We start from the raw sequence: 230,686 nt of genomic DNA, 5'->3' as shown, positions 1-230,686 counted from the left end.
GCGCGCGTTCTTTGACTTTAACTCCATGCACATGGAGCCGTGGGATGGCCCGGCGGGCATTGTTATGTCCGATGGCCGCTTTGCCGCCTGTAACCTTGACCGTAACGGCCTGCGTCCGGCGCGCTACGTCATCACCAAAGACAAGCTGATTACCTGCGCCTCTGAAGTTGGGATCTGGGATTATCAGCCGGATGAAGTCGTCGAGAAAGGTCGCGTCGGCCCTGGCGAGCTGATGGTTATCGATACCCGCAGCGGGCGCATTCTGCACTCCGCCGAAACCGATGACGATCTGAAAAGCCGCCATCCGTACAAAGAGTGGATGGAGAAGAACGTCCGCCGTCTGGTGCCGTTCGAAGACCTCGCAGACGATCAGGTCGGCAGCCGCGAACTGGACGATGACACGCTCGCCAGCTATCAGAAACAGTTTAACTACAGCGCCGAAGAGCTGGATTCCGTGATCCGCGTGCTAGGTGAAAACGGTCAGGAAGCAGTCGGCTCAATGGGTGATGATACCCCGTTTGCCGTGCTGTCCAGCCAGCCGCGCATCATTTATGACTACTTCCGCCAGCAGTTCGCGCAAGTGACTAACCCGCCGATCGACCCGCTGCGTGAAGCGCACGTTATGTCGCTGGCCACCAGCATCGGTCGTGAGATGAACGTCTTCTGCGAAGCCGAAGGTCAGGCACACCGCCTGAGCTTTAAATCGCCGATCCTGCTGTACTCCGATTTCACCCAGCTCACCACCATGAAAGAGGAGCATTACCGCGCCGACCGCCTCGATATCACCTTCGACGTGACCGAAACCACCCTCGAAGAGACCGTCAAGGCATTGTGCGATAAGGCGGAACAGATGGTGCGTAACGGTACGGTGCTGCTGGTGCTCTCTGACCGTAACATCGCGAAAAACCGCCTGCCGGTTCCGGCACCGATGGCCGTGGGCGCAGTGCAAACGCGCCTTGTAGAACAAAGCCTGCGTTGCGACGCCAACATCATCGTTGAAACCGCCAGCGCCCGCGACCCGCACCATTTTGCTGTCCTGCTCGGCTTTGGCGCGACGGCCATTTACCCGTATCTCGCGTATGAAACGCTGGGACGGCTGATCGACACTCAGGCGGTTGCCAAAGATTACCGGACCGTGATGCTGAACTACCGTAACGGCATCAACAAAGGTCTGTACAAAATCATGTCCAAAATGGGCATTTCGACCATCGCCTCTTACCGCTGCTCGAAGCTGTTTGAAGCTGTTGGTCTGCACGATGATGTCGTGGCGCTGTGCTTCCAGGGCGTGGTCAGCCGTATTAGCGGCGCAGGGTTTAGCGACTTCCAGCAAGATCTGCTGAACCTCTCCAAACATGCATGGCTGGCACGTAAACCTATCAGCCAGGGCGGTTTGCTCAAATACGTCCACGGCGGCGAATACCATGCCTACAACCCGGACGTGGTGCGCACGCTGCAACAGGCGGTACAAAGCGGCGAGTACAGCGACTATCAGGAATATGCCAAGCTGGTCAATGAGCGTCCGGCGGCCACGCTGCGCGATCTGTTGGCGATTACGCCTGGCGATGAAGCCGTAAGCATTAGCGAAGTAGAACCCGCAACCGAACTGTTTAAACGCTTTGATACCGCAGCTATGTCCATCGGCGCATTAAGCCCCGAAGCACACGAAGCGCTGGCCGAAGCCATGAACAGCATCGGCGGCAACTCGAACTCCGGTGAAGGCGGTGAAGACCCGGCGCGCTATGGCACCAATAAAGTGTCGCGCATTAAGCAGGTTGCTTCCGGTCGCTTTGGCGTAACCCCGGCGTATCTGGTCAACGCCGATGTCATCCAGATTAAAGTCGCTCAGGGCGCGAAACCTGGCGAAGGCGGTCAGTTACCGGGTGATAAAGTCACCCCGTACATCGCCAAACTGCGCTATTCGGTGCCGGGCGTGACGCTGATCTCCCCGCCGCCGCACCACGATATTTACTCTATCGAAGACTTAGCGCAGCTGATTTTCGACCTCAAACAGGTCAACCCGAAAGCGATGATCTCCGTGAAGCTGGTTTCCGAACCAGGCGTTGGCACCATCGCCACAGGCGTGGCGAAAGCCTATGCGGATCTGATCACCATTGCTGGCTACGATGGCGGTACCGGCGCAAGCCCGCTCTCCTCGGTGAAATATGCGGGCTGCCCGTGGGAACTCGGTCTGGTGGAAACCCAGCAGGCGCTGGTCGCTAACGGTCTGCGTCACAAGATTCGTCTGCAGGTTGATGGCGGTCTGAAAACCGGTGTCGATATCATTAAAGCGGCGATTCTGGGTGCGGAAAGCTTCGGCTTCGGTACCGGTCCAATGGTGGCGCTGGGTTGTAAATACCTGCGTATTTGCCACCTGAACAACTGCGCAACCGGCGTGGCGACTCAGGATGACAAACTGCGTAAGAACCACTATCACGGCCTGCCGTTCAAAGTGACTAACTACTTTGAATTTATCGCCCGCGAAGTCCGTGAGCTGATGGCGCAACTGGGTGTGAAGCGTCTGGTGGATCTGATTGGTCGTACCGACCTGCTCAAAGAGCTGGAAGGGTTTACCGCCAAGCAACAGAAACTGGAACTGTCTCGTCTGCTGGAAACCGCCGAACCGCATCCGGGTAAAGCTCTGCATTGCACCGAGAACAACCCGCCGTTTGATAACGGCGTGCTGAACGCTCAGTTGTTACAGCAAGCGAAACCGTTTGTCGACGAGCGCCAGAGCAAAACCTTCTGGTTCGATATCCGCAACACCGACCGTTCTGTTGGCGCGTCGCTGTCGGGCTATATCGCGCAAACGCATGGCGATCAGGGGCTGGCGTCTGACCCAATCAAAGCGCACTTCAGCGGTACCGCAGGCCAGAGCTTCGGCGTGTGGAACGCGGGCGGCGTGGAGTTGTATCTGACCGGTGATGCCAACGACTATGTCGGTAAAGGTATGGCGGGCGGTCTGCTTGCAGTGCGTCCTCCGGTTGGCTCTGCTTTCCGTAGCCATGAGGCGAGCATCATTGGTAACACATGTCTGTATGGTGCCACCGGTGGCCGCCTGTTTGCCGCGGGTCGTGCGGGTGAGCGCTTTGCAGTACGTAACTCCGGCGCAATCACCGTGGTTGAAGGTATTGGCGACAACGGCTGCGAATATATGACCGGCGGCATCGTCTGTATTCTCGGAAAAACGGGCGTCAACTTCGGAGCGGGTATGACGGGCGGATTCGCCTACGTGCTCGATGAAGACGGTGAGTTCCGCAAACGCGTGAACCCGGAACTGGTAGAAGTGCTGAGCGTGGACTCGCTGGCTATCCACGAGGAACACCTACGCGGTTTGATTACCGAGCACGTACAGCATACCGGCTCTTCACACGGCGAAGAGATCCTGGCTAACTGGCCAGCATTCTCGGCGAAATTCGCGCTGGTAAAACCAAAATCCAGTGATGTGAAAGCACTGTTGGGTCACCGTAGTCGTAGCGCAGCAGAGCTGCGTGTGCAGGCGCAGTAAGGGGTAGCAGCAATGAGTCAGAACGTATACCAATTTATCGACCTGCAGCGCGTTGATCCACCTAAGAAGCCGCTGAAGATCCGTAAGATCGAGTTTATCGAGATCTACGAGCCGTTTTCCGAAGGTCAGGCCAAAGCACAGGCAGACCGCTGCCTGTCCTGCGGTAACCCGTACTGCGAGTGGAAGTGCCCGGTGCATAACTACATCCCGAACTGGCTGAAACTGGCGAACGAGGGGCGTATTTTTGAAGCAGCAGAACTGTCGCACCAGACCAACACTCTGCCGGAAGTCTGTGGCCGCGTGTGCCCGCAGGATCGTCTGTGTGAAGGATCCTGTACGCTGAACGATGAGTTCGGCGCGGTGACTATCGGTAACATCGAGCGCTATATCAACGATAAAGCATTCGAAATGGGCTGGCGCCCGGATATGACCGGCGTGCGTCAAACCGACAAGCGCGTGGCGATCATCGGTGCCGGTCCGGCAGGCCTGGCCTGTGCTGATGTGCTGACCCGTAACGGCGTGAAGGCGGTGGTATTTGACCGCCACCCGGAAATCGGCGGTCTGCTGACCTTCGGTATCCCGGCCTTCAAACTGGAGAAAGAGGTCATGACCCGCCGTCGTGAAATCTTCACCGGTATGGGCATTGAGTTCAAATTGAACGTGGAAGTGGGCCGCGATGTACAGCTTGACGATCTGCTGAAAGATTATGACGCCGTGTTCCTTGGCGTAGGTACCTATCAGTCGATGCGCGGTGGGCTGGAAAACGAAGACGCTTCCGGTGTGTTTGATGCCCTGCCGTTCCTGATCGCCAATACCAAACAGTTGATGGGCTTTGGCGAAAGCAGCGACGAGCCGTACATCAGCATGGAAGGCAAACGCGTCGTCGTTCTCGGCGGTGGCGATACCGCGATGGACTGCGTGCGGACCTCGGTTCGCCAGAACGCAGCACATGTCATCTGCGCTTATCGTCGTGACGAAGAGAACATGCCGGGTTCCAAACGCGAAGTGAAAAATGCGCGTGAAGAAGGCGTCGAATTCCAGTTCAACGTCCAGCCTTTAGGCGTGGAAGTGAACGCCAACGGTAAGGTATGCGGTGTGAAAATGGCGCGTACCGAAATGGGTGAACCAGATGCGAAGGGCCGTCGCCGTGCGGAGATCGTCGCCGGTTCCGAACACGTTGTTCCGGCAGATGCGGTGGTACTGGCATTTGGCTTCCGTCCGCACAGTATGGAGTGGCTGGCAAAACACAGCGTCGAACTGGATTCTCAGGGCCGCATTATTGCTCCAGAGCGCAGCGACAACGCCTTCCAGACCAGCAACCCGAAAATCTTCGCCGGTGGCGACATCGTGCGCGGTTCGGATCTGGTGGTCACCGCGATTGCCGAAGGTCGTAAAGCGGCAGACGGTATCCTGAACTACCTGGAAGTGTAATACAGCCTCTTAAGGCATCTCATCTGCCCTGGTGGGTGAGATGCCAAATTCCTGCCGCAATACCGCCAAACCTGCCGATTAAGCCAGTCTGACAACACGTTTAGTAAACAGGGCAAATAACCTTAACACCCCAAACAGATCGACATCATCAATAATAACCATGTAAAAATCAGACGAAAACGTTTGCTTTACGTTGAGAACTGTATATTATGCGGCGGATTTTTTGGGCAAAATTCATGGAGGCGTTGTGTCGCAAGACAACAATTATAGCCAGGGCCCCGTCCCTCTGGCGGCGCGAAAAGGCGTAGTTCCACTAACATTTGTCATGTTGGGACTCACATTCTTTTCCGCCAGTATGTGGACCGGTGGCACACTCGGTACCGGTCTTTCTTATAATGATTTCTTCCTGGCAGTTCTCTTCGGTAATCTTCTCCTCGGTATTTACACTGCATTTCTCGGTTTTATCGGCGCAAAAACAGGGCTCTCAACCCACCTTCTGGCGCGTTACTCATTTGGTGTGAAAGGTTCATGGCTTCCCTCTCTGCTGTTAGGCGGCACACAGGTAGGCTGGTTTGGCGTTGGTGTGGCCATGTTTGCTATCCCGGTTGGCAAAGCGACGGGAATTGACGTCAATATCCTGATTGCGATTTCCGGTCTGTTGATGACCCTGACCATCTTTTTTGGCATCTCAGCGCTGACCGTTTTATCTATCATCGCCGTGCCTGCCATCGTCGTACTTGGCAGCTACTCCGTCTGGCTGGCAGTGAGCGATGTCGGCGGTTTGGAGCATTTAAAAGCGATAGTGCCGCAAACGCCGCTGGATTTCTCCACCGCACTGGCGCTGGTAGTCGGCTCGTTTGTCAGCGCAGGGACGTTAACCGCTGACTTCGTCCGTTTTGGCCGCAACGCCAAAGGCGCGGTGCTGATCGCCATGGTGGCGTTTTTCCTTGGCAATTCGCTTATGTTCATCTTCGGCGCTGCGGGCGCGGCTGCGGTTGGACAGGCGGATATCTCTGACGTGATGATTGCCCAGGGACTGCTGCTGCCCGCGATCATCGTTCTCGGCCTGAATATCTGGACCACCAACGATAATGCGCTGTACGCATCGGGCCTGGGATTTGCCAATATTACCGGCCTTTCCAGCCGTACGCTGTCAGTGGCTAACGGTATTATTGGCACACTGTGCGCACTGTGGCTTTACAATAACTTTGTCGGCTGGCTGACATTTCTGTCGGCAGCGATTCCCCCGATTGGCGGGGTGATCATCGCCGACTATCTGCTGAACCATCGCCGCTATGCCGACTTCAGCAAAGCGCAATTTATTTCCGTAAACTGGATAGCGATCCTGTCCGTTGCACTTGGCATTGCCGCAGGTCACTATATTCCCGGCATCGTGCCCGTCAATGCCGTACTTGGCGGCGTATTCAGCTATATCCTGCTGAATCCACTTTTCAATCGCAGCCTTGCTAAATCCCCGGAGGTCAGCCATGCAGAATAATAACATCACCATTCATCAGGCGCGTTTACAGGGACGTGAAGGGTTATGGCAAATCACGATTGAAAACGGGCGCTTTAGCCGTATTGAGCCTCAAGACGCAGCGACGTTACCACAGGGTGAAGTGCTTGATGCTGAAGGCGGTCTGGCTATCCCACCGTTCGTTGAGCCACATATCCATCTGGACACTACACAAACCGCGGGCGAGCCGAGCTGGAATCAGTCTGGTACGTTGTTTGAGGGCATTGAACGCTGGGCTGAACGTAAGGCAATGCTCACTCACGAAGACGTCAAAGCGCGCGCCATGCAGACCCTGAAGTGGCAGATGGCCAACGGCATCCAGTATGTCCGTACTCACGTTGACGTTTCCGACCCTACGTTGACGGCGCTAAAAGCCATGCTGGAGGTGAAGCAAGAAGTCGCTCCGTGGGTAGAGCTACAGATTGTCGCGTTCCCGCAAGAAGGCATTCTTTCTTATCCCAATGGTGAAGCGCTCCTGGAGGAAGCCGTGCGTCTGGGCGCCGACGTCATTGGCGCGATCCCGCACTTTGAATTCACGCGTGAATATGGCGTAGAGTCGCTGCATAAGATTTTCGCTCTGGCGCAAAAATACGACAAACTTATCGACGTGCACTGTGACGAAATCGATGATGAGCAATCCCGCTTTGTTGAAACCGTTGCGGCACTGGCACATCGCTACAATATGGGCGAGCGCGTGACCGCCAGCCATACCACGGCGATGCATTCCTACAACGGCGCGTATGCTTCCCGTCTTTTCCGTCTGTTGAAAATGTCCGGCATTAACTTTGTCGCAAATCCACTGGTGAATATTCACCTGCAAGGGCGCTTTGACACTTATCCTAAGCGTCGTGGTGTTACGCGCGTCAAAGAGATGCTGGAAGCGGAGATCAACGTCTGCTTCGGTCATGATGACGTCTTCGATCCGTGGTACCCGCTGGGCACTGCGAATATGCTGCAGGTGCTGCATATGGGATTACACGTGTGCCAACTGATGGGATACGGACAAATTAACGATGGGTTGAACCTGGTCACCAGCCACAGCGCGAAAACCCTGCACCTGCAGGACTACGGTCTGAACGTGGGGAATTCTGCGAATCTGGTGATTTTGCCTGCAGAAAATGGGTTTGACGCGGTTCGTCGCCAGACGCCTGCCCGTTATTCCATTCGTCATGGTCGAGTCATTGCCGAGACGGTCCCAAGCCAAACCACACTGCATCTGACGCAGCCAGAAACGGTGACGTTTAAGCGCTAGGTCGTTACATTCCATGTCGGATGGCGTAAGCCTTGCCATCCGACACAGTCTCTCATTCTCAAGCTTGTAATAAGCTGGCGCGGACTTTGATCACCACTTTTTTGATGTCCATCGGGGCCTGCACCACACAACCCGGTTTATGCGGCTCGCCCGGCATAAAAATCACAAATTTTCCCGGCTTCAGTACCATAGCCTGTTCATCGGCAATCTGGCTGCACAGCTGATAATCATCCTCGATGTGCATCTCTTCACAGTGACGAGCAGAATCGGTCATCCCGAACAGAATCCGTTCTTCGCCGGACAACAGCATCTGAATATCAATGTACTGCTGATGCAGCTCCGCTTTCTTATGCTCTGGGCTCTGCGTTGTAAATTGCATGACATTCATAAAAATATTCTCGCCCTGCAACGTGTAGCGCCCAGGCGTCTTCTCCTGCGGATTCGCCGCAATGGCAAGCGTTAACGCCTGCTGCAAGACCGGATGTAATCCGGCAGAAGGCAGTGAATTCAACGCATCTGATATCATCATCATTCTCCCTGGGCCAACAGCGCGGCCCCCAGTAATCCAGCGTCATGACGGTAATGCGCCGCCAGCAATTCCACGTGATAGGCCAAAGGCTCTTGTGCCAGATAATGTTCCACCAGCGCAAGATACCCTTCAGCCAGCCCAACGCTGCCGCCAATCACCACAATCTGGCAATCGGTCGTGGCCTTCACATCGGCAACAAGCCTTGCCAAAGTACGCGCCGAGCGATGGATCAACCGGCTTGCCTGCTCATCCCCCTGTCCGGCACGGCTAAAAATAGTTTTGGCGTCGAATCCGGCAAGCGCGCCTTCGGCAGCCGCCGCTATTCCACGACCGGATGCGATCGCCTCAACGCAACCCACACGCCCGCAGCCGCAAACAGGCCCATGCGGATCGGCCAGCGTATGTCCCAGATGCCCAGCCAGACCGCCGACTCCGGTCAGCAGTGTCCCACCGCTGACGACTCCCCCGCCCACGCCTGTGGAGACGGTAATAAACACCAGATCGCGGTACTCACCACCAAGCGCATCGTACTCAGCCCACGCCGCTGCCTGTGCGTCATTGACGGCCAGCGTCGGCAGGTCGGTGATTTGCTCCAGCGTTTGTGTCAGCGGAAAATGCATCAACCCGCCGAGGTTATGCGGATTCAGCGCCAGTAAAGCCCCCTCACGAATAATCCCCGTCGAGGCGATCGCCACCCGATTAGCACGCCCCTGTAGCGGTGCAACCAGTGTTTGTAACGCGGCGCGCAGCGCTTGCGCCGTTTTACTGGCAGGCGTCGGCAGTTCACGCCGCTCGCGGACTTGCAGATTGTTCTCTACCAGCGCGGCAGCCAATTTGGTGCCGCCAATATCAATCGCCAGTGTGGTCATGACACCGCCTCATGCATCGTAGTGGCGCTCTGTAGCTCAAAGAACGACATATTCTTCCCTTACGGCTATTGCCCGGTTCAGCACCGGGCAATTGGATTAACTTTTGGATTTCACCATGGTGCTTTTGTCACCGCCGAACGGCACGGCCCCGCTAAACGGTCGACCATCGATGGCGTCATGCGTACGTAACGCTTCAGGACGCAGCCAGCGCTGTACGCGGGACGGCATATCGAGACCAATCAGCAGGATCACCACAAATGTCAGGCCGAAGGAGAGCGATCCCAGCGCGGTACCCAGATCAAGACGTTGGGCAATCAGCGCGCCGATGATCGGTGCCAAAGCCCCGCCCAGTGCGCCCACGTTATAGGTGAAGCCCAATCCCGCCGCACGCTGATCGGTATCGAAATAGCCGCCAATCAGTTTTGGTAAGATCCCGGAGATCCCCTGGCCGAGCATTTGTTGGAAAAACAGCAGCAAACCCAGTACCCAGACGTTTGAACCGCCTATTGCAAACACCGGAATAATCAGCAACTGCGAGGCCAGCAGACTGCAGACATAGGCTTTACGCGTGCCCAGCCAGTCGCCAAGAAAACCACCGACGCAACAACCGACCGCCGCACCAAAGCCGCTAAAGAAGAGCACTCTGGCCACCGTGGAAGGATCGTACAGCAGTTCCGTTTTCAGATAGGTTGGCAACAGCGCCTGAATCGGCCACGAGTACAGGAAGGCGAATAGCACGACCACCATCAGCATCACGCCCGTCGGCCAGCGTTTCCCGCTGCTTTGCACCATAAAGCTAATGAAGATAAAGGCGCATATCAGTCCCAGGGCCGCCACGATAGCCGCATTTTGCAGGTTGCCAGCAAAGCAGAACCACAGCGCAGTTGCAGCGGCGAGCGTCATCAGAATATTAATTACCCGATGCTCGCCCCGGTAGAGAATGTCCACCATCGTGCGCACTGGCGCTTTGCCTTCGTGTTTTTCTTTCCAGTCTTCCGCTTCCGGAATATTTTTACGCAGCCAGAGGGCGAAGATAATTGGCAGGATGCCGATGAAGAACAGCGCGCGCCATCCCCAGACCGGGACCACCAGACTGTAGACCTGGGCGGCGATCACGGCACCAACGGAAAAGCCGGAAATCAGGAAACCACTGGCTTTGTTTCGCAGATGTTTAGGCCAACTTTCAATAACATAGGTTGCGCTGGAACCATACTCACCGGCCATTCCCATACCGATAACCAGGCGGGCGATAAACATGGTGGTGTAGCCCGGCGCAAAGCCGCAGGCCAGCGTCCCCACGGAGAACAGAATGATACTGGTGACCATGGCCAGGCGGCGTCCGTAACGATCGCCCATGGCCCCCAACATTAATCCGCCAAACCAACGGGAGATAAAGGCGGCCGAGATCAGACTGGCAGCCTGCACCGTCGTCAGTCCGAATTCGCCCTGCACTTCTGTCAGCACCAGGGCGATTAACACAAAATCGAAACCATCAAGCAAATATCCCAGCCAGGCGGCGGAAAATGCCCGCCATTGTGCCCGATTAAGATGGCGATACCACGGGATGCTCTGGGTAGAAGTACTCATTTTACTCTCCCGACGATTTTTGTTGTTGTGCCGGATACTGGCTTTGCCCTACCCGGCCTACGGTCGAAAATCCAGGCCGGGCAAGCGAAGCGCCCCCGGCTACCCGTGATTACGCCTTTTCCGCCAGCAGTTGGTTTGCCAGCGCTTTCAGTTCCGGCAGATATTGTTCATCTACCGGGGCAAAGGGTTTACGGCACAGTGGGACAGAAACCACATCCATATAGTGCAGTACTGTTTTCAGGCCGCGGAACACGCCAACCTTAATAAGCAGATCGATAACCTTATTGCACTCGGTTTGCAGCTTTTGCGCCGTGCGAATGTCGCCTTCTTTGAGCGCTTTCACAATTCCCTGATAGCGCCACCCCATGATGTTATAAGTGCTACCGATACCGCCATCTGCACCCGCCAGCAGTCCGGAAGCGAAGATCTCGTCATAGCCGTTATAAAGCACCAGATCGGGATGAGCGCGGCGGATCTGTTCCATCTGATAGAGATCGCCGGAAGTTTGTTTCAGCGCGCCAACGCCAGGTAGCGTCACCAGCGTGTTGATCTGATCCAGAGTCAGTTTTACGCCGCTCAGCGCCGGGATGTTATAGACCACCATCGGCAATCCATTAGCTGAATCAATAATTGCGCGGTAGTGGTCGCAATGCTCTTCAAAGCTGAACGGATAGTAAAACGGCGTGACGGCCGAAACTGCATCAAAGCCGTAACGATGCGCGGCGCTCGCCAGCTGTTGGCTTTCTTCGGTGCTCACCGTGCCAACATGAGCGATCAGCGTCACCTTGCCTTTCGCTTCTTCGGCCACAATTTCCAGCACCTGCTCTCTTTCAACGCGGTTTTGGACAAAGGCCTCACCCGTTGAGCCACCGACATAGAGCCCATCGACACCCTGACCAATGTTGAAACGCACCAGGCGGCGCAGACTCTCGATGTCCAGTCGCTGTTGATTATCGAATGGGGTTAACAATGCTGGCATTACGCCTTTTAAATCTCTTGCCATAACGACCTCTGACGATGATTAGTGTTATCTGACTACATACCTTTATACCTGTTATACCAGATCAAATAAGCAGCAATACAATACAGAACGCTTATAGTGCGATCTACTTCACTAAACACTTCATTCTTCAAGCCGCCTCTGCGTAGCTGCGTTCGCTCACCCCTGTCACATAGTTACCTATGCTCCAGGGGATTCGCTCTCTTGCCGCCTTGATGCAACTTGAATGATTTTGTGTTTAAACGATCGTCGGGATCGCGATCACTTACGCAATTTTTTACTTTTGCTGAAGGCGTGCCAGGTCGCGGAAACGCTGTTGAGGTGTTCTTGCAGTGCGCGGTCAGCTTCTTCAGGATCGCGCTGGCGAATAGCTTCTACAATCGCGATATGCTGCTGATAACTCAAGTTGTTGTGCTCATACAACTCTTGATCGGCGACGGTCGGACGGGCGGCAATCAGCCAGTCTAACAGCGCAACATGGATAGCCATAAAGATAGGATTGCCCGGGATCTCAGCCAGTACACGGTGAAAATCAACGTCCGAGCGGATGAACAACGTATTGTCATCGAGCGACTGGCTGTTGATCTCCAGTGCTTTAGCCAGTCTGTCGATTTGCTCATCTGTCGCATGTTCGGCGGCGTATCGTACCAGGCTGGATTCAAAGAAAAGTCGCAACTGCTCGAAGTGGGCAATGCCACCGGGATGTGCGAGGAAATCTTTCGCCATACCAGACAGCTCGCTGATGATGGTATCAGCTGAAGGACGCGAAACGCGGGCGCGCTCGCCGTTGTTGATTTGTACCAGACCTTTGCGTTTTAACGCGGCCAGCGCTTCTCGTACAGAAGGACGGCCCACGTTAAAGAAGGCCATCAGCTCCCGCTCAGACGGCAACTGTTCGCCCTCGCCAAATTCCCGACGACGAATCATCTGCTCCAGTTCTTCTTCAACCATTTCAGACAGTTTTTTACGCGCCAACGGGCGATTGCGTAAGCTACGGCCAATGGTGGATGGAGAGTCTTCAGCTTGCGAATCAAATGCGTTCATAGGGTCCATTCAGCTAAGTCGTGGTGACAAACAACAGCGGGTTTATCCTAACACAGGATCGAAAGCAGGGTGAAATGATGGACGATCTGATCCGGCTGGCCTATTGATAATATACGTAACAGCAATATTATTTTAAGCGAGTATCTTCTGCCTCATTTTAATTGAATGGAGTTAAATAGCTTCATGAAAATTATGAATATGAACGTGATAATTTATCATAACCATCTATTTTATAACGATAAATAATTACACCATCGAATTAAAAATAAGATATTCACTCCATAAAAAATGCCCAGAAAAATATAACATCCGTTTTGACAGCAGCGTTATTACCGGATTTATCTTCTTCTCTGACATGGAGTGAAACAATGTTCGGCATCATTATCTCTGTCATCGTTTTATTAACGATGGGTTACCTGATCCTCAAAAACTACAAACCGCAGGTCGTGTTGGCCGCCGCCGGGATCTTCCTGATGATCTGCGGCGTCTGGCTGGGCTACGGCGCGTTGGTCGCTGACGACAAAAGCAGTGGCTATCTACTGGTCGATATTTACAATGAAATTTTGCGTATGCTCTCCAACCGCGCGGCCGGACTGGGGTTATCAATCATGGCGGTGGGCGGTTATGCCCGTTATATGGACAGGATGGGGGCCAGCAGAGCGATGGTTAGCCTGTTAAGTCGCCCGCTCAAGCTAATCCGTTCCCCCTATGTAGTTCTTGCCGCCACCTATGTGATTGGTCAGATCATGGCGCAGTTCATTACCAGCGCATCCGGGTTAGGTATGTTGCTGATGGTGACGCTGTTCCCAACGCTGGTTAGTCTTGGCGTGAGCCGTTTATCCGCTGTTGCGGTCATTGCCACTTCGATGTCGATTGAATGGGGCATTCTGGAAACCAACTCTATTTTTGCCGCGCAGGTCGCGGGCATGAAAATCGCCACCTATTTCTTTCAATACCAGTTGCCCGTCGCGTCGTGTGTCATTGTCGCCGTCGCCATTGCGCATTTTTTCGTTCAGCGTCAATTTGATAAAAAAGCCGCACCGGAAAGTAACGGATTTGCGGAACATAAGACGCTGGAAAACGTACCCCCGCTCTATTACGCCATTTTGCCGGTGATGCCGCTGATCCTGATGCTGGGCTCGCTTTCCCTTGCACAAATGGGGCTAATGAAAGCTGAGTTGAATCTGGTGGTGGTGATGTTAATGAGCATGACTCTGACTATGTTTGTTGAATTCCTGCATAAACATAATCTGCGCGAAACGATGGATGATGTGCAGGCTTTTTTTGACGGCATGGGGACGCAGTTTGCCAACGTTGTCACCCTGGTGGTCGCCGGTGAAATCTTTGCGAAAGGGTTGACGACTATCGGGACTGTCGATGCCGTAATAAAAGGCGCAGAGCATTCCGGTCTTGGAGGTATCGGCGTGATGATCATCATGGCGGTGGTCATCGCCGCCTGCGCAATCGTCATGGGGTCAGGCAACGCGCCGTTTATGTCTTTTGCCAGCCTCATTCCGGATATTGCCGCCGGGCTGCATATTCCTGCCGTAGTAATGATTATGCCGATGCATTTTGCCACTACGCTTGCCCGCGCGGTGTCACCCATAACCGCTGTAATTGTCGTGACATCGGGTATTGCCGGCGTGTCGCCCTTTGAGGTGGTAAAGCGCACCGCTATTCCGATGGCAGTGGGGTTTGTGGTGAATATGATAGTCACCATCGCGCTGTTTTATTGATTGCAGAGCCAGAAAACAGAACAGGCCCGAAAGGGCCTGTTTTCTTATTTCACTCTTTATTTCACTACGCGTAGCGCTGGGCGCCCGCCGCGGGGCGGCGGAGGAGTGTCATCCGGATCGTTGTCGTCGCCATTATCAGGTTTATCGCCATCAATGACCGACATGACCGTTTCACTCTCAAAACCAGACGCGTCGTTGTCGTCATCATTTAAGCTGGCAACATCTTCGTCGTAGGCGGCTTCCGGTTCGAACATCGTACCGGCGCCATTTTCACGTGCATAAATTGCCAGAACGGCAGCCAACGGCACAGACACCTGACGCGGCACACCACCGAAGCGCGCGTTAAAGCGCACTTCATCGTTAGCCAGTTCCAGGTTACCCACCGCACGAGGTGCAATATTCAGAACAATTTGCCCGTCACGCGCATATTCCATTGGAACCTGCACGTCCTGGAGCGTCACATCCACCACCAGATGCGGCGTGAGCTGGTTGTCCAGCAACCACTCATAGAACGCGCGCAGCAGATACGGACGGCGTGGTGTTAGCTGTGGCAAATCCATACAGGTTAACCCCGGCCCAGACGCATTTCACGTTCAGGCTCAGTCAGAGAAGCCAGGAAAGAGTCACGTTCGAAGACGCGAGTCATGTACCCTTTCAGTTCTTTCGAACCTGCACCGTTGAATTCAATACCCAACTGCGGTAAACGCCACAGCAGCGGCGCCAGGTAGCAGTCTACCAGGCTGAACTCATCGCTCAGGAAGTAAGGTTTCTGGCCAAATACTGGCGCGATTGCCAGCAGTTCTTCGCGCAGACGCTTACGCGCGACTTCGGCTTCAGATGCAGAACCGTTCACGATGACGTTCATCAGCGTGTACCAGTCTTTTTCAATACGCTGCATGTACAGGCGGCTTTCACCACGCGCAACCGGGTAAACCGGCATCAGCGGCGGATGCGGGAAGCGCTCATCCAGGTATTCCATAATGATGCGAGATTCCCACAGGGTCAGCTCACGATCCACCAGTGTCGGTACGCTCTGATTCGGGTTGAGGTCGATCAGATCCTGAGGTGGATTGTCCTTCTCCACATGCTCAATCTCGAAACTAACACCTTTCTCAGCCAGCACAATGCGGACCTGATGGCTATAGATGTCAGTAGGACCAGAAAACAGCGTCATTACCGAACGTTTGTTGGCAGCGACAGCCATGAAAACCTCCAGGTATATTCAGAATTTTTACTGCTACCAGCCACTCAGTGGCCAGCCAGAAGTGATGTCACCCAGACTCGGGAAAGTCATTACTGTTCAAAATACAAACAAAAAATGAACGATACCGGACATTTGGGCAGAAAATTGGATGATAGTTTACCAGATTTTGTGACCTTTGTGGTGAGTCGATTCTTGAAATGGGGAAAAAGAGGTGGCAATCAGCGGATTACCGTGGATCTGAGGCGAGAAATAACGATAAAAAAACCCGCCGAAGCGGGTTTTTTCGCAAATTGTCGTCTGCCGAAGCAGAGTACAATTAACGTTTGGAGAACTGAGGACGACGACGTGCTTTACGCAGACCGACTTTCTTACGTTCAACCTGACGAGCATCACGGGTAACGAAGCCAGCTTTACGCAGTTCGCCACGCAGGGATTCGTCGTACTCCATCAGAGCGCGGGTGATACCGTGACGGATCGCACCAGCCTGACCAGAGATACCACCACCTTTAACAGTGATGTACAGATCCAGTTTCTCAACCATGTCGACCAGTTCCAGCGGCTGACGAACTACCATGCGGGCAGTTTCACGACCGAAGTACTGTTCCAGAGAACGTTGGTTGATTACGATTTTACCACTGCCCGGTTTGATGAAAACGCGAGCTGCGGAACTTTTGCGGCGACCAGTGCCGTAGTATTGATTTTCAGCCATTGCCTATAATCCCGATTAGATGTCAAGAACTTGCGGTTGCTGTGCCGCGTGGTTGTGCTCGTTGCCAGCGTAAACTTTCAGTTTACGGAACATAGCACGACCCAGCGGGCCTTTTGGCAGCATGCCTTTAACCGCGATTTCAAGCACACGCTCAGGACGGCGAGCAATCATCTCTTCAAAGGTCGCTTGTTTGATACCACCGATGTGGCCGGTGTGGTGATAGTACACTTTGTCAGTACGCTTGTTGCCGGTTACAGCAACTTTGTCAGCGTTCAGAACGATGATGTAATCACCGGTATCTACGTGCGGAGTGTATTCCGCTTTGTGCTTACCGCGCAGGCGCAGAGCCAGTTCGGAAGCCAGACGGCCCAGAGTTTTACCGGTCGCGTCAACAACATACCAGTCGCGTTTTACGGTTTCTGGTTTAGCTGTAAAAGTTTTCATTAAAAGCTTACCCAAATAAATAAGTTACACGTTGGTGAACACCCAAACGTTTTGTCAGTTGAGGTTCACACGACATTGTCCAGCAAACCTACCCCTTCGAATAGCCTATGCCGGCGCATAGAAAGTTTTGGGAAAAAAACTCTCTCGTAACGTGGGGTCGCAAGATTATAGAGAAGTCAGGGTCAAAGATCGACCCCTTTATGTGATTTGCTGCAGGTTTAACCGGCTAAATGTTCCCGCTTCAGATACTCTTCGCTTTGCATCTCCTGCAAACGCGACAAACAACGCTGAAATTCAAACTTCAGACGCTCGCCCTGATAAATTTCATAGAGGGGTGATGCCGCACTGACCACCAGCTTGACGTGGCGTTCGTAGAACTCATCCACCAATGCGATAAAGCGTCGCGCTTCACTCTCCATCAGCGGGGTCATGACCGGCACATCAGACAACAGCACCGTGTGAAACAGACGCGACAGCGCAATATAGTCATGCTGACTCCGGGCATCGACGCAGAGCGTGGTAAACGACACCGCCAGCGTTTGGTTTTCGACGGCCAGCGTCTGCATCGGACGATGATTGATCTCCAGCGTTGGCGCATGTTCACCTTTGGTTCCCGCTAATGCCAGCCAAAGCTTATCCATCTGCTGGCGGGTTTCCTCATTCAATGGCGACAACCACAAATGCGCCTGCGTTAAGGTACGCAGACGATAATCGACGCCGGCATCGACATTCATGATGTCACAATGCTGTTTGATGGCATCAATGGCAGGAAGAAAACGCGTGCGTTGCAAACCGTTGCGATACAGCTCATCTGGCGGAATATTGGAGGTCGCCACCAGCGTAATACCGCGGGCAAACAGCGCCTTCATCAGGCCGCCAAGCAGCATGGCATCGGTGATATCAGAAACAAAAAATTCGTCGAAGCACAGCACGTCCGTTTCGGCCTTAAAGCGGTCGGCAATGATTTCCAGCGGATCGCTATGCCCCTGCAGGGCGGTAAGTTCTTCATGGACGCGCAGCATAAAACGGTGAAAGTGCAAACGCTGTTTACGCCCGCCCGGCAGGCTATGGTAGAACAGATCCATCAGCCAGGTTTTTCCGCGCCCAACTCCGCCCCACATATATAAACCACGCACCGGTGCGTTGATCGGTGACTCACGCTTGCCCAGCAATTTACCAAAACGCGCCATCAGTCCACTCTCCTGCGGCGCAGGACGTGCTGGCGTTGTAAGCGCCTGGAAAATTGTTTCCAGTCGATTCACGGCTTCGAGTTGTACGTTGTCGGGTTGATGACTGCCGTCGTTGAGGGCTTGCTGGTAACGCGATGTCGGGGAAAGGCTTTGCATGATGTTATTGTTATTCCTTGAGAATCGATGTGCCGTCGCTCACGGTTGACGAAAAAAAGGCCGTTCTACATTACGTGATATAAACACGGGATTCCACTTCTACGGGATTAGCGGTTATAGTGGCATAATCAGGCGCAGGCATGGAGCCTAAAGCCAACACCCTACGGAAACACAAGACAACGGGAGATGTTCATGACCTGGGAATATGCGCTAATTGGGTTAGTCGTCGGTATCATTATTGGTGCTGTAGCCATGCGTTTTGGTAATCGTAAATTACGTCAACAGCAGGCATTGCAGTACGAACTGGAAAAAAATAAAGCTGAGCTGGAAGAGTACCGCGAAGAGCTGGTGAGCCACTTTGCCCGCAGCGCTGAATTGCTGGATAACATGGCGGATGATTATCGTCAGATTTACCAGCACATGGCGAAAAGCTCCAGCAACCTGCTGCCGGGTATGTCGCCGGAAAACAACCCGTTCCGTAACCGTCTGGCAGAGTCTGAAGCAGGCAACGATCAGGCGCCGGTTCAGATGCCACGTGACTATTCTGAAGGGGCATCCGGCCTGCTGCGTAGCGGCGCAAAGCGCGACTAACCGCACATCGTTAAGAAATTTATTGGGCGCAGCAATTGCGCCCTCCGCTTCTCTTCCTGTCCCAGCTATTATTTAGTCGTTAGCCGCATTGTGACCTAACCGAAAATTCAATAACATCAACCTGTTTTGAATCATCTTCCGTTTACTCAAGGTACGAGAGCAGGATCCATGAAAAAACAAACCCAGCTGTTGAGTGCATTAGCGTTAAGTGTCGGGTTAACTCTCTCGGCGCCATTCCCGGCCGCAGCGTCTATCCCCGGCCAGGTTCCCGGTCAGGCTGCGCTTCCCAGCCTCGCTCCGATGCTGGAGAAAGTGTTACCTGCAGTGGTGAGCGTAAGGGTTGAAGGTACCGCCACTCAGGGGCAGAAAGTCCCGGAAGAGTTCAAAAAGTTTTTTGGTGATGAACTTCCCGATCAACCGTCACAGCCCTTTGAAGGGCTGGGCTCAGGGGTCATCATTGACGCAGCCAAAGGCTACGTTCTGACCAATAACCACGTTATTAATCAGGCGCAAAAAATCAGCGTTCAGCTTAATGATGGCCGTGAGTTCGACGCTAAGCTTATCGGCAGCGACGATCAGAGCGATATCGCACTGCTACAAATTCAGCACCCCAGCAACCTGACGCAAATTGCCATTGCTGACTCCGACAAACTTCGCGTGGGTGATTTCGCGGTGGCTGTGGGTAACCCGTTCGGTTTGGGTCAAACAGCCACCTCCGGCATTGTATCTGCCTTGGGTCGCAGTGGGTTGAACCTGGAAGGTCTGGAAAACTTTATTCAGACTGACGCCTCTATCAACCGCGGTAACTCCGGCGGCGCATTGCTCAACCTGAACGGTGAGCTGATCGGTATTAACACCGCGATTCTGGCCCCCGGCGGCGGCAGCATCGGGATTGGTTTTGCAATCCCGAGCAACATGGCGCGCACGCTGGCACAGCAGCTGATGCAGTTTGGTGAAATCAAACGCGGTCTGTTGGGTATCAAAGGCACCGAAATGACCTCGGATATCGCCAAAGCGTTCAAACTGGACGTACAGCGTGGCGCGTTTGTCAGTGAGGTTCTGCCTAACTCCGGCTCCGCAAAAGCGGGAGTGAAATCTGGTGACGTCATTACCAGCCTCAACGGTAAACCGCTAAACAGCTTCGCCGAGCTGCGTTCACGCATTGCAACAACTGAACCTGGGACCAAGGTCAAACTGGGCCTGCTGCGTAACGGTAAACCGCTGGAGGTTGAAGTCACCCTCGATACCAGCACATCATCGTCCGCCAGCGCAGAGATGATTGCGCCTGCGTTGCAAGGGGCCACGCTCAGCGACGGTCAGTTAAAAGACGGCACCAAAGGCATCAGAATTGATAACGTAGAAAAAAGCAGCCCTGCCGCACAGGCCGGTCTGCATAAAGATGACGTTATCATTGGCGTTAACCGCGATCGCGTAAACTCAATCGCCGAAATGCGAAAAGTGCTGGAAGCGAAACCGTCGATCATTGCTCTGCAGGTGGTGCGCGGTAACGAGAGTATTTACCTGCTCCTGCGTTAACGCATGCAACCGGACATCAGCCCCCGTGTGATGTCCGGTTAACTCGTGATATGCTGCTGCCGTTCCCTTTTTTAATGACGCCGCCATCATGTTTGTGAAGCTTTTACGTTCGGTCGCGATTGGTTTAATCGTCGGCGCCATTCTGCTGGCGGCGATGCCCTCTCTGCGAAAAATTAATACGCTTACCGCACCGCAGTTCGACAGTGCAGATGAAACGCCTGCCAGCTATAACTCGGCGGTTCGCCGTGCTGCTCCAGCCGTCGTTAACGTTTATAACCGCAGTATGAACAGCACAGCACATAACCAGCTTGAGATCCGCACGCTCGGCTCAGGCGTTATCATGGATCAGCGCGGCTATATCATTACCAATAAGCACGTCATTAACGATGCCGACCAAATCATCGTCGCATTGCAGGACGGCCGCGTATTTGAAGCGCTGCTTGTGGGGTCTGATACGTTAACCGACCTTGCGGTGCTGAAAATCAACGCCACTGGCGGGCTGCCAACAATCCCAATTAATAACAAACGCGTGCCGCACATTGGTGACGTAGTACTCGCCATCGGTAACCCGTACAACCTTGGGCAAACCATCACTCAGGGGATCATCAGCGCCACCGGTCGAATTGGCCTGAACCCGACAGGACGGCAAAACTTCCTGCAAACAGATGCTTCCATCAACCACGGAAACTCCGGCGGTGCGCTGGTCAACTCACTGGGTGAATTGATGGGGATTAACACGCTGTCATTTGATAAGAGCAACGATGGCGAAACCCCGGAAGGGATCGGTTTTGCCATTCCGTTTCAGTTGGCGACTAAAATCATGGATAAGCTGATTCGTGACGGGCGCGTGATTCGTGGCTACATCGGTATCAGCGGTCGCGAAATTGCACCACTGCACGCTCAGGGCGGCGGGATGGATCAAATTCAGGGGATTGTGGTTAACGAAGTTTCCCCGGATGGTCCGGCAGCACAGGCAGGCATTCAGGTTAACGATCTGATTATCTCGGTCAATAACAAACCGGCGGTGTCTGCGCTGGAAACGATGGACCAGGTGGCAGAGATTCGACCAGGTTCAGTTATCTCCGTTGTCGTGATGCGTGATGACAAACAGTTGACGCTGCAGGTAACGATCCAGGAATACCCAGCCACCAATTAACGTCACGTCTGGCGGCCTACTGACCATAAAAAAACCGGAGCATGTTGGCTCCGGTTTTTATTAGGCGATATCGTAGAGAGTTAGTACGTAATGCCTGATGGCGCTACGCTTATCAGGCCTACAAATACACGCAGGCCTCTCTCGCGTTACTTAACGAACTCTTCGCCCAGAGTAATATCTTTTTTCAGCGTATCCAGCATGCCTTCCAGCGAGCTTTGTTCAAACGCGCTCAGCTTGCCGATAGACTGACGCTCTTCTACGCCGTTTTTACCCAGCAGCAGCGGCTGAGAGAAGAAACGAGCATACTGGCCGTCGCCTTCAACGTAAGCACATTCAACCACACCTTTTTCGCCGCTCAATGCGCGAACCAGGGACAGGCCGAAACGTGCAGCAGCCTGACCCATAGACAGGGTTGCAGAACCGCCACCGGCTTTGGCTTCCACAACTTCAGTACCCGCATTCTGGATACGTTTAGTCAGGTCAGCTGCTTCTTGTTCGGTGAAGCTTACGCCAGGAATTTGTGACAGCAGTGGCAGGATGGTCACGCCAGAATGGCCGCCAATAACCGGAACTTCAACGTCGCCTGGTTGTTTGCCTTTCAGTTCCGCAACAAAGGTGTTGGAGCGGATGATGTCCAGCGTGGTCACGCCAAACAGTTTGTTCTTATCGTATACGCCTGCTTTTTTCAGCACTTCTGCAGCGATAGCAACGGTAGTATTCACCGGGTTGGTGATGATACCGATACACGCTTTCGGGCAGGTTTTAGCAACTTGCTGCACCAGGTTCTTCACGATTCCGGCGTTGACGTTGAACAGGTCGGAACGATCCATACCCGGTTTACGTGCGACACCCGCAGAGATCAGTACCACATCAGCACCTTCCAGTGCAGGGGTAGCATCTTCGCCGCTGAAGCCTTTGATTTTCACAGCAGTAGGGATATGGCTCAAATCAACGGCCACACCAGGTGTTACTGGAGCGATGTCGTACAGGGAGAGTTCTGAACCTGAAGGCAGTTGGGTTTTTAACAGTAATGCTAGCGCCTGACCGATACCACCAGCAGCGCCGAGGACTGCAACTTTCATCCTAAACTCCTTATTATATTGATAAGCAAAATGTCTATTGCTCCGCGGCGGCGACCTTAATTCACAAATCCAATGAATACAACAACCACGCGTCAAGAATGCGTAGTCACGCAAATTTGGCTTTTATGCATTTAACTTACGTAAAATAAAACCTAAGTTACGTAATTCAAAACCACCCACACAGTAGAGCAACTTTCCAACAGGTGCTGACAATATACCCTACCCGCCTCTCAAAACAACATCAATTTGATAACATTTAATTTACTTTTAACCTTATTTGCGAGCCGTGACACAGGCATGTTTCTTGATAACGAAATTTGATAAAATTCCGCTCTTTCATAACATTATTTCAGCCTTGAACAAGGCAGACTGTTTGCATAAAAATTCATCTGTATGCACAATAATGTTGTTTCTACCGCCATATTACGGGTGACTTATGCGAAGCTCGGCAAAACAAGAAGAATTAGTAAAGGCGTTTAAAGCGCTACTTAAAGAAGAAAAGTTCAGCTCTCAAGGCGAAATCGTCCTCGCGTTGCAGGATCAGGGCTTTGATAATATCAATCAGTCCAAGGTTTCACGCATGCTGACCAAATTTGGCGCCGTGCGTACCCGCAATGCGAAAATGGAAATGGTGTACTGTCTTCCGGCGGAGCTGGGTGTACCCACGACCTCAAGCCCGCTGAAAAATCTGGTGTTGGATATCGACTATAACGATGCGGTCGTAGTTATTCATACCAGCCCCGGCGCTGCTCAGTTGATTGCACGTCTGCTGGACTCATTGGGGAAAGCGGAAGGTATCCTGGGTACGATTGCCGGTGACGATACCATCTTCACCACCCCAGCTAAGGGTTTTACGGTAAAAGATCTGTACGAAGCCATTCTGGAACTGTTCGAACAAGAACTGTAATACCGCCTCCCCGTCGCCTCGCGGCGGGGGAAAACACTTTCTTTTCATCCCCCTCCTTCTCTTTTCCACTGCTATTGATTTAACAAATGGTGCGTTTAACCATCAAAACACATTCACATGGTGAATATGCAGCCTTAAAAACGCACATTTTGCAAAATAAAGCATCTACATGATTTAATTAAATTTATTTTGTATAAGCTGTTTGAAATGCTCTTTTTAATTCCATTGAGTTATAAAAAATCATTTCCTTAACACTCAAAACCCAGTGAAACAATTAGCGTGGTATTAATTTATTGGGTGATTAGTGTATACTTGATTTTGTGATGAGGGTCACGAAACACAGACCCCCAATAAAAGAATTCGACGAGGTAAATATCATGAAAATCAAAACTACTATTGCAACCTTAAGCCTTCTTTCTGTCCTCTCCTTCGGTGCAAGCGCCGCGGTTACTCAGGTGAACTCACAAGAAGCACAGAATCTGCAATCCATCGGTAGCGTCTCCGTCTCTCAGATCGGTAGTTCACCAATGGACATGCGTCAGGCCATCGCCGCTAAAGCTGAAAAAGCAGGCGCCAGCAGCTATCGCGTCACCGAACTCCGTGAAGGTGCTCACTGGCACGCTACTGCAGAACTCTACAAATAAACCCTCGTCGTCTAAGTCCGACGACTTGCCCCCGCCTGCCGGGGGCTTTTTTATGTCTTACATTGAGTGACGAACGTTAAAACGCAACTGCCCTTCCAGCTCTTCTTCCGCTTCATCGAACAGTAAAATCAACGCGCCGTATCGCCTGCGCAGCTTGTCCGGTAAATGGACAAATTCAATCTCCAGCGGCAGCGGCAAGACTTCCCCGATCACCACCTCCCACAGAGAATCCAAATCAACCACCTTTTCCCGGGCCAGACCGAACGTGCGCGTGAACTCGCGATAGAAATCGCCCTGATCTTCTATCTCGTCAAAATCAAATGTATAGATGTTCATCTATAGCCACCATCCCGACGCCAGCTACTCTACAGACCGCCAATATCCAGGGGTCTCTCGCATTTTCAGGTAAGTATAGCCATAAAAAAACCGACGCTTTTAGCGTCGGTTTTCAACTCTTAATTACTGACCAGCGCATGCTGGTATTTGTGCAGCATCCCACTGAGTCGTTTTACCGGCTCGGTCACCTGAGGCGGTGCTTGCCAGATGATTAATTTCTCCTGGTAAACCTCAAGCTCCTCCAGTAACTGGCTAAAGTAGCGTCGGCGCTTGTCGTCATTTCCTGCTGAAATTACGTGATCGGCAGTACGACGAAGCTGACGATGGAATGCGGATAGATCCTCGTTTACCGGTACCGGTGCATCACGCAGGCGCTGGTGCGCGATGATCATCGTCAGCGCCAGGCGAAACTTCGCCAGATCGCCGGGAAACTTGTTCATCAGTAAAAACAGCTGCTGATAAAGTGCCGGAAGATGATTTTCTTTACGACGGACTACATTGGTGGTCATTGCTGAAACCGCCGCCGAAACAAACTGGTTGAGCAATACGCGGCCTGTTCTGTCACGAGAGTTATCACGCACCAGCAGAATGACGATAAACGCCAACACGCAGCCAACAATCTGCCCCAGCGCACTATCAAGGAACTGGCTAAAGTGGAAGGTCATCGGGTTATCCAGCACAATGATATTAATGGTGCTGGCCAGCGCCCCCATCGATCCCAACCGTCGTTTCTGTACCTCAATCCCCAGAAAGAATCCCAGCACCGCCAGGCTCAGGCACAGTAACAGCATGCTTTGTTGCGTATTAGGGATAATCACCAGGAAATAGAGCGCTCCGAGCGGTAACGCTGCCAACGTCCCATAGATAAAGTCTATCGCCACCATGCGAGGATTTGGCAAACGCATTGCCAGCGAGGTGACGACCGCAATCATCACCATTGCACCGCTGCCGGAAGTCCATCCGGTCCATAGCCAGAATAAGGTCCCCAGCACACAAGAAAGCGTGGTACGCCAGAAGTTAACCATCGCATGATGACGCTCGGCAGACTCCACTTTCACCACCGGCTCACCTTGCAGGATCTCTTCTTCCGTAGCGCTAATCTTGGTATTACTCACCACACCACGTTTGAGCAGCAGGTAGCGCGTCGCCGCACCTGCCCAGCTATAAATCGTTACCGGTGTTTCACGTTCGCCAGTCCAGACAATAACCCGACGCATCCGCTTCAACTGTTTATGGACATCCTGCACCGTTTCAACCGGCGTATCGAACAACTCGCGGAAGGTGTCGGTGATAAGTTCCGGGCGGGTATTTTGAATAAGGTAAGTTTCACAGGACTGAGTAATGAGCGTGAGCGACAGTGTGTTTAATGCTTTGAGTCTGCGATTAGCACGCACCCAGCGTGAAGACTCCATATTCAGGTTGCTGCGCATGCCCTCCAGCGCCGCCGTTCGACGGACTAAATCGCCCCAGGCTTTATCCACGACCTCGCTGTCGCCGTGCTTAATGCACAACTGCATTAGTTGATATTGCGCCACCAGCAGGCTGTCCAGCTCAACATCAATCTCTTGTTTTATCGAACGGGGAGAGAAAAGCAGATCGGCCACAATGGCACAGACAATCCCCATCACAATTTCACTGCAACGTTCGAGCGCAAATTGTGGCGTCAGCAGCGGTTCAGCCTGAATGGTAATGACGATGATCAGCGCCGTATAGCCCGAAAGCCCCCAGGCATAGGAGTTCTCGATCTTCACCAGTGACGAGATCCAGGTACAAAAACCGGCCCAAATACAGCACACCAGGATCATCAATAACGGAGCGCGGATCATACTGATGATAATGATCAGTCCGGCAATACAACCGATAAATGTCCCGACAATACGCAGCATGCCGCGATAGCGAATAGCCCCTGAATAGGGTTCCCCACCGGCAGCAAAGGCCGGGCCTGCCGCCACAATAGCTGCAGTCAGCACCGCCCAACGCGGAGTTTCAAGTTGGAAGTGAAAACCAACGAACAGCGCCAGTACAATCGCGCACGCCAGTTTTACCGCAAAGCGGATATGCTGGTTGGCAATGGAGAAAATACCCATCACGATTAACCAAACTCGCGCAGGCGGTGCGCCATTTTACGGAAGAAGGACTCCTGGCTTGCATCACGGTCCTGCTTACCGGTAATGACAACGGTAGCCGTTGTCCCGGCAGGCCACAGAGTTCCCTGCTGTTCATCAAGGCGGATTCGCACCGGTACACGCTGCGCCAGGCGTACCCATTCCAGATTTGAATCAATGGTCGCCATACCTTTTGCATCCTGCGTACTGCTGGCATTTGTTACCCCCGCCGCCACGCTATCAACGGTACCTTTTAAGACATTATTACTGCCCAACGGGGTGATCTCAGCGCGATAACCAGGGCGAACGCCTTCCAGTTTGGTTTCTTCCATATAGGCCAGCACATAGAAAGAATGCTGTTTGACCAGTGCCACCGCTGTGGAACCACGCGTAATAAATTCGCCGCTATAGACGTTCAGGTTAGTGACCCAACCGTCTGCTGGTGCGCGAATGACGGTACGTTCCAGATCTAATTTTGCCAGGTCGCGGGTCGCTTGTGCTTTCGCAAGCTGGTGTAATACGGTTTGCAGGACGTTGTTTGACTGGTCAATCTCTTCACGAGACATGGCCTGCACGCCAAGGCGGTTACGACGTCCAGCCTCCTGGCGTTTTTCCTGGGCCAGAACCTGATAATAAGAAACATCAGCTTCGGCCTGCTCAAGGGCTTTTTTGTAGCGTGGCTGATCGATGGTGAACAGAATCTGATCCTTTTTCACCAGTTGGTTATCATGGACGTTAACGTTGGAAATAAGACCCGCAACATCCGGCGCAATAGCGACAACTTCCGCGCTGAAACGCGCATCACGTGTCCATGGCGACTCGGTGTAATACACCCATGCGCGAAAAATAGCGATGAAGGCCAGAATGACCAGTACGAGAGTCGTGGCCGTACGGGAGAGTTTTTTTGTTAGTGTTTTCACTTCAACCTCAAACGAACAGGCGCGTTATTAAATAGAACAGGCAGCAATACAGCGCGGTGTTAAACAGAGCCGGATGCCAGACAAAATCATAGATGCCGGTTGGAACCAGCATCCGGCGCACCAGCCAGAAAATCGCCAGTGACAAAAGTAATTCGAAAAAAATCGGTGGGAAGGACAAACCAAACACCACGATAACGGGAAACAGACTCATGTTGACCTTGGTAACTTAAGAGAGTGCAGGTGATAGATTTTCTAGCGTATGTCACCGCAGAGAAGGGCAAGGATGAGCCAGGCGAGAGCGACATAGCTGTTATTTGAATAATAATATATTAACGTAACTGTTATGCTGTTATCTATATTATGTGATCTAAATCACTTTTAAGCCAGAGTGAACAATGGAACGATTAAAACGTATGTCGGTGTTCGCCAAAGTCGTCGAACTGGGCTCCTTCACCGCCGCCGCAAGACAGCTACAAATGAGCGTTTCATCGATAAGCCAGACGGTCTCCAAACTGGAAGATGAGCTACAGGTTAAGCTGCTAAACCGCAGTACACGCAGCATTGGGCTGACCGAAGCCGGTAAAATTTACTACCAGGGCTGCCGGAGAATGCTGCACGAAGCGCAGGATGTTCACGAGCAGCTTTATGCCTTTAACAACACGCCCATCGGCACGCTGCGCATTGGTTGTTCTTCAACCATGGCACAAAATGTCCTTGCCGGATTGACCGCGACCATGCTGAAGGAATACCCCGGTCTGACGGTAAATCTGGTAACAGGCATCCCGGCACCGGATTTAATCGCCGATGGTCTGGACGTGGTCATCCGCGTCGGTGCGTTGCAGGACTCCAGTCTGTTCTCGCGTCGCCTGGGCGCCATGCCGATGGTGGTCTGCGCGGCTAAAAGCTATCTCGCACAGTTTGGTGCCCCGGAGAAACCCGCCGATCTCAGCAACCACTCGTGGCTGGAATATAGCGTGCGCCCGGATAATGAATTCGAGCTTATCGCTCCGGAAGGAATTTCCACCCGTCTGATACCTGAGGGTCGTTTTGTGACTAACGATCCGATGACATTGGTGCGCTGGCTGGCTGCGGGTGCGGGCATTGCCTATGTTCCGCTGATGTGGGTGATCAATGAGATCAATCGTGGCGAAGTGGAGATCCTGCTCCCCCGCTACCAGTCGGATCCGCGTCCGGTCTATGCGCTGTATACCGAAAAAGACAAACTGCCGCTCAAGGTCCAGGTGGTGATTAACTATCTGACGGAGTATTTTGTCGATGTAGCGCAGCTTTTTCAGGGGATGTACGGCCGGGGAAAAGAGAAATAAAAAGAGTATTGGCCGGATAAGGCGTTGACGCCGCGTCCGGAAAGATGCCCGATAGCGCTGGTGCTTATCGGGCATACATCATGATGTTATGCAGTACCACCTACCGTCAGGTTATCCACCTTCAGCGTCGGCTGGCCCACGCCCACCGGCAGGCTCTGCCCTTCTTTACCGCACACACCAACCCCGTTATCCAGCTTCAGGTCGTTACCTACCATCGAAATCTGCTGCATCGCTTCGATACCAGACCCAATCAGCGTCGCGCCTTTCACCGGTTTGGTTACTTTACCGTTTTCAATCAGATACGCTTCAGACGTCGAGAACACAAATTTCCCGGAGGTGATATCCACCTGGCCGCCGCCGAAGTTAGGCGCATAAATGCCGTATTCAACGGATTCGATGATTTCCTGCGGCGTGGATTTCCCCGGCAGCATGTAGGTGTTGGTCATACGTGGCATCGGCAGGTGCGCGTAAGATTCACGGCGACCGTTACCCGTTGGCGCGACGCCCATCAGGCGCGCGTTCAGTTTGTCCTGCATGTAGCCTTTCAGAATACCGTTTTCGATCAGCACGTTGTACTGACCCGGTGTGCCTTCATCATCAATAGCCACAGAGCCACGACGGTCCGCCATTGTGCCATCATCCACAACGGTACACAGTTCCGACGCCACCAGCTCACCCATGTGACCGCTGAATACCGAGGTACCACGGCGGTTAAAGTCACCTTCCAGACCATGACCGACCGCTTCATGCAGCAGAACGCCAGGCCAGCCAGCGCCGAGTACTACCGGCAGCGTACCAGCAGGCGCTGCTACCGCGGACAAATTAACTAACGCCATGCGTACGGCTTCTTTCGCCCACGCGTCAGCACGGACTTCACCATCAAGGTCGCCAAGGAAATAGTCATAGCCAAAACGACCGCCACCACCGCTGGCACCGCGCTCGCGCTTACCGTCCTCTTCGACCTGTACGCTTACGGACAGGCGTACCAGCGGGCGAACGTCAGCGGCCAACGTACCGTCGGTCGCTGCTACCAGGATCAGTTCATAAACACCGGTCAGGCTGGCGGTTACTTCCTGGACGCGTTTGTCGGCGGCACGGGCCACGCTATCAACGCGACGCAGAATATCCAGTTTCTCTTCGCGGCTCATGCTCTGTAACGGATCAACCGAAGTGTAAAGCGCCTGATGCTCAACCGCTCCCAGCGTTTTTACTTTGCCGTCACCGCTGTCACGCACGATAGTACGGGCAGCATGAGCACTTTGCTCCAACGCCAGCAGGCTGATCTGGTCTGCATAGGCAAACCCTGTTTTTTCGCCGCTGATGGCGCGCACGCCAACACCCTGATCGATATTGTAAGAGCCGTCTTTAATGATGCGGTCTTCTAAAACCCAGGATTCGTGATAGCTCGACTGAAAATAGAGATCGCCGTAGTCAAGACGGCGTTCGGCCAGTTGGCCCAGAATGGCAAACAGATCCTGATGTTTCAGGCCATTCGCCGCTAGCAATTGTTCACTTACCAGGTTCAGACTCATCGTTTTGGTTACTCATTTAATTCTGCCGGATGGCGGCAAAAACGCCTTATCCGGCCTACGTTGTTAGGCTACTGTAGGCCGGATAAGCGCTGCTCCATCCGGCAATACTATGTACTGAGATTGGGGCAATTACTTGCCCCCGTCAAATCATTGCTGGCTTTCTTTGCGCGGCTGACGCAGAACTTCGTTAATCTGCGGTTTATCGACCGGACCGGTGATGCGATAGCGCAGAATCGAAACTTTGCTCCATAATGGTCCCAGAACCTTACTGGCAGCAAACACCGCCGCACCGACAATCGGGTTGACAGCAAACGCAGCGGCAACCCCTACGGTGGCAGAAATTTCAGGCGCGACAATGGCTTCCATATCCAGCTCCCGACGGACCAGGTTCACTGAGCCTTTCATCGCAATGTCTGCCTCCAGACCATCCACCAGTGTGTCGTCGGTATGCATCACACCATCTTTGATCCACGCCGTGCTGCGAATCGAGTCGAAATAGAAACCTTCACTGAAGGTATCGCTAAAATCAAAACGCAGTTTACGTAGCAACGCATCAAAGCTCAGCAGTCGCAACAGTTGCCCCGCATGCCCGGTACTGAGTTCGGTAAGCTCACCTTTGCCCAACCGGGTACGCAAAATCCCATTCAGCGAAGCTTCGTCCGGATCCCATGGCGGGTTACGCCAGTGCAGGTCATACTCCACGTTGAACGAAGAATTACGAATCGGGGTCGATACGCCAAAGAAACTGGCCGCAGAGTCAATTTTATTACCGCTCAGTTTCCCCTTCAGTGACGTTCGCTCTTTGCCCGGCGCATTCACCCACACGCCATCGGTGGTCAGTCTGGCAAAGCCCGTATCCAACAGACCGTTGCTCAACGTTAGCGTGTCGCCTTTAATTGCTACATCGGCATCAATGCGCCCATATTTCTGTCCCCACATCCAGCACTCGGCACAGCGTAACTGAAGGTCCGGCCAGCCGCGGAAGCTGAAGTTGTCCACTGCGGAAAACGGCGAGGCTGATGTGTTGCCCGGTGACGCTTTCGCCGCGCTGGGGTTGTAATAAAGATACTTAATATTGGCCAGCCATGGCGCATTATTGCGCATAGCCAGCGTGGCATTAATTTCACGACCCTGCGCCTGCACAATGGAGCCATTGCTCGCAGGCTCAGACACAATACTCAAATTATTCCACTGCTGACCGCCCAGGGATAACGATGGCGTACGCACGGTGATGCGTTGTGGGAAGTTGGCATTAGTGCCAACGTTATCCGCTGCGCCTTTTTGGAACAACGCCAGCCATTGCGCGCCATCCATAGGGGGAAGATTAAGCTCAATGCCTTGCTGATCGGGTAACGCGGGCACAGTACGGCTTTCCGACGTCCAGATAGCGCGGTCAAGCGTCAGTTTCTGATTCAGCAGCCAGCGGCTGTTAAAGTGGTTCTTACTGCCAGCATTGCCGGTCAGTTCAAAGCTGCGCAGATTGCCGTTAGCCTTAACGTTTACCGGCAACGCCTCACCGACCGCCTTATTCAGCGGAGCCGGTAAGTGACTACTTACATTCTTCAGGTCACCCTTTAGCTCAATGTCGTAGGTCGGCCCGGCATGATACGGAAGATCGATACCCACTTTGCCATTCCACGCCATGCTGCCGCTTAAGGCGTCGTTGACCTGCGCCGGTAAAATCCCCATGCGGGTTGGCTGCCAGTCGCCTTGCAGGTTCACGGCTACCTGATAGGCTTTCGCCCCTTCGGTGGTGGAGAAGTCGACGTTCAGCGGCTGATTAAACCAGTTCGCCGTCATCGGCTCGCTCTTCAGATCGCCGTTGATAAAGCTGAATTTACCATTCAAATTCTTCAGCGTGCTGTCGAGTGGTTTAATAAACAAGCTGTTATTACGCAGGTTGACGTCGCCTTTGGCGGTAACCAGCGAGCCGTCTAGCGGAATATCAAGATGTAAGCGAGCATTCACATCACCGTCAATTTGCAACTGTTCCAGCGTGGCACCGAGAGAATCATTCAACGGAGTCTCATCAAAATAAGGTCCAACCGCCTTGCCTGACCCGTTGATATCGGCATCAATCAGCAGCTTTTCTTTTGCATAGTCGGGAATATTAGCCGTCAGGTTACTGGCCTTCACGCCGCCTAGATTGACGCTATCCGTCTTCATCCACAGGCCATCGTTAATGAAGTTTAGTTCGATATTAAGATCGGTTAGCGCAGGCCAGTCGGGCTGGAAAGCAAATTTCGCATTGCGTAGCGGCACCAGGACCTGAAACTGCCCTTCATTGTGCAGATACGGGAACAGATTCGGGTTACCGCCATACACCAGCGTGGCGTTATCCGCTTCGCCGCCCTGAATAGCGCCGCTGAGGTAGTCAACCAGATCCTTACCCATCAGGTTTTCCGGGAAATAGCGCCAGGCCTGGGAGCCATCGTCGGTGCTGATACCGGCCAGAATGCCCAACCATGGCTCATCATCAGCCGGTTGCAGATAGCGAAAACCACCGCGCGCATGTACCGCTTTCGCTTTAACATCAATGTTGCGCCCGTCTAACTGGAAGCCTTTATCATTCTTCAGCCAGCTTAGCGTCGCCACGCCGTTCTCTATTTCCAGCGGCGCGCGGAAGACGGTTTCATACGGCATTTTTGCTTGTTTCATGGAGGCGGTAAGCGCCCCATTTTCAACGCTGCCCGCAAGCGTACCGGAGAAATGTTCTGCCCCCGGCAGCAGCTTCCACTGTTTCCAGGCCAAATCGGTCCACGAGGACAGGAAGCGGGTTTTTTCTGTCGCCTGTAACGGGATATCCAGCGCAAGCACATCTATTTTGCCGCTGGGTTGCGTGGCCCGCCAGATATCACCCAGCGCAGGTGATAACCGGGACGCCATCGGACGCAGTCCTTCTAACCCGGCCAGTTCCAGATTACTGGCGCGAATGCGTAGCTCATCACTGCGTTTGTTATTCTCGCCACCGACTTCCTGCTCGGGGATCCAGGCCAGCGTTAATGCCCCGCTCGGCCAGGGCTTATCATCCATGGTGATACGCGTATCGGGAATAGAGAATTGCCAGCCCGGCTCTTCACGGCTGATGTGCGCCGTCAGATTATCGACGGAGAGCGTGTGCGTACGATTTTCACCCAGCCAACTTGCCCCGCCTTTTTTCAGCCAGACATCACCACCAGAAACGACGCCTTTGCTGATCGTCATCCATGCTTCCAGGCTAAAACGCGCGGTTTGTAGCGCGACATTATCCTGCATCCATTTGCCTAACCACGGTTTGACGTCGATGTCGTCTGCCTGCAGCCAGACTCGACCGTTATTCAACAGCCCTTCGTCATCACGCAGATCCATACGCACCTGCATAATGCCGTGCTGTCCGGTCAGGCTGGAGAGACTGACCTGACCCTCGGCGCGATGCCGATTTTTACCATTCAACCAGGTAAGCTGTGGGATCGCCAGTTCAGCACGTTGACCTGAGAGGGTTATAAAGCTGATATGGCTGTCGCGTAGATCGAAATGATCAAACTGACGCAGGAAGAGATCGCTGAGATGGCCGGTTTCAATCCCATCTCCGCCTTCGCTGCGCTGGATAGGCGTATTGGTGCGCAACTGCAGTTGCCAGAAGGTGAGATCGCGAAACTGCCAGCGCATGTGCAGCAAACTTTGCCAGACATCCAGCGCCAGCGTGACGCGTTTTACCGAAAATTCTCCCCCATCTTTCAGCTGCGCATGGATATTACGCGCTTCAAGCGTAGGACCGAAATTTTGCCAGCTGGCAGAAAGCTGGCTGGCGGAAACAGGTAGACCTGTGGCGGATTCAATCTTGCCAAGAATGGCCGGACGCCAGCTATCAAGATGAGGTAACGCAAGGCGCAGTCCACTGACCAGCAGCGCTGCGATGACAACGAATGCGGCTCCAGTGAGCAGTAAAATCCCCGGCAATCGCCTCACGCGCCTCTCCTTGTCTACCAAAAAATATGACTCACACCCCTTGAGTGAATATTGCCGGATAACGGCGCTTGCGCCTTATCCGGCCTACATGCGCGGGTGCCACTACACGATTTACATCATGACGACGTCGAACTGCTCCTGGTTATACAGCGGTTCGATTTGTACTTTGACCTGTTTGCCGACAAAGATCTCAACTTCCGCCAGCGCATGTGACTCTTCACCTTTCAGGGTTTCAGCCACTGCCGGAGAGGCATAAACCAGGAAACGATCGGAGTCATATGCATGGTGTACGCGCACGATTTCGCGCATGATTTCATAGCATACGGTTTCCACCGTTTTCACCGTACCACGCCCATGGCAGGTCGGACACTCGTTGCACAGTACATGTTCCACGCTTTCACGTGTGCGTTTGCGCGTCATCTCCACCAGGCCCAGCTGTGAAAAACCGTTAATGCTGGTTTTTACGCGATCCTTGCTCAGAGCCTGCTCCAGGGAGTGCAGCACCCGGCGACGGTGATCTTCATTATTCATGTCGATAAAATCGATAATGATAATGCCGCCGAGGTTACGCAGACGCAGCTGACGAGCAATGGCCTGCGTTGCTTCAATATTAGTATTAAAGATAGTGTCGTCGAGATTACGATGCCCAACAAACGCGCCGGTGTTGATATCCACGGTGGTCATCGCTTCGGTTTGATCGATGATCAGATAACCGCCGGACTTCAGCTCAACTTTGCGTTCCAGCGCGCGCTGGATTTCATTCTCAACGTCAAAGAGATCAAAAATAGGCTGTCGCCCGCTGTAATGTTCCAGCTTGCTGGTCATCTCGGGGATATATTCCGCCGTAAATTCCAGTAACGCCTCATAGGTCAGACGGGAGTCGACGCGGATGCGGTCAAGCTGCGCATCGGCAAAGTCACGCAACACGCGCTGTGCCAGTGCCAACTCACCGTACATCTGGTAGCGCGTTTGCGGGCGCTTTTTACGCTCCATGACTTTCGTCCAGACGCGCTTCAGGTAGGCAGCATCCGAGGCCAGATCCTCTTCGCATACGCCTTCCGCCGCCGTACGAATGATGAAGCCGCCCTGCTCATCGCAGTAATCCGCCACCACTTTTTTCAGGCGTTCGCGTTCGGTTTCGCTTTCGATACGTTGGGATACGCCAACGTGCGAAGCACCCGGCATAAAGACGAGATAACGGGAAGGTAGCGTGATGTCCGTCGTCAGGCGTGCGCCTTTAGTTCCCAACGGATCTTTTACCACCTGCACCATCAGATCCTGACCCTGGCGCACCAGTTCAGAAATGTCGCGTACGGTGAACTGTTTTTGTTCTTCACCCGCCACGCATTCGGTGTGCGGCATGATGTCAGAAGCGTGAAGAAATGCGGCTTTATCCAGTCCAATATCTACAAAAGCCGCCTGCATACCCGGAAGTACACGACTTACACGACCTTTGTAGATATTGCCTACGATTCCGCGTCGCGCCTCACGTTCAATATGAATTTCCTGCAGAATACCACCATCGATGTAAGCCACCCGAGTTTCCGATGGCGTTACGTTTACCAACAATTCAGCCGTCATGTTTATCCCTTTTCTCACGCAGTGCGTTAAAATTGGTCAGCAACTCATACGTTTCTACCAGCGGTAAGCCGACTACGGCGTGATAGCTGCCATTTATCTTCCTGACAAAACAGCCACCCAACCCTTGAATACCGTATGCACCTGCTTTATCCATTGGTTCACCGCTGGCAACATAGCCCGCGATGTCCTCATCGGTTAGTGCTCTGAATGTCACTTCCGTCACTACCAGGCAGTCCAGACTGTGCTGGCGATCGGCCAGTGCCACGGCCGTCATAACTTGATGCGTTTTGCCCGACAGTTTGCGCAGCATTGCTGCGGCATGGGCGGCGTCGTGCGGTTTTTCCAACACTTCGCCATTAAGGATAACGATGGTATCCGCACCCAATACCGGCAAATCGCGCTGTGCCAGCACTACGCCAGCCTGCGCTTTTTCGCGCGCCAGACGGGAAACGTACTGCTGCGCGCTTTCCTGCGGGTGCCGCTGTTCTTCAATCCCAGGGACCAGTCGTTCAAACGTAACACCAAGCTGAGCGAGCAACTCCTGACGACGTGGAGAACCTGAAGCAAGATACAGAGTATTCATATCAACCTTATTGCACCGCAAACTGCTGACGGACTTTACGCATCAGTAAGAATAGCCATGGCCAAAGCACACCATTCACTACACTACTCCAGAACACTTCAGGTCTGAAAGAGACGTTGATCACTAAAAACTCGGCCCAGAAAACAATAATATCCACGACCAGTGATAACAACATGACCACCAGCGCCTGTTGCCAGAGCGCGAGGTTTCGGAATAGCTGGAATTTCAACGCGACCAGATAAGCAATGATACTCATCGACAATGCGCGCACGCCAAGCGTGGAGCCGCTGATGAGATCCAGTATGGCACCCACCACAAATCCCGTGCCCACATTTACGCGATGCGGCAGTGCCAGGATCCAATACAACAAGATGAGCAGCACCCAGTTTGGTCGGAAAACCAGAATGTCATCCGGCCAGGGCATGACTTGCAGCAACAGTGCAATAAGGAACGAGAGCCAAATCACCCAACGTCCCTGGCTACGATAGCTTGCCACTTACTGTCCTCCCGGCTTACGCGGAGCAGGTTGTGGCGGCGTGGTATCTGCGGGCGCTGGAGCCACGCCTGTTGCAGGTGCTGGTATTGGCGCAGGCGGTCCCATAGTATCTGGTGCAGGCAGAACTTGCGGCATCATCTGCATCAGACGTTCATTAGCAACGCGGTGTACTTCTTCCGGCGTCATCGGGTTTGCGCCATTACGATCGGCACCCCACAACAGCAGCAGATAGCGCAGACGCTGCAGACCCGCAGTCGGGCGAGCCTGAATCACGGTATAAGCACGCTGAGTGTCCAGCTTAACGGAAGAAACAACAGCAACCGGATAACCTTCAGGGAAACGTCCACCCAGACCCGAGGTGACCAGCACATCGCCAACGCGAATGTCGGTGTTGGCTGGCAGGTGTTCGAGCTGAAGATCGTCGGTGCAGCCGTTACCCGCAGCGATCACGCGGATATCGTTACGCAGTACCTGAATGGGCAGCGCATGCGTCGCATCGCAAATCAGCAGCACGCGGCTGGTCAATTTAGCCACCGCCACGACCTGACCTACTACGCCTTTGTCACTAATAACCGGCTGACCTTCATAGACGCCGTTAACGCTCCCTTTGTCGATCACAACCTGATCGCTGTAAGGGTCATTAACCGTTGAGATGACCTGCGTCACCATCTTTTGTTCGTCCTGACGCAATGGCGATCCCAGCAGCTCACGCAAACGCGCGTTCTCCTGTTTGTATTGCCCCAGCATCAGTAGTTCGCTATTTTTCAGCAGCAGTTCCTGACGCAACGCCCGGTTTTCAAGTTCGAGTTGGTCACGCGAAGCCAGCGTTTGCGACACGCCGTCGAGTAATTCACGAGGACCATTTGAGATAAAGTAGAAAGGACTGACGGCGGTATCCATGTACGTTCGGATTTGACTAAACGTACCCAGGCGGCTGTCGGCAATAATAACGCCGAGCGCCACCAGCACCGCCAGAATAAGGCGAATCTGTAGCGACGGGCCACGGCTAAAAATTGGCTTCATAGTCTATGCGTATTCTCGTATCAGAGCGGAAGGGCAACCCGCGGGGGCTACCCAACCTGCATCCGATTACTCTTCGCTGAACAGGTCGCCGCCGTGCATGTCGATCATTTCCAGCGCCTTGCCGCCGCCGCGCGCCACGCAGGTCAGCGGATCTTCAGCAACAACAACTGGAATACCGGTTTCTTCCATTAACAGACGGTCAAGGTTACGCAGCAGCGCACCGCCACCGGTCAGCACCATACCGCGTTCGGAGATGTCAGACGCCAGTTCCGGCGGGCACTGTTCCAGTGCAACCATTACTGCGCTTACGATACCGGTCAGTGGTTCCTGCAGAGCTTCCAGAATCTCGTTAGAGTTCAGGGTAAAGCCGCGCGGAACGCCTTCAGCCAGGTTACGACCGCGAACTTCGATTTCGCGCACTTCGTCACCCGGATAAGCGGAACCGATCTCGTGTTTAATACGTTCTGCGGTCGCTTCACCGATCAGTGAACCGTAGTTACGACGAACATAATTAATGATGGCTTCATCGAAGCGGTCGCCGCCAATACGGACAGAAGAGGAGTAAACCACGCCGTTCAGGGAGATAACGGCAACTTCAGTGGTACCACCACCGATATCAACAACCATTGAACCGGTTGCTTCAGAGACTGGCAGACCCGCACCGATCGCGGCCGCCATCGGCTCTTCGATCAGGAACACTTCACGAGCACCTGCGCCCTGAGCGGATTCACGGATCGCACGGCGTTCAACCTGAGTTGCTCCAACCGGTACACACACCAGTACGCGCGGGCTTGGGCGCATGAAGCTATTGCTGTGCACTTGCTTGATAAAGTGCTGGAGCATTTTTTCAGTCACGAAGAAGTCAGCGATAACGCCGTCTTTCATTGGGCGAATTGCAGCGATATTGCCCGGCGTACGACCCAGCATCTGCTTCGCATCATGACCTACTGCAGCCACGCTTTTCGGCGAACCGGCACGATCCTGACGAATGGCCACAACAGAAGGCTCATTCAATACGATGCCTTGTCCTTTTACATAAATAAGGGTATTCGCGGTACCCAGGTCAATGGACAGGTCATTGGAAAACATGCCACGAAATTTTTTCAACATACTAAGGGATAATCCTGAAAGCTGGGGCGGAAAACAAAATCCGCTTACTTTACCAACCACACGCAGCAGCGACAAGGCGCAAAAATCATCTGCTACGGTGAAAATTAGTGCAGTTCGTTTCCTTTGTTACAAAACCGGCCTGAGTCCATCAGGGCTGAATAAATCAGCAGCACTCCTCGCTTTTGTTTGCAACCTGTCAAAGGTCATTCACCTGCATGTTTGCTGTTACAACCTGGCGAGCAGGCAAGCACACCCCCAGAAGGCACAGCGCGCGTTATTCTACGTGAAAACAAATTAAACGGCAGGTTAAACCGAGTATCTTTGCGAATATTTTTTCACGTTAGTGTCAAGTGGTTGTGATGCGGCAAAAAAATCCCCTTGCCCACCCGCAACTCCGCGTTCTGTCAGCGTATGCCACTCACTACGCGAACGTACGCCCGTGGCGTAAACCTGCGTGGGAGTTCCCGAACAGGCCTCCACCAGGCTTTGAACCAGAAGCTGATTTTCCGTTCGCTTATCAATGTTCCTCACCAGACTTGGATGTAGCTTCAATAACTCAACGTTAAGCTCTTTGATCCAACTGGTGCTCACCAGTGTTAACCCCGCCTGCGTAACGGCAATACGCACGCCCAGCGCATTCATCAATCTGATAACGGGCTGTAACCGGCTGATATGTTGACAGACATCTGCCTCAGCAAGTTCAATAATTATGCGTTTGCGTAATGATTTTTCGCACTGCATCAGCGTATCACGCAGCCAGCGCTGAAAACGTGGACGAATAAGCGATTCAACCGTTGTCTGCATCGCCAGATTTTCCTGCGGCCAGTAGCCCAAAAGCAGGATCAGACGGCTTATCTGCAAACGGTCATATTCTTCTGCCAGACCAAATTGCAGGACCATCGGCATATATTCCGCCGAAATGACCTCTTCGTTGCCATCAAAAATACGGCACATCAACTCCCGATGGTGCACCCGGCCTTCGCGCGTTACCGCAGGCTTTTGATAAATTCTTGGCCCACCCCGGCTGAGCATCTGTTCGATCAGCGTTCGCCAGCGTACATTGCCCCGACCTTTTTCCGGCAGCGAGTCATCATAGACCGACCAGCTATTTCCACCCTGCAATACCGAATTCCGGGTGGCAGCTTCGGCATGATCCATTACTTGCTCCGGCGACTGACCGCTGCGGCAAACGCAAATGCCAATATGAACCATATCGGCACGATCGATCATTTTATTAGCCGGAAGTGCATCTACCGCTTTTAATAATTGCCCGGCGATGCTTTCCGCCTCTTTTAGAGTACGGTGCGGCAGCAGGATAGCAAAATCGCTACGGTGGTAGCGCGCCAGCAACGCGCCCGGATAGCGCGTCATAAAAGTCGACAATAAATTGATCAGCGTCGAGATTTGTTCTTCCGCGAGGGTGATTCCCCAGCTATCGCGCAGCAGCGTAAAGTCCGGCAGGCGCACCATCATCACGACGCCATGCGAGCCTACTTTTTCCTGATCTTCCAGCAGCGTGGCCAGTTGGTTATCAAAGAACAAGCGGTTGCTTAGCCCGGTTTTTGTATCCTGCGCGACATAGGAACGAATCAGCGTATCCAGGCGGCTGCGTTGCTCGCGGGCATTTTGAATTTCAGTCAGCAGCATATCGAGCGCACTGCTGGTACGCGCAGGCCATTCATAGACCGTTCCCCGCACGTTCGGTCCACGTTCGCCGTTCAGAATACGCGTAGAACGGATCTCCAGCAGCTCCTGACCCGAAAGCTGGCGCTGAAGCCAGCGCACAGACAAAAAGAGCATCAGAATAATGAAAGCAATGGCTATCGTGAGCGGTGCGGTGGTCAGTAGCGAATGGAAATAGTTACCCATCGGATCCTGATAAACCAGACGCAATGACATACCCGGATGCTTAACCAACGGTACGGTAATCTCGCGGTAGAGATTGTTTGTCCCTGCCGGTCGGTAGCTGCTGGTCCGTGAGTGGTCATACACCACGTTTTCGCCCTGCAACAGTTCGATGCGCACGATATCAACAGAAACCATCAGTTCATCTATTTGCGGAGTTAACGCAACGACATCTCTGGAGACCAGATGCGTATCAATCGCCGTCGCGACTGCATGAACGCGCGTGGTGAACTTATATTGAATAGCGTTGTAGAAACTCAGCGAACAGCCGATCAGAGTCACGAAGATCGTTAACCCAGTAAGCAGCGTGACAAAAGCTGAAAATTTCGTCGTTAATCGCATCCTTGTGTTAACTCCGACAGTTATGAAACAGGCCTGAAAGTGATAAATCGACTCTAAAATGCAAAACTGACCACAAAATCCGCCAATTTATACAAACTGTGAGGGCATACTACCAAATCAGGTATATCTGGCAATTTATTGCGCAGAATCGGCATCATGTTTTGATTAGCGAGTATAGTCTTCATTATTAATTTTCCAATCCACTATACGAATTGAGGACAGGTTATGCAGGCTTTGATCTTAGAACAGCAGGACGGAAAAACCCTCGCATCCGTTCAACCCCTCGACGAAAATCAGCTACCGGAAGGCGATGTGACGGTGGATGTCCACTGGTCAAGCCTGAACTATAAAGACGCCCTGGCTATCACCGGCAAGGGAAAAATCATTCGTAATTTTCCGATGATTCCTGGTATCGATTTCGCTGGTACCGTGCGAGCAAGCGAAGATCCCCGTTTTCATGCGGGTCAGGAGGTTTTACTGACCGGTTGGGGCGTAGGTGAAAATCATTGGGGTGGACTGGCAGAACGCGCACGCGTGAAAGGCGACTGGCTGGTTGCGTTGCCAAAAGGGCTGGATGGACGTAAAGCCATGGTCATCGGTACCGCTGGCTTTACCGCCATGCTTTGCGTCATGGCGCTTGAAGATGCAGGAATTCGTCCGCAAGACGGTGAGATTGTCGTCACTGGCGCCAGCGGAGGCGTGGGCAGCACGGCCGTTGCGTTACTGCATAAGCTGGGTTATCAGGTTGCGGCGGTTTCGGGTCGTGAAAGCACCCACGACTACCTGAAAAGCCTGGGCGCTAACCGCATTCTTGGCCGCGATGAATTTGCTGAATCTCGCCCGCTGGAAAAACAGCTGTGGGCTGGCGCGGTGGATACCGTTGGCGACAAAGTTCTGGCGAAAGTCCTCGCGCAGATGAACTACGGCGGCTGTGTTGCCGCCTGCGGCCTGGCGGGCGGTTTCGCTCTGCCAACCACCGTGATGCCATTCATTCTGCGTAACGTTCGTTTGCAAGGAGTGGACTCGGTGATGACCCCGCCGGCACGCCGTGCAGAAGCCTGGGCGCGTTTGGTTAAGGATCTGCCGGAATCGTTCTATGCTCAGGCTGCAACGGAAATTACGCTGGCGGATGCGCCGAAGTTCGCCGATGCCATCATCAATAACCAGGTGCAAGGCCGTACGCTGGTGAAGGTGAAGTAACAGACTCTGGCGCAGAAATTTACACTTAATTAACGAAATTTCGCGGCACATCTACAGACTCCCTGCCATATTAACTACGCGTCCCCTGTCAGTTATGACGCGTAAGCCGGGAGTCTGTTATGAAGAAATTACGTCCATTTACAGAAGCCGACGTCACCGCCGAGTCGGCTTTTTTTATGCAGCGCCGTCAGGTACTGCAAGCATTAGGGATCAGCGCAGCCGCGTTATCTTTGCCCCTCTCTGCGCAGGCCGACCTTCTTAGCTGGTTTAAGGGTAATGACCGCCCTCCGGCACCTGCGGGTAAGCCGCTTGATTTCAGCAAGCCCACCGCCTGGCAAAATTCGCTTCCTTTAACGCCAGCGGATAAAGTTTCTGGCTACAACAACTTCTATGAGTTTGGTCTCGACAAAGCGGATCCAGCGGCCAACGCCGGCAGTCTGAAAACCGATCCGTGGACATTAAAAATCAGTGGTGAGGTCGCCAAACCACTCACTCTCGATCACGATACCTTGACCACCCGTTTCCCGCTGGAGCAACGGATTTACCGCATGCGCTGCGTGGAAGCCTGGTCAATGGTCGTGCCGTGGATTGGTTTCCCGTTACATAAACTGTTGGCGCAAGTGGAACCCACCAGCAATGCGAAGTATGTCGCGTTCGAAACGCTGTACGCACCGGAAGAAATGCCAGGGCAAAAAGATCGCTTTATTGGCGGCGGGCTGAAGTATCCCTATGTTGAAGGGTTACGCCTGGATGAAGCGATGCACCCACTCACACTGCTTACCGTGGGGGTTTATGGTAAGGCCCTTCCGCCACAAAATGGCGCGCCCATTCGCTTAATTGTGCCGTGGAAATATGGATTTAAAGGCATTAAGTCGATCGTGAGTATCAAACTCACGCGCGAACGCCCTCCGACAACCTGGAATCTGGCCGCGCCCAATGAATACGGGTTTTATGCCAACGTGAATCCGCATGTCGATCATCCCCGCTGGTCCCAGGCCACTGAGCGTTTTATTGGCGCTGGCGGTATTCTGGACGTACAGCGTCAGCCCACGCTGATGTTTAACGGCTATGCCGAAGAGGTTGCGTCACTGTATCGCGGACTCAATTTGCAGGAGAATTTTTAAGTGCGACTGACCGCAAAGCACATTACCGGGCTGAAATTTTGCCTGCATCTTGCCGGTTTTTTGCCGTTTATCTGGCTATTTTGGGCGATAAATCACGGCGGTCTGAGCGCGGATCCGGTCAAAGATATCCTGCACTTTACTGGTAGGACAGCTCTGAAATTCTTGCTGGCAACCTTGCTGGTCTCTCCACTCGCGCGCTACGCTAAACAGCCATTATTGATACGCACACGTCGCCTGTTAGGGCTATGGTGTTTCGCCTGGGCAACACTGCATTTAACCAGCTACGCGTTACTGGAACTGGGCATTAATAATCTGGCGTTGTTAGGGCGGGAATTAATTACGCGGCCTTATTTAACCTTGGGCATTGTCAGTTGGGTCATATTATTCGCCCTCACCTTAACATCCACGCAGGCTGCGCAGCGAAAGCTGGGTAAAAACTGGCAGTCTTTGCACAACTTCGTCTATCTTCTGGCGATCCTGGCACCCATACATTATCTGTGGTCGGTAAAAATTATCTCCCCTCAACCGATTATTTATGCAGCGCTCGCTGCGGTGCTATTAGCGTGCCGTTACAAGAAGTTTCGCCAGTGGTGGCGGTAGTTTCACGATATGTGCAGTGCGTTGCAAAACACGGACGATCCGATTTTCTTTACATGTTAACGGTTGATTATCTTCCCTGATAAGACCAGTATTTAGCTGCCAATTGCTACGAAATAGTTATAATGTGCGACTTTGCTATCCCCGGTAGCGTTTTTAAGGCGCTGAAAGGGTGACAATCGCATATTGAAGGTATATTTTGTCTTTTACCCGAAAATGGCAGAAGATAGCCGCACAATGACTAACAAGTCTGGCAATCTCACTTAATGGCAGCAGCACCCAGTGCAGCGCCTGAGATGCGTGGCATCTTGTCACTCACTGTTATAAAAATGCTATACAGACGGCGGTAAAACGCCTGTCACAATCTCACTAAACAAAGAGTACGGAACCCACTCATGGATATTCGTAAGATTAAAAAACTGATCGAGCTGGTTGAAGAATCAGGCATCTCCGAACTGGAAATTTCTGAAGGCGAAGAATCTGTACGCATCAGCCGTGCGGCGCCAGCTGCAAGTTTTCCGATGATGCAACAGGCTTATGCTGCACCAGTGATGCAGCAACCAGCTCTGTCTAACGCTGTCGCACAAACTGCCTCTCCAAGTATGGAAGCTCCGGCAGCAGCGGAAATCAGTGGTCACATCGTACGCTCCCCAATGGTTGGTACGTTCTACCGCACCCCGAGCCCGGATGCTAAAGCGTTCATCGAAATCGGACAGAAAGTGAATGCGGGCGATACCCTGTGCATCGTTGAAGCCATGAAAATGATGAACCAGATCGAAGCCGACAAATCCGGCGTAGTTAAAGCGATTCTGGTAGAAAGTGGTCAACCGGTAGAATTTGACGAGCCGCTGGTCGTCATCGAATAACGAGGCGAACATGTTGGATAAAATTGTTATCGCCAACCGCGGCGAGATTGCCCTGCGTATTCTTCGTGCCTGTAAAGAACTGGGCATCAAGACTGTCGCTGTGCATTCAAGTGCGGATCGCGATTTAAAACACGTATTGCTGGCGGATGAGACGGTCTGTATCGGCCCGGCTCCGTCCGTAAAAAGCTATCTGAACATCCCGGCTATCATCAGCGCCGCTGAAATCACCGGCGCGGTGGCAATTCACCCGGGCTATGGCTTCCTCTCTGAGAACGCCAATTTTGCTGAGCAGGTAGAGCGTTCTGGCTTTATCTTCATCGGCCCGAAAGCCGACACCATCCGCCTGATGGGCGACAAAGTGTCCGCAATCACCGCGATGAAGAAAGCGGGCGTACCGACAGTCCCAGGCTCTGACGGCCCGCTGGGCGATGACATGGACGCTAACCGCGCTCATGCTAAACGCATCGGCTACCCGGTTATCATCAAAGCCTCCGGCGGCGGCGGCGGTCGCGGTATGCGCGTCGTGCGCAGCGATGCCGAACTGGCACAATCCATCTCCATGACCAAAGCGGAAGCAAAAGCCGCTTTCAATAACGACATGGTCTACATGGAGAAATACCTGGAAAACCCACGCCACATTGAAATTCAGGTGCTGGCTGACGGTCAGGGTAACGCAATTTATCTGGCAGAACGTGACTGCTCCATGCAGCGTCGTCACCAGAAAGTTGTCGAAGAAGCACCAGCGCCAGGCATTACCCCGGAACTGCGTCGCTACATCGGCGAGCGTTGCGCCAAAGCGTGTGTTGATATCGGCTATCGCGGGGCGGGTACTTTCGAGTTCCTGTTCGAAAACGGCGAGTTCTACTTTATTGAGATGAACACCCGTATTCAGGTTGAACACCCGGTAACCGAAATGATCACCGGCGTTGATCTGATCAAAGAGCAGCTGCGCATCGCAGCGGGCCAACCGCTGTCCATCAAGCAGGACGAAGTTGTGGTTAAAGGCCATGCGGTAGAATGCCGTATCAACGCCGAAGACCCGAACACCTTCCTGCCAAGCCCGGGTAAAATCACGCGTTTCCACGCGCCGGGTGGCTTTGGTGTGCGTTGGGAGTCTCATATTTACGCAGGCTACACCGTACCTCCGTACTATGACTCAATGATCGGTAAGCTGATCTGCTATGGCGAAAACCGCGACGTCGCTATCGCCCGTATGAAAAACGCATTGCAGGAACTGATCATCGACGGTATCAAAACCAACGTTGACCTGCAGATCCGTATCATGAATGACGAGCACTTCCAGCACGGTGGAACCAATATCCACTACCTGGAGAAAAAACTCGGACTTCAGGAAAAGTAAGCGTGCGTTAACCGAAAAGGCCGGAAATTCCGGCCTTTTGTTTTTCTCCCCTCCCGCACGTGCCATAAGGTACAATCCCCGCTTTCTTTATCCACAAGGGACAAAAAATGGACGCTCGTTTTGTTCAGGCCCATAAAGAGGCGCGCTGGGCGCTGTGGCTAACCCTTTTATATCTGGTCACATGGTTAGTGGCCGCTTACTTACCAGATTCAACGCTGGGTTTTACCGGCTTACCGCACTGGTTCGAAATGGCCTGCCTGCTAACGCCGCTGGTTTTTATCGTGCTGTGCTGGGCGATGGTGAAGTTTATCTATCGCGACATTCCGTTGGAGGATGACGATGCAGCTTGAAGTTATTTTACCGCTGGTCGCCTATCTTCTGGTGGTCTTCGGTCTCTCAGTTTATGCCATGCGCAAGAGATCGACCGGTACCTTCCTGAATGAATATTTCCTCGGCAGCCGCTCCATGGGCGGCGTCGTGTTAGCGATGACGCTAACGGCAACCTACATTAGCGCCAGCTCGTTTATTGGCGGTCCTGGTGCCGCTTACAAATACGGACTGGGATGGGTGCTGCTAGCGATGATCCAGTTGCCCGCCGTATGGCTCTCATTGGGAATTCTTGGTAAGAAATTCGCCATTCTGGCACGCCGTTATAATGCTGTTACCCTCAACGATATGCTATTTGCGCGCTACCAGAGCCGCCTGCTGGTATGGCTGGCGAGCCTCAGCCTGTTGGTCGCGTTTGTCGGGGCAATGACCGTACAGTTTATTGGCGGCGCACGTTTGCTGGAAACCGCAGCGGGTATCCCCTACGAAACCGGTCTGCTGATTTTTGGCGTCAGCATCGCGTTATACACGGCGTTCGGCGGCTTTCGCGCCAGCGTACTGAACGATACCATGCAGGGCATGGTGATGCTGATTGGTACTATCGTTTTGCTGGTCGGCGTCGTTCATGCTGCCGGTGGCCTTAGCAATGCGGTGGTAACCCTGCAGGCTATCGACCCTAAACTGGTCTCGCCGCAGGGCGCTGATGACATTTTGTCACCCACGTTTATGACCTCATTCTGGGTGTTGGTATGCTTTGGCGTGATTGGCTTGCCGCATACGGCGGTACGCTGCATCTCTTATAAAGACAGTAAAGCGGTACACCGCGGCATTATCATCGGCACCATCGTAGTGGCGATCCTGATGTTTGGTATGCATCTGGCGGGTGCCCTGGGACGGGCGGTAATCCCTGACCTGACGGTACCGGATCTGGTTATCCCTACGCTGATGGTCAAAGTGTTGCCGCCGGTCGCTGCCGGGATTTTCCTCGCCGCGCCCATGGCCGCGATCATGTCGACGATCAATGCCCAATTGCTGCAAAGTTCCGCTACGATCATTAAGGATCTGTACCTGAACCTTCGCCCGGAACAGCTGGAAAACGAAACCCGGCTGAAGCGCATGTCGGCAGTGATTACCCTGCTGCTGGGCGCGTTACTGCTGCTGGCCGCCTGGAAACCGCCAGAGATGATTATCTGGTTGAATCTGCTGGCGTTTGGCGGGCTGGAAGCCGTCTTCCTGTGGCCTCTGGTGCTAGGCCTCTATTGGGAACGGGCAAACGCGTCAGGCGCATTGAGCGCGATGATTGTCGGCGGCGTGCTTTATGCTCTACTCGCCACCTTTAACGTTCAGTTCCTGGGCTTCCACCCAATCGTGCCCTCGTTACTGATAAGCTTGCTGGCTTTCTTGATAGGCAACCGTTTCGGTTCCGTCGTCCCGCAAGCCGCCATATTGACTACTGATAAATAAAGAGTTTTGCCATGCCATGGATCCAACTGAAACTGAACACGACCGGTGCCAACGCTGAAGAGTTGAGCGATGCGCTGATGGAAGCGGGCTCCGTTTCCATTACTTTCCAGGATACGCATGATACGCCGGTATTTGAACCTCTGCCGGGCGAGACTCGCCTGTGGGGTGATACCGACGTTATCGGCTTGTTCGATGCAGAAACCGACATGAAAGAAGTAGTTGCTATCCTGGAACAGCATCCGCTGCTGGGTGAAGGCTTCGCGCATAAAATCGAACAGCTCGAAGACAAAGACTGGGAACGCGAATGGATGGATAACTTCCACCCGATGCGCTTTGGTGAACGTCTGTGGATTTGCCCAAGCTGGCGCGATGTCCCGGATGAGAATGCTGTCAACGTGATGCTGGACCCGGGTCTGGCGTTTGGTACAGGCACGCACCCCACCACCTCTCTGTGCCTGCAATGGCTGGACGGTCTTGATCTTAACGGTAAAACGGTTATCGACTTTGGCTGCGGCTCCGGCATTCTTGCCATTGCGGCGCTGAAGCTGGGTGCGGCGAAAGCCATTGGCGTAGATATCGATCCGCAAGCGATTCAGGCCAGCCGTGATAACGCCCAGCGTAACGGTGTTTCTGAGCGTCTGGAGCTTTATCTGCCGAAAGATCAGCCAGAGGCGATGAAAGCCGACGTGGTGGTCGCCAACATCCTTGCTGGCCCATTACGTGAACTGGCTCCGTTAATCAGCGTACTGCCCGTTGAGGGCGGCTTGCTGGGGCTTTCTGGTATTCTTGCCAGTCAGGCAGAAAGTGTCTGTGAAGCCTATGCCGATCTCTTTACGCTCGATCCGGTTATCGAGAAAGAAGAGTGGTGTCGCATTACCGGCCAGAAAAAATAATCCCTTCCGGCGTGGTTATCTGACCACGCCATTTTCAGACAATAGACCAGCATACCGACACTTTCCTCAGCGATATAATAATCAATTGATTTTGTTATTTTTTATATTGATTTTCATTGAGTAAACGTATGCGTTTCAACTGTTTTACAACAACTTTGCTGGCAGCATGCATGATGCCACTGACCACGCTGGCCGTACCATGGGGATATACCGAAGAAAACGGCCCCGCACGGTGGGGAGAAATCAGCAAAGCGTATGCAACGTGCCAGACGGGCATAAACCAATCCCCCATAGACATCCAGACCACCACTGCCAGTAAACTCGGTCTTCCCGCGCTCAACATGCAGTACGTCGATGGCCCAACCAGATTTCGGAGCATTAACCATACGTTGCAGGCAACGATGAGTAGCTATGCATCTAATTCTATTGAAATTGATGAAACGCTTTATTATTTAAAACAATTTGATTTTCATGCCCCGAGCGAACATACGCTCAACGGTAAAACCTATCCGCTGGAGCTGCAGTTACTCCACAAAAATCAATCCGGAGACATCGCTATCGTAGCGGTTATGTTTGACGTCGGTGAACCGAACCAGGCGATTCAAAATTTGTGGGAGTCCTTTCCAACCATGGAGGACAGCAGTATGCCCATCTTCTCACCCGTTAATATCAATCAACTTTTACCCGACAATAAAACCTACTGGCTCTATCGTGGTTCGTTAACAACGCCTCCCTGCACCGAAGGTGTCACCTGGGCTGTCCTGAAAACGCCTGTTGCTCTTTCAGCCGAACAGTTGGATAAATTTCACTACATTGTTGGGCCTGCAAACAATCGCCCGCTGCAGCCGTTGAATGAACGCAAGATTACGGACAGCTATTCTGGGGATACCGAGATCCTGTACTAAAATGAGGTAGCGATCACACAATGACGAGGTAATTTGCTGATTAATTCAGCAGAATATCTTGTCAGTACCGTCTGCAGCTGAAGAAAAAATGAGAAGTTACGCAAAATTATATGTGTATATAAAATCGACACATTTTTATAATGCGATGATTTATATGATTAAATATTTTCATGCGTTCACATTTACGGCAATTCATTGATCCACCTCAGTGGATTGGTCAAAGTTTGGCCTTTCATCTCGTGCGAAAAATGCGTAATATACGCCGCCTTGCAGTCACAGTATGGTCATTTCTTAACTCATGCGCATCGGACAATACCAGCTCAGAAATCGCCTGATCGCAGCACCTATGGCTGGCATCACTGACAGACCATTCAGGACGCTGTGCTATGAGATGGGAGCAGGATTGACAGTATCCGAGATGATGTCTTCTAACCCGCAGGTTTGGGAAAGTGATAAGTCTCGTTTACGGATGGTGCACGTTGATGAGCCAGGAATTCGCACGGTGCAAATTGCCGGTAGCGACCCTGTTGAGATGGCCGATGCCGCACGTATTAACGTGGAAAGCGGCGCCCAGATTATTGATATCAATATGGGGTGTCCGGCTAAAAAAGTGAATCGCAAGCTCGCAGGTTCAGCCCTCTTGCAGTACCCGGATTTAGTGAAATCGATACTAACCGAGGTCGTCAATGCAGTGGACGTTCCTGTCACACTCAAGATTCGCACCGGCTGGGCTCCGGAACACCGTAACTGCGTAGAGATTGCCCAACTGGCTGAAGACTGTGGCATTCAGGCTCTGACCATTCATGGACGCACCCGCGCCTGTTTGTTCAATGGAGATGCTGAGTACGACAGTATTCGGGCAGTTAAGCAGAAAGTTTCCATTCCGATTATCGCGAATGGCGACATTACTGACCCGCATAAAGCCAGAGCTGTACTCGACTATACGGGGGCGGATGCCCTGATGATAGGACGTGCAGCTCAGGGAAGACCCTGGATCTTTCGGGAAATCCAGCATTATCTGGACACTGGGGAGCTGCTGCCCCCGCTGCCTCTGGCAGAGGTGAAGCGCTTGCTTTGTGCGCATATTCGGGAACTGCACGACTTTTATGGTCAGGCAAAAGGGTACCGAATTGCGCGTAAACACGTATCCTGGTATCTCCAGGAACACGCTCCGGATGACCAGTTTCGGCGCACATTCAACGCCATTGAAGATTCCAGCGAACAGCTGGCGGCGTTGGAGGCATACTTCGAAAATTTTGCGTAAACAGAAATAAAGAGCTGACAGAACTATGTTCGAACAACGCGTAAATTCTGACGTACTGACCGTTTCTACCGTTAACTCTCAGGACCAGGTAACTCAAAAGCCCCTGCGTGACTCGGTTAAACAGGCACTGAAGAACTATTTTGCTCAATTGAATGGTCAGGATGTGAATGATCTCTATGAGCTGGTACTGGCTGAAGTAGAACAGCCCCTGTTGGACATGGTGATGCAATACACCCGCGGTAACCAGACCCGTGCTGCCCTGATGATGGGCATCAACCGTGGTACGCTGCGTAAAAAACTGAAAAAATACGGCATGAACTGATACTAATCAGTTAAGTGTTTGTTTTAAAAGGCGCTACTCGGCATGGGGAAGCGCCTTTTTTATTGACGTCACACGGGAGGCTTTGGCGATGAACGCGAGATGTGAACCTGTCTATTTTGGCGATGAATCTAAAAAGATAATCCTGGGTGACGCGCTAACTGAACTGAAAAAACTGCCGTCTGAAAGCGTCGAACTCATTTTTGCTGACCCTCCTTATAACATCGGGAAAGACTTTGACGGGATGGTGGAATCCTGGGACGAAGAGGCCTTTCTGGCGTGGTTGTTTGAGTGCATCAACGAGTGCCATCGCATCCTCAAACCACACGGCACCATGTACATCATGAACAGTACGGAGAACATGCCGTACATCGACCTCAAATGCCGCCCTCTTTTTACCATCAAGAGCCGTATCGTGTGGTCATATGATAGCTCGGGGGTACAGGCCAAAAATTACTTTGGTTCGATGTATGAACCGATCCTGATGATGGTCAAAGATCAGAAAAACTACACGTTTAATCGTAATGATGTTCTGGTTGAAGCTAAAACGGGCGCTAAACGCGCGCTAATAGACTACAGAAAAAACCCGCCGCAGCCCTACAATCAGAAAAAAGTGCCGGGCAATGTCTGGGAGTTCCCACGCGTACGCTATCTGATGGACGAATACGAAAACCACCCCACCCAGAAACCCAAAGCCCTCCTGGAGCGTATAATTCTGGCGTCCTCGAACCCAGATGACAAAGTACTGGATCCGTTTGCCGGCAGCTTCACCACCGGAGCTACCGCCGTGGAATTGGGTCGCAAGTTTGTCGGGATTGAGATCAATACTGAATACGTAAAAATGGGGCTCAGAAGACTGAGTATCGGTTCTCATTTTTCAGAAATTGAGCTTGCCAAGGTGAAAAAACGTAAGACAAAAAACCTGTCTAAAAAGAGTCGATTGACGGCAAAGAGTGGCGATCTTTCAACAAAGTAAAGGCATTGTAAGTCTGCTTTTCAGCTTAAAAATTTCGTGTATATTCCCTGCACGCTTGGGCATGAATACACAGGGTTTAGGAATGATTCGCAAGTATTGGTGGCTGGTTGTTTTTGCGGTCTTCGTTTTTCTTTTTGATGCGCTGCTCATCCAATGGATAGAGCTGATGACAACAGAGCACGACAAGTGCCGGAATATGAACTCAGTGAATCCCCTTAAGCTGGTCAACTGCGTCGACCTCGAATAGCACCTCAGATAACACTTCGACAGCCGTCAGCCTCTGGCGGTAAAAACTATCCGACCTGGTTTTCACTCTGCATTAATTGCATGACACTACCGTCTGGGCTTAACATTTTTAGTACATTATCAACTAATACTGGAGCTTGCCCATACAGATCATAACTCACTGGATTCATTAACCAGTTTTTTATAATTCCGCTAAAACTACCGTGCAGAATAATGATGATGACATCTAAATCAAGAGTGGTGGCAATCAAATTGTCATCGACACATTTTTGCAGGGAATCACGAATGCTTTGATGACTGATACCTATTTTATCGCGAATAGCCTGCTCAGATATCATATCGTTATGAAATTCACACTTATGATATAAAATCTGCATTAATGCCTGCTGACGAGGGTTCTCTGCAATATATTGTAACCCCACCACAAACTTTTCTCGCAATCGCTGTAAAGGGTTATCACCCCAACGACCAATAAGCTTGTCCTGAATAAGATCGCGTAAAGGTGGTTGTTGTAACCATAGCTCATTAAACAATTGAGTTTTATTTTCGAAATGCCAATAGAGCGCGCCACGCGTCACGCTGGCGGCATCCGCAATGTCGTTTAGCGTCGTATTGCTTACGCCACGTGCGGCAAACTGTACAATTGCCGTTTCTATCAGGTGCTGCCGCGTTTTGAGGGCATCAGCTTTCGTTTTTCTGGCCATGGTTCCGACTGTCTGGATTGGAGTAGAGAATGATTAACTTTCTTATCTAATATTTTCGATCTGGAACAAATGTATCACTTAGCGTTTATTTAGACGAGGTCTAAAGTATTTAATTGCGGACATTACACACGAATAGATAAAACAAATAACAAAAACAAATATATTCACCATTCAGATGATCATTTCAAAATGTATTTATCAGCATCATGGTATTGCTATAAATATCACAATGAAACGGTAGCTGATTAATCTTTTTTTGCTTTTATGTGCCGTGAACCCCGCCCATAAATAAGTATTGCTTACATCGCAAGCTAATAATTTGTAGGATAGCCAACTATTATTTTTTCTTGTGCGCGTTATCACCCCTATTGTTACTCGGTTAATAACGAGCGTTCGGTTTTTTAAGGAATAGAAATGACGAAAAATGCCAGGTTTTCACTCCTGCCCTCATTCATCATCATCTCCGCTGCATTACTCGCCGGTTGTAACGATCAGGGAGAAACACAAGCACATCCCGCAGAGCCGCAGGTGACTGTCCATGTCGTCGAAAAGGCCCCTTTAGCCGTGACGACCGAATTACCCGGACGCACCACAGCATTTCGTATTGCAGAAGTCCGTCCTCAGGTTAGTGGAATTGTACTTAAACGGAATTTCACTGAGGGAAGCGATATTGAAGCCGGGCAGTCACTTTATCAGATCGATCCAGCGACTTACCAGGCTGACTATGACAGCGCCAAAGGTGAACTGGCGAAGAGTGAAGCGGCGGCTGCAATCGCGCATTTAACGGTGAAACGCTATGTGCCGTTGGTTGGCACCAAGTACATCAGCCAGCAAGAGTACGATCAGGCAATTGCTGATGCTCGTCAGGCCGATGCCTCCGTGATCGCAGCAAAAGCGGCGGTCGAAAGCGCGCGTATCAATCTGGCCTACACCAAAGTGACATCGCCAATTAGCGGACGCATCGGTAAATCCAACGTCACCGAAGGTGCATTAGTCACGAATGGCCAGGCTACAGAGCTTGCTACCGTTCAACAGCTCGATCCCATTTACGTCGACGTGACACAGTCCAGTAACGACTTTATGCGCCTCAAACAGTCCGTTGAACAAGGGAGTCTGCATAAAGACAGCGCCAGCAGTACTGTCGAACTGGTGATGGAAAATGGTCAGTCATACCCGCTAAAAGGCTCTTTGCAGTTTTCTGATGTGACGGTTGATGAAAGCACCGGCTCAATCACCCTCAGAGCCGTGTTCCCTAACCCACAGCACACGCTGTTGCCGGGCATGTTTGTGCGCGCACGCATTGATGAAGGCGTCCAGCCGAATGCCATTCTCGTTCCGCAGCAGGGGGTAACGCGTACTCCTCGCGGTGATGCCACCGTAATGGTCGTTAACGACAAGAGTCAGGTTGAGTCTCGCGCAGTCGTTGCCGCACAAGCTATTGGTGACAAGTGGCTCATCAGCGAAGGCCTGCAACCGGGTGACAAAGTTATCGTGAGCGGCTTACAGAAAGCACGTCCAGGCGTTCAGGTTAAAGCAACCGCCGATACCGAAACCCCTGCCACGAAAGCCCAATAAGGTAACCGGACATGGCTAACTTTTTTATCAGGCGTCCTATCTTTGCCTGGGTATTGGCTATCATTCTGATGATGGCGGGTGCTCTGGCAATCATGCAACTGCCCGTGGCACAGTACCCGACCATTGCGCCTCCTGCGGTCGCCATTTCTGCCACCTACCCTGGTGCAGATGCACAGACGGTTCAGGATACAGTCACACAGGTTATCGAACAGAATATGAATGGTATCGATAACCTGATGTATATGTCCTCCACCAGCGACTCGGCCGGGAGTGTGACTATTACACTGACTTTCCAGTCCGGTACCGATCCCGATATCGCGCAAGTGCAGGTGCAAAATAAACTGCAGCTCGCCACTCCGTTACTGCCGCAAGAAGTTCAGCAGCAAGGGATCAGCGTTGAGAAATCCAGCAGCAGCTTTTTGATGGTTGCGGGTTTTGTTTCTGACAACCCACAAACCACACAGGATGACATTTCCGACTACGTCGCTTCGAACGTTAAAGACTCAATCAGCCGTCTGAATGGCGTGGGTGACGTGCAGCTGTTTGGTGCGCAGTACGCTATGCGTATCTGGCTGGATGCAAACTTGTTGAATAAGTACCAGCTCACGCCGGTTGATGTGATCAATCAGTTGAAGGTGCAGAACGATCAGATTGCCGCAGGTCAGTTAGGGGGTACGCCTGCATTACCTAACCAGCAGCTGAACGCCTCTATCATTGCGCAAACGCGACTGAAAGACCCTGAAGAGTTCGGCAAAGTGACGTTACGCGTGAACAGCGATGGCTCGGTTGTTCACCTGAAAGACGTCGCGCGTATCGAGTTAGGCGGGGAAAACTACAACGTCGTGGCGCGTATTAACGGTAAGCCTGCATCCGGCCTTGGGATCAAGCTGGCAACCGGGGCAAACGCGCTGGATACTGCTAACGCGATTAAAGCCAAGCTGGTTGAACTGCAGCCATTCTTCCCACAGGGAATGAAGGTGGTCTACCCGTACGACACGACGCCGTTTGTGACCATCTCCATTCATGAAGTGGTAAAAACGTTGTTTGAAGCGATCGTGCTGGTGTTCCTGGTCATGTATTTGTTCCTGCAAAACATCCGGGCAACGCTCATTCCAACCATCGCCGTACCTGTCGTATTGTTGGGCACATTTGCCGTGCTTGCTGCGTTTGGCTACTCAATAAACACCCTGACGATGTTCGGCATGGTACTCGCCATCGGTCTATTGGTCGATGATGCGATAGTGGTGGTGGAAAACGTAGAACGCGTGATGATGGAGGATCATCTGCCGCCCAAAGAGGCGACGGAAAAATCCATGTCACAAATACAGGGAGCACTGGTTGGTATTGCCATGGTGCTGTCTGCGGTATTTATCCCGATGGCCTTCTTTGGCGGTTCAACCGGGGCTATCTATCGGCAATTTTCCATCACCATCGTTTCCGCCATGGCGCTTTCAGTACTGGTCGCGCTGATCCTGACTCCCGCACTTTGTGCAACATTGCTGAAGCCCGTATCAGCTGAACATCACGAGAAAAGAAGCGGTTTCTTTGGCTGGTTCAATGCCAAATTCGATCACAGCGTCAATCACTACACCAATAGCGTCAGCGGTATTGTGCGTAAAACTGGGCGTTACCTGGTCGTCTACCTGATAATCGTCATCGGGATGGCTGTGCTGTTTATGCGCCTGCCAACCTCCTTCCTGCCAGAGGAAGATCAGGGCGTCTTCCTGACGATGATTCAACTTCCTGCAGGCGCCACGCAAGAACGCACCCAGAAGGTGCTGGATCAAGTCACCCACTACTACCTGAACAATGAAAAAGCCAACGTTGAAAGCGTCTTTACGGTTAACGGCTTTAGCTTCAGCGGCCAGGGACAAAACTCAGGGATGGCGTTCGTCAGCCTCAAGCCCTGGGAAGAACGTAGCGGTAACGAAAATAACGTTGAATCAATTATCGCCCGCGCTACCCGAGCGTTTAGTCAGATTCGTGATGGTCTGGTGTTCCCTTTCAACATGCCAGCCATTGTTGAACTGGGTACCGCAACCGGCTTCGACTTCGAACTGATTGACCAGGGCGGGTTGGGACATACCGCGTTAACGCAAGCGCGTAACCAACTGCTGGGCATGGTTGCCAAACACCCTGACCTGCTGGTTCGCGTGCGTCCAAACGGTCTCGAGGATACCGCACAGTTCAAGCTGGATGTCGATCAGGAAAAAGCTCAGGCCCTTGGCGTCTCGCTGTCTGATATCAACGAAACTATCTCAGCTGCGCTAGGCGGCTATTACGTCAATGACTTCATTGACCGTGGCCGCGTGAAAAAAGTGTACGTACAGGCCGATGCCAAATTCCGTATGTTGCCGGAAGACATCAATAATCTGTATGTTCGTAGCGCCAATGGCGAAATGGTTCCGTTCTCCACGTTCAGTTCCGCACACTGGATCTACGGCTCACCGCGCCTGGAGCGCTATAACGGTATGCCTTCTATGGAACTGCTGGGAGAAGCTGCGCCTGGCAGAAGTACCGGTGAAGCAATGGCGCTGATGGAAAGCCTGGCGGAAAAACTGCCAAACGGTATTGGTCATGACTGGACGGGGATGTCCTATCAGGAACGACTGTCGGGTAACCAGGCTCCTGCGCTGTATGCCATCTCGCTAATCGTTGTCTTCCTTTGCCTTGCCGCATTGTATGAAAGCTGGTCTATTCCTTTCTCGGTGATGCTGGTTGTACCGCTCGGTGTTGTGGGCGCATTGTTAGCAGCATCACTGCGTGGTATGAATAACGATGTGTATTTCCAGGTTGGCTTACTAACCACAATCGGCCTCTCGGCTAAGAACGCCATCCTGATCGTCGAGTTTGCCAAAGACCTGATGGATAAAGAAGGCAAGGGGTTGATTGAAGCGACGCTGGAGGCATCGCGCATGCGTCTTCGTCCTATCCTAATGACATCCCTGGCCTTTATTCTGGGGGTTATGCCTCTGGTTATCAGTCACGGTGCAGGTAGTGGTGCGCAGAATGCGGTCGGTACCGGTGTTATGGGAGGAATGCTGACCGCAACATTGTTGGCTATCTTCTTCGTCCCCGTCTTCTTCGTTGTCGTGAGACGGCGTTTTAGTCGGCACAACGATTAATTTGTAAAATAAAGGCGTCTACGGACGCCTTTTTCACCCATGTTACGCCTCTTTATTTATTAATAAGATAGCCATTTATTTCATTTAAAGCATTTCTTTAAACGCGCCCGCGACCTTTCTTTTTATCCATTATTTTTACAATCCACATGAATTGAGATTATTCCTCATGTCAGTCCTTTTTTAAGAAGTGGTAAAATAATCGCCGAGTTCGCAGATGGTTTAGCGTTTGTCTTTGCTCGATTAGCGAAACGCTTATTTTTGAGGTAACACCATGAAAAGATTAATATCCGTTGCACTGCTTACCGCATTCCTGGCTGGCTGTGCACACGATTCTCCTTGCGTACCTGTATACGACGATCAGGGACGCCTGGTTCATACCAATACCTGTATGAAAGGCACCACCCAGGATAACTGGGAAACAGCCGGGGCCATCGCCGGTGGTGCTGCAGCCGTTGCCGGACTGACGCTTGGGATTGTCGCCCTGACCAAATAAATCATCTTAAAAGCGCGGTTATTACCGCGCTTTTAGCAATAAGCATAAAATCTGCATATAAGACAAAACGTTGCTTAATAGAACCTGACATGTAATAAAATTATTATAGATTTCACTCACACATCCGCGATTTGAAATTAGCATTTTTTCTGTTTTTCGTAACACCACATTTTCTTTTCATTATTCTCACGCCATTAATATTAACGCCAGAAATCGTTATCACGCGTCCTGTCTGATTTTTAAATTTTTTGCGCCGAAATGTGGCTTACGTTTCAATTTTGCACCACTTCAGGGCGCTGCATTTATTTTTTCCTGTCTACACTCTGCATATTGCGTCGAATAATCAGGCGCAAAAAACTGGCACTACCTTTGCTTAAAAGAGTATGGCCAAAGCCACAGACAGGTAAAAGACGTTTTCAGAACGTTTCCATAACAATAATTCCTCCACACAGGATGCTCTATGAAAAAGATGATAATCGCCAGCCTGGCTGCGGCCGGTGTGCTGCTTGCTGTTGCAAATCAGGCACATGCCGGCGCAACACTTGATGCCGTAAAGAAAAAAGGGTTTGTGCAATGTGGGATCAGCGACGGCTTGCCTGGCTTTTCTTACGCCGATGCAAGCGGCAAGTTCTCGGGTATTGATGTTGATGTATGTCGTGGCGTTGCCTCCGCCGTATTTGGCGATGATAGCAAAGTAAAATATACCCCGCTCACCGCCAAGGAACGCTTTACCGCATTACAGTCTGGTGAAGTCGACATGCTCTCTCGTAATACCACGTGGACCTCTTCTCGTGATGCCGGTATGGGCATGTCCTTCACTGGTGTAACGTATTACGACGGCATTGGTTTTCTTACCCACAATAAAGCAGGCCTGAAGAGCGCTAAAGAGCTGGATGGTGCAACGGTCTGTATTCAGGCGGGAACCGATACCGAACTAAACGTGGCCGACTACTTTAAAGCCAACAAGATGAAGTACACCCCCGTCACCTTTGACCGTTCGGATGAATCAGCCAAAGCTCTGGAATCTGGACGTTGCGATACGCTGGCTTCCGACCAGTCTCAGCTGTATGCCCTACGCATCAAGCTGAGCAATCCTGCGGAATGGATCGTCCTGCCAGAAGTTATTTCTAAAGAACCTCTGGGACCTGTCGTACGTCGTGGGGACGATGAGTGGTTCTCCATTGTTCGCTGGACGCTGTTCGCCATGCTAAATGCGGAAGAAATGGGTGTTAACTCGAAAAACGTCGATGACAAAGCGGCTAATCCAGCAACACCGGATATGGCACACCTGTTGGGTAAAGAAGGGGATTATGGCAAGGATCTGAAGCTTGATAACAAATGGGCCTACAACATTATCAAGCAGGTTGGTAACTATTCGGAGATCTTTGAACGTAACGTTGGATCGGAAAGTCCGCTGAAGATCAAACGTGGACAGAACAACCTCTGGAATAACGGTGGCATTCAGTATGCGCCACCGGTGCGCTAATGCGTAGTGATGTAACGGGCGCCGCAACTGCGGCGCTCAGCCCAGAGTCATAGTTACTGAGGTTTTCTTATGTTCCATCGCCGCTCAACCGTAAAAGGATCGTTATCCTTTTCTAACCCTGCGGTCCGCGCCTGGTTATTTCAAATACTCGCCGTCATTGCGGTTATCAGCATTGCGGTCTATCTCATTCATAACACGATAAATAACCTGAACAATAGCGGTATTACCTCGGGGTTTTCTTTTCTCGATCGCAGCGCCGGATTTGGCATTGTCCAGCATCTGATCGATTACGAGCAAGGCGATACGTATGGTCGTGTCTTTGTGGTCGGCCTGCTCAATACGCTGTTAGTTTCAGCACTGTGCATTGTTTTCGCATCAATTCTCGGTTTCTTTCTCGGGCTGGCACGCCTGTCAGATAACTGGTTATTGCGAAAGCTCTCGACGATCTACATCGAAACGTTCCGCAATATACCGCCGCTGCTGCAGATCTTCTTCTGGTATTTCGCCGTATTACGTAATCTGCCCGGCCCACGCCAGGCCGTTAACGCGCTGGATTTGATGTTCCTGAGTAACCGGGGGCTCTATATTCCGTCCCCGCAAATGGGAGAAGGTTTTTTTGCCTTTTGCACCGCTGTCGTTATCGCTATCGTCGTCACCATCGGATTATTTCGCTTCAACAGAATGCATCAGACCAAAACCGGTCAGCAACGTCGGACCTGGCCCACAGCTCTGGCGTTGATCGTACTTTTACCGGTGATTTCACAGTGGATGTTTGGCGCTGCGCTTCACTGGGATATTCCCGAGCTCCGTGGTTTTAACTTCCGTGGAGGTATGGTGCTTATTCCTGAACTGGCGGCACTAACTCTGGCGCTTTCGGTATATACCTCGGCATTTATTGCAGAAATTATTCGGGCGGGCATTCAGGCCGTTCCTTACGGCCAACATGAAGCCGCACGCTCGCTGGGTCTGCCAAATCCGGTGACGCTACGTCAGGTAATCATCCCACAGGCGCTACGCGTCATCATTCCCCCACTGACCAGCCAGTACCTGAATATCGTCAAGAACTCTTCTCTTGCAGCCGCCATTGGCTACCCGGACATGGTTTCACTGTTTGCCGGCACGGTACTCAATCAAACAGGGCAAGCCATTGAAACGATCGCCATCACCATGTCGGTATACCTGATCATCAGTCTGAGTATTTCTTTGCTGATGAATATTTATAACCGCCGTATTGCACTGATTGAGCGCTAAGGAGCCATGATGACAAAAGCACTGCTGTCTCACCCCTCGCGCCAGCGCAGCAATCCGGCAAGCCGCTGTCTACTCTGGGTGCGTAAAAACCTGTTCTCCAGTTGGTCAAATAGCCTGCTCACCCTGCTATGCGTATGGCTGATTTGGTCATTTCTCCCGCCACTGTTGAACTGGGTATTCTTTCAGGCCAACTGGGTCGGTTCTACCCGGGCAGACTGTACCAAAGCCGGAGCCTGCTGGGTGTTCATCCATGAACGCTTCGGGCAATTCATGTATGGGCTTTATCCACACGATCAGCGTTGGCGTGTAAATCTGGCCCTGATAATTGGTCTGGTTTCTATTGTTCCGATGTTCTGGAAAACCATTCCCCACCGAGGCCGTTATATCGCCATCTGGGCAGTCATTTATCCGATTGTCGTCTGGTGGCTGATGTACGGTGGTTTTTTCGGGCTTGAACGCGTAGAAACCCGGCAGTGGGGTGGATTAACACTGACGCTTATTATTGCATCCGTGGGGATTGCAGGCGCGCTTCCATGGGGTATTTTACTGGCGTTGGGACGTCGTTCCCATATGCCAGTCGTGCGGGTTTTATCCGTCATTTTCATTGAGTTCTGGCGCGGTGTACCGTTGATTACCGTTCTGTTTATGTCCTCGGTCATGCTTCCTCTGTTTATGTCCGAAGGAACCAGTATCGACAAGCTTATCCGGGCGCTGGTCGGCGTTATTCTTTTCCAGTCGGCCTATGTCGCAGAAGTGGTTCGCGGAGGGTTACAGGCCCTACCGAAAGGTCAGTATGAGGCCGCGGAATCACTGGCGCTAGGGTACTGGAAAACTCAGGGGCTGGTCATTCTTCCGCAAGCCCTCAAGCTGGTTATCCCGGGTCTGGTTAACACGATTATCGCCCTGTTCAAGGATACCAGCCTGGTCATCATCATCGGTCTGTTTGATCTCTTCAGTAGCGTGCAGCAGGCAACTGTGGACCCTGCGTGGCTGGGTATGTCGACAGAAGGATATGTTTTCGCTGCACTGATTTACTGGATCTTCTGTTTCAGTATGTCGCGTTACAGCCAGCATCTGGAAAAACGTTTTAACACCGGGCGTACACCGCACTGAGGAATTTATGAGCCAATTATTAATGCCGTCTACCGACGCGATGATTACGCTGGAAAACGTCAACAAATGGTACGGACAGTTTCATGTCCTGAAAAACATCAACCTGAAGGTAAAACAGGGAGAGCGCATCGTATTATGCGGGCCTTCCGGTTCGGGTAAATCGACAACTATCCGCTGTATTAACCATCTGGAAGAACATCAGCAAGGACGCATAGTAGTGGATGGGATTGAGCTCAATGAAGACATCCGCAATATTGAGCGCGTCCGACAAGAAGTTGGCATGGTCTTTCAGCACTTTAATCTCTTTCCTCATTTAACTGTCTTGCAAAACTGCACGCTGGCGCCTATCTGGGTGCAAAAGATGCCGAAAAAAGAGGCTGAAGTACTGGCAATGCACTACCTTGAGCGGGTCCGCATTGCCGAACATGCACATAAATATCCCGGGCAAATCTCTGGTGGACAACAACAGCGCGTGGCCATTGCACGCTCGCTGTGTATGAAACCCAAAATCATGTTATTTGATGAACCCACATCTGCGTTGGATCCTGAAATGGTAAAAGAAGTGCTGGATACCATGATAGGTCTGGCGCAATCGGGCATGACCATGCTATGTGTAACCCATGAAATGGGCTTTGCCCGCACAGTAGCTGACCGGGTGATCTTTATGGATCTTGGCGAGATTGTGGAACAGGCACCACCGGATGAGTTTTTTGCTCACCCCAAATCGGAACGCACTCGCGCGTTTTTATCGCAGGTTATTCATTAAATATATATATGCCGGATACAGTTCCGGTGGATTTCCGCGTATAAATGCAAAAAGGCCATCCTTTCGGATGGCCTTTTCACTTATTTGATGTCTGGCAGTTTATGGCGGGCGTCCTGCCCGCCACCCTCCGGGCCGTTGCTGCGCAACGTTCAAATCCGCTCCCGGCGGATTTGTCCTCCTCAGGAGAGCGCTCACCGACAAACAACAAATAAAACAAAAGGCCCAGTCTTTCGACTGAGCCTTTCGCTTTTATTTGATGTCTGGCAGTTCCCTACTCTCGCATGGGGAGACCCCACACTACCATCGGCGCTACGGCGTTTCACTTCTGAGTTCGGCATGGGGTCAGGTGGGACCACCGCGCTACAGCCGCCAGACAAATTCTTTTCTAAGTGCCGAACTTTAATCGAAAAACTGGTGCTGATACCCAGAGTCGAACTGGGGACCTCACCCTTACCAAGGGTGCGCTCTACCAACTGAGCCATATCAGCACACTAAATTTGATGCCTGGCAGTTCCCTACTCTCGCATGGGGAGACCCCACACTACCATCGGCGCTACGGCGTTTCACTTCTGAGTTCGGCATGGGGTCAGGTGGGACCACCGCGCTACAGCCGCCAGGCAAATTCTGTTTATCAACACACCTCCTGGGCATGTCGATGTTATCTGTATCAGGCTGAAAATATCTCTCTTTCGCCAAAACATCTTCGGCGTTGTAAGGTTAAGCCTCACGGTTCATTAGTATCGGTTAGCTCAATGTATCGCTACACTTACACACCCGACCTATCAACGTCGTCGTCTTCAACGTTCCTTCAGGACCCTTAAAGGGTCAGGGAGAACTCATCTCGGGGCAAGTTTCGTGCTTAGATGCTTTCAGCACTTATCTCTTCCGCATTTAGCTACCGGGCAATGCCATTGGCATGACAACCCGAACACCAGTGATGCGTCCACTCCGGTCCTCTCGTACTAGGAGCAGCCCCCCTCAATTCTCCAGCGCCCACGGCAGATAGGGACCGAACTGTCTCACGACGTTCTAAACCCAGCTCGCGTACCACTTTAAATGGCGAACAGCCATACCCTTGGGACCTACTTCAGCCCCAGGATGTGATGAGCCGACATCGAGGTGCCAAACACCGCCGTCGATATGAACTCTTGGGCGGTATCAGCCTGTTATCCCCGGAGTACCTTTTATCCGTTGAGCGATGGCCCTTCCATTCAGAACCACCGGATCACTAAGACCTGCTTTCGCACCTGCTCGAGCCGTCACTCTCGCAGTCAAGCTAGCTTATGCCTTTGCACTAACCTCCTGATGTCCGACCAGGATTAGCTAACCTTCGTGCTCCTCCGTTACTCTTTAGGAGGAGACCGCCCCAGTCAAACTACCCACCAGACACTGTCCGCAACCCGGATTACGGGTCTACGTTAGAACACCAGCCATTAAAGGGTGGTATTTCAAGGATGGCTCCATGCAGACTGGCGTCCACACTTCAAAGCCTCCCACCTATCCTACACATCAAGGACCAGTGTTCAGTGTCAAGCTATAGTAAAGGTTCACGGGGTCTTTCCGTCTTGCCGCGGGTACACTGCATCTTCACAGCGAGTTCAATTTCACTGAGTCTCGGGTGGAGACAGCCTGGCCATCATTACGCCATTCGTGCAGGTCGGAACTTACCCGACAAGGAATTTCGCTACCTTAGGACCGTTATAGTTACGGCCGCCGTTTACCGGGGCTTCGATCAAGAGCTTCTCCTTACGGATAACCCCATCAATTAACCTTCCGGCACCGGGCAGGCGTCACACCGTATACGTCCACTTTCGTGTTTGCACAGTGCTGTGTTTTTAATAAACAGTTGCAGCCAGCTGGTATCTTCGACTGATTTCAGCTCCATGAGTAAATCACTTCACCTACATATCAGCGTGCCTTCTCCCGAAGTTACGGCACCATTTTGCCTAGTTCCTTCACCCGAGTTCTCTCAAGCGCCTTGGTATTCTCTACCTGACCACCTGTGTCGGTTTGGGGTACGATTTCGTGTTACCTGATGCTTAGAGGCTTTTCCTGGAAGCAGGGCATTTGTTACTTCAGCACCGTAGTGCCTCGTCATCACACCTCAGCGTTAAAAGGTACCGGATTTACCTGGAACCTCCGCCTACATGCTTAAACCGGGACAACCGTCGCCCGGCTAACATAGCCTTCTCCGTCCCCCCTTCGCAGTAACACCAAGTACAGGAATATTAACCTGTTTCCCATCGACTACGCCTTTCGGCCTCGCCTTAGGGGTCGACTCACCCTGCCCCGATTAACGTTGGACAGGAACCCTTGGTCTTCCGGCGTGCGGGTTTTTCACCCGCATTATCGTTACTTATGTCAGCATTCGCACTTCTGATACCTCCAGCATGCCTCACGACACACCTTCAACGGCTTACAGAACGCTCCCCTACCCAACAACACATAGTGTCGCTGCCGCAGCTTCGGTGCATGGTTTAGCCCCGTTACATCTTCCGCGCAGGCCGACTCGACCAGTGAGCTATTACGCTTTCTTTAAATGATGGCTGCTTCTAAGCCAACATCCTGGCTGTCTGTGCCTTCCCACATCGTTTCCCACTTAACCATGACTTTGGGACCTTAGCTGGCGGTCTGGGTTGTTTCCCTCTTCACGACGGACGTTAGCACCCGCCGTGTGTCTCCCGTGATAACATTCTTCGGTATTCGCAGTTTGCATCGGGTTGGTAAGTCGGGATGACCCCCTAGCCGAAACAGTGCTCTACCCCCGAAGATGAGTTCACGAGGCGCTACCTAAATAGCTTTCGGGGAGAACCAGCTATCTCCCGGTTTGATTGGCCTTTCACCCCCAGCCACAAGTCATCCGCTAATTTTTCAACATTAGTCGGTTCGGTCCTCCAGTTAGTGTTACCCAACCTTCAACCTGCCCATGGCTAGATCACCGGGTTTCGGGTCTATACCCTGCAACTTAACGCCCAGTTAAGACTCGGTTTCCCTTCGGCTCCCCTATTCGGTTAACCTTGCTACAGAATATAAGTCGCTGACCCATTATACAAAAGGTACGCAGTCACACCCCAAAGGGTGCTCCCACTGCTTGTACGTACACGGTTTCAGGTTCTTTTTCACTCCCCTCGCCGGGGTTCTTTTCGCCTTTCCCTCACGGTACTGGTTCACTATCGGTCAGTCAGGAGTATTTAGCCTTGGAGGATGGTCCCCCCATATTCAGACAGGATACCACGTGTCCCGCCCTACTCTTCGAGTTCACAACACATGCACTTTTGTGTACGGGACTTTCACCCTGTATCGTGCGACTTTCCAGACGCTTCCACTAACACACATGCTGATTCAGACTCTGGGCTGCTCCCCGTTCGCTCGCCGCTACTGGGGGAATCTCGGTTGATTTCTTTTCCTCGGGGTACTTAGATGTTTCAGTTCCCCCGGTTCGCTTCATTACGCTATGTATTCACGTAATGATAGTGTGACGAATCACACTGGGTTTCCCCATTCGGAAATCGCCGGTTATAACGGTTCATATCACCTTACCGACGCTTATCGCAGATTAGCACGTCCTTCATCGCCTCTGACTGCCAGGGCATCCACCGTGTACGCTTAGTCGCTTAACCTCACAACCCGAAGATGTTTCACTTCTGATTGCGAAAATTTGAGAGACTCGAACACACCATTTTTCATTTCTTATTACGGAGAAATGAAACAGTGTGTCGTTTCAATTTTCAGCTTGATCCAGATTTTTAAAGAGCAAAACTTCGCAGTGAACCTTTTCAGGTACACTCTGAAGTTTTCTTGTGTTGTTGCAGTAAGTAAAGGATGGTGGAGCTATGCGGGATCGAACCGCAGACCTCCTGCGTGCAAGGCAGGCGCTCTCCCAGCTGAGCTATAACCCCATCGTAGAATGCTAATCTCTGTACCCTAATTCGTTTCCGGGCAAGGCGCGGTGGTGCGAAGCATACTGAAGTATGCGAGCATCGCCGTAACACAGCACGGAGGCGAATTTGGTAGGCCTGAGTGGACTTGAACCACCGACCTCACCCTTATCAGGGGTGCGCTCTAACCACCTGAGCTACAAGCCTGCAGAGATTTTCTTACTGCTAATTTTCATCAGACAATCTGTGTGAGCACTACAAAGGTCGGTTCTTTAAGGTAAGGAGGTGATCCAACCGCAGGTTCCCCTACGGTTACCTTGTTACGACTTCACCCCAGTCATGAATCACAAAGTGGTAAGCGCCCTCCCGAAGGTTAAGCTACCTACTTCTTTTGCAACCCACTCCCATGGTGTGACGGGCGGTGTGTACAAGGCCCGGGAACGTATTCACCGTGGCATTCTGATCCACGATTACTAGCGATTCCGACTTCATGGAGTCGAGTTGCAGACTCCAATCCGGACTACGACATACTTTATGAGGTCCGCTTGCTCTCGCGAGGTCGCTTCTCTTTGTATATGCCATTGTAGCACGTGTGTAGCCCTACTCGTAAGGGCCATGATGACTTGACGTCATCCCCACCTTCCTCCAGTTTATCACTGGCAGTCTCCTTTGAGTTCCCGACCGAATCGCTGGCAACAAAGGATAAGGGTTGCGCTCGTTGCGGGACTTAACCCAACATTTCACAACACGAGCTGACGACAGCCATGCAGCACCTGTCTCAGAGTTCCCGAAGGCACCAAAGCATCTCTGCTAAGTTCTCTGGATGTCAAGAGTAGGTAAGGTTCTTCGCGTTGCATCGAATTAAACCACATGCTCCACCGCTTGTGCGGGCCCCCGTCAATTCATTTGAGTTTTAACCTTGCGGCCGTACTCCCCAGGCGGTCGACTTAACGCGTTAGCTCCGGAAGCCACGCCTCAAGGGCACAACCTCCAAGTCGACATCGTTTACGGCGTGGACTACCAGGGTATCTAATCCTGTTTGCTCCCCACGCTTTCGCACCTGAGCGTCAGTCTTTGTCCAGGGGGCCGCCTTCGCCACCGGTATTCCTCCAGATCTCTACGCATTTCACCGCTACACCTGGAATTCTACCCCCCTCTACAAGACTCTAGCCTGCCAGTTTCGGATGCAGTTCCCAGGTTGAGCCCGGGGATTTCACATCCGACTTGACAGACCGCCTGCGTGCGCTTTACGCCCAGTAATTCCGATTAACGCTTGCACCCTCCGTATTACCGCGGCTGCTGGCACGGAGTTAGCCGGTGCTTCTTCTGCGAGTAACGTCAATTGCTGCGGTTATTAACCACAACACCTTCCTCCTCGCTGAAAGTACTTTACAACCCGAAGGCCTTCTTCATACACGCGGCATGGCTGCATCAGGCTTGCGCCCATTGTGCAATATTCCCCACTGCTGCCTCCCGTAGGAGTCTGGACCGTGTCTCAGTTCCAGTGTGGCTGGTCATCCTCTCAGACCAGCTAGGGATCGTCGCCTAGGTGAGCCGTTACCCCACCTACTAGCTAATCCCATCTGGGCACATCCGATGGCAAGAGGCCCGAAGGTCCCCCTCTTTGGTCTTGCGACGTTATGCGGTATTAGCTACCGTTTCCAGTAGTTATCCCCCTCCATCGGGCAGTTTCCCAGACATTACTCACCCGTCCGCCACTCGTCACCCAAGGAGCAAGCTCCTCTGTGCTACCGTTCGACTTGCATGTGTTAGGCCTGCCGCCAGCGTTCAATCTGAGCCATGATCAAACTCTTCAATTTAAAAGTTTGATGCTCAATGAATTAAACTTCGTAATGAATTACGTGTTCACTCGTTGAGACTTGGTATTCATTTTTCGTCTTGCGACGTTAAGAATCCGTATCTTCGAGTGCCCACACAGATTGTCTGATAAATTGTTAAAGAGCAGTTGCGACGCGCTTTAGCGCTCTGTCGCGAGGTGGCGTATATTACGCTTTCCTCTTTCAGAGTCAACCCTCATTTTCAGGTTTTTCTCTTGAACCGAACCGGCTGTTTGCGTGAAGTGATTCACATCCGCCGTGTCGATGGAGGCGCATTATAGGGATCCCATTTTTTAGCACAAGTATTTTTTGGATCTTTTTTTCTGAATGCTTGTTTTTCACTCCTTTCGCTACATTCCTGCGCAATTTGGCTGATTTTTGATAGCTAAACCACTTGCACAGTCTCAATAATCCAACCAAAGTCTTCATTACTGCTCTATTTTCGTTGAGGTAAACATGTTTGATGTACTGCGTCCTTATAAGGATCTTTTCCCACAGATCGGAAATCGCGTAATGATCGACACCAGCAGTGTCGTCATTGGTGATGCCCGTTTGGCTGATGATGTCGGAATTTGGCCACTGGTTGCCATTCGTGGCGACGTTAACTATGTACAAATTGGTGCCCGTACAAACATTCAGGACGGCAGCGTTCTCCATGTCACACATAAATCCACGTCTAATCCGCAGGGTAATCCATTGATCGTGGGTGAGGATGTAACGGTCGGTCACAAGGTCATGCTACACGGCTGCATCATTGGCAACCGAGTATTAGTCGGCATGGGTTCGATTCTGCTGGATGGCGTGGTAGTAGAAGACGACGTTATGATTGGGGCTGGGAGCCTGGTTCCCCAAAACAAACGCCTGGAAAGCGGGTATCTGTACCTGGGAAGCCCGGTTAAACAAATCCGTCCATTAAGCGATGAAGAGAAAGCAGGCTTACAATATTCAGCTAACAACTATGTTAAGTGGAAAGATGAATATTTAAGTCAGAGTAACCAAACCCAACCTTGAGCATCTTCCTGCTGGGCCTGGATCAATCCTTCAGCTTCTTCTTCCAGATCCCAGCGATGCTGTTGAAAGATTTCCAACCACTGTTCAGGCGTGTCGCCGCCAAAGCGGGACGCCAGCATCTCTCCAGAGATGGCACATGTTAACTGCATACCATGAACCATCGCCGGAAACACAACGGCGTTGACATCCGTGCGCCATTCTTCTCGATCGGGAAACTGGATCGCCTGATTCATGCCGACAATTCCTGCTGCATGCTTTTAATGACGGGTTCAATCTGCGGCAAAACCCCATGCCAGAGTAAAACGGCGTGCGCTGCTTGCCCCACCAGCATACCCAGGCCATCAGCATATTGTTTCGCCCCATGTTCGGCACACCAGGAGAGGAACGGTGTATCTCCTTTCTGATAAAACATGTCATAACAATAGACAGATGGGTGAATAAGAGATGTCGGAATAGCCGGTATCTCACCGCTAATTCCGCTGGATGTCGCGTTAATAATTAGATCAAAACTGTAATTATCAAGCTCGTCCATTCCTACCGCCTGTACGCTGCCGGTATGGGAGAAGATTTGTGCCAGTTCTTCAGCGCGCGAAGCGGTACGGTTAACAATAGTCACCGCACAATCCATAGAAAGAAGAGGTAATAAAACTCCACGGGATGCACCACCCGCACCAATCAACAGAACTCGCGATCCGGGACGAATAAAAGATAAACGCTCAAGATCGCTCAACAAGCCGATACCATCCGTGTTGTCTCCCAGTAAACGTCCATCCTCCAGCCGTTTAAGGGTATTGACGGCTCCAGCAAGCGATGCCCGCTCCGTTAGTTCATCGGCACGTGCAAATGCCTCTTCTTTAAAAGGCACGGTGACATTTGCCCCCTTCCCGCCCTCAGCAAAAAAAGCGTTCAGCGTATTCACAAAATCATTGATAGGCGCCAGTACACGCCCATAGGAGTGATCAATCTTCAGCTGCTCTGCAAATTGCTGATGAATAAAGGGCGATTTACTGTGCGCTATCGGATTACCAAAAACAGCATAGGCTTCTTTCATATTACCCCTGTCGAAACTGTTCACCTGTCAGAGCATCACGGATCTCCGAAGGATTCAAACGCCCCCCGGTCTCCCCTTCAACCACGGGAAAGTCTGTACCGAACTGTGCGCGAACTTCATCTACCGTTCTGCAAGGCGGTAAGCCACTCAAATTAGCACTGGTAGAAACTAACGGTTTGCCATAAGCCTGGCACAACGCAACCACCAGCGGGTGATCGGTGACGCGAACAGCCAGAGAATCAAAGCGCCCGGTCAACCAGCGTGGCGTTGTCGCAAGCGCTGGGAAAACGAAGGTAACAGGACCAGGCCAACGGGCGAAAACAGCGTCACGTTGAGCATCGGTGAGCATGCTATCGTCGATATATGGTTTAAGTTGTTCAAAGTTTGACGCGATTAAAATTAACCCTTTATCGACCGGACGTTGCTTTAGCGCCAACAAACGGGTTACAGCCGTTTCGCTATCGGGGTCGCAGCCGACACCAAATACAGCTTCAGTTGGATAGGCGATGACTTTTTCTTGTTTCAGAACCGCTATCGCCGCAGCGAGAGCGTCTGTGGGCAGGCTATTATTCACTTTTTTATTCCGCCGAAATCGGCTTTCCACATTGTTTACTGGCACAGAAATGCTTCACACCCTGCGCGGTTTTCTTTTCGATGAGAAGCGGATAATGACACTCAGGACATTCTCCGGCTAACGGTTTGAAGTTAATGACAAACTGGCACTCCGGATAGCGATCGCAGGAGTAAAAGGTTTTGCCATAACGGGAACGCCGCTGGACAAGATGACCAGTCTGGCATTGAGGACAGACTATTGCTGTTTCATCAGGCTTGTCGATGAGCTCGGTGTGATCGCACGCAGGATAGTCACTGCATCCAATAAACATACCGAATCGTCCCTGTCTCAGCACCAGCTCAGCGCCACATGCAGGACAAAGCTTACCCTCCAGAACTTTGACAACATGTCCGTCCGCGGAAGATTTCAGCGGACGGATGTAATCGCATTCTGGATAGTGTGAACAACCGAGAAACGGACCGTGTTTCCCGGAACGAATAACCAGTTCAGCCCCGCATTGTGGGCAGGGCTCGTTTTTACGCACCGTGAACAGTGCTGATTTAGCCATAACAACTCATACTGAATGAAGATTGATTAATGCAGCATACCTTCATTCACTTCAAAGAGTAATTCTTCCATTTGCTGATAGGCATTTTCACAACCTGGAATGTTGAATAGCACCATCAGAATCACCCACTTCAGGTCTTCCAGATCGAACTCTGCCGTATCTAGCGCGAGTACGCGCTCAATAACCATTTCTCGCGTTTCGAGGTTTAGCACCTGAATCTGCTCCAGGAATAGCAGGAATCCTCTACAGCTTGCATCCAGTCGGTCGCACTCTTCCGCAGTATAAATACGTATAGAAAGAGGGTCCGATGCCAGCTGCATAGGTTCAGCAAGACCATCCTGATAGTCAGCAAGCTTCTCCAGCCAAAGTAACGCGTTGTAAATGTCTTCACGATCAAAACCAGCGTCGGTAAGATCCCGTTCCAGTTTGTCCTGATCCACACGCAGCTCAGCTTCGTTATGGATATATGTCTCAAACAAATACATTAGTACGTCGAACATGGCATGCCCTCCTCAATCGGACATAGCCGCCGGGTACAGCTGCGATCCACCCTGCTAACTCCAGTTCGAGCAGTTGAGCCACTACCTCTGGCACAGGTTGGCCGGCACGTTCAGCGACGACGTCAACAGGTGTTACCTCATCTCCTACGTTAGCCAGGAGCTCCGGAAATGGCAATGCCACCTCTTCGTGATCTGGCGAATAAATTGATTTTTCAGGTTCATCTGGCAACCATTGCAGCCCATATTGCAAATTTTCAAGAATTTCCTCTGGTGTCGTCACAAGCATGGCTCCCTGCTGAATAAGCCAATGCGGGCCTTCACTTCCCGGGCTCCCAATCGGCCCAGGTAAAGCAAACACCTCCCGCCCTTGTTCAATTGCACAGCGAGCAGTAACCAGCGACCCGCTACGCTGTGCAGCTTCGACAACCAGTACACCTTTACTTAGACCACTGATAATACGATTTCGTCGGGGAAAATTGCGCGGCAAAGGGAGCATATCTAATGGGAACTCAGACACCAGTGCGCCCCCAGCCTCAATAAGTCGCTCCGCAAGACGGATATGCTGCCGTGGATGAATGGTCTCAAGTCCATTTCCCAGCACCGCAATACTTGTGCCTTGTCGGTTTATCGCAGCATTGTGCGCCACGCCATCAATCCCCCGGGCCAGACCGCTGGTGATCGTCACCCCACATGCAGCAAGCTTTTCACAAAACAACCGTCCCCAGCGTTCGCCATACCATGAATGTTGTCGACTACCGACAACGGCAACTTGAAATGAGTGGAGGCATGCGGGAGCTCCTGCAACAAAAAGCACCCCAGGATAATCCTCAATCGCACGGAGCTGTGGCGGATAATGCTCGCTGTCGGCAACCACAAAATGGTGGTTAGGCTGTTCAAGCCAGCGCAGCGTTTTTTCCAGCGTCAGATCTGAAAAGGTTAAAAAGCGTCTTGCCTGGCGTGGAGAGAATCCTGCCTGCAAGAGTACCGCGTTGTTAATGCACGGTTGAGTATTGAGCCAGTGAGCAACGCGCACTATCTCATCACCATACAGTTCATTCACTTGCGCTAAACGTAGCCAAATTTCGATTTGGGTCATCCCTGTTCCCCTGCCACAAGCAGTCCTGGCAATCTTTGCGATTGGTCACTGATGCTGTCAATCAGAGGGGGTTTTGTCTAGAATAGAGGTAATAATCTTTTCAACTCCTGAACTCAACTCTGGATAACTATGTCAGTTTTGCAAGTGTTACATATTCCGGACGAGCGCCTTCGCAAAGTCGCAAAACCGGTTGAAGAAGTGAATGCAGAAATTCAGCGTATCGTTGATGATATGTTCGAAACGATGTACGCCGAAGAAGGTATCGGTCTGGCAGCAACACAGGTCGATATTCATCAGCGCATCATTGTTATTGATGTCTCTGAAAATCGCGATGAGCAGTTGGTACTCATTAACCCAGAACTGCTGGAAAAAGACGGCGAAACCGGCATTGAAGAAGGCTGTCTGTCTATTCCTGAACAGCGTGCGTTAGTACCCCGTGCAGAGAAAGTAAAAATTCGTGCGCTCGATCGCGACGGCAAATCTTTTGAACTGGAAGCCGATGGCCTGCTCGCTATCTGCATTCAACATGAAATGGATCACCTGGTCGGTAAACTATTTATCGATTATCTGTCTCCGTTGAAGCAACAACGCATTCGTCAGAAAGTTGAAAAACTCGACCGCCTGAACGCCCGAGCTTAAGGACAAGGATCAACGTGTCAGACTCACTACGTATTATTTTTGCGGGTACACCTGACTTTGCAGCGCGTCATCTCGACGCGCTGCTGTCTTCTGGACATAACGTCGTTGGCGTGTTTACCCAACCGGACCGCCCGGCGGGACGCGGTAAAAAGCTGATGCCCAGCCCGGTAAAAGTGCTGGCAGAAGAAAAAGGGATACCGGTCTTTCAACCCGTCTCTCTTCGCCCTCAGGAAAACCAGCAACTGGTTGCTGATTTACACGCAGACGTGATGGTGGTGGTGGCATATGGCCTGATCCTGCCAAAAGCCGTACTGGAAATGCCGCGCCTGGGTTGTATCAACGTTCACGGTTCCCTGCTTCCGCGCTGGCGGGGTGCAGCACCGATCCAGCGCTCACTGTGGGCAGGCGACGCCGAAACCGGTGTTACCATCATGCAGATGGATGTTGGCCTCGACACCGGTGATATGCTGCTGAAGCTGTCCTGCCCAATTACGGCAGAAGATACCAGCGGTTCGTTATATGACAAGCTGGCAGAACTGGGGCCTCAGGGGCTGATTGAAACGCTAAAACAGCTGGCTGCCGGCACAATAAAACCGGTGGTACAAGACGAATCACTGGTTACGCATGCAGAAAAACTCAGCAAAGAAGAGGCCCGTATCGACTGGTCGCTTTCGGCTGTTCAATTGGAACGCTGCATCCGCGCCTTTAACCCCTGGCCAATGAGCTGGCTTGAAATCGATGGTCAGCCAGTGAAAGTCTGGCAAGCTTCGGTTATTGCTGTAAACACCCAGGCCGAGCCAGGCACCATTCTAGAGGCGACAAAGCAGGGTATCCAGGTCGCAACAGGCGACGGCATTCTGAATCTTATCTCTTTGCAGCCTGCCGGTAAAAAAGCCATGAGCGCGCAGGATCTGCTTAATTCGCGCCGGGAGTGGTTCGTGCCCGGAAACCGTCTGGCCTGACGGTTCATCTCTTTAAGCCCGGTGTCTCCGGGCATTTTTATTTTTGCGCTTATGAAAAAACATCTTAATTTACGCAGTATGGCGGCCCAGGCCGTCGAACAGGTTGTCGAGAAAGGACAATCACTAAGTAACGTGCTGCCCGCCATGCAGCAAAAAGTTGCCGATAAAGACAAAGCGCTGTTACAGGAACTTTGCTTCGGCGTATTGCGTACACTCTCTCAACTGGAGTGGATGATCCAGCAACTGATGGAACGTCCAATGACGGGCAAACAGCGCACCGTTCACTACCTGATCATGGTGGGCTTCTATCAACTGTTGCATACTCGTATTCCAGCGCACGCTGCGTTGGCTGAGACCGTAGAAGGCGCGGTCGTTATTAAGCGTCCACAGCTGAAAGGGCTGATCAACGGCGTACTGCGCCAGTTTCAACGCCGTCAGGATGAACTGCTGGCCGAGTTTGCGCAAAGCGATTTGCGCTTCTTACACCCCTCCTGGCTGGTGAAACGTATTAAGAGTGCGTATCCGCAGCAGTGGGAAGCCATTCTTGAAGCCAATAACCAGCGACCGCCGATGTGGCTACGGGTCAATCGTAATCACCATACTCGCGACGCCTGGCTAGACCTGCTTACCGAAGCGGGTTTGACAGGTTTCCCGCATCCAGACTACCCGGATGCAGTGCGTCTGGAAACACCGGCTCCAGTTCACGCCCTCCCTGGTTTTGACGAAGGTTGGGTCACCGTTCAGGATGCTTCCGCTCAAGGATGCGTAAATTATCTGTTGCCGGAGGACGGTGAGCAGATCCTCGACCTGTGCTGTGCGCCGGGCGGTAAAACCACTCACATTCTGGAAGTTGCTCCGCTAGCTAACGTCATGGCCGTCGATGTGGATGAAAAACGCTTATCGCGCGTTTACGACAATCTGAAACGTCTGGGCATGAAGGCAACCGTAAAACAGGGGGATGGCCGCTATCCACAGCAGTGGTGCGGTGAACAACAGTTTGACCGTATTTTGCTGGACGCTCCATGTTCTGCTACCGGGGTGATCCGTCGCCATCCGGATATCAAATGGCTGCGCCGCGACCGGGATATTGCCGAACTTGCCCAATTGCAGGCTGAGATCCTGAATGCAACCTGGTCACATCTTAAATCTGGCGGCACGCTAGTGTATGCAACGTGCTCTATCCTGCCAGAAGAGAACCAGCAGCAAATTGCCGCCTTCCTGGCACGCACACCGGATGCGGTATTAAGCGAAACCGGTACGCCGGAAAAACCCGGACGTCAGAATTTACCGGGTGCGGAAGATGGCGATGGCTTCTTTTACGCTAAGCTAATCAAAAAGTGATGAGATAACGGGTCGCGACTGATGAAAATTATCATTCTGGGCGCAGGGCAAGTTGGCGGTACGCTGGCTGAAAACCTGGTCGGAGAGAACAACGATATCACGGTAGTCGATACCAATGGTGAACGCCTGCGCAGCCTGCAGGACAAGTTTGATCTCCGTGTCGTGCAAGGGCATGGTTCGCATCCCCGCGTATTACGTGAAGCTGGTGCCGACGATGCCGATATGCTGGTTGCCGTAACCAGCTCAGATGAAACCAATATGGTTGCCTGCCAGGTAGCTTATTCACTGTTTAATACGCCTAATCGCATCGCCCGTATTCGTTCACCAGATTACGTTCGCGATGCCGACAAGCTGTTCCAATCCGATGCGGTGCCAATCGATCACCTGATTGCGCCTGAGCAACTGGTTATCGATAGCATTTATCGCCTGATTGAATATCCGGGCGCATTGCAGGTGGTGAATTTTGCCGAAGGTAAAGTCAGTCTGGCAGTAGTAAAAGCCTATTACGGCGGGCCGCTTATCGGTAATGCGCTGTCAACAATGCGTGAGCATATGCCGCACATCGATACCCGCGTTGCGGCGATTTTCCGTCATGACCGACCGATCCGTCCGCAAGGTTCTACGATCGTTGAAGCGGGTGATGAAGTCTTCTTTATTGCGGCATCACAGCATATACGCGCCGTAATGAGTGAACTGCAGCGTCTGGAAAAGCCGTACAAACGCATTATGTTAGTGGGTGGAGGTAATATCGGTGCGGGTCTGGCACGTCGTCTGGAAAAAGATTACAGCGTCAAACTGATCGAACGTAATCAACAACGCGCATCCGAACTTGCAGAGAAACTACAAAATACGATCGTCTTTTTTGGTGATGCTTCGGATCAAGAGTTACTGGCCGAAGAACATATCGATCAGGTCGATCTGTTCATCGCAGTGACCAACGATGATGAAGCAAATATCATGTCGGCGATGCTTGCCAAACGGATGGGTGCCAAGAAAGTAATGGTGTTGATCCAGCGCAGAGCATACGTCGATCTGGTGCAAGGCAGCGTGATCGATATTGCGATTTCACCGCAGCAGGCGACCATCTCCGCGCTGCTGAGCCACGTGCGTAAAGCTGATATTGTTGGCGTTTCTTCACTTCGCCGTGGCGTCGCGGAAGCCATTGAAGCCGTCGCACACGGGGATGAAACGACGTCGAGAGTTGTAGGGCGTTCAATTGATGAAATTAAACTTCCGCCCGGAACCATTATTGGCGCCGTTGTACGTGGTAACGATGTCATGATTGCCAACGATAACCTGCGCATTGAGCAGGGCGATCACGTAATTATGTTCCTGACAGATAAAAAGTTTATTACCGACGTCGAGCGACTATTCCAGCCAAGTCCTTTCTTCCTGTAATAATTTGGGCGCTAATACAGCGCCTTTTTTATTTCCCTTTATTTTTCATGGTCTAATAAATTTTCCTTTCGGCAATACATAAATGGAAATTGCCTAAACATTTGTTAAACTTATAAACGTCAGCTGCATAGGGAGAATAAAATGAGCATTATTAAAGAGTTTCGCGAATTCGCGATGCGCGGGAATGTTGTCGATTTGGCAGTGGGTGTCATTATTGGTGCGGCATTCGGTAAGATTGTTTCATCACTGGTTGCCGATATCATTATGCCGCCGCTGGGGCTGTTAATTGGTGGAATTGATTTTAAACAGTTTGCTTTAACGCTACGTGATGCACAGGGAGACATCCCTGCCGTGGTCATGCATTACGGTGTATTTATTCAGAATGTATTCGATTTCATTATTGTTGCGTTTGCTATCTTTATGGCAATCAAACTAATCAACAAACTGAACCGTAAAAAAGCGGAAGAGCCGGCAGCACCGCCAGCTCCATCGAAAGAAGAAGTATTGCTAAGTGAAATTCGTGACCTGCTGAAAGAACAGAATAACCGCTCTTAAGCACTCACTGAAACAAGAAGGCCAGTGGTAAAAAAGTTAATTACTTTCTTGCCACTGGCCTCCCAGTTACCCCGATTGCCATGTTTGCCTTTACGCAGATAACTTCCTTTCCCTTTCTTATTTTTCTCAACGCGCTGTCTGAACAGTGGGTCATGCAGAAGCGCCTCAATGGCGTTGTCCTTTATCTGCCCTTTGGTGTGCTGATAACGACTCATAATATCTCCAGTTTGTAGTAATTTACGCCGCGAGTGTAGACCTGGCAGTTCAAGAAATCAACAGCCTGATGTTGTTCCACTGGCGCCTTGCTCAAGAGCTTCAAGAATAGAGCAGTACACGCTGCTGTGTGCCTTGCCGCAGCATGCATCATTCAATCGCTGCAGTGACCGCTGCATCGTCTGAAGTTCAGCAATGCGGGCTTCGACTTCTTGCAGTCTTTCCTGGACGATCCCTTTTGATTCCTGACAGGTATGGTGTTCGGGATCAACCCGGATCGAAAGCAATTCACGGATCGACTCCAGAGTGAAACCAAGCTGCCGGGCATAACGAATAAACTTCAAGCGCTGAAGATCGCTTTCTGTATAGAGGCGAAATCCGCCTTCAGTACGCACTTCATGCTCCATCATCTGCTGCTTTTCATAGTAGCGGATAGTATCTGGCGTAACGTCAGCCAGTTTCGCTATTTCACCAATTCGGTACATGCTCTCTCCGCTATTCGTCGTTGATCTTTTTTAGCAGCTTATCTGCGTAGTCACCGCGTAAAAACTCGGTGCTGAGTCCAGCCTGCCGAAGTTTAAGTTCCAGTAGCGACAGTCTTCGGCTCACCTCCGGATAACTAGGATCATCTTTGCGGATACCCGCGAGTATTTCAAGCAGCTGTATTGCCTCTCTGCGTTGCTCGAGCTCAGGAGGAAGGCAACCTGCATTTTTTAATAAACGGTATCCGGCTCTGAGTTCAGGCGGGACATGGGAGTCATCGTCAAGAGTCAGCGGTTCGCCTGTTCCCGGTAAATCATCAAACTCGCCTTTAGACTGTGCATCAATAATATGGCGCTCTGCCCACTGGTCAAGTAACCACATACAACACTCCAGGGGATGAACAAAAAGAGTACAGATATTGTAGATAAGTGGGGATATGACGGATATAAAAAAACCCGCCGAGGCGGGTTTTTTTACGTTACTACAGATTACTCTGCAGCAGCTTCTGTTTTCTCTGAACGATCAACCAGCTCGATGTATGCCATCGGCGCGTTGTCGCCTGCACGGAAACCACACTTCAGAATGCGAGTGTAACCACCGGCGCGGCTCGCAAAACGCGGGCCCAGTTCGTTAAACAGTTTTGCCACGATCTCGTTATCACGAGTACGGGCGAATGCCAGACGACGATTAGCTACGCTATCAGTCTTGGCAAGAGTAATCAGCGGCTCAACTACGCGACGCAGCTCTTTCGCTTTCGGCAGAGTCGTCTTGATGATTTCATGACGAACCAGTGAACCTGCCATATTGCGGAACATAGCCTGGCGATGGCTGCTGTTGCGGTTCAGTTGACGACCACTCTTACGATGGCGCATGACCTTATCCTTCTCAGTAAAACCTTAACCTGTGATCCGGTTACTCGTCAGCGATGCTTGCCGGTGGCCAGTTTTCCAGGCGCATGCCCAGAGACAGTCCACGGGAAGCCAGCACGTCTTTAATCTCGGTAAGAGATTTTTTACCAAGGTTAGGCGTCTTAAGAAGCTCAACCTCAGTACGCTGTACCAGATCACCGATATAGTGGATAGCTTCTGCTTTGAGGCAGTTAGCAGAGCGGACAGTCAATTCCAGATCGTCAACAGGGCGCAGCAGGATCGGATCGAATTCTGGTTTCTCTTCTTTAACTTCCGGCTGACGTACATCACGTAAATCAACGAAAGCTTCCAGTTGTTCAGCCAGAATGGTTGCCGCACGACGAATCGCCTCTTCAGGATCGATTGTGCCGTTGGTTTCCATTTCGATGACCAGCTTGTCCAGGTCGGTACGCTGTTCTACACGCGCTGCTTCAACATTGTAGGCAATACGCTCTACAGGGCTGTAGCATGCGTCGACCAGCAGACGGCCGATTGGGCGCTCATCTTCTTCCGAATGAATTCGGGTAGAAGCCGGCACATAACCACGACCGCGCTGAACTTTGATACGCATGCTAATAGATGCATTCTCATCGGTCAGGTGGCAGATCACGTGCTGTGGCTTGACGATTTCGACATCACCATCATGGGTAATGTCGGCTGCAGTCACAGGGCCAATGCCAGATTTATTCAAGGTAAGAATAACGTCATCTTTACCCTGAACTCTCACCGCCAGCCCTTTCAGGTTGAGCAGGATTTCCAGGATATCTTCCTGAACGCCTTCTTTGGTGCTGTACTCATGTAGTACACCATCAATCTCAACCTCGGTCACCGCGCAACCCGGCATCGATGAGAGCAGAATACGGCGCAGTGCGTTACCCAAAGTATGGCCAAAGCCACGCTCTAAAGGCTCAAGGGTCACCTTGGCGTGCGTCGAACTCACTTGCTCGATATCTACCAGGCGCGGTTTTAGAAACTCTGTCACAGAACCCTGCATTGTGTCCTCTCTTTGGTACTAAGCTTTACTTGGAGTAAAGCTCGACGATCAGGTGTTCGTTAATGTCCGCAGACAGATCAGAACGCTCCGGCTTACGCTTGAACGTACCTTCCATCTTGCCAGCATCAACTTCCAGCCAGGTTGGCTTTTCACGCTGCTCAGCCAGCTCCAGAGCGGCTTTCACGCGAGACTGCTTCTTCGCTTTCTCACGAATGCTAACAACGTCATTCGGACTAACCTGATAAGAAGCGATGTTAACAACACGACCGTTTACCATAATTGCTTTATGGCTGACCAGCTGACGTGCTTCTGCACGAGTGGCACCGAAGCCCATACGGTATACAACGTTGTCCAGACGACCTTCCAGCAGACCCAACAGGTTTTCACCGGTGTTGCCTTTCAGACGTGCTGCTTCTTTGTAGTAGTTACGGAACTGACGCTCCAGCACACCGTAGATACGGCGAACTTTTTGCTTTTCACGCAACTGCACACCATAGTCAGACAGACGCGGTTTACGCGCACCGTGCTGGCCAGGAGCTTGTTCAATTTTACACTTGGTATCGATCGCGCGAACGCCAGACTTAAGGAATAAGTCAGTGCCCTCACGACGGCTCAGCTTGAGCTTAGGACCCAAATATCTTGCCATTTTCTTTCTCCAACAATCCTAGAAACGACAGCGTTATACGCGACGTTTTTTCGGCGGACGACAACCGTTATGAGGGATCGGAGTCACATCAGTAATATTAGTGATGCGGAAACCAGCGGCGTTCAGAGCACGAACAGTAGATTCGCGACCTGGACCCGGTCCTTTGACCATAACTTCCAGATTCTTGATACCGTATTCTTTTACGGCTTCAGCGCAACGCTCTGCTGCAACCTGAGCTGCAAACGGAGTGGATTTGCGAGAACCACGGAAACCGGAACCACCGGCTGTTGCCCAACCCAGTGCGTTACCCTGACGATCAGTAATGGTAACGATGGTGTTGTTAAAAGAAGCATGGATATGAGCCACGCCGTCAGAGACTTGTTTTCTTACACGTTTACGTGCACGAATTGGTGCCTTTGCCATTATTCAATCACCCCGATTATTTCTTGATCGGTTTGCGCGGACCCTTACGGGTACGTGCGTTGGTCTTGGTACGCTGACCGCGAACCGGGAGACCACGACGATGACGCAAACCGCGATAGCAACCAAGGTCCATAAGGCGCTTGATGCTCATGCTAACTTCACGGCGCAGATCACCTTCAACGACAAATTTGGCAACTTCGTCACGCAGCGTGTCGATTTGTTCTTCAGACAGCTCACTGATCTTAACATCTTCAGCGATACCCGCGGCAGCCAGAATGGCTTTAGAACGGGTCTTGCCGACGCCGTAGATCGAAGTTAATGCGATCACAGCATGTTTCTGATCAGGAATGTTAATGCCTGCTATACGGGCCACTATGCACTCCTACTATTTAATATGTACGCACCATGCTGAAAAGCCCGTTTTCAGGATACTCAAATGGAAACGCACAGACATACAAAAGATTGGCTGGCTAATCTAGCCAGCTCAACCCAACTTTGCAAGAAAAATATGCGAATAAATCAGCCTTGGCGCTGTTTATGCTTCGGCTCGGCACTGCAAATCACACGGATGACACCATCACGCTTAACGATTTTGCAGTTACGGCATAATTTCTTGACGGAAGCACGAACTTTCATTTTTACTCTCCGTAACTTCTCGGGCGACTGTTAACGGCCGTAGCCTTTCAGATTCGCCTTCTTCAATGCAGACTCGTACTGACTTGACATCATCAGAGTTTGCACTTGAGCCATAAAGTCCATAATCACGACAACAACGATAAGCAGTGAGGTCCCACCGAAGTAGAACGGTACTTTCATTGCATCACGCATGAACTCCGGGATCAGGCAGATAAAGGTAATGTAGAGCGCACCAACCAAAGTCAGGCGGGTCATTACTTTATCGATATACTTCGCCGTTTGCTCTCCCGGACGAATTCCTGGTACAAATGCACCGGACTTCTTCAGGTTATCTGCTGTTTCACGCGGGTTGAAAACCAACGCCGTGTAGAAGAAACAGAAGAATATGATTGCAGACGCATAGAGTAACACATAAAGCGGTTGCCCAGGCTGCAAATACAGCGAAATTGTTGTCAGCCAGTTCCAACCAGTCCCGCCCCCGAACCATGACGCGATGGTCGCCGGGAACAGAATAATACTGGAAGCGAAGATTGCCGGGATTACCCCCGCCATATTCACTTTCAGCGGTAAATGTGTGCTCTGTGCAGCATAGACACGACGACCTTGCTGACGTTTTGCGTAGTTTACCACAATACGGCGTTGACCACGCTCAACAAATACAACAAAGAACGTCACTGCGAATACTAATACTGCAACCAACAGCAACACGAGGAAGTGCAGGTCGCCTTGACGCGCTTGCTCGATAGTATGGGCAATGGCTGGCGGGAGTCCCGCGACAATACCGGCGAAGATAATGATTGAGATACCGTTGCCGATACCACGTTCAGTAATCTGTTCGCCCAACCACATCAGGAACATCGTCCCTGTAACCAGACTTACAACAGCGGTGAAATAGAATGCAAAGCCTGGGTTCATCACCAGGCCCTGCATACCAGGCATATTCGGCAGACCGGTAGCAATACCGATCGACTGGAATATTGCCAGCACCAGAGTACCGTAGCGGGTGTACTGGCTGATCTTACGACGACCAGACTCCCCTTCTTTCTTAATTTCTGCCAGCGTTGGATGAACCACCGTCAGCAGCTGGATAATGATCGACGCCGAAATATACGGCATGATCCCCAGAGCAAAGATAGAAGCACGGCTGAGAGCACCACCAGAGAACATGTTAAACATTTCAATGATGGTGCCTCGCTGTTGCTCAAGCAGTTTGGCAAGTACAGCGGCATCAATACCAGGGATCGGAATGAAAGAGCCAATACGGAACACAATCAGCGCGCCGATTACAAACAGCAGTCTGCGTTTCAGCTCGCCTAAGCCACCTTTGGCACTTTGAAAATCTAATCCCGGTTGTTTAGCCATCTGCTACTTATTCCTCGATTTTACCGCCAGCAGCTTCGATAGCAGCACGAGCGCCTTTAGTAACACGCAGGCCACGAACAGTTACCGGAGTAGTGACTTCACCAGCCAGGATCACTTTCGCGAACTCGATCTGGATACCGATAATGTTAGCTGCTTTCAGCGTGTTCAGGTCTACAACACCGCCTTCAACTTTAGCCAGGTCAGACAGACGAACTTCGGCTGTAATCGCTGCTTTACGTGAAGTGAAGCCGAATTTCGGCAGACGACGGTACAGAGGCATCTGACCACCCTCGAAACCGCGACGTACGCCACCGCCAGAACGAGACTTCTGACCTTTGTGACCACGACCACCGGTTTTACCGAGGCCAGAACCGATACCACGACCCAGGCGGCGAGCCGCTTTTTTAGAGCCTTCGGCCGGAGACAGAGTATTTAAACGCATCTCTTACTCCTCAACTTTAACCATGAAGGAAACCGCGTTGACCATACCACGAACAGCAGGAGTATCCTCGCGCTCTACGGTGTGACCAATACGACGCAGACCCAGGCCAAGCAGCGTTGCCTTGTGTTTCGGCAGACGACCGATTGCACTGCGGGTTTGAGTAATTTTAATAGTCTTTGCCATGGTTTATTTCCCCAGAATTTCTTCAACGGATTTACCACGCTTGGCAGCGACCATTTCCGGAGATTTCATATTTTCCAGGCCATCGATAGTTGCACGCACCACGTTAATCGGGTTAGTGGAACCATACGCTTTAGCCAGAACGTTACGAACTCCAGCGACTTCCAGAACGGCGCGCATTGCACCACCGGCGATGATACCGGTACCTTCGGAAGCCGGCTGCATGAATACACGAGAACCCGTGTGAGTACCCTTAACCGGGTGCTGCAGGGTGCCGTGGTTCAGCGCGACGTTAATCATATTGCGACGGGCTTTTTCCATCGCTTTCTGGATCGCTGCTGGAACTTCACGCGCTTTACCGTAACCAAAACCAACGCGACCGTTACCATCACCAACTACAGTCAGAGCTGTGAAGGAGAAAATACGACCACCTTTAACGGTTTTAGATACGCGGTTAACCGCGATCAGCTTTTCCTGCAGTTCGCCAGCTTGTTTTTCGATGTGAGCCATCTTACACCTCTACCTTAGAACTGAAGGCCAGCTTCACGGGCAGCATCTGCCAGTGCCTGGACACGACCATGATATTGGAACCCGGAACGGTCAAAAGAAACATCTTTGATGCCTTTTTCCAGAGCGCGTTCAGCAACAGCTTTACCTACAGCTGCAGCAGCGTCTTTGTTACCGGTGTACTTCAATTGTTCAGCGATAGCTTTTTCTACAGTAGAAGCAGCTACCAGAACTTCAGAACCGTTCGGTGCAATTACCTGTGCGTAAATATGACGCGGGGTACGATGTACCACCAGGCGAGTTGCACCCAGCTCCTGGAGCTTGCGGCGTGCGCGGGTCGCACGACGGATACGAGCAGATTTCTTATCCATAGTGTTACCTTACTTCTTCTTAGCCTCTTTGGTACGCACGACTTCGTCGGCGTAACGAACACCCTTGCCTTTATAAGGCTCAGGACGACGGTAGGCGCGCAGATCTGCTGCAACCTGACCGATCAGCTGTTTATCAGCGCCTTTCAGCACGATTTCAGTCTGAGACGGACATTCTACAGTGATTCCCGCAGGCAGCTGATGGTCAACTGGGTGAGAGAAACCTAAAGCCAGGTTTACTACATTCCCTTTAACCGCTGCACGATAACCTACACCAACCAGCTGAAGCTTCTTAGTGAAGCCTTCGGTAACACCGACAACCATTGCATTCAGCAGGGCACGCGCGGTACCAGCCTGAGCCCATCCATCTGCGTAACCATCACGCGGACCGAAGGTCAGTGCATTATCTGCATGATTTACTGCAACAGCATCGTTGAGAGTACGAGTCAGCTCGCCGTTTTTACCTTTGATCGTAATAACCTGACCGTTGATTTTTACATCAACGCCGGCAGGAATAACGACCGGTGCTTTAGCAACACGAGACATTTTTTCCTCCGATTAGGCTACGTAGCAGATAATTTCGCCACCAAGACCAGCCTGGCGCGCTGCACGATCAGTCATAACACCTTTAGAGGTAGAAACAACTGCGATACCCATGCCAGCCATAACTTTCGGCAGCTCGTCTTTACGCTTATAAATGCGCAGACCTGGGCGACTGACACGCTGAATGCTTTCTACAACAGCTTTACCCTGGAAATACTTGAGAGTAAGTTCCAGTTCCGGCTTGGTGTCGCCTTCAACTTTAAAATCTTCAATAAAACCTTCTTCCTTCAGCACGTTGGCAATTGCCACTTTCAGCTTGGAGGAAGGCATGGTGACCGCAGCTTTATTCGCGGCCTGACCGTTACGGATACGGGTCAGCATATCCGCGATCGGATCTTGCATGCTCATCTGTCTTTACTCCCGTGATTCAATTGGTAATTACCAGCTAGCCTTTTTCAAGCCTGGTACTTCACCGCGCATGGCGGCTTCACGCAGTTTGATACGGCTCAACCCGAACTTGCCCACATAGCCATGCGGACGACCTGTTTGACGGCAGCGGTTACGCTGACGGGACGGGCTGGAATCACGCGGCAGAGACTGCAGCTTGAGAACTGCGTTCCAACGATCTTCGTCGGTCGCGTTCACATCAGAGATAATAGCTTTCAGTTCAGCGCGTTTTGCGAAGTACTTATCAGCTAAAGCTACGCGCTTTACTTCGCGTGCTTTCATTGATTGCTTAGCCATTCAGTAACCCTACCTTACTTGCGGAACGGGAAGTCAAAGGCAGCCAGCAGAGCACGGCCTTCTTCATCAGATTTCGCAGTAGTGGTAATGGTAATATCCAAACCACGCACGCGGTCGACTTTATCGTAGTCGATTTCTGGGAAGATGATCTGCTCACGGACACCCATGCTGTAGTTACCACGACCGTCGAAAGACTTAGCGGACAAGCCACGGAAGTCACGGATACGTGGAACAGCAATAGTGATCAGGCGCTCAAAGAACTCCCACATGCGTTCGCCACGCAGAGTTACTTTACAGCCGATCGGATAGCCCTGACGGATTTTGAAGCCTGCAACTGATTTGCGTGCTTTGGTGATCAGCGGTTTTTGACCGGAGATTGCTGTCAGGTCAGCTGCTGCGTTATCCAGCAGTTTCTTGTCAGCGATCGCTTCACCAACACCCATGTTCAGGGTGATCTTCTCGACCCGAGGGACTTGCATGACAGAATTGTAGTTAAACTCAGTCATGAGTTTAGCGACTACTTCGTCTTTGTAGTAATCATGCAGTTTCGCCATCGTACTACTCCAAATTACTTGATAGTTTCGCTGTTAGATTTGAAGAAACGGACTTTTTTGCCGTCTTCGAATCTAAAGCCTACACGGTCAGCCTTGCCGGTTGCCGCGTTGAAGATAGCAAGGTTAGAGATCTGAATAGCTGCTTCTTTCTCTACGATGCCGCCTGGTTGGTTCAGGGCCGGAACCGGCTTCTGATGTTTCTTAACCAGGTTGATACCTTCAACAATGACCTTGCCGGAAGACAGGACATTCTTAACTTTACCGCGTTTACCTTTATCTTTACCGGTTAACACGATAACTTCGTCATCACGACGGATCTTCGCTGCCATGATTCGCTCCTTAGAGTACTTCTGGTGCCAGAGAGATAATTTTCATGAACTTCTCGTTACGAAGTTCACGAGTTACCGGCCCAAAAATACGCGTACCGATAGGTTGCTCGCTGTTATTGTTTAAAATAACGCATGCATTACCATCGAAGCGAATGACAGAACCGTCCGGGCGACGAACACCCTTCTTGGTGCGCACCACTACCGCCTTCAGCACATCACCTTTTTTGACCTTACCACGCGGAATTGCTTCCTTGATGGTGATCTTGATGATATCGCCGACGCCTGCGTAGCGACGGTGCGAGCCACCCAGAACCTTGATACACATTACGCGACGTGCACCGGAGTTGTCGGCGACGTTCAGCATAGTCTGTTCTTGGATCATTTTAGTGCTCCGCTAATGTCAACTACTACTGAGACCCGAAAATCAGGTCGTTAAAAAAGCCCCATATCGGGGGCGCGGCATTATAACACCGCTTCAACGATATGGGTAGAAAAAATAAACGGCTCATCGCTGAGCCGTTTATTCGTTGAGAATGCCTACTGTATTACAGAACGGCTTTCTCTACAACGCGAACCAGCGTCCAGGACTTAGTCTTGGACAGCGGACGGCATTCGCGGATTTCAACCACGTCACCAGTACCGCATTCGTTGTTCTCGTCATGTACGTGCAGTTTGGTCGTACGCTTAATGAATTTACCGTAGATCGGGTGTTTCACAAAACGTTCGATAGCAACAACGATGGATTTCTCCATTTTATCGCTAACAACGCGACCTTGCAGAGTACGGATTTTATCGGTCATTACGCACCCGCCTTCTCAGTCAGTAAAGTCTTAACGCGTGCGACGTCACGACGCACTTGCTTCAACAGGTGAGACTGTTGCAGCTGGCCACTTGCAGCCTGCATACGCAGGTTGAACTGCTCACGCAGCAGATTCAGCAGCTCGGTGTTCAGCTCTTCAACACTCTTCTCACGCAGCTCTTTTGCTTTCATTACATCACCGTCTTAGTTACAAAGGTGGTTTTAATCGGCAGTTTCGCTGCTGCCAGCTTGAATGCTTCACGGGCCAGCTCTTCCGGTACGCCGTCCATTTCATACAGGACTTTACCCGGCTGAATCAAGGCAACCCAATACTCCACGTTACCTTTACCTTTACCCATACGCACTGCCAGCGGCTTTTCAGTGATCGGTTTGTCCGGGAATACACGGATCCAGATCTTACCTTGACGCTTAACTGCACGGGTCATAGCACGACGTGCTGCTTCGATCTGACGGGCAGTCAGACGACCACGGCCAACAGCTTTCAGACCGAAGCTGCCGAAGCTAACATCCGCGCCAGCAGCCAGACCGCGGTTACGGCCTTTGTGCATTTTACGGAATTTTGTACGCTTTGGTTGTAACATCAGCGACGCTCCTTATTTACGGCCTTTACGCTGCTGCTTTTTAGGTTGCGCAGCCGGTTTTTCCGGTTGTTCAACAGCAGCCATACCACCCAGGATCTCGCCTTTGAAGATCCACACTTTAACGCCGATTACACCGTAAGTGGTGTGCGCTTCAGAGGTGTTGTAGTCGATGTCAGCACGCAGAGTGTGCAGAGGTACGCGACCTTCGCGGTACCATTCGGTACGTGCGATTTCCGCGCCGCCCAGACGGCCGCTAACTTCAACTTTGATACCTTTAGCGCCCAGACGCATTGCGTTCTGTACAGCACGCTTCATAGCACGACGGAACATAACACGACGTTCCAGCTGAGAAGTGATGCTGTCAGCAACCAATTTTGCGTCCAGTTCAGGCTTACGCACTTCGGCGATATTGATCTGAGCAGGAACGCCAGCAATATCCGCTACGACTTTGCGCAGTTTTTCTACGTCTTCGCCTTTCTTACCGATAACGATACCCGGGCGAGCGGTGTGAATGGTCACACGGATGCTCTTAGCCGGACGCTCGATAACGATACGAGATACAGACGCTTTCGCCAGTTCCTTAGTCAGGTACTGACGTACTTTAAAATCGCTGTCCAGGTTGTCAGCGAATTCTTTGGTGTTCGCAAACCAGGTTGAGTTCCATGGTTTTACAATACCCAGGCGAATACCATTAGGATGTACTTTCTGACCCATTGCTAGTCTCCAGAGTCTCAGCGATCGGACACAACCACAGTAATGTGGCTGGTGCGCTTCAGGATGCGATCTGCACGACCTTTTGCACGCGGCATAATGCGCTTCATGCTCGGGCCTTCGTCTACGAAAATTTTCGTAACTTTCAGATCGTCAATGTCAGCGCCATCGTTGTGTTCAGCGTTAGCAATGGCAGATTCCAGGACTTTCTTAACCAGTACAGCCGCTTTCTTATTGGTGTAGGTCAGAATATCCAGAGCCTGCGACACTTTCTTACCGCGAATCAGGTCTGCAACAAGGCGAACCTTCTGAGCAGAAGAACGAGCATGGCGATGTTGAGCTAAAGTTTCCATCTCTTCCTCCTACCTTATTTCTTCTTCGCTTTTTTATCAGCAGCGTGGCCGCGATAAGTACGAGTCGGTGCGAATTCACCCAGTTTGTGACCGACCATTTCGTCGGAAACAAATACCGGAACGTGCTGACGACCATTATGGACAGCGATGGTCAAACCGATCATGTTAGGAAAGATCGTTGAACGACGGGACCAAGTGCGCAGGGGCTTCTTGTCTCCGCTTTCCACCGCTTTCTCTACCTTCTTCAGCAAGTGCAGGTCAATAAAAGGACCTTTCTTGAGAGAACGTGGCATGGCTTATCCTCTAAAATTATTTGCTACGGCGACGTACGATGAATTTATCAGTACGCTTGTTGCTGCGGGTCTTCTTACCTTTGGTCTGAACGCCCCACGGAGTTACCGGGTGCTTACCAAAGTTACGACCTTCACCACCACCATGTGGGTGGTCGACTGGGTTCATCGCAGTACCGCGAACGGTAGGACGAACACCACGCCAGCGTGCAGCACCTGCTTTACCCAGAACGCGCAGCATATGCTCAGCATTGCCAACTTCGCCCAGAGTTGCACGGCAGTCTGCTTCGACTTTACGCATTTCACCAGAACGCAGACGCAGGGTGACATAAGCACCATCACGAGCAACGATCTGAACGTAAGTACCAGCGGAACGTGCCAGCTGACCGCCTTTACCTGGTTTCATTTCTACGTTATGAACGGTAGAACCAACCGGGATATTGCGCATCGGCAGGGTGTTACCTGCTTTGATTGCAGCATCAACGCCAGACTGAATCTGGTCGCCAGCTTTCAGGCCTTTAGGGGCCAGGATGTAACGGCGTTCACCGTCTTTGTACAGAACCAGCGCGATGTTCGCGGAGCGGTTCGGATCGTACTCAAGACGTTCAACAACTGCCGGGATACCGTCTTTGTTGCGTTTGAAGTCAACAATACGATAAGCCTGCTTGTGACCACCACCGATGTGACGAGTGGTGATGCGGCCATTGTTGTTACGACCACCGGATTTGCTGTTTTTTTCAACCAGCGGAGCAAAAGGTTTGCCCTTGTGCAGCTCTGGGTTGACCACTTTAACAACGTGGCGACGACCCGGAGATGTCGGTTTACATTTAACAACTGCCATTGTATTACTCCTCCGACTTACTCAGCGCCGCCGACGAAGTCCAGATTCTGGCCTTCCTTCAGGGTGACGTAAGCTTTTTTCCAGTCGCTACGACGACCGATACGCTGTCCGTGACGTTTAACTTTCCCTTTAACTACCAGGGTGTTAACGACTTCGACTTCGACTTCAAACAGTTTCTGCACAGCAGCTTTGATTTCTGCTTTGGTCGCGTCTTTAGCAACTTTGAGAACGATGGTGTTAGTTTTTTCCATCGCAGTAGACGCTTTTTCAGAAACGTGCGGTGCGCGCAGCACTTTCAGCAGACGTTCTTCACGAATCATGCCAGCATCTCCTCAACTTGCTTAACAGCATCAGCAGTCATTACGACTTTGTCGAAGGCGATCAGGCTAACCGGGTCGATACCAGTTGCATCGCGTACGTCAACCTTGTGCAGGTTGCGCGCAGCCAGGAACAGGTTTTCGTCCAGCTCACCGGTGATGATCAGCACATCTTCCAGAGCCATGTCTTTCAGTTTCTGTGCCAGCAGCTTAGTTTTAGGCGCTTCTACAGAGAATGATTCGACAACGATCAGACGATCCTGACGTACCAGTTCGGACAGAATGCTTTTCAGCGCGCCGCGGTACATCTTTTTGTTAACTTTTTGACTGTGGTCCTGTGGACGAGCAGCGAAGGTCACGCCACCTGAACGCCAGATCGGGCTCTTGATAGAACCTGAACGCGCACGGCCGGTACCTTTCTGGCGCCACGGCTTTTTGCCTGAACCAGTTACTTCAGCACGAGTCTTCTGAGCACGAGTACCCTGACGAGCACCAGCTGCATAAGCAACAACAACCTGGTGAACCAGCGCTTCGTTGAAATCACGACCGAAGGTAGTTTCGGAAACAGTCAGCGCGCTCTGCGCGTCTTTCAATACTAATTCCATTGCTATCCCCTTACGCCTTCACAGCTGGTTTAACGATCAGGTCGCAACCGGTCGCACCCGGAACACCACCTTTAACCAGCAGCAGGTTGCGCTCAGCGTCAACACGTACTACGTCCAGGCTCTGAACGGTTACACGTTCGTTGCCCAGCTGACCTGCCATTTTCTTGCCTTTGAACACTTTGCCCGGAGTCTGGTTCTGACCGATAGAACCCGGAACGCGGTGAGACAAGGAGTTACCGTGAGTAGCGTCCTGGGTACGGAAGTTCCAGCGCTTAACGGTACCAGCGAAACCTTTACCTTTAGAGGTACCGGTTACGTCAACTTTTTTAACGTCAGCAAACAGTTCAACGCTAATGTTCTGACCAACGGTGTATTCTTCACCATCTGCCAGACGGAATTCCCACAGGCCGCGGCCAGCTTCTACGCCAGCTTTAGCAAAGTGGCCAGCTTCCGGCTTAGTTACGCGGTTAGCTTTTTTAGCACCGGTGGTAACCTGAACAGCGCGATAGCCATCGTTAGCCAGATCTTTAACCTGAGTAACGCGGTTTGCTTCAACTTCGATAACGGTTACTGGGATAGATACGCCATCTTCAGTGAAGATGCGGGTCATACCCACTTTTTTACCGACTAAACCAATCATTGTATCAACCTCTCAATCGCTCGATGACCTGATTAACCCAGGCTGATCTGCACGTCTACACCGGCAGCCAGGTCCAGACGCATCAGAGCATCAACGGTTTTTTCAGTTGGCTCAACGATGTCAACCAGACGCTTGTGAGTACGGATCTCGTACTGATCACGCGCGTCTTTGTTGACGTGCGGGGAGATCAGAACGGTGAAACGCTCTTTGCGGGTCGGCAGCGGGATCGGACCACGAACCTGCGCACCAGTGCGCTTGGCAGTCTCGACGATTTCCGCGGTTGATTGATCGATCAGACGATGATCAAACGCTTTCAAACGGATACGGATTCTTTGGTTCTGCATGAGACCAGAGCTCCAATTATTTTATAGACGAAATAGTTACTCCTCAAACCCATTACGATTGATGGGAGAGTGTAACCGTTCTTACAGAGTTCCCCGATTGGGAACATTGTCTGGTATTGCTTTCGCAGTACCGGTGGCTCATATCGAACCGCTGTCAATATTAGACAAGCCCGCGCATTATACGTAAATCTCAGTCTTAAGCAAGTGCCGCGTAGAAATTAATCACTCGTTCACAAATGCGGCGCTCCTTCCACTCTGATTGTATGTCCTGTGGTGCAACGCGTTTTCCGTGGAAGAGAGCATCCATAACCCATATCCCGGGCTTGTAGGGCCGCCGGGTTTACCTGAAGGTAAACTCTTTACCAGATAAGGCTTGCCCATGTACATCGACCTCCCCTTCCTGTTGATTTATGTTTCGCTATCAGGGCTGCTCTTAGTCCATGACCTACGTACCGGGTTGCTGCCCGACAAATTTACCTGCCCTCTTTTGTGGGGCGGTCTTATTTATCATCAATGCTGCAGACCTGCACAGTTATCCGACGCGCTTTGGGGTGCTGTAGCAGGTTATGGGGTATTTGCTTTGTTCTACTGGGGGTATCGTTTGATATGCCGACAGGAAGGATTAGGCTTTGGTGATGTCAAATTTCTTGCCGCGCTAGGCGCATGGCATCGCTGGGAATCATTACCACTGTTGGTTTTACTTGCCGCGGGTATGGCATGTTGCCTCACCGGGATTTACTGCGTCCGTTACGGGAAACAGGTACTAAAAAACCCGCTGCCATTTGGGCCATATCTGGCGGCTGCGGGTTTTGTTATTGGCCTGGTAAGTATGATACAGGGCGGTTAGTCACTGACTTTAATTTGCGATTGCAGATAATTTTGTAAGCCAAGTTTTGCAATCAGGTCCAGCTCGGTTTCGAGCCAGTCAATATGCCCTTCTTCTTCAGTCAGGATCTCAATCATCATATCCCGGCTGACATAATCATGAACGCTATCGGCATAGGCAATGGCTTCACGTAAGTCTTTAGCACCATCGAGTTCGAGTCGAAGATCGGATTGCAGCATCTCTTCAACGTCTTCGCCAATACCCAACTTGCCAAGATCCTGCAAGTTCGGGATCCCTTCTAAGAATAAAATACGCTCGATATATTTATCAGCGTGTTTCATCTCATCGATAGATTCATGGTACTCAACATCATTGAGGCGAGTCAGTCCCCAGTTTTTAAACATACGAGCATGGAGAAAATACTGGTTGATCGCGACAAGCTCATTTCCCAATAGTTTATTGAGATAATTTATGATTTTAACATCACCTTTCATTTTATAGTCCCTCCGCTTCCACTCTTAGAGCGTAGATGGGGCTACAGGGATGTCAAAAAAAAGAGTGTGACTTAGGCGATCTCTTTAAATTCTGGCATTTGTGTTAATTCATCCTGCATGACCTCGCGGGCAGCACGAATGCATTTACCGCATTGATTTCCAACAGGAATAAATTTACGTAATTGCTGAAAGGACTGAGGATGAAACTGGCGAACAGCCTGACGTATTTTTTTATCACTTATCGCATTACACAAACAAACGTACATGATCGCTCCCGTTCAATTTCTGCGCAAAGTGTAAATGAGAATAGTTATGATTACAATAGCACAACGCGATTTACGCGGCGGGAGAATGAATAAAAAATGCGAATAAATATGACAACGACTAAATTGCAGGTAGCAAAAAGGGCGCCGAAGCGCCCTTTTTAAGCTCAAAGCTAATTAATCAATAATTAGCTCATTACTTTAGCAACAACGCCCGCACCAACAGTACGGCCGCCTTCACGGATTGCGAAACGCAGACCGTCGTCCATCGCGATCGGGTGGATCAGGGTAACAACCATTTTGATGTTGTCGCCCGGCATTACCATCTCTACGCCTTCTGGCAGTTCGATGGTACCAGTCACGTCAGTAGTACGGAAGTAGAACTGCGGACGGTAGCCTTTGAAGAACGGAGTATGACGGCCGCCTTCGTCTTTGGACAGAATGTACACTTCAGATTCGAACTTGGTGTGCGGCTTGATAGAGCCCGGCTTAGCCAGTACCTGACCACGTTCGATTTCTTCACGTTTGATACCACGCAGCAGAACACCAACGTTCTCACCAGCACGGCCTTCGTCCAGCAGTTTGCGGAACATTTCAACGCCAGTACAGGTAGACTTAGCAGTCTCTTTGATACCAACGATTTCAACTTCTTCACCAACTTTGATGATACCGCGCTCTACACGACCGGTAACAACGGTACCACGACCGGAGATGGAGAATACGTCTTCGATAGGCAGCAGGAACGGCTTGTCAATCGCACGCTCTGGTTCTGGGATGTAAGAATCCAGGAAGCCAGCCAGTTCGATGATTTTCGCTTCCCACTCTGCTTCGCCTTCCAGCGCTTTCAGAGCAGAACCACGAACGATCGGAGTGTCGTCGCCCGGGAAATCGTACTGAGACAGAAGTTCACGAACTTCCATTTCTACCAGTTCCAGCAGCTCTTCGTCATCAACCATGTCGCATTTGTTCAGGAACACGATGATGTACGGAACGCCTACCTGACGACCCAGCAGGATGTGCTCACGAGTCTGCGGCATCGGGCCGTCAGTCGCAGCAACAACCAGGATCGCGCCGTCCATCTGCGCAGCACCGGTGATCATGTTTTTAACATAGTCGGCGTGGCCCGGGCAGTCTACGTGTGCGTAGTGGCGAGTCGGGGTGTCATATTCAACGTGAGAAGTGTTGATGGTGATACCACGAGCTTTTTCTTCCGGCGCGTTATCGATCTGGTCGAATGCACGAGCAGCACCGCCGTAGGTTTTAGCCAGTACGGTAGTGATTGCAGCGGTCAGGGTAGTTTTACCGTGGTCAACGTGGCCGATGGTGCCGACGTTAACGTGCGGTTTTGTACGTTCAAATTTTTCTTTAGACACGGCTATATTCCTTACTATAGTGCTCTCCCCTATGGAGAGAGCACGGGACTTAGGTTTTAATCCTGTGGATTATTTACCACGGGCTTCAATAACGGCCTGAGCAACGTTGTTCGGCGCATCGTCGTACTTCAGGAACTCCATGGAGTAAGAAGCACGGCCTTTGGTCAGAGAACGCAGCTGGGTTGCATATCCGAACATTTCAGACAGCGGAACTTCAGCATGGATAACAACGCCAGTGACGTTGGATTCCTGACCACGAAGCATACCACGACGGCGGCTCAAGTCACCGATTACGTCACCGGTGTTCTCTTCCGGAGTCTCTACTTCAACCTTCATGATAGGCTCAAGCAGAACTGGTTTCGCTTTCTTAAAGCCATCTTTGAAGGCGATAGAAGCGGCCAGTTTAAACGCCAGCTCAGAGGAGTCAACGTCATGGTAAGAACCGAAGTGCAGACGCACGCCCAGATCAACAACCGGGTAACCAGCCAGCGGGCCAGATTTCAGCTGTTCCTGGATGCCTTTATCAACGGCCGGGATGTATTCGCCAGGAATTACACCACCTTTGATGTCGTTGATGAACTCGTAGCCTTTCGGGTTTGAACCCGGCTCCAGCGGGTACATGTCGATAACAACATGACCGTACTGACCGCGACCACCAGACTGCTTAGCGTGTTTACCTTCGATATCGGTAACTTTCGCGCGAATCGCTTCGCGGTAAGCAACCTGAGGTTTACCGACGTTCGCTTCAACGTTGAATTCACGCTTCATACGGTCAACGATGATGTCGAGGTGCAGCTCACCCATACCAGCGATAATGGTCTGGTTAGATTCTTCGTCAGTCCATACGCGGAATGACGGGTCTTCTTTAGCCAGACGGCCCAGAGCCAGACCCATTTTTTCCTGGTCAGCTTTGGTTTTCGGTTCTACCGCGATGGAAATTACCGGCTCAGGGAATTCCATACGTTCCAGAATGATCGGGTGATCCGGGTCACACAGAGTGTCACCAGTGGTCACGTCTTTCAGACCGATTGCAGCAGCGATATCGCCCGCGCGAACTTCTTTGATCTCTTCACGTTTGTTAGCGTGCATCTGTACGATACGGCCGAAACGTTCACGTGCAGTTTTCACGGAGTTCAGGATGGTGTCACCGGAGTTAACCACACCAGAGTACACGCGGAAGAAGGTCAGGTTACCCACGAACGGGTCAGTAGCGATTTTGAATGCCAGAGCAGCAAACGGCTCGTCATCGCTAGCATGACGCTCAGCAGGAGTATCTTTACCGTCGTCCAGAATACCGTTGATCGCAGGTACGTCTACTGGGGATGGCAGGTAATCAATTACCGCATCCAGCATCGCCTGAACACCTTTGTTCTTGAACGCAGAACCACAGGTTACCAGGATGATTTCGTTGTTCAGAACGCGCTGACGCAGAGCTTTTTTGATCTCTTCTTCAGTCAGTTCTTCACCACCCAGGTATTTCTCCATCAGCTCTTCTGAAGCTTCTGCAGCGGACTCGATCAGGTTCTGGTGCCATTCTTCAGCCAGTTCCTGCATGTCAGCCGGGATATCTTCATAAGTGAAGGTTACGCCTGCATCTTCTTCGTTCCAGTTGATGGCTTTCATTTTCACCAGGTCAACAACACCGGTGAACGCTTCTTCAGCGCCAATTGCCAGCTGCAGCGGAACAGGGTTCGCGCCCAGACGGGTTTTGATCTGACCAACAACTTTCAGGAAGTTCGCACCCATACGGTCCATTTTGTTAACGAACGCAATGCGCGGAACTTTATATTTGTTTGCCTGACGCCATACGGTTTCAGACTGAGGCTGAACACCACCAACTGCGCAGTAAACCATTACTGCACCATCAAGCACACGCATGGAACGTTCTACTTCGATAGTGAAGTCAACGTGCCCCGGGGTGTCGATGATGTTTACGCGATGCGGTTCATACTGCTTAGCCATACCAGACCAGAATGCAGTAGTCGCTGCGGAGGTGATAGTAATACCACGTTCCTGCTCCTGCTCCATCCAGTCCATGGTGGCTGCGCCGTCATGAACTTCACCGATTTTATGGTTTACACCGGTGTAGAACAGAATACGTTCGGTAGTAGTGGTTTTACCGGCGTCGATGTGCGCACTGATACCGATGTTACGGTAGCGCGCGATGGGTGTTGTACGAGCCATTTGATTCCTCGTTTATCTTTTAGGCGTTCAATTTAAGTAGCCCAAAGCGGGCTGCTTACTAGAAGCGCCCGCCTGGTGACTAAAACTCCGAAGGGATTACCAACGGTAGTGTGCGAACGCCTTGTTGGCTTCTGCCATACGGTGAACGTCTTCACGTTTCTTAACTGCAGTACCTTTGTTTTCTGCAGCATCAGAAAGTTCGTTCGCCAGGCGCAGAGCCATGGATTTATCACCGCGTTTACGAGCAGCTTCAACGATCCAACGCATTGCCAGGGCATTACGACGGACCGGACGGACTTCAACTGGTACCTGATAAGTAGAACCACCAACGCGGCGAGACTTAACTTCGACAGTCGGGCGCACGTTTTCGAGAGCTACTTCGAAAGCTTCCAGTTCGTTTTTACCAGAACGCTGAGCCAGGGTCTCCAGCGCGCTGTATACGATAGTTTCGGCAGTAGATTTTTTACCATCTACCATCAGGATATTTACAAATTTAGCCAGCAGTTCTGATCCGAACTTCGGATCCGGCAGAATTTTACGCTGACCAATGACGCGACGACGTGGCATGGAAATACTCCGTTGTTAATTCAGGATTGTCCAAAACTCTAAGAGTTTAGTTTGACATTAATATAAAACGTTTGGCCTTACTTAACGGAGAACCATTAAGCCTTAGGACGTTTCACGCCATACTTGGAGCGTGATTGCTTACGGTCTTTAACGCCGGAGCAGTCAAGCGCACCACGAACGGTGTGGTAACGAACACCCGGGAGGTCTTTTACACGACCGCCACGGATCAGGATCACGGAGTGCTCCTGCAGGTTGTGACCTTCACCACCGATGTAGGAAGTCACTTCAAAACCGTTAGTCAGACGAACACGGCAAACTTTACGCAGTGCGGAGTTCGGTTTTTTAGGAGTGGTAGTATATACACGAGTACATACGCCACGTTTCTGCGGGCATGCTTCCAGCGCAGGCACGTTGCTTTTTGCAACTTTGCGTGCACGTGGTTTGCGTACCAGCTGGTTAACTGTTGCCATTAAATAGCTCCTGGTTTTAGCTTTTGCTTCGTAAACACGTAATAAAACGACCTCATACAATATGAGGACGCAGAATTTTAGGTCGGTGTCGAAAAGGTGTCAAGAAATATACAACGATCCCACAATTACCAGGACATCTGGCTGGGATGCTTCACCGTAAGTCTGACGAAGTCAGTATAGCTAACCCTGACGACACTGTCTGAAATTTGACCACTCAAACCGCGGGCCTTAATGTCTTCTTCCAGTACATAGACCTTAATGGAGGCATTTTGCAGACTTTCAAGGAAACGGCTGCCTTCTATTGCCGCCGTCACGCCATCCTGGAGCAATAAAAGCTCATCGTCTTTATCTACCAGGCGAAGAAGAGAGGAGAAATCGGTAAGCCACGCAGAGCGATGTAGTGTGTGCAGCATGAGGGTCTCAAAACCTTAAAATGACGTCAAAGTTGCCTAACTCACGGCGTAAATCTTCCGGTTCAAGCGCTGTCGCATCGATCACAAAATTAACCCCCTGCTGAAGGCCCCGCTCGCGTAATGAAGCGGCGCACAGCCAACATTGATCGATATCGTACAACCCTAACAGCTTGAAGGTTGCGATATAGTCTCGCGCCAGCACGGCATCCGGTTGTTGTCCCTGGAGGATTTGAAAGACGCCATCGCCGATAAAAAACACGCCGAGGTCTTCCGTTAAAGCAGATGTCGCCAGCAATGCATCTAATCCTTCACGGCCAGATGCGCTGCCATGCGGTACGGTAGAAAAGACAAAAGCAACACGTTTCATCAGAACTGCACCACGCGATCGCAGGTCAGGGATGCCTCAGCCAGCGATCCAAGCCCGCTGAGGTTAAAACCTGACTGTAAATTAGCCCCTGTCAGTCCCAGCCGCTTTGCCTCAGTTTCATCAACAACGCCGCGACGCAACGCCGCCGCCACGCAGATATTCAGCGTTACACCATGCTGGTGGTTCAGCTGTTGCCAGGCCCGCACCAGATCATATTCATCACTGGCGGGTGAAGTCAGTAAGTTGGCGTTATATACACCTTCTCGATAGAAAAAGACGCTGCATAACTCATGCCCTTCTTCGAGAAGCGCATGAGCAAATTGCAACGCGCTACTCGCCTGCTGCGTGCCATAAGCAGGCCCTGTCACCATGATGGCAAAACGCATTACTTGTCTTGCCCCTGGAAATCGCCGCTTTTGAACTGACGAATATAGAGGTAGACCGTATGTTTGGAGATGTTCAGCCGATCGGCGACCTGGTTGATGGCATCTTTAATATCGAAGATGCCTTTCTCATATAAATTCAGGACGATCTGGCGGTTCTTCGCGTTGTTGGAAACATTGCGATCGGCATTCACTTCTTCGATCGTGAATTCCAGCGTCTGGGTAACCAGATCTTCCACCGAAGAAGCGAAGTTGACGGCAGAGCCCACTTCCGGGGTTTCCGGTGGGATAAAGGTATTCATTATCTGCGAGAAAGGAACATCAAGGTTCATGTTGATGCACAGCAGACCAATCACGCGATGCTCACGGTTGCGAATGGCAATCGTCACCGACTTCATCAAGACACCGCTTTTCGCACGTGTGAAGTAACACTTCGACACGCTGCTATCCGCACCCGTCATATCATGCAGCATACGCAACGCAAGGTCGGTAATCGGTGAGCCAATTTTACGGCCCGTGTGTTCACCGTTAGCAATGCGGATGGCCGAGCATTTCAAATCCTGCAAAGAGTGCAATACGATTTCACAATGGGAACCAATGAGCATCGCCAACCCGTCCACTACCGCTTCGTAGGATTTGAGGATATCGAAGTCGGTTTGATCGAAAGGACGTTGATCCAGCAAATCTAGCTCACTGGTTTCGTTGGTTAAAAGCGACCTGGACATGAAAAAAAGCACTCCTTTTCAGGAGCCTGTCGTTATGTTGTCAGGGCAGGCTCATCACTATTATAGGGGCATCTAAAGTAATACAGCGCACAAGGCGCTTTCCAGTATTAATTATATCCTGTCGATAATAAAAAACCGCCGCCCTGTGGGCGGCGGTTTCTGTTAGCTTATTTTTTGCTGCTGTCTGCAGCTTTATCTGCCGGTGCAGCATCTGGCTGCGCGTCAGCTTTCGGTGCCGGTTTGATGTCTAACAGTTCAACATCAAAGACCAGCGTAGAGTTGGCCGGAATACCCGGGACGCCGGTTTTGCCGTAAGCCAGATCCGGTGGGATAACCAGCTGGATTTTGCCGCCTTTCTTGATGTTTTTCAGGCCTTCAGTCCAGCCAGGGATGACACCGTCAAGACGGAAAGACAGCGGCTCACCACGGGTGTAGGAGTTATCAAACTCTTTACCATCGATCAGCGTACCTTTGTAGTTGACTACCACGGTATCGCTGTCTTTCGGTGCAGCGCCAGTACCTTCTTTCTCTACTTTGTAGACCAGGCCAGTAGAAGAGGTTTTAACGCCTTTCTCTTTAGCAAATTTCTCGCGGTAAACTTTACCTTTGGCTTCGTTGTCAGCCGCGTCTTTTTCCATTTTCGCCTGAGCGGAGCTCTTCACGCGCGCTTCAAACGCCTGCAGAGTTTGTTCGATTTCCTGGTCAGACAGTTTGCTCTTGTCTGCAAACGCATCCTGAACACCAGCGATCAGCTGATCTTTATCCAGTTTGATGCCCAGTTTTTCCTGCTCTTTCAGAGAGTTTTCCATATAACGACCCAGGGACGCGCCCAGCGCGTAAGCGGCTTTTTGGTCGTCATTCTTGAATGCTGCTTTGCTGTCAGCAGTAGCGGCTGGTTTCGCAGCATCAGCAGCGAAGGTGATCGGGGCATGCAGAGCAACAGCCATTGTGGTCGCCAGCAGCGTTACTTTAAACAGTGATTTCATCCATATCTCCAGGGCCGGGGCATCTCACCCCAGGGTTAGCTAACATAAAAATGTACTATAAAGCGTTGCAGAACAAATCAACATACAGGCACGCCCTATTATCACCACTTTTCAGACTCTTTTTGTTTAAATTAGTTTCGTTACCGAAGATTGAGTGCTGTGCAAACAAGCAAAGTTAAGTAGAATTCGCCGCAGTCCGCGATCTGCCGGAGAAAAAAGAAAGAGGTGAATCATGCAGGATACAACAATGGAAACTCGCCTGGCTGAACTGGAAAGTCGCCTGGCATTTCAGGAGATCACCATTGAAGAGCTCAACGTGACGGTGACCGCGCATGAACTGGAAATGGCCAAACTGCGCGACCATCTGCGTCTGCTGACGGAAAAGCTCAAAGCAACGCAGCCGTCCCACATTGCGTCGCAGTCTGAAGAGACCCCGCCGCCACATTATTGAGACGTAAAAAAAGCGGGGATATCCCCGCTTTTTTGTGCCGGATGACGACGTAAACGTCTTATCCGGCCTACGGTAGGCCTGATAAGCGTAGCGCCATCAGGCAATCATACCGATCAGTGGCAACCGCAGCCGCCGCCGTTACCTTTACCGCCACCGCCGCAGCAGCCTTCGCCGCCGTGCTCGTGACCATGGTCGTGACCGTGGCCGTGACCACCGCAGCAACCGTCATGACCGTGGTCATGATCGTGGTCGTGACCGTGCGCACCGTGAACGTGGCCGTGAGCCAGTTCTTCTTCGGTCGCTTCGCGGATAGCAACAACTTCTACGTTGAATTTCAGATTCTGGCCAGCCAGCATGTGGTTACCGTCAACCACAACGTGGTCGTCTTCCACTTCGGTAATTTCTACCGGTACTGGACCCTGGTCAGTTTCAGCCAGGAAACGCATGCCAACCTGCAGTTCGTCAACGCCCATGAAGACGTCTTTAGGAACGCGCTGCACCAGGTTTTCGTCGTACTGACCGTATGCGTCGTTTGCGCCAACAGCAACATCGAATTTGTCGCCAACTTCATGACCGTCCAGCGCTGTTTCCAGGCCAGAAATCAGGGAACCGTGACCATGCAGGTAGTCCAGCGGTGCACTCACCGGAGACTCATCAACCAACACACCGTCTTCTGTACGTACCTGATAGGCCAGGCTGACCACCAGGTCCTTTGCTACTTTCATGATATCTCCTGAGCATGGAAAGAATAGTGGCGCAGATTGTAGCGGAATTCTGCACCCGTGTACCCTCTAGCTTAAAAAAAGCTGCGCCATATCGCTAGTCCGGATGAAAAATCCCGATCACTTGCTCTTCTTTGCGAACGTGCTCGCGCGCCTCTTTATCGGCTTCCCGCATCTGATGACCGCACTTAACACACTCAACAATATCGATATTATTTTCGCGCCACATCGCCAGCGTATCCTGCGACTGGCAGGACGGACATTTTGCACCTGCGATAAAACGTTTACGAATTGCCATGGTTATCCTCTACTCAAATTCATCCCAGCCATCCAGCTGACGTCGCTCTTGCTGCATCTCTCGTTGGAAAATTTCCTCCAGCTCGCGCCGGGCTTCCCTGGCTCGAGAGATTTGTACCGTATCTGTATGCATGGGGATCAGTTCCCGCAGCATGCGCATATCCAGCCGCCGAAAATGCAGCTGAGCGCGCTGAGCCTGGTGCGGATGCATTCCCAGTGTAACCAGCGTTTTACGCCCCAACTCCAGCGCACTGGAGAACGTTTCGCGGGAAAACTGCGTCACACCAGCCTGTAATAACTCATGCGCCTCTACACGTCCGCGCGCTCGCGCAAGAATATGCAAATGCGGAAAATACTGTTGGCACAGTTCCACCAGTTTCATGGTGTCTTCAGGCTCATTACAGGTAATAACAATAGATTGCGCCGCCTCTGCCCCTGCGGAGCGCAACAGTTCCACCTGCGTGGCATCACCGTAATAAACCTTATAGCCATATTTACGCATCAGATTCACCGCGCTGATATCCCGCTCCAAAACGGTAATGCGCATTTTATTGGCCATCAACAGACGACCAATAACCTGACCAAAACGCCCAAACCCCACCACAATCACCTGCGGTTTATCATCTTCCACCCAGGGTTTTTCGTCTTCCTCATCCGTGCCGTTAAACTGGCGGGAGAGCCATTTATCAATCAACTTCATCACCAGCGGCGTGGTCATCATCGACAGCGTGACGGTCACCAGCAGCAACGCCATTTGGTCGCCCTGAAACAGCCGTTGCGAGGATGCCGTTGAAAACAGCACGAAAGCGAATTCACCACCCTGACTTAAAACCCCGGCAAATTGCATCCGTTCAGAGCTTCTCATGCCGTTAAGACGCGCCAGCACATATAGCACCAGCATTTTTACGACCACCAGCACGATCACGCTCGCTGCCACCCACAGAATATGGGTGTAGAGCACGCCGAGGTTGAGCGACATGCCAACGGAGATAAAAAACAGCCCGAGCAACAGGCCTTTAAACGGATCGATTGCCGTTTCCAGCTCATGTCGGTATTCGCTTTCCGCCAGCAGCACGCCCGCGATAAACGTTCCCAGCGCCATTGACAGCCCCAGCGCATCCATAAATAGAGCAGACCCCAGCACCAACAGCAGCGTGGCAGCGGTGAACACTTCCCGCACGCCAGAATCCGCAATAAAGCGGAAAACCGGACGCAGCAAATAGCGACCGCCAATCAGCATGCCGGCAAAGGCCAGCACCTTCATCCCCACTTTGATCCAGTCAAAATGTTCGTCAGCAGAGCCCGCCAGCAGCGGAACCAGCGCCAGCGCGGGGATCACCGCCAGATCCTGAAACAGCAGCACCGAAAAACCCAGTTGTCCGGATTCACTGCGGTTCATGCCTTTTTCGCGCATCAACTGTAGCGCCATAGCGGTCGATGACATCGCCAGACCAATGCCGCCAACCACTGCCGCCTGCCAGGAGAACGCAGTGAGCATCAATAATCCGGCCAGCACCACCGCGCTCAGCATCACCTGCGCGGCACCGACGCCAAAAATTGAACGCCGCAGTTGCCACAGTTTGGCGGGATTAAGTTCCAGCCCAATGATGAACATCAGAAAGACTACGCCCAGCTCGGAAAAATGCAGGATTTCATCCACATCGCTGATAAATCCTAATCCCCACGGGCCGATAGCAATACCCGCCAGCAAGTAACCCAGCACCGGACCGATACCCAGCTTTGAGGCCAGGGGAACTGCAGCCACCGCCGCGAAGAGGAACAACACTCCCGCTGTCAATAAATCAGAACCTTCCATCAGCGGCCTCCCATAGGGATCGGATTCGCCAGCCAGTCACCATACGCTTTCGCATGGCTGTCCAGCTCCTGCTTCGTTTGCCGTCTGGCCCAGTAAACGATAATTGGGCTCATCCAGTGCATGCGGCACATACCGGCCGTTAGCTCGAAAGGACGCAGCACATCGCTCATTGGATAACGGTTTAGCGCGTCATAGCGGTAGGCACTTTCCGGTTCTCCGGTAGTGATAACGCTACGCCAGTACTTTCCCGCCAGTTGATTCCCTCCGGGACCGCTGGCAAATCCGCGGCTCAGTACGCGGTCAAGCCATTCCTTTAACAGCGCCGGACAGCTATAGGTATAGAGTGGGTGCTGAAAAACAATCACATCATGCTCACGCAGCAGCGCCTGTTCATGCGGAATATCGATAAAAAAATCAGGATAGTGCGCGTAAAGGTCGTGCACGGTAACATTGCTGAGCTGCATGGCCGGTTTAAGCAGAACACGGTTCGCGACCGAGTCCTGAGATTCCGGATGGGCATACAGCAGCAAGACTTTCGCTGGCTGGAACATCATCCCCCTCCCGGTTTTGTCTTTTGTCTATTTTCGACGTTTTGGGCTACCATTGCGCCTCGGTGCGGCAAACGGCCCGCACATTACATTATCATAATGATAAATTAACATAGTCTGAACATACGGCGCCTTATGATTGTTTTCTCATCGTTACAAATTCGTCGCGGCGTGCGCGTCTTGCTGGACAATGCCACGGCCACCATTAATCCAGGGCAGAAGGTTGGCCTGGTGGGTAAAAATGGCTGCGGTAAATCTACCCTGCTGGCATTGCTGAAAAATGAACTCAGCGCCGACGCTGGAGGATTTACCTATCCGGGAAACTGGCAGCTCGCGTGGGTGAATCAGGAAACGCCTGCGTTGCCACAGCCCGCGCTGGAGTACGTCATTGACGGCGACCGCGAGTATCGTCAACTGGAAGCGCAGTTGAACGACGCCAACGAACGTAACGATGGACATGCCATTGCCACTGTCCATGGCAAGCTGGATGCCATCGACGCCTGGACCGTGCGCTCACGCGCCGCCAGCCTGCTGCATGGCCTCGGCTTCTCCAACGAACAGCTTGAGCGCCCGGTCAGCGACTTCTCCGGTGGCTGGCGTATGCGTCTCAACCTGGCCCAGGCGCTGATTTGCCGTTCAGACCTACTGCTGCTCGATGAACCCACCAACCACCTCGATCTCGACGCGGTGATCTGGCTGGAAAGATGGCTGAAAAGCTATCAGGGTACGCTGATTTTGATCTCCCACGATCGCGACTTCCTCGATCCGGTGGTAGATAAAATTATTCATATCGAACAGCAAACCATGTTCGAGTACACCGGCAACTACAGCGCGTTTGAAATCCAGCGTGCGACCCGCCTCGCACAGCAACAGGCAATGTACGAAAGCCAGCAGGAGCGCGTGGCGCATCTGCAAAGCTATATCGATCGTTTCCGCGCTAAAGCAACGAAAGCGAAGCAGGCACAGAGCCGTATCAAAATGCTGGAACGCATGGAGCTGATTGCCCCAGCGCACGTGGACAACCCGTTCCACTTCAGCTTCCGTGAGCCGGAAAGCCTGCCAAACCCGCTCTTGAAGATGGAAAAGGTTAGCGCTGGTTACGGCGATCGCGTCATTCTCGATTCGATCAAACTGAATCTGGTGCCGGGTTCCCGCATCGGCCTGCTCGGTCGCAACGGCGCGGGTAAATCGACGCTGATTAAGCTGCTGGCCGGCGAACTGCCCCCAATCAGCGGTGAGATTGGCCTGGCGAAAGGCATCAAACTGGGCTACTTCGCGCAGCACCAGCTGGAGTTTTTACGCGCCGATGAATCACCCATTCAGCATCTGGCACGCATGGCACCGCAGGAACTGGAGCAGAAACTGCGTGACTACCTGGGTGGATTCGGCTTCCAGGGCGATAAAGTCAGCGAAGAGACACGCCGCTTCTCCGGTGGCGAAAAAGCGCGTCTGGTACTGGCGTTGATCGTCTGGCAGCGCCCTAACCTGCTGCTGCTCGATGAACCAACCAACCACCTGGACCTGGATATGCGTCAGGCGCTGACCGAGGCGCTGATCGATTTTGAAGGCGCGCTGGTTGTCGTCTCGCACGACCGTCACCTGATCCGCTCCACCACCGACGACCTCTATCTGGTACACGACAAGAAAGTCGAGCCGTTTGATGGCGATCTGGAGGATTATCAGCAGTGGCTGAGCGATGTCCAGAAACAGGAAAACCAGGGCGACGAACCGGCGAAAGAGAGCGTTAACAGCGCCCAGGCGCGTAAAGACCAGAAGCGCCGCGAAGCGGAACTGCGCTCCCTGACGCAGCCGCTGCGTAAAGAGATTACCCGTCTGGAAAAAGAGATGGAGAAACTGCACGCACAGCTGGCGCAGGCGGAAGAAAAACTCGGCGACAGCGAACTGTACGACCAAAGTCGCAAAGCCGAACTTACCGCCTGTTTGCAGCAGCAGGCCAGTGCGAAATCCGGGCTGGAAGAGTGTGAAATGGCCTGGCTGGAGGCTCAGGAACAGCTTGAGCAGATGCTGGCCGAGTAGTCATCATTGCCGGATCCGACGCCAACACGTCTCATCCGGCATTTTTGTTGAATTATCCCTGTGTCGCCAGACGCTGGCGGATTTCTTCGAAATGCTCGCGGTTAAACAGCTTGCCGTTGAGAAAACGAGTTTTCAGCTCCCCTTCCTGCTCTTGCTCCCAGGTCTGTTCGTCATGCAGACGCAATTCCCCTTGCTCATCACGTGTGACGCGAAGCAGACCACGGGCTGAACGTTTCAGACCATTATCAGTTTTTGGTTCTTTAAAAATCGTCCGGCCTTTGCCGTCGACTTCTCCCCACGTCGCTTTCATCGCAAAGCCAAAGGTGTCACGTGTGTTGTATTGATAAGTAAAAGAACCAACGCCAAACACGACGTTTGAACTGGCAAATCCTTTCGCTTCCAGACGACGCAGGATCTCATTCGCTCGCTCAAGGGTGATGGAGTCGCCATAAATCAGTCCGACATGCGGGTTGAGCACCTTGTAACCTTTGGCGTTAATCGTGCCGCCAAAAATCTCCCACAGCACTTCCACAGACCCTTTCTCCTGAGCGGAACGAACGCTGCTTGTATCGTCATCTTCGCCAGTACCACACAGGATCTCCACCGGATTGCCGCTATCCGGACGGAATACCACCCGACCTTCACGCGCCAGAATGATGTTCTTCAGTTCGCGGGTATATTCCGTCAGCACCTGCCAGTAGTCCCAGGTATCAGAGACTATCGATACAAATCCTTGCGGGTAGAGATCGGCAATCAGGCGGCGGAAGGTTTCAATCTCATGCTCGCGCTCACCCATACACATCACGCTGTGTTCGGTAGCCGGAATGCTGGCGCCGATAAAATAGGGCTCGCCGTCGGTGTAGTAATCGCGAGCGTACAGCAGAGATGGAATACTGTCGGTCCCTTTAAAGCTTAACAAATGCCCACTGCCCGCCTGCATGGTGTCCTGTAATCCGGACATACCGCGAAATGAAAAGTCATGGCACTGGAAGTCAAGGTGCGTCAGGTCGCTACAGGTTTTCTCTGCCCAGCGAGCGCAGATTTTGCGGTAGTGGTGAGCTATCGTGGCATTTGTTGACGCCTTCCACAGCTCCGCCGACAGCACGGTCTCCAGGTAATTCACCAGCCAGAAAAACTCGGGTTGGGTGTTGATGATAGTTAAAACCGGTACCGCCATCGGGACTTTACTGCCTTCATCCAGCGCCTTGATGTGCAGCGGCAGATAGCCCATCTGATGCAGTGCACGAATATGGTCCACCGCCACCGCATCTTTGCCCAGATAGCTGTCCATGACCTGTTTGTATTCGCTGACCACCTCGTCTTCCGGGCGGGCAAAGAACGCCTCATTAAACAGGTCGACTAAAAACCACTGCATAAAACCCTGCAGGCCGAAGAATACCAGTTTGCCATCCGCCAACGGCGAGGAGAAAAAGCGATCGCTGCGCGGGGTAAAGTTGGAATACACGCGATGGGTACCCTGCGGATACTGTACGCGATGAGAAACTTTGTAGCCGTCGATAGCCAGAATCGGGTTCATTTTCATAATCAGTCTCTCCCTCAGGCGCGGTAAATCGCGTCAATGTCGATAAGCTCAAGCTGCGGATGTACCAACGCTGGGGCAGCTAAAGAGGTGGTGGTGTAGATAGCGTCAATACCGTTTGCAAACAGGTGATCAACGCCCTTAGAAAAGATACCGTGGGTGACATACAGGCTGACACTGCGGGCGCCAGCATCACGTAATACTTGTGCAGAGCCTATAAACGTACCGCCTGCGTCACACAGATCGTCAACAATCAGCAGATCCCTACCCCTGACGTCTCCGGCCAATAACGCAAATCCCGTCAGGCTGCCGCTTGCCACATCACGTTTTTTACTCAGGATGGCGTACTGCTCCACACCGGCTACTCTGGCTACAGCATCAATCTTCTTCAGCGATCCCGCATCGGGAGCAACCAGCATCAGCGCGTTTTGCTGAAACAGCCGCGATAATGACGCGCTTTGCATCAGGCAGACCTCCTGGGGGATCGCCACAAAGTTGTCGATTGCAGCCGCCGCCGCATCGCTGTGCGGGTCGAGCACGTTAACCTTGTCAAATTTCAACGTATTAAGCTGACTGGCGAAGACTTTCAGCGCAAAGCTATCACCCGATACCATATGTCTGTCCTGACGCGCCCACGGCAGCCAGGGGAGGTCGAGATGGCTGACCAGTACATCGGTCTGATGACGTACCGCCTCAACCAGTTGCGCCAGCAGCATAAAATCGTTCATATCGCGCATAGCCGTGGCACGGATGCGCATCAGGCGAGCAAAGGTTGGCAACGCATCGGTGACTTTTAACCAGACAGCACCATCAGGAAAAACACCGCTGGCAACGGCATAGGTCTGGTCGTCCAAAGTTAGTGTCAATTTTATGTTCATCGCGCTCACCCCTTAATTGTGTCCCTTCGACACAATTAATAATGTCCCTGTGACACATATTAAGCAAGCATAAAATGAATTATTTTTAAGCCGTGAGCTAATCCACTGATAAGCAATGAGAAAAAACGAACCTTGCCCCCCGGTGTCGGGCTGGTACACTTGTCAGCGTTACAAATCATCGTGAGTACCTTATGACCACCGAAGCCGACTACCTGAATCAGTACGACGCCAGCCGCTTCCCTTCACCTCTGGTGACGGTAGATAGCGTGTTATTTACCCTGCATCAGCAGGCGCTGTGCGTATTACTGGTCGAGCGGGCAAACCAGCCGCAAAAAGGGCGTTGGGGATTACCCGGCGGCTTTATTGATATCGAAAACGATGATTCAACCCGCGCCACCGCGCTGCGCAAACTCACCGAAAAAACAGGCGTTTCGCCTTCGTGGCTGGAACAACTGGATACCTTTTCCGGCCCTGATCGTGACCCGCGCGGCTGGAGCCTGACGGTCACCTGGTTTGCACTAATCGCCTGGGTAGACTGCGCGCCCCATATCGCCAGCGTCAGCAATGCCCGTTGGGTGCCGGTTGATGAACTGAAAAACTATTCACTCGCGTTTGATCACGAGAAAATCATTACCGCGGCGCTACACCGCTTACGGCAAAAAACGATGTACTCGCTCCTGCCCGTATACTGCTTGCCGGAAACATTTACCCATGGGCAACTGCTCGAAGCCACTGAGGTGATCCTCGGCCAGTCGATCCAGCGTAAAAGTCTGATTCGTCGCTTTGAAGCGTCAGGAATGTTTGAAGATACCGGAGAAAGCGTGGCGACAGGGACGCGTAAAGCCCGCCTGTGGCGACGTAAACCCAACGTCGATTTTCATCTTTTCTCGCGTAACCTGCTGACTGACTAGCGACAAAATCACATATTGGCTAACCCGCACGCGCTGTGCGCGGTATAGTTATTCTTTCCGATTATTAATTGCTCCGGTGTTATGGTTGAAATCACGTCCACAGAAATGACCCCACCTACCGACGATTCGCGAGAATTCCGCCCGATGCGCGGTATCAGTAACCGCCATCTGCAGACGATGCTGCCGCGTTTAATTCGCCGCAAGGTGAAGTTCGACGCCCATTGGCAGCGTCTGGAATTACCCGACGGTGATTTCGTCGATCTGGCGTGGAGTGAAGATCCGCAACAGGCGAAACACAAACCGCGCCTGGTGGTTTTTCACGGTCTGGAAGGCAGTCTGAACAGCCCCTACGCACATGGCCTGATTGAAGCAGCACAAAAGCGCGGCTGGCTGGGCGTGGTTATGCATTTTCGCGGTTGCAGCGGCGAACCCAATCGTCTGAACCGCATTTATCACTCCGGTGAAACAGAAGATGGCACCTGGTTTTTACACTGGCTGGAGCGTGAGTTCGGTCGCGTACCGACCGCGGCGGTAGGTTATTCACTCGGTGGAAACATGCTGGCTTGCCTGCTGGCAAAAGAAGGCAACGATATTCCGATAGATGCGGCGGTTATCGTTTCTGCACCTTTCGTGCTCGAAGCCTGTAGCTACCATATGGACAAGGGCTTCTCCCGGGTCTACCAGCGCTACCTGCTCAATCTGTTGAAAGCCAATGCCTCACGGAAGCTTGAAGCTTATCCAGGTTCGTTGCCGGTGAGTCTGGCCCAGTTGAAATCTTTACGCCGCATTCGCGATTTTGACGATCTAATCACCGCCAAAATCCACGGTTTCGCCGATGCTATAGACTATTACCGCCAGTGCAGCGCCATGCCGTTGCTCAATCGGATAGCCAAACCAACGCTGATTATCCATGCGAAAGACGATCCGTTTATGGATCATCATGTGATCCCGAAACCGGAAAATCTGCCCTCACAGGTGGAGTACCAGCTTACTGAACACGGCGGCCACGTCGGATTTATAGGTGGCACGGTGCGCCGTCCTGTGATGTGGCTGGAATCAAGAATCCCGGACTGGCTGACAACGTATCTGGAGGCATCATCATGATTATCCCCTGGCAAGATATCTCCCCGGACGCGCTGGACAATTTGATTGAAAGCTTTGTCTTGCGCGAAGGCACCGATTATGGTGAACATGAACGCTCGCTCGAACAAAAAGTCGCCGACGTCAAACGCCAACTACAATCAGGTGAAGCCGTGCTGGTGTGGTCTGAACTGCATGAAACGGTCAACATTATGCCGAGGAAGCAGATTCACGAGTAATCCGTAGCCGCCGGCCGACTTTACTATAATTACAACCATTTCATGGAGTTGTTATGTCTGCCAAACATCCGGTGATTGCGGTAACAGGATCCAGCGGCGCGGGGACCACCACCACCAGCCTCGCGTTTCGTAAAATTTTCGCGCAGTTAAATCTGCGCGCCGCCGAGGTGGAAGGTGACAGTTTTCATCGCTATACCCGTCCGGAAATGGACATGGCGATTCGCAAAGCGCGCGATGCCGGGCGGCATATCAGCTATTTTGGCCCCGAAGCTAATGACTTCGGCTTGCTGGAACAAACCTTCATCGAATACGGTCAGACGGGCAAAGGCCAGTCGCGAAAATATCTGCACACTTACGATGAGGCCGTACCGTGGAACCAGGTTCCGGGGACATTCACGCCCTGGCAGCCGCTGCCTGAACCGACGGATGTACTGTTCTACGAAGGGCTGCACGGCGGTGTTGTCACCCCGCAGCAAAACGTGGCCCGGCATGTCGATCTGCTGGTTGGCGTGGTACCTATCGTAAACCTGGAATGGATCCAGAAGCTGACCCGCGATACCAGCGAGCGTGGACATTCGCGTGAAGCGGTGATGGACTCGGTGGTGCGTTCAATGGACGATTACATCAATTACATCACGCCGCAGTTTTCCCGGACGCATATTAACTTCCAGCGCGTACCGACCGTCGATACCTCCAACCCCTTTGCCGCTAAGAGCATTCCATCACTGGATGAAAGCTTTGTCGTGATTCATTTTCGTAACCTGGAAGGGATCGACTTCCCGTGGTTACTGGCCATGTTGCAGGGATCATTCATTTCCCATATCAATACGTTAGTCGTACCTGGCGGCAAGATGGGTCTGGCGATGGAATTGATTATGCTGCCGCTGGTACAGCGACTGATGGAAGGTAAGAAGATAGAGTGATGTGGTCTTTTGCCGGATGGCGGCTGATGCCTTATCCGGCCTACGTGTTTATATCCTGTAGGCCTGATAAGTGAAACGCCATCAGGCATGACATCACGCAGCAGCAACCACTTCATAGGAATGGGTAATATTCACTGCCTTTTCCAGCATCAACGCCACGGAGCAGTATTTTTCCGCTGAAAGATCGACGGCGCGGGAGACTGACGCATCTTTCAGATCGTTACCCGTTACGATGAAATGCAGGTTGATGTGGGTAAACAGGCGCGGCGCTTCATCACGACGCTCTGAAGTCAGTTTCACTTCGCAGTTGGTCACATCCTGACGACCCTTTTGCAGGATCGATACCACATCAATTGCGCTACAACCGCCGGCAGCCATTAATACCATTTCCATCGGGCTCGGCGCTTTATCACCGGAGTTACCGTCCATCAAAATTTGGTGGCCAGAGGCGGACTCACCGAGGAAGGTTAACCCCTCAACCCACTTTACACGCGCTTGCATATTTCGTAACTCCAATGTTTCAATTTTCCTGACAGATTACGCGCACATAACAATTCTCGCAACGGAAGGCGACCTGCGTCATGCTGAAGCGAGACACCAGGAGACACACGGCGAAAGCTATGCTAAAACAGACGGGATGCTACAGTAATACATTGACGTACTGCATGTATGCAGAGGACATCACATTACAGGCTGCAGTATATTTTTGACAGCCCCTTTCCCAGGTAGCGGGAAGCATATTTTTGCAAACCCAGAGGCAGCGTCGTTTTCTGGCTCTGGAGACAGCTTATAACAGAGGATAACCGCGCATGGTGCTTGGCAAACCGCAAACAGACCCGACTCTCGAATGGTTCTTGTCTCATTGCCATATTCATAAGTACCCATCGAAGAGCACGCTGATTCACCAGGGTGAAAAAGCGGAAACGTTGTATTACATCGTTAAAGGCTCCGTGGCAGTGCTGATCAAAGATGAAGAAGGGAAAGAAATGATCCTTTCTTATCTGAATCAGGGCGATTTTATTGGTGAATTAGGCCTCTTCGAAGAAGGTCAGGAACGTAGCGCCTGGGTACGTGCCAAAACCGCATGTGAAGTCGCTGAAATTTCCTACAAAAAATTTCGCCAATTAATCCAGGTCAACCCGGATATTCTGATGCGCCTGTCTTCTCAGATGGCTCGTCGTCTGCAGGTCACGTCTGAAAAAGTGGGCAACCTTGCCTTCCTCGACGTAACCGGTCGTATCGCGCAGACTCTGCTGAATCTGGCGAAACAGCCTGATGCGATGACCCACCCGGACGGCATGCAGATTAAAATCACCCGTCAGGAAATCGGCCAGATCGTTGGCTGCTCCCGTGAGACCGTCGGTCGTATTCTGAAGATGCTGGAAGATCAGAACCTGATCTCCGCACACGGTAAGACCATCGTCGTCTACGGCACGCGTTAACCCCATCGAAGTGGCGCGTTACCCAGTAATGCGCCACTTTTGTTTACTCCGATGTGGCGAAGACTGATATACCACCCAGAGATCAACTACGCACTACGACAAACGCTGGTGCTATGTTTACCTGTGGCTGTTGGTCTGATCATCGGTCAGCTTCATTTGGGGCTTCTCTTTTCCCTCGTCCCTGCCTGCTGCAACATTGCCGGTCTTGATACCCCGCACAAGCGCTTTTTCAAACGCTTAGTCATTGGTGCATCGCTGTTTGCCGGGTGCAGCTTGATCATGCAGCTACTGCTTGCGCAAACTATACCGCTACCATTGATCCTCACCGGCCTGACGCTCATTCTTGGCGTAACCGCCGAGCTAAGCCCCTTGCATGCGCGATTACTGCCAGCCTCGCTTATCGCGGCGATTTTCACGCTCAGCCTGGCCGGGAATATGCCCGTCTGGGAGCCGCTGCTGATCTACGCGCTGGGCACGTTATGGTATGGCCTGTTCAACTGGTTCTGGTTCTGGATGTGGCGCGAGCAACCGCTCCGCGAATCGCTCAGCTTGCTGTACCGTGAATTAGCCGATTACTGTGAAGCCAAGTACAGCATGCTGACCCAGCATGCCGACCCAGAAAAAGCGCTGCCTCCCCTGCTGGTTCGCCAACAAAAGGCGGTGGATCTGATTACCCAGTGCTATCAGCAAATGCATATGCTGTCGGCACATCACAACAACGAATACAAACGCCTGCTGCGTGCCTTTCAGGAGGCGCTGGATTTACAGGAGCATATTTCCGTTAGCCTCCACCAGCCAGAAGAAGTGCAAAAACTGGTTGAGCGTAGCCACGCGGAGCAGGTAATTCGCTGGAACGCGCGAACCGTCGCCGAACGCCTTCGGGTACTGGCCGATGATATTTTGTATCACCGCTTGCCGACCCGTTTCTCGATGGAAAAGCAGATTGGCACGCTGGAGAAAATCGCCAGGCAGCATCCGGACAATCCGGTGGGGCAATTTTGCTACTGGCACTTCAGCCGTATTGCCCGCGTGCTACGGACCCAGCGCCCGCTGTATGCCCGTGACTTAATGGCTGACAAGCAGCGTCGGTTGCCACTGATCCCTGCCCTGAAAAACTACCTGTCGTTGAAATCCCCAGCGCTGCGCAATGCCGGACGCATCAGCGTTATGTTGAGTATCGCCAGCCTGATGGGCAGCGCTTTACACCTGCCAAAGCCTTACTGGATTTTGATGACAGTCCTGTTTGTTACGCAAAATGGCTACGGGGCGACCCGGGTGCGCATCTTACACCGTTCCGTAGGTACGCTCGTTGGACTGGTTATTGCCGGCGTCACATTGCACTTTCATATTCCCGAAGGTTTCACGCTGGCGGCCATGCTGCTGATCACCCTGGTGAGCTATCTGATCATCCGTAAAAACTACGGCTGGGCTACCGTCGGTTTTACGGTAACGGCGGTATACACCCTGCAACTACTGACGCTGAATGGGGAAGAGTTTATCGTGCCGCGGTTTGTCGATACGGTCATTGGCTGCTTAATCGCCTTTGGCGGCACGCTCTGGCTGTGGCCACAGTGGCAGAGCGGTCTGCTGCGTAAGAACGCCCACGATGCGTTAGAAGCCGACCAGGAGGCAATTCGTCTGATCCTCAGCAACGATCCACAGGCCACGCCGCTGGCGTATCAACGCATGCGCGTCAACCAGACGCAAAACACGCTGTTCAACTCGCTGAACCAGGCAATGCAGGAGCCGGGATTTAACTCGCACTACCTTGCAGACATGAAACTGTGGGTCACGCACAGCCAGTTCATCGTTGAACACATCAACGCGATGACCACGCTGGCAAGGGAACATACGATGCTGACGCCGGATTTGGCGCAGCGGTATCTGGAGTCCTGCGAAATTGCGCTCCAGCGCTGTCAGCAGCGGCTGGAATATGATGGGCCGGGAAGCTCGGGAGATGTGAATATTCTCGAAGCGCCAGAGATGCTGTCCCATGGTCCGTTAAGCACCCTTGAGCAGCATCTGCAGCGGGTTCTTGGGCATCTGAACACCATGCATACCATTTCGTCGGTAGCATGGCGTCAGCGACCGCACCACGGGATCTGGCTGAGCCGCCGACTACGGGACATGAAAGGTTAAGAGATTTGCCGGATGCGCTACGCTTATCCGGCCTACGAATCACAGCTTACCCTGTACGCCATCCGGCAATCAGCCCACCACCTTCGCTACCGCCTGCGCGAAACGTTGCATTCCTTCATCGATATCCGCCTGCTCCACTACCAGCGACGGCGCGAAACGCATCACGTCCGGCCCGGCGTTCAGCACCATCACCCCTTCGTGCGCGGCGGCATAGAGGAAATCGCGCGCCCGGCCTTTAAACTGCGGTTTCAGCTCGGCGCCAATCAGCAGCCCCATGCCGCGAATATCGCTGAAAATATCGAACTGTTGATCAATCTTGTGCAAATGCTGGACAAACGCCTGACGCCGGGCCTGAATGCCTCCCAGCACGTCCGGCGTGTTGATGATATCAAACGCTGCTCCCGCTACCGCGCAGGCCAGCGGGTTACCGCCGTAGGTGGAGCCGTGCGAACCCACGTGGAACGCGGAGGCAATCTCCTGAGTGGTCAACACCGCGCTTACAGGGAAGCCGCCACCGAGCGCCTTCGCGCTGGTGAGGATATCCGGCGTCACGCCGTAGTGCATATAGGCAAACAAATCGCCGGTACGCCCCATTCCACTCTGCACTTCATCAAATACCAACAGCGCCTGGTGCTGGTCACAAAGTTCACGCAAACCTTGCAGGAATTCCGGCGTAGCCGCAGTGACGCCACCCTCTCCCTGAATAGGCTCAACGACCACCGCGCAGGTGTGATCGTCCATCACCGCTTTGACCGCATGCAGATCGTTAAACGGGACATGGATGATATCCGCCGGTTTTGGCCCAAAGCCGTCGGAGTATTTCGGCTGCCCACCAACGGACACGGTAAACAGCGAACGGCCGTGAAACGCATTATGGAAGGCAATGATTTTGGTTTTGAACGGACTATGACGCACGCAGGCATAATGGCGCGCCAGCTTAAAGGCGGTTTCGTTGGCTTCGGTACCGGAGTTCATGAACAACACACGCTCGGCGAAGGTCGCATCAATGATTTTACGGCCTAAGCGCAACGCCGGTTCGTTGGTGAAAACGTTGCTGGTATGCCACAGAGTTTCGCCCTGGGTTTTTAACGCCTCAACCAGTGCCGGATGGCAATGCCCTAACGCGGTCACTGCAATGCCGCCCGCGAAATCAACATACTCTTTGCCCTGTTGATCCCACACTCGACTCCCTTTTCCTTTTACCGGGATAAACTCAGCCGGTGCATAAATCGGCAGAATCACTTCATCGAATGTCGCGCGCGTAATTGCAGTTTGTTCAGTTGCCATGTCATTACCACCCTGTTAAGCAGAAACGCCAGTGAAATTATAATCACAAAATATGAATAAAAAATCACTGAATAGCAACTACAAATCAGCGATTGAGAAAATTAGCCAGCAGCTGATGCCCCTGTTCGCTGAGAATACTCTCCGGGTGAAACTGTACCCCTTCCATATCCCACTCGCGGTGACGAATGCCCATTATCTCCTGCGTTTCACTCCAGGCTGTCACCTCAAAGCACTCAGGAAGCGTCTCAGGGGCAACCACCAGAGAGTGGTAGCGCGTTACCGTTAATGGGTTGGCGAGTCCCTGAAAAACGCCCTGCCCGTTATGGGTAATCGGCGAGGTTTTACCGTGCATCACTTTAGCCGCCCGAACCACACTCGCGCCAAAGGCCTGCGCCATCGCCTGGTGGCCAAGACAAACACCCAACAAGGGGAGCTTACCGGCGAAATGACGAATAACATCCAGTGAGATACCGGCGTCATCCGGCGTGCATGGCCCAGGGGAAATCACGATTTTTTGCGGGTTCAGCGCGTCGATTTGCGCCAGCGTCAGCTCGTCGTTGCGCCGGACAAGGACATCAGCGCCCAGTTCGCAGAAGTATTGGTACAGGTTCCAGGTAAAAGAATCATAGTTATCAATAAGCAGGATCATGGCGGCTCCGGTACATAAGAACCGCGCTATTCTACTCAGTTTCCGGGGCTTCGCTTACCACTTTACGAAATATCGCCCGCAGTGCAGACAGGTCACCCATCGCCCCGCTCTGATTAGCCTGATTCCACTCCTCAACCGGAATGCCATCCCAGCTCAGCATATACCCGGCATGAATCGCTAACTGTTCGAAGAAAATACGCTGCGCCAGGCCACTGCCAATGCGAAACGGATGCAGCACATTGATTTCGCAATAATAGTGGGCAAGACGATCGACAAACTTGTCTTCCGGTATTCCCACCAGCCAGGACTCATCTTCCAGGTTCTGCATCAGCGCATTGCCCTCTTTCTCGATATAGGCGAAGTGGCAAAAGCGAGTATCGCCCTGGTAAATATCGACTTCACGCAGGTGTCCCGCCCAGTCAAAAATATCCCGATACAGCTGGCGATGAATGGCGCACAGGTGCGGTAAGCCCCGTTTAAGCGGCCCCAATTCGATAGTCGCCGCACGCAGTGCTGTCAGTTCATAAGCCGCCTGCGCTAAACGCTGCGCCTGATGAATCCCCAGACGGTTACGCATGACATTCAGGCCCGGATATAAATACGGGTCGCGACCATCACCGAATTTATCGCTCATAGTGCCTCCTCAGCTCTTCAAGACGCGCCAGGGCGTCTTCAGCACTCAGAGTAACCCGTGGAATATCTACGCCTTCCAGCCGTCGGCTGGCCTGGAAATTGGCGTTTCGCCGTTGTTCCCACAGCCTGGACTTTTGTTTATCGGTGAGTTTTTTCACGTGACCTCCCTGAATGAGCCGACACTTGCCACAAGTATAAGCAGCAATTTCGGGTTACGCAGAGAGAGGGGTGAACGCGGGCAAGAACTACCCGCGCAAGATACGATTACGGCAGGACTTTAGCAGAAAGGATAACAATCGGTTTTGACGGGACATTCTGGTATGGACCGACATCATGGGTCTGTACCTGAGAGATCTTATCCGCGACATCCATACCTTTCACAACTTTACCGAAAACAGCGTAGCCAAAGTCGCGCTGGCCGTGATCGAGGAAAGCGTTATCTGCAATGTTGATAAAGAACTGGCTGGTCGCGCTGTCTTTATCCGCTGTACGCGCCATAGCAATCGTGCCGCGAGTGTTACGCAGTCCGTTATCGGCTTCATTCTTGATTGGCGGGTTAGGTTTCTTCTGCTGCATCTGCTCGGTAAAACCGCCGCCCTGCACCATGAAGCCTGGGATCACACGGTGGAACGTGGTGTTGTTATAGAAACCACTGTTGACATAATCGACAAAGTTTTGCACTGAAACCGGGGCTTTCTGACTGTTCAGCTCCAGCTCAATGTTACCAGCAGAGGTTGTCAGCAGAACATGTGGATCACCTTTTGCTGCCAGTGCTGCGGGAGAGAGAGCAGAAAGAGCGAGAACAGCTGCAACAGCCGCCAGAGTCGATTTGAGCATGAGAATTCCTTAACAAGAGCAGAAATGAAGCAAGTGAATTGATTCTAAAGAGCCTTCAAGGACAAGGCCATCCCTTTACTTAATTTTACGTACCTGAAACAAATGTAACCTCATGGCTGCAAGTATCAATGTGATCAAGATCACATAGAAAAATGTAACGCACCAAGTTATTACCAATAAATATTTAAATGCGTCACTAAAGCGCCTAAAATCTGCCCGCTCACGGCGCAGTCAATGCGCCTTACACTTCTATACAGGCCAGTCATGACTAACAGCAATCGCATCAAGCTCACATGGATTAGCTTTCTCTCCTACGCCCTGACAGGTGCGTTGGTAATTGTCACCGGGATGGTGATGGGAAACATCGCAGATTACTTCCATTTGCCCGTTTCCAGCATGAGTAACACCTTCACCTTCCTGAATGCCGGCATTCTGATCTCTATCTTTCTGAATGCATGGTTAATGGAAATCGTGCCACTGAAAACCCAGTTGCGCTTCGGCTTTATCCTGATGGTACTGGCCGTTGCCGGACTGATGTTCAGCCATAGCCTGGCCTTGTTCTCCGCCGCCATGTTTGTATTGGGCCTGGTAAGCGGTATCACCATGTCGATTGGTACGTTCCTGGTAACTCAAATGTACGAAGGTCGTCAGCGCGGTTCCCGCCTGCTGTTTACTGACTCCTTCTTCAGCATGGCCGGTATGATTTTCCCAATGGTTGCCGCGTTCCTGTTAGCGCGCAGCATCGAATGGTATTGGGTCTATGCCTGCATCGGCCTCGTATACGTCGCCATTTTCCTGCTGACCTTCGGTTGTGAATTCCCGGCACTGGGTAAACACGCTCAGCAGTCAGACGCGCCGGTAGTAAAAGAAAAATGGGGGATTGGCGTGCTGTTTCTGGCGATCGCTGCACTGTGCTACATCCTTGGTCAGCTGGGTTTTATCTCCTGGGTCCCGGAGTACGCCAAAAGCCTGGGCATGAGCCTGAACGATGCGGGTAAACTGGTCAGCGACTTCTGGATGTCTTACATGGTTGGCATGTGGGCATTTAGCTTTATTCTGCGTTTCTTCGATTTGCAGCGCATCCTGACCGTACTGGCGGGTCTGGCTACCGTCCTGATGTATCTGTTTATCACCGGTACGCCAGAGCATATGCCGTGGTTTATTATGACGCTGGGCTTCTTCTCCAGTGCGATTTATACCACCATCATTACCCTTGGCTCCCAGCAGACGAAGGTCGCCTCACCCAAACTGGTTAACTTCGTTCTGACCTGCGGCACCATCGGCACCATGCTCACTTTCGTCGTCACCGGCCCTATCGTGGCACACAGCGGCCCTCAGGCGGCATTGCAAACAGCTAACGGCTTGTATGCGGTTGTATTCGTGATGTGCTTTATTCTTGGGTTTGTCACGCGCCATCGCCAGCATAACGCCCCAGCAACGCATTAATCTCACCGCCGGATGGTATCCACATCATCCGGCACATTCTCACCCTCCTCTTCTTTCATTGGTCATGTAGGCCAATTCTTACAAAAACCCCTTAATTTGTACGCTATTTATACAAACACGAAAACCCAAATAATTCCGTCACTTATAAAAATGCTGACAAATCAGTTATATACCTCTTAAGGAGTATATAAGGGCGAATTTGATTTGTATCAATAAGCGCGGTAGCTGAATCGTTAAGGTAGGCAGTAATAGAAAAGAAATCGAGGCAAAAATGAGCAAAGTCAGACTCGCTATTATCGGTAATGGTATGGTCGGCCATCGCTTTATTGAGGATCTTCTTGATAAATCCGACGCTGCCAATTTTGATATTACCGTCTTCTGTGAAGAACCCCGCAAAGCGTACGACCGTGTACACCTGTCTTCCTACTTCTCCCACCACACCGCCGAAGAGCTTTCTCTGGTGCGTGAAGGATTCTACGAGAAGCACGGTGTTAAGGTGTTAGTGGGCGAGCGCGCAATTACCATTAACCGCCAGGAGAAGGTGATCCACTCCAGCGCAGGTCGTACGGTTTACTACGATAAGCTGATCATGGCGACGGGCTCTTACCCGTGGATCCCACCGATTAAAGGTTCGGAAACCCAGGACTGCTTCGTTTACCGCACCATCGAAGACCTCAACGCGATTGAGTCTTGCGCGCGACGCAGCAAACGCGGTGCTGTTGTCGGCGGTGGTCTGCTGGGCCTGGAAGCCGCCGGTGCGCTGAAAAGCCTCGGCATTGAAACCCACGTGATTGAATTTGCCCCAATGCTGATGGCTGAACAGCTGGATCATATGGGTGGCGAGCAGTTACGTCGCAAAATTGAAAGCATGGGCGTGCGTGTGCACACCAGCAAAAACACCAAAGAGATCGTTCAGGAAGGCACCGAAGCGCGCAAAACCATGCGTTTTGCCGACGGTAGCGAACTGGAAGTCGATTTCATCGTCTTCTCTACCGGTATTCGTCCACGCGACAAACTGGCCACCCAGTGCGGCCTGGACGTCGCGCCACGCGGCGGTATCGTCATTAACGACACCTGCCAGACATCTGACCCGGACATCTATGCCATCGGCGAATGCGCCAGTTGGAACAACCGCGTGTATGGTCTGGTCGCTCCAGGCTATAAAATGGCGCAGGTTGCCGTTGACCATATTCTCGAAACCGAAAACGCCTTTGAAGGCGCGGACCTGAGCGCCAAGCTGAAGCTGCTCGGCGTTGACGTCGGCGGTATTGGCGACGCGCATGCGCGCACGCCGGGCGCCCGTAGCTACGTCTATCTCGACGAAAGCAAAGAAGTCTACAAACGCCTGATCGTTAGCGAAGATAACAAAACCCTGCTCGGCGCGGTTCTGGTGGGCGACACCAGCGATTACGGCAATCTGCTGCAACTGGTGCTGAACGCCATCGAACTGCCGGAAAATCCGGATTCACTGATTCTGCCAGCACACGCGGGCAGCGGTAAGCCGTCTATCGGTGTCGATAAACTGCCGGACAGCGCGCAGATTTGCTCCTGTTTTGACGTCACCAAAGGCATGCTGGTTGCCGCTATCAACAAGGGCTGCCATACCGTTGCGGCGCTGAAAGCAGAAACCAAAGCCGGGACCGGCTGCGGCGGGTGTATCCCGCTGGTAACGCAGGTTCTGAACGCCGAACTGGCGAAACAGGGTATCGAAGTTAACAACAATCTGTGTGAACACTTCCCGTACTCACGTCAGGAACTGTTCCATCTCATCCGCGTAGAAGGCATCAAAACCTTCGAAGAGCTGCTGGCAAAACACGGGAAAGGTTACGGCTGTGAAGTATGTAAACCTACCGTAGGTTCCCTGCTGGCTTCCTGCTGGAATGAGTACATCCTCAAACCGCAGCACACGCCGTTGCAGGACACCAACGACAACTTCCTGGCGAACATCCAGAAAGACGGTACTTACTCCGTGATCCCGCGCTCTGCGGGTGGCGAAATTACCCCTGAAGGCCTGGTAGCTGTGGGCCGTATCGCGCGTGAATTTAACCTGTACACCAAAATTACCGGTTCTCAGCGTATCGGCTTGTTCGGCGCGCAGAAAGATGACCTGCCGGAAATCTGGCGTCAGCTGATTGAAGCCGGTTTTGAAACCGGTCACGCGTATGCCAAAGCGCTGCGTATGGCGAAAACCTGCGTAGGCAGCACCTGGTGCCGTTACGGCGTCGGCGATAGCGTGGGCTTCGGCGTGGAGCTGGAAAATCGCTACAAAGGCATTCGTACCCCGCACAAAATGAAGTTCGGCGTCTCCGGCTGTACCCGTGAATGTGCGGAAGCTCAGGGTAAAGACGTGGGTATCATCGCCACTGAGAAAGGCTGGAACCTGTACGTTTGCGGTAACGGCGGGATGAAACCTCGTCATGCAGACCTGCTGGCAGCGGATATCGATCGCGAAACGCTGCTCAAGTACCTTGACCGTTTCATGATGTTCTACATCCGTACTGCCGACAAACTGACCCGTACCGCACCGTGGTTAGACAATCTGGAAGGCGGTATTGAGTATCTGAAGTCCGTCATCATCGACGACAAGTTGGGTCTGAACCAGCATCTTGAAGAAGAGATGGCCCGTCTGCGTGAAGCAGTGGTGTGTGAGTGGACAGAAACCGTTAACACCCCATCCGCGCAGGTTCGCTTCAAACACTTTATCAACAGCGAAAAACGCGATCCGAATGTCCAGGTTGTGCCTGAACGTGAACAACATCGTCCGGCCACGCCTTATGAGCGTATCCCGGTGACTCTGGTGGAGGAAAACGCATGAGCCAGTGGAAAAACATCTGCAAAATCGATGACATTCTGCCTGCAACAGGCGTCTGTGCCCTGTTAGGTAACGAGCAGGTTGCGATTTTCCGCCCGTATCACAGCGACCAGGTGTTTGCGATCAGCAACATCGACCCGTTCTTTGAGTCCAGCGTGCTTTCTCGTGGGCTGATTGCTGAACATCAGGGCGAATTGTGGGTTGCCAGCCCGCTGAAAAAACAGCGTTTTCGCTTAAGCGACGGTCTGTGCATGGAAGACGAACAGTTCTCCGTGAAACATTACGAAGCGCGAGTGAAAGACGGCACGGTGCAACTGCGCGGTTAATTAATTTTGGGAGGCGCAACGCCTCCCCTTTTTTGACGTATTTGTAGGTCTTTTATTAGTAGGCCTGATAAGCGTAGCGCCATCAGGCAATTGCACAAGCACATTGCCGGATGGCGGCATAAATGCCTTATCCGGCCTACGGTTACGATTTCTTTTTATTGTTTGTACTTCAAGGATAATCAACACATGTTCACAGACACTATCAATAAGTGTGCGGCTAACGCTGCGCGCATCGCACGCCTGTCGGCTAATAACCCGCTCGGATTCTGGATCAGTTCGGCAATGGCGGGAGCCTATGTGGGTCTCGGCATCATTCTTATTTTCACCCTCGGTAATCTGCTCGACCCGTCCGTTCGTCCTCTTGTGATGGGTGCAACCTTTGGTATCGCCTTAACGCTGGTCATTATTGCCGGTTCGGAACTGTTTACCGGTCACACCATGTTTCTGACGCTCGGCGTCAAAGCAGGCACCATCAGCCACGGTCAGATGTGGGCAATCCTGCCAAAAACCTGGCTGGGTAACCTGGTCGGTTCCGTGTTTGTCGCTCTGCTTTACAGCTGGGGTGGCGGTAGCCTGCTGCCGGTCGATACCAGCATCGTCCATTCGGTTGCTCTGGCGAAAACGACCGCGCCTGCAATGGTTTTGTTCTTTAAAGGCGCACTGTGTAACTGGTTGGTTTGTCTGGCAATCTGGATGGCAATCCGTACCGAAGGCGCGGCAAAATTCCTCGCTATCTGGTGGTGTCTGCTGGCGTTTATCGCTTCCGGCTACGAGCACTCCGTTGCCAACATGACGCTGTTTGCCCTCTCCTGGTTCGGCCATCACAGCGAAGCCTATACCCTGTCAGGAATTGGTCATAACCTGCTGTGGGTGACACTCGGTAATACTTTGTCCGGTGTCGTATTCATGGGATTAGGTTATTGGTATGCTACGCCAAAATCGGAGCGTCCGGCTCCGGCAAAAATCAATCAGCCAGAGGCTGCTGCCAATAATTAAGGGGTAATGTCGTGGATCATTTGCCTATATTTTGTCAACTACGTGACCGCGACTGCTTGATCGTCGGCGGTGGTGATGTCGCAGAACGCAAAGCGCGGTTACTGCTGGAAGCGGGCGCACGTTTAACGGTTAATGCGCTGGCGTTTATTCCGCAGTTCAAAGTATGGGCAGATGAAAACATGCTGACGCTGGTTGAGGGGCCGTTCGATGAGTCCTTGCTCGACACCTGCTGGTTGGCTATTGCCGCCACCGATGACGATGCCGTCAATCAAAGCGTCAGCACCGCCGCCGAATCACGGCGTATTTTCTGCAACGTGGTCGATGCGCCAAAAGCAGCCAGTTTTATCATGCCCTCCATTATCGACCGCTCGCCGCTGATGGTGGCGGTCTCCTCTGGCGGCACTTCACCGGTGCTGGCCCGTCTGCTGCGTGAAAAGCTTGAATCCATGCTACCTCAGCATCTGGGCCAGGTCGCGCAATATGCCGGCAAGCTGCGCTCTCGGGTTAAAAAACAGTTTGCCAGTATGGGTGAACGTCGCCGCTTCTGGGAAAAATTGTTCATTAATGACCGCCTGGCGCAGTCGCTGGCAAACAGTGACACAAAAGCCATCGAAGAAACCACCGAGCAGTTGCTTAGCGAACCACTGGATCACCGTGGAGAAGTGGTGCTGGTTGGTGCCGGTCCTGGCGATGCCGGGCTGCTGACGCTGAAAGGGCTGCAGCAGATCCAGCAGGCAGACGTAGTAGTTTATGACCGTCTGGTTTCCGACGATATTATGAACCTCGTGCGCCGCGATGCCGACCGGGTATTCGTCGGTAAACGTGCGGGTTACCACTGCGTACCGCAGGAAGAGATTAACCAGATCCTGCTGCGTGAAGCGCAACAGGGTAAACGCGTCGTGAGACTGAAAGGTGGCGACCCGTTCATCTTTGGTCGCGGTGGCGAAGAGCTGGAAACGCTTTGCCACGCCGGTATTCCATTCTCTGTCGTACCGGGTATTACCGCAGCCTCCGGTTGTTCCGCCTATTCCGGCATTCCACTGACCCATCGTGATTACGCCCAGAGCGTTCGTCTGGTTACCGGGCACCTGAAAACCGGCGGCGAGTTGGACTGGGAAAATCTGGCGGCAGAGAAACAGACGCTGGTGTTCTACATGGGGCTGAACCAGGCGGCCACGATCCAGGAAAAACTGATCGAATTTGGCATGCAGCCCGATATGCCCGTCGCACTTGTAGAAAACGGCACCTCCGTGAAACAACGCGTCGTCAACGGTGTGCTGGCGCAGCTCGGGGAATTAGCGCAGCAGGTTGAAAGCCCGGCGCTGATTATCGTCGGTCGTGTGGTTGGGCTACGCGATAAGCTGAACTGGTTCTCTAATCATTGATTTAAATTCTGCCCTGTTATTCAGGGCATTTATTTATTCTTTTTCCATTCATTCTTTATTCTCAAATCTAAATGAAGAAAAATTAAACTCATTCACCCCGCAAATAAACAATCACATTAATTCATCAAAACCGCACAAAATATCCTTCACACATCCTTAATGACAATAAATGAATTCACGTCTTCAATAAGTCATAGTTATCATAATTATTTCGCGAAATAGCGTTATCCGAAAGCAAGCAATACAATATTAGCTCCTCAAAATAAGTTTACATCTTGCGTCAGATATATAGTTCACTAAGGATAACAATTATGCAAAGGAAAAAACTCATTGCAGTAGGTATTGCAATAGCACTCCAAACCTACTACGTTCCAGCAATAGCTGCCGACAACGATGATGACAGCGATTGCCCCGCAAATATATCTGTATTATCTAAACAAGAACGCGACAAACTTTCAGCACGTTGCCTCGCTGGCTACGAAGAACAAGACAACCATTGGGGATGGGTGGCTGGCGGAGTCGCAGCGCTCGCCGCAGGTGTAGCGATTGGCATCGATAACAATGGTGGCGGGCATTCCCAACATAATAACACCCCAATCCTCCCACCAGATGACGGCGGCGATGTTACCCCTGTCCCACCCGACGATGGCGGCGACGTTACCCCGCCCGATGACGGCGGCGATGTTACCCCTGTCCCACCCGACGATGGCGGCGACGTTACCCCGCCTGACGACGGCGGCGATGTTACCCCTGTCCCACTCGACGATGGCGGCGACGTTACCCCGCCTGACGACGGCGACGATGTTACCCCTGTCCCACCCGACGATGGCGGCGACGTTACCCCGCCCGATGACGGCGGAGATACACCCACACCGCCTGATGACACCACCGTCACCACTTTCAGCAACGGCGTCACCCTCAATAAAGGCAAAAACACGCTGGCATTCGACGACATCAAACTGGATGACGGCACGCACCTCGGCGCCGCCACGCTCAGCTACGCCGAAAAAGACGGCCAGTGGCAGCTCACCACCGCTGACGGCAAAACGCTGAACGTAACCGGCTGGAACGTCACCGACACCAACGCCGCCGTGATTGAAGGCACCCAACAGAATGGCAACTACTGGAAGTATGACAGCGAAGGTTATCTGATCCTCGCCAATGACCAGACCACTGTCGTCACCGGGGACGATAAAACCCACCAGTCCGATCGCGACGCGCAAATCAGCGGCGACAACAACACCGGCGTGATTATCTCCGGCGACCGGACAAACAACACCCTGAGCGGCGACTCCACCGTCACCGATGGCGCAACGGGCATCGTCATCACCGGCGATAACACCACCAACACCATCTCCGGTAAGTCCACGGTGGACGGAGGCACCGGCGCGTTAATCTCCGGCGACGGCACTAACACCACCCTTGCCGGCGACATCACCGTCAGCGGCGGCGGCACCGCCATCGTTCTCGACGGCGACAATATCACCGTGGATAACAGCGGTATCTCACACATCAGCGGCGCAGGCTCCACCGGTGCCATCATTACCGGCGATAACGCCCACGTCAGCAACGAGGGTGAACTGACCATCACCGACGGCGGCACCGGCTCGAAAATCACGGGCGACGGCGCATGGGTTGATAACCAAGGCAACTCCACCACCAGCGGCGAAGGCTCCACCGGGCTGTATATTGACGGCAACGATGCGCTGGTCATTAATGAAGGCGATCAGACCATCTCCGGCGGTGCAGCAGGCACCAAAGTTGACGGCGACAATACCCGCATGATCAACACCGGCGATCTGAACGTCGATGGCGCAGGCTCGGCGGGCGTGACGATCAACGGCGATAACGCCAACATCACGCAACGTGGCGACCTGCTGGTCACCAACGGCGCCGTGGGGATCGCCACTACCGGTAAGGGCAACAAAGTCACCAACGCCGGTAAAACCACCGTACGCGACGCAGACTCCGTTGGCTTTGAGGTGACGGGCGAGCAGAACACCTTTAACAATAAGGGCGACATTACCGTCTCACAAAAAGGCACCGGACTGGAGGTCACGGGGATCAATAATAGCGTAGAAAACAAAGGTGATATCTACACCACAGATGCTGGCAGTACGGGTATCTCAATCGATGGCGATAACAGTCAGTTTGCTAACAACGGCTCTCTTAATGTTACAACGTCCTCTACGGGGATAGACATTAATGGGGCGGGTAGTAACGTAAACCTGATGGGGACGATTAATGTCAAAGCAACATCAGATGATGGGCTTGACACCCCGGATGGTCTGCGTTTTGCAAATGGTAATGGTTTTATTGGCGTGAATATCAACGCGCAGAATACACAGGATCAACATGGCGAACTGTTAATTGATGGTGACATCAATGTCTCGTCCGAGCGTGATAATCCCAACGACTGGCCTGATAATTCAGGCGAAAATCCGGCCTATGGCCGGGATTTAGCAGGTGTTATGATGAACGGTGATTTTAACGATGTGCATATCACAGGCAGTGTTTCTGTCGATGCCACACCGTATCATCTTGATCTGGCCACTGGTATTTCTGCTAAAGGAACCCAGTATCAGGATAATGTTTCCGGGATCATCATTGACGGTCAAAATAATACCGTCACTATTGATGGCGGTGTTGATGTATCCAGTGCGCAGACGACCACAGACTGGACGGCCATACCTGTCGTGACGGGTATTGACGTATCCGGTAGTAATAATATGGTCGTACTCAATGGCGAATCGTCAATCACCGCGAGGAGCGCGTCTAACACTAACATTGCTTTTGCCAACATCAGCAATAGTTCTTCAATGTATATCAGCGAAGGCGCTACACTCAACATTGACTCTCAGTTGTCCACTGCGGCTGCGCCATTAACCGACCCGCATGGGATTATTAATATTAGTAGCCAGTCAACATTAGTCAACGATGGGAATATCTCTGGTCACTATGTGTCCATGATGGACAGTTCGATTATTTCTCTACAGGACAGTGCATTTACGAACGATACGCTGGGGACCATAGATATTGATGTCAGCCAGGATAATACAGCTCCCCCCATATTTTTTGGCATCGTGCAATCCGATAACAGCCAGGTCAGCAATAAAGGAAGTATTTCTTTAACTGCCAGCGATTTTGCATCCATGACGCCCACCGGCGTCGATGACCATTCAACAATTATCGCCATTAATAGCTCGATGCAATTTTCTGCGATTGAACTCTGGGATGATTCCAGTGCTATCAATGAAGGTACGATATCAACATCAGGCGGTAATACATGGGGAATCCTGTTAACCGACACATCAACGGCTGAAAATAAAGGAACAATTAATCACAAAGGCGTATGGAAAGATCAGAGCGGTAATAATCTGAACTGCGATTCTGACATTACCCGCTGTTTTGTTGCGCTTGGCGGAGGAATGGTAGTAACTGATACAGCAGTCGGCACCAATACTGGAACGATTAATGTAGTGAATGCCGGCACAGGAATGTGGGCGAATGGCTCCGGCAGCACCGCAATTAACCAGGGAGAAATAAATTTAACCAGCAACGAGAGCGTGGGTACTGACACGCCTTATCTGATTGGTATGGCAGCAACGAATGGCGGCACCGTCATTAATGACAAGACCGGCACGATTAATATTGATGCCTCATATGGTCAACCCTTCTATGCCGATGCCAGCAGCACCGTCATCAACTACGGTCAGGTCTGCTTCGGCGACAACTGTCAGAATAGCGAGGAATACAACCCGACGGATGAGTATGTCAGCAGTGCCTATTTCGACGGGCTGATCGCCGATACCGGCGAGACGGTCGATCTGGCGAAAAACACTTCTATTATGGGCGATGTGGGCAATAACGGCACCGTGAACGGCGACCTGATTGTGATTAAGTCCGACGACTACACACTGACCAATAATGCTTCCGGCACCATCAACAACAAGATTGAGATCGACAACGGCACGCTGGATAACAAAGGTACAGTGAACAGCGTCACCCTCAACGGCGGCACGTTTAATAATACCGGCACCGTAGATGCGCTGGTGACAGTAAACAACGGCACCTTTAACAACCTTGCCGGAGGCGAAGTTAACCGCGGCGGCAAACTGAGTAACAATGCCGTGGTCAACAACAGCGGCACCTGGTCTCTCGGCTACGCCGGAGAAGGCGCATACGCCAGCACGCTCGATCTTAACAACCACGCGGTATTCAACAACAGCGGCGAGCTGATTATCGATAACGCGGAAAATAGCGTTAACTTCCGCGGCAATGGTCGCCTCTACAATACCGGCCATATCGTGATAAGCGATGCCAAAGGCAGCGCCGGGCTGAATGTCCAGGGCAACACCGGCGTATTCATTAACGCCGGCGTGGTGGACACCACCGCCAAATCCGTGATGGCCAGCGCCGGAAACGCCGATGCTGGCCTCGCGTTCTTCTGGAACCAGCAGGCAGGCATAATTAACTACGATGTGGATAACGGCAAAGCGGTCAGCTTTACCCACAACAACTACGTCGCGCAAAACGACGGCACCATGAACATCAGCGGCAACAACGCCTACGGCATGTACGGCAGCAAAAACGCCCAACTGGTGAACAACGGCACCATCAACCTCGGGACGGAAGGCACCACCGACACCGGCATGGTGGCAATGGCGCTGGACGCTAACGCCACGGCTGACGCGGTGATTGAGAACAACGGCACCATCAACATCCATGCCAGTGACTCTTACGCCTTCAGCGTGGCGGGCGCAGGCCATGTGGTCAATAACGGCATCGTGGACATTGACGACGATGTCACCGGTTCCGGCCTGATTAAGCAGGGCGACAGCGTGAACGTGGAAGGGACTAACGGCAATAATGGCAACGCAACCGAAGTGCATTATGCCGGTTACACCCTGCCGGACGTGCCGGACACCACCGTCACCGGCGGCAACAGTTCCTCCCCGTCCTCCGGTACCAACGACCTGACCGGCTACGTGGTCGGCACCAGCGCCGACGGCAGCGCAGGCCAGCTTAAAGTCAGCAACGCCAGCATGAACGGCGTGGAAATCAACACCGGCTTTACCGCCGGCACCGCCGACACCACCGCCACCTTCGACAACGTGGTGCAGGGCAGCAACCTGACTGACGCTTCAGCCATCCAGTCCACCACCGTGGTGTGGAACGCCCAGGGTAGCCAGGACAGCGACGGCAACATTGACGTCACCATGACCAAAAATGCCTATGCCGATGTGGCAACCGACAGCAGCGTTTCTGACGTGGCGAGCGCGCTCGATGCCGGCTACACCAACAACGAGCTGTACACCAGCCTCAACGTTGGCACCACCGCTGAACTTAACAACGCCCTGAAACAGGTCAGCGGCAGCCAGGCCACCACCGCGTTCCGCGAAGCCCGCGTGTTAAGCAACCGCTTTAACATGCTGGCCGACGCCGCACCGCAAATTAAAGATGGCCTGGCATTCAACGTTGTGGCGAAAGGCGACCCGCGCGCAGAACTGGGCAACGATACCCAGTACGACATGTTGGCATTGCGCCAGACGTTGGATCTGACTGCCAGCCAGAATCTGACCATGGAGTACGGCATCGCCCGTCTGGATGGCAACGGTTCGCAGACCGCAGGCGATAACGGCCTGACCGGTGGCTACAGCCAGTTCTTTGGTCTGAAGCACAGCATGGCGTTTAATGAAGGTCTGGCGTGGAAGAACAGCCTGCGTTATGACGTGCACAATCTCGACAGCAGCCGTTCTGTCTCTTATGGCGACACCAACAAGGTGGCGGATTCCAACGCACGTCAGCAGTATCTTGAGTTTCGCAGCGAAGGGGCGAAAACCTTCACCATGCTCAACGATACGTTGAAAGTCACGCCGTACGCCGGGGTGAAATTCCGTCATACGCTGGAAGGCGGCTACAAAGAGCGCAGCGCGGGGGACTTTAACCTGTCGATGAACGCTGGCAGCGAAACCGCCGTAGATTCCATTGTCGGAATGAAGTTCGACTATACCGGTGAAAATGGCTGGAGCGCCAGCGCCACACTGGAAGGCGGTCCGAACCTGAGCTACAGCAAAAGCCAGCGTACTGCGTCACTGCAAGGTGCCGCAGGCCAGTCCTTTGGCGTAGACGACGAGCAAAAAGGCGGAGGCATCAACGGTCTGGCGACGGTCGGTGTGAAATACAGCGCCAAAGACGCCAGCCTGAATCTGGACGCTTACCAGTGGAAAGAGGACAACATCAGCGATAAGGGCTTTATGTTGAATTTCAGAAAAACATTTCGCTAATTAATTAAACCCAGCAGCCTGGTATTATTTATTAATACCAGGCTTTTTTATTTAAATTCAATTCACTAATCGTATGTTTTATATATAAAGCGACATGTCCTTTTCTGGACTACTTAAAGTTTATGTTAGTTGATATCTTATCCGGCGAAAAATGGACTTCATCCATTTATAAATAGATATCTAACAAGGATTTTGACATGCTGAAATTTGCAAAAATCACCTTAGTTGCTGGTGTTCTGGCTACGCTGACCGCGTGTACTGGTCATATCGAAAACACAAAAAATAACTGCAGCTACGATTATTTCCTGCACCCAGCAATTTCGATTTCAAAAATTATTGGTGGCTGTGGCCCGGCTGCGAATCAGTAATAGAAGCGATTGCGCAGATACAAAAAAACCGGGGTCTTCCCGGTTTTTGCATTTATAGATTAGGTGCTCATTCACATGTTATCGCACTCACGCTCTCGCGCAAAATACGCAGCACCGTTTCTTCTCCACTTCGGTTTGGATTGATTCGAATCGCATAATCGCCCAACGACGGACTCGCTTCGCGAAACGTCCCCGAAAGGCGATAGAACAGCGGAGGGATCTCATATTTCGACTCTGCCCCCACCGGGTATGGCAGCGCACCTCTCTCTTGTGCCGCTTTCAGCACACGAGCGGCAATCGGCTGGTGAAACTCCACGATCAGCACCTTCGACTGAGCATTGGCGATGACGGCTTTTTTCACCCCGGGCAGCACTCCGCTATTGAGCATCGTCAGTAACCGTGCTGAAACGCCAGCCTGTATTGCATGCATCACCGGAGCGAAAACCAGGCCGCGGAGCACCTCCAGCGCCTGCGCGCCCTGAATCTGGCTGCCACCGGAATAAAGCGTCGCACGGATTTTAGCGATAGCCTCCGCCTTGCCGACCACCGCCCCTACTCCCTCCGGACCAAAGAGCTTGAAGCAGGAAAAGGTAGACAGAGTCGCCCCACATTCACAGCCGATGCCGTCAACTTTCATCACCGCGTAGTTATCGTCGGTTAACGTCGGCACGCCGCACTTTGTTATTTCCGCCAACACCTCAGCTAACACGTAACGATCCTGCGGTTGCTGACGCGTATGCTGCACCAGTGCGGCGTCAGGACGATGCTGCGTAATCGCCTGCGTGATTGTCGGGAGGCAGTTGAAATCCGCCCTGACCAGGGTAATACCCATCTGCTCAATGAGTACCTGCGTTGTGGGATACACAGGCGCATCATGAACCAGCAGACGCTGGCCGGGTTTGAGCAGCGCAGCCAGCCCGGCGCGAATAGCCCCGGTGCCCGCCCCCTGAACCAGCGCTGCGGCCTCAGCATGAAATGCCTCGGCCAGCACCTTTTCCACACGTTGCGTCACCCGAGGCTGATTTAGCCCCGGAGCCAATCCCAAATCACCTCCGGCCAGAAAATCAGCGCCAGGAAAGTGACGGCAAATCGTATCCACCAGCGCAAACTGCTTTTGCTGTGCTTGCGTGAGCGTCAGGCTTTGCAGAGGAAACGTCTTCATGTTTTACGCCTCCTCAGGCCGGAACAAACAGACCAAACCAGTAGAGAATATTCAGTACAATACCCGTGATCATCACCGCCACGACCGGCGCCGCCATCTTCTGTACCGGACGTCCAATCGATTCATTGAGGAAGTAGATCGCTACCGCAATTGAGAAACCGGTGTAGCCTGCCATCTCGATGGCGGCAAAAATCGAACCGATCAACAGCGCCATTTCCATCAGCATATTCATGGCATTACGAATATTGTCCGATGCGTTACGCACTGACGGATAACGCCCCAGCCATTTGCCAATAGAGCGCAGCAGCAGCACTTCCGCTGAAATCACGATAGCGCCAAGGATTGCCGCAATCCACGGATTCGGTGCCAGGTAGCCAACGGAATAAACGAAGGTGAAACCCGCTACCGCGTAAACGCCCGTCGCCAGCGCGGTTGTCGCAATCATCGGTACAAAGCCCAGCCCGCGCATAAACTCCGCCAACGCCGCCTGGTTAACCAGCGTCTGCGACTGCTCCGGCGTAATCCCTGCCGAATAGGCTTTTTCCAGCGTAAAAATTGAGACCTCGCTACCAGCAAAAATTTTCATACTGGCAACGGCAGCAATCAGCGCGCCGACGATGGCAATATACGGCAGGTTTTTAATAATCCGCGAAGTTCGTTCTTCAAAGACCGATAGCCCGCTGGCATCCATCTCCTCATCACCGCGGTGGCGAATATCATGCGTAATGGCGATCGCCAGCAGCATCATCATCCCCACAAAAATCTCAATCGATTCTGGGTTCAGATGCGGGAAGTAACGCACCACCACCACGCGGGTCATCAGTACTACCACCGCCGCGATAATGCTGTGCTTCCAGCCAAACTGGTAGAAAATCGCCACCAGCGGGAAGAGTGCGAATGCGGAAACCACTGGAGAACTCAGTTCACCGAGGCTACCCAGTACATCAACCGGCAGCGCCGTGAGCAGATGGTTCACCGGCAGCAGGCAGGTCAGAATCAATACGCCCCAGATAGCGCCCAGACCGAACGCCAGCAGGCTGTTCATCGCCAGCACGCCGAGAATATCCGTCGGCAGGAACAGCAGCCAGGCGTTGAGCAAGCCGGTTTTCAGGGTAAAGGAGATCCCCACCGACGCCACAAAGCCGATACTCAGACCAAACGCGATACTTCCCGCCTCACGGCGATTCATGTACCCCTCGATCAGCTGCGGCAGAATCGGGCGGATGCCGTCATGAAAGACGGCCGCCGAGCGGTGTGCCAGAAGTGACGTCATGCCGGTCAGGCAGGCCACCACCACAATCTGAATATACAGATCCATAGTCATGCCTTTTATTTCAGGTGGTTAACCAGCATCGGAATCGCATGTTCAACATGTTCGACGGAGAGACCAAAAGCCACTTTCCCTTCCGCAACCATTTTTGCGATATGTTCGTCTTTCGCCTTAATACCCGGCTTGGCGATAGTGCAGCTTTTGTTGTAGCCAATCACCGCGATGGCAATCGACAGCGCTGCACCCGCGCCGGTGTTACAAGCGCCGATGTAGTAATCCAGTTGGCCGGATTTCACCTTCATCGCCGCTTCCATATCGTTATGAATGGAGACTTCAAAGCAGCCCGGTGCTGCGGTTTCGATGGTCTTTTTAATCTGCTCACGCTGTAAGCCAGCAACGCCAATCTTTTTCATGATTCTGTCCTTATTGGAAAAATTGTGAGGGGTTATCACGCAACATCGTGTCCACATCGGCCTGGCTGAATCCTGACTGGCGCAACTGTGGGATAAAAGTGGTTAACAGATAGTCATAGCCATTGCCGCCATTGGCTTTTAAATGCGAGCGGCGGGTAATATCCATGGAGAGCATCACGCGATTAAGCAGCCCGCGATTACGTAGCTCATGCAGCATGCCAATGCGCTTCTCGTCCGGGTAATAGTTGTTTTTACCGATGGTATCGAATTGCACATACGCACCGAGATCGATCATGCGTAAGATATTGTCGAGGTTATCTTTCAGGTCGCAGTGACCAACAGTTACGCGGGAAAGGTCAACGCCGTGCGCCTGTAGCAACACCAGCTGTTCCACCCCCATCGTGCTAAAAGAGGTATGGGTTGAGATGGGGCGTCCGGTTTCGATGTGTGCCCGCGCCGCGGCGATAAACACCTTCTCTTCAAGCGGCGTAATCACCCCTTCACTGGAGCCAATTTCCGCGATAATTCCGGCCTTCAATTCAGTACCATCAATACCGATAACTATCTCATCGACCATCTCCTGCGCGAGCTGTTCCACGCTGCGGGCCGCAACATGTTCAGGGAAGAACGCATCCTGGTAATAGCCTGTGCAAGCCACGACGTTGATTCCGGTCTCGCGCATCAGGTCGAGCATGAATTGCGGATTACGCCCCATATAGCGGTTGGTCATCTCAATAATGTTGCTGACGCCTAACGCCCGGAGATCCTTCATTTCCTGACAAATGAGATCGTACTGATCTAACCGGCAGTCGAGGTTATTCTTGAACCCGGAGAGATCGATATGCAGATGTTCGTGGACCCAGGTGTAGCCCGTCGGATCAAAGTTCATAAAGTGTCTCCTGTAAGGCGCAATGCCGAGAGAAAAGAACAGCCATTTTGTGGTGCCGCCGCGCCGAAAAATTCACACACCGTAGCGCCAACGTCAGATAACGTCGCCCGGATGCCTAATTGCGCAGGCTCCAGCCCCTGTTGATATACCAATACCGGCACAACTTCCCGGGTATGATGGCTGTGACCAATGGTCGGATCGTTACCGTGATCGGCCATAACCACCAGGCAGTCATTTGGATCCATAGCGGCCAGAAGGCGCGAAAGATTAAGATCGACAAGCTGCAACCGCTCCGCATAACGTGCCACGTCTTCCGCGTGTCCGGCGAGGTCGGTCTCCTGAATGTTGGTACAGATAAATACCGTCGACTCAGCGTTAAATTCGTTAAGCGTGATATCCATGATCTGCTGGCTATCCACCAGGTTTTGCCAGCTGCGCCCGTGCGGATTGCCAACGATGTCCGCCACTTTACCGACCAGCACGGTAGGGATTCCGGCGTCATGCAGTTTTTGCGGTACCTGTACCTGCTCATCTACACCAAAACCCATATGCCTGACCTGGAAGCCATTTTCATAGGCGCCGGAGCGTGGGGCGTTAATACCGATAAAGCGTCCCTCTTTGGTCTCGGCTGCATCCAGAATGCGCTGGCTGTCTGCAAGCTGACCGCCAAACGCGATCACGCGCCCAACCTGAACCTGCTCACGCACCACCTGGCCTATCTTTAGCACCTCATCAAACGGGATAACGGCAAGATTGGCGGTAATGTTGTAGACCTGACCTAAATCCGCTTCGAGGTTATCGCCCACCGCAACCGCATCGTTGACCCAAAGAAACGCCAGGTCGTCGCCGCGGCGTTCCACATGCCAGCCCGCGGCTTTCAGCGCCTGTTCAACTCCATCGATGACGTCGCTAAATGGCATCCGCAGCGGAGCCTGAGGCCGCGTGCCTAAAATCTCCTGATGGCCCATAAAGGTATCTCCCCCTTCATGCTGTAGCTCTGCAACGCCCCAGACTGCAGATGCTGAAGGTTTCATCACGCCCGGCGCAAAGCCCAGAGCGTTAATCAGCCCCAACTTCTCAAGCGTTGGCAGCCGTAACTGCGGGAGTTCGCCCAGGATATGACCACAGGTATTCGCTCCGGCATCCTGCGGCCTGACCCGCGTGACGTCTTTCATTGCACCAACGCCAAAACTGTCGATTACTAACACCACGAATCGGGCCATTAGTCCTCCAGAATATTGCCGAGACTGTCGTAACGCGCGACGATTTCAGCTGCACCGTGCTGAATACCCGACACCAGCACCACGTCGCTACGCGTCACGAAGATCTGGGTGCGAAAACAGAAGATCACCGCGCTGCTCACCGGAAACTCCCCGGCAACAGGCAGGTAGTAGTCAATACTGCTGTCATCTACGGGTTTTAGCTTCGCTGCGATCGGCGAGTCACTTTCTGGCGTAAAGACCAGCGCATTTTGCGCATGGCCGCGACGGTAATAACCCCCACCGTAGCAATAACTGTCCCCGCGAAAATTGTGCGATACCTCGCTCAGCCAGAGCATCGCGATTCGTTCCGGCTGGTCGCCTTTTTGATTGGAAGGAATAGTGCCTGTCAGTGCATGACCCGGCTCGGCGTGGGTGACGCCATATTCCGCCAGCAGAGGGAGTGACGAACAGCTACTGGCTGACGGCGCGTTAAGTTGCTCAATGGCAATCCCGGCTTCCGCCAACTGACGTCGTGCATTCACCAGCGTGTGCAGATTAGGCGTCGGCATCGTCTGCGCTGAGTTTTCATCCCATAACAGGCAGGGGAAATGGGTCAACCCGCTCAGGCGTAAGCCCGGCAGCCTGCGAATTTCATTGACCACATCCGTCAGATACATCAGCGGAAATCCGCTTTCCTGCCCCGGATAGAGAAAATCATCCTTGTCGTACACTTTCAGCATCACGTTCTGTTCACAGCTGGCCTTCACCGCTGCAGCTGAAACTTCACGCGCTTTCTCCAGCGAGAACAACGTGATGACCTCGGTGCCCTGCGCCACTGCGTCATTGACCAGTCGCGACGGGATCTGCACCAGATGTCCCTGGTGCGCAACCGGTAACCCGGCACGACGCATCACACGACTCTCCTTGTAATCGACAACCACGATGCCTTCATAGCCAAGCTGCAACAGCTTGTCCGCCAGCCACGGGTTACGTCCTACCTGTTTGGTCATCAGATATAGCGAGATGCCATGTTGCCTCGCAACATCCAGCAGACGTTTGCCATTCTCAATAACCTGGTCAACATCAATAACCCAACTGTCAGGTGCGATCTTTCCCTGCTGCCACAACGCGATAGCTGCCGAGATAAGCTTGGGGTTCTGGCGTTTCAATGCCTCTATAAACATTTCTCTGCCTCGTTTCTAATCCTTCAGCTAAATATTCATTTTTTTGAATATTTAGGGTGCAATAGGCTAATTCTCCATGGGTTTTAGACGCCTTCGTTCGCAGCCATCCACAATCCATACAAGTTCGCCAGCATGTAGCCTTCTTCATTCGCGTGCAGCGTCACCGTAAACTCTTTCAGCAACGCCTGATGTACCAGCAAAATAGTTGGCCAGAGATGAGATTGCGTCAGCTCCTCTAACAGCTCACCATCCAGCGCTTCAATCACTTCACCCTTGCGGCTACGCATTAACGCACTCGCCATATGGGTCATCGCCATGATTCCTTGCTCATTGTGAATCGGCAAACACCACTCTTCATCCAACCGCCTGACTACTTGCAGCATGCCGCTGCAAATATCCTTGTCGATAACGCCTGCTTCGCACAGCAGGTTAAGCCTGTTTTCCATGTCGTTCGCCTTCACTTAATAACTGGGTTCCTGTTCACCGTTCGCCACACGTTGCTGGTGGGCAAGCAGCGCCTCTTTATTAACAACGGCCCGCAGTAGCTGTTGCATCGGATAATCCTCTGCCCGGGTCAGTACCACGGCCTCCGTGGCCTGAAGAAAACGCGGATCGTTGGTGAGCGGCGTGGCTTCTAATCCCAAAACTGCCAGCTCGGCCTCCGCAACTACGTTCCAGATAACCGCGTCCACGTCCCCTTTCGCGATGCGCTGCAAACTCTCGTGATAGGGCATATCGATCAATTCAACGTCACGGTCGCCAAAACAGGCCTCGGTCATGATTTTCTGATCCGCCGAACGGTTATCCAAACCGACACGTTTTACTGTTGCAGATTCGCCCTTGCGACAAATCAGCTGGTGCTCGCCAACGTAGGTATGCGGCCCCAGTGCCAACGTGATACGCAATCTGTCCTGGGCAAGGTAACTTTCCGCCGCCAGACGAGAAACCACCGCCATGTCGTAGACGCCGTTTAGCAGGCATTCCACGCGAATATCAGCCCCACGCATGTGTGCGTAATAAAATGGGATCCCGTCGAACTGCGCCTTCAGCCCACTCGCCAGCCCTTCATATAAACGGGTGTAGGGCAGCGGCATCGCACAAACTACGTTATTAATATCTACATGCTTTAGCAGCGTACGGTTATCCATCTCCACCAGATAGCTACCGTTACGTCCGCGACGCTCAATACGGATCGCCCCTGAGGATTCCAGCGTTTTCAACGCGGCCTGGGTTAACCCTACCGATGAGTGACACTCGGCTGCCAGTTCATCAATAGTTTTCAGTCTGTTACCGCACTTCTCACCGAGCAGGTAACGGGCCAGGGTTGTCAGCACAACCCCCTCTTTCTTGATAAATGTCCGACGCATTTTATATTTTCAGTAAATTGAATATTTATATCTTCATTAAAGTGAAGATATAACGCAATGAGGAAATATGCAAACGGCGAGGCGCTTCACATTTTTTGAGGTTCACAAACGAGCAGGCGAAAAAAAACCGGGCGTAACCCGGTTTCTTCAGTATCGCAGGGAGCATTACGGCTTGGCGACAAAACCAATCGCTTCGTAAACGGCTTTCAGCGTAACAGATGCGCGGGCGCTGGCTTTTTCCGCACCTTCTTTCATCACTTTCTGCAGGAAAGCTTCATCGTTACGGAAACGGTGATAGCGCTCCTGAAGCTCAGTCAGCATACCGGAAACGGCCTCTGCGACTTCACCTTTCAGATGACCATACATTTTGCCTTCGAAGTGCTGTTCCAGCTCCGGAATGCTCTTACCGGTGACGGCGGAGAGAATATCCAGCAGGTTGGAAACACCCGCTTTGTTCTGCACGTCGTAGCGTACAACCGGCGGCTCTTCAGAGTCGGTCATCGCACGTTTGATTTTCTTAACCACAGATTTCGGATCTTCCAGCAGACCGATCACGTTGTTGCGGTTGTCATCCGACTTGGACATTTTCTTCGTCGGTTCCAGCAGCGACATCACGCGCGCGCCGGATTTAGGAATGAACGGCTCAGGCACTTTGAAGATGTCGCCATACAGGGCATTAAAGCGCTGGGCGATATCGCGGCTCAGTTCCAGATGCTGTTTCTGATCTTCGCCAACCGGTACCTGGTTGGTCTGATACAACAGGATGTCTGCCGCCATCAGTACCGGATAATCAAACAGACCGGCGTTGATGTTCTCCGCATAGCGCGCGGATTTGTCTTTGAACTGGGTCATACGGCTCAGTTCGCCGAAGTAGGTGTAGCAGTTCAACGCCCAACCTAACTGTGCATGCTCCGGTACGTGAGACTGCACGAAAATGGTGCTTTTTTCAGGATCGATACCGCATGCCAGATACAGCGCCAGCGTATCGAGCGTTGCTTTACGCAGCTGCTGAGCATCCTGACGAACGGTGATGGCATGTTGGTCAACGATGCAGTAGATGCAATGGTAGTCATCCTGCATGCTCACCCACTGACGCAGCGCACCCATATAGTTGCCAATGGTCAATTCACCTGAGGGCTGTGCGCCACTAAAAACGATGGGCTTAGTCATTTTTTGATTCCTGATTTTCGCTATGCGGAAGCCCGAGAGCGGGCAGTAGTTCATTAATACGGTCGTAAATAACGTCGGGCTGGCTCAGCGCGATCGACTCGCCGTAGTTGTAGCCATAGGTCAGGCCAACGGACGGACAGCCAGCAGCTTTTGCCGCCTGAATATCATTGCGTGAATCCCCTACGAAGAGCATTTGCTCAGGCTTGATACCAAGCTTGCTTGCCACCAGCAGCAGCGGATCCGGATGCGGTTTTTTATTCTGCACGTCGTCACCACCGATGACCACGCTAAAGTACTTGGCGATATCTAATGCTTCGAGCAATGGCGCGACAAACGGGGTCGGTTTGTTGGTCACCAGACCCAGCGGCAATCCTTTCGCATGCAGCGCGCCCAGCGTGTCGGCAACATCAGGGAACAGGAATGTCCCCTCTTCTGCGACATCGCCGTAGTATCTGTCGAACAGCTTACGCAAAATACGTACCTGCTCCTCGGCGGGAATATCATCATCAACGGGCGGTTTACCCATCGTTTTACGTAATGTTGCGCGCTCCTGACGAGACCACGCCAGCGCGCGCTCCATCAGTACATCTGCACCGTTACCAATCCAGGTGATAACGCGTTCTTCTCCAGCAACCGGCAGTTCCAGCGCATACAGCGCCATGTCCACCGCTGCGGCTAATCCCGGCGCGCTGTCGACCAGCGTGCCGTCGAGGTCAAATGCAGCACCCCGAATTTCCTGAAACTTATCCATGACTTACCTTCGCCAGTTCATTGCGCATTTCATCAATGACTTTTTTGTAGTCTGGTTGGTCGAAAATGGCGGAGCCTGCGACAAACATATCTGCGCCTGCTGCGGCAATTTCACCAATGTTATTCACTTTGACGCCACCGTCCACTTCGAGGCGGATATCGTAGCCAGATTCATCAATACGACGACGCACTTCGCGCAGCTTATCCAGCGTTTGTGGGATGAAGGACTGTCCGCCAAAGCCTGGGTTAACGGACATTAGCAGGATCACATCGAGCTTATCCATGACGTAGTCCAGATAACTCAGTGGTGTTGCCGGGTTGAATACCAGGCCCGCTTTACAGCCATGCTCTTTGATCAGCTGTAAAGTGCGATCGACATGCTCGGAGGCTTCCGGATGAAAAGTAATGATGCTGGCGCCAGCGGCGGCGAAGTCCGGGACAATCCGATCGACCGGTTTCACCATCAGGTGAACATCAATCGGGGCGGTGATGCCATATTTACGCAGCGATTTCAGTACCATCGGTCCGATGGTCAGGTTCGGTACGTAGTGATTGTCCATGACGTCGAAGTGCACGACATCGGCACCGGCAGTCAGCGCTCTCGCGGTGTCCTCACCCAGGCGGGCAAAATCAGCCGACAGAATTGAGGGGGCGATCAAATACTGTTTCATCCGCTTCTCCTTGAGATTTATTTCTTCGCAGGCGTTACAACTCCTGGTTTATACAGTGCCAGCAGTTCGTTCACCTTTTTACGCGTGCCGCCATTGCTGCTTATGCTGCGCCGCACTTTGACCTGAAAATGTTTCGCCGCTCGGTACCATTCACGGGTATCGGGCGTATCGTGGTTCGAAATTAACACCGGGATCTGCTTACTGACCAGCTTTTCTGCCATCTCGGCCAAATGCGCCTGCTCTTTCGGGCTAAAGCTGTTGGTGTGATACGCAGTGAAATTTGCCGTCGCCGAAAGTGGTGCATAAGGCGGGTCACAATAGACCACAGAGTTGCTATCCGCACGGTCCATGCACTCTTCATAGGAAAGGCAATGGAACTCCGCATTCTGCGCTTTCTCAGCAAAATGGTACAACTCGGCTTCCGGGAAGTAAGGTTTTTTATAACGCCCAAACGGGACGTTAAACTCGCCGCGCAGGTTATAACGGCACAATCCGTTGTAACCAAAGCGGTTCAGATACAAGAACAGCACTGCTCTGCGGAACGGATCCTCGCTGGCATTAAATTCTTCTCTGAACCGATAGTACACCTCAGCCTGATTGGTTTCAGGCATAAACAGCTCACGCGAAGCCTGCACATACTCATCGGTACGCGTCTTCACGATGTTATAGAGACTGATAAGGTCGCTGTTGATATCGGCAAGAATATAACGAGAAAAGTCGGTGTTGAGAAACACCGACCCGGCACCCACGAAAGGTTCAATCAGGCACTCACCCTGAGGTAAATGCCGTTTGATATCATCAAGCAGGGGGTATTTCCCCCCTGCCCATTTCAAAAAAGCGCGATTTTTTTTCATGCTGACTAACTAATTACACCTTCTCCGGCTGTGGAGAAAGCTCCGACAGCATCCTGCGCTTTAGTCTTTGTCCCGCAATTGGGCGAAACATCAAACCATTGCAGAACATATCCTATCTTACTTCAAATCGGCCTGAACCTGATGCAGCGGTTTTGCCCACGGGTTTTTCGCCTGAATATCAGCGGGTAACGTAGACACTGCACGTTTCGCATCTTCTTTAGACGCATACACGCCTGTCACCAGAACATACCACGGTTGACCGTTACGCGTCGTCTGGTACACCACGTAGTTCTTCAGGTTTTCTTTCTTCGCCCAACCGTTCAGGTTGTCGTAGTTAGAAGAACTACTGAGCTGCAACGTGTAATGGCTGGACGGCGCAGATTTTAACGCTCCAACATTACCTGCACTTTTCGCTCCGCCAGCAACAGGCGTTGTCGTTGTTGCTGTCGCCGTTGGCGCAGGCGTTGCGGTCTGCGTTGGCGTCGCAGTTGCTTTCGGCTCAGCGGTCGCTTTCGGCGTAGCGGTTACCACAGGTGCTTTAGTTGTGGTGATCGGCGCGGTAGCAGTTACGGTTGGTTTTGCCTGAGCAACAGGTTTCGGCTCTGTCGGCGTCGCTTTCACCGTAGTTTGCGGTTTGCTCTTCGGCTCAATAACGGCCTGTTTACGTTCCTGGCGCGTAGCAGCAGGACGCTCAGTCGTTTCCGTTTTCGCCGTCTGGCGCGCAGCATTACCATTACGCATCGGCGCAACGGTCGCAGGTTCGGTCGGCAGCGTAGAGTTAACCACTGCGTTGTTAACCTGCTCCTGACCCTGTGGTTGTGTCAGAGCATTGTTCAAATCGCCCTGCACTTCAACACGCTGCTGGCCTTCGGTTGCCGCAGGTGCCTGACCTTGAGTCGGGGTAGAGGAAATCGGTGGCAGGGAAACATCCTGCTGGGTATTGCCAGCGGTCTGCTCAGTGCCCGTTGCAGGTGTCGTTGCGCTCGCCTGATCCGTTGCATTGCTGCCAGAAAGATCGATGCTCTTCTCACCAGATGCTGCCTGCTCATTGGAAGAAGATGAGGGGGCTTTCAGCGCAGAACCAATGCCGATAATCAGCAGCAGCAGTACCAGAACACCCACACCCATCATCATGTATTGGCGGGAGGCAGGTTTGCTGGCGGCTTTCTTACGCTTGCGCGGACGACGTTCTACACGCTCTTCATCCACGGCATCGTCATCAGATTCATACTCTTCTTCAATGTCCTGCTCTTCTTCACGCTCTTTGCGTGCACGTGCAGGACGGCGATCGTCAGCATCCAGATCAACATCATCAAAATTGATTTGCGGCTCATTATCGCGTTCAGACGATTGACGAGAACGACCAGTACGACGATCGCTGGGATCGGGTTTCAGCTCGTCTTCTGGTTTGAATTCATCCATTTAACACCCCACTCAAAGGTTAATGCTTACGACTTTGCACATAACCTGAAGCTAAAAGACCTACGTTTCGCAACGTAAGCCTGACCTTTCTTGTTGTTACGCCTGCTGGCAATCAGCAATAGCGTTAAGAACCACCTCGTGCGACACTCCGCCGCGCACTTCACTCTTCCCTATCGCTCGCGGAAGCACCAAACGAATCTCTCCCGCTAACACTTTTTTATCTCGCAGCATGTGCGGCAGATAAGCCTCGGTGGACATTTCACGCGGCCCATTCACCGGTAAGCCAGCTCGCTGTAACAGCGTAATGATGCGCTGCGTATCAGCGGAGGTGAACTGACCCAAACGTTCTGACGTACGGGCAGCCATTACCATACCTGCTGCGACTGCTTCACCATGTAACCAATTGCCATAACCCATTTCAGCTTCGATCGCATGGCCAAACGTGTGTCCCAGATTCAGTAAAGCACGTAAGCCCATTTCACGCTCGTCTGCTGCGACAACTTCTGCTTTCAGCTCACAACAACGACGGATACAGTACGCCATTGCCGGACCATCCAGACGCAGTAACGCATCCAGATTGTCTTCCAGCCAGCTGAAAAATTCACCGTCAAGAATGATGCCGTATTTGATCACTTCCGCCAGCCCCGATGCCAGCTCACGCGCAGGAAGCGTTTTCAGACAATCGAGATCCACCACCACGGATGCCGGTTGGTAAAACGCGCCAATCATGTTTTTACCGAGGGGATGGTTTACGGCGGTTTTGCCGCCAACGGAGGAGTCGACCTGCGACAACAGAGTTGTCGGGACTTGAATAAAACGAACACCACGTTGATAGCTGGCTGCCGCAAAACCGGTCAGATCGCCAATCACGCCGCCGCCAAGGGCAACTAACGTGGTATCACGACCGTGCGGTTTTTGCAGTAACGCGGTGAAAACCGTATCCAGAACCGTCAGGCTTTTATACTGCTCGCCATCGGGAAGGATAACGCTATCAACGTTAACACCCGCCTGTTCAAGTACGCCGCGAACCTTATCGAGATAAAGGGGAGCCAGGGTTTCGTTGGTCACCAACATAACCTGATCGCCCGATTTCAGCGGTAAGAATGAAGCTGGCTCATTGAACAAACCAGCCGCGATGGTGATAGGGTAACTACGTTCCCCGAGAGTGACTGTGATCCTCTCCATTACGCGACATCCACCTTAGTTACTTGTACCCGCAGACGAGTGTGTATTCAGCCAGAATTAGTTGCTTTCCAACATATGAATAATCTGGTTTGCTACGACTTTTGCGCTCTGATCGTCGGTGCGAATGGTCACGTCAGCAATCTCTTCGTACAGAGGATTGCGTTCGTCAGCCAACGCTTCCAGAACTTCACGAGGCGGTGATTCTACCTGCAGCAGCGGGCGTTTCTTGTCACGTTGAGTACGTGCAAGTTGTTTTTCAATTGTCGTTTCAAGATAGACCACGACGCCACGCGCGGAAAGACGGTTACGTGTTTCACGTGATTTTACAGAGCCACCGCCAGTTGCCAGCACAATACCCTGTTTTTCCGTCAACTCGTTGATGACTTTTTCTTCGCGATCACGGAAGCCGTCTTCACCTTCTACATCGAAGACCCAGCCCACATCAGCTCCGGTTCGTTTCTCAATCTCTTGATCAGAATCGTAAAATTCCATATTGAGTTGTTGAGCTAACTGGCGCCCAATAGTGCTTTTTCCGGCACCCATAGGCCCAACCAGAAAGATATTGCGTTTCTCTGCCATTTTTTCGGTACTACTAAGACTATTCGTTAATGGTAAACCCGCTTCGCAGACACCCAGCGCAGCAGGACATGAACTGAAACCTCATAAGATATTGCGAGAGTCAGACTGAAAATTATCTCAATACTCAAGCGGGTTTGGCAACTGAATAAATCACCAAACCTAACGCATTTCTGGTCGTGGCAGGCATGCTACCCTGCAAACATCAGACCTGGCGACGTATCGCGCAGTCAAATGACACCCAATAAGCCTATGGCACACCACCGGAAAGGCAAAGCGTATTCACTGCCGCATAAGTAAAGAAAAGTACCGACGCTCAAATCGGTACTCCTTGTATGCTAAATACACCCTCACGTCAAATCCCTGAAACGTGTTCAGTGCAAAAACAACGGCTTTTCATGCATAAGTTATTCCGTTGAAACCAGTCTGGGCGTAATAAAGACCACTAATTCGCGCCGTTCGTCTTCTTTACCATCATGGCGAAAAAGAGAGCCAAGCCAGGGAATGTCGCCTAATAGCGGCACGCTGTCGGCTGCGGATTTATTCTTATGTGAAAAAATCCCGCCAAGCGCAATCGTCTCGCCGCTTTTTACCTCGACCTGAGTTTCAATCTCCTGCTTATCGATAGCCAACACTTCGCCATCTGCCTGCTGTAGAACCTGTCCGGGAACATTCTGGCTGATATGCAGTTTCAGCCTGATTCTCCCTTTCTGCAACACCGTTGGTGTTACCTCCATCCCCAGTACCGCTTCCTTGAACTCGACGGATGTCGCACCGCTTTCACCGCTGGAGACCTGATAAGGGATCTCACTGCCCTGCTTAATACTGGCAGGTTGCAGGTGAGATGCCAGTAATCGTGGGCTGGCGATGATATCCAACTGCTGTTTTTGCTCCAGCGCAGACAACTCCAGTTCCAGTAAACGACCGTTAATGCGGCCAATATTAAATCCCACACGGGATGTGGCGGTGGCTACAGAAAGGTCGCTGGCGAGCGTCGTGACATTCCCAACCGCCCCCGATTGTTGTGCGTCAGCCAGCGACCACTTCACCCCCAGCTCGCGCAAACTTTTTTCATTAATGGTGACGATGTGCGCCGCCAGTTCAACCTGGGCAACCGGCAAATCCATTTGCGCCACCCACTTTTCCAGGGTGTTCAGCGCAACGCTATTATCACGCAGCAGTAAGCGGTTGGTCCGTTTATCCACCGTCATGCTTCCCTTGGCACTGAGCAGCTTTTCTCCTGCTTTTGCCAGCTCGGCGGCATCGGCATAGTGCAAAATAATGCTGCGCTGCTCCAGCGGCAAACTAGCCTGAATCCGTGCCTGTTCATTGTCCTGACGAGCCGCATTTTCACTCTGCCATTGAACAGAATGCACATGCAGGATGTTGCCCTCCTGGCGTAATACCAGCCCGGCACTTTTTACCACCGTCTGCAATGCCTGCTCCCAGGGGACATCCGTCAAATGCAGCGACAGCACACCGCTGACATCCGGCGAAACCACCAGGTTTTTCTGCTCCTGTTCAGCCAGCGCCTGCAATACCTGCGTAACCGGCACATCATCGACCACCAGCGTCACGTTTTGCGGTTTCGTCGCCAGTGCGCTCGTTATCCCGACCGCCAGCGCTATTACTATCCACGCTATCCATCGCTTCATTTACCGCTCCTTGTCGTTGCCACTGCCACCGCGGCGGTTCGCAGTTTTTTTCTGTGCCGAGGGTTATGTTCTGGGCCGTTATCTGCGTAATCGTCCAACCGTTTTTCAGGACGTCATTTGGCTTAACCCGCCGCCATTTTTTCTGGCTATCCTGAACTATGCCGATGGGTCGCGTGCCCTGGCTCACCATGCCCTGAAAACGCCATGTCGACAGCTCAGCAATTTGGCAACGGTCCTCCGGCGGCAGGAAGGGATTACGCATACCGGTGAGCATCAGTACGCTCATACATGCCAACAGCCAGCGTTCAACCGTCATTCAGGCGCTCCAGCTGTAGCGTTAGCAGCAGCTCCGTGTCTTCTGCGCTAAGCGAAAATCGGCTGACGTTCATCCCCTGATCCGCCAACTGGACAAACGTCTGCGGGATAGCATCCCAGGCCGATATCAGCGCTATCTCTCCGCCTTGCGCAGAGGGTTGCCAGTGGATAAGACGAGTAAGTGAAGTCTGAAACAGTAGTGGAGAGAACAGGGTCAGTTTCTCTTCCGGCTCTGCTGGTGATGCCGCTAGCAGATAGACATCTCGCCATTGCATCTGAATAGCTGCACGTTGCTGGACCAGCGTCTCGCGTTGCATCGTCCGCTCCCGCGCTACGGGATAAAGACATAACGTCACCAGTATGAGTAGCCCCAACATCCAGCCGCACCAGCAGATGAGTCGAAAGCGCGGCGACTGCGCTAACCAGACATCACAGAGCGTTATCATGTGCACCGCTCCGTGTCAGTCGATAGTGGAATTGCCATCGTCCCTGCGCATCCTGCTGCGTTTCACCGGGGCTGCTCAACTGAAATAATGGCTGCTGGCGTAATTGCGCTTCCAGAGTCTTCAGCGCGGCAAAGTTCAGCGTGTTTCCCGTCAGTTCCAGCGCGTCCTGCTGCCAGGTCATTTTTGTTAACCACGCCTGCTCAGGCAGTAATTCCGCCAGCTCTTGCAAAACCGACTGCCAGCTTCGGGTCTGCTCACGCTGTTTGTTCCGTGCCTGTGCCTGTTGCCATCGTTGCTGGCGCTGCTGCATACGCGGCTTTAGCGCCATTAAGGCCTCGACACGCGTTTTTTCGGCATCTGCCAGCAACAATTCAGCCCGATTTTCTACACTCAACACGCTGTAATTGCGCAACAACACGCCAATACTAAGCAGTAGCGAAGCGCTAAATAAGATGCCCCAGAAGCGCAGGCAAGCGTAACGCCGAGTCTGACGCCAGGGCAGAAGATTAATGGTCGCTATCATCGGTACGCGCCTCCCATAGCGAGTCCCAGCGCAATGGCGAAGTGATGACTTTGCGTTGGAATGGGCGGCTGGCGTACAGACACGGCGCGCAAAGGATCGAAGCCGCCAGGGGAGCATTGCGCAATGGCTGTCGTGGGCAGAGATAATGTCGTGGCAAGCTCATCGATACTGCCAATATCGCCCGTTGATTTACGTCCCCATGCCGAACGGGTCGCCCATAACCACTGGGCGTCATCACGCCATACCAGACACTGCTGATGCTCTGGCAAGAAGGGAATAAATCGCTGTAACGCGCTGGCATCCGGTGTAATCGCCGTAACCTGCACCTTCAGGGTTTGGATAAGCGTCAGAAGCGCTGAAATCTCTTTGCTTTGCGCAGCAGTGACGTTAAACGCCGGGCTCAACGTGTCTTCGCTATAATCAAAATACAGCGCATCCGGCGCCATATCCAGTTCACGCGCCATCGAACCAGACAACCATGCGGTTTGCTCTGGCTCGCGTAACGTCATTGTCGGACGAGGAAACTTTTTTTGTAACGTCCTGTTGGCGGGAAAAGAGAGATGAATATGGTGTCGGCGAGGAAGCTCCCGGCTCCACGGCAGCAGCGCGGCGACCAGCTGTTCAGGCTCGCGAATGTGGCCATCGACGATAGCCTGAGGCGTCAGCGGTATACGCCACCAGCGTTGCAGATACCAACCGGATGCGTCGCGAACGATAGCGACAGCCAGCGCTTCATGTTGCTGAATATGCAGACCAATTTTCCAGATATTGAAAGCCATTGCTGATGATCTCCTTATCACCCGTCGCTTTAACGGGTATATCAATGCGTCTGGCTTGCCTTTATACTACCGCGCGTTTGTTTATAAACTGCCCAAATGCCACTAAATGGGAAATCTCCAGTGAAGTTCGTAAAGTATTTATTAATCCTTGCAGTATGTTGCATCCTGCTGGGAGCAGGCTCGATTTATGGCCTCTATCGCTATATCGAGCCGCAATTGCCTGACGTCGCGACGCTCAAAGATGTGCGTTTACAGATCCCGATGCAGGTTTACAGCGCTGACGGCGAGCTGATCGCGCAATATGGCGAGAAACGTCGAATCCCGGTCACGCTGGATCAGATGCCGCCGGTAATGCTCAAAGCCTTTATCGCCACAGAAGACAGCCGCTTTTATGAGCACCACGGGGTAGACCCGGTGGGGATCTTCCGTGCGGCAAGCGTCGCGCTGTTCTCCGGTCACGCGTCGCAAGGGGCGAGTACCATTACCCAACAGTTGGCGAGAAACTTCTTCCTGAGCCCGGAACGTACGCTGATGCGTAAGATCAAGGAAGTGTTCCTGGCAATCCGCATTGAACAACTGCTGAGTAAAGATGAGATCCTCGAACTGTATCTGAACAAGATCTATCTGGGGTATCGCGCCTATGGCGTGGGTGCTGCCGCGCAGGTCTATTTCGGTAAAACGGTTGATCAGCTCAGCTTAAGTGAAATTGCGGTGATTGCCGGTCTGCCAAAAGCGCCGTCAACCTTCAACCCGCTCTATTCGATGGACCGTGCAACCGCGCGACGTAACGTTGTACTGTCGCGTATGTTGAGCGAAAACTACATCACACAGGCCCAGTACGATCAGGCGCGCGGCGAGGCCATTGATGCCAACTACCATGCGCCGGAAATCGCTTTCTCTGCACCGTATCTGTCTGAGATGGTGCGCCAGGAGATGTATAACCGTTATGGCGAGAAAGCCTATGAAGACGGGTATCGCATCACCACCACCATTACGCGCAAAGTACAGCAGGCGGCTCAGCAGGCAGTACGTAACAACGTGATGGATTACGACATGCGCCACGGCTACCGCGGCCCGTCAAACGTGCTGTGGAAAGTGGGCGAAAGCAGTTGGGACAGCAAGAAAATTACCGATACGCTGAAAGCGCTGCCGACTTATGGCCCCCTGCTGCCGGCGGTTGTTACCAGCGCCAATCCGCAGGAAGCCATTGCCGCGCTGGCGGATGGTACGTCAGTGTCATTACGCATGGATGGTATGCGCTGGGCGCGTCCTTACCGTTCGGATACTCAACAAGGCCCAACGCCGCGTAAAGTGACTGACGTAGTACAGACTGGCCAGCAAATCTGGGTACGCCAGGTGGGAGATGCCTGGTGGCTGGCGCAAGTGCCGGACGTCAACTCCGCCCTGGTCTCCATCAATCCGCAAAACGGCGCGGTGCTGGCGCTGGTTGGTGGTTTTGACTTCAACCAGAGCAAGTTTAACCGTGCAACCCAGGCGTTACGCCAGGTGGGCTCCAACATCAAGCCATTCCTGTATACCGCCGCAATGGATAAAGGTCTGACGCTGGCGAGCATGCTCAACGACGTGCCGATCTCCCGCTGGGATGCCGGTGCTGGTTCCGACTGGCAGCCGAAGAACTCCCCACCGCAGTACGCCGGTCCTATCCGCTTACGTCAGGGGCTGGGTCAGTCGAAAAACGTAGTGATGGTACGCGCCATGCGCGCTATGGGCGTGGATTACGCGGCAGAGTATCTGCAACGTTTCGGTTTCCCGGCACAGAACATTGTGCATACCGAGTCACTGGCGCTGGGTTCGGCTTCGTTCACGCCGTTGCAGGTGGCGCGCGGTTACGCGGTGATGTCTAATGGCGGCTTCCTGGTCGATCCGTATTTCATCAGTAAGATTGAAAGCGATATGGGCGGCGTTATCTTCGAAGCGAAGCCGAAAATTGCCTGCCCGGAATGCGATATTCCGGTGATATATGGCGATACCCAGAAATCTAATGTGCTGGAAAACAGTAACGTAGAAGATGTCGCCGTCTCGCAAGAACAGCAGAATGCCGCCGTGCCTATGCCGCAACTTGAGCAGGCAAACCAGGCTCTGGTCGCGCAAAGCGGCACACAGGAGTACGCTCCGCACGTGATCAACACGCCGCTGGCCTTCCTGATTAAAAGCGCGCTGAACACCAATATCTTTGGTGAACCAGGCTGGATGGGAACCGGTTGGCGCGCAGGTCGCGATTTACAGCGTCATGATATCGGTGGGAAAACCGGGACCACCAACAGCTCTAAAGATGCGTGGTTCTCCGGTTACGGACCAGGGGTAGTAACGTCGGTATGGATCGGCTTTGATGACCATCGCCGCAACCTTGGTCATACAACGGCTTCCGGCGCGATCAAAGACCAAATCTCCGGCTACGAAGGCGGTGCGAAGAGTGCACAGCCTGCATGGGATGCTTACATGAAATCCGTGCTGGAAGGTGTGCCTGAACAGCCGCTGACGCCACCGCCGGGTATCGTGACGGTCAATATCGATCGCAGTACCGGTCAACTGGCGAGCGGCGGTAACAGCCGTGCAGAGTATTTCATTGAAGGTACTCAGCCAACGCAGCAGGCGGTACACGAGGTAGGGACAACCATTATCGATAATGGTGAGACACACGAACTGTTCTGATCGATTGCCGGATGGCGCTTCGCTTATCCGGCCTACAATTTCGGTACAATTATTTGATCTTCCGGAATTTTGTAGGCTGGATAAGGTATCAGTTGGCAATCGTAATTAAAGCCGTCCCTGCCCTTTCAGCCATTCACGGACGAGGAACAGCGCACTGACATTACGTGCTTCATGAAAATCAGGATCTTCCAGCAGGTCCATCAAATGCGCCAGCGGCCAGCGCACCTGCGGTAATGGCTCGGGTTCATCACCCTCCAGCGATTCAGGATATAAGTCCTCTGCCACCACGATGTTCATCTTGCTGGAGAAATAAGATGGCGCCATGCTAAGTTTCTTTAAAAACGTCAGATCTTTTGCGCCAAACCCCACCTCTTCTTTCAGCTCCCGATTCGCCGCCTCAAACACGCTTTCGCCAGGATCGATTAATCCCTTGGAAAAACCCAGTTCGTAGGACTCCGTCCCGACCGCGTACTCGCGAATAAGGATCAGATGGTCGTCAACAATCGGCACAATCATTACCGCTTCACGCGTGGATGGACGCATACGTTCATAAACGCGGCGTACACCATTGCTGAACTCAAGGTCCACGCTTTCGACCTTAAACAGCCGGGATTGGGCGACGGTTTCCACTTTCAAAATCGTGGGTTTCTGTAATGATTTGCTCATTGTGAGGATCTTTGCTGTGAAATCTGGGGTTATTGTGCGATATACCGCACGGTTTCGGCAATGTGAATTGCCGTTTATTTACATTTATGTAACGTACTAAAAGTTAGTCCCTATTTCAAATTAAAAGTCAATAGGTTGAAATAACTCCAGGAATTTGCTGATATTCCATTTTTGGTGATTTTGCTATGATTCGCATTTACTGGGCTGTACTTAAAGATGCTCAAGTTCGACTCCACACTTGCCGATAGCCAACCACAGAATCACGAATATTGAACAGGGTGCGACTGACCACGCCTGACAGACTAAGTAAGATGGGGAAAGCATGAGCACCATTCTGATTTTTTTAGCTGCTTTGCTGGCCTGCTCATTGCTTGCAGGATGGCTACTCAAATCAAAATCCAGGCAGAAGAATTTACCCTTGAGCAGTGTCTTCTCAGACGCCTCGAAACGTAAACTCACACCTGAAGAACGCAGCGCAGTCGAAAACTATCTCGAAAGCCTTAGTCAAATTCAGCAAGTTCCTGGTCCAACAGGAGCCAGTGCTGCGCCAGTCTCATTAACGTTGAATGCCCAAAGTAATAGCGTCATCGTGCTTACTCGTTCGATTACACGTTACGGCATTACCACCGACGATCCTAACAAATGGCGCTACTATCTTGATTCCGTTGAGGTACATCTTCCCCCTTTCTGGGAACAATACATCAACGACGAAAACAGCGTTGAGATAATCCACACCAATACGATACCGCTGGTTATCTCGTTGAACGGCCATACGCTGCAGGAATATATGCAGGAAGCGCGAGGTTATGCGTTACAGCACACCGCTTCTACCCAGGCTTCCATTCGTGGTGAAGAAAGTGAGCAGATTGAACTGCTGAATATTCGCCAGGAAACCCATGAAGAATATGCGCTCAGCCGCCCTTCGGGATTGCGCGAGGCGTTGCTGATAACCGCCTCATTCCTGCTGTTCTTTTTCTGTTTGGTTATCCCGAACACGTTTGTTCCGTGGGCAGTTGGTGGCGCGGTATTGCTGTTAGCTGCGGGTCTGTGGGGATTGTTCGCCCCGCCGTCTAAAAGCGCCCTGCGGGAAATTCATTGTCTGCGCGGTACGCCGCGTCGCTGGGGATTGTTTGGCGAAAACGACCAGGAACAAATTAATAATATCTCGCTGGGTATTATTGATCTGATCTACCCACCTCACTGGCAACCTTACATCGCCCAAGACCTTGGCCAGCAAACGGATATCGATATTTATCTCGATCGCCACGTTGCCCGCCAGGGGCGTTTTTTATCTCTGCACGATGAAGTGAAAAACTTCCCGTTACAGCACTGGCTGCGCAACGCCGTCATCGCAGGCGGCTCGTTGCTGGTACTACTGATGCTGCTGTTTTGGATCCCGCTGGATATGCCGATAAAGGTCACGCTCTCCTGGATGAAGGGCGCGCAAACTATCGAAGCCACCAGCGTTAAACAGCTCGAAAACGCGGGCGTTCGCGTGGGTGACACGCTGCACCTGAGTGGTACGGGTATGTGTAACATTCATACCCAAGGGAGCTGGAATGCGCAGCCTGCCACGCCGTTTATGCCTTTCGATTGCTCGCAAATTATCTGGAATGACGCGCGCGCATTGCCGCTGCCTGAGTCTGACCTGGTGAATAAGGCTACTGCCCTCACGCAGGCCGTGAGCCGTCAGCTGCATCCCAAACCTGACGATGACTCTCGCGTCAGCGCATCGCTACGCTCGGCAATCCAAAAGTCCGGCATGGTGTTACTGGACGATTTTGGTGAGATTGTCCTGAAAACGGCCGATCTGTGTGCAGCCAAAGATGAATGTGTACGCTTAAAGAATGCGCTGGTTAACCTCGGTAACAGTAAAGACTGGGCCGCGCTGGTGAAGCGAGCGAACGCAGGCAAACTGGATGGCGTGAACGTGCTGCTGCGTCCGGTAAGCGCAGAGTCGTTGGATAATCTGGTGAATACCTCTACGGCACCGTTTATTTCACGCGAGACTGCGCGAGCAGCCCAGGCGCTGAATAGCCCTGCTCCCGGCGGTTTCCTGATTATCAGCGACGAAGGCAGCGATCTGGTCGATCAGCCGTGGCCGACGACCTCGCTATATGACTATCCGCCTCAGGAACAGTGGAACGCCTTCCAGCGCCTGGCACAGATGCTAATGCAGACGCCGTTTCGCGCGGAGGGGATCGTCACCAATATTTCGACTGACGCCAATGGCACCCAGCACATTGGACTGCACCGTATCCCGGACCGCTCAGGTTTATGGCGCTACCTTGGCACGACGCTGCTGATGTTCTCCATGCTCGGATGCGCTATCTACAACAGCATACAGGCATTCAGACGCTACCAGCGTCACCGCACCCGCATCGCGGAAATTCAGAGCTACTATGAAAGTTGCCTCAATCCAACACTGATTGACAACCCGGAAAGCCTGATTCGATAACACGCTCGCGCGCCAGGATATGCTACCCTGTCGCGCATCATGTTTTCTTCTGGGGAGTTTCCATGCATATCAATATTGCCTGGCAGGATGTCGACACCGTGTTGTTAGATATGGACGGCACGCTGCTCGACCTGGCATTCGATAACTATTTCTGGCAAAAGCTGGTGCCGGAAACCTATGGCGCGAAGCAGGGTATCTCTCCCCAGGAAGCCCAGGACTATATTCGTCAGCAGTATCATGCCGTGCAGCATACGCTAAACTGGTACTGCCTGGATTACTGGAGCGAGTGCCTGGATCTGGATATTTGCGCCATGACAACGGAACAGGGACCGCGCGCCGTTTTGCGTGAAGATACCGTACCGTTTCTTGATGCCTTAAAAGCCAGCGGCAAGCGGCGTATTTTGCTCACCAACGCACATCCGCATAATCTGGCGGTGAAGCTTGAGCATACCGGTCTGGCCTCACACCTTGATTTATTACTTTCCACCCACACATTTGGTTATCCCAAAGAGGATCAGCGGTTATGGCACGCTGTGGCTGAAGAAACGGGAATGAGTGCAGAGAAGACGCTGTTTATTGATGACAGCGAACCCATTCTCGACGCCGCTGCTCTGTACGGTATTCGTTACTGCCTCGGCGTGACCAATCCCGACTCCGGCATCGCCGAAAAACAGTACGCACGCCATCCGTCACTGAATGACTACCGCCGACTGATCCCCTCACTGATGTGAAGGAGACGCCATGAAAGAAAAGCCCTCTGCTGAAGTCAGGCTGGATAAATGGCTGTGGGCTGCACGCTTTTACAAAACGCGTGCGCTAGCCCGCGAAATGGTTGAAGGCGGTAAGGTGCACTACAACGGCCAGCGCAGTAAGCCAAGCAAGATTGTCGAGCTGAACGCCACCCTCACCCTTCGCCAGGGAAATGACGAACGAACGGTCATTATCAAGGCCATTACCGAGCAGCGTCGCCCGGCAACGGAAGCCGTTACGCTGTATGAAGAAACCGCGGAAAGCGTGGAAAAACGCGAAAAAATGGCGCTGGCGCGTAAACTTAACGCGTTAACCATGCCGCACCCGGACAGACGACCGGACAAGAAAGAGCGCCGCGACCTGTTACGATTTAAACACGGCGACAGCGAGTGACTGTCACCTGCAAGAGAGATGATTATGCCGCAACATGACCAATTACATCGTTATCTGTTTGAAAACTTTGCCGTGCGCGGCGAGCTGGTGACCGTTTCGGAAACCCTGCAACAGATCCTCGAAAATCATACTTACCCGCAGCCGGTCAAAAACGTGCTGGCTGAGCTGCTGGTTGCCACCAGCCTGCTCACCGCCACGCTGAAATTTGCCGGTGATATCACTGTGCAGTTGCAGGGTGATGGTCCGCTGAGCCTGGCCGTCATCAACGGCAACAACAATCAGCAGATGCGCGGCGTGGCCCGCATGCAGGGTGATATTCCTGAAGATGCCAACCTGAAAACGCTGGTGGGCAACGGTTACCTGGTGATCACCATTACCCCGGAAGAAGGCGAGCGTTATCAAGGCGTGGTCGGTCTGGAAGGTGACACGCTGGCAGCGTGTCTGGAAGATTACTTCATGCGTTCTGAACAGCTGCCGACACGCCTGTTCATCCGCACTGGCGACGTTGATGGCAAACCCGCTGCTGGCGGAATGCTGCTGCAGGTAATGCCGGCGCAAAACGCGCAGGCAGATGATTTCGATCACCTGACCGCCCTGACCGAAACCATCAAAGCCGAAGAGCTGCTGACGCTGCCGGCCAACGAAGTGCTGTGGCGCCTGTACCACGAAGAAGAGGTTACTCTCTACGATCCACAGGACGTTGAGTTCAAATGCACCTGTTCACGCGAACGCTGCGCAGGCGCACTAAAAACGTTGCCGGACGAAGAAGTGGACAGCATTCTGGCGGAAGAAGGCGAGATCGATATGCACTGCGATTACTGCGGTAGTCACTATCTGTTTAACGCCATGGATATTGCTGAGATCCGCAGCAATGCCTCCCCTGCCGATCCCCAGGTGCATTAATCACTGTCTTGCCTGATGGCACGGCGCTTATCAGGCCTACGGAAAAACTGTCGTAGGCCGGATAAGGCGTTCGCGCTGCCATCCGGCAAAAACGATGTCGGCAACACACTCACTCGGTGTAATAAGTCATCGGCAGTCTTTTGCCATCAATAGTGATATCCCGCCAGATTCTGGGGGCTGAGCCCAGTTGCTGATTCGCCACCGCCTGCAGCAATTTATCCTTATTGAATCCTTCAGGTAGCCTGGCAACAGCTAACAAATCCCATTTGTTTTTTTGCACGCCGAAGACCAGACTCTCCCCATCGCCAAAGGCATATAACACCTGCTCAGGATGACCATCCGCATTGAGGTCCTGACTCACCAGTACGCACGCATTCTGCTCAGCACAAGAGGTGATGCGATACCCCTGTGTTTTGACAAACGCCCAGAACGCATCGTCTGGCTTCTGGCTCCCCGGAGCAATCGCAACCTTCGATACTAACTGTGTTGCGGTTAGCTCTTTAACCGGATCCCGGCGCCCTTGCAGCAGAGAAATCAAGTCGCGTCTGCGTTTACTGTCTTGATTAAACGCCACATCTTTTTGTAATGCTTCCAACGCTGCGCGCCCCGGTTTTCCGCTGTGATCCAACATATACAGGCTGACTTGATCCGGTTTAATTTTTCCGCTGTGATACAGCCTCATATGGCTGTTAACGCTGATGCGCCAGGCATCAATAACCGGCGATGACAGCAGAACCAACAGCCCCAACGCCAGCAACGAAACGCCAAGAATGACCGGCCCCTGAAGCTCAAGTGGATTGCGCCCGCGGCGCAAAATGCTGGCCAGATAGCCAAACGACCATACCAGCAGTACCACGACCACCAGCACGCCATACAAACGCTCAGGCGTCCAACCGTACTGTTGTATTCGCACCCACAGTGACCAACCTGCAATCAGCATATAGATGGGCGCGACAATCAGAGAGCATTTGATCAGGTAGCGTAACGCGCCAGGATAGGGTAACGCCTCTTTTTGCGGTTCACGCACAATAGCCATCAACAGCAACAGGAGCAGCGTCAGCGTTGACATCAACCCGGCCGCAGACACGCGTTGCGAAATAGCCTCCAGCCCGGTGAAAGGTAAGGTCAGTATGAACATCAGCGCCAACAGCGCGACCAGAGGTAACAGACCGGTGGCGATAAACGTCAGTAATTTTTGTACCGCCGTGACCAGACGCGACTGTGTTCGGGCCAGTACCACTGCCAGTGCGGTAATCAGACCAAAGGCCACATAGCCAAACCAGTCAGTATCAAAGAAGAGCGTGCTGAAGAAGGGAATACCGACCAGCTTAAACATCTCGCTCCATAGAAGGAGCACCAGCCAGAACAAACCGTTGGCGACAAAGACAATCAGCAACGTCAACGCATTAAGCCACAATTGCCGATAAAAATGCGGGTAACGCGCCTGCTCACGAGAGACATGAAGCGAGTACTGAATCCAGGGCAAAGCAAGCATCGCCATCAGCAGTAAGCGCCAACCATAGAACATAAAAACTTCATGTTGCCGCCACTTATCACTGTCCTCGACTTGCCACTTTAGCCAGACACTCATCGCCAGCACGACAACAAAGATCAGCGCCATCCAGTACCACAGCGCGCGTTGTTTGAAAGAAACAACAGTAAGTAAAAGAGCCGAGGTGATCGCAATCGTCGCAGGCATGCCATAGAACAGCCAGCCGTCATTATGGGGCACCAGATATGTCATCAGCAGATAGCATAATGTCCCCTGCAACAGGCCGATGAATATCATGCCCCAACGCGTCGTACGTGAAATTTCAGCACTATCCATGTCAGTATCCAGAATGAAGGGAAAAGCTAATTATCGCATCAACTTCACAATTTTGAGCATTGATAGAGCGATTTCAGACCACGACGACGGGAAGTGAATCGATATTGTTTATGTATAACCCACATTCATTTCTTACGTGAATGCGATTACACTCACAAGATTCCCGCCAAAAACACTCTCCATTAACGTTTTAAGAACATTTTCCACAACAAAAAAGGGTTTCCTGCCATAATATCTGCCTCTTTGTGACAGGAGTCGCAGCGCATTCGGTCGCCCGTGATTTTCCCGGATGCGTAAATCTATGAGCCTTGTCGCGGTTAACAATCCCTAAAAAACCTTACTATTCCAGGTAATACATATTGGCTAAGGAGCAGTGAAATGCGTGTGAACAACAGTTTAACCCCGCAAGATCTCAAGGCTTATGGTATCAATGACGTTCAGGATATCGTTTACAATCCAGACTACGACACGCTTTTCCAGGAAGAACTTGATCCAAACCTGGAAGGTTATGAACGTGGCGTGTTAACGAATCTGGGCGCCGTTGCCGTTGATACCGGTATCTTTACCGGACGTTCGCCAAAGGATAAGTACATTGTCCGTGACGACACCACGCGCGACACGCTGTGGTGGTCCGACAAAGGTAAAGGTAAGAACGACAACAAACCGCTCTCCCCGGAAACCTGGCAGCATCTGAAAGGATTAGTCACCCAGCAACTTTCCGGCAAGCGCCTGTTTATCATTGATGCTTTCTGCGGCGCTAACGCCGATACCCGTCTTTCCGTGCGCTTCATTACCGAAGTTGCCTGGCAGGCGCATTTTGTCAAAAACATGTTCATCCGCCCAAGCGACGAAGAGCTGGTTGATTTCAAACCTGATTTCATCGTGATGAACGGCGCTAAATGCACCAACCCGCAGTGGAAAGAGCAGGGTCTGAACTCCGAAAACTTCGTGGCTTTCAACCTGACTGAGCGTATCCAGTTGATTGGCGGTACCTGGTACGGCGGCGAAATGAAGAAAGGTATGTTCTCCGTAATGAACTACCTGCTGCCGCTGAAAGGCATTGCCTCCATGCACTGCTCAGCAAACGTTGGGGAAAAAGGCGATGTGGCAGTCTTCTTTGGCCTGTCCGGCACCGGTAAAACCACGCTGTCCACCGACCCGAAACGTCGCCTGATTGGCGATGACGAACACGGCTGGGATGACGACGGTGTGTTTAACTTCGAAGGCGGTTGCTACGCGAAGACCATCAAACTGTCTAAAGATGCCGAGCCGGAAATCTACAACGCGATCCGTCGTGACGCGCTGCTGGAAAACGTCACCGTGCGCGAAGATGGTTCCATCGATTTCGATGATGGTTCAAAAACTGAGAACACCCGCGTTTCCTACCCGATTTATCACATCGATAATATCGTTAAGCCGGTGTCAAAAGCGGGCCATGCTACCAAAGTGATCTTCCTGACCGCCGACGCATTTGGCGTGCTGCCGCCGGTTTCTCGCCTGACCGCAGACCAAACACAGTACCACTTCCTGTCTGGCTTCACCGCCAAACTGGCCGGTACCGAACGCGGCGTCACCGAACCGACCCCAACCTTCTCTGCCTGCTTCGGCGCAGCATTCCTGTCTCTGCACCCAACGCAGTACGCAGAAGTGCTGGTGAAACGTATGCAGGCGGCAGGTGCACAGGCGTATCTGGTTAACACCGGCTGGAACGGTACCGGCAAGCGTATCTCTATCAAAGATACCCGTGCGATTATCGACGCCATCCTGAACGGTTCGCTGGATGACGCGGAAACGTTCCGTCTGCCGATGTTTGACCTGGCTATCCCGACCGAGCTGCCGGGTGTGGACACTCGCATTCTCGATCCGCGTAATACCTACGCATCTCCGGAGCAGTGGCAGGAAAAAGCCAATGCACTGGCGAAACTGTTTATCGAGAACTTCGAGAAATATACCGATACCCCTGCGGGTGAAGCGCTGGTTAGCGCCGGACCGAAGCTGTAACGAAAAGTGCCGGATGGCGGTTTCGCCTTATCCGGCCTACAGCAACAAAAAGGGAGGCATTTTGCCTCCCTTTGTTATGCGTCTTTCGTGTTGCCCGGCGCGCGAGTGAAGGGAACCGGAAGCCATGCACGAATCGACAACCCACCGCGTTCACTGGTACCAATCTCCAGCATACCGTTATGGTTATCAATAATACGCTGCACAATCGCCAGCCCCAGGCCCGTGCCGCTGGTACTGCGCGCGCTGTCGCCGCGGACAAACGGCTGGAACAGGTGTTTACGCTGCTCCGGCTTGATGCCCGGACCATCATCTTCTACCTGGAACCAGGCGCGATGCTGCTCCATTCCGCTACTGACCTTAATCCAGCCGTTGCCATAGCGGGCGGCGTTAACCACCATATTGGCAACCGCACGCTTGATCGACAGCGGGTGCATCTTCACCTGAATGCTGCCCGGCAGCAGCGCAGTTTCGATTTCACGTTCGTAGCCGCTTTCTGCCGCAACCACTTCACCCAGCACCGAGTTCAGATCCGCCATCTCCATTGGCATCTCCTGACCGGTACGCAGGTAATCGATAAACTGCTCGATGATGGCGTTACACTCTTCGATGTCCTTATTGATGGACTCCGCGAGATAACCGTCCTCTTCGCCCATCATTTCGGTCGCCAGACGAATACGCGTCAGCGGAGTACGTAAATCGTGGCTCACGCCCGCCATTAACAGCGTACGGTCATCGGCCAACTGCTTCACACCTGCGGCCATATGGTTAAATGCTCGGGTTACGGAACGCACCTCAGAAGCGCCATACTCACGCAACGGCGGCGGAATGATACCTTTCCCCACCTGCAGCGCCGCATGTTCAAGATCCACCAACGGTCGGTTCTGGATACGGATAAACAGCCATGCCCCACCGATAGCCAGCAGCATAATCGCCAGCGTATAGCGGAACAGTGGTGAAAAATCGCCCTGATGAATTTCCGTAAGCGGCACGCGTACCCAGATATTGGGCGACAGCCAGGTTTTCAGCCACACGACCGGCGAGCTTTTGTTGACCTCAACGCGGACTTCCGTTGGGCCACCCAGCTGCTGCGCCATCTGATGGCTTAAGAATTCGTAGTGTTGCGCCCAACGCAGTCCGGCTTCTTCAGCGGCCTCGTTGGAATAGAGGGAAATACCCAGCTCACGATAGATTTCCCGGCGGAATGCGGGCGGCACCACCAGTTGCGTACCGTCCTCCAGCTGCAGTTTATCGGTCATCAGCATACGAACTTCGTACGCCAGGACCTTATTAAACTGCTGGAGGCTCGGCAGAATCGCGAAGTTCAGCACTACCAGGTATGTCGTCACCAGGCTGGCAAACAGCAAGGTGACGATGAGCAATAACGTGCGGGCAAACGAACTTCGTGGTGAGAAGCGCATTCGCCTCATGCTTTAGAACCGTCCGGAACAAAGACATAGCCCAGACCCCATACGGTCTGAATGTAGCGTGGATGAGCCGGATCTTCTTCCACCATGCGGCGCAGACGGGAGATCTGGACGTCAATAGAACGTTCCATCGCAGAATATTCACGACCACGGGCGAGGTTCATCAGCTTGTCTCGCGACAGCGGCTCGCGCGGGTGGCTTACCAGCGCTTTCAGTACCGCAAATTCCCCGCTGGTGAGCGGCATCGGCTCATCTTCGCGGAACATTTCACGCGTACCGAGGTTCAGTTTGAACTTACCAAAAGCGATAACCGCTTCTTCCTGAGAAGGTGCGCCCGGCAGTTCATTCGCCTGACGACGCAGGACTGCGCGAATACGTGCAAGCAACTCACGCGGGTTAAACGGTTTCGGGATGTAATCGTCGGCGCCGATTTCCAGCCCTACGATACGGTCAACTTCTTCACCCTTCGCTGTGACCATAATGATCGGCATCGGGTTGCTCTGGCTGCGCAGGCGACGGCAAATAGACAGGCCATCTTCTCCCGGCAGCATTAAATCCAGCACCATCAGGTGAAAGGACTCACGGGTCAGCAGACGATCCATCTGCTCAGCGTTTGCGACGCTTCGAACCTGGAAGCCCTGCTCGGTCAGATAACGCTCCAGAAGCGCACGCAAGCGCATGTCGTCATCGACCACCAGAATCTTATAGTTCTCTTGCATTGTTATTACTCCCAAAGGTTCGCAACAATTAAGTGTATATTCTTAAGAAAGCTAACGTGAGTCACCAGCGAATTCTGGTATGAATTCCAGGCTAAATTGTTACAAAGCATATTAAACAGCAGCTTAAGTATACAATGTTTCTCGCAATACATTATTTATTCTGTTGATATGCTCACGTAATACTAATTGTGCGCATCATCACAGAGTCGAAGGTAAAACAATAAGATGAAAACGCCCCTGATAACCCGTGAAGGGTATGAAAAACTTAAACAAGAGCTGAATTATCTCTGGCGTGAAGAGCGCCCGGAAGTCACCAAAAAAGTTACCTGGGCCGCAAGTCTGGGTGACCGCAGCGAAAATGCCGACTACCAGTATAATAAAAAGCGCCTGCGTGAGATCGACCGCCGCGTCCGTTATTTGACCAAGTGCATGGAGAATCTAAAAATCGTCGATTACTCCCCGCAGCAGGAAGGCAAAGTCTTCTTTGGCGCATGGGTTGAGATTGAAAATGACGATGGCGACATCCGCAAATTCCGTATTGTTGGCTACGATGAGATCTTCGGTCGTAAGGATTACATCTCAATCGACTCACCAATGGCGCGGGCGCTATTGAAAAAAGAGGTCGGCGATCTCGCAGTAGTAAACACCCCAGGTGGCGAAGCCAGCTGGTACGTGAACGAGATTGAATATGTGAAGTGAGACCGGAACAATCCGAAGCCCCGGCAGATGGCTGGCATTTTTGCCAGTCAATCCGTATAACTATCCCCTGATTTTTTATCCTATAGACGAAGCTATCCATGATGAATGATTCTTTCTGCCGCATTATCGCAGGTGAAATTCAGGCTCGTGCTGAACAGGTAGAAGCTGCCGTTCGCCTGCTTGACGAAGGGAACACCGTGCCGTTTATCGCACGATATCGTAAGGAAATCACCGGCGGTCTGGACGATACGCAACTGCGTAATCTGGAAACCCGTCTGGGATATCTGCGTGAACTGGAAGACCGCCGTCAGGCAATCCTGAAATCTATCGGCGAGCAAGGCAAACTGACCGACGATCTAGCGAAAGCGATCAACGGTACGTTAAGTAAGACCGAACTCGAAGATCTCTATCTGCCGTATAAACCAAAGCGCCGCACCCGTGGGCAGATCGCCATTGAGGCCGGACTGGAGCCGTTGGCAGACCTACTGTGGAACGAACCGTCTCACGACCCGGAAATGGAAGCCGCAAAATATCTCAACGCCGAAAACGGCGTGGCGGATACCAAAGCCGCCCTCGACGGCGCGCGCTACATTCTAATGGAGCGCTTCGCTGAAGACGCTGCTCTGCTGGCGAAAGTACGTGATTATCTGTGGAAAAACGCCCATCTGGTTGCCACCGTGGTAAGCGGTAAAGAAGAGGAAGGCGCTAAGTTCCGCGACTACTTCGATCACCACGAACCGATTTCTACAGTACCATCCCACCGTGCGCTGGCCATGTTCCGTGGTCGTAACGAAGGTGTGTTACAGCTTTCACTGAATGCCGATCCGCAATTCGATGAGCCACCAAAAGAGAGCCACGGCGAGCAGATTATCCGGGATCACCTGGGACTACGCCTGAACAACGCCCCAGCAGACAGCTGGCGTAAAGGCGTGGTTAGCTGGACCTGGCGCATCAAAGTGCTGATGCACCTCGAAACGGAGCTGATGGGTACCGTGCGCGAACGTGCGGAAGATGAAGCTATCAACGTCTTTGCCCGTAACCTGCATGACCTGCTGATGGCCGCTCCGGCCGGGCTGCGCGCCACCATGGGCCTCGATCCAGGTCTGCGTACCGGTGTAAAAGTGGCAGTGGTTGACGGTACCGGCAAGCTGGTCGCGACCGACACCATTTATCCGCATACCGGTCAGGCCGCCAAAGCCGCCGTTGCCGTTGCGGCGCTGTGTGAAAAACACAACGTTGAACTGGTGGCGATTGGTAACGGTACGGCGTCGCGCGAAACCGAGCGTTTCTTCCTCGACGTGCAAAAGCAGTTCCCGCAAGTGACCGCGCAGAAAGTGATCGTCAGTGAAGCCGGCGCGTCGGTTTACTCCGCATCCGAACTGGCGGCGCTGGAGTTCCCGGACCTCGACGTATCTCTGCGTGGCGCGGTGTCTATCGCCCGTCGTCTGCAGGATCCGCTGGCTGAGCTGGTGAAAATCGATCCGAAATCTATCGGCGTGGGCCAGTATCAGCACGACGTAAGCCAGACTCAGTTGGCGCGTAAGCTGGATGCGGTGGTGGAAGACTGCGTGAACGCCGTCGGCGTCGATCTGAATACCGCCTCCGTACCGCTGCTGACCCGTGTTGCTGGTCTGACGCGCATGATGGCGCAGAATATCGTTGCCTGGCGTGATGAGAACGGTCAATTCCAGAACCGTCAGCAACTGTTAAAAGTCAGCCGTCTTGGGCCTAAAGCCTTTGAACAGTGCGCGGGCTTCCTGCGTATCAACCACGGCGATAACCCGCTGGATGCCTCTACCGTTCACCCGGAAGCTTATCCGGTTGTGGAACGCATTCTGGCTGCCACCGAGCAATCGTTGCGTGATCTGATGGGTAACAGCAGCGAATTGCGTAATCTGAAAGCCGCTGATTTTACCGACGAACGCTTCGGGGTGCCGACCGTCACCGACATCATCAAAGAGCTGGAAAAGCCGGGCCGCGATCCGCGTCCTGAATTTAAAACCGCGCAGTTTGCCGATGGTGTAGAAACCATGAACGATCTGCTGCCGGGAATGATTCTTGAAGGGGCAGTCACCAACGTCACCAACTTCGGCGCATTTGTTGATATCGGCGTGCATCAGGATGGTCTGGTGCATATCTCTTCACTGTCGAATAAGTTCGTCGAAGATCCACACACCGTGGTGAAAGCGGGCGACATTGTGAAGGTGAAAGTGCTGGAAGTGGACCTGCAACGTAAGCGTATCGCGCTGACCATGCGTCTGGACGAGCAGCCGGGTGAAACCAATGCGCGTCGCGGCGGCGGGAATAACGATCGCGCTCAGGGCAATCGCCCGGCACCAAAAGCGGCGAAACCGCGTGGCCGTGACGCACAGCCTGCGGGCAACAGCGCGATGATGGATGCGTTGGCGGCGGCGATGGGTAAAAAACGCTAAGTTTAAACCCTGTGCCGGATGGTGGTGTAAACGCCCTGTCCGGCCAGGTTATCGCAATTAATTTGTAGGCCGGATAAGACGCATGAGCGTCGTCATCCGGCATATTTAATCTATGCCCCGCTTTGCACCACAATATATTTATCACTTCATTAACAGATGAAACCTTAATTAAACATTAAGATCCCCAATAATTACTTCCGCGAATCACTCGTTTCCAACCAGAATAAATATTGAGGAATATCAAAATTGGCTCAAATTATTATCCAATTGTACATTCCGTCACATTTATTCTATTGATGATAGAAACCATTCTCATTATCATTGATTTGTTGATTATTTACTCTTTCCTTACGTTGGCTAATCATCTGGTCTCATGCCGCCCTGTCGCCCCATGAGGTTATCATCCAGTTAGCGAGATATAAGTAGGTCCCTATGCAATTCACTCCTGACAGTGCGTGGAAAATTACCGGTTTTGCCCGTGAAATCAGCCCGGCTTATCGTCAGAAACTGTTGTCACTTGGCATGCTACCCGGCTCATCCTTCAACGTGGTACGCGTCGCCCCGCTCGGCGATCCTATCCATATCGAAACGCGTCGCGTAAGTCTGGTATTGCGTAAGAAGGATCTGGCGTTATTAGAAGTGGAAGCGGTTTCCTGTTAATACAGTGAGTCTATAAAAATGAAAAAACTAACCATTGGTTTAATTGGTAATCCTAATTCCGGCAAGACAACTTTATTCAACCAGCTCACCGGCGCGCGCCAGCGTGTAGGCAACTGGGCTGGCGTTACCGTTGAGCGTAAAGAAGGCCATTTCGCCACGACGGACCACCAGGTCACGCTGGTCGATTTACCCGGCACCTATTCTCTGACGACAATCTCATCGCAAACCTCTCTCGATGAGCAGATTGCCTGCCACTATATTTTAAGCGGCGACGCGGATCTCTTGATCAACGTGGTCGATGCTTCAAACCTTGAACGCAACCTCTACCTGACGTTGCAACTGCTTGAGCTGGGTATTCCCTGCATCGTCGCACTGAACATGCTGGATATTGCTGAGAAACAGCAAATCCGTATCGATATCGACGCCCTCTCCGCTCGTCTTGGCTGTCCGGTGGTTCCACTGGTTTCCACCCGCGCCCGCGGCATTGAAGCACTGAAGCTGGCGATCGATCGCTACAAAGAAAACGACACCGTTGAGCTGGTCCATTATGCCCAGCCGCTGCTGCAAGAAGCTGATTCCCTCGCCGACGCAATGGCCAAAGATATGCCGCTTAAACAGCGCCGCTGGCTGGGCCTACAGATGCTCGAAGGCGATATCTACAGCCGTGCTTACGCCGGTGATGCAGCACAAAACCTTGATGCCGCTGTTGCTCGCCTGAGCGAGACAATGGACGACCCGGCGCTACATATTGCCGATGCACGTTACCAGTGCATTGCCGCTATCTGCGATACCGTCAGTAATACCCTGACGGCAGAGCCGAGCCGTTTCACCACCGCGGTAGATAAAATTATCCTCAACCGCTTCCTCGGTCTGCCGATTTTCCTGTTCGTGATGTACCTGATGTTCCTGCTTGCCATCAACATTGGCGGCGCGCTGCAGCCGTTGTTTGATGTTGGCTCCGTGGCACTCTTTATCCATGGTATTCAGTGGATTGGCTATACGCTGCATTTCCCGGACTGGCTGACCATCTTCCTGGCCCAGGGCCTTGGCGGCGGGATTAACACCGTGCTGCCGCTGGTACCGCAAATCGGCATGATGTATCTGTTCCTCTCCTTCCTTGAAGACTCCGGCTACATGGCGCGCGCCGCATTTGTGATGGACCGTCTAATGCAGGCGCTGGGACTGCCGGGCAAATCGTTCGTCCCGCTGATCGTCGGCTTTGGCTGTAACGTACCGTCAGTGATGGGCGCACGTACGCTGGATGCCCCGCGTGAGCGTCTGATGACCATCATGATGGCGCCGTTTATGTCCTGTGGTGCACGTCTGGCGATTTTCGCCGTCTTTGCCGCCGCGTTCTTTGGTCAGAACGGCGCGCTGGCGGTCTTCTCGCTGTACGTGCTGGGTATCGTCATGGCGGTGTTGACCGGCCTGATGCTCAAACACACCATCATGCGTGGCGAAGCAACGCCGTTCGTGATGGAGCTGCCGGTATATCACGTGCCGCACATTAAGAGTCTGATCATTCAAACCTGGCAACGTCTGAAAGGCTTCGTTCTGCGTGCAGGTAAAGTCATCATCATCGTCAGCATTTTCCTCAGTGCCTTTAACAGCTTCTCACTGAGCGGGAAAATCGTCGACAACATCAACGACTCTGCTCTGGCTTCCGTGAGCCGCGTCATTACCCCAGTCTTCAAACCGATTGGTGTTCACGAAGATAACTGGCAGGCAACCGTAGGTCTGTTCACCGGCGCGATGGCGAAAGAAGTGGTTGTCGGTACGCTGAACACGCTCTATACCGCAGAAAACATTCAGGAAGAAGAGTTCAACCCGGCAGATTTCCACCTCGGTGATGAGCTGCTCAGCGCGGTAGATGAAACCTGGCAAAGCCTGAAAGACACTTTCAGCCTGAGCGTGCTGGCTAACCCTATCGAAGCCAGCAAGGGCGACGGTGAAATGGCTACCGGTGCAATGGGCGTGATGGGCGAGAAATTTGGCAGCGCCGCCGCCGCGTACAGCTACCTGATCTTTGTTCTGCTGTATGTACCGTGCATTTCAGTGATGGGCGCTATCGCACGTGAATCCAGCCGTGGCTGGATGAGCTTCTCGATTCTGTGGGGCCTGAATATCGCCTACTCTCTGTCGACGCTGTTTTATCAGACGGTCAGCTACAAAGAGCACCCGACCTACAGCCTGGTGTGCATTTTAGCGGTCATCCTGTTTAACATCGTGTTGCTGGGCCTGCTGCGTCGAGCTCGCAGCCGCGTGGATCTCGCACTGCTGGCAACCAACAGGACGGCGAGTTCCTGCTGTTCCAGCACGACTGGCGATTGCCACTAAGGTTATCGACAATGGCATCGCTTATTCAGGTTCGTGATTTACTGGCTTTGCGGGGGCGCATGGAGGCGACACAAATTAGCCACACGCTGCATACCCCGCAGCCCATGATTGACGCCATGCTGAATCAGTTAGAAAAGATGGGCAAAGCGGTGCGGATTCAGGAAGATGCCGACGGGTGTCTTTCCGGAAGCTGCAAAAGTTGCCCGGAAGGTAAAGCCTGCCTGCGCGAGTGGTGGGCTTTACGCTAATCAGATGCTCTTTGCCGGATGGCGCTACGCTTATCCGGCCTACAAATGATGCAAACATCCAGGCCGGATAGCGCGTTTACGCTGATATCCGGCTTTTTTGCGTAATGGATTCCACACAGATTTCATTATTTCAGCAAAGAAGATCTATCCTCCAGCCAGCCACGCATCGTTATTAATTCGTGGATGATTACTGGTAACCTGGGAAGTAGAGTCTCGTCATCTTTTTTCTCAGGTATAGCACCGCGTTTCCACTGATCGATATCACTGTTGTGCCCGATGACGAGATTATGCAGCATCGCCGGATGGCGCTGTTGGAGCTCATCCAAAAGCATATTCGTAAACGCGATTTGATGGGGCTGGTAGAAAAACTGGCCATCCTGCTTGTTAAAGGACACGCTAATGACAACCAGTTGAAAGCCTTGTTTAATTATTTAATGCAGGCTGGTAACACCACACACTTTGGCGAGTTTCTTCATGAAGTCGCCGAACGTTTACCCCAACATAAGGACAAGTTGATGACTATCGCCGAAAGATTACGACAGGAAGGGCACCTTAATGGTCTTCAGGAAGGCCATAGGAAAGGGTTGCAAGAAGGGCTACAGGAGGGGTTACAAACGGGTCTGCAACAAGGCAAACGAGAGGAAGCATTACGTATTGCATCAACTATGCAGGCAGATGGTATAGACCCACTAACCATCTTCAGAATTACTGGCTTGACCGCTGAGGATCTGGCTACGCGCAGCCATTAATCTCAGGCCCGGCGAGCATGGCACCACCGGGCAACACATCAAATTTATAGTTTCTGTTTTAACGCCACAAGCGCTGCACAGAACTCTACGGGATGCGAGATAAACGGCGCATGCGCCGCTTTGGCAAACACCAAAGACTCGCTCTGCGGCCACAGTGCATCCAGCATCGGGACGACTTTGCGCGGCACCAGCCCGTCAAGATAGCCATACAACCGCAGGAAAGGCATTTCCACCGCGCACAGCGGTTCTCGCAGATCGACCGTTTTCAGGATCTCAAGTCCACCATTGAGCACCTCGACGTCCGGCATGGGTAAAGCCAGTACCGTTTTCTTTAGCGCTCGCGCATCCTGACGCGCAGTTTCTGTGCCCATCGTTTGCAATGCCAGAAAACGCTCCACCGTACGCTGGAAATCTTCGCTCAGCTGCTGCTGGAAACCTGCCAGCACCTCTGGCTTGATTCCCGGCCACTCATCCCGCGCGCTAAAGCAAGGGGAAGACGCGACGGTCGCCAGCGCCTGAACACGCTCAGGATGCGTTAACGCCACCTGACTCGCGACCAGCCCGCCCAGACTCCAGCCGAGCCAGATAGCTTTCTCCGGTGCCTGTTTCAATACCCGCTCAGCCATCTCTTCCAGTGACATTGCACCGAAACCCTGGCTACGACCAAATCCCGGTAAGTCGACAAGATGCAGTGTAAAATGCGAGCTCAGTTCCTCGCTTATGCAATGCCACACTTGCGCATTCAGTCCCCATCCGTGCAGCAGCACAAGATGGCAATTTCCCGAACCCTGGGTCTGCCACCAGATGTCATTCATCAGTTATTGTTCTCTTTTAGCCTGAAAGGATGCATCTATGCTAACAGTACCGGGATTGTGCTGGCTATGCCGAATGCCCCTGACATTAGGGCATTGGGGGATCTGCTCAGTCTGTACGCGGGCAACGCGTCAACACGCCAGCCTGTGCCCTCAATGTGGACTCCCTGCCGCTCATACCGTCATTCCCTGTGGGCGCTGCCTGCAAAAACCGCCGCCGTGGCAGAGACTGGTTACCGTCAGCGACTATGTTCCGCCGTTGAGCGGGCTTATCCACCAGCTCAAGTTTTCACGACGCAGCGAAACAGCCTCAGCTCTTTCACGTTTGCTATTACTGGAGGTACTACAGGCCCGGCGCGCCAGCGGCCTTCCTCTACCGGACAGGCTGGTCAGCGTCCCGCTCTGGCAACGCCGACACTGGCGCAGAGGGTTTAATCAGAGCGATTTACTGTGCCGTCCGCTGGCGCGCTGGCTGGGTTGCGACTGGGACAGCCGGACCATCTCGCGGGTTCGGGCAACCGCCACACAGCACCATCTCAGCGCCCGATTACGTAAACGTAACCTGAAAAATGCCTTTCGCCTTGAATTGCCGGTGCAGGGACTCCATATGGTTATTGTGGATGATGTCGTCACTACCGGAAGTACCGTCGCGGAAATCGCGCAGCTGCTTTTACGCAACGGCGCGGCGACTGTCCAGGTATGGTGCCTGTGTCGAACCTTGTAGAGCCTCGATGATGGGCGTATTATAACCAAGTAAAATAGTCAACTATTAGGCCATTACTATGATCCATATTTCCGATGCTGCACAAGCGCACTTTGCCAAACTGCTGGCAAATCAGGAAGAAGGGACACAAATCCGCGTATTTGTGATTAATCCCGGCACGCCTAACGCTGAATGCGGCGTTTCTTATTGTCCGCCGGACGCCGTGGAAGCAACCGACACCGCCATTAAATTTGACCTGCTGACCGCATATGTTGATGAACTGAGCGCACCGTATCTGGAAGATGCAGAAATCGATTTCGTTACCGACCAGTTAGGCTCCCAGCTGACCCTGAAAGCACCAAACGCCAAAATGCGTAAAGTTGCCGATGATGCGCCGCTGATGGAACGCGTGGAGTACATGCTGCAATCGCAGATCAACCCACAGCTGGCTGGCCACGGTGGTCGTGTCTCTCTGATGGAAATCACCGATGAAGGCTACGCCATTCTGCAGTTTGGCGGCGGCTGTAACGGCTGTTCAATGGTAGATGTAACGCTGAAAGAAGGTATCGAGAAGCAGCTGCTGGCTGAATTCCCTGAACTGAAAGGCGTTCGCGATTTAACCGAACACCAGCGCGGCGAGCACTCTTACTACTAACGCCCGAACCTGTAGAGTATCCGTAGGCCCGATAAGACGCACCCGCGTCGCTATCGGGCATTGCTGCCGAATGGCAGCGTAACGGCCTACAACACTGCATTTCTCTGCCTGTGCCCTGCAACAATCCCCCGCATAATTTGACCAGCCTCTCATATTTTAAATTTTGCCTGTCCAGGTGATTTTCAAGCGCAGCATGTTACCCGTATCATTCGTATCAGCACCTAACACACCCATAATAGCCAGTTAAACTGATTAGTTTTGAAGGCAACCAGCATTGGTGCTGAGAATACTCTGTTCCCGGTCGGGACAATCGGAATTTGTCATCTAAACACTGACGTTACCCATAACAAAGTAAAGGCCAGGTAAATCATGCCATTAGTCATCGTTGCTATCGGTGTAATCTTGTTACTCCTCCTGATGATCCGTTTCAAAATGAACGGCTTCATCGCTCTCGTCCTGGTGGCGCTTGCTGTCGGATTGATGCAAGGGATGCCACTGGATAAAGTCATCGGTTCGATTAAAGCCGGCGTCGGCGGAACCCTTGGCAGCCTCGCCCTGATTATGGGTTTTGGCGCCATGCTGGGCAAAATGCTGGCGGACTGCGGCGGCGCACAGCGCATCGCAACCACGCTGATTGCTAAATTCGGCAAAAAACACATTCAGTGGGCGGTGGTATTAACCGGATTCACCGTCGGTTTTGCCCTGTTCTACGAAGTCGGCTTCGTGCTGATGCTGCCGCTGGTATTCACCATTGCTGCCGCTGCTAACATCCCGCTGCTGTACGTTGGCGTACCGATGGCTGCTGCGCTGTCCGTTACTCACGGCTTCCTGCCGCCGCACCCGGGTCCAACCGCTATTGCCACCATTTTCCACGCAGATATGGGTAAAACCCTGCTGTTTGGTACGATTCTGGCAATCCCGACCGTTATTCTCGCCGGTCCGGTATACGCGCGTTTCCTGAAAGGCATAGATAAGCCAATCCCGGAAGGTCTGTACAGCGCAAAAACCTTCACTGAAGAAGAGATGCCAGGCTTTGGCGTCAGCGTCTGGACCTCTCTGGTCCCGGTTATCCTGATGGCAATGCGCGCCGTGGCGGAGATGATTCTGCCGAAAGGCCATGCTTTCCTGACGGTTGCAGAATTCCTCGGTGACCCGGTCATGGCAACGCTGATTGCAGTGCTGATTGCGATGTTCACTTTTGGTCTGAACCGCGGACGTTCGATGGATCAGATTAACGACACGCTGGTGTCCTCAATCAAAATCATCGCGATGATGCTGTTGATCATCGGTGGTGGCGGTGCCTTCAAACAGGTTCTGGTTGATAGCGGCGTGGACAAATACATCGCTTCAATGATGCACGGCTCTAACGTTTCTCCGCTGCTGATGGCATGGTCTATCGCTGCAGTACTGCGTATCGCACTGGGTTCCGCAACCGTTGCAGCGATTACTGCAGGTGGGATTGTGGCACCGCTGATTGCAACGACCGGCGTAAGCCCTGAGCTGATGGTTATTGCGGTTGGTTCCGGTTCCGTCATCTTCTCCCACGTGAACGATCCTGGGTTCTGGCTGTTCAAGGAGTACTTCAACCTGACCATCGGTGAAACCATCAAGTCATGGTCAATGTTGGAAACCATTATCTCCGTCTGCGGTCTGGTAGGGTGTCTGCTGCTGGGTATGGTGGTCTGATAAAACTGAGCCTGATGGCGCTACGCTTATCAGGCCTACGTGCTACGAGCCATCACCATAAAAAAGCCGGGGAAATCCCCGGCTTTTTTACTTCTTCTTCGCGGCCGCTTTTCGCCGCTTATCCAAATCCTTAATCAGCTTATTCACGCCTTCATCGGCGAACATCTGTTCCAGCGTGGCGGTGAGCTTACGCCGCCAGTTTTTGTACTGGTCGCTGGTCCCCGGAATGTTGACCGGCTCAGCCATATCCAGCCAGTCTTCCGGTTGCAGGCCCAGCAGCGCACTGTTGCTGTCAGCGATGTAGCGTTGCATGCCGCGATTCAGAATCGGCGTCATCGACATCAGGGACGCCTTGTGACCGGCACGTTTTGGCAGGCAGCCGTATTTGTGCAGCGCATCCAGCAGCCCCTGTTTCGCCAGTTCCCGGTCCTGATACAACCCGCGCAGCACGACTTCATCCGGATACAGGCCCAGTGCTTTACCTAGCGTCAGATCGCCGCTATCCCAATAACCTTTAAGCGTAGGAAGGTCATGCGTCGCCGCGACTGCCATTGATTGTTCCGGGTACGCTTTCGGCGCACGGAAGTTTTTCTCATGGTCATTCTCAAAATAAAGCACTTTGTAGGAGTAGACGCCGCTGTCACGCAGCTTGCTGACGATCTCCACCGGCACGGTACCCAGATCTTCACCAATCACCATGCAGTGGTGACGTTTACTTTCCAGCGCCAGAATTGAAAGCAAATCATCGACCGGATAATGCACGTAGGCACCGTGATCGGCAGTTTCACCGTAAGGGATCCACCACAGACGCAGCATCGACATGACATGGTCGATACGCAACGCGCCGCAGTTCTGCATATTGGCGCGCAGCAGTTCGATAAACGGTTCGTAGGCGCGTGCCGTGATGATGTGCGGATCCATCGGCGGCAGTCCCCAGTTTTGCCCAAGCGGACCGAGAATATCCGGCGGCGCGCCAACTGAAGCTTTCAGGCAATACAACTCGCGGTCACACCAGGTTTCCGCCCCGCCTTCGGCCACGCCAACGGCCAGGTCGCGATACAACCCTATCGGCATTGCAAAGCCCTGGCTGGTTTTCCAGCAGTCAGCAAACTGGGTATACGCCAGCCACTGTAACCACAGGTAGAAATCTACGTCATCACGATGTTCTTCGCAGAAGCGTTTTACCTCTGGCGAGTCCACTGACTGGAAAGCTTCTGGCCACACCGGCCAGCCCCAGCGCAATGCGTCCTCTTTCACCTGATGCGCATGCAGCGCATCAAAGGCCGCCTGCCAGTAGAGGCTATCCCCTTCCTGAGCCACAAACTGGCGAAATGCCGCCATCTGCTCATCATCACGCGCAGAGAAGCTTTTCCACGCCATACGTAGCGCCGTCATCTTCAGTGCGGTAACAGCAGAATAATCAACCCACTCGGCATCGCGGGCGCGTTGCAGAGCTTGCTGAGTCGCGGGTTTCTTCCACCACGCCTGCGCCTCTTTACTCAGACGGAAATCATCTACGGCGTTTACATCAATATAAATAACGTTCAACCAGCGACGTGACGACGGGCTGTACGGGCTGGCACTCTCCGGATTCGCCGGATACAGCGCGTGAATCGGATTAAGCCCGATAAACGCGCCGCCGCGTTGCGCCACATCCTCCAGCATGGTGCGGAGATCGCCGAAATCGCCAATCCCCCAGTTCTTTTCCGATCGTAGGGTGTAGAGCTGAACGCATGCGCCCCACAGCTTCTGCCCGGCTAACAACGCCTGCGGTTCATAGCAGCGCTTTGGTGCCACGATGATACGACAATGGGAACGCAGCTCGCCCAGGGTCAGGGTCAACGTGTGATACCCCTCCGGCAGCTTCGCCGGAAGGTTAAAAGATTTACCGCCGACGGCATGCCCTTTGTGCTGCACGCCCTCTTCGGTGGTCAGCAGCCAGTTAAACTCTCCGCTTCCCTCAACCGCCAGCGGCATTTTCTTGCCAGCGGTATAGACCATGACATTCGGCACTGGGGTTACCGCCACCTGAGTGGCAGCGGTGGTGCGATGCATGGCGTCAAGCAAACGCCGTTTGGTTTCGGCGCCAATAGACTGCGGTTTACCGTGGGCATTAATGTAATTGGGGCTGATCCCCGCCGCCAGCGCGGCATTATCCAGACGTTTGCTTTCCATCGCGATTCCTTAACGTTTCGCCTGCCAGATACGAGCCTGATAATCGCGGATGGAGCGATCCGAGCTGAACATGCCGCAACGCGCGGTATTCAGAATCGCCGCCCGGGTCCAGGCGTCCTGGTCACGATACAACACGTCAACCTGCTTCTGAGCTTCAACGTAGGCCGCGAAGTCCGCCATCACCAGATACGGATCGCCGCCCTGCTTGCCGATACTGTGCAGCATCTGGTCAAAGGCATGCTTGTCGCCATCACTGTATTTCCCGCTTTCCAGCTCTTTCAGGACAGCATCCAGCACTTTGTCTTTTTTACGCCATTTCACCGGGTCGTAGCCTTTGGCTTTGAGCGCCTTCACCTCTTCCACGGTATGACCAAAGATAAAGATATTCTCGTCACCCACCTTCTCGGCGATTTCGACGTTTGCGCCATCCAGCGTACCTACGGTTAACGCACCGTTCAGCGCCAGCTTCATGTTACCGGTGCCGGAAGCCTCTTTCCCTGCAGTTGAAATCTGCTCAGAGATATCCGCCGCCGGGATCAGCATTTCCGCCGCCGAGACACAATAATCCGGCAGGAAGACGACCTTCAGCTTGTCACCGACTTTCGGGTCGTTATTGATGGTTTGTGCAACCTGGTTGATGGCGAAGATGATATTTTTCGCCAGGTAGTAACCCGGAGCAGCTTTTGCGCCAAACAAGAATACGCGCGGCACGCGATCTGCCTGCGGGTTCTCACGGATTTCTTTGTACAACGCCAGAATATGCAGCAGATTCAGGTGCTGGCGCTTGTACTCATGAAGACGTTTAATCTGAATATCAAAGATAGCGTTAGTCGTTATTTCAATACCGGTACGCGCTTTAATAAACTTCACCAGACGCTCTTTGTTCGCCAGCTTGATGTCACGATACTGCTGACGGAATTTCGCATCGTCCGCGTATTTTTCCAGGTTAATCAGCTGGTCGAGGTCGTTAGCCCACTCTTTTTTCAGCGATTTATCCAGCAGTGCGGCAAGCGCCGGGTTGCATTGCTTAATCCAGCGACGCGGAGTAATCCCGTTAGTGACGTTATGGAATTTGTTCGGCCAGAGCTGGTGATATTCCGGGAACAGATCTTTCACCACCAGATCGGAGTGCAGCGCCGCCACACCGTTGACCGCAAAACCGCTGACCACGCACATGTTGGCCATACGCACCTGTTTATTGTGCACCACTGCCAGCTTCGCCCAGACTTCAGCATCACCCGGCCAGGTTTTATCAACCAACGTCTTAAAGCGGTCGTTAATCTCTTTGATGATTTGCATGTGGCGCGGCAGGAGTGCTTTCACCAGTTTCTCATCCCAGCACTCTAACGCTTCCGGCATCAGGGTGTGGTTGGTGTAAGCGAAGGTCTTGCTGGTAATCGCCCACGCATCGTCCCAGCTCATCTGGTGCTCATCAATCAGCACGCGCAGCAGTTCAGGGATCGCGATAGTCGGGTGAGTATCGTTAAGTTGAATGACTTCGTAATCAGCCAGTTCGTGCAGCTTACGCCCTGCCAGATGATGGCGGCGCAGAATGTCGGCTACGGAGCAGGCGCACTGGAAGTACTGCTGCATAAGGCGCAGCTTTTTACCCGCGGTGTGGTTATCGTTCGGGTACAGCACTTTCGTCAGTTTTTCAGCGTCGATGCCCTGCTGCTCTGCGCGCAGGAAATCGCCGTCATTAAATTTGGTCAGGTTAAACGGGTGCGCATGGCTGGCCTGCCACAGACGCAGCGGTTGCGCTACGCCGTTACGGTAACCGAGAACCGGCAGATCCCAGGCCTGGCCGGTGATGGTAAACGCAGGCTCCCAGTGCCCTTCTTTGGTGACTTTGCCGCCAATCCCAACCTGCACGTCCAGCGCCTCGTTGTGACGGAACCACGGGTAGCTGCCGCGAAGCCAGTCATCCGGGGCTTCCATCTGTTGGCCATCGGCAAACGACTGACGGAACAGGCCGTACTGGTAGTTGAGGCCATAGCCCGTCGCCGACTGGCCGACTGTCGCCATCGAATCAAGGAAGCAGGCCGCCAGGCGTCCCAATCCACCGTTACCCAACGCCGGATCGATCTCTTCTTCCAGCAGATCAGTCAGGTTGACGTCATGCACTTTCAGCTCATCGCTCACCGCCTGATACCAGCCGAGGTTGAGTAAATTGTTGCCGGTCAGGCGACCAATCAAAAACTCCATCGAGATGTAGTTAACGTGACGCTGATTTTTTGCCGGTTTCGCCGCAGGCTGGGCGCTGAGTAACTCAGCCAACGCCCCACTCACTGCCTGCCACCACTGGCGCGACGTCATTTCTTGAGCCGACAGTAAACCGAAGCGCTGCCACTGACGCGTCAGGGCAGCCTGAAATTGATCTTTGTTGAAAGTAGGCTGTGACATAGGGGTTCCAGATCCTTAGGTAATAAAACAACGTTATCGCTAGTTTGCCTGGCTCGTTGTTGACATTCCTCATCCTGGCACGGATTAGGGAGGGAGGAGGAGCGGGGATGAGCATAAAAGTGTGATCACCACCACTTAAAGGGGAGGTAATTGCCCGTAAATTCGCGAAACCCACGCATAACGCTCTTCGGATGACGCATTAGTAACAAAGGATTAATCGACAATATCAAATAGCGATATGACGATGAGAAACAATGTGTAAATAGGGAAATAGTTTCTAACCTGAAATATCTGTGCCGGATAAGATAATTCACATAAAACTTTTAAGTCGGCCACAAAATTCGGTGATATTCATTAGCTATTTGAGTAACCACATAAAAAGAGAGGGATTTTTCGACACAGTCAAAATTACAACGGATCCAGTCGCCACGCCTGTTGCGACTCTTTAAAGCATTTATTGCAATAGATGTATAGATTTGTGACATAGTGCAAAATCAGACACACAAAAAGTCCGCTTAGCTTGCATAAAACACCAATCTGGCCGACCTTATATCTATTAATTACGAAGCGCAAAAAAAATCATTCTTCCCTATTTTCACACAGTGAAGTGACTAACTTATGTTGATTCCGTCTAAATTAAGTCGTCCGGTTCGACTCGACCATACGGTGGTTCGTGAGCGCCTGTTGGCTAAACTTTCCGGCGCGAACAATTTCAGGCTTGCCCTGATAACAAGTCCTGCTGGTTATGGAAAAACGACGCTGGTTTCACAATGGGCGGCAGGGAAAAATGATTTAGGCTGGTACTCTCTGGACGAGGGCGATAATCAGCAAGAGCGCTTTGCCAGTTATCTGATCGCCGCTATCCAGCAGGCGACCGGAGGACACTGCACCACCAGTGAAGCAATGGTGCAAAAACGTCAGTACGCCAGCCTGACGTCACTGTTTGCCCAGCTATTTATCGAACTGGCCGAGTGGCACCGCCCGCTCTACCTGGTGGTGGATGATTATCATCTGATCTCTAATCCGGCCATTCACGAAGCGATGCGTTTCTTCCTGCGTCACCAGCCTGAAAACCTTACGCTGGTCGTGCTGTCGCGCAACCTGCCGCAGTTGGGCATTGCTAACCTGCGGGTACGCGATCAACTACTGGAGATAGGCAGCCAACAGTTAGCCTTTAACCATCAGGAAGCCAAACAATTTTTCGACCGACGTTTGTCCTCCCCCATTGAAGCGGCTGAAAGCAGCCGGATGTGTGATGACGTTGCTGGCTGGGCCACAGCGTTACAACTGATTGCCCTTTCCGCCCGCCAGAACAATAACTCTGCTCACCAGTCGGCACGTCGCCTCGCCGGGATCAACGCCAGCCATTTATCTGATTACCTGGTTGATGAAGTGCTGGACAGCGTCGACCTCGGCACCCGTCACTTCCTGCTGAAAAGCGCCATTCTGCGCTCCATGAACGATGCGCTAATCGTCCGCGTTACCGGGGAAGAAAACGGCCAGATGCGGCTGGAAGAAATTGAGCGCCAGGGGTTATTCCTGCAGCGAATGGATGACGTTGGCGAGTGGTTCAGCTATCACCCTCTGTTTGGCAGCTTTTTACGCCAGCGCTGCCAATGGGAGCTGGCGAACGAACTGCCCGAAATACACCGCGCCGCAGCTGAAAGCTGGATGGCGCAAGGCTTCCCCAGCGAAGCTATCCACCACGCGCTGGCGGCCGGCGACGCCCATATGCTACGCGATATCCTGCTTAATCATGCGTGGGGACTGTTTAACCATAGCGAGCTGACGTTACTGGAAGAGTCGCTGAAAGCCCTGCCGTGGGAAAGCCTGCTGGAAAATCCGCGTCTGGTTCTGTTGCAAGCCTGGCTGATGCAAAGCCAGCACCGCTATGGAGAGGTTAACACCTTGCTGGCGCGCGCAGAGCAGGAAATGAAAGGCGACATGGAGCCAACACTGCACGCCGAATTCAACGCTTTACGGGCGCAGGTAGCGATTAACGACGGCAACCCTGACGAAGCCGAACGCCTGGCGAAACTGGCGCTGGATGAGTTACCCATCGCCTGGTTCTATAGCCGGATCGTCGCTACCTCGGTGCACGGCGAAGTCCTGCACTGTAAGGGCGATCTCACGCGCTCTCTGGCGTTGATGCAGCAAACCGAGCAAATGGCGCGCCATCATGACGTCTGGCATTACGCACTGTGGAGTCTTATCCAGCAAAGCGAAATTTTGTTTGCCCAGGGCTTTTTACAGGCCGCCTGGGAAACTCAGGAAAAAGCGTTCCAACTGATCAAAGAACAGCACCTGGAACAGCTGCCGATGCACGAATTCCTGGTACGTATTCGCGCGCAGCTACTGTGGGCATGGGCGCGTCTGGACGAATCAGAAGCCTCTGCCCGTAGCGGTATTGAACTGCTTTCCACTTTCCAGCCGCAGCAACAGCTACAGTGTCTGGCGTTGCTGGTTCAGTGTTCACTGGCGCGGGGCGATCTCGATAACGCTCGCAGCCTGCTCAACCGCCTGGAAAACCTGCTGGGTAACGGTCACTATCACAGCGACTGGATCTCCAACGCCGATAAGGTGCGGGTGATTTACTGGCAAATGGTGGGCGACAAAAACTCGGCCGCCAACTGGCTGCGCCACACGCCGAAACCAGAATTCGCCAATAACCACTTCCTGCAAAGCCAGTGGCGCAACATCGCTCGCGCGCAAATCCTGCTCGGCGAGTTTGAACCGGCTGAGATTGTGCTGGAAGAGTTGAATGAAAATGCGCGCAACCTGCGCCTGATGAGCGATCTGAACCGCAACCTGTTGCTGCTTAATCAGCTCTACTGGCAAGCAGGGCGCAAAAATGATGCCCAGCGTGTGTTACTCGACGCCCTACAGCTGGCGAACCGTACCGGGTTTATCAGCCACTTTGTTATCGAAGGCGAGGCCATGGCGCAACAACTGCGTCAGCTGATTCAGCTCAATACCTTACCGGAACTCGATCAGCACCGCGCCCAGCGCATTTTGCGTGAAATTAACCAGCACCACCGCCATAAATTTGCCCACTTCGATGAAGGGTTCGTTGAGCGTCTGCTTACTCACCCGGAAGTGCCGGAGCTTATCCGCACCAGCCCGCTGACCCAGCGCGAATGGCAGGTTCTGGGACTGATTTATTCGGGCTACAGCAACGAGCAGATCGCCGGAGAGCTGGCCGTCGCGGCCACGACCATCAAGACGCACATCCGCAATTTGTACCAAAAGCTCGGCGTCGCACATCGCCAGGATGCGGTGCAACATGCGCAGAAGCTGCTGAAGATGATGGGGTACGGCGTTTAGTTAATGCCTGATACGCAACGCTTATCAGGCCTGGAATTACCTTAGCACAGCTCTAACTGGATATGATGGTCAGCAATCACCTGCATCACACCAGCAGGCGGCAGCGTGTCGGTATACACCGCATCCACCATGCTGATGCTGCCCATATTCACCATCGCGTTACGCCCAAACTTCGAGTGGTCCACCACCAGCATCACATGCCGTGAATTCTCAATGATCGCGCGTTTGGTACGAACTTCGTGATAATCAAACTCCAGCAGAGAACCATCGCTGTCGATGCCGCTGATCCCTAAGATACCGAAGTCCAGACGGAACTGAGAAATAAAGTCGAGGGTCGCTTCGCCCATAATACCGCCGTCGCGGCTACGCAGTTCACCACCGGCGAGGATTATGCGGAAATCCTCTTTCGCCATCAGCGTGTTCGCCACATTGAGGTTGTTGGTCACAATGCGTAAATTGCTGTGATTAAGCAGCGCGTGAGCCACCGCTTCCGGCGTGGTTCCGATATCAATAAACAGCGTTGAGCCGTTCGGGATTTGCGTGGCAACTTTGCGGGCAATGCGCTCTTTTTCCGCCGTCTGCGTCGCTTTACGGTCATGCCACGGGGTGTTGACCGAGCTAGATGGCAGCGCCGCGCCGCCGTGATGGCGCAAAATCATGTTCTGATCGGCCAGATCGTTAAGATCGCGGCGAATCGTCTGCGGGCTGACGGAGAAATGCTCCACCAGCTCTTCAGTACTGACGTATCCCTGTTTTTTTACCAGCTCGATGATCGCGTCATGTCGTTGTGTTTGCTTCATTAGTGTTCCCTGAAATTTTGCCGGATGCGCTAACGCTTATCCGGCCTACAAAGTTCGTTTCCGCACATTCATCGTATCGGCAAACGCCATTGCCAGACCCACGGCCAATCCGGCGATATGAGCACCATTCGCCATCGACATGCCGAATAGATCAAACCAGCCGGCAACAATCCAGATCAAAGCAAAGATAACCAAACCACGCTGCAGGAAAATACCGCTTTGCGGATCGCGCTCGCCACGCAACCACACGTAGCCCATCAGCGCATATACCACGCCAGACAGTCCACCAAACCACGGGCCGCTAAATTTCTGCTGAACATAGCCGCTCAACAGGGCGCTGATCACGGTAATAACAATCAGTTTTCCACTGCCCAGACGCTTTTCAACCGCACCTCCGAGATACCACCACCACAACAGGTTGAACAGAATATGCATCAGCGAGAAGTGCATAAAAGCGTGGGTGAAATAACGCCAGAATTCAAATTTCAGCGAAGGGTCAAACGGCCATGCCAGCCAGAGCATCACCGCCTGGTCGCCCAGCACGTTCATCGCGATAAACACCAGCACACACGCGGCCACCACCAACCAGGTTACCGGGCCTGCGCGTTCGCGCAATGTGGCCAGGAACGGATAACGCTGGTAGTGCAGACCGCTGTCGGTCTGACCCGACTGCCAGCTTGCCGCGAGGTAGCGCGGATCGCCCGGATTCTCCAGAAATCTCGCCAGTTCAGCATGCACGCGCTCGGCCTGGGACTCATCCGCCAGCCAGACATCCGTTTGCTGATGTTGTTGAATCGTCAGGATAACGCCCTGTGTCGCCATATAATCAACAAATGCCTGCGCCACGCGGGGGTTAGCAAAAGAGGTAATCATCAACATGGTTGCTGTCGCTTCATCCACACAAAAGAGGACAGTATATATATCCTACCCGTTTCAGGCTGCATCTTTGTTAGCTTACGAACCGTATGCCACTTCTGCCGGAAAATGTCGATGCCAGGCGTCGAAGCCGCCGTCAACGCTGTAAACCGCGTCATAACCCTGCTGAAGAAGATATTGCGCCGCACCTTTACTGCTGTTGCCGTGATAACACATCACCAACACGGCGGTGTCGAAATCATGCTCGCGCATAAATGACCCCAGCGTGTCGTTCGTCAGATGAAACGCCTGCGGGGCATGACCCATGGCATAGCTTTGCGGATCACGGATATCCACTAACACCGCGCTCCCCTGATGCAGCTTCTGATGCGCTTCTTCGACATTAATACATTCAAACTGATCCATTGCTCTCTCTTCTTTATATGGCAGGTGATGCTTTTCGGACATGTTACTGCTTAGTGTACGTCCCGACGGCAGTTAAACGCCATAATGTTATATGTATCACTGTAAATTGTTTATCCGATGTTACCAATGGCGCGATTCTTTGCTATTATGCTCGATAACGAACATTAATGAGCTATAACGAAAGTGCGAGAGGCCAGCATGGAAACCAAAGATCTGATTGTGATAGGTGGAGGCATCAACGGTGCCGGTATCGCGGCAGATGCCGCTGGACGCGGTTTATCCGTGCTGATGCTGGAAGCGCAGGATTTAGCCTGCGCCACCTCTTCCGCTAGCTCCAAACTCATCCACGGTGGCCTGCGCTACCTGGAACACTACGAATTTCGTCTGGTAAGCGAAGCGCTGGCCGAACGTGAAGTGCTGTTGAAAATGGCACCGCATATCGCCTTCCCGATGCGTTTTCGTCTGCCCCACCGCCCGCATCTGCGTCCGGCGTGGATGATCCGCATTGGTTTGTTTATGTACGATCATCTGGGCAAACGCACTAGTTTGCCAAGTTCTACCGGTTTGCGTTTTGGCGCAGATTCCGTAATGAAACCTGAGATTGTGCGCGGTTTCGAATATTCTGACTGCTGGGTAGACGATGCGCGACTGGTTTTGGCAAACGCCCAAATGGTTGTACGTAAAGGCGGAGAAGTATTAACCCGCACTCGCGCCACTTCTGCTCGCCGTGAAAATGGTTTGTGGATTGTTGAAGCTGAAGATATCGATACCGGCAAAAAATACACCTGGCAGGCGCGTGGCCTGGTCAACGCCACCGGTCCGTGGGTGAAAGAGTTCTTCGACGACGGTATGCACCTGCCATCACCGTACGGCATTCGCCTGATTAAAGGCAGCCACATCGTAGTGCCGCGCGTACATACCCAGAAGCAAGCTTATATTCTGCAGAACGAAGATAAGCGTATCGTGTTTGTTATCCCATGGATGGACGAATTCTCGATCATCGGGACGACAGACGTTGAATACAAAGGCGATCCGAAAGCAGTGAAAATTGATGAAAGCGAAATCAATTACCTTCTGAAGGTCTACAACACGCACTTTAAGAAACAGCTGGGCCGTGATGATATCGTCTGGACTTACTCGGGCGTGCGTCCGCTGTGCGATGACGAGTCTGACTCACCGCAGGCGATCACCCGTGATTACACGCTGGATATCCACGACGAAAACGGCAAAGCGCCGCTGCTGTCGGTCTTTGGCGGTAAGCTGACCACCTATCGTAAGCTGGCTGAGCACGCGATGGAAAAACTGGCATCGTACTACCAGGGAATTGGTCCGGCATGGACGAAAGAGTGCATTCTGCCTGGCGGTGACATTGGCGGCGATCGCGAAGATTACGCGGCCAAACTGCGCCGTCGCTACCCGTTCCTGACCGAGTCGCTGGCACGCCATTACTCTCGCACCTACGGCAGCAACACCGAATGGGTTATCGGCGAAGCCACCGCGCTTGCCGAGTTAGGTGAAGACTTTGGCCATGAGTTTTATGAGGCCGAGCTGAAATATCTGGTCGATCACGAATGGGTTCGTCGTGCGGAAGATGCGTTGTGGCGTCGCACGAAAGAAGGTATGTGGCTGAATGCTGAGCAGCAGTCGCGTATGACCCAGTGGCTGGCGGAGTACATTGAGAAGCACCAGCTGTCGCTGGCCTCCTGATAAAAATGCCGGATGCGGCTAGCGCCTTATCCGGCCTACAAGAGTGCATAAATGTAGGCCGGGCAAGCGAAGCGCCCCCGGCAACGAGCGCCCTGTAGGCCCGGTAAGCGTCATCGCTACCGGGCTTTTTGCCGGATGGCGGCTAGCGCCTTTTCCGGCCCTACAGGTAGCCCTATCCCTTGTTACAAGCGCACAGAATCAATATGCCAGATGTTTTCGGCGTACTCTTTGATCGTCCTGTCCGACGAGAAGTACCCCATGTTGGCGATATTAATCATCGACTTGGTGGTCCACTCTTCCGGATGGCGATACAGTTCGTCAACCTTATCCTGGCAATCAACGTAGCTGCGATAATCCGCCAGAACCTGATAGTGGTCGCCAAAGTTAATCAGCGAATCCACCAGGTCGCGATAGCGTCCCGGCTCCTCAGGGCTGAACACCCCGCTGCCAATCTGCGTTAGCACCTGGTGCAGCTCTTCGTCTTTCTCATAATACTCACGCGGCTTGTAGCCCTGGCTGCGTAAAGCCTCGACCTCTTCCGCCGTATTACCAAAGATAAAGATATTTTCTGCGCCCACATGCTCCAGCATCTCAACGTTGGCACCGTCCAGCGTGCCGATGGTCAGCGCACCGTTAAGAGCAAATTTCATATTACTGGTACCGGAGGCTTCGGTCCCGGCCAGAGAAATCTGTTCAGAAAGGTCGGCAGCAGGAATAATCACCTGCGCCAGGCTGACGCTGTAGTTGGGGATAAACACCACTTTCAGCTTGTCGCCAATTTGCGGATCGTTGTTGATCACTTTCGCGACGTCGTTGATCAGGTGAATGATGTGTTTCGCCATGTAATAAGCAGAAGCCGCTTTACCGGCGAAGATATTCACACGCGGCACCCACTCGGCGTCAGGATCGGCCTTAATGCGGTTGTAGCGGGTGATCACATGCAGCACGTTCATCAACTGGCGTTTGTATTCGTGAATACGCTTTATCTGCACATCAAACAGCGATTTCGGGTTCACCACCACGTTCAGTTGCTGGGCGATGAGCGTGGCCAGACGCTTTTTATTCTCCAGCTTCGCGCGGCGCACAGCCTGATTTACCAGTGGGTAATCGCAGTGCTGCTCAAGCTCGCTGAGCTGGCTGAGATCGGTTCGCCAGGTGCGACCAATGTTCTCATCCAGCACTTCAGAGAGCGACGGGTTAGCCAGCGCCAGCCAGCGGCGCGGCGTCACGCCGTTGGTGACGTTGCAAAAACGAGTCGGGAAAATCTTCGCAAAATCAGCAAACAGCGACTGCACCATCAGGTTGGAGTGCAGCTCGGAAACGCCGTTAACCTTGTGGCTCACCACCACCGCCAGCCATGCCATACGCACACGACGGCCGTTAGATTCATCGATAATCGACGTCCGCCCCAGCAGAGCAGTATCGTTCGGATACTGTTCCTGCAACGTCTTCAGGAAGTAGTCGTTGATTTCAAAGATGATTTGCAGATGGCGCGGCAAAATTTTGCCCAGCATATCGACAGGCCAGGTCTCCAGCGCTTCGCTCATCAAGGTGTGGTTGGTATACGAGAAGACCTGGCAGCAGACCTCAAACGCATCGTCCCAGCTGAACTTATGCTCATCGATCAGCAAGCGCATCAGCTCAGGGATCGACAGCACCGGATGGGTATCGTTGAGGTGAATGGCGATTTTATCCGCCAGATTGTCGTAGGTTTTGTGCAGCTGATAATGACGGTTCAGGATGTCCTGCACCGTAGAGGAGACCAGGAAATACTCCTGGCGCAACCGCAGCTCGCGTCCTGAATAGGTGGAGTCGTCCGGGTACAGTACGCGGGAGACGTTCTCGGAGTGGTTTTTATCTTCCACAGCCGCAAAGTAGTCGCCCTGGTTAAATTTACCGAGATTAATCTCGCTACTGGCCTGGGCATTCCACAGGCGCAGCGTGTTGGTGGCGTCGGTGTCGTAGCCGGGGATAATCTGGTCGTAGGCGACCGCGAGGATCTCTTCGGTTTCTATCCAGCGCGTTTTCTTACCTTCCTGCTGAATACGCCCGCCAAAACGCACTTTGTAGCGCGTGTTGTGGCGTTTGAATTCCCACGGGTTACCGTATTCCAGCCAGTAGTCCGGCGACTCTTTCTGGCGGCCATCAACAATGTTCTGCTTGAACATGCCGTAGTCATAACGAATACCGTAACCGCGTCCCGGCAGGCCCAGCGTTGCCAGTGAGTCCAGGAAGCAGGCCGCCAGACGTCCGAGACCGCCATTGCCAAGACCCGGGTCGTTTTCTTCGTCGATCAGATCTTCAAGATCCAACCCCATACCTTCCAGCGCATTTTTGACATCGTCATAAATGCCCAGCGATAACAGTGCATTGGAAAGCGTGCGGCCAATCAGAAACTCCATAGACAGGTAATAGACCTGACGAGTTTCCTGAGATAATTGCGCACGGTTAGAACGCAGCCAGCGCTCCACGAGACGGTCGCGCACCGCGAACAACGTGGCGTTCAGCCACTCATGTTTATTGGCAATGACCGGGTCCTTACCAATCGTGAACATCAGCTTATAGGCAATAGAATGCTTAAGTGCCTCTACGCTGAGTGTGGGCGATGCATAAGTAAATGGAGCATTCATATAGGTGATTCCTGGATATCTATTTCAAGCGATAGTAAAGCTCACGGTATGACTTCGCCGCGACTTGCCAGCTAAAATCCATGGTCATGGCCTGACGTTGTACAAACCGCCAAAGCGAAGGCCGGGACCACAATACGAAAGCACGCCGGATCGCGCGTAACAGCGACCAGGCATTACTATCTTCAAATACAAACCCACTGGCGATACCGTCCGCCAGGTTTTCCAGCGAACTGTCAGAGACTGTATCAGCCAGCCCACCGGTGCGCCGCACCAGCGGCAGCGTGCCGTACTTCAGTCCATACAACTGCGTTAAGCCACACGGCTCAAAACGGCTGGGAACCAATATCACATCAGCCCCACCCATGATGCGGTGCGAGAAGGCTTCGTGATAGCCGATCTGCACCCCCACCTGTCCTGGATGTTCCGCCGCTGCGGCGAGGAATCCTTCCTGTAATACCGGATCGCCCGCGCCTAGCAATGCCAGCTGTCCACCCTGCTCTAACAACCCCGGCAGCGCTTCCAGCACCAGATCCAGCCCTTTTTGACTGGTCAGACGGCTCACCACGGCAAACAGCGGTACTTTATCGTTGACCTTAAGTCCCATCGCTATCTGAAGCTGACGTTTGTTTTCTGCCTTCTCCTCCAGCGTGTCGCGCGTATATCGCGATGCCAGCAGGAGATCGGTTTCCGGGCTCCAGATTTTTTCATCAACGCCGTTCAGCACACCGGAAAGACGGCCTTCACGATGACGCTGCTGCAACAGACCTTCCATCCCGTAGGCAAACTGCGGCTCGGTAATTTCCCGCGCGTAGGTCGGACTGACCGCCGTAATGTGGTCGGCGTAGTACAACCCTGCCTTCAGAAACGAAATCTGCCCGTTAAACTCCAGTCCGTGCACATTAAAGAACGACCATGGCAATTGGATGTCATCCATATGCTTTGCATAAAACATGCCTTGATACGCCAGGTTGTGGACGGTGAACACCGATTTCGCCGGATGGCCGCGCGCCGCCAGATACGCCGGAGCCAGACCCGCATGCCAGTCGTGCGCATGCACCACATCCGGGCGCCAGAATGGGTCAAGGCCACAGGCCATTTCACAGCCAACCCAGCCCAGCAATGCAAAACGCTGCACGTTATCGGTATACGCAAACAGGTTAGTGTCGTGATACGGGCTACCGGGGCGGTCATAGAGATGCGGCGCGTCAATCAGGTAAATACCCACGCCGTTGAAATGCCCGAACAGCAGCGTGATACGTCCGGCGAAGGTATCCCGACGCGTTACAACCTGCGCATCGGGAATGCCGCGACGAATATCAGGAAACGCCGGGAGCAGCACGCGGGCATCCACGCCGTCCGCTATTTGCGCTGCGGGTAACGCCCCAATAACATCCGCCAGTCCCCCGGTTTTTAACAGGGGGAACATCTCTGAACAAACGTGTAAAACCTGCATTATCGCTCCTGTTTGATCTGCAGTTTGCGTAGCATTTCACGCGTGACCAGCACAATACCTTCCTCTGAACGGTAGAAACGACGCGCATCTTCTTCCGCGTTTTCACCAATCACCATGCCTTCGGGAATAACGCAGGCACGGTCGATAATGCAACGACGTAAGCGACACGAACGTCCCACCCACACTTCAGGTAACAACACTGCCGAATCAATGTTACAGAATGAATTCACCCGCACTCGCGGGAACAGAACGGACTGCACCACCACCGAACCTGAAATTATGCATCCGCCAGAAACCAGCGAGTTCAGCGTCATTCCGTGGCTGCCGGAACGGTCCTGAACAAATTTCGCCGGTGGCAGCGATTCCATGTGCGTACGGATTGGCCAATCCTGGTCGTACATGTCCAGTTCAGGCGTCACCGAAGCCAGATCGAGGTTCGCCTTCCAGTAGGCTTCCAGCGTACCCACGTCACGCCAGTACGGCTCGGATTCCGGGTCAGACTGCACGCAGGACAACGGGAATGGATGTGCATACGCCATGCCAGCTTCGGTGATTTTCGGGATAATGTCTTTACCGAAATCGTGACTGGAGTTTTCATCGAGGTCATCTTCCGCCAGCAATTCATACAGATAATCGGCGTTGAAAACGTAGATCCCCATACTGGCAAGAGATTTGGTCGGGTCGCCTGGCATGGCTGGCGGGTTGGCGGGTTTTTCAACGAACTCGATAATTTTATCGGTGTCATCCACGTCCATTACGCCAAACGCGCTGGCCTCTTCAATAGGCACTGGCATACAGGCCACGGTGCAACGCGCGCCTTTCTCGACGTGGTCGATCAGCATGCGTGAGTAGTCCTGCTTGTAGATATGATCGCCCGCGAGGATCACCACATATTCCGCTTTATAGCGTCGAATGATGTCCAGGTTTTGGGTCACCGCATCCGCCGTACCGCGATACCAGTTTTCACCCTGCATTCTCTGCTGGGCAGGCAGCAGATCGACAAACTCGTTCATCTCTTCGCTAAAGAACGACCAGCCGCGCTGAATATGCTGCACCAGCGTGTGGGACTGGTACTGGGTGATCACGCCAATACGGCGGATCCCGGAGTTAATACAGTTGGATAAGGCAAAATCGATAATGCGGAACTTACCGCCAAAGTGCACAGCAGGTTTGGCACGTTTGTTGGTTAAATCTTTTAAGCGGGTACCGCGGCCACCGGCCAGGATCAGGGCAACAGATTTTAATGGCAGCTGGCGCGCCAACATTACACGATCGTTCTTCTCTAAACTCACCATGACTAACTCCTTTTTTATCTTCTCTGGAACACACACAGTCCGTGCGCAGGTCCCTGCCAGACAGCCGTAAGCACCGGATTATCCTCTCCGGCAAATGGGGGAACGGCGCACCATTCCCCTTCAGGTAAAACGATATCTGTCACCTCAAGCGTGGCATTTATTGCAATCAGAAAACGGTCTGAAAGCAGGATTTGCATCTGCCTCGGGCCGTTTTGCCACTCATCCGCACTTAAGGGTTGTGCGTACTTATTCAGCCAACGAACATTGCCATCGCCCTCTTCCCACCAGCGATCACCCGTTAGTGCAGGAATTTGCTGGCGAAGATGGATCAGGGCAGCGGTAAATGTGGTTAGCCCGCTGTTTGCCTGCTGCCAGTCCAGCCAGGTCAGGGCGTTATCCTGGCAGTAAGCGTTATTGTTGCCGTGCTGGCTATGACCATGCTCATCGCCCGCCAGCAACATCGGCGTCCCCTGGGAGAGCAACAGCGTGGATAACAGCGCATGAATGCTGTCGCGCCGCCGCTCAATCAGGTCCAGCGTGCCGCCTAATCCTTCTTTACCATGATTGTCGCTGTAGTTATTGCTAGTGCCGTCGCGATTTTCCTCACCATTCGCTTCATTGTGCTTATTTGTGAAGCACACACAGTCGCGTAGCGTAAAACCGTCGTGCGCAGTCACCAGATTGACCGTCGCGCTGGGTTTGCGACCATCGCGTTTAAACACGTCGCTGGATGCGGCAAAACGCCCGGCAAACTCACCCAACGAGAGATTACGCTGGAGCCAGAAGCGTCGGGTCGCATCGCGGAAATGGTCATTCCACTCGGCAAACGGCGGGGGAAAATTCCCCACCTGATACCCGCCTTCACCAATATCCCACGGTTCCGCAATCAGCTTAACGCGTGAGAGCAGCGGACAGTTTTGGATCGCGGTAAACAGTGGCGCATCCTGACGAAACGCAGGTGTACGCCCCATGACGGAAGCCAAATCAAAACGAAAACCATCCACATGGCAGGTTTCAACCCAGTACCGCAGGCATTCACATGCGTATTCCACAACGCCTGGATGGCTCAGATTGAGGGTGTTCCCACAACCGGTCCAGTTGTAGTAATCACCATCGTCCCTGATCCAATAATAGCTACGGTTATCAATTCCGCGCAGCGAGAAGGCGGGGCCTTCGAGATCCAGCTCAGCGCTGTGGTTCAAAACGATATCGAGAATGACCTCAATCCCCGCTTTGTGCAGCGCTTTTACCGCGTCGCGAAACTCATCAAGCGCACTCTCCGGCGAACAGGCATAGGCCGGATGCAGCGCAAACATCGCTACCGGGTTGTAGCCCCAATAGTTCGACAGCCCCAGCCGCTGAAGCCGTGGTTCGCTGGCAAAATGCGCCACCGGCAGCAGCTCCAGCGCGGTAATGCCGAGACGCTTGAAGTAATCGATCATCACTGGATGGCCCAGCGCTTTGTAGGTTCCGCGAATCTCTTCCGGCAGGTCTGGATGCAAATACGTCAACCCTTTGACATGCGCTTCGTAAATCACGGTATTGCCCCACGGCGTGCGCGGCGGGGTATCATCCTCCCAGTCATAATGATCGGACACCACCACGCCCTTCAGCGCGATGGTGGCATTATCATGATGATCCGGTTCATTTAGCCCACCGTGCAGCAGCGGGTTATCTTTTAACTCGCCATCCACCCGACGGGCGCAAGGGTCAAGCAGCAGCTTGGCCGGATTAAACCGGTGGCCCTGCTGCGGTTGCCATGGGCCATGAACACGATAGCCATAGCGCAGACCGGGCCGGGCGTTGGCCAGATAGCCGTGCCAGACATCACCGCTACGCCCCGGCAGGTCATAGCGAAGTTCGCACCCTTGCTCATCGAATACGCATAATTCAACGCGTTCAGCGTGGGCCGAGAAGAGTGTGAAATTGACACCATGGCCGTCATACGTTGCACCATGGGGGGTGGCGTTGCCGGTTGCCAGTTGCGTCATTACCCCTCCCGAACCAGCCAGATCGTTGCCAACGGCGGTAACGTGAGGCTCAGTGAGTGCTGACGACCATGGCTGGCGATTTCATCGCTGTGCACCGCACCGCCGTTGCCGGTATTGCTACCGTGGTAATGCATCGAGTCGGTATTGAGGATCTCACGCCATTTGCCTGGCTGATTGATACCGAAGCGATAGCCGTGGCGGGGCACAGGCGTAAAGTTACTGACCACGATGATTTCATTGCCGACCTTGTCACGACGCACGAAAGCCAGCACCGAACGTTCGTTGTCATCCACCACCAGCCATTCAAAACCATAGGCGTCAAAGTCGAGCTCGTGCAGCGCTTTGTGATGACGGTAGGTGTGGTTCAAATCGCGCACCAGACGCTGTACGCCGTGGTGCCAGTTATCGCCACCTTCCAGCAGGTGCCAGTCGAGGCTGGCGTCATGGTTCCATTCACGTCCCTGCGCAAACTCGTTGCCCATAAACAGCAGTTTTTTACCCGGGAAGGCCCACATCCAGCCGTAGTAGGCGCGCAGGTTGGCAAACTTCTGCCATGCGTCTCCCGGCATGCGATCGAGAATGGATTTTTTACCGTGTACCACTTCATCATGCGACAGCGGCAGGATAAAGTTTTCGGTGTAGTTGTACAGCATGCCGAAGGTCAGCTTGTCGTGATGGTACTGACGATGAATCGGATCTAGCTTCATGTAGTCCAGCGTGTCGTGCATCCAGCCGAGGTTCCACTTATACCAGAACCCTAAACCGCCCATATCCTGTGGTCTTGAAACGCCGGCAAAGTCGGTCGACTCTTCCGCCATGCTCACCGCACCAGGCACCTGCTCGCCAAGAATGCGGTTGGTATTGCGCAAAAATTCAATGGCTTCGAGGTTTTCACGACCACCAAATTCGTTTGGGATCCATTCCCCTTCTTTGCGGCTGTAGTCGCGATAAATCATGGACGCCACGGCATCCACGCGCAGCGCGTCAATACCAAAGCGTTCAATCCAGTACAGGGCGTTGCCCACCAGGTAGTTGCTGACTTCACGGCGACCATAGTTGTAGATCAGCGTGTTCCAGTCCTGGTGATATCCTTCGCGCGGGTCGCTGTGTTCATACAGGTTGGTGCCATCAAACTCAGCCAAACCAAAGTCGTCCGATGGGAAGTGGCCCGGCACCCAGTCGAGAATAACGTTCAGCCCCGCCTGATGCGCGGCATTCACGAAATAGCGGAAATCATCGCGCGTCCCGAAGCGACGGGTCGGCGCATACATGCCGGTAGGCTGGTAGCCCCAGCTACCGTCGAACGGATGCTCGTTAATCGGCAACAGTTCGAGGTGGGTAAAGCCCATCCATTTGGCGTACGGCACCAACTGATCCGCCAGCTCGCGGTAGCTCAGCCAGAAGTTGTTATCGGTATGACGACGCCATGACCCCAGGTGAACTTCATAGATAGAGATCGGTGCATCAAACTGGTTGGCTTTTTTGCGCGCCTCGCTTTGCACTACTTTTTCCGGCAGACCACAGATAAGCGACGCGGTTTCCGGACGCATTTGCGCTTCGAAGGCGTAAGGGTCCGCTTTGATTCGCAGCTTACCGTTCGCATCGATCATCTCGTATTTATACAGTTGACCATGCTGCGCACCGGGGATAAACAGCTCCCAAATACCGCTTTCTTTGCGCAGGCGCATCGGGTGGCGACGACCATCCCAGTAGTTGAACTGCCCAACCACTGACACGCGTTGAGCGTTAGGTGCCCAGACTGAGAAGCGCGTACCGGTTACGCCATCCATGGTATCCGCATGCGCACCCAGCGTTTCGTAAGGTCGCAGGTGCGTACCTTCAGATAACAGCCAGGCATCCATATCCTGGATCAGCGGGCCAAAACGATAAGGGTCATCAATCAGATTCTGCTGTCCATGCCAGACAACGGCCAACTGATAGCGAAAGAAATTTTTACGGCGGGGAAGTACTGCACAGAAAAAACCGCGAGAGTCGAGGCAATCCAGCTTGCCGACTTTGCGTCCGGTTTTGGGTTCGATCACCCACACTTCGGTGGCGTCAGGTAATAGGGCGCGGACTTCAAGTCCAGCATCAGTTTGGTGCATACCGAGTACGGAAAAAGGATCCGCAAAATGGCCTGCAATTAGCGCATTAATCACGTCTCTATCGATACGAACGGACATGGTTGTCATCCTGTTTTATGGCGTCACCCCTTCCAACTGATTTTCGACATCAGGTAGTGACACTTTTTTTGACCTGAACGGCGCAGCACAATTGTGCATCCTCTCTGCGTCGTCCCACCTTCAGGCAACAACTTAATACCTCCGGTACTAAGTCACCCTTAAAGAATAGCCAATGCTTTATCTTACTCCTGGTAAAAAATGAAACATCTGCGCTTACTCCTGTATTACGCAAAAAAAGGGGTGATTCCTCACCCCTTGATCGTTAACAAACTATTACGCCAATTGGCGCAGCATACGGCGCAATGGCTCCGCAGCACCCCACAGCAACTGGTCGCCCACGGTAAAGGCTGACAGGAACTCCGGTCCCATGTTCAGCTTACGCAGACGGCCTACTGGCGTGGTCAGCGTGCCGGTAACGGCCGCCGGGGTTAACTCACGCATGGTGATATCCCGATCGTTTGGTACAACTTTGGCCCACGGATTGTGCGCCGCCAGCAGTTCTTCCACGGTCGGAATAGACACATCTTTTTTCAGTTTAATGGTGAACGCCTGGCTGTGGCAGCGCAGCGCACCGACGCGCACGCATAGACCATCAACCGGGATCACGGAAGACGTGTTGAGAATTTTGTTGGTTTCCGCCTGTCCCTTCCACTCTTCACGGCTCTGACCGTTATCGAGCTGTTTGTCGATCCACGGAATCAGGCTACCGGCCAGCGGTACGCCAAAGTTATCAACCGGCAGTTCGCCGCTGCGGGACAGGGTCGTCACTTTACGTTCGATGTCGAGAATAGCAGAGGAAGGGGTCGCCAGTTCCTCGGCCACATGGCCATACAGATGACCCATCTGAGACAGCAGTTCACGCATATGGCGCGCGCCGCCGCCGGAAGCCGCCTGATAGGTCGCCACGGAAACCCAGTCAACCAGGTCATTGGCAAACAGGCCACCGAGGGACATCAGCATCAGGCTAACGGTACAGTTGCCGCCGACAAAGGTCTTAATGCCTTTGTTCAGGCCGTCGGTGATGACATCCTGGTTAACCGGATCGAGAATAATGATGGCATCGTCTTTCATACGCAGCGAAGAGGCTGCGTCAATCCAGTAACCCTGCCAACCGCTTTCACGAAGCTTTGGATAGATTTCGTTGGTATAATCGCCGCCCTGACAGGTCACGATGATATCGAGCGCCTTCAGCGCATCCAGATCAAAAGCGTCCTGAAGTGTGCCGGTCGCGGTGCCACCGAACGTCGGTGCCGCCTGCCCGAGCTGGGAAGTAGAAAAGAAAACAGGGCGAATGGCGTCGAAGTCACGCTCCTCAACCATGCGTTGCATGAGAACAGAGCCGACCATACCGCGCCAGCCGATAAAACCAACATTTTTCATAGCGTTTTTTCCTGCAGAGATGTGTGCTGTGTATGCTAACCAGTATCCTACTGGCCTATCCTTCACCATACAAAAAGCAGCCAAAGTCGCAAGTGAAATTAATCAATGATAGCGAAGCCATCAGTAATGCGACTTATCCCGCTGCGCAAGCAAGCAGAAAGTCCGCGGTAATTATCAGGGAATTTGAGTTATGAATGAAATCATTTCAGCGGCAGTTTTATTGATCCTGATTATGGATCCGCTCGGAAATCTGCCCATTTTCATGTCCGTATTGAAACATACCGAACCAAAACGTCGCCGCGCGATTATGATTCGCGAGCTGTTTATTGCGCTGTTGGTGATGCTGATATTCCTGTTTGCGGGCGAGAAAATTCTGGCATTTCTTAACCTGCGTGCAGAAACCGTATCGATCTCCGGGGGCATCATTTTGTTCCTGATCGCCATTAAGATGATTTTCCCCAGCGCTACCGGGAATAGCACCGGGCTTCCGGCTGGTGAAGAGCCATTTATCGTACCGCTGGCGATTCCGCTAGTAGCCGGGCCGACAATCCTGGCCTCATTAATGCTGTTGTCGCATCAGTACCCAAATCAGATGGGACATCTGGTGATTGCGCTGCTGATCGCCTGGGGCGGTACATTCGTAATTTTGCTGCAGTCTTCGCTGTTTTTACGTCTGCTGGGAGAGAAAGGGGTTAACGCGCTGGAGCGCCTGATGGGGCTGATTCTGGTGATGATGGCAACCCAGATGTTCCTCGACGGCGTGCGGATGTGGATGAAGGGGTAACGCACTCACTTTACGCCGGGTGTCGGCTTCGCCTTACCCGGCCTACGGTGTTGATATGTGCTCGTTTGTAGGCCCGGTAAGCGCTAGCGCCACCGGGCAATCAGCGCCGTGAATGTGTTTATGAGAAACACCTCAATCATTTAAGTCTCTGAAAAAGCGTATTTTCATTTCTGCGAAGCGCCTTCCGGAATGCCCCCTTGTCAGCATCGCGGATTAGCATTATCTTCTCGCTGCACCTGCAAAATCAGGTGCCCGAATTAGCCTTCTGAACTCCTTCATCGGTGACGCAAGTATTTTTGTGTCGCACGCTTAGGTACACTCCAATGGTGGACCGGGCGGGGGCGTCGCAAGACGCGCCGGTATCCGATGAGGCCGGTAAGGCTAACCCTGTTCGGCTCCACCTCCAGTGAGATTAGCCTCTCCAGTGGTGGATGAAAATCACTCATTGGAGGCTGCCCTATGGCTACTACCCCTCTCTTTTCATACTCTTTATTTACCCTGCCCTTTAGCCATGCCACGGACTTCACCGAACTGGCGGATAACTGTGAGCGTTTTGTCGAAGGGCTTGTTGAATGTCATGACCCTGTTGAAAAACTGGCGATTTGTGCGCGCCTGTCGGCCTGTCTGGCACTACTGCAACCAACCTTAACGGAACCTGTACCGCAGCATCTGCAGGCCAGCCTGACGGTAGAAACCTTACCAACCCGCTCTCCCCTCTTTGAACCCGAACCAGATCAGATGGGGCGTTACTGCCAGCTTTTGACGCATTTACTGATGAGTAAAAGATGGAACGCGTGGCGGGTGATTTACTGCAGGATTTAGTGGGCTATTTCGCCGATACGCTAAAAGCGCCGCGTTGGTTGAAAACCGAGGATGGGGTGATGGTGCTGTAAAAAAGCCGGGTGGCGGCTTCGCCTTACCCGGCCTACGGTGTCGATATGTGCTCGTTTCCAGGCCCGGTAAGCGCTAGCGCCACCGGGCAATGCCATCAGCTCAACAGCTGGAAAGCAATCATACCGACAATCGCGCCGACCGTACCGAGGATGGTTTCCATCATCGTCCAGGTCTTCAGCGTTTGCGCTTCAGTCGCGCCGGTAAATTTACCGAACAACCAAAAACCAGCGTCGTTAACGTGGCTGACCACGATAGAGCCGCCCGCGATACAGATAGACAGCGCCGCCATCTGGGCACCGGAGTAGTTCAGTTGCTCAATCACCGGCATCACCAGACCGACCGCCGTTAAGCAGGCCACTGTCGCGGATCCCTGAATGATACGCACCGCCGCCGCCAGCACGAAGCAGGTGATAGCGATCGGCAAGCCCATACCGGTTAACGCTTCGCCCAGTGCAGGACCAACGCCGGAATCTACCAGTACCTGTTTGAACACGCCGCCAGCACCAATCACCAGCAGAATAATCCCCGCTGGCTGCAGTGCATGGCCGCAGATTTCCATCACGCGGTCTTTTGGCATGCCCTGGCGTACCGCCAGACCGTAAATCGCCACCAGACAGGCAACCAGAATCGCGGTAAACGGATGACCGATAAACTCGAACCATTCGTAGGTTGAAGAACCGACCGGAACAAAGCGTGCGGCGATGGTTTTCAGGCCAACCAGCACCAGCGGCAGCAGGATCAGCGATAAGCTGAAGCCAAAGGAGGGCATTTTGCCTTCGCCCAGATGCGGCTCGGTAATGTCTTCCGGTACGTGCAGCTCAACGTAACGGCTGATGAAGTTACCCCACAGCGGCCCGGCGATAATCATGCCCGGGATCGCGGCGCACAGGCCAATCAGGATCATCCAGCCAAAGTCGGCATGCATCTGAGAGGCCAGCAGCATCGGCGCAGGCCCCGGCAGCAGGAACGCTGCGGCAGCCGCCACGCCCGCAAACAGCGGAATGACCAATTTAACCAGGTTAGTACCGGTATGGCGCGCCATTGAGAACGCTACGCTAATCAGCAGCACAATCGCCACCTCAAAGAACAGCGGCAGCGCGCAAATCAGACCTGCCAGGCCAATCGCGTAATGTGCGCGGCTATGACCGAAGGATTTCAGCATTTTGACGGCAATCTGATCGACCGCGCCGGTCTCATGCAAAATCTTGCCGAACATCGCCCCCAGCGCCACCACAATCGCCAGGAAACCGAGCGTGCCTCCCATCCCTTTTTCCATGGTCGCCGCGATTTTATCGAGCGGCATACCGGAAAAGAGACCTGCACCAATGGATACCACCATCAAAGCAACGAAGGCGTGCATACGCGCCTTCATCACTAAAAACAGCAGTAATAAAACGGACCCTACTGCTGTTAAAACAAGCGTTAATGTGCTCACTACTTACTGCCTTGGTTAATAACCTCAATGGTGCTGGCGACCACACCGTCCAGTGGTTGATCGATATCGACTACCAGTACATCGTTTTCATTCGCACCCGGTTCTTCCAGCGCTTCAAACTGGGTAACCAGCATCTGCGTTTTGAAGAAGTGGCCTTTACGCGCCTTCAGACGGCTTTCAATAACGTCAAAATCCCCTTTCAGATAAATGAAAGAGAGGTTCGGGTTACCGTCGCGCAACTGGTCGCGGTAGACTTTTTTCAAGGCAGAACAGACGATCAGCGAAACCTTGTTGGTACGCTGCATCGCAAAGGCGGCATCATTCAGCGCCTGTAGCCACGGTTTACGGTCGTCATCGTTGAGTGGCTCACCGGAAGCCATTTTCATGATGTTGCTGCGCGGATGGAGAAAATCGCCATCAAGAAACGCGGCCTGCAGTTGATGCGCCACTTCGCTGGCGACAGCAGATTTACCGCTGCCCGATACGCCCATCAGAACGTAAACGTGGTGATCATGATTAGTCGTGCTCAAAGCGTTGCCCCCACTGGTACAAGAATCAGGAAATTGTTACGGGTAACTGTTATCGGTAACATTGTCCAGCCGGATAAATAGAGAAGCAATATCCATTCGTGCTCGAAGTGTATAAGTGTGAGCTACTTCAAACTTGTTGGCTTAAATAGATCCGCCCGGTGACAAGGTGAAACCTAAATCTAACATTTTAGGCGTGACTGCTTCACCACGAATGCGCGCCAGCAGGCGTTCTGCGCCAATGCTGCCCATCCGTTCACGCGGCGTGAGTACACTCGCCAGACGCGGCTCCATCACCTGCCCGATGTCGTGACCGTGGAATCCGGCAATCGCCATGTCATCCGGGATTTTCAGCCCTAAACGCTGGCATTCGAATGCCGCCCCTACCGCCAGGTCATCGTTGGTACAGAAAACGCCGTCGAGCTGCGGGTATTCACGCCGCGCCTGACGGATGAGTTCAATACCGGAGGAGTAGGAAGAAGACTGTTCCACCATCACGCTGTACGGCACCAGGTTGGCATCGCGCATTGCCTGCTCGTAGCCTCTCTGTTTGATGATAGTACGTTCATCAAGACGAGCGCCAAGATAGGCTACATGACGGTGCCCACGGGCGATAATAGCGGCAGTCATCTGACGCGCGGCTTCGAAGTTGTCGAAACCGACGGCGATATCCAGACACGGAGACTGGCTGTCCATCAGCTCAACCACCGGGATACCGGCAACTTCAATCATTTTCAGCGTACGGGGCGTATGGCTACGTTCGGTGAGGATCAGGCCATCAATATTCCACGACAGCATCGATTCCAGGCGCTCTTGTTCCATCTCAGGCTTATAGCCGTAGTGCGCGAGCATAGTTTGATAACCATGGGCGTCGGTGACGGCCTCAATGCCGCGTAGCACTTCAGCAAAAACCTGGTTAGTGAGAGACGGTAACAGCACGCCGATAGCGCGGCTGGTGGCGTTAGAAAGGATATCAGGGGCGCGATTGGGAATATAACCCAGCTCATCAAGTGCAGCGGCAATTTTGCCCCGCAGCGCCACGGAGACCTGCTCCGGGTTACGCAAAAAGCGACTGACCGTCATTTTGGTCACGCCCACGCGGTCGGCTACATCCTGAAGTACGGGTCTTTTCTTTTTCATCGTCCTGAAGCGTTAAAAAGGGATAGATTTTCCCAGTTTACCACGGACGCATGGAATTAATGACAAACGATGAAAAGCCGGATGGCAACGCTTTCGCGTCTTATCCGGCCTACAATGGGTTACAGCACGTTAGACTGGCGGCAGGTCAAACAGTAACACTTCACTGTCGCTGTCGGCATGAATAGAAATTGCCTGCTCATCCCAGATTGCCAGACCGTCGCTGGTGGTCGCTTTAGTGCCGTTAATAGTGACATTGCCTTTTACCACCTGGATCCAAACGCGGCGTTCAGCGGCAATCTGATGCACCGACTGCTCATCTTTGACCAGCGCCCAACGGTACAGCTCCATATCCTGGTACACTTTCAGTGAACCATCACGGGCATCCGGCGACAGCACCAGTTGTTTACCCTGAGCGGCATCGAAACGACGCTGTTCATAGCGCGGTGTAATACCGTTCTCCTGCGGCATGATCCAGATCTGATACAGATGCAGCTTCTCAGTATTGCTCGGGTTGTACTCCGAGTGACGGATCCCCGTCCCGGCGCTCATAATCTGAAACTCACCGGCCGGAACCTGCTCTTTGTTGCCCATGCTGTCCTGATGCTCTACCGCGCCTTCCAGCACGTAGGTCAGGATTTCCATGTCTTTATGGGGGTGAGTACCAAATCCCTGACCTGCGTCGATCACGTCATCGTTAATCACGCGCAGTGCTGAGAACCCCATAAAGTTCGGGTCATAGTAGTTGGCAAAAGAGAAGGTATGCCAGGAATCAAGCCAGCCATGATTAGCGTGGCCACGGTCGTTAGCTTTGCGTAAGTAGATCATTGTGTTCACCCCCAGATGTTTTCGATGGAGTAAGTGTGGACTCAATCCGCCTGGGATCATAGAGGGTGAAAATTGACTCCTCTGTTCAAAAAATATGAACAATCCCAGAGGAGTCTGTGCAGGCTATTTGGCGAGGGTTATCGTGGCAGGCGTTGCCTGTTCAAAGGCGCGTTCGAGGATCTCCAGGTTGGTAAGAACTTCAGATTCCTTGACGTAATTAGGCGTACCGGCCGTCAACGTCTGGTACACCGCGTCATAGACACGACCGTAATCCCCCACTTCCGGCTTTACCTCTTCTTTTACCGTGATGCCGTCATCGTTGACGTACTCCAGCACCCCAACAGAATCGTCAGCGGCGAAACCTGGTTCACCGGGCATGATATTGGCCTTCAGGCTGGTTTCCTGCTGGTCGATGCCGTACTTCACAAACGAGCCTTTGGTGCCATGGACAATAAACTTCGGATAGTCGATTTTCACCAGATGACTGGTTTTCACAATGGCTTTCAGGTCGCCGTAAAACAGCTGCGCTTCAAAGGTATCGTCCGGGTTCGCTTTGTTGCGCAGACTGCGAATGTCATAGGCTACATGGTCAGGACGCCCGAAAAGGGAAATAATCTGATCCATGGTGTGTACGCCCAGACCATAAAACGCGCCGTCCTGCGGCAGTCCCGGCTTGGTTTCTGCTTCAGGACGGTAGTAATCGAAATGGCTTTCAACCTCAACAATCTTGCCGAGCTTGCCGCTCTCAATGGCTTTTTTCGCGGTGAGGAAGCAGGAGTCAAAACGGCGATTCTGATACGGCGTAACGGTCAGTCCTTTGCTTCGCGCCAGTTCGAACAGCTCTTTTGCTTGCGCAAGCGTCGGCGTAAAGGGTTTCTCAACCAGCACATTTTTACCCGCTTCCAGCGCGCGTTTAGCGTATTCAAAATGGCTGTCAGCATGAGTACAGACGATCACCAGTTTCACCTGCGGATCGCTTAAGGTCTCATCGAGGTCGCTGGTGAAGTGAATATGTGAATACTGCGGCTCCTGCTCTTCCGGCCTGGCGTTGCGGCGGAAAATGTGCGCGACGTGCCAGCTATTTTTGCGGTTGAGGACGTACGGCAAATGGTAGCGGGTGGTGCTTTTACCAAAACCAATAAATGCGCAGTGTAAGGTCATGAGACGATCCTTTTGAAGGTGATTGTCTACACCATAGCGCAAAGCGACTGGAGACTGAATCCATCCTGTCATCGTGCCGGATGCGGCGTTACCTTATCCGGCCTACAAAACCCAGGTCTCAGCTGTAGGCCGGATAAGCACAAGCGCCATCCGGCATCAGTCGCCCCACCCCGGGGACAAATTGACAAGTAAGCCAGGCAGAAACAAAAACCCCAAAAAAAAAGCCAGCAAAAGCTGGCTAAAGTAATACTGGAAGCAATGTGAGCAATGTCGTGCTTTCAGGTTCTCCGTAGGGGTTCCCCTGAACGCAGAGCAATAATAATCATTCTCATTCGCACTTGTCTACTTCTTTTTGCAAAAAAATGCAGTTGACGGATTTTTCTTTCTCAGCGAGTGTAAATGCACAATTAACCCTGCAGGAGATAAGGAATGAGTGAGATAGTGATACGCCACGCTGAACCGAAAGATTACGACGCAATTCGTCAGATCCACGCCCAGCCGGAGGTGTACCACAACACGCTACAGGTTCCTCATCCTTCCCTCGAAATGTGGCAAGCGCGGCTAACCGAGCAAACCGGTGTCAAACAGCTGGTTGCCTGCATTGACGATATCGTCGTGGGGCATCTCTGTATTGAGGTCGCGCAGCGTCCGCGCCGCAGCCACGTGGCCGATTTTGGTATCTGCGTGGATGCCAGGTGGCACAATCGTGGCGTTGCCAGTGCGCTGATTCGTACGATGATCGACATGTGCGACAACTGGCTGCGCGTCGAGCGCATTGAGCTGACGGTATTTGTTGATAATGAGCCTGCGGTAGCAGTCTATAAGAAGTACGGCTTTGAAATCGAAGGCACCGGTAAGAAATACGGCCTGCGCAACGGTGAGTACGTTGATGCCTACTTTATGGCGCGCGTGAAATAAATTTAAGGGCGAGTCATATCGCCCTGATTATTGAAAGGACGCAATAGTGAAAAAGTTTCTTCCCCTGGTTTTGCTGGCCTCGCTCTCCCCTGCTTTTGCCACTACTGTACAAAATCTCGATTCCATACCCAGTGCTATCCAACATACTGAAGGTAAACAGATTTTTGCTGAGCAAATGGCAGGATCAACCCCTGTGAAAGGATTTGGTGAGCTTCCTCAGGGCTTATCTGAAAAGCAGTGGATTGCCTGGGTTGCACCGAATGAAGATCCTGACAACCTGATCCTGACTGGTGCTAAATCTTGGGGAAAAGACGGTAAATATATTGGCATTGCCTGTTTTGCCGATAATAAGGCTGACGCCGAGCAAGCAAAAAAATACGCGGATTACACCTGCCCGGAAAACTACAGCAACGGGCGCGCTAATAAATTATATCTCGGCGTTTTTTCCTGGCAGAATCCACAGCTAACGCCGATTGTACGCTCGGAAAGACCGTTAAACCAGCTCTCAGAGTGGAATAAAGCCGCTGAAAAAGAGAGCGATGATGAGTCCGTCAGACCGCTGGCTTATTATACAAAGCTGGATCTGGCACCGTACCGGATAGCACCCGATACCCTGGCATTCGGGGTACGGGGTGGATACTCCGATGCCTACTCCGGCGGCGGCGCATTTTATGAAGTGCTGGAACTCTACACCATCAAAGACAGCAAAATAATCAACGTGTTTTCTGACCTTGTTTATTACTATTCAGACATTGCCGGAGACTGGAATAAAGACGGCACAAGGCAGCACGACATCAGCGAAAGTAAGTACATTCTCAAAATGCGCTCGGCAAAGACGCACGGATTTTATGACTTAGAGCGCGTTAGCCTACAGGATAAAAGCAGCCAAATATTCCGCTGGTCCGAATCACTGCAGCGATATGCGCCATAACCTACCAGTCAGGCCTACATCGTTCAGAATGCTGTAGGCCATTATTCTTAGTACCCCGCCGTTAAATCATCCACGGAACGCGGGTCAGAAGCGCCATACAGTGCGCCATCCGGTCCAACCATAATGCTCTGCGTGCTGCCCATCGCCTCTTTCAACGCTACTTTCTGTCCTTTTTGCTCCAGCAGCTTGATTGTATCCGGGCTAAAGCCCTTCTCGATACGCAGTTCATCCGGCAACCACTGATGATGGAAACGCGGCGCGTTGGTCGCTTCGGCGACGTTCATCCCGAAATCAATGCTGTTGACCACCATTTGCAGTACGGTAGTGATGATTCGGCTTCCACCTGGGCTGCCGGTAACCAGCCAGGTTTTCCCGTCTTTTACCACGATAGTCGGCGACATCGATGACAGCGGACGCTTCTTCGGCCCAACCGCGTTAGCATCACCGCCCACCAGTCCATAAACGTTCGGCACGCCTGGCTTAGCGGAGAAATCATCCATTTCGTTATTCAGCAGAATACCGGTGTTACCCGCCACGATGCCGGTCCCGAAGGTGGTATTCAGGGTATACGTTACCGCCACGGCATTGCCGTCTTTATCCACTACCGAGAAGTGCGTAGTCTGGTTGCTTTCATACGGGGCGAGCTTGCCAGGTTTGATCTGGCTGGAGGGCTTAGCCTTGTTGATATCAATCTGATCGGCAAGCGTTTTAGCATAAGCTTTGTTGGTCAGCGCTTGCCACGGCACTTTCACAAAATCCGGGTCGCCCAGATATTCTGAACGGTCGGCGTAAGCATATTTCTCCGCTTCAGCCATAACCTGCATAGCATCGGCGCTGCCAAACCCGTACTTCTTCATATCGAAGTTTTCGAGAATATTGAGGATCTGCACGATGTGAATACCGCCAGAGGACGGCGGCGGCATGGAGAAGACCTGATACCCGCGATAGTCACCGCTGATCGGCGTGCGCTCCACGGCTTTATAGCTGGCTAAATCCTCTTTGGTCATCAGCCCGCCGTTCTTCTGCATTTCCCCGGCTATCTGATCGGCAATAGCCCCTTTATAAAACGCATCCGGGCCGTTTTCGGCAATCATTTCCAGGCTTTTCGCCAGATTCTTTTGCACCAGCTTGTCGCCCTTTTTCAGCGGCTCGCCGTCCTTCCAGAAAATGGCTTTGCTATTCTCGTGATTAGGGAGCACTTCGCTGCCATAGGTTTTCAGATCGTCGGCCAGCGCGTCATTAACCACAAAGCCCTCTTCCGCCAGCTTCATCGCCGGGCGCACCACTTTGTTTAGCGGCATCGTGCCGTATTTCTCCAGCGCCAGCGAGAATCCCGCCACGGTACCCGGCGTACCGGATGCCAGATGCGACGTCAGCGACTTTTTCGCATCGGCGTTGCCCTGCTCATCAAGGAACATGTCACGGGTCGCGCCAGCAGGCGCCATTTCACGAAAATCGATCGCTGTGGTGTTACCGTCTTTGGTACGCAGCAGCATAAAACCACCGCCGCCCAGATTGCCCGCCTGGGGATGCGTCACCGCCAGCGCATAGCCAACGGCCACGGCGGCATCAACGGCATTCCCACCCTGTTTAAGAATGTCCACACCAACCTGGGTAGCTAAAGCATCCACAGAGGCCACCATCCCTTGCTTAGCACGTACGGGATGGAACACATCTTCCTCGACTCCGTAAGATACCGGCGGTGGCGCAGCTGGCGCGGCAGCAACGCTAAAACAACTTCCTGAGAGCAGAGCAGCAATGGCTACCCGGCGTAAAAACGTCGGTTTTATCATCGTTATTCTCCAGATGTATAGGGGTCGGCCCCCACTAAGCCTGGTGCATAACTCTGAAATAATCATCGTAACGGCGAGAAAGGAGTAAACTTAAGAGATCCCCGAGAGGAGAAAAGCGATGAAACGACTCTTACTTTTAGCCATGCTGTTGCCGTTTGCAGGCTTTGCACAGCCCATCAACACCATGAATAACCCGAACCAACCCGGTTATCAGATCCCGAGTCAGCAGCGTATGCAAACCCAAATGCAAACGCAGCAAATTCAGCAGAAAGGGATGCTCAACCAACAGTTGCAAACCCAGACGCGTATGCAGCAACAGCATCTGGAAAACCAAATTAACACCAACTCCCAGCGGGTCCTTCAGTCTCAGCCAGGCGAGTTGAATCCCAGCCAGCAGCAAATGCTGCCCAACAGCAACGGTGGGATGTTGAGTGGAACCCGTAACCCGGACAGCTCTCTGAATAAGCAACATATGCTGTCAGAGAAAAAGAACGGCGACATGCTGAAGCCCTCCAGCACGCCGCAGCCTAACGTTCCGTTAAAAACGATTGGGCCTTAAAAAGGTTGGAAATCCGGACCAATCGTATCAATGGCATCGGTACAGATGCAGTCCACGCCCCAGCGCAGCAGTTCCGCCGCGCGCTGGGGTCGGTTGACAGTATATACCAGAATACGTAGCCCCGCATCGCGCAGCGCATCCACACGCGCTTCATCCAGCAGTTTGTGATTAAGATGAATAGAGACGCAGCCAAGCCGCATGGTCAGCTCGCGCCAGTCCTCGCGCCATTCATCAAGCAGCAAGCCTCTCGGCAGTTCAGGTACCGCCTGCTGCGCCGCTTCAAGTGCATCAATTTCAAAGGATGACAATAGTGGCGGCGTCATTCCCGCCCACAGTTCCCGCGCGGCCAGCGCCACGACTTTGCCGGTTAACGTTCCGGTGCCGGTTGTGGGTTTAATTTCAATATTCGCCATCATACCGTGCTGACGGCAGCGCTCGGCCACTTGCGAGAGCAGCGGCAGCGGTTCACCTTTAAACTCACCGCTAAACCAGCCGCCGGCGTCCACGCGCAATAAATCCTGCCAGTTCAGCTCGCCTGCCACGCCCCAGCCGTTGCTGGTTCGCTCCAGGTTGTCGTCATGCAGTAAGAAGATCTCACCGTCTTTCGACAATTTAGCGTCAAACTCGATCATGGTATGCCCGTATCGCGCCCCCACGTCGATCGCCGCCAGGGTGTTTTCCGGGGCCAGCTTACCGCCGCCACGATGGGCGACAATATGGGGGTAAGGCCAGTTACTCATACGCGTTGTCCTGTTTCGCCATCAAAAAGATGCAGATGATTTTCCGGCAGATGCAGCCACAGCGTGCTGCCAGCCGTCGGGCGATGCTGATGCGCCAGTCGCACCACCAGCTTTTGCTCACCCCAGCGTCCGTGTGCCAGGTTATCTGCGCCCAGCATTTCCAGGGTGTCAACGACCAACGGCACGCCGCCTTCGGCCTGCGAGCTTAGCGCAATATGCTCCGGGCGGATACCCAACGTCATGTTACGCCCAATAGCCTCTCTCGCGCTTCTGCCGATGGGTAGCGTCATGCCACCCTCCAGTTCAAAATGGGTGCCCGAGGTACTGATGCACCCGTCCAGCAGGTTCATTGCCGGGCTGCCGATAAAACTCGCCACAAAGCGGCTGGCAGGTTTTTCATACACCTCAACCGGCGTACCTACCTGCTCGGCAATGCCTTTGTTCATCACCATCACCCGTTGGGCGAGGGTCATCGCTTCAACCTGGTCGTGCGTCACGTATAGCGAAGTGGTTTTCAGGCGGCGATGCAGATGTTGTAACTCCAGACGCATCTGCACGCGCAGCTTGGCATCGAGGTTAGAAAGCGGCTCATCGAACAGGAATACCGCTGGGTCGCGCACAATCGCTCGCCCCATCGCTACGCGCTGGCGCTGACCGCCAGAAAGTTCGCGCGGACGACGTTTGAGCAGCTCACCTAGCTCGAGAATACGCGCCGCCTCATTTACCCGCTCAGCAATGTGTTCCTTGCCCATCCCGCGGATTTTCAGCCCCCAGGCCATGTTTTCTTCCACGCTCATATGCGGGTAGAGCGCGTAGTTTTGAAAGACCATCGCAATGCCGCGATCCTTCGGCTCCATCTCGGTGACGCGTTTATTATCAATCCAGATATCGCCACCGCTCACCCGTTCCAGCCCAGCCACCATCCGCAGCAGCGTAGACTTGCCGCAGCCGGATGGCCCGACCATCACGATAAATTCCCCGTCCGCGACGTCCAGCGTCAGCGGTTTAATTACCTGGGTTTTGCCGTCCCAGCTTTTGGTTACTGCTTGTAGTTTGAGTCCTGCCATTTTATTTCTCACTGTCCACTAAACCACGCACAAACGCGCGCTGCATGGCTAACACGATGATTACCGGAGGTATGAGCGTCAGCAGCATGGCGGCCATTACCTGGTTCCACTGCGTGGTGCCTTCACCGGTGGCGATCATGCCTTTGATACCCGCCACCGCAGTGCCCAAATTGACGTCGGTAATAATTAACAACGGCCACAAATACTGGTTCCAGCCGTAGATAAAGGTGATCACGAACAGCGCCGCCAGATTGGTTTTTGACAGCGGTAGCACGATATCGCGGAAAAAACGCATCGGTGACGCACCGTCAATTCGCGCCGCCTCAACCAGCTCATCCGGCAGGGTCATAAAGAACTGTCGGAACAGGAAGGTCGCCGTAGCCGATGCCATCAACGGCAGCGTCAAACCCGCATAGCTGTCGAGCATTTTCAGGTTGGCGATAACCTCCACAGTGGGGAAGATTCGCACCTCAACCGGCAGCATCAGGGTGATAAAAATCATCCAGAAGAACAGGTTGCGCAGCGGAAAACGGAACCAGACGATGGCGAATGCGGAGAGCATGGAGACGGTGATTTTCCCTACAGTAATACTGAACGCCATGATGAAACTGTTAAGCATCATCAACCAGAACGGCGCGCTGTTGATGCCCACACCGTTGACCCAGATGTATTTCATGTTCTCCAGCAACTGCGTGCCGGGAACCAGCGTCATCGGCGTTTCAAACACCGCTTTATTGTCCAGCGTCGCCGCGACAAACGCGACGTACAGCGGAAACAGGATCACCATAATCCCCATAATCAACATGGCATGGCTGAATATTGTCAGCCCACGACGGTTCTCAATCATTGGTAACGCACCTTACTTTCCACATAGCGGAACTGCACCACCGTCAAAATAATGACCAGGAACATCAGCACCACCGATTGCGCGGCCGAGGCGGAGAGATCCAGCCCAACAAAGCCTTCGCGATAGATCTTATAAATCAACGTCGTGGTCGCCTGTACCGGTCCACCCGCCGTGGCGGCATCGATCACCGGGAAGGTATCAAAGAAGGCATAAACCAGATTCACCACCAGCAGAAAGAAGCTGACCGGGACTATCAGCGGCAGCGCCAGCTTAAAGAAGCGGCGAACCGGCCCTGCGCCATCAATCGCAGCAGCTTCGATCAGTGACCGCGGGATAGACTGCAGTGCGGCAAAGAAGAACAGGAAGTTGTAACTAATCTGCTTCCAGACCGACGCGAACACCACCAGAAACATTGCCTGACCGCTGTTTTGCGCATGGTTCCAGTCATAGCCAAACTCACCGAGAAAATGGGTAATCAGCCCGCGACCTGGGTTAAACAGGAAGATCCACAATACGGCGGCGACGGCAGGCGCGACGGCATAGGGCAACAGCATCAGCGTTTGGTAAAAACGGCTGCCGCGCACCACGTAATTCACCAGCGCCGCAAAAAATAACGACACCAGCAGACCGCTTACCGTGACTAACGTACTGAACTTAATGGTGGTCCAGAATGAGTCGAGGTAGTACGGGTCATGAAACAGCGCGACAAAGTTTTCCAGTCCGACAAACTGGCTGGAAAGACCAAACGGATCAACGGATTGTAGCGAGTACCACAACGCTTCACCGGCGGGCCAGATAAAGAAAATAACGGTGATAACCAGCTGCGGAGCCACCAATAAATAGGGAAGCCAACGCGAGCGGAATACCGGACGGGATGAAGACATGTAGGTTCTTTTCCTGGAAGGTGCCGGATGGCGGTGCAAGCATCTTATCCGGCCTACAAACTTGTAGGCCTGATAAGCACAGCGCCATCAGGCACTTATACACTTAAGACTTGGTCGATTGCTCAAAGCGGCGCAGTAACTGATTGCCACGCTCCACGGCGGCATCCAGTGCCTGCTGCGGGGTTTTCTTCCCGGTCCAGACGCTTTCCAGCTCTTCATCCACAATGGTGCGGATCTGCGGCATATTGCCCAGACGCAGTCCTTTGGTGAACGGCAACGGCGGCTTGTTCAGCATCTGGCGGGTGGCGATATCAGCCCCAGGGTTCTTCTCATAGAAGCCCTGTTCACGGGTCAGGTCGTAGGCAGCGGTGGTGATCGGCAGATAGCCGGTCTTCTGGTGCCATTCGGCAGCAATTTCAGGCTTCGCCAGGAAGTTGAGGAACTGCGCCACGCCTTCGTAGGTTGCTTTGTCTTTACCCTGCATCACCCACAGGCTGGCCCCACCGATAATCGCATTCTGCGGCGCGCCCTTCACATCGGCATCGTACGGCATCATCCCGACGCCATAATTGAATTTAGCGTAGTGGCGGATGTCGGCCAGCGAACCGGAAGAGGCGGTGGTAATGGCACAATCCCCGTTGTAGAACTTCTCAGTGGATTCGTCCTTACGCCCGAAGTAGCTGAAATCACCTTTTTTGTTCAACTCTTCCAGCAGAGCGATGTGTTTCACCTGTTCCGGTTTATTGAACTCCAGCACCGCGTCAGTACCGTCAAAACCGTTGTTTTTGGTTGCTACCGGCAGACCGTTCCAGGCGCTGAAGTTTTCAATCTGAATCCATCCCTGCCAGCCGCTGGCGTAACCGCACTTCATTCCTGCGGCTTTCAGCTTCGCGGTGTACTCCGCCAGATCCTGCCAGGTTTTCGGCGGCTGCTCAGGGTCTAAACCGGCTTTTTTGAAGGCATCTTTGTTGTAGTACAGCACCGGAGTGGAGCTGTTAAACGGCTGGGAGAGCAAGTGTCCGCTTTTAGAGTCGGTGTAGTAACCGGAAACGGTCGGTACGAACTGAGACTCATCGAAGTTAATGCCAGCCTCTTTGAATACTTCATAGACCGGTTTAATGGCTTTTGAGGCCATCATGGTTGCCGTGCCCACTTCATAAACCTGCAGCAGCGCAGGCGCGTTTCCGGTACGGAAAGCGGCAATTCCTGCACTCAGGCTCTGCTCGTAGTTGCCTTTGTACTGCGGAACAATTTTGTAGTCGGGATTGGCTGCATTAAAACGTTGCGCCAGTGAATCAACTTCTTTACCCAGTTCGCCTTCCATTGAGTGCCAGAACGGGATAGTGGTGACCGCCAGTGCCTGACCTGCAAATGCCAGGCTAAGTGCCAGTCCTAAAGCTGTATGTCGTAACGATATCATCGGTTATCTCTCTTGTTGTGCCGGATGCGCGATATCACGCGTTTTATGCTCGCGGGGGTAACATGACATGCTCGAATGACAGAAAAATAACTTTTTTATTACAAAAAAAAGATAGTAAGGCGACAAACAGATGGCAAGGCGGTGAAAGCGTAGTGACAGGAAAATGCGGGGTGGTGCACAACAAAGCCGGATATCGCTATACCTTCTCCGGCCTGGATGGCGTTATCTGCTGCTCCAGCAAGGAAGATTAATCCCGACGCCAGCGTCGCTCATATTCATTCTGTAAACGCTGCTGCTCTCGCCGCTCACGTTCACGTTGGATATCCGATTTATCATCATCCCAGCCTGGGCATACCGAACTGGTAAACACTTCGCAGGGCGAGTCGGATTGCGCTAACGGGTTGTCCGGTTTCTCTTCCCAGATAGCGGGATCGCGCGGGTCAAACGCTGGCGGTGTTGAGGCCAGGGTAGTTAATGAAAGCGTCAAAAACAAACTGCCAATCATCATGCAGGTACCTGAACGAATCATCCTTTCTCCATGTTCATTTTATTATTGATAACTATTCTCAATAATAACATAGAGCAATAAAAAGGGGCCACAGCGGGCCCCTTGTCTATTCAGAGAATCATTAACCGCCCAGATACGCACTACGCACCGCTTCGTTAGCCAGTAACGCATCACCGGTGTCTTCCAGCACCACATGACCGTTTTCCAGCACGTAGCCGCGATCGGCGAGCTTCAGCGCCTGGTTAGCGTTCTGTTCGACGAGGAAGATGGTCATCCCCTGTTCGCGCAGCTGTTCGATGGTGTTAAAAATCTGCTGGATGATAATCGGCGCCAGACCCAGCGACGGTTCATCAAGCAGCAGCAGCCTCGGCTGGCTCATCAGCGCACGGCCTATCGCCAGCATCTGCTGTTCACCGCCGGACATCGTTCCCGCACGCTGAATACGACGCTCATGCAGACGGGGAAACAGGTCATACACCCATTTGATGCGTTCCTGAAACTGGTCCTTTTCGGCAAAGAAGCCGCCCATCGCCAGGTTCTCTTCCACCGTCATGCGGGAAAACACGCGACGCCCTTCCGGCACAATCGCTACCGCTTCGCGCATGATTTTCGCCGTCTGCCAGTCGGTAATGTCTTTACCATCAAAGACAATTCGCCCGCTGGTCGCACGCGGATCGCCGCATAACGTACCGAGCAGCGTGGTTTTTCCCGCGCCGTTGGCGCCAATCAGGGTAACGATTTCACCCTGGTTGATATACAAGCTGACATCGTGCAGCGCCTGTATCTTGCCGTAGTGGGCGCTGACTTTGTCGAACGATAACATCACGTTATCCATATTATGCCTCGCCCCCATTATGCTTCTCCTAAATAGGCGCGGATAACATCCGGGTTATTACGAATCTGTTCCGGCGTCCCGTTCGCCAGCGGCGTGCCCTGGTTCACCACGTAAATACGGTCGGAAATCCCCATCACCAGCTTCATATCGTGCTCAATCAACAAAATGGTGGTGTTGTGATGGTTACGCAGTTCAGCAATCAGCTCGTCCAGTTCTTTGGTCTCTTTCGGGTTGAGGCCTGCGGCGGGTTCGTCGAGCATCAGGATTTCCGGCTGGGTCACCATGCAGCGGGCAATCTCCAGACGGCGCTGATCGCCGTAGGCCAGGTTACTGGCCTGCCGGTTGGCATGCTCCAGCAAACCAATACGCGCAAGCCAGGTGGCGGCGCGATCCAACGCTTCACTCTGCGCACGACGGAACGACGGGGTTTTCAACAGGCCGGAGAAGACGCCGGTTTTCAGTTGCTGATGTTGCGCCACCAGCAGGTTTTCAATCACCGTCATTTCGCGAAACAGACGCACGTGCTGAAAAGTACGCACCACGCCCATACGCGCGATTTGCTGACCCGGCAGCCCTTCCAGGTGCTGGTCGCGCAGCTTAATCGTCCCGCCGGTCGGCTTATAAAAACCGGTCAGGCAGTTGAAGACCGTGGTTTTCCCCGCGCCGTTCGGGCCGATTAACGAGACAATCTCCTGCGGTCGTAGTTCCAGTTCAACGTTGTTTACCGCCAGCAGACCGCCGAAGCGCATCATCAGGCCGTTAACGGATAATAATGGCTGACTCATGCCTGCTCTCCTTTTGCTTCCCCGTTTTTCAGCTTCAACTGTGGACGGGTCATCGGCAACAAGCCCTGCGGACGCCAGATCATCATCAGTACCATTAAACCACCCAGCATTAACATGCTGTATTCGTTGAAATCACGCATCAGTTCGCGTGACACCACCAGCAGGATAGCTGCGAGGATGACCGCAAACTGCGAGCCCATTCCGCCCAGTACCACAATCGCCAGCACAAAGGCCGACTCGGCAAAGGTGAAGGATTCCGGGCTGACGAAGCCCTGGCGCGCGGCAAACAGCGTACCGGCAAAACCGGCAAACGCGGCGCTGATGGTAAAGGCTGTCAGCTTGATACGCGTAGGGTTTAAGCCCAGAGAACGACAGGCAATTTCATCTTCACGCAGCGCTTCCCACGCACGACCCAGCGGCATACGCAGCAAACGGTTGATAACAAACAGCGAGAAGACCACCAGCAGCAGCGCCACCAGATAGAGGAAAATGACGCGGTCAGACGGATCGTACTTGACGTTAAAGAAGTTGCTGAAGGTATCCCAGCCGCCTTCACGGGCGGTACGGCTGAACTCCAGACCGAAAAAGGTCGGTTTCGGGATCTGGCTAATACCGTTTGGACCGCCGGTTACTTCGGTGTTGTTGAGCAGCAGGATGCGGACGATTTCGCCGAAGCCTAAGGTCACAATCGCCAGATAATCACCGCGCAGGCGCAGTACCGGGAAGCCGAGCAGGAAGCCCGCAGCAGCGGAAACCAGTCCCGCCAGCGGCAGACAGGTCCAGAAGCCGAGTCCGTAATAGTGGTTCAGCAGCGCGAAGGTGTAAGCGCCGATGGCATAGAAGCCGCCGTAGCCCAGCACCAGCAGGCCGGAAAGCCCCACCACCACGTTTAAGCCGAGGCCGAGGATGATATAAATCATCGTCAGCGTGGCGATATCCACCGTACCGCGCGAGACCATAAACGGCCACACCACGGCAATCACCAGCAGCGCCACCAGGAACAGTTTCTGTTTAACGGTGGAGCCGTCAATCGCCGGCAGAATAAATTTCGGTCCGGAGACGCTCTTCAGGCCTTTCTGGAAGGCTGGACGCAGCAGTTGGAAAAGAAAGACCACGCCAGTGCCGATAAATACCCACTGCCAGCGGATATCCGCGGCGGTATCGACCACCAGCTTGGTACCGTCCAGCTCTAACTGAACGCCCATAAAGACGCCCGCCAGGACGAAGAACATAGCGGCAGAGAGCAGCGCCATTGCAAAATGCATCGGTTTCATACTTTCTCTACCTCCGGGCGACCCAGAATACCGGTCGGCATCACCAGCAGCACCAGAATTAGCAGCGCGAATGAAACAACGTCTTTGTATTCAGTACTCAGATAAGCAGAGGAGAGCGCTTCCGCTACGCCCAGAATCAGGCCGCCGATCATCGCCCCTGGAATGCTGCCGATGCCGCCCAGTACCGCCGCGGTAAAGGCCTTCATCCCGGCCATAAAGCCGATGTAAGGGTTAATTACGCCATAGAACTGACCGAGCAGCACGCCCGCTACCGCCGCCATTGCTGCGCCAATCACAAAGGTCAGCGCAATCACGCGATCGGTGTTAATGCCGAGCAGGCTGGCCATCTTCAGGTCTTCGGCACAGGCACGGCAGGCGCGGCCCATACGGGAGTAACGGATAAACAGCGTCAGCGCCAGCATCGCCAGGAAGGTTACGATCCAGATAACCAACTGCATGGTGGTGATGGAAGCAGAGAAGTTATCGCTACTGCCGACAGTCCACTGGCCATTAAACAGGCTGGGCAGCGCCACGTCGCGCGAACCTTCCGTCAGGCTGACGTAGTTTTGCAGGAAGATGGACATCCCGATAGCGGAAATCAGCGCGATCAGGCGCTTGGAGCTGCGCACGGGCCGATACGCCACGCGTTCAATGCTCCAGCCGTAGGCGCTGGCAATCACAATTGCGCCGACGAAGCCCGCCGCGACCAGTAGCCAGCTGGAATCGATGCCCATCATCATTAGCGCTGCGATGATCATAAAGGAGACATAGCTGCCGATCATATACACCTCGCCGTGGGCGAAGTTGATCATGCCGATAATGCCGTACACCATCGTGTAACCGATGGCGATCAGCGCGTAGGTGCTTCCCAGCGTGACGCCGTTAAACATCTGCTGCAAGAAATAGAGGAACTGCTCGGACATAAGGTAACCTTTTTAAACCCGCCCGTTTTGCACGGGCGGTGGGATAACTCGTCTTCAGGTATTACTTCGCGACGGTCGAAGAACCGTCTGCATGCCACTGGAAGACACCAAACTCAAATCCCTTCAAATCGCCTTTTTCGTCCCATTTCAGCGGCCCAATCACGGTATCAGCCCCGTGTGCTTTCAGATCTTTCACCAGGTCCAGCGGCTCTTTGCTACCGCTTCGATCCATTGCTGTCGCCAATGACTGGACGGCGGCATAAGTGATCCACACGTATGGTCCGGTTGGATCTTTCTTGTCAGCTTTGAGCGCATCGACGATAGCTTTATTCGCCGGATCCTGGTCATAGCGTTTTGGCATGGTTACCAGCATGCCTTCAGCAGCATCACCGGCGATATTAGACAGCGACGCATTGCCGACGCCCTCAGGTCCCATAAACTGGGTTTTCAGCCCGACGGAACGCGCCTGACGCAGCATTTGCCCCATTTCCGGGTAGTAGCCACCGTAATAAACAAAGTCGATATTTTCTTTTTTCAGGCGAGCGATCAGCGCAGAAAAATCTTTTTCCCCGGCGGTGATACCGTCAAAGAAAACGATGTTGGCTTTGCCCGCTTTCAGGCTGTCCTGCACCGAACGCGCCAGACCTTCACCGTATTGCTGTTTATCGTGAATGATGGCGATACGCTGTGGTTTCACCTTCTCCAGAATGTATTTCGCGGCAGTCGGCCCCTGAGAGGAGTCCAGACCCGCTGTACGCATAATGTGAGCGTAACCGCGCTGGGTCAGTTCCGGGTTTGTGGCACCCGGAGAAATCATCAGAATGCCTTCATCTTCATAGATATCTGATGCGGGCTGCGTGGAAGATGAGCACAGATGTCCAATAACGTACTGAATACCGTCATTGACGATTTTGTTCGCTACCGCAACGGCCTGTTTCGGATCGCAGGCGTCGTCATATTCCACAGCGACCAGTTTGTCGCCTTTGACCCCGCCTTTGGCATTGATATCTTTAATGGCCTGACGTGCGCCATTAAATTCCATATCGCCCCACTGCGCGACCGGACCTGACATCGCGCCGACAACAGCGACCTTGATATCTTCCGCCATGACCGCGTGTGACATTGCCAGTGCTATCACCCCTGCGATGATTGTTTTCGCATTCCGTTTCATTACCTGAATCCCCATTCGTGACGTAATTAATATTTTGTATTTATGTGGTTAAAAAGCAGTCTGTGCTTTTTTTGAACTACACTATTTTTACCAGTCTCATTAATGGTTTAGCGCAGTTTTTTAAGCAAAATCAGGCTAAAATCTCTATTTTTCAGTCGATTAAGAAAAGATAATATTCTGCTTTTCACTATAGATAAACAAAAAAAAGCACGTTTGTCAGCATAAAATAACGGTACAAAGAGCCGAATAAAATGCTGCATTCCAGGGTATTATTCTGCCTGTTTTTCAATCTCTACGGTTTCAAACTGTCATTACCGTTGTTACAAAATTATTAATCTGGTTATTCACATAAAAAAGAGAAAGCATCCGGGCGAATTATTTCGGTACACTGATTCCATCTTTTGTGATTTGGACATGCTGTTAATGAAGCTGACCATCGTTCGTTTAGATAACTTTAGCGACCAGGACCAGATTGATCTGGGCAAAATCTGGCCGGAATATTCCGCCTCATCGTTAAGCGTAGATGAAACGCACCGGATCTACGCCGCACGCTTTAACGAGCGTCTGTTAGGCGCAGTTCGCGTAACCCTGAGCGGCACGCAAGGTGCATTAGATTCATTGCGCGTACGCGATATCACCCGCCGTCGCGGCGTCGGGCAGTATTTGATCGAAGAAGTCATCCGGGAAAACCCTGACGTGAGTTCATGGTGGATGGCCGACGTCGGCGTCGAAGACCGCAGCGTGATGGCCGCGTTTATGCAGGCGTTAGGGTTTACGGCCCAGGAGAATGGCTGGGAGAAGCGCTAAAAGAAAGCCGGATGGCGCTGACGCTTATCCGGCCTACGAAGTGCTCGTTGTAGACCTGGTAAGTATGTAGGCCGGGTAAGGCGAAGCCGCCACCCGGCACTCAATTACTTGGCGTCTGTCGCCGTCCCGTTTGCATGCCAGTCAAACACGCCGAACTCGAAGCCTTTCAGATCGCCCTTCGCATCCCATGACAGCGGCCCCATTACGGTTTCCACTGAGTTTGCTTTCAGGTATTTGGCAATTTCAGCCGGATCGTCAGACTGGTTCAGACCGGCCTGCAAGGATTGCAGCGCGGCGTAAGTGGTCCATACGAATGCACCGCTCGGATCCTGTTTCTTGGCTTTGATCGCGTCCACAATCGGTTTGTTCGCCGGAACCTGATCGTAGTTCTTCGGTTTCGTTACCAGTAAGCCTTCTGCAGACTCACCCGCGATGTTAGACAGCGACACGTTCGCTACCCCTTCTGGTCCCATAAACTGGGTTTTCAGACCTGCGGCACGAGACTGACGCAGGATCTGCCCCATTTCCGGGTGATAACCACCGTAGTAAACGAAATCGATATTCTCTTTCTTCAGACGCGCCACCAGCGTAGAGAAATCTTTCTCGCCAGCGGTGATCCCGTCGAAGAACACCACGTCAGCGTTGGCTTTCTTGAGGTTGTCCTGCACGGAACGCGCCAGGCCTTCACCGTACTGTTGTTTGTCGTGAACGATCGCAATGCGCTTCGGCTTCACTTTTTCAACGATATATTTGGCAGCGGTTGGTCCCTGATCGGAATCCAGACCGGTGGTACGCATCACCAGGTTATAACCGCGCGCGGTCAGCTCCGGCGCCGTTGCCGCTGGGGTGATCATCAGAATGCCTTCGTCTTCATAGATATCTGACGCAGGCTGAGTGGAAGACGAGCACAGGTGGCCGATAACATATTTAATCCCGTCGTTGACCACTTTGTTAGCTACCGCTACCGCTTGTTTCGGGTCACAGGCATCGTCATATTTCACCATGACCAGTTTGTCGCCTTTCACGCCGCCTTTGGCGTTGATATCTGCAATCGCCTGCTCTGCGCCAGTAAATTCCTGATCGCCATACTGCGCTACCGGACCGGACATCGCGCCGACGACGGCAACTTTAATATCCTTAGCAAACGCCATATTGCTCAAAGACAGGGCGATACATCCTGCCAATAACGCTTTACCCTTCATATTCATCCTGACAATCCCCATTATTGTGGTTATTACGTGTGTTGTGATGTTGTTGTTCAGCACTTTATTTCGATTATTGGATAGCCACCCGTGCTTTATCAGCATACTCTGCTAAAACATACCCGATTTTTATTATTTTGGAATAGCTAAATTTGACATGCAGATAACAACTTGATGACAAAAAGCTTAAACGTCAGGAGAGAGGGGAAGAGATAAAAACAAAAAACCCCGGATTTTCATCCAGGGTTTATCAGCATTTCCAGTTCGGCTGGAAATTACGCTTCGATCGCCGCGCGCAGTTTTTTCATGGCGTTCTTTTCAAGCTGACGAACACGTTCAGCGGAAACGCCGTAGCGATCGGCCAGCTCCTGTAACGTCGATTTGTTGTCTTCGTCCAGCCAACGGGCACGAATGATGTCCTGGCTACGCTCGTCCAGGCCCTCCATTGCGTGGGTCAGTTTGTTCGCGGCCTGATCTTCCCAGTTATCTTCTTCAATGCCGTCGGCAAAGTTAGAAGATTTATCCTGCAGATACAGCACCGGAGCCATCGGCTGGCTGTCAGACTCATCGTCTGAAGACATGTCAAACGTCATGTCCTGCGCCGCCATACGGGATTCCATTTCGCGCACGTCTTTGCTGGAAACACCCAGTTCGCGAGCAACCATTTCAACTTCGTCCTGGTTAAACCAGCCCAAACGCTGCTTGGTTTTACGCAGGTTAAAGAACAGCTTACGCTGTGCTTTGGTGGTCGCAACTTTAACGATACGCCAGTTACGCAGAACGTATTCGTGGATCTCAGCTTTGATCCAATGCACGGCGAAGGAAACCAGGCGCACACCCACTTCCGGGTTGAAACGGCGCACGGCTTTCATCAGGCCGATATTACCTTCCTGAATCAGATCCGCCTGCGGCAGGCCATAACCCGCATAATTACGAGCAACATGAACAACAAAGCGCAGGTGAGACAGGATCAGCGTTTTAGCTGCTTCCAGATCGCCCTGGTAATGCAGCTTTTCAGCCAGTGCCCGCTCCTCGTCAGCCGACAACATCGGCCACGCGTTCGCAGCCCGGATGTAAGATTCCAGGTTACCAACAGGGGCTAAAGCTAAATTTTGCATTTCTTTGGTCATTCAAATCCTCTCAATCTTTTCATCTGGCGCATTGGCTAAAAACTAATTAACAAAAACCAGTAGCAACAACCATGCCAGAGCTTATGAGCAACGAGAATATCATTCAATCTTTTATCAGACAGTGATTTTATCCACAAGTTCCATGTCGTAATGTGTATAGATTACGCACAAAATGTGACATCACAATGAATACGCCGGGAAGAGATCACAGGGACTCTTTCCCTGCAGAGCGAACTACTCAGTGCAGGGAAAGATTATACCAGAGATTTTTTAATCGGGGGTAAAGTGGCGTAAATGTTGAACCGTGGCAAGCCAGGCTGCCACCCAGCCAATCATTGAGCACACCAGCAGCAATAACAGGCACTCATCGAATGATAAGCCATTGATATCAAACTTGGTTCCAAATACCTGTGCCACCTCAGTCACCGCTGACGACAAACGCATCACCAAAATTTCTGACAAAATCAGTGAAAGAAATGCACCGGAAAAACCGAGCAGTGCACCGCCGTAGAGGAACGGGCGCAGGATAAATCCATCCGTCGCGCCAATCAGTTTTTGCACGTTAATGGTATCGCGACGCGCAAAAATACTCAGCCGCACGCTGTTACCGATGACGAGGAAGACCGCCGCCACCATCAGCACGCCAATCATCGCGGAAACGCGTCCGACAAGGCCCGTCAGCGCCGCCAGGCGAGCGAACCAGCTGTCATCCATTCGCACTTCATCAATACCGTTGATTTGTGCGATGCGGTCACGCAGCGTGTTCAGCGACTCCGTACCCTGGAAGTCCAGTTTCGGGATAACAACCGCCACGGCCGGAAGCGGGTTCTCTTCCAGCATATCCAGCGCGCCGCCAAAGCCAGACCAGTTGCGGAATTCACCCAGCGCGTCGTCACGAGAAAGATAATTCACTTTCTCCACGCCCTGCTCGGCCTGCAACTGACCAACCACCCGCGCCGCCGCATCATCATCCAGCGTTTTTTGCAGGTAAACGGTGATCTGCGGAGACGGATAATACTGGCTTGCCGCATGGTTTACGTTCTTATAAACCATGTAGCACACGCTTGGCAGCGTCAGGGAGATGGCAATAACCATCACCGTCAGAAACGTCGCCAGCGGCTTGCTTTTCAGGTCCTGTAACGCGCCCTGAAACGCATAACGTACCTGCTCGTTAAAGACATTGGTTTTACGCGAATTCGGCTTTGGCGCGGCTTTCGCACGCTTTGGCGTGTTGCGACCGCCGTCACCCGGCGCACCGCCCGATTTACGAAAGCGATCCAGTCGGCCACCGAACTGTTTGATTTGGTTAATAGCGTCACGTCTATTCATGCGCCAGGCCTCCATGCAGATGTCCATCGCTCAGAACCATTTGGCGATAGGAGCGACGGGAGATCAGGCCAATATCGTGCGTGGCCATTAATACCGTGACCCCGACGCGGTTAAACTCTTCGAACAGGCGAAGGATCCCTTCTGACAGCGCGTCATCCAGGTTCCCCGTTGGTTCATCCGCCAGCAGCACCGCAGGTTTGTTCACCACCGCACGGGCGATGCCGACGCGTTGTTGTTCACCGCCGGAGAGCTGAATCGGGAAGTTTTTCGCTTTGTCCAACAGCCCGACCTTATCCAGCGCCGCTGACACGCGACGACGAATATCGTCCCCGCTGGCACCCGCGATGATTAGCGGGATAGCCACGTTGTCAAACACGGTTCTGTCCATCAACAGGTGGTGATCCTGAAAAATCATGCCAATCTGACGACGCAGAAACGGCACTTCACGGTTTTTCAAACGGCTGATGTCATGCCCGCTAAAGTAGATTTTCCCGGCGCTGGGCCGTTCAATTCCACAAATCAGCTTCAGCAGGGTACTTTTCCCCGCGCCGGAGTGGCCGGTCAGAAACGCCATCTCGCTAGGCTGCATATGGAAGGTCACTCCCTGCAGCGCTTGTCTCCCACCGAGATAGGCCTTGCTGACATGTTCAAAGCGAATCATTGTTAATCCTCTCGGGCAAAAAGTGCCTCTATAAAATCGTCCGCTTTAAACGGACGTAAATCCTCGATACGTTCGCCCACACCGATATAGCGGATAGGGATGCCAAACTGATCGGCTACCGAGAAGATAACCCCGCCCTTCGCCGTACCGTCCAGCTTGGTCAGGGTGATACCGGTTAAGCCCACCGCTTCATGGAACAGTTTGGCCTGGCTTATCGCATTCTGCCCGGTGCTGGCGTCGATAGTCAGCATAACTTCATGCGGCGCATCTTCGTCCAGCTTCTTCATGACGCGAACGATTTTTTTCAATTCTTCCATCAGGTGCGATTTATTCTGCAAACGCCCTGCGGTATCAGCGATCAGCACGTCTACGTTACGCGCCTTCGCCGCCTGGATGGCATCAAAGATGACGGACGCGGAATCCGCGCCAGTATGCTGAGCAATCACCGGGATGTTGTTACGCTGACCCCAAACCTGCAGCTGTTCTACCGCCGCCGCACGGAAAGTATCACCTGCCGCCAGCATTACCGATTTACCCTGCTGCTCAAACTGACGCGCCAGCTTACCAATAGTGGTGGTTTTGCCCACGCCGTTGACGCCAACCATTAAGATAACAAATGGTGTTTTGCCATCAACATTCAGCGGTTCGTCAACCTTCGCCAGAATCTCGCCCATCTCTTCTTTCAACAGACCGTACAGCGCTTCCGCATCTTTAAGCTGCTTGCGGCTGGCGCCTTCCGTCAGATTCGCAATGATTTTGCGGGTCGTTTCTACACCCACATCAGCGATCAGCAGTTGCTCTTCTAGCTCTTCAAACAGATCATCGTCGATCTTTTTACCACGGAACAGACTGATAAATCCGGAACCGAGGTTTTCTTTTGTTTTCAGCAGGCTGCGTTTCAGGCGCGCAAAGAAACCTTCTTTGGTTGGTTTTTCCTGCTCCTGGACCGCCTCTTCTTCTACCGGTTCTTCTACAGCAGGTTCTTCTACCGGCACCACCATAACTGCTTCTTCAGCAGCCTCAGCGGCCAGCGCCTGTGCTTCCAGCTCTTCGTCGGTCAGTTGCGGTTCGTTTTCAGCTTCTTCTTCAGCCGCCTCAACGATTTCCACGGTTTCCGCTTCGGCCTGCCACTCTTCGGCAGAAACTTCTTCAGTTTTCACCTCTTCCGGCAGCGGCAATTCTTCGCGTTCGATAACCACCGCTGCTGGCGTTTCTACTACAGTTTCAGCAATGGGTTCAGCAACCGGCTCAATCTCCGGCTGCGCTTGTTCGGCGACAGGTTCGACTTCCGGCTGCAGTTTTTCGATTTCCGCAACCTGTTCAGTTACTTCAACGACTTCAGCTGCAAAGGCTTGCGTTTCAGCCTCGCTACGGGTTTCCTCGACGTGCGGTTGTTCGTCAACGACGGTAGTTTCTTCAGCAACCGGTTGTTGTTCTTCGTTTTTTACTTCTGTCTCGTTTTCCGGTGCCTGCTCTTTTTGACCAAAGCCCAGCCAGGAAAAAAAGCCACGTTTTTTCTCTTTCGCCATTTGCGACTACACTCCCCCGCTGTTGCTTCATGGCACAGCGTCAACGCTATGTACATAGCAGCTAAAAAAATGATGAAATAGTCTATCACTTAACTTAACTCACATCACCGCCTGGAATGACACGTCAGCAGCGGATTGAGCAATAATTGAAATGAAAAAACCGAATCACTCTGGTAGCGGCCAGATCCGCATTATTGGCGGGCAATGGCGTGGCCGTAAACTCCCGGTTCCGGACAGTCCCGGCCTGCGTCCGACCACTGACCGTGTGCGCGAAACGTTGTTTAACTGGCTGGCCCCGGTAATGGTCGATGCTCACTGTCTGGACTGCTTCGCCGGCAGCGGCGCGCTGGGGCTGGAAGCCCTCTCTCGCTATGCGGCAAATGCGACGCTTCTGGAGATGGATCGCGCGGTATCTCAGCAGCTACAAAAGAATCTCGCCACACTGAAAGCCTCCCATGCCCGCGTCGTCAATACCAATACGCTGACATTTTTGGCTCAGGCAGGTACGCCGCATAACGTGGTATTTGTTGACCCGCCGTTTCGCAAAGGATTACTGGAAGAAACATTAACTCTTCTGGAAACTCATGGCTGGCTGGCAAATGAAGCGTATATTTACGTTGAAAGCGAAGTAGAAAACGGCTTACCGCCGGTTCCGGTGAACTGGTCGCTATACCGTGAGAAAGTCGCCGGACAGGTCGCCTATCGCCTGTACCAACGTGAAGCACAAGGAGAAAACGATGCTGATTAACCTGGGACGCCTGCTGATGCTGTGCGTCTGGGCATTTTTACTACTGAATATTTTCCAACCCTTTCCACGCCCGCTTAACATCTTCGTTAACGTCGCACTGATATTTATGGTGCTGATGCATGGCATGCAGCTGGCGCTGCTAAAAAGCACCATGCCTAAAGATGGCCCGCAGATGACCAACGGAGAGAAAATCCGTATTTTTCTGTTCGGCGTCTTTGAGCTACTGGTGTGGCAGAAGAAGATTAAAGATCAGTTGAAGAAGTAGCTGTGATCTTTTCGCCCGGCGGCACGTTGCGGACTGGGGCGAAAAATCTGTAGGCCGGATAAGGCGTAAGCCGCCATCCGGCATCAGTCAGATGGCACCTTAGCGTTCAAGCGTAAAATCAACAAATCGCGAACCTTTGTAACTCAGCGTGCCTTTATCCCCGACTGTTAACGCGTGGTACTGCTGCGCATCAAGACGAAACGTCTGCTCCATCCCCCCGTTTTGTGGCTTAAAGCTGGCTTCATAGCGCATGCTGGTTCCTGCCGGGCTCACTTCCTGCTGACGGGATCGCCGATCGTTTAGCGGTTTTTCCCGTTTGTTACTTACCACCACCTGCTTTTGCACCAGCGGCGCCGCATCATTATCGGCTTTTTCTCGCCGCTGCTGAACAAAGCGAAACGACGCAGCGATAACGATTAAGACAATGATAACAATGAAAAAAAGTGGTGGTTTGCTCATATTATTAACCCATCAGAAAATGCGGAAATAAGCATACATCGCCTGTTATGGTGTTGTCATCTGGCTGTGTCGACCTCTACACTGGACAGTAGAGCCGTGAGCACCCCGCTTACGAAAAAATAACGAATTCAAGGAACTAAGATGCTTTGGTCGTTTATCGCTGTCTGTCTTTCCGCATGGTTGTTCGTGGATGCTTCCTATCGTGGACCTGCCTGGCAACGCTGGGTCTTTAAGCCCCTGACGTTACTCCTGCTGGCGCTGCTGGCCTGGCAGGCGCCAATGTTTAACGCTATCAGCTATCTGGTGCTGGCTGGCCTGCTTGCCTCGCTGCTGGGCGATGCGCTGACGCTGTTACCGCGCCAACGCCTGCTGTACGCCGTGGGAGCATTCTTCCTGTCGCATCTGCTGTACACCATCTACTTCGCCAGCCAAATGACGCTGTCGTTCTTCTGGCCTTTGCCGTTGGTGCTGGTAGTGCTGGGAGCGTTGCTGATCGCCGTGATCTGGACGCGTCTGGAAGAGCTGCGTGTCGCTATCTGCACCTTTATCGGCATCACGCTGATGATGGTCTGGATGGCCGGTGAGCTGTGGTTCTTCCGCCCGACCGCCCCGGCGCTGTCGGCATTTATGGGCGCATCCCTCCTGTTCATCGGCAACATTGTCTGGCTGGGTAGCCATTACCGTCGCCGCTTCCGCGCCGATAACGCCATTGCCGCCGCCTGCTACTTCGCCGGACATTTCCTGATTGTTCGTTCGTTGTATCTTTAAAACGCTTGACTCTGGAGTCGACTCCAGAGTGTATCCTCCGGTTAATACGAAATGATTATCAACCGGAGGATGCCATGCCGACACCCGATACCCGTGGCAAAAAAGTCCCACAATTCTCTTCTTTCAAGCCAGCGCCTGCACCACAAAAGGCGGATGACTGCTGCTGCGAAGGAAGCTGCTCCACTACACCAACCGTATCCGATACCGTAATAGGTACCCGCTATTCCTGGAAAGTGGCAGGCATGGACTGCGCAGCTTGCGCCCGCAAAGTAGAGAATGCGGTCCGCCAGGTCAGCGGCGTCAACCAGGTCCAGGTTCTGTTCGCCACTGAAAAACTGGTGGTCGATGCCGGTTCCGATATCCGCCAGCAAGTTGAAAACGCGGTGCAAAAAGCAGGCTATACCCTGCGCGATGAGCACGCGACGGACGCCGCACCCGAGTCAC

General features: G+C 52.7%; 220 protein-coding genes, 3 tRNA genes, 4 rRNA genes and 4 pseudogenes (2 of these 231 running past the window's edge). 81 read left to right on the top strand and 150 right to left on the bottom strand.

Going from position 1 to position 230,686, the window contains the following annotated elements; all coding sequences use genetic code 11:
• The 4 genes from gltB to LY264_RS02495 all read left to right on the top strand — a co-directional run.
• On the top strand, positions 1–3,505 hold the 3' portion of the coding sequence (gene gltB / locus LY264_RS02510; protein ID WP_122983986.1) for a glutamate synthase large subunit. Its footprint begins 956 nt before the window's first position; 3,505 of the gene's 4,461 nt are visible here — the last part of the coding sequence; its start codon lies beyond the left edge, outside the window; it ends in the stop codon at positions 3,503–3,505.
• A gap of 12 nt (positions 3,506–3,517) precedes the next feature.
• A complete protein-coding gene (locus LY264_RS02505; RefSeq protein WP_008785940.1) occupies positions 3,518–4,936 on the top strand; it encodes a glutamate synthase small subunit in 1,419 nt (472 codons plus the stop codon).
• A 247-nt stretch (positions 4,937–5,183) separates the two neighbouring features.
• Positions 5,184–6,434, top strand: a complete 1,251-nt coding sequence (gene codB, locus LY264_RS02500; RefSeq protein WP_048225726.1) for a cytosine permease — start codon at positions 5,184–5,186, stop codon at positions 6,432–6,434.
• Positions 6,424–7,704, top strand: a complete 1,281-nt coding sequence (locus LY264_RS02495; RefSeq protein WP_008785942.1) for a cytosine deaminase — start codon at positions 6,424–6,426, stop codon at positions 7,702–7,704. The genes codB and LY264_RS02495 overlap by 11 nt, the downstream gene beginning before the upstream one ends.
• 58 nt (positions 7,705–7,762) lie before the next feature.
• Here the strand turns inward: LY264_RS02495 and nanQ are convergent, their stop codons facing one another.
• The 5 genes from nanQ to nanR all read right to left on the bottom strand — a co-directional run bounded on the left by nanQ (position 7,763) and on the right by nanR (position 12,742).
• Entirely contained in the window at positions 7,763–8,230 is a 468-nt protein-coding gene (gene nanQ / locus LY264_RS02490) for an N-acetylneuraminate anomerase (protein WP_048216381.1), read from the bottom strand.
• 2 nt (positions 8,231–8,232) lie between these two features.
• Positions 8,233–9,102 carry an N-acetylmannosamine kinase gene (nanK, locus tag LY264_RS02485; protein WP_048225728.1) on the bottom strand — a complete coding sequence of 290 codons (870 nt, stop codon included), beginning with the start codon at positions 9,100–9,102 and terminating at the stop codon, positions 8,233–8,235.
• 96 nt (positions 9,103–9,198) lie between these two features.
• The gene (locus LY264_RS02480) at positions 9,199–10,689 is read right to left on the bottom strand and encodes an MFS transporter (RefSeq protein ID WP_048225730.1); all 1,491 of its coding nucleotides are present in this window, start codon (positions 10,687–10,689) and stop codon (positions 9,199–9,201) included.
• A 109-nt stretch (positions 10,690–10,798) separates the two neighbouring features.
• On the bottom strand, positions 10,799–11,692 hold the full coding sequence (gene nanA / locus LY264_RS02475) for an N-acetylneuraminate lyase (RefSeq protein WP_048215450.1): 894 nt from the start codon (positions 11,690–11,692) through the stop codon (positions 10,799–10,801).
• 258 nt (positions 11,693–11,950) lie between these two features.
• Entirely contained in the window at positions 11,951–12,742 is a 792-nt protein-coding gene (nanR, locus tag LY264_RS02470; RefSeq protein WP_048225732.1) for a transcriptional regulator NanR, read from the bottom strand.
• Positions 12,743–13,101: 359 nt separating this feature from the next.
• On the opposite strand from nanR, the gene dcuC reads away from it, so the two are divergent.
• Positions 13,102–14,469, top strand: a complete 1,368-nt coding sequence (gene dcuC, locus LY264_RS02465; protein WP_048225734.1) for an anaerobic C4-dicarboxylate transporter DcuC — start codon at positions 13,102–13,104, stop codon at positions 14,467–14,469.
• Positions 14,470–14,525: 56 nt separating this feature from the next.
• Here dcuC and sspB read toward each other — a convergent pair whose 3' ends face one another.
• The 5 genes from sspB to zapE form a co-directional block, all read right to left on the bottom strand.
• Complete coding sequence (gene sspB / locus LY264_RS02460) at positions 14,526–15,029, bottom strand: ClpXP protease specificity-enhancing factor (protein WP_003025130.1); 504 nt, start codon at positions 15,027–15,029, stop codon at positions 14,526–14,528.
• A 5-nt stretch (positions 15,030–15,034) separates the two neighbouring features.
• Positions 15,035–15,673 carry a stringent starvation protein SspA gene (sspA, locus tag LY264_RS02455; protein WP_003025132.1) on the bottom strand — a complete coding sequence of 213 codons (639 nt, stop codon included), beginning with the start codon at positions 15,671–15,673 and terminating at the stop codon, positions 15,035–15,037.
• 316 nt (positions 15,674–15,989) lie between these two features.
• Positions 15,990–16,382 carry a 30S ribosomal protein S9 gene (gene rpsI, locus LY264_RS02450; RefSeq protein WP_003025138.1) on the bottom strand — a complete coding sequence of 131 codons (393 nt, stop codon included), beginning with the start codon at positions 16,380–16,382 and terminating at the stop codon, positions 15,990–15,992.
• A gap of 15 nt (positions 16,383–16,397) precedes the next feature.
• A complete protein-coding gene (gene rplM, locus LY264_RS02445) occupies positions 16,398–16,826 on the bottom strand; it encodes a 50S ribosomal protein L13 (RefSeq protein ID WP_003025141.1) in 429 nt (142 codons plus the stop codon).
• A gap of 218 nt (positions 16,827–17,044) precedes the next feature.
• The gene (gene zapE, locus LY264_RS02440; protein ID WP_048225736.1) at positions 17,045–18,172 is read right to left on the bottom strand and encodes a cell division protein ZapE; all 1,128 of its coding nucleotides are present in this window, start codon (positions 18,170–18,172) and stop codon (positions 17,045–17,047) included.
• A 192-nt stretch (positions 18,173–18,364) separates the two neighbouring features.
• Here zapE and zapG point away from each other — a divergent pair, with 192 nt between their 5' ends.
• From zapG to degS, 3 genes are all read left to right on the top strand, one after another.
• Positions 18,365–18,763, top strand: coding sequence for a Z-ring associated protein ZapG (gene zapG, locus LY264_RS02435; protein ID WP_003025147.1), 399 nt, complete (start codon positions 18,365–18,367; stop codon positions 18,761–18,763).
• 168 nt (positions 18,764–18,931) lie between these two features.
• Positions 18,932–20,299, top strand: a complete 1,368-nt coding sequence (gene degQ, locus LY264_RS02430; protein ID WP_008785951.1) for a serine endoprotease DegQ — start codon at positions 18,932–18,934, stop codon at positions 20,297–20,299.
• 88 nt (positions 20,300–20,387) lie between these two features.
• A complete protein-coding gene (gene degS / locus LY264_RS02425) occupies positions 20,388–21,455 on the top strand; it encodes an outer membrane-stress sensor serine endopeptidase DegS (protein ID WP_032945146.1) in 1,068 nt (355 codons plus the stop codon).
• Positions 21,456–21,601: 146 nt separating this feature from the next.
• Here the strand turns inward: degS and mdh are convergent, their stop codons facing one another.
• Complete coding sequence (mdh, locus tag LY264_RS02420; protein WP_008785953.1) at positions 21,602–22,537, bottom strand: malate dehydrogenase; 936 nt, start codon at positions 22,535–22,537, stop codon at positions 21,602–21,604.
• A gap of 436 nt (positions 22,538–22,973) precedes the next feature.
• On the opposite strand from mdh, the gene argR reads away from it, so the two are divergent.
• Complete coding sequence (argR, locus tag LY264_RS02415; RefSeq protein WP_003025162.1) at positions 22,974–23,444, top strand: transcriptional regulator ArgR; 471 nt, start codon at positions 22,974–22,976, stop codon at positions 23,442–23,444.
• Between the two features lie 377 nt (positions 23,445–23,821).
• The gene (yhcN, locus tag LY264_RS02410) at positions 23,822–24,088 is read left to right on the top strand and encodes a peroxide/acid stress response protein YhcN (protein ID WP_003828812.1); all 267 of its coding nucleotides are present in this window, start codon (positions 23,822–23,824) and stop codon (positions 24,086–24,088) included.
• A gap of 57 nt (positions 24,089–24,145) precedes the next feature.
• Here yhcN and LY264_RS02405 read toward each other — a convergent pair whose 3' ends face one another.
• The 4 genes from LY264_RS02405 to aaeX form a co-directional block, all read right to left on the bottom strand.
• Positions 24,146–24,424 (bottom strand): barstar family protein, encoded by a 279-nt coding sequence (locus tag LY264_RS02405; protein WP_003025168.1) that lies wholly within the window; start codon positions 24,422–24,424, stop codon positions 24,146–24,148.
• Between the two features lie 119 nt (positions 24,425–24,543).
• A complete protein-coding gene (gene aaeB / locus LY264_RS02400) occupies positions 24,544–26,511 on the bottom strand; it encodes a p-hydroxybenzoic acid efflux pump subunit AaeB (protein ID WP_048225741.1) in 1,968 nt (655 codons plus the stop codon).
• Positions 26,512–26,516: 5 nt separating this feature from the next.
• On the bottom strand, positions 26,517–27,449 hold the full coding sequence (gene aaeA / locus LY264_RS02395) for a p-hydroxybenzoic acid efflux pump subunit AaeA (RefSeq protein ID WP_003828814.1): 933 nt from the start codon (positions 27,447–27,449) through the stop codon (positions 26,517–26,519).
• A gap of 7 nt (positions 27,450–27,456) precedes the next feature.
• Positions 27,457–27,660: a p-hydroxybenzoic acid efflux pump operon protein AaeX gene (gene aaeX, locus LY264_RS02390; protein ID WP_003828816.1), complete on the bottom strand. Its 204-nt coding sequence runs from the start codon at positions 27,658–27,660 to the stop codon at positions 27,457–27,459.
• Positions 27,661–27,844: 184 nt separating this feature from the next.
• On the opposite strand from aaeX, the gene aaeR reads away from it, so the two are divergent.
• A complete protein-coding gene (gene aaeR / locus LY264_RS02385; protein WP_008785957.1) occupies positions 27,845–28,774 on the top strand; it encodes an HTH-type transcriptional activator AaeR in 930 nt (309 codons plus the stop codon).
• Positions 28,775–28,860: 86 nt separating this feature from the next.
• Here the strand turns inward: aaeR and tldD are convergent, their stop codons facing one another.
• The 8 genes from tldD to csrD all read right to left on the bottom strand — a co-directional run bounded on the left by tldD (position 28,861) and on the right by csrD (position 41,294).
• Entirely contained in the window at positions 28,861–30,306 is a 1,446-nt protein-coding gene (tldD, locus tag LY264_RS02380; RefSeq protein ID WP_003025183.1) for a metalloprotease TldD, read from the bottom strand.
• Positions 30,307–30,453: 147 nt separating this feature from the next.
• The gene (gene yhdP / locus LY264_RS02375) at positions 30,454–34,254 is read right to left on the bottom strand and encodes an AsmA2 domain-containing protein YhdP (RefSeq protein WP_048225743.1); all 3,801 of its coding nucleotides are present in this window, start codon (positions 34,252–34,254) and stop codon (positions 30,454–30,456) included.
• Positions 34,255–34,365: 111 nt separating this feature from the next.
• Complete coding sequence (rng, locus tag LY264_RS02370; protein WP_003025190.1) at positions 34,366–35,835, bottom strand: ribonuclease G; 1,470 nt, start codon at positions 35,833–35,835, stop codon at positions 34,366–34,368.
• Complete coding sequence (locus tag LY264_RS02365) at positions 35,825–36,418, bottom strand: Maf family protein (RefSeq protein ID WP_048225746.1); 594 nt, start codon at positions 36,416–36,418, stop codon at positions 35,825–35,827. The genes rng and LY264_RS02365 overlap by 11 nt, the downstream gene beginning before the upstream one ends.
• A gap of 7 nt (positions 36,419–36,425) precedes the next feature.
• Positions 36,426–36,914, bottom strand: a complete 489-nt coding sequence (mreD, locus tag LY264_RS02360; protein WP_003025196.1) for a rod shape-determining protein MreD — start codon at positions 36,912–36,914, stop codon at positions 36,426–36,428.
• A complete protein-coding gene (gene mreC, locus LY264_RS02355) occupies positions 36,915–37,937 on the bottom strand; it encodes a rod shape-determining protein MreC (protein ID WP_008785960.1) in 1,023 nt (340 codons plus the stop codon). It lies immediately after the preceding gene.
• Between the two features lie 66 nt (positions 37,938–38,003).
• The gene (mreB, locus tag LY264_RS02350) at positions 38,004–39,047 is read right to left on the bottom strand and encodes a rod shape-determining protein MreB (protein WP_000913396.1); all 1,044 of its coding nucleotides are present in this window, start codon (positions 39,045–39,047) and stop codon (positions 38,004–38,006) included.
• A 306-nt stretch (positions 39,048–39,353) separates the two neighbouring features.
• Complete coding sequence (csrD, locus tag LY264_RS02345; protein WP_048215442.1) at positions 39,354–41,294, bottom strand: RNase E specificity factor CsrD; 1,941 nt, start codon at positions 41,292–41,294, stop codon at positions 39,354–39,356.
• Positions 41,295–41,519: 225 nt separating this feature from the next.
• Here csrD and acuI point away from each other — a divergent pair, with 225 nt between their 5' ends.
• The 13 genes from acuI (at position 41,520) to LY264_RS02280 (ending at position 52,836) form a co-directional block, all read left to right on the top strand.
• Positions 41,520–42,494: an acrylyl-CoA reductase (NADPH) gene (gene acuI / locus LY264_RS02340; protein ID WP_003828832.1), complete on the top strand. Its 975-nt coding sequence runs from the start codon at positions 41,520–41,522 to the stop codon at positions 42,492–42,494.
• 119 nt (positions 42,495–42,613) lie between these two features.
• Positions 42,614–43,618, top strand: coding sequence for a protein-methionine-sulfoxide reductase catalytic subunit MsrP (gene msrP, locus LY264_RS02335; protein ID WP_048225747.1), 1,005 nt, complete (start codon positions 42,614–42,616; stop codon positions 43,616–43,618).
• Positions 43,619–44,218 carry a protein-methionine-sulfoxide reductase heme-binding subunit MsrQ gene (gene msrQ, locus LY264_RS02330; protein WP_048225749.1) on the top strand — a complete coding sequence of 200 codons (600 nt, stop codon included), beginning with the start codon at positions 43,619–43,621 and terminating at the stop codon, positions 44,216–44,218.
• Positions 44,219–44,610: 392 nt separating this feature from the next.
• Positions 44,611–45,081, top strand: coding sequence for an acetyl-CoA carboxylase biotin carboxyl carrier protein (gene accB, locus LY264_RS02325; protein WP_003025210.1), 471 nt, complete (start codon positions 44,611–44,613; stop codon positions 45,079–45,081).
• Between the two features lie 10 nt (positions 45,082–45,091).
• Positions 45,092–46,441 (top strand): acetyl-CoA carboxylase biotin carboxylase subunit, encoded by a 1,350-nt coding sequence (gene accC / locus LY264_RS02320; protein WP_003828838.1) that lies wholly within the window; start codon positions 45,092–45,094, stop codon positions 46,439–46,441.
• Between the two features lie 107 nt (positions 46,442–46,548).
• Positions 46,549–46,791, top strand: coding sequence for a YhdT family protein (locus tag LY264_RS02315; protein ID WP_003828839.1), 243 nt, complete (start codon positions 46,549–46,551; stop codon positions 46,789–46,791).
• A complete protein-coding gene (gene panF, locus LY264_RS02310; RefSeq protein ID WP_048225751.1) occupies positions 46,781–48,232 on the top strand; it encodes a sodium/pantothenate symporter in 1,452 nt (483 codons plus the stop codon). Before LY264_RS02315 ends, panF begins: the two co-directional genes overlap by 11 nt.
• Positions 48,233–48,243: 11 nt before the next feature.
• The gene (prmA, locus tag LY264_RS02305) at positions 48,244–49,125 is read left to right on the top strand and encodes a 50S ribosomal protein L11 methyltransferase (protein ID WP_003025221.1); all 882 of its coding nucleotides are present in this window, start codon (positions 48,244–48,246) and stop codon (positions 49,123–49,125) included.
• 170 nt (positions 49,126–49,295) lie between these two features.
• Positions 49,296–50,030, top strand: a complete 735-nt coding sequence (locus LY264_RS02300) for a carbonic anhydrase (RefSeq protein ID WP_240498900.1) — start codon at positions 49,296–49,298, stop codon at positions 50,028–50,030.
• A gap of 298 nt (positions 50,031–50,328) precedes the next feature.
• Positions 50,329–51,294: a tRNA dihydrouridine synthase DusB gene (gene dusB, locus LY264_RS02295; RefSeq protein WP_008785970.1), complete on the top strand. Its 966-nt coding sequence runs from the start codon at positions 50,329–50,331 to the stop codon at positions 51,292–51,294.
• A 25-nt stretch (positions 51,295–51,319) separates the two neighbouring features.
• Positions 51,320–51,616, top strand: a complete 297-nt coding sequence (fis, locus tag LY264_RS02290) for a DNA-binding transcriptional regulator Fis (RefSeq protein ID WP_000462905.1) — start codon at positions 51,320–51,322, stop codon at positions 51,614–51,616.
• An 88-nt stretch (positions 51,617–51,704) separates the two neighbouring features.
• On the top strand, positions 51,705–52,589 hold the full coding sequence (yhdJ, locus tag LY264_RS02285) for an adenine-specific DNA-methyltransferase (RefSeq protein ID WP_048225755.1): 885 nt from the start codon (positions 51,705–51,707) through the stop codon (positions 52,587–52,589).
• 82 nt (positions 52,590–52,671) lie between these two features.
• Positions 52,672–52,836 carry a DUF2556 family protein gene (locus LY264_RS02280; RefSeq protein ID WP_003025279.1) on the top strand — a complete coding sequence of 55 codons (165 nt, stop codon included), beginning with the start codon at positions 52,672–52,674 and terminating at the stop codon, positions 52,834–52,836.
• Between the two features lie 46 nt (positions 52,837–52,882).
• Here the strand turns inward: LY264_RS02280 and envR are convergent, their stop codons facing one another.
• Positions 52,883–53,539, bottom strand: coding sequence for an acrEF/envCD operon transcriptional regulator (envR, locus tag LY264_RS02275; protein WP_048225757.1), 657 nt, complete (start codon positions 53,537–53,539; stop codon positions 52,883–52,885).
• 414 nt (positions 53,540–53,953) lie between these two features.
• Between envR and LY264_RS02270 the strand changes: the two genes are divergently transcribed.
• The 7 genes from LY264_RS02270 to LY264_RS02240 all read left to right on the top strand — a co-directional run bounded on the left by LY264_RS02270 (position 53,954) and on the right by LY264_RS02240 (position 63,348).
• Positions 53,954–55,114 (top strand): efflux RND transporter periplasmic adaptor subunit, encoded by a 1,161-nt coding sequence (locus tag LY264_RS02270; protein WP_032945162.1) that lies wholly within the window; start codon positions 53,954–53,956, stop codon positions 55,112–55,114.
• Positions 55,115–55,125: 11 nt separating this feature from the next.
• Positions 55,126–58,239 carry an efflux RND transporter permease subunit gene (locus tag LY264_RS02265; protein WP_048225759.1) on the top strand — a complete coding sequence of 1,038 codons (3,114 nt, stop codon included), beginning with the start codon at positions 55,126–55,128 and terminating at the stop codon, positions 58,237–58,239.
• A gap of 271 nt (positions 58,240–58,510) precedes the next feature.
• On the top strand, positions 58,511–58,732 hold the full coding sequence (locus LY264_RS02260; RefSeq protein WP_003025292.1) for a lipoprotein: 222 nt from the start codon (positions 58,511–58,513) through the stop codon (positions 58,730–58,732).
• Positions 58,733–59,192: 460 nt separating this feature from the next.
• Positions 59,193–60,218, top strand: a complete 1,026-nt coding sequence (locus tag LY264_RS02255; protein WP_048225761.1) for an amino acid ABC transporter substrate-binding protein — start codon at positions 59,193–59,195, stop codon at positions 60,216–60,218.
• 69 nt (positions 60,219–60,287) lie between these two features.
• Complete coding sequence (locus LY264_RS02250; protein ID WP_048225763.1) at positions 60,288–61,469, top strand: amino acid ABC transporter permease; 1,182 nt, start codon at positions 60,288–60,290, stop codon at positions 61,467–61,469.
• Positions 61,470–61,478: 9 nt separating this feature from the next.
• Positions 61,479–62,582, top strand: coding sequence for an amino acid ABC transporter permease (locus tag LY264_RS02245; protein WP_048215432.1), 1,104 nt, complete (start codon positions 61,479–61,481; stop codon positions 62,580–62,582).
• A 7-nt stretch (positions 62,583–62,589) separates the two neighbouring features.
• Complete coding sequence (locus LY264_RS02240) at positions 62,590–63,348, top strand: amino acid ABC transporter ATP-binding protein (RefSeq protein ID WP_003025300.1); 759 nt, start codon at positions 62,590–62,592, stop codon at positions 63,346–63,348.
• 258 nt (positions 63,349–63,606) lie between these two features.
• On the opposite strand, the gene rrf (LY264_RS02235) is transcribed toward LY264_RS02240, so the two are convergent.
• The 7 genes from rrf (LY264_RS02235) to LY264_RS02205 form a co-directional block, all read right to left on the bottom strand.
• Positions 63,607–63,722: ribosomal RNA gene (rrf, locus tag LY264_RS02235) — 5S ribosomal RNA — on the bottom strand.
• 38 nt (positions 63,723–63,760) lie between these two features.
• A tRNA-Thr gene (locus LY264_RS02230) sits at positions 63,761–63,836 on the bottom strand.
• 14 nt (positions 63,837–63,850) lie between these two features.
• Positions 63,851–63,966: ribosomal RNA gene (gene rrf / locus LY264_RS02225) — 5S ribosomal RNA — on the bottom strand.
• A gap of 95 nt (positions 63,967–64,061) precedes the next feature.
• Positions 64,062–66,968: ribosomal RNA gene (locus LY264_RS02220) — 23S ribosomal RNA — on the bottom strand.
• Between the two features lie 203 nt (positions 66,969–67,171).
• Positions 67,172–67,247 (bottom strand) — tRNA-Ala (locus tag LY264_RS02215).
• Between the two features lie 109 nt (positions 67,248–67,356).
• Positions 67,357–67,433, bottom strand: a tRNA-Ile gene (locus LY264_RS02210).
• Between the two features lie 71 nt (positions 67,434–67,504).
• A 16S ribosomal RNA gene (locus LY264_RS02205) occupies positions 67,505–69,046 on the bottom strand.
• The 16S, 23S and 5S rRNA genes sit together here with 3 tRNA genes alongside, the layout of an rRNA operon.
• Positions 69,047–69,520: 474 nt before the next feature.
• Between LY264_RS02205 and LY264_RS02200 the strand changes: the two genes are divergently transcribed.
• Entirely contained in the window at positions 69,521–70,075 is a 555-nt protein-coding gene (locus tag LY264_RS02200) for a gamma carbonic anhydrase family protein (protein WP_048227385.1), read from the top strand.
• On the opposite strand, the gene LY264_RS02195 is transcribed toward LY264_RS02200, so the two are convergent.
• The 6 genes from LY264_RS02195 to dprA are packed head-to-tail and all read right to left on the bottom strand — an operon-like array spanning position 70,051 to position 73,843.
• A complete protein-coding gene (locus LY264_RS02195; RefSeq protein ID WP_008786281.1) occupies positions 70,051–70,308 on the bottom strand; it encodes a DUF1488 family protein in 258 nt (85 codons plus the stop codon). The genes LY264_RS02200 and LY264_RS02195 overlap by 25 nt on opposite strands.
• Positions 70,305–71,126, bottom strand: a complete 822-nt coding sequence (aroE, locus tag LY264_RS02190) for a shikimate dehydrogenase (protein WP_048215430.1) — start codon at positions 71,124–71,126, stop codon at positions 70,305–70,307. The genes LY264_RS02195 and aroE overlap by 4 nt, the downstream gene beginning before the upstream one ends.
• A 1-nt stretch (position 71,127) precedes the next feature.
• On the bottom strand, positions 71,128–71,700 hold the full coding sequence (tsaC, locus tag LY264_RS02185; protein WP_048227386.1) for an L-threonylcarbamoyladenylate synthase type 1 TsaC: 573 nt from the start codon (positions 71,698–71,700) through the stop codon (positions 71,128–71,130).
• A 4-nt stretch (positions 71,701–71,704) separates the two neighbouring features.
• On the bottom strand, positions 71,705–72,247 hold the full coding sequence (locus LY264_RS02180; RefSeq protein WP_008786284.1) for a DNA topoisomerase family protein: 543 nt from the start codon (positions 72,245–72,247) through the stop codon (positions 71,705–71,707).
• 26 nt (positions 72,248–72,273) lie between these two features.
• Positions 72,274–72,747 carry a DUF494 family protein Smg gene (smg, locus tag LY264_RS02175; RefSeq protein ID WP_003031162.1) on the bottom strand — a complete coding sequence of 158 codons (474 nt, stop codon included), beginning with the start codon at positions 72,745–72,747 and terminating at the stop codon, positions 72,274–72,276.
• Positions 72,719–73,843 carry a DNA-protecting protein DprA gene (gene dprA / locus LY264_RS02170; RefSeq protein WP_048215428.1) on the bottom strand — a complete coding sequence of 375 codons (1,125 nt, stop codon included), beginning with the start codon at positions 73,841–73,843 and terminating at the stop codon, positions 72,719–72,721. Before dprA ends, smg begins: the two co-directional genes overlap by 29 nt.
• 129 nt (positions 73,844–73,972) lie before the next feature.
• Between dprA and def the strand changes: the two genes are divergently transcribed.
• The 5 genes from def (at position 73,973) to mscL (ending at position 78,738) form a co-directional block, all read left to right on the top strand.
• Positions 73,973–74,482, top strand: a complete 510-nt coding sequence (gene def / locus LY264_RS02165) for a peptide deformylase (RefSeq protein WP_003828283.1) — start codon at positions 73,973–73,975, stop codon at positions 74,480–74,482.
• Between the two features lie 14 nt (positions 74,483–74,496).
• The gene (fmt, locus tag LY264_RS02160) at positions 74,497–75,444 is read left to right on the top strand and encodes a methionyl-tRNA formyltransferase (RefSeq protein WP_048215427.1); all 948 of its coding nucleotides are present in this window, start codon (positions 74,497–74,499) and stop codon (positions 75,442–75,444) included.
• A gap of 51 nt (positions 75,445–75,495) precedes the next feature.
• On the top strand, positions 75,496–76,785 hold the full coding sequence (gene rsmB, locus LY264_RS02155; protein ID WP_032945172.1) for a 16S rRNA (cytosine(967)-C(5))-methyltransferase RsmB: 1,290 nt from the start codon (positions 75,496–75,498) through the stop codon (positions 76,783–76,785).
• Between the two features lie 21 nt (positions 76,786–76,806).
• Entirely contained in the window at positions 76,807–78,183 is a 1,377-nt protein-coding gene (gene trkA / locus LY264_RS02150) for a Trk system potassium transporter TrkA (protein ID WP_003031153.1), read from the top strand.
• Positions 78,184–78,324: 141 nt separating this feature from the next.
• Positions 78,325–78,738 carry a large-conductance mechanosensitive channel protein MscL gene (mscL, locus tag LY264_RS02145; protein WP_003031152.1) on the top strand — a complete coding sequence of 138 codons (414 nt, stop codon included), beginning with the start codon at positions 78,325–78,327 and terminating at the stop codon, positions 78,736–78,738.
• On the opposite strand, the gene arfA is transcribed toward mscL, so the two are convergent.
• The 31 genes from arfA to rpsJ all read right to left on the bottom strand — a co-directional run bounded on the left by arfA (position 78,735) and on the right by rpsJ (position 93,572).
• Positions 78,735–78,953 carry an alternative ribosome-rescue factor ArfA gene (arfA, locus tag LY264_RS02140; protein ID WP_003828276.1) on the bottom strand — a complete coding sequence of 73 codons (219 nt, stop codon included), beginning with the start codon at positions 78,951–78,953 and terminating at the stop codon, positions 78,735–78,737. The genes mscL and arfA overlap by 4 nt on opposite strands.
• 57 nt (positions 78,954–79,010) lie before the next feature.
• Entirely contained in the window at positions 79,011–79,436 is a 426-nt protein-coding gene (gene zntR, locus LY264_RS02135; protein ID WP_003031145.1) for a Zn(2+)-responsive transcriptional regulator, read from the bottom strand.
• Between the two features lie 10 nt (positions 79,437–79,446).
• A complete protein-coding gene (locus LY264_RS02130) occupies positions 79,447–79,815 on the bottom strand; it encodes a DnaJ family domain-containing protein (RefSeq protein WP_003845236.1) in 369 nt (122 codons plus the stop codon).
• Between the two features lie 107 nt (positions 79,816–79,922).
• Positions 79,923–80,306 carry a 50S ribosomal protein L17 gene (gene rplQ, locus LY264_RS02125; RefSeq protein ID WP_001216370.1) on the bottom strand — a complete coding sequence of 128 codons (384 nt, stop codon included), beginning with the start codon at positions 80,304–80,306 and terminating at the stop codon, positions 79,923–79,925.
• A 40-nt stretch (positions 80,307–80,346) separates the two neighbouring features.
• Positions 80,347–81,336: a DNA-directed RNA polymerase subunit alpha gene (locus tag LY264_RS02120; protein ID WP_003031139.1), complete on the bottom strand. Its 990-nt coding sequence runs from the start codon at positions 81,334–81,336 to the stop codon at positions 80,347–80,349.
• A 25-nt stretch (positions 81,337–81,361) separates the two neighbouring features.
• Entirely contained in the window at positions 81,362–81,982 is a 621-nt protein-coding gene (gene rpsD / locus LY264_RS02115; RefSeq protein ID WP_003031138.1) for a 30S ribosomal protein S4, read from the bottom strand.
• Between the two features lie 33 nt (positions 81,983–82,015).
• Positions 82,016–82,405: a 30S ribosomal protein S11 gene (gene rpsK / locus LY264_RS02110; RefSeq protein WP_003031137.1), complete on the bottom strand. Its 390-nt coding sequence runs from the start codon at positions 82,403–82,405 to the stop codon at positions 82,016–82,018.
• Between the two features lie 16 nt (positions 82,406–82,421).
• Complete coding sequence (gene rpsM / locus LY264_RS02105; RefSeq protein WP_003031135.1) at positions 82,422–82,778, bottom strand: 30S ribosomal protein S13; 357 nt, start codon at positions 82,776–82,778, stop codon at positions 82,422–82,424.
• Positions 82,779–82,924: 146 nt separating this feature from the next.
• Positions 82,925–83,041, bottom strand: a complete 117-nt coding sequence (gene rpmJ / locus LY264_RS02100; RefSeq protein WP_000868187.1) for a 50S ribosomal protein L36 — start codon at positions 83,039–83,041, stop codon at positions 82,925–82,927.
• Positions 83,042–83,071: 30 nt separating this feature from the next.
• A complete protein-coding gene (gene secY, locus LY264_RS02095; protein WP_001118864.1) occupies positions 83,072–84,403 on the bottom strand; it encodes a preprotein translocase subunit SecY in 1,332 nt (443 codons plus the stop codon).
• Between the two features lie 7 nt (positions 84,404–84,410).
• Positions 84,411–84,845 carry a 50S ribosomal protein L15 gene (gene rplO, locus LY264_RS02090; protein ID WP_003031132.1) on the bottom strand — a complete coding sequence of 145 codons (435 nt, stop codon included), beginning with the start codon at positions 84,843–84,845 and terminating at the stop codon, positions 84,411–84,413.
• A gap of 3 nt (positions 84,846–84,848) precedes the next feature.
• On the bottom strand, positions 84,849–85,028 hold the full coding sequence (rpmD, locus tag LY264_RS02085) for a 50S ribosomal protein L30 (protein ID WP_001140434.1): 180 nt from the start codon (positions 85,026–85,028) through the stop codon (positions 84,849–84,851).
• A 3-nt stretch (positions 85,029–85,031) separates the two neighbouring features.
• Complete coding sequence (rpsE, locus tag LY264_RS02080) at positions 85,032–85,535, bottom strand: 30S ribosomal protein S5 (RefSeq protein WP_003031131.1); 504 nt, start codon at positions 85,533–85,535, stop codon at positions 85,032–85,034.
• Between the two features lie 14 nt (positions 85,536–85,549).
• Positions 85,550–85,903: a 50S ribosomal protein L18 gene (gene rplR / locus LY264_RS02075; protein WP_000358960.1), complete on the bottom strand. Its 354-nt coding sequence runs from the start codon at positions 85,901–85,903 to the stop codon at positions 85,550–85,552.
• Between the two features lie 9 nt (positions 85,904–85,912).
• Entirely contained in the window at positions 85,913–86,446 is a 534-nt protein-coding gene (gene rplF, locus LY264_RS02070; protein ID WP_249457486.1) for a 50S ribosomal protein L6, read from the bottom strand.
• 12 nt (positions 86,447–86,458) lie between these two features.
• Complete coding sequence (gene rpsH / locus LY264_RS02065) at positions 86,459–86,851, bottom strand: 30S ribosomal protein S8 (protein ID WP_003031127.1); 393 nt, start codon at positions 86,849–86,851, stop codon at positions 86,459–86,461.
• A 30-nt stretch (positions 86,852–86,881) separates the two neighbouring features.
• Positions 86,882–87,187, bottom strand: a complete 306-nt coding sequence (gene rpsN / locus LY264_RS02060; protein WP_003031125.1) for a 30S ribosomal protein S14 — start codon at positions 87,185–87,187, stop codon at positions 86,882–86,884.
• Between the two features lie 14 nt (positions 87,188–87,201).
• A complete protein-coding gene (gene rplE / locus LY264_RS02055; RefSeq protein ID WP_003031123.1) occupies positions 87,202–87,741 on the bottom strand; it encodes a 50S ribosomal protein L5 in 540 nt (179 codons plus the stop codon).
• 14 nt (positions 87,742–87,755) lie between these two features.
• Positions 87,756–88,070, bottom strand: coding sequence for a 50S ribosomal protein L24 (gene rplX, locus LY264_RS02050; protein WP_003031122.1), 315 nt, complete (start codon positions 88,068–88,070; stop codon positions 87,756–87,758).
• Positions 88,071–88,080: 10 nt separating this feature from the next.
• Positions 88,081–88,452 carry a 50S ribosomal protein L14 gene (gene rplN / locus LY264_RS02045; RefSeq protein WP_000613954.1) on the bottom strand — a complete coding sequence of 124 codons (372 nt, stop codon included), beginning with the start codon at positions 88,450–88,452 and terminating at the stop codon, positions 88,081–88,083.
• Positions 88,453–88,615: 163 nt separating this feature from the next.
• On the bottom strand, positions 88,616–88,870 hold the full coding sequence (gene rpsQ / locus LY264_RS02040) for a 30S ribosomal protein S17 (RefSeq protein WP_003031120.1): 255 nt from the start codon (positions 88,868–88,870) through the stop codon (positions 88,616–88,618).
• Positions 88,870–89,061, bottom strand: coding sequence for a 50S ribosomal protein L29 (gene rpmC, locus LY264_RS02035; protein WP_000644742.1), 192 nt, complete (start codon positions 89,059–89,061; stop codon positions 88,870–88,872). Before rpmC ends, rpsQ begins: the two co-directional genes overlap by 1 nt.
• Positions 89,061–89,471, bottom strand: a complete 411-nt coding sequence (gene rplP, locus LY264_RS02030) for a 50S ribosomal protein L16 (protein WP_000941208.1) — start codon at positions 89,469–89,471, stop codon at positions 89,061–89,063. Before rplP ends, rpmC begins: the two co-directional genes overlap by 1 nt.
• Positions 89,472–89,483: 12 nt before the next feature.
• The gene (gene rpsC, locus LY264_RS02025) at positions 89,484–90,185 is read right to left on the bottom strand and encodes a 30S ribosomal protein S3 (RefSeq protein ID WP_000529945.1); all 702 of its coding nucleotides are present in this window, start codon (positions 90,183–90,185) and stop codon (positions 89,484–89,486) included.
• A 17-nt stretch (positions 90,186–90,202) separates the two neighbouring features.
• Positions 90,203–90,535, bottom strand: a complete 333-nt coding sequence (gene rplV, locus LY264_RS02020; RefSeq protein WP_000448832.1) for a 50S ribosomal protein L22 — start codon at positions 90,533–90,535, stop codon at positions 90,203–90,205.
• Between the two features lie 14 nt (positions 90,536–90,549).
• On the bottom strand, positions 90,550–90,828 hold the full coding sequence (rpsS, locus tag LY264_RS02015; protein ID WP_001138115.1) for a 30S ribosomal protein S19: 279 nt from the start codon (positions 90,826–90,828) through the stop codon (positions 90,550–90,552).
• A 16-nt stretch (positions 90,829–90,844) separates the two neighbouring features.
• Entirely contained in the window at positions 90,845–91,666 is an 822-nt protein-coding gene (gene rplB / locus LY264_RS02010) for a 50S ribosomal protein L2 (protein WP_000301869.1), read from the bottom strand.
• Between the two features lie 17 nt (positions 91,667–91,683).
• Positions 91,684–91,986, bottom strand: a complete 303-nt coding sequence (gene rplW, locus LY264_RS02005; RefSeq protein WP_000617546.1) for a 50S ribosomal protein L23 — start codon at positions 91,984–91,986, stop codon at positions 91,684–91,686.
• Positions 91,983–92,588, bottom strand: a complete 606-nt coding sequence (gene rplD / locus LY264_RS02000) for a 50S ribosomal protein L4 (protein WP_003031119.1) — start codon at positions 92,586–92,588, stop codon at positions 91,983–91,985. Before rplD ends, rplW begins: the two co-directional genes overlap by 4 nt.
• Before the next feature lie 10 nt (positions 92,589–92,598).
• The gene (gene rplC, locus LY264_RS01995; RefSeq protein ID WP_003031117.1) at positions 92,599–93,228 is read right to left on the bottom strand and encodes a 50S ribosomal protein L3; all 630 of its coding nucleotides are present in this window, start codon (positions 93,226–93,228) and stop codon (positions 92,599–92,601) included.
• Between the two features lie 32 nt (positions 93,229–93,260).
• Positions 93,261–93,572: a 30S ribosomal protein S10 gene (gene rpsJ / locus LY264_RS01990; RefSeq protein WP_001181005.1), complete on the bottom strand. Its 312-nt coding sequence runs from the start codon at positions 93,570–93,572 to the stop codon at positions 93,261–93,263.
• 379 nt (positions 93,573–93,951) lie between these two features.
• On the opposite strand from rpsJ, the gene LY264_RS01985 reads away from it, so the two are divergent.
• Complete coding sequence (locus LY264_RS01985; protein WP_048227387.1) at positions 93,952–94,419, top strand: prepilin peptidase; 468 nt, start codon at positions 93,952–93,954, stop codon at positions 94,417–94,419.
• Here LY264_RS01985 and bfr read toward each other — a convergent pair.
• The 11 genes from bfr to fkpA form a co-directional block, all read right to left on the bottom strand.
• Positions 94,416–94,892 (bottom strand): bacterioferritin, encoded by a 477-nt coding sequence (gene bfr / locus LY264_RS01980; RefSeq protein ID WP_003827773.1) that lies wholly within the window; start codon positions 94,890–94,892, stop codon positions 94,416–94,418. The two genes, LY264_RS01985 and bfr, sit on opposite strands and share 4 nt — an antisense overlap.
• Positions 94,893–94,963: 71 nt before the next feature.
• Positions 94,964–95,158 (bottom strand): bacterioferritin-associated ferredoxin, encoded by a 195-nt coding sequence (gene bfd, locus LY264_RS01975; protein ID WP_003031111.1) that lies wholly within the window; start codon positions 95,156–95,158, stop codon positions 94,964–94,966.
• 185 nt (positions 95,159–95,343) lie between these two features.
• Positions 95,344–96,528 (bottom strand): elongation factor Tu, encoded by a 1,185-nt coding sequence (tuf, locus tag LY264_RS01970; RefSeq protein ID WP_003031109.1) that lies wholly within the window; start codon positions 96,526–96,528, stop codon positions 95,344–95,346.
• A gap of 69 nt (positions 96,529–96,597) precedes the next feature.
• Entirely contained in the window at positions 96,598–98,712 is a 2,115-nt protein-coding gene (fusA, locus tag LY264_RS01965) for an elongation factor G (RefSeq protein WP_003023659.1), read from the bottom strand.
• A gap of 96 nt (positions 98,713–98,808) precedes the next feature.
• Positions 98,809–99,279, bottom strand: a complete 471-nt coding sequence (rpsG, locus tag LY264_RS01960; protein ID WP_003023657.1) for a 30S ribosomal protein S7 — start codon at positions 99,277–99,279, stop codon at positions 98,809–98,811.
• Between the two features lie 95 nt (positions 99,280–99,374).
• The gene (gene rpsL, locus LY264_RS01955; RefSeq protein ID WP_003023654.1) at positions 99,375–99,749 is read right to left on the bottom strand and encodes a 30S ribosomal protein S12; all 375 of its coding nucleotides are present in this window, start codon (positions 99,747–99,749) and stop codon (positions 99,375–99,377) included.
• A gap of 125 nt (positions 99,750–99,874) precedes the next feature.
• A complete protein-coding gene (gene tusB / locus LY264_RS01950) occupies positions 99,875–100,162 on the bottom strand; it encodes a sulfurtransferase complex subunit TusB (RefSeq protein WP_008786292.1) in 288 nt (95 codons plus the stop codon).
• A 7-nt stretch (positions 100,163–100,169) separates the two neighbouring features.
• Positions 100,170–100,529 carry a sulfurtransferase complex subunit TusC gene (gene tusC / locus LY264_RS01945; protein WP_048227388.1) on the bottom strand — a complete coding sequence of 120 codons (360 nt, stop codon included), beginning with the start codon at positions 100,527–100,529 and terminating at the stop codon, positions 100,170–100,172.
• Positions 100,529–100,915 (bottom strand): sulfurtransferase complex subunit TusD, encoded by a 387-nt coding sequence (tusD, locus tag LY264_RS01940; RefSeq protein WP_048227389.1) that lies wholly within the window; start codon positions 100,913–100,915, stop codon positions 100,529–100,531. The genes tusC and tusD overlap by 1 nt, the downstream gene beginning before the upstream one ends.
• The gene (locus LY264_RS01935) at positions 100,915–101,637 is read right to left on the bottom strand and encodes a helix-turn-helix transcriptional regulator (protein ID WP_003023643.1); all 723 of its coding nucleotides are present in this window, start codon (positions 101,635–101,637) and stop codon (positions 100,915–100,917) included. The genes tusD and LY264_RS01935 overlap by 1 nt, the downstream gene beginning before the upstream one ends.
• A 167-nt stretch (positions 101,638–101,804) precedes the next feature.
• Positions 101,805–102,623: an FKBP-type peptidyl-prolyl cis-trans isomerase gene (gene fkpA, locus LY264_RS01930; protein WP_003827768.1), complete on the bottom strand. Its 819-nt coding sequence runs from the start codon at positions 102,621–102,623 to the stop codon at positions 101,805–101,807.
• Positions 102,624–102,855: 232 nt separating this feature from the next.
• Between fkpA and LY264_RS01925 the strand changes: the two genes are divergently transcribed.
• The gene (locus tag LY264_RS01925; RefSeq protein ID WP_003023639.1) at positions 102,856–103,074 is read left to right on the top strand and encodes a protein SlyX; all 219 of its coding nucleotides are present in this window, start codon (positions 102,856–102,858) and stop codon (positions 103,072–103,074) included.
• 113 nt (positions 103,075–103,187) lie between these two features.
• On the opposite strand, the gene slyD is transcribed toward LY264_RS01925, so the two are convergent.
• The 4 genes from slyD to kefG form a co-directional block, all read right to left on the bottom strand.
• Complete coding sequence (slyD, locus tag LY264_RS01920; RefSeq protein WP_008786294.1) at positions 103,188–103,799, bottom strand: peptidylprolyl isomerase; 612 nt, start codon at positions 103,797–103,799, stop codon at positions 103,188–103,190.
• Between the two features lie 94 nt (positions 103,800–103,893).
• Positions 103,894–104,094, bottom strand: a complete 201-nt coding sequence (locus tag LY264_RS01915; RefSeq protein ID WP_003023632.1) for a YheV family putative zinc ribbon protein — start codon at positions 104,092–104,094, stop codon at positions 103,894–103,896.
• A gap of 9 nt (positions 104,095–104,103) precedes the next feature.
• The gene (kefB, locus tag LY264_RS01910; RefSeq protein WP_003827759.1) at positions 104,104–105,909 is read right to left on the bottom strand and encodes a glutathione-regulated potassium-efflux system protein KefB; all 1,806 of its coding nucleotides are present in this window, start codon (positions 105,907–105,909) and stop codon (positions 104,104–104,106) included.
• Positions 105,909–106,460 carry a glutathione-regulated potassium-efflux system ancillary protein KefG gene (gene kefG / locus LY264_RS01905; protein WP_048227444.1) on the bottom strand — a complete coding sequence of 184 codons (552 nt, stop codon included), beginning with the start codon at positions 106,458–106,460 and terminating at the stop codon, positions 105,909–105,911. Before kefG ends, kefB begins: the two co-directional genes overlap by 1 nt.
• 132 nt (positions 106,461–106,592) lie before the next feature.
• Here kefG and LY264_RS01900 point away from each other — a divergent pair, with 132 nt between their 5' ends.
• Entirely contained in the window at positions 106,593–108,494 is a 1,902-nt protein-coding gene (locus LY264_RS01900) for an ABC transporter ATP-binding protein (RefSeq protein WP_048227390.1), read from the top strand.
• 52 nt (positions 108,495–108,546) lie between these two features.
• On the opposite strand, the gene LY264_RS01895 is transcribed toward LY264_RS01900, so the two are convergent.
• Both LY264_RS01895 and prs read right to left on the bottom strand, forming a co-directional pair.
• Entirely contained in the window at positions 108,547–110,037 is a 1,491-nt protein-coding gene (locus LY264_RS01895; protein WP_048227391.1) for a nicotinate phosphoribosyltransferase, read from the bottom strand.
• 14 nt (positions 110,038–110,051) lie between these two features.
• Positions 110,052–110,912, bottom strand: coding sequence for a ribose-phosphate diphosphokinase (prs, locus tag LY264_RS01890; RefSeq protein WP_008786297.1), 861 nt, complete (start codon positions 110,910–110,912; stop codon positions 110,052–110,054).
• Positions 110,913–111,103: 191 nt separating this feature from the next.
• Between prs and LY264_RS01885 the strand changes: the two genes are divergently transcribed.
• From LY264_RS01885 to LY264_RS01870, 4 genes and pseudogenes are all read left to right on the top strand, one after another.
• Positions 111,104–111,823, top strand: a complete 720-nt coding sequence (locus LY264_RS01885) for an NUDIX domain-containing protein (protein ID WP_008786298.1) — start codon at positions 111,104–111,106, stop codon at positions 111,821–111,823.
• A gap of 35 nt (positions 111,824–111,858) precedes the next feature.
• A pseudogene (locus LY264_RS01880) lies at positions 111,859–112,927 on the top strand (hydrolase).
• The gene (locus LY264_RS01875) at positions 112,924–113,142 is read left to right on the top strand and encodes a YheU family protein (protein ID WP_003023615.1); all 219 of its coding nucleotides are present in this window, start codon (positions 112,924–112,926) and stop codon (positions 113,140–113,142) included. Before LY264_RS01880 ends, LY264_RS01875 begins: the two are co-directional and overlap by 4 nt.
• 53 nt (positions 113,143–113,195) lie before the next feature.
• On the top strand, positions 113,196–114,065 hold the full coding sequence (locus LY264_RS01870) for a phosphoribulokinase (RefSeq protein ID WP_003827751.1): 870 nt from the start codon (positions 113,196–113,198) through the stop codon (positions 114,063–114,065).
• A gap of 93 nt (positions 114,066–114,158) precedes the next feature.
• Here the strand turns inward: LY264_RS01870 and LY264_RS01865 are convergent, their stop codons facing one another.
• Complete coding sequence (locus LY264_RS01865; protein ID WP_003827750.1) at positions 114,159–114,566, bottom strand: OsmC family protein; 408 nt, start codon at positions 114,564–114,566, stop codon at positions 114,159–114,161.
• 308 nt (positions 114,567–114,874) lie between these two features.
• On the opposite strand from LY264_RS01865, the gene crp reads away from it, so the two are divergent.
• Both crp and LY264_RS01855 read left to right on the top strand, forming a co-directional pair.
• Positions 114,875–115,507, top strand: a complete 633-nt coding sequence (gene crp / locus LY264_RS01860; RefSeq protein ID WP_000242758.1) for a cAMP-activated global transcriptional regulator CRP — start codon at positions 114,875–114,877, stop codon at positions 115,505–115,507.
• Positions 115,508–115,558: 51 nt separating this feature from the next.
• Positions 115,559–117,646: a YccS/YhfK family putative transporter gene (locus LY264_RS01855; protein ID WP_008786302.1), complete on the top strand. Its 2,088-nt coding sequence runs from the start codon at positions 115,559–115,561 to the stop codon at positions 117,644–117,646.
• Between the two features lie 69 nt (positions 117,647–117,715).
• Here the strand turns inward: LY264_RS01855 and argD are convergent, their stop codons facing one another.
• From argD to ppiA, 5 genes are all read right to left on the bottom strand, one after another.
• Positions 117,716–118,933: a bifunctional acetylornithine/succinyldiaminopimelate transaminase gene (argD, locus tag LY264_RS01850; RefSeq protein ID WP_008786303.1), complete on the bottom strand. Its 1,218-nt coding sequence runs from the start codon at positions 118,931–118,933 to the stop codon at positions 117,716–117,718.
• Positions 118,934–119,018: 85 nt separating this feature from the next.
• Positions 119,019–119,582 (bottom strand): aminodeoxychorismate synthase component 2, encoded by a 564-nt coding sequence (gene pabA / locus LY264_RS01845; RefSeq protein WP_048227393.1) that lies wholly within the window; start codon positions 119,580–119,582, stop codon positions 119,019–119,021.
• A 31-nt stretch (positions 119,583–119,613) separates the two neighbouring features.
• Complete coding sequence (locus tag LY264_RS01840) at positions 119,614–120,216, bottom strand: putative adenosine monophosphate-protein transferase Fic (RefSeq protein ID WP_048227394.1); 603 nt, start codon at positions 120,214–120,216, stop codon at positions 119,614–119,616.
• Positions 120,206–120,373 carry a YhfG family protein gene (locus LY264_RS01835; RefSeq protein WP_003827708.1) on the bottom strand — a complete coding sequence of 56 codons (168 nt, stop codon included), beginning with the start codon at positions 120,371–120,373 and terminating at the stop codon, positions 120,206–120,208. The genes LY264_RS01840 and LY264_RS01835 overlap by 11 nt, the downstream gene beginning before the upstream one ends.
• A gap of 106 nt (positions 120,374–120,479) precedes the next feature.
• Entirely contained in the window at positions 120,480–121,052 is a 573-nt protein-coding gene (gene ppiA / locus LY264_RS01830) for a peptidylprolyl isomerase A (protein WP_003023595.1), read from the bottom strand.
• 264 nt (positions 121,053–121,316) lie between these two features.
• On the opposite strand from ppiA, the gene tsgA reads away from it, so the two are divergent.
• The 7 genes from tsgA to LY264_RS01795 all read left to right on the top strand — a co-directional run bounded on the left by tsgA (position 121,317) and on the right by LY264_RS01795 (position 134,672).
• Positions 121,317–122,498, top strand: coding sequence for an MFS transporter TsgA (gene tsgA, locus LY264_RS01825; protein ID WP_032945197.1), 1,182 nt, complete (start codon positions 121,317–121,319; stop codon positions 122,496–122,498).
• Between the two features lie 271 nt (positions 122,499–122,769).
• Positions 122,770–125,313 carry an NADPH-nitrite reductase large subunit gene (nirB, locus tag LY264_RS01820; protein ID WP_048227395.1) on the top strand — a complete coding sequence of 848 codons (2,544 nt, stop codon included), beginning with the start codon at positions 122,770–122,772 and terminating at the stop codon, positions 125,311–125,313.
• A complete protein-coding gene (gene nirD, locus LY264_RS01815) occupies positions 125,310–125,636 on the top strand; it encodes a nitrite reductase small subunit NirD (protein ID WP_003023590.1) in 327 nt (108 codons plus the stop codon). The genes nirB and nirD overlap by 4 nt, the downstream gene beginning before the upstream one ends.
• A gap of 186 nt (positions 125,637–125,822) precedes the next feature.
• Positions 125,823–126,632 carry a nitrite transporter NirC gene (nirC, locus tag LY264_RS01810; RefSeq protein WP_008786308.1) on the top strand — a complete coding sequence of 270 codons (810 nt, stop codon included), beginning with the start codon at positions 125,823–125,825 and terminating at the stop codon, positions 126,630–126,632.
• An 11-nt stretch (positions 126,633–126,643) separates the two neighbouring features.
• Positions 126,644–128,017 (top strand): siroheme synthase CysG, encoded by a 1,374-nt coding sequence (gene cysG, locus LY264_RS01805; RefSeq protein ID WP_048227396.1) that lies wholly within the window; start codon positions 126,644–126,646, stop codon positions 128,015–128,017.
• A 311-nt stretch (positions 128,018–128,328) separates the two neighbouring features.
• Positions 128,329–134,304, top strand: a complete 5,976-nt coding sequence (locus LY264_RS01800) for a BigA/YdbA N-terminal beta-barrel domain-containing protein (RefSeq protein WP_249457483.1) — start codon at positions 128,329–128,331, stop codon at positions 134,302–134,304.
• 197 nt (positions 134,305–134,501) lie between these two features.
• The gene (locus LY264_RS01795; protein WP_003827690.1) at positions 134,502–134,672 is read left to right on the top strand and encodes a YhfL family protein; all 171 of its coding nucleotides are present in this window, start codon (positions 134,502–134,504) and stop codon (positions 134,670–134,672) included.
• A 67-nt stretch (positions 134,673–134,739) separates the two neighbouring features.
• On the opposite strand, the gene LY264_RS01790 is transcribed toward LY264_RS01795, so the two are convergent.
• The 20 genes from LY264_RS01790 to LY264_RS01695 all read right to left on the bottom strand — a co-directional run bounded on the left by LY264_RS01790 (position 134,740) and on the right by LY264_RS01695 (position 152,505).
• A complete protein-coding gene (locus LY264_RS01790) occupies positions 134,740–135,834 on the bottom strand; it encodes an aminotransferase class V-fold PLP-dependent enzyme (protein WP_048227398.1) in 1,095 nt (364 codons plus the stop codon).
• Between the two features lie 13 nt (positions 135,835–135,847).
• Positions 135,848–137,152, bottom strand: a complete 1,305-nt coding sequence (locus LY264_RS01785; RefSeq protein ID WP_071692512.1) for a YhfT family protein — start codon at positions 137,150–137,152, stop codon at positions 135,848–135,850.
• 11 nt (positions 137,153–137,163) lie between these two features.
• Entirely contained in the window at positions 137,164–137,517 is a 354-nt protein-coding gene (locus LY264_RS01780; RefSeq protein WP_003023576.1) for a DUF2620 domain-containing protein, read from the bottom strand.
• Between the two features lie 10 nt (positions 137,518–137,527).
• Positions 137,528–138,406 carry a phosphotriesterase-related protein gene (locus tag LY264_RS01775; protein ID WP_048215414.1) on the bottom strand — a complete coding sequence of 293 codons (879 nt, stop codon included), beginning with the start codon at positions 138,404–138,406 and terminating at the stop codon, positions 137,528–137,530.
• Entirely contained in the window at positions 138,403–139,629 is a 1,227-nt protein-coding gene (locus tag LY264_RS01770) for a phosphopentomutase (protein ID WP_048227399.1), read from the bottom strand. Before LY264_RS01770 ends, LY264_RS01775 begins: the two co-directional genes overlap by 4 nt.
• Positions 139,629–140,792, bottom strand: a complete 1,164-nt coding sequence (locus tag LY264_RS01765) for a YhfX family PLP-dependent enzyme (RefSeq protein ID WP_048227400.1) — start codon at positions 140,790–140,792, stop codon at positions 139,629–139,631. The genes LY264_RS01770 and LY264_RS01765 overlap by 1 nt, the downstream gene beginning before the upstream one ends.
• Positions 140,793–140,875: 83 nt before the next feature.
• On the bottom strand, positions 140,876–141,238 hold the full coding sequence (locus LY264_RS01760) for a hypothetical protein (protein ID WP_048227401.1): 363 nt from the start codon (positions 141,236–141,238) through the stop codon (positions 140,876–140,878).
• A 15-nt stretch (positions 141,239–141,253) separates the two neighbouring features.
• Positions 141,254–142,159, bottom strand: a complete 906-nt coding sequence (yhfZ, locus tag LY264_RS01755; protein ID WP_008786319.1) for a GntR family transcriptional regulator YhfZ — start codon at positions 142,157–142,159, stop codon at positions 141,254–141,256.
• Between the two features lie 165 nt (positions 142,160–142,324).
• Positions 142,325–143,329, bottom strand: a complete 1,005-nt coding sequence (gene trpS, locus LY264_RS01750) for a tryptophan--tRNA ligase (protein WP_003827687.1) — start codon at positions 143,327–143,329, stop codon at positions 142,325–142,327.
• On the bottom strand, positions 143,322–144,080 hold the full coding sequence (gph, locus tag LY264_RS01745; protein WP_048215409.1) for a phosphoglycolate phosphatase: 759 nt from the start codon (positions 144,078–144,080) through the stop codon (positions 143,322–143,324). The genes trpS and gph overlap by 8 nt, the downstream gene beginning before the upstream one ends.
• Complete coding sequence (gene rpe / locus LY264_RS01740; RefSeq protein WP_003023561.1) at positions 144,073–144,750, bottom strand: ribulose-phosphate 3-epimerase; 678 nt, start codon at positions 144,748–144,750, stop codon at positions 144,073–144,075. Before rpe ends, gph begins: the two co-directional genes overlap by 8 nt.
• 17 nt (positions 144,751–144,767) lie before the next feature.
• The gene (gene dam, locus LY264_RS01735; RefSeq protein WP_048215408.1) at positions 144,768–145,604 is read right to left on the bottom strand and encodes an adenine-specific DNA-methyltransferase; all 837 of its coding nucleotides are present in this window, start codon (positions 145,602–145,604) and stop codon (positions 144,768–144,770) included.
• A 117-nt stretch (positions 145,605–145,721) separates the two neighbouring features.
• On the bottom strand, positions 145,722–147,026 hold the full coding sequence (gene damX, locus LY264_RS01730) for a cell division protein DamX (protein WP_048227402.1): 1,305 nt from the start codon (positions 147,024–147,026) through the stop codon (positions 145,722–145,724).
• A 96-nt stretch (positions 147,027–147,122) separates the two neighbouring features.
• Positions 147,123–148,211, bottom strand: coding sequence for a 3-dehydroquinate synthase (gene aroB, locus LY264_RS01725; protein WP_003827681.1), 1,089 nt, complete (start codon positions 148,209–148,211; stop codon positions 147,123–147,125).
• Positions 148,212–148,268: 57 nt separating this feature from the next.
• A complete protein-coding gene (gene aroK, locus LY264_RS01720; RefSeq protein WP_003023552.1) occupies positions 148,269–148,790 on the bottom strand; it encodes a shikimate kinase AroK in 522 nt (173 codons plus the stop codon).
• 404 nt (positions 148,791–149,194) lie between these two features.
• On the bottom strand, positions 149,195–150,442 hold the full coding sequence (hofQ, locus tag LY264_RS01715) for a DNA uptake porin HofQ (protein ID WP_071692513.1): 1,248 nt from the start codon (positions 150,440–150,442) through the stop codon (positions 149,195–149,197).
• Positions 150,345–150,758, bottom strand: coding sequence for a HofP DNA utilization family protein (locus tag LY264_RS01710; protein WP_048227404.1), 414 nt, complete (start codon positions 150,756–150,758; stop codon positions 150,345–150,347). Before LY264_RS01710 ends, hofQ begins: the two co-directional genes overlap by 98 nt.
• Positions 150,748–151,203, bottom strand: a complete 456-nt coding sequence (locus LY264_RS01705) for a HofO family protein (protein ID WP_048227405.1) — start codon at positions 151,201–151,203, stop codon at positions 150,748–150,750. Before LY264_RS01705 ends, LY264_RS01710 begins: the two co-directional genes overlap by 11 nt.
• Entirely contained in the window at positions 151,187–151,726 is a 540-nt protein-coding gene (locus LY264_RS01700) for a PilN domain-containing protein (protein WP_048227406.1), read from the bottom strand. Before LY264_RS01700 ends, LY264_RS01705 begins: the two co-directional genes overlap by 17 nt.
• Complete coding sequence (locus tag LY264_RS01695; RefSeq protein WP_048227407.1) at positions 151,723–152,505, bottom strand: type IV pilus biogenesis protein PilM; 783 nt, start codon at positions 152,503–152,505, stop codon at positions 151,723–151,725. The genes LY264_RS01700 and LY264_RS01695 overlap by 4 nt, the downstream gene beginning before the upstream one ends.
• Before the next feature lie 120 nt (positions 152,506–152,625).
• Here LY264_RS01695 and mrcA point away from each other — a divergent pair, with 120 nt between their 5' ends.
• Positions 152,626–155,178 carry a peptidoglycan glycosyltransferase/peptidoglycan DD-transpeptidase MrcA gene (mrcA, locus tag LY264_RS01690; protein WP_048227408.1) on the top strand — a complete coding sequence of 851 codons (2,553 nt, stop codon included), beginning with the start codon at positions 152,626–152,628 and terminating at the stop codon, positions 155,176–155,178.
• A 105-nt stretch (positions 155,179–155,283) separates the two neighbouring features.
• Here the strand turns inward: mrcA and nudE are convergent, their stop codons facing one another.
• A complete protein-coding gene (nudE, locus tag LY264_RS01685; RefSeq protein WP_003827667.1) occupies positions 155,284–155,844 on the bottom strand; it encodes an ADP compounds hydrolase NudE in 561 nt (186 codons plus the stop codon).
• A gap of 322 nt (positions 155,845–156,166) precedes the next feature.
• On the opposite strand from nudE, the gene igaA reads away from it, so the two are divergent.
• The 4 genes from igaA (at position 156,167) to hslO (ending at position 160,348) form a co-directional block, all read left to right on the top strand.
• On the top strand, positions 156,167–158,302 hold the full coding sequence (igaA, locus tag LY264_RS01680; protein ID WP_032945218.1) for an intracellular growth attenuator protein IgaA: 2,136 nt from the start codon (positions 156,167–156,169) through the stop codon (positions 158,300–158,302).
• Positions 158,303–158,364: 62 nt separating this feature from the next.
• Positions 158,365–159,033 (top strand): GMP/IMP nucleotidase, encoded by a 669-nt coding sequence (gene yrfG / locus LY264_RS01675; protein ID WP_003023533.1) that lies wholly within the window; start codon positions 158,365–158,367, stop codon positions 159,031–159,033.
• Positions 159,034–159,043: 10 nt separating this feature from the next.
• Positions 159,044–159,445: a ribosome-associated heat shock protein Hsp15 gene (gene hslR, locus LY264_RS01670; protein WP_003837900.1), complete on the top strand. Its 402-nt coding sequence runs from the start codon at positions 159,044–159,046 to the stop codon at positions 159,443–159,445.
• 24 nt (positions 159,446–159,469) lie between these two features.
• Positions 159,470–160,348, top strand: a complete 879-nt coding sequence (hslO, locus tag LY264_RS01665; protein WP_048227445.1) for an Hsp33 family molecular chaperone HslO — start codon at positions 159,470–159,472, stop codon at positions 160,346–160,348.
• A gap of 109 nt (positions 160,349–160,457) precedes the next feature.
• On the opposite strand, the gene LY264_RS01660 is transcribed toward hslO, so the two are convergent.
• Complete coding sequence (locus LY264_RS01660) at positions 160,458–162,176, bottom strand: DUF4153 domain-containing protein (RefSeq protein WP_048227410.1); 1,719 nt, start codon at positions 162,174–162,176, stop codon at positions 160,458–160,460.
• Positions 162,177–162,554: 378 nt separating this feature from the next.
• Between LY264_RS01660 and pckA the strand changes: the two genes are divergently transcribed.
• The gene (gene pckA / locus LY264_RS01655) at positions 162,555–164,177 is read left to right on the top strand and encodes a phosphoenolpyruvate carboxykinase (ATP) (protein ID WP_003023529.1); all 1,623 of its coding nucleotides are present in this window, start codon (positions 162,555–162,557) and stop codon (positions 164,175–164,177) included.
• Positions 164,178–164,251: 74 nt separating this feature from the next.
• Here the strand turns inward: pckA and envZ are convergent, their stop codons facing one another.
• Together envZ and ompR are read right to left on the bottom strand one after the other, a co-directional pair.
• The gene (envZ, locus tag LY264_RS01650; protein WP_003827658.1) at positions 164,252–165,604 is read right to left on the bottom strand and encodes a two-component system sensor histidine kinase EnvZ; all 1,353 of its coding nucleotides are present in this window, start codon (positions 165,602–165,604) and stop codon (positions 164,252–164,254) included.
• Positions 165,601–166,320 carry an osmolarity response regulator transcription factor OmpR gene (gene ompR / locus LY264_RS01645; RefSeq protein WP_001157751.1) on the bottom strand — a complete coding sequence of 240 codons (720 nt, stop codon included), beginning with the start codon at positions 166,318–166,320 and terminating at the stop codon, positions 165,601–165,603. Before ompR ends, envZ begins: the two co-directional genes overlap by 4 nt.
• 225 nt (positions 166,321–166,545) lie before the next feature.
• On the opposite strand from ompR, the gene greB reads away from it, so the two are divergent.
• From greB to LY264_RS01615, 6 genes and pseudogenes are all read left to right on the top strand, one after another.
• Complete coding sequence (greB, locus tag LY264_RS01640; RefSeq protein ID WP_003023524.1) at positions 166,546–167,019, top strand: transcription elongation factor GreB; 474 nt, start codon at positions 166,546–166,548, stop codon at positions 167,017–167,019.
• Between the two features lie 98 nt (positions 167,020–167,117).
• Positions 167,118–169,451 (top strand): Tex family protein, encoded by a 2,334-nt coding sequence (locus tag LY264_RS01635; protein WP_048227412.1) that lies wholly within the window; start codon positions 167,118–167,120, stop codon positions 169,449–169,451.
• A gap of 432 nt (positions 169,452–169,883) precedes the next feature.
• Complete coding sequence (gene feoA, locus LY264_RS01630; RefSeq protein ID WP_003023519.1) at positions 169,884–170,111, top strand: ferrous iron transporter A; 228 nt, start codon at positions 169,884–169,886, stop codon at positions 170,109–170,111.
• A gap of 18 nt (positions 170,112–170,129) precedes the next feature.
• Positions 170,130–172,448 carry a Fe(2+) transporter permease subunit FeoB gene (gene feoB, locus LY264_RS01625; protein WP_008786334.1) on the top strand — a complete coding sequence of 773 codons (2,319 nt, stop codon included), beginning with the start codon at positions 170,130–170,132 and terminating at the stop codon, positions 172,446–172,448.
• 11 nt (positions 172,449–172,459) lie between these two features.
• Positions 172,460–172,696, top strand: coding sequence for a [Fe-S]-dependent transcriptional repressor FeoC (gene feoC / locus LY264_RS01620; RefSeq protein WP_003023516.1), 237 nt, complete (start codon positions 172,460–172,462; stop codon positions 172,694–172,696).
• A gap of 233 nt (positions 172,697–172,929) precedes the next feature.
• A pseudogene (locus LY264_RS01615) lies at positions 172,930–173,445 on the top strand (Rpn family recombination-promoting nuclease/putative transposase); the annotation flags it as partial.
• Between the two features lie 44 nt (positions 173,446–173,489).
• Here the strand turns inward: LY264_RS01615 and bioH are convergent.
• Positions 173,490–174,260, bottom strand: a complete 771-nt coding sequence (bioH, locus tag LY264_RS01610) for a pimeloyl-ACP methyl ester esterase BioH (protein ID WP_048215399.1) — start codon at positions 174,258–174,260, stop codon at positions 173,490–173,492.
• A gap of 37 nt (positions 174,261–174,297) precedes the next feature.
• On the opposite strand from bioH, the gene gntX reads away from it, so the two are divergent.
• From gntX to gntT, 3 genes are all read left to right on the top strand, one after another.
• The gene (gene gntX, locus LY264_RS01605) at positions 174,298–174,981 is read left to right on the top strand and encodes a DNA utilization protein GntX (RefSeq protein WP_048215398.1); all 684 of its coding nucleotides are present in this window, start codon (positions 174,298–174,300) and stop codon (positions 174,979–174,981) included.
• A 58-nt stretch (positions 174,982–175,039) separates the two neighbouring features.
• The gene (nfuA, locus tag LY264_RS01600; RefSeq protein ID WP_003023509.1) at positions 175,040–175,615 is read left to right on the top strand and encodes a Fe-S biogenesis protein NfuA; all 576 of its coding nucleotides are present in this window, start codon (positions 175,040–175,042) and stop codon (positions 175,613–175,615) included.
• Between the two features lie 369 nt (positions 175,616–175,984).
• Positions 175,985–177,301 carry a gluconate transporter gene (gene gntT, locus LY264_RS01595; RefSeq protein ID WP_003023507.1) on the top strand — a complete coding sequence of 439 codons (1,317 nt, stop codon included), beginning with the start codon at positions 175,985–175,987 and terminating at the stop codon, positions 177,299–177,301.
• A gap of 87 nt (positions 177,302–177,388) precedes the next feature.
• Here gntT and malQ read toward each other — a convergent pair whose 3' ends face one another.
• Positions 177,389–179,476 (bottom strand): 4-alpha-glucanotransferase, encoded by a 2,088-nt coding sequence (gene malQ, locus LY264_RS01590; RefSeq protein WP_048227414.1) that lies wholly within the window; start codon positions 179,474–179,476, stop codon positions 177,389–177,391.
• A 9-nt stretch (positions 179,477–179,485) separates the two neighbouring features.
• Positions 179,486–181,879 (bottom strand): maltodextrin phosphorylase, encoded by a 2,394-nt coding sequence (malP, locus tag LY264_RS01585; protein ID WP_071692514.1) that lies wholly within the window; start codon positions 181,877–181,879, stop codon positions 179,486–179,488.
• A 618-nt stretch (positions 181,880–182,497) separates the two neighbouring features.
• On the opposite strand from malP, the gene malT reads away from it, so the two are divergent.
• Positions 182,498–185,203, top strand: coding sequence for an HTH-type transcriptional regulator MalT (gene malT / locus LY264_RS01580; RefSeq protein ID WP_032945235.1), 2,706 nt, complete (start codon positions 182,498–182,500; stop codon positions 185,201–185,203).
• 41 nt (positions 185,204–185,244) lie between these two features.
• On the opposite strand, the gene LY264_RS01575 is transcribed toward malT, so the two are convergent.
• The 3 genes from LY264_RS01575 to glpE form a co-directional block, all read right to left on the bottom strand.
• A complete protein-coding gene (locus tag LY264_RS01575; RefSeq protein WP_003023499.1) occupies positions 185,245–186,003 on the bottom strand; it encodes a DeoR/GlpR family transcriptional regulator in 759 nt (252 codons plus the stop codon).
• Positions 186,004–186,048: 45 nt separating this feature from the next.
• On the bottom strand, positions 186,049–186,882 hold the full coding sequence (glpG, locus tag LY264_RS01570; protein ID WP_048227416.1) for a rhomboid family intramembrane serine protease GlpG: 834 nt from the start codon (positions 186,880–186,882) through the stop codon (positions 186,049–186,051).
• A gap of 75 nt (positions 186,883–186,957) precedes the next feature.
• Positions 186,958–187,284, bottom strand: coding sequence for a thiosulfate sulfurtransferase GlpE (gene glpE, locus LY264_RS01565; protein WP_003827629.1), 327 nt, complete (start codon positions 187,282–187,284; stop codon positions 186,958–186,960).
• Positions 187,285–187,482: 198 nt separating this feature from the next.
• On the opposite strand from glpE, the gene glpD reads away from it, so the two are divergent.
• A complete protein-coding gene (gene glpD / locus LY264_RS01560) occupies positions 187,483–188,991 on the top strand; it encodes a glycerol-3-phosphate dehydrogenase (protein ID WP_048227417.1) in 1,509 nt (502 codons plus the stop codon).
• Between the two features lie 182 nt (positions 188,992–189,173).
• On the opposite strand, the gene glgP is transcribed toward glpD, so the two are convergent.
• From glgP to asd, 6 genes are all read right to left on the bottom strand, one after another.
• Complete coding sequence (gene glgP / locus LY264_RS01555) at positions 189,174–191,621, bottom strand: glycogen phosphorylase (protein ID WP_048215392.1); 2,448 nt, start codon at positions 191,619–191,621, stop codon at positions 189,174–189,176.
• A gap of 19 nt (positions 191,622–191,640) precedes the next feature.
• Positions 191,641–193,074, bottom strand: a complete 1,434-nt coding sequence (gene glgA, locus LY264_RS01550; protein WP_003827622.1) for a glycogen synthase GlgA — start codon at positions 193,072–193,074, stop codon at positions 191,641–191,643.
• Positions 193,074–194,369, bottom strand: a complete 1,296-nt coding sequence (gene glgC, locus LY264_RS01545; RefSeq protein ID WP_003827621.1) for a glucose-1-phosphate adenylyltransferase — start codon at positions 194,367–194,369, stop codon at positions 193,074–193,076. Before glgC ends, glgA begins: the two co-directional genes overlap by 1 nt.
• A 14-nt stretch (positions 194,370–194,383) precedes the next feature.
• A complete protein-coding gene (glgX, locus tag LY264_RS01540; protein ID WP_071692515.1) occupies positions 194,384–196,360 on the bottom strand; it encodes a glycogen debranching protein GlgX in 1,977 nt (658 codons plus the stop codon).
• A complete protein-coding gene (glgB, locus tag LY264_RS01535; RefSeq protein WP_071692516.1) occupies positions 196,360–198,543 on the bottom strand; it encodes a 1,4-alpha-glucan branching enzyme in 2,184 nt (727 codons plus the stop codon). Before glgB ends, glgX begins: the two co-directional genes overlap by 1 nt.
• Positions 198,544–198,816: 273 nt before the next feature.
• Entirely contained in the window at positions 198,817–199,923 is a 1,107-nt protein-coding gene (asd, locus tag LY264_RS01530; RefSeq protein ID WP_003827614.1) for an aspartate-semialdehyde dehydrogenase, read from the bottom strand.
• A gap of 190 nt (positions 199,924–200,113) precedes the next feature.
• On the opposite strand from asd, the gene yhgN reads away from it, so the two are divergent.
• The 3 genes and pseudogenes from yhgN to LY264_RS01515 all read left to right on the top strand — a co-directional run.
• Positions 200,114–200,707: an NAAT family transporter YhgN gene (gene yhgN, locus LY264_RS01525; protein WP_003023480.1), complete on the top strand. Its 594-nt coding sequence runs from the start codon at positions 200,114–200,116 to the stop codon at positions 200,705–200,707.
• 459 nt (positions 200,708–201,166) lie between these two features.
• Positions 201,167–201,600: pseudogene (locus tag LY264_RS01520) on the top strand (hypothetical protein).
• A pseudogene (locus LY264_RS01515) lies at positions 201,594–201,773 on the top strand (MarC family protein); the annotation flags it as partial. The pseudogenes LY264_RS01520 and LY264_RS01515, both read left to right, overlap by 7 nt.
• Here LY264_RS01515 and gntU read toward each other — a convergent pair.
• From gntU to LY264_RS01490, 5 genes are all read right to left on the bottom strand, one after another.
• Positions 201,696–203,036, bottom strand: a complete 1,341-nt coding sequence (gntU, locus tag LY264_RS01510; RefSeq protein WP_003827609.1) for a gluconate transporter — start codon at positions 203,034–203,036, stop codon at positions 201,696–201,698. The pseudogene LY264_RS01515 and the gene gntU overlap by 78 nt on opposite strands.
• Positions 203,036–203,566 carry a gluconokinase gene (gene gntK, locus LY264_RS01505; protein ID WP_003023475.1) on the bottom strand — a complete coding sequence of 177 codons (531 nt, stop codon included), beginning with the start codon at positions 203,564–203,566 and terminating at the stop codon, positions 203,036–203,038. The genes gntU and gntK overlap by 1 nt, the downstream gene beginning before the upstream one ends.
• A gap of 141 nt (positions 203,567–203,707) precedes the next feature.
• Positions 203,708–204,703 carry a gluconate operon transcriptional repressor GntR gene (gene gntR / locus LY264_RS01500; protein ID WP_008786351.1) on the bottom strand — a complete coding sequence of 332 codons (996 nt, stop codon included), beginning with the start codon at positions 204,701–204,703 and terminating at the stop codon, positions 203,708–203,710.
• A 129-nt stretch (positions 204,704–204,832) separates the two neighbouring features.
• Positions 204,833–205,528 carry a quercetin 2,3-dioxygenase gene (yhhW, locus tag LY264_RS01495; RefSeq protein WP_003023472.1) on the bottom strand — a complete coding sequence of 232 codons (696 nt, stop codon included), beginning with the start codon at positions 205,526–205,528 and terminating at the stop codon, positions 204,833–204,835.
• Positions 205,529–205,651: 123 nt separating this feature from the next.
• Positions 205,652–206,689, bottom strand: coding sequence for an oxidoreductase (locus tag LY264_RS01490; protein WP_048227419.1), 1,038 nt, complete (start codon positions 206,687–206,689; stop codon positions 205,652–205,654).
• 429 nt (positions 206,690–207,118) lie between these two features.
• Between LY264_RS01490 and yhhY the strand changes: the two genes are divergently transcribed.
• Together yhhY and LY264_RS01480 are read left to right on the top strand one after the other, a co-directional pair.
• Positions 207,119–207,607 (top strand): N-acetyltransferase, encoded by a 489-nt coding sequence (yhhY, locus tag LY264_RS01485; protein ID WP_048227420.1) that lies wholly within the window; start codon positions 207,119–207,121, stop codon positions 207,605–207,607.
• A gap of 46 nt (positions 207,608–207,653) precedes the next feature.
• Positions 207,654–208,538 (top strand): hypothetical protein, encoded by an 885-nt coding sequence (locus LY264_RS01480; protein ID WP_048227421.1) that lies wholly within the window; start codon positions 207,654–207,656, stop codon positions 208,536–208,538.
• Positions 208,539–208,585: 47 nt separating this feature from the next.
• Here LY264_RS01480 and ggt read toward each other — a convergent pair whose 3' ends face one another.
• On the bottom strand, positions 208,586–210,331 hold the full coding sequence (gene ggt / locus LY264_RS01475) for a gamma-glutamyltransferase (protein ID WP_003827593.1): 1,746 nt from the start codon (positions 210,329–210,331) through the stop codon (positions 208,586–208,588).
• Positions 210,332–210,449: 118 nt separating this feature from the next.
• Here ggt and LY264_RS01470 point away from each other — a divergent pair, with 118 nt between their 5' ends.
• Positions 210,450–210,890, top strand: coding sequence for a DUF2756 family protein (locus tag LY264_RS01470; RefSeq protein WP_048215386.1), 441 nt, complete (start codon positions 210,450–210,452; stop codon positions 210,888–210,890).
• On the opposite strand, the gene ugpQ is transcribed toward LY264_RS01470, so the two are convergent.
• The 11 genes from ugpQ to livK all read right to left on the bottom strand — a co-directional run bounded on the left by ugpQ (position 210,887) and on the right by livK (position 221,344).
• A complete protein-coding gene (gene ugpQ / locus LY264_RS01465; RefSeq protein ID WP_048227422.1) occupies positions 210,887–211,630 on the bottom strand; it encodes a glycerophosphodiester phosphodiesterase in 744 nt (247 codons plus the stop codon). The genes LY264_RS01470 and ugpQ overlap by 4 nt on opposite strands.
• Positions 211,627–212,697: a sn-glycerol-3-phosphate import ATP-binding protein UgpC gene (locus LY264_RS01460; protein ID WP_048227423.1), complete on the bottom strand. Its 1,071-nt coding sequence runs from the start codon at positions 212,695–212,697 to the stop codon at positions 211,627–211,629. The genes ugpQ and LY264_RS01460 overlap by 4 nt, the downstream gene beginning before the upstream one ends.
• A gap of 1 nt (position 212,698) precedes the next feature.
• Positions 212,699–213,544, bottom strand: coding sequence for a sn-glycerol-3-phosphate ABC transporter permease UgpE (gene ugpE, locus LY264_RS01455; RefSeq protein ID WP_048227424.1), 846 nt, complete (start codon positions 213,542–213,544; stop codon positions 212,699–212,701).
• On the bottom strand, positions 213,541–214,428 hold the full coding sequence (gene ugpA, locus LY264_RS01450) for a sn-glycerol-3-phosphate ABC transporter permease UgpA (RefSeq protein ID WP_048227425.1): 888 nt from the start codon (positions 214,426–214,428) through the stop codon (positions 213,541–213,543). The genes ugpE and ugpA overlap by 4 nt, the downstream gene beginning before the upstream one ends.
• 103 nt (positions 214,429–214,531) lie before the next feature.
• Positions 214,532–215,848, bottom strand: a complete 1,317-nt coding sequence (ugpB, locus tag LY264_RS01445) for a sn-glycerol-3-phosphate ABC transporter substrate-binding protein UgpB (protein WP_003827583.1) — start codon at positions 215,846–215,848, stop codon at positions 214,532–214,534.
• A gap of 247 nt (positions 215,849–216,095) precedes the next feature.
• Positions 216,096–216,377, bottom strand: coding sequence for a hypothetical protein (locus tag LY264_RS01440; protein WP_048215382.1), 282 nt, complete (start codon positions 216,375–216,377; stop codon positions 216,096–216,098).
• Between the two features lie 100 nt (positions 216,378–216,477).
• On the bottom strand, positions 216,478–217,191 hold the full coding sequence (gene livF / locus LY264_RS01435; protein WP_087050797.1) for a high-affinity branched-chain amino acid ABC transporter ATP-binding protein LivF: 714 nt from the start codon (positions 217,189–217,191) through the stop codon (positions 216,478–216,480).
• A gap of 17 nt (positions 217,192–217,208) precedes the next feature.
• A complete protein-coding gene (livG, locus tag LY264_RS01430) occupies positions 217,209–217,976 on the bottom strand; it encodes a high-affinity branched-chain amino acid ABC transporter ATP-binding protein LivG (RefSeq protein ID WP_003827578.1) in 768 nt (255 codons plus the stop codon).
• Positions 217,973–219,250: a branched chain amino acid ABC transporter permease LivM gene (gene livM, locus LY264_RS01425; protein WP_048227426.1), complete on the bottom strand. Its 1,278-nt coding sequence runs from the start codon at positions 219,248–219,250 to the stop codon at positions 217,973–217,975. Before livM ends, livG begins: the two co-directional genes overlap by 4 nt.
• The gene (livH, locus tag LY264_RS01420; RefSeq protein WP_003827575.1) at positions 219,247–220,173 is read right to left on the bottom strand and encodes a high-affinity branched-chain amino acid ABC transporter permease LivH; all 927 of its coding nucleotides are present in this window, start codon (positions 220,171–220,173) and stop codon (positions 219,247–219,249) included. Before livH ends, livM begins: the two co-directional genes overlap by 4 nt.
• A 61-nt stretch (positions 220,174–220,234) precedes the next feature.
• Positions 220,235–221,344 (bottom strand): high-affinity branched-chain amino acid ABC transporter substrate-binding protein LivK, encoded by a 1,110-nt coding sequence (gene livK, locus LY264_RS01415; protein WP_003023433.1) that lies wholly within the window; start codon positions 221,342–221,344, stop codon positions 220,235–220,237.
• Positions 221,345–221,767: 423 nt separating this feature from the next.
• Between livK and panM the strand changes: the two genes are divergently transcribed.
• Positions 221,768–222,151, top strand: coding sequence for an aspartate 1-decarboxylase autocleavage activator PanM (gene panM, locus LY264_RS01410; RefSeq protein ID WP_003827573.1), 384 nt, complete (start codon positions 221,768–221,770; stop codon positions 222,149–222,151).
• Between the two features lie 104 nt (positions 222,152–222,255).
• Here the strand turns inward: panM and LY264_RS01405 are convergent, their stop codons facing one another.
• The 5 genes from LY264_RS01405 to ftsY form a co-directional block, all read right to left on the bottom strand.
• Positions 222,256–223,359 (bottom strand): branched-chain amino acid ABC transporter substrate-binding protein, encoded by a 1,104-nt coding sequence (locus LY264_RS01405; protein WP_139157946.1) that lies wholly within the window; start codon positions 223,357–223,359, stop codon positions 222,256–222,258.
• A 269-nt stretch (positions 223,360–223,628) separates the two neighbouring features.
• The gene (rpoH, locus tag LY264_RS01400; protein WP_003023425.1) at positions 223,629–224,483 is read right to left on the bottom strand and encodes an RNA polymerase sigma factor RpoH; all 855 of its coding nucleotides are present in this window, start codon (positions 224,481–224,483) and stop codon (positions 223,629–223,631) included.
• Between the two features lie 270 nt (positions 224,484–224,753).
• Positions 224,754–225,812, bottom strand: coding sequence for a permease-like cell division protein FtsX (gene ftsX / locus LY264_RS01395; RefSeq protein ID WP_020996073.1), 1,059 nt, complete (start codon positions 225,810–225,812; stop codon positions 224,754–224,756).
• A complete protein-coding gene (ftsE, locus tag LY264_RS01390) occupies positions 225,805–226,473 on the bottom strand; it encodes a cell division ATP-binding protein FtsE (protein WP_071692518.1) in 669 nt (222 codons plus the stop codon). The genes ftsX and ftsE overlap by 8 nt, the downstream gene beginning before the upstream one ends.
• 2 nt (positions 226,474–226,475) lie before the next feature.
• A complete protein-coding gene (gene ftsY, locus LY264_RS01385; protein WP_048227429.1) occupies positions 226,476–228,002 on the bottom strand; it encodes a signal recognition particle-docking protein FtsY in 1,527 nt (508 codons plus the stop codon).
• Between the two features lie 151 nt (positions 228,003–228,153).
• Here ftsY and rsmD point away from each other — a divergent pair, with 151 nt between their 5' ends.
• Together rsmD and LY264_RS01375 are read left to right on the top strand one after the other, a co-directional pair.
• Positions 228,154–228,750 carry a 16S rRNA (guanine(966)-N(2))-methyltransferase gene (gene rsmD / locus LY264_RS01380; RefSeq protein WP_048227430.1) on the top strand — a complete coding sequence of 199 codons (597 nt, stop codon included), beginning with the start codon at positions 228,154–228,156 and terminating at the stop codon, positions 228,748–228,750.
• Positions 228,740–229,015, top strand: coding sequence for a DUF1145 family protein (locus LY264_RS01375; protein WP_003023415.1), 276 nt, complete (start codon positions 228,740–228,742; stop codon positions 229,013–229,015). The genes rsmD and LY264_RS01375 overlap by 11 nt, the downstream gene beginning before the upstream one ends.
• Positions 229,016–229,114: 99 nt before the next feature.
• Here LY264_RS01375 and LY264_RS01370 read toward each other — a convergent pair whose 3' ends face one another.
• On the bottom strand, positions 229,115–229,474 hold the full coding sequence (locus tag LY264_RS01370) for a DUF2500 domain-containing protein (protein WP_071692519.1): 360 nt from the start codon (positions 229,472–229,474) through the stop codon (positions 229,115–229,117).
• A 141-nt stretch (positions 229,475–229,615) separates the two neighbouring features.
• Between LY264_RS01370 and LY264_RS01365 the strand changes: the two genes are divergently transcribed.
• Together LY264_RS01365 and zntA are read left to right on the top strand one after the other, a co-directional pair.
• Entirely contained in the window at positions 229,616–230,242 is a 627-nt protein-coding gene (locus LY264_RS01365; RefSeq protein WP_003827558.1) for a lysoplasmalogenase, read from the top strand.
• A gap of 74 nt (positions 230,243–230,316) precedes the next feature.
• A protein-coding gene (zntA, locus tag LY264_RS01360; RefSeq protein WP_048227432.1) for a Zn(II)/Cd(II)/Pb(II) translocating P-type ATPase ZntA crosses the window boundary here: on the top strand, positions 230,317–230,686 show its 5' end (the start). 1,829 nt of this gene lie beyond the right edge of the window; 370 of the gene's 2,199 nt are visible here — the first part of the coding sequence; it begins with the start codon at positions 230,317–230,319; its stop codon lies off the right edge, out of view.

The organism is Citrobacter portucalensis, from assembly GCF_023374935.1.
GTDB classification, from domain to species: Bacteria; Pseudomonadota; Gammaproteobacteria; order Enterobacterales; family Enterobacteriaceae; genus Citrobacter; species Citrobacter portucalensis.
Note: the sequence above shows the minus strand (reverse complement) of the source record. Positions and strands in the feature narration are given on the sequence as shown.

What these genes read in the sequence shown, in the direction of transcription:
- LY264_RS02505 (WP_008785940.1), top strand. Translation starts at nt 3,518, where the DNA reads ATGAGTCAGAACGTATACCAATTTATCGACCTGCAGCGCGTTGATCCA.
- LY264_RS02495 (WP_008785942.1), top strand. Translation starts at nt 6,424, where the DNA reads ATGCAGAATAATAACATCACCATTCATCAGGCGCGTTTACAGGGACGT.
- nanQ (WP_048216381.1), bottom strand. Translation starts at nt 8,230, where the DNA reads ATGATATCAGATGCGTTGAATTCACTGCCTTCTGCCGGATTACATCCG.
- nanK (WP_048225728.1), bottom strand. Translation starts at nt 9,102, where the DNA reads ATGACCACACTGGCGATTGATATTGGCGGCACCAAATTGGCTGCCGCG.
- LY264_RS02480 (WP_048225730.1), bottom strand. Translation starts at nt 10,689, where the DNA reads ATGAGTACTTCTACCCAGAGCATCCCGTGGTATCGCCATCTTAATCGG.
- nanA (WP_048215450.1), bottom strand. Translation starts at nt 11,692, where the DNA reads ATGGCAAGAGATTTAAAAGGCGTAATGCCAGCATTGTTAACCCCATTC.
- nanR (WP_048225732.1), bottom strand. Translation starts at nt 12,742, where the DNA reads ATGGACCCTATGAACGCATTTGATTCGCAAGCTGAAGACTCTCCATCC.
- dcuC (WP_048225734.1), top strand. Translation starts at nt 13,102, where the DNA reads ATGTTCGGCATCATTATCTCTGTCATCGTTTTATTAACGATGGGTTAC.
- sspB (WP_003025130.1), bottom strand. Translation starts at nt 15,029, where the DNA reads ATGGATTTGCCACAGCTAACACCACGCCGTCCGTATCTGCTGCGCGCG.
- sspA (WP_003025132.1), bottom strand. Translation starts at nt 15,673, where the DNA reads ATGGCTGTCGCTGCCAACAAACGTTCGGTAATGACGCTGTTTTCTGGT.
- rpsI (WP_003025138.1), bottom strand. Translation starts at nt 16,382, where the DNA reads ATGGCTGAAAATCAATACTACGGCACTGGTCGCCGCAAAAGTTCCGCA.
- rplM (WP_003025141.1), bottom strand. Translation starts at nt 16,826, where the DNA reads ATGAAAACTTTTACAGCTAAACCAGAAACCGTAAAACGCGACTGGTAT.
- zapE (WP_048225736.1), bottom strand. Translation starts at nt 18,172, where the DNA reads ATGCAAAGCCTTTCCCCGACATCGCGTTACCAGCAAGCCCTCAACGAC.
- zapG (WP_003025147.1), top strand. Translation starts at nt 18,365, where the DNA reads ATGACCTGGGAATATGCGCTAATTGGGTTAGTCGTCGGTATCATTATT.
- degQ (WP_008785951.1), top strand. Translation starts at nt 18,932, where the DNA reads ATGAAAAAACAAACCCAGCTGTTGAGTGCATTAGCGTTAAGTGTCGGG.
- degS (WP_032945146.1), top strand. Translation starts at nt 20,388, where the DNA reads ATGTTTGTGAAGCTTTTACGTTCGGTCGCGATTGGTTTAATCGTCGGC.
- mdh (WP_008785953.1), bottom strand. Translation starts at nt 22,537, where the DNA reads ATGAAAGTTGCAGTCCTCGGCGCTGCTGGTGGTATCGGTCAGGCGCTA.
- argR (WP_003025162.1), top strand. Translation starts at nt 22,974, where the DNA reads ATGCGAAGCTCGGCAAAACAAGAAGAATTAGTAAAGGCGTTTAAAGCG.
- yhcN (WP_003828812.1), top strand. Translation starts at nt 23,822, where the DNA reads ATGAAAATCAAAACTACTATTGCAACCTTAAGCCTTCTTTCTGTCCTC.
- LY264_RS02405 (WP_003025168.1), bottom strand. Translation starts at nt 24,424, where the DNA reads ATGAACATCTATACATTTGATTTTGACGAGATAGAAGATCAGGGCGAT.
- aaeB (WP_048225741.1), bottom strand. Translation starts at nt 26,511, where the DNA reads ATGGGTATTTTCTCCATTGCCAACCAGCATATCCGCTTTGCGGTAAAA.
- aaeX (WP_003828816.1), bottom strand. Translation starts at nt 27,660, where the DNA reads ATGAGTCTGTTTCCCGTTATCGTGGTGTTTGGTTTGTCCTTCCCACCG.
- aaeR (WP_008785957.1), top strand. Translation starts at nt 27,845, where the DNA reads ATGGAACGATTAAAACGTATGTCGGTGTTCGCCAAAGTCGTCGAACTG.
- tldD (WP_003025183.1), bottom strand. Translation starts at nt 30,306, where the DNA reads ATGAGTCTGAACCTGGTAAGTGAACAATTGCTAGCGGCGAATGGCCTG.
- rng (WP_003025190.1), bottom strand. Translation starts at nt 35,835, where the DNA reads ATGACGGCTGAATTGTTGGTAAACGTAACGCCATCGGAAACTCGGGTG.
- LY264_RS02365 (WP_048225746.1), bottom strand. Translation starts at nt 36,418, where the DNA reads ATGAATACTCTGTATCTTGCTTCAGGTTCTCCACGTCGTCAGGAGTTG.
- mreC (WP_008785960.1), bottom strand. Translation starts at nt 37,937, where the DNA reads ATGAAGCCAATTTTTAGCCGTGGCCCGTCGCTACAGATTCGCCTTATT.
- mreB (WP_000913396.1), bottom strand. Translation starts at nt 39,047, where the DNA reads ATGTTGAAAAAATTTCGTGGCATGTTTTCCAATGACCTGTCCATTGAC.
- csrD (WP_048215442.1), bottom strand. Translation starts at nt 41,294, where the DNA reads ATGCGATTAACGACGAAATTTTCAGCTTTTGTCACGCTGCTTACTGGG.
- acuI (WP_003828832.1), top strand. Translation starts at nt 41,520, where the DNA reads ATGCAGGCTTTGATCTTAGAACAGCAGGACGGAAAAACCCTCGCATCC.
- msrP (WP_048225747.1), top strand. Translation starts at nt 42,614, where the DNA reads ATGAAGAAATTACGTCCATTTACAGAAGCCGACGTCACCGCCGAGTCG.
- accB (WP_003025210.1), top strand. Translation starts at nt 44,611, where the DNA reads ATGGATATTCGTAAGATTAAAAAACTGATCGAGCTGGTTGAAGAATCA.
- accC (WP_003828838.1), top strand. Translation starts at nt 45,092, where the DNA reads ATGTTGGATAAAATTGTTATCGCCAACCGCGGCGAGATTGCCCTGCGT.
- LY264_RS02315 (WP_003828839.1), top strand. Translation starts at nt 46,549, where the DNA reads ATGGACGCTCGTTTTGTTCAGGCCCATAAAGAGGCGCGCTGGGCGCTG.
- panF (WP_048225751.1), top strand. Translation starts at nt 46,781, where the DNA reads ATGCAGCTTGAAGTTATTTTACCGCTGGTCGCCTATCTTCTGGTGGTC.
- prmA (WP_003025221.1), top strand. Translation starts at nt 48,244, where the DNA reads ATGCCATGGATCCAACTGAAACTGAACACGACCGGTGCCAACGCTGAA.
- LY264_RS02300 (WP_240498900.1), top strand. Translation starts at nt 49,296, where the DNA reads ATGATGCCACTGACCACGCTGGCCGTACCATGGGGATATACCGAAGAA.
- dusB (WP_008785970.1), top strand. Translation starts at nt 50,329, where the DNA reads ATGCGCATCGGACAATACCAGCTCAGAAATCGCCTGATCGCAGCACCT.
- fis (WP_000462905.1), top strand. Translation starts at nt 51,320, where the DNA reads ATGTTCGAACAACGCGTAAATTCTGACGTACTGACCGTTTCTACCGTT.
- yhdJ (WP_048225755.1), top strand. Translation starts at nt 51,705, where the DNA reads ATGAACGCGAGATGTGAACCTGTCTATTTTGGCGATGAATCTAAAAAG.
- LY264_RS02280 (WP_003025279.1), top strand. Translation starts at nt 52,672, where the DNA reads ATGATTCGCAAGTATTGGTGGCTGGTTGTTTTTGCGGTCTTCGTTTTT.
- envR (WP_048225757.1), bottom strand. Translation starts at nt 53,539, where the DNA reads ATGGCCAGAAAAACGAAAGCTGATGCCCTCAAAACGCGGCAGCACCTG.
- LY264_RS02270 (WP_032945162.1), top strand. Translation starts at nt 53,954, where the DNA reads ATGACGAAAAATGCCAGGTTTTCACTCCTGCCCTCATTCATCATCATC.
- LY264_RS02265 (WP_048225759.1), top strand. Translation starts at nt 55,126, where the DNA reads ATGGCTAACTTTTTTATCAGGCGTCCTATCTTTGCCTGGGTATTGGCT.
- LY264_RS02260 (WP_003025292.1), top strand. Translation starts at nt 58,511, where the DNA reads ATGAAAAGATTAATATCCGTTGCACTGCTTACCGCATTCCTGGCTGGC.
- LY264_RS02255 (WP_048225761.1), top strand. Translation starts at nt 59,193, where the DNA reads ATGAAAAAGATGATAATCGCCAGCCTGGCTGCGGCCGGTGTGCTGCTT.
- LY264_RS02250 (WP_048225763.1), top strand. Translation starts at nt 60,288, where the DNA reads ATGTTCCATCGCCGCTCAACCGTAAAAGGATCGTTATCCTTTTCTAAC.
- LY264_RS02245 (WP_048215432.1), top strand. Translation starts at nt 61,479, where the DNA reads ATGACAAAAGCACTGCTGTCTCACCCCTCGCGCCAGCGCAGCAATCCG.
- LY264_RS02240 (WP_003025300.1), top strand. Translation starts at nt 62,590, where the DNA reads ATGAGCCAATTATTAATGCCGTCTACCGACGCGATGATTACGCTGGAA.
- LY264_RS02200 (WP_048227385.1), top strand. Translation starts at nt 69,521, where the DNA reads ATGTTTGATGTACTGCGTCCTTATAAGGATCTTTTCCCACAGATCGGA.
- LY264_RS02195 (WP_008786281.1), bottom strand. Translation starts at nt 70,308, where the DNA reads ATGAATCAGGCGATCCAGTTTCCCGATCGAGAAGAATGGCGCACGGAT.
- aroE (WP_048215430.1), bottom strand. Translation starts at nt 71,126, where the DNA reads ATGAAAGAAGCCTATGCTGTTTTTGGTAATCCGATAGCGCACAGTAAA.
- LY264_RS02180 (WP_008786284.1), bottom strand. Translation starts at nt 72,247, where the DNA reads ATGGCTAAATCAGCACTGTTCACGGTGCGTAAAAACGAGCCCTGCCCA.
- smg (WP_003031162.1), bottom strand. Translation starts at nt 72,747, where the DNA reads ATGTTCGACGTACTAATGTATTTGTTTGAGACATATATCCATAACGAA.
- dprA (WP_048215428.1), bottom strand. Translation starts at nt 73,843, where the DNA reads ATGACCCAAATCGAAATTTGGCTACGTTTAGCGCAAGTGAATGAACTG.
- def (WP_003828283.1), top strand. Translation starts at nt 73,973, where the DNA reads ATGTCAGTTTTGCAAGTGTTACATATTCCGGACGAGCGCCTTCGCAAA.
- rsmB (WP_032945172.1), top strand. Translation starts at nt 75,496, where the DNA reads ATGAAAAAACATCTTAATTTACGCAGTATGGCGGCCCAGGCCGTCGAA.
- trkA (WP_003031153.1), top strand. Translation starts at nt 76,807, where the DNA reads ATGAAAATTATCATTCTGGGCGCAGGGCAAGTTGGCGGTACGCTGGCT.
- mscL (WP_003031152.1), top strand. Translation starts at nt 78,325, where the DNA reads ATGAGCATTATTAAAGAGTTTCGCGAATTCGCGATGCGCGGGAATGTT.
- arfA (WP_003828276.1), bottom strand. Translation starts at nt 78,953, where the DNA reads ATGAGTCGTTATCAGCACACCAAAGGGCAGATAAAGGACAACGCCATT.
- zntR (WP_003031145.1), bottom strand. Translation starts at nt 79,436, where the DNA reads ATGTACCGAATTGGTGAAATAGCGAAACTGGCTGACGTTACGCCAGAT.
- LY264_RS02130 (WP_003845236.1), bottom strand. Translation starts at nt 79,815, where the DNA reads ATGTGGTTACTTGACCAGTGGGCAGAGCGCCATATTATTGATGCACAG.
- rplQ (WP_001216370.1), bottom strand. Translation starts at nt 80,306, where the DNA reads ATGCGCCATCGTAAGAGTGGTCGTCAACTGAACCGCAACAGCAGCCAT.
- LY264_RS02120 (WP_003031139.1), bottom strand. Translation starts at nt 81,336, where the DNA reads ATGCAGGGTTCTGTGACAGAGTTTCTAAAACCGCGCCTGGTAGATATC.
- rpsD (WP_003031138.1), bottom strand. Translation starts at nt 81,982, where the DNA reads ATGGCAAGATATTTGGGTCCTAAGCTCAAGCTGAGCCGTCGTGAGGGC.
- rpsK (WP_003031137.1), bottom strand. Translation starts at nt 82,405, where the DNA reads ATGGCAAAGGCACCAATTCGTGCACGTAAACGTGTAAGAAAACAAGTC.
- rpmJ (WP_000868187.1), bottom strand. Translation starts at nt 83,041, where the DNA reads ATGAAAGTTCGTGCTTCCGTCAAGAAATTATGCCGTAACTGCAAAATC.
- secY (WP_001118864.1), bottom strand. Translation starts at nt 84,403, where the DNA reads ATGGCTAAACAACCGGGATTAGATTTTCAAAGTGCCAAAGGTGGCTTA.
- rplO (WP_003031132.1), bottom strand. Translation starts at nt 84,845, where the DNA reads ATGCGTTTAAATACTCTGTCTCCGGCCGAAGGCTCTAAAAAAGCGGCT.
- rpmD (WP_001140434.1), bottom strand. Translation starts at nt 85,028, where the DNA reads ATGGCAAAGACTATTAAAATTACTCAAACCCGCAGTGCAATCGGTCGT.
- rpsE (WP_003031131.1), bottom strand. Translation starts at nt 85,535, where the DNA reads ATGGCTCACATCGAAAAACAAGCTGGCGAACTGCAGGAAAAGCTGATC.
- rplR (WP_000358960.1), bottom strand. Translation starts at nt 85,903, where the DNA reads ATGGATAAGAAATCTGCTCGTATCCGTCGTGCGACCCGCGCACGCCGC.
- rplF (WP_249457486.1), bottom strand. Translation starts at nt 86,446, where the DNA reads ATGTCTCGTGTTGCTAAAGCACCGGTCGTTATTCCTGCCGGCGTTGAT.
- rpsH (WP_003031127.1), bottom strand. Translation starts at nt 86,851, where the DNA reads ATGAGCATGCAAGATCCGATCGCGGATATGCTGACCCGTATCCGTAAC.
- rpsN (WP_003031125.1), bottom strand. Translation starts at nt 87,187, where the DNA reads ATGGCTAAGCAATCAATGAAAGCACGCGAAGTAAAGCGCGTAGCTTTA.
- rplE (WP_003031123.1), bottom strand. Translation starts at nt 87,741, where the DNA reads ATGGCGAAACTGCATGATTACTACAAAGACGAAGTAGTCGCTAAACTC.
- rplX (WP_003031122.1), bottom strand. Translation starts at nt 88,070, where the DNA reads ATGGCAGCGAAGATCCGTCGTGATGACGAAGTTATCGTGTTAACCGGT.
- rplN (WP_000613954.1), bottom strand. Translation starts at nt 88,452, where the DNA reads ATGATCCAAGAACAGACTATGCTGAACGTCGCCGACAACTCCGGTGCA.
- rpsQ (WP_003031120.1), bottom strand. Translation starts at nt 88,870, where the DNA reads ATGACCGATAAAATCCGTACTCTGCAAGGTCGCGTTGTTAGCGATAAA.
- rpmC (WP_000644742.1), bottom strand. Translation starts at nt 89,061, where the DNA reads ATGAAAGCAAAAGAGCTGCGTGAGAAGAGTGTTGAAGAGCTGAACACC.
- rplP (WP_000941208.1), bottom strand. Translation starts at nt 89,471, where the DNA reads ATGTTACAACCAAAGCGTACAAAATTCCGTAAAATGCACAAAGGCCGT.
- rpsC (WP_000529945.1), bottom strand. Translation starts at nt 90,185, where the DNA reads ATGGGTCAGAAAGTACATCCTAATGGTATTCGCCTGGGTATTGTAAAA.
- rplV (WP_000448832.1), bottom strand. Translation starts at nt 90,535, where the DNA reads ATGGAAACTTTAGCTCAACATCGCCATGCTCGTTCTTCTGCTCAGAAG.
- rpsS (WP_001138115.1), bottom strand. Translation starts at nt 90,828, where the DNA reads ATGCCACGTTCTCTCAAGAAAGGTCCTTTTATTGACCTGCACTTGCTG.
- rplB (WP_000301869.1), bottom strand. Translation starts at nt 91,666, where the DNA reads ATGGCAGTTGTTAAATGTAAACCGACATCTCCGGGTCGTCGCCACGTT.
- rplW (WP_000617546.1), bottom strand. Translation starts at nt 91,986, where the DNA reads ATGATTCGTGAAGAACGTCTGCTGAAAGTGCTGCGCGCACCGCACGTT.
- rplD (WP_003031119.1), bottom strand. Translation starts at nt 92,588, where the DNA reads ATGGAATTAGTATTGAAAGACGCGCAGAGCGCGCTGACTGTTTCCGAA.
- rplC (WP_003031117.1), bottom strand. Translation starts at nt 93,228, where the DNA reads ATGATTGGTTTAGTCGGTAAAAAAGTGGGTATGACCCGCATCTTCACT.
- rpsJ (WP_001181005.1), bottom strand. Translation starts at nt 93,572, where the DNA reads ATGCAGAACCAAAGAATCCGTATCCGTTTGAAAGCGTTTGATCATCGT.
- LY264_RS01985 (WP_048227387.1), top strand. Translation starts at nt 93,952, where the DNA reads ATGTACATCGACCTCCCCTTCCTGTTGATTTATGTTTCGCTATCAGGG.
- bfr (WP_003827773.1), bottom strand. Translation starts at nt 94,892, where the DNA reads ATGAAAGGTGATGTTAAAATCATAAATTATCTCAATAAACTATTGGGA.
- bfd (WP_003031111.1), bottom strand. Translation starts at nt 95,158, where the DNA reads ATGTACGTTTGTTTGTGTAATGCGATAAGTGATAAAAAAATACGTCAG.
- fusA (WP_003023659.1), bottom strand. Translation starts at nt 98,712, where the DNA reads ATGGCTCGTACAACACCCATCGCGCGCTACCGTAACATCGGTATCAGT.
- rpsG (WP_003023657.1), bottom strand. Translation starts at nt 99,279, where the DNA reads ATGCCACGTCGTCGCGTCATTGGTCAGCGTAAAATTCTGCCGGATCCG.
- rpsL (WP_003023654.1), bottom strand. Translation starts at nt 99,749, where the DNA reads ATGGCAACAGTTAACCAGCTGGTACGCAAACCACGTGCACGCAAAGTT.
- tusB (WP_008786292.1), bottom strand. Translation starts at nt 100,162, where the DNA reads ATGCTGCACACACTACATCGCTCTGCGTGGCTTACCGATTTCTCCTCT.
- tusC (WP_048227388.1), bottom strand. Translation starts at nt 100,529, where the DNA reads ATGAAACGTGTTGCTTTTGTCTTTTCTACCGTACCGCATGGCAGCGCA.
- tusD (WP_048227389.1), bottom strand. Translation starts at nt 100,915, where the DNA reads ATGCGTTTTGCCATCATGGTGACAGGGCCTGCTTATGGCACGCAGCAG.
- LY264_RS01935 (WP_003023643.1), bottom strand. Translation starts at nt 101,637, where the DNA reads ATGTCCAGGTCGCTTTTAACCAACGAAACCAGTGAGCTAGATTTGCTG.
- fkpA (WP_003827768.1), bottom strand. Translation starts at nt 102,623, where the DNA reads ATGAAATCACTGTTTAAAGTAACGCTGCTGGCGACCACAATGGCTGTT.
- LY264_RS01925 (WP_003023639.1), top strand. Translation starts at nt 102,856, where the DNA reads ATGCAGGATACAACAATGGAAACTCGCCTGGCTGAACTGGAAAGTCGC.
- slyD (WP_008786294.1), bottom strand. Translation starts at nt 103,799, where the DNA reads ATGAAAGTAGCAAAGGACCTGGTGGTCAGCCTGGCCTATCAGGTACGT.
- LY264_RS01915 (WP_003023632.1), bottom strand. Translation starts at nt 104,094, where the DNA reads ATGGCAATTCGTAAACGTTTTATCGCAGGTGCAAAATGTCCGTCCTGC.
- kefB (WP_003827759.1), bottom strand. Translation starts at nt 105,909, where the DNA reads ATGGAAGGTTCTGATTTATTGACAGCGGGAGTGTTGTTCCTCTTCGCG.
- kefG (WP_048227444.1), bottom strand. Translation starts at nt 106,460, where the DNA reads ATGTTCCAGCCAGCGAAAGTCTTGCTGCTGTATGCCCATCCGGAATCT.
- LY264_RS01900 (WP_048227390.1), top strand. Translation starts at nt 106,593, where the DNA reads ATGATTGTTTTCTCATCGTTACAAATTCGTCGCGGCGTGCGCGTCTTG.
- LY264_RS01895 (WP_048227391.1), bottom strand. Translation starts at nt 110,037, where the DNA reads ATGAAAATGAACCCGATTCTGGCTATCGACGGCTACAAAGTTTCTCAT.
- prs (WP_008786297.1), bottom strand. Translation starts at nt 110,912, where the DNA reads ATGAACATAAAATTGACACTAACTTTGGACGACCAGACCTATGCCGTT.
- LY264_RS01885 (WP_008786298.1), top strand. Translation starts at nt 111,104, where the DNA reads ATGACCACCGAAGCCGACTACCTGAATCAGTACGACGCCAGCCGCTTC.
- LY264_RS01875 (WP_003023615.1), top strand. Translation starts at nt 112,924, where the DNA reads ATGATTATCCCCTGGCAAGATATCTCCCCGGACGCGCTGGACAATTTG.
- LY264_RS01870 (WP_003827751.1), top strand. Translation starts at nt 113,196, where the DNA reads ATGTCTGCCAAACATCCGGTGATTGCGGTAACAGGATCCAGCGGCGCG.
- LY264_RS01865 (WP_003827750.1), bottom strand. Translation starts at nt 114,566, where the DNA reads ATGCAAGCGCGTGTAAAGTGGGTTGAGGGGTTAACCTTCCTCGGTGAG.
- crp (WP_000242758.1), top strand. Translation starts at nt 114,875, where the DNA reads ATGGTGCTTGGCAAACCGCAAACAGACCCGACTCTCGAATGGTTCTTG.
- LY264_RS01855 (WP_008786302.1), top strand. Translation starts at nt 115,559, where the DNA reads ATGTGGCGAAGACTGATATACCACCCAGAGATCAACTACGCACTACGA.
- argD (WP_008786303.1), bottom strand. Translation starts at nt 118,933, where the DNA reads ATGGCAACTGAACAAACTGCAATTACGCGCGCGACATTCGATGAAGTG.
- pabA (WP_048227393.1), bottom strand. Translation starts at nt 119,582, where the DNA reads ATGATCCTGCTTATTGATAACTATGATTCTTTTACCTGGAACCTGTAC.
- LY264_RS01840 (WP_048227394.1), bottom strand. Translation starts at nt 120,216, where the DNA reads ATGAGCGATAAATTCGGTGATGGTCGCGACCCGTATTTATATCCGGGC.
- ppiA (WP_003023595.1), bottom strand. Translation starts at nt 121,052, where the DNA reads ATGCTCAAATCGACTCTGGCGGCTGTTGCAGCTGTTCTCGCTCTTTCT.
- tsgA (WP_032945197.1), top strand. Translation starts at nt 121,317, where the DNA reads ATGACTAACAGCAATCGCATCAAGCTCACATGGATTAGCTTTCTCTCC.
- nirB (WP_048227395.1), top strand. Translation starts at nt 122,770, where the DNA reads ATGAGCAAAGTCAGACTCGCTATTATCGGTAATGGTATGGTCGGCCAT.
- nirD (WP_003023590.1), top strand. Translation starts at nt 125,310, where the DNA reads ATGAGCCAGTGGAAAAACATCTGCAAAATCGATGACATTCTGCCTGCA.
- nirC (WP_008786308.1), top strand. Translation starts at nt 125,823, where the DNA reads ATGTTCACAGACACTATCAATAAGTGTGCGGCTAACGCTGCGCGCATC.
- LY264_RS01800 (WP_249457483.1), top strand. Translation starts at nt 128,329, where the DNA reads ATGCAAAGGAAAAAACTCATTGCAGTAGGTATTGCAATAGCACTCCAA.
- LY264_RS01795 (WP_003827690.1), top strand. Translation starts at nt 134,502, where the DNA reads ATGCTGAAATTTGCAAAAATCACCTTAGTTGCTGGTGTTCTGGCTACG.
- LY264_RS01790 (WP_048227398.1), bottom strand. Translation starts at nt 135,834, where the DNA reads ATGAAGACGTTTCCTCTGCAAAGCCTGACGCTCACGCAAGCACAGCAA.
- LY264_RS01785 (WP_071692512.1), bottom strand. Translation starts at nt 137,152, where the DNA reads ATGGATCTGTATATTCAGATTGTGGTGGTGGCCTGCCTGACCGGCATG.
- LY264_RS01780 (WP_003023576.1), bottom strand. Translation starts at nt 137,517, where the DNA reads ATGAAAAAGATTGGCGTTGCTGGCTTACAGCGTGAGCAGATTAAAAAG.
- LY264_RS01775 (WP_048215414.1), bottom strand. Translation starts at nt 138,406, where the DNA reads ATGAACTTTGATCCGACGGGCTACACCTGGGTCCACGAACATCTGCAT.
- LY264_RS01770 (WP_048227399.1), bottom strand. Translation starts at nt 139,629, where the DNA reads ATGGCCCGATTCGTGGTGTTAGTAATCGACAGTTTTGGCGTTGGTGCA.
- LY264_RS01765 (WP_048227400.1), bottom strand. Translation starts at nt 140,792, where the DNA reads ATGTTTATAGAGGCATTGAAACGCCAGAACCCCAAGCTTATCTCGGCA.
- LY264_RS01760 (WP_048227401.1), bottom strand. Translation starts at nt 141,238, where the DNA reads ATGGAAAACAGGCTTAACCTGCTGTGCGAAGCAGGCGTTATCGACAAG.
- yhfZ (WP_008786319.1), bottom strand. Translation starts at nt 142,159, where the DNA reads ATGCGTCGGACATTTATCAAGAAAGAGGGGGTTGTGCTGACAACCCTG.
- trpS (WP_003827687.1), bottom strand. Translation starts at nt 143,329, where the DNA reads ATGACTAAGCCCATCGTTTTTAGTGGCGCACAGCCCTCAGGTGAATTG.
- gph (WP_048215409.1), bottom strand. Translation starts at nt 144,080, where the DNA reads ATGGATAAGTTTCAGGAAATTCGGGGTGCTGCATTTGACCTCGACGGC.
- rpe (WP_003023561.1), bottom strand. Translation starts at nt 144,750, where the DNA reads ATGAAACAGTATTTGATCGCCCCCTCAATTCTGTCGGCTGATTTTGCC.
- dam (WP_048215408.1), bottom strand. Translation starts at nt 145,604, where the DNA reads ATGAAAAAAAATCGCGCTTTTTTGAAATGGGCAGGGGGGAAATACCCC.
- damX (WP_048227402.1), bottom strand. Translation starts at nt 147,026, where the DNA reads ATGGATGAATTCAAACCAGAAGACGAGCTGAAACCCGATCCCAGCGAT.
- aroB (WP_003827681.1), bottom strand. Translation starts at nt 148,211, where the DNA reads ATGGAGAGGATCACAGTCACTCTCGGGGAACGTAGTTACCCTATCACC.
- aroK (WP_003023552.1), bottom strand. Translation starts at nt 148,790, where the DNA reads ATGGCAGAGAAACGCAATATCTTTCTGGTTGGGCCTATGGGTGCCGGA.
- hofQ (WP_071692513.1), bottom strand. Translation starts at nt 150,442, where the DNA reads ATGAAGCGATGGATAGCGTGGATAGTAATAGCGCTGGCGGTCGGGATA.
- LY264_RS01710 (WP_048227404.1), bottom strand. Translation starts at nt 150,758, where the DNA reads ATGACGGTTGAACGCTGGCTGTTGGCATGTATGAGCGTACTGATGCTC.
- LY264_RS01705 (WP_048227405.1), bottom strand. Translation starts at nt 151,203, where the DNA reads ATGATAACGCTCTGTGATGTCTGGTTAGCGCAGTCGCCGCGCTTTCGA.
- LY264_RS01700 (WP_048227406.1), bottom strand. Translation starts at nt 151,726, where the DNA reads ATGATAGCGACCATTAATCTTCTGCCCTGGCGTCAGACTCGGCGTTAC.
- LY264_RS01695 (WP_048227407.1), bottom strand. Translation starts at nt 152,505, where the DNA reads ATGGCTTTCAATATCTGGAAAATTGGTCTGCATATTCAGCAACATGAA.
- nudE (WP_003827667.1), bottom strand. Translation starts at nt 155,844, where the DNA reads ATGAGCAAATCATTACAGAAACCCACGATTTTGAAAGTGGAAACCGTC.
- igaA (WP_032945218.1), top strand. Translation starts at nt 156,167, where the DNA reads ATGAGCACCATTCTGATTTTTTTAGCTGCTTTGCTGGCCTGCTCATTG.
- yrfG (WP_003023533.1), top strand. Translation starts at nt 158,365, where the DNA reads ATGCATATCAATATTGCCTGGCAGGATGTCGACACCGTGTTGTTAGAT.
- hslR (WP_003837900.1), top strand. Translation starts at nt 159,044, where the DNA reads ATGAAAGAAAAGCCCTCTGCTGAAGTCAGGCTGGATAAATGGCTGTGG.
- hslO (WP_048227445.1), top strand. Translation starts at nt 159,470, where the DNA reads ATGCCGCAACATGACCAATTACATCGTTATCTGTTTGAAAACTTTGCC.
- LY264_RS01660 (WP_048227410.1), bottom strand. Translation starts at nt 162,176, where the DNA reads ATGGATAGTGCTGAAATTTCACGTACGACGCGTTGGGGCATGATATTC.
- pckA (WP_003023529.1), top strand. Translation starts at nt 162,555, where the DNA reads ATGCGTGTGAACAACAGTTTAACCCCGCAAGATCTCAAGGCTTATGGT.
- envZ (WP_003827658.1), bottom strand. Translation starts at nt 165,604, where the DNA reads ATGAGGCGAATGCGCTTCTCACCACGAAGTTCGTTTGCCCGCACGTTA.
- ompR (WP_001157751.1), bottom strand. Translation starts at nt 166,320, where the DNA reads ATGCAAGAGAACTATAAGATTCTGGTGGTCGATGACGACATGCGCTTG.
- greB (WP_003023524.1), top strand. Translation starts at nt 166,546, where the DNA reads ATGAAAACGCCCCTGATAACCCGTGAAGGGTATGAAAAACTTAAACAA.
- LY264_RS01635 (WP_048227412.1), top strand. Translation starts at nt 167,118, where the DNA reads ATGATGAATGATTCTTTCTGCCGCATTATCGCAGGTGAAATTCAGGCT.
- feoA (WP_003023519.1), top strand. Translation starts at nt 169,884, where the DNA reads ATGCAATTCACTCCTGACAGTGCGTGGAAAATTACCGGTTTTGCCCGT.
- feoB (WP_008786334.1), top strand. Translation starts at nt 170,130, where the DNA reads ATGAAAAAACTAACCATTGGTTTAATTGGTAATCCTAATTCCGGCAAG.
- feoC (WP_003023516.1), top strand. Translation starts at nt 172,460, where the DNA reads ATGGCATCGCTTATTCAGGTTCGTGATTTACTGGCTTTGCGGGGGCGC.
- bioH (WP_048215399.1), bottom strand. Translation starts at nt 174,260, where the DNA reads ATGAATGACATCTGGTGGCAGACCCAGGGTTCGGGAAATTGCCATCTT.
- gntX (WP_048215398.1), top strand. Translation starts at nt 174,298, where the DNA reads ATGCTAACAGTACCGGGATTGTGCTGGCTATGCCGAATGCCCCTGACA.
- nfuA (WP_003023509.1), top strand. Translation starts at nt 175,040, where the DNA reads ATGATCCATATTTCCGATGCTGCACAAGCGCACTTTGCCAAACTGCTG.
- gntT (WP_003023507.1), top strand. Translation starts at nt 175,985, where the DNA reads ATGCCATTAGTCATCGTTGCTATCGGTGTAATCTTGTTACTCCTCCTG.
- malQ (WP_048227414.1), bottom strand. Translation starts at nt 179,476, where the DNA reads ATGGAAAGCAAACGTCTGGATAATGCCGCGCTGGCGGCGGGGATCAGC.
- malP (WP_071692514.1), bottom strand. Translation starts at nt 181,879, where the DNA reads ATGTCACAGCCTACTTTCAACAAAGATCAATTTCAGGCTGCCCTGACG.
- malT (WP_032945235.1), top strand. Translation starts at nt 182,498, where the DNA reads ATGTTGATTCCGTCTAAATTAAGTCGTCCGGTTCGACTCGACCATACG.
- LY264_RS01575 (WP_003023499.1), bottom strand. Translation starts at nt 186,003, where the DNA reads ATGAAGCAAACACAACGACATGACGCGATCATCGAGCTGGTAAAAAAA.
- glpG (WP_048227416.1), bottom strand. Translation starts at nt 186,882, where the DNA reads ATGTTGATGATTACCTCTTTTGCTAACCCCCGCGTGGCGCAGGCATTT.
- glpE (WP_003827629.1), bottom strand. Translation starts at nt 187,284, where the DNA reads ATGGATCAGTTTGAATGTATTAATGTCGAAGAAGCGCATCAGAAGCTG.
- glpD (WP_048227417.1), top strand. Translation starts at nt 187,483, where the DNA reads ATGGAAACCAAAGATCTGATTGTGATAGGTGGAGGCATCAACGGTGCC.
- glgP (WP_048215392.1), bottom strand. Translation starts at nt 191,621, where the DNA reads ATGAATGCTCCATTTACTTATGCATCGCCCACACTCAGCGTAGAGGCA.
- glgA (WP_003827622.1), bottom strand. Translation starts at nt 193,074, where the DNA reads ATGCAGGTTTTACACGTTTGTTCAGAGATGTTCCCCCTGTTAAAAACC.
- glgC (WP_003827621.1), bottom strand. Translation starts at nt 194,369, where the DNA reads ATGGTGAGTTTAGAGAAGAACGATCGTGTAATGTTGGCGCGCCAGCTG.
- glgX (WP_071692515.1), bottom strand. Translation starts at nt 196,360, where the DNA reads ATGACGCAACTGGCAACCGGCAACGCCACCCCCCATGGTGCAACGTAT.
- glgB (WP_071692516.1), bottom strand. Translation starts at nt 198,543, where the DNA reads ATGTCCGTTCGTATCGATAGAGACGTGATTAATGCGCTAATTGCAGGC.
- asd (WP_003827614.1), bottom strand. Translation starts at nt 199,923, where the DNA reads ATGAAAAATGTTGGTTTTATCGGCTGGCGCGGTATGGTCGGCTCTGTT.
- yhgN (WP_003023480.1), top strand. Translation starts at nt 200,114, where the DNA reads ATGAATGAAATCATTTCAGCGGCAGTTTTATTGATCCTGATTATGGAT.
- gntR (WP_008786351.1), bottom strand. Translation starts at nt 204,703, where the DNA reads ATGAAAAAGAAAAGACCCGTACTTCAGGATGTAGCCGACCGCGTGGGC.
- yhhW (WP_003023472.1), bottom strand. Translation starts at nt 205,528, where the DNA reads ATGATCTACTTACGCAAAGCTAACGACCGTGGCCACGCTAATCATGGC.
- LY264_RS01490 (WP_048227419.1), bottom strand. Translation starts at nt 206,689, where the DNA reads ATGACCTTACACTGCGCATTTATTGGTTTTGGTAAAAGCACCACCCGC.
- yhhY (WP_048227420.1), top strand. Translation starts at nt 207,119, where the DNA reads ATGAGTGAGATAGTGATACGCCACGCTGAACCGAAAGATTACGACGCA.
- ggt (WP_003827593.1), bottom strand. Translation starts at nt 210,331, where the DNA reads ATGATAAAACCGACGTTTTTACGCCGGGTAGCCATTGCTGCTCTGCTC.
- LY264_RS01470 (WP_048215386.1), top strand. Translation starts at nt 210,450, where the DNA reads ATGAAACGACTCTTACTTTTAGCCATGCTGTTGCCGTTTGCAGGCTTT.
- ugpQ (WP_048227422.1), bottom strand. Translation starts at nt 211,630, where the DNA reads ATGAGTAACTGGCCTTACCCCCATATTGTCGCCCATCGTGGCGGCGGT.
- LY264_RS01460 (WP_048227423.1), bottom strand. Translation starts at nt 212,697, where the DNA reads ATGGCAGGACTCAAACTACAAGCAGTAACCAAAAGCTGGGACGGCAAA.
- ugpE (WP_048227424.1), bottom strand. Translation starts at nt 213,544, where the DNA reads ATGATTGAGAACCGTCGTGGGCTGACAATATTCAGCCATGCCATGTTG.
- ugpA (WP_048227425.1), bottom strand. Translation starts at nt 214,428, where the DNA reads ATGTCTTCATCCCGTCCGGTATTCCGCTCGCGTTGGCTTCCCTATTTA.
- ugpB (WP_003827583.1), bottom strand. Translation starts at nt 215,848, where the DNA reads ATGATATCGTTACGACATACAGCTTTAGGACTGGCACTTAGCCTGGCA.
- LY264_RS01440 (WP_048215382.1), bottom strand. Translation starts at nt 216,377, where the DNA reads ATGATTCGTTCAGGTACCTGCATGATGATTGGCAGTTTGTTTTTGACG.
- livF (WP_087050797.1), bottom strand. Translation starts at nt 217,191, where the DNA reads ATGGATAACGTGATGTTATCGTTCGACAAAGTCAGCGCCCACTACGGC.
- livG (WP_003827578.1), bottom strand. Translation starts at nt 217,976, where the DNA reads ATGAGTCAGCCATTATTATCCGTTAACGGCCTGATGATGCGCTTCGGC.
- livM (WP_048227426.1), bottom strand. Translation starts at nt 219,250, where the DNA reads ATGAAACCGATGCATTTTGCAATGGCGCTGCTCTCTGCCGCTATGTTC.
- livH (WP_003827575.1), bottom strand. Translation starts at nt 220,173, where the DNA reads ATGTCCGAGCAGTTCCTCTATTTCTTGCAGCAGATGTTTAACGGCGTC.
- livK (WP_003023433.1), bottom strand. Translation starts at nt 221,344, where the DNA reads ATGAAACGGAATGCGAAAACAATCATCGCAGGGGTGATAGCACTGGCA.
- panM (WP_003827573.1), top strand. Translation starts at nt 221,768, where the DNA reads ATGAAGCTGACCATCGTTCGTTTAGATAACTTTAGCGACCAGGACCAG.
- LY264_RS01405 (WP_139157946.1), bottom strand. Translation starts at nt 223,359, where the DNA reads ATGAATATGAAGGGTAAAGCGTTATTGGCAGGATGTATCGCCCTGTCT.
- rpoH (WP_003023425.1), bottom strand. Translation starts at nt 224,483, where the DNA reads ATGACCAAAGAAATGCAAAATTTAGCTTTAGCCCCTGTTGGTAACCTG.
- ftsX (WP_020996073.1), bottom strand. Translation starts at nt 225,812, where the DNA reads ATGAATAGACGTGACGCTATTAACCAAATCAAACAGTTCGGTGGCCGA.
- ftsE (WP_071692518.1), bottom strand. Translation starts at nt 226,473, where the DNA reads ATGATTCGCTTTGAACATGTCAGCAAGGCCTATCTCGGTGGGAGACAA.
- ftsY (WP_048227429.1), bottom strand. Translation starts at nt 228,002, where the DNA reads ATGGCGAAAGAGAAAAAACGTGGCTTTTTTTCCTGGCTGGGCTTTGGT.
- rsmD (WP_048227430.1), top strand. Translation starts at nt 228,154, where the DNA reads ATGAAAAAACCGAATCACTCTGGTAGCGGCCAGATCCGCATTATTGGC.
- LY264_RS01375 (WP_003023415.1), top strand. Translation starts at nt 228,740, where the DNA reads ATGCTGATTAACCTGGGACGCCTGCTGATGCTGTGCGTCTGGGCATTT.
- LY264_RS01370 (WP_071692519.1), bottom strand. Translation starts at nt 229,474, where the DNA reads ATGAGCAAACCACCACTTTTTTTCATTGTTATCATTGTCTTAATCGTT.
- LY264_RS01365 (WP_003827558.1), top strand. Translation starts at nt 229,616, where the DNA reads ATGCTTTGGTCGTTTATCGCTGTCTGTCTTTCCGCATGGTTGTTCGTG.